The organism is Amycolatopsis sp. CA-126428 (genome assembly GCF_002904335.1).
GTDB lineage: Bacteria > Actinomycetota > Actinomycetes > Mycobacteriales > Pseudonocardiaceae > Amycolatopsis.
Window position 1 is genome coordinate 1 of record NZ_PPHF01000165.1, and the last position, 229780, is coordinate 229780.

Sequence of the window (229780 nt, forward strand, 5' to 3'; positions counted from 1 at the left end):
CCGAAGCATGAAATCATCCAGCCCGCTCCACGCCCCCACGACACACCAACACCTAACAAAGCACTACTAGGGGGCCGGGCGGCGGAGGAGGTACGTGTCCATGATCCAGCCGTGGCGTTCGCGGGCTTCCGCACGGGCCGAGCGGATCCGGTCCGCGAGCGCGGGGGTGAGCGGGCCCGAGATCAGGATCTCGTCGGGCGTGCCCACGTACGCGCCCCAGAAGATCTCGAACCCCACGGAAGTGAAGCGGTCGAACGTCGTGTGGGCGTCGAGGAGGACGAAGACATCGTCGACGCCCTCCGGCCAGCCCGACGCGAGACGGCGGCCCGTGGTCAGCTGGACCGCGCGGCCGATCTGGTTCATCGTCGTCCGGTGGCGGGCCACCAGGGCCGAGATGCTGCTGATGCCCGGCACCACTTCGTACTCGAACTCGACGTTCCCTCGCGCCAGCACCGCCTCGATCAGCGCGATCGTGCTGTCGTACAGCGACGGGTCGCCCCACACCAGGAACGCGCCCACCTCGTCCGGGGCCAGCGACGACAGGATCATCGACTCGTACACCGCCGCCCGGGCCGCGTGCCAGTCGGCCACCGCCGCCCGGTAGTCGGCCGGGGTGCGGTCGCGGGGCGGGTCCTCGGCCAGGACCACCCGGTACTCCCGGGTGACGAACCGGTCGAGGATCTCCTGCCTCAGCCGCACCAGGTCGGCCTTGTCCGAACCCTTGTCGAGGACGAAGAAGACGTCGACGCGGTTGAGGCGGTCGATCGCCTGCACCGTGAGGTGCTCCGGGTCGCCGGCGCCGATCCCGATCGCGTAGAGCTTCCGCATGCCGCGAGTCTGACGGCCCCGATGGAGAACCCCTACCCCCGATGGGTATAAAGGAGGGGAACGGAAGGAGCGGGAGATGGCCGAAGCGAGCTACACCGTCGAGGGCATGACCTGCGGGCACTGCGCCACCTCGGTCCGCGAGGAGGTCTCCGAACTCGCGGGCGTCCGCCAGGTGGACGTCGACGTCGAGAGCGGGCGCGTGACCGTGACCAGCGACACCCCGCTGACCACCGATGCGGTCGCCGCCGCCGTCACCGAGGCCGGCTACCGCCTGGTCGCATGAGCGCGGCCGAGGTGACCACCGCGGCCCGCGTCGAGCTCGCCATCGGCGGGATGACGTGCGCGTCCTGCGCCGCCCGCGTCGAGCGCAAGCTCAACAAGGTCGACGGCGTCACCGCGACGGTCAACTACGCCACCGAAAAAGCGCAGGTCAGCTACCCGGCCCGGGTGTCGGTCGACGACCTCAAGTCCGTCGTCGAGGCCGCCGGTTACTCGGCACGCCTTCCCGAGCCGGAGGTGCCGGAGACACCGGAGGAGGCGCCGCGCACGCGGTTGCTCGTCTCCGCGGGCCTCACCGTCCCGCTGATCGCGCTCGCGATGGTCCCGGCCTGGCAGTTCGCGGCTTGGCCCTGGGTCTCACTGGCTCTCGCCGCCCCGGTCGTGACCTGGGGCGCGTGGCCGTTCCACCGCGCCGCCGCGGTCAACCTGCGCCACGCCACCGCCACCATGGACACGCTGATCTCGCTCGGCGTCGTCGCCTCCGTGGCCTGGTCGCTGTACGCGCTCGTCTTCGGCGCCGGCCACCACCTGTACTTCGAGGTGGCCGCCGCGATCACCACGTTCATCCTGGCCGGCCGCTACTTCGAGACGCGGTCGAAGCGCCGCGCCGGCGCCGCCCTCCGCGCGCTGATGGACCTCGGCGCGAGGGACGTCACCGTCCTGCGCGACGGCCAAGAGCACCTCGTCCCGATCAAGGACCTGCAGGTCGGCGCCGTCTTCGTGGCCCGGCCCGGCGAGAAGATCGCCACCGACGGCGTCATCGCCGAAGGCGGCTCCGCCGTCGACACCGGCATGCTCACCGGGGAGGCCGTGCCGGTCGAGGTCGGGCCGGGCGACGCGGTCACCGGCGCGACCGTCAACGTCGGCGGGCGGCTGCTCGTGCGGGCCACCCGCGTCGGCGCGGACACCCGGCTGGCGCAGATGGCGCGGCTCGTCGAGGCCGCGCAGAACGGCAAGGCCGACGTCCAGCGCCTGGCCGACCGCGTCTCCGCCGTCTTCGTCCCGGCGGTCGTCTTCGCCGCGCTGGCCACGCTCGTCGGCTGGCTGGCGACGGGCGGGGCGCCGGATGCCGCGTTCACCGCGGCCGTCGCCGTGCTGATCATCGCCTGCCCGTGCGCGCTCGGCCTCGCGACGCCGACGGCGTTGCTGGTCGGCACCGGCCGCGGCGCGCAGCTGGGCATCCTCATCAAGGGTCCCGAGGTGCTCGAGTCCACCCGGCGCGTCGACACCGTGGTGCTCGACAAGACCGGCACGGTCACCACCGGCCGGATGGCGCTCGTCGAGGGCGACGGCGAGGTGCTGCGGCTCGCGGGCGCCGTGGAGGCCGCTTCCGAGCACCCGATCGCCCGCGCGATCGCGGACGCGGCCCGGGAGCGGTTCGGCGCGCTGCCCGCCGTCACGGAGTTCCGCAGCACCGCGGGCCTCGGCGTGACCGGCGTGGTGGAGGGGCACGAGGTCGCCGTCGGACGCGCGGTGTTCGTCGGCGGCGAACCCGCCGAAACCGAAGGCGCGACCACGGTCCACGTCACCTGGGGTGGCGAAGTCCGCGGCCGCCTCGTGGTCGCCGACACGATCAAGCCGACGTCCGCCCAGGCGGTCGCCGAGCTGCGGGAACTCGGCCTGACGCCGGTGCTGCTGACCGGGGACAACGCCGGCGCGGCGCGGGCGGTCGCGGCTCAGGCGGGGATCGGCGAGTTCGTCGCCGAGGTGCTGCCCGAGGAGAAGGTCGCCGTCGTCAAGCGGCTGCAGGCCCAGGGGCGCGTGGTGGCGATGGTCGGCGACGGCGTCAACGACGCGGCCGCGCTCGCCCAGGCCGACCTCGGCCTGGCGATGGGCACCGGGACCGACGCGGCGATCGAGGCGAGCGACCTGACGCTGGTGCGGGGCGACCTGCGCGTGGCGGCCGACGCGATCCGGCTGGCCCGGCGCACTTTGGCGACGATCAAGGGGAACCTGTTCTGGGCGTTCGCCTACAACGTGGCGGCGGTGCCGCTCGCGGCGCTCGGCCTGCTCGACCCGATGATCGCGGGCGCGGCGATGGCGTGCTCGTCGGCGTTCGTGGTGAGCAACAGCCTGCGGCTGCGCCGCTTCCGCTGACACCCCGGGAGGGTATAGTCGGGGGAAAGGTGCGGACAACGGGGACAGGTGGCGATGACGGGTTACGGCGGCGAGCGGGAAGCCTATCTGAAGCGCCTGCGCCGGATCGAGGGACAGATCCGCGGGTTGCAGCGCATGGTCGAGCAGGACAAGTACTGCATCGACATCCTGACCCAGGTCTCGGCGGCGACCAAGGCCCTGCAGTCGTTCTCGCTGGAGCTGCTGGACGAGCACCTCGCGACGTGCGTCGTCCAGGCCGCGGCGGCGGGCGGCGAGGAAGCCGACCTGAAGGTGCGGGAAGCGTCGGACGCGATCGCGCGGCTGGTGCGCTCGTAACTTCCGGGGACTGCGAACGGGTCAGCGGACCAGCACGGCCAGGGCGAGGCCGCCGGCGTTCGTCGTGAAGTGCACGATCACCGACGCGAGCACGCCCCGGCCGAGGTGGCGCCACCAGTGCAGGAAGATCCCGGCGACGCCTGCCGCGGCCATCGCCAGTACCTCCAGCACCACCACCGGCGTCGAGCCGAACACGGCGTGCACGGCGGCGTTGCGGCCGATGGCCAGCGCCGGCAGCGCGTGCCACAGCCCGAACAGCGCGGCCGAGCACAGGATCGGCGGCCAGCGCCACCGCTCGTCCGTCGCGCCGAACAGGCCGGGCAGCACGCCGCGGAAGGCGACCTCTTCGATGAGGACCGTCCCGAACAGGATCCGGCCGCAGGTCAGCCACAGCAGTTGCCCGAGGTCGGGGTCGCCGACGCGGCCGTCGTGGTAGACCGTGCGCAGCGACGGCACGGCCAGCGCGATCCCGAACACGACCGCCACCGAGGCCGCTCCGGCCAGGCCGGCCAGTGCGGGACGCCGGAAGTTGCCCAGCCCCAGGTCGGTCCACGAGCACCCGGCGGCCCGGCCCAGCGCGACCAGCACGAACGCGGCCACCAGCCCGCACACGGGGTACGCCCAGCCGGGCAGCACGCGATTGGCCAGGGTGGTCGACGCGGCGAGGATGACGACCGCGGCGACCAGCGCGAACACCCGCCGCGGCGGGAAGGGCACGGCTTCGCTCAAGGGCCGGCTCCGGTGCGCCCGGCCCGGCCACCGCGCGCCACGACCGGCACCTCGGCCGGGGACCTGGATCCGTCGTTCATTTCGCTCCAGGGCCGGCTCCGGTGCGCTGGGCCCGGCGAGCGGACGTCACGACCGGCACCTCGTGCGGGGACCTGGATCCGTCGTTCATGAGGCCGTGACCTGCTGCGATGCCGTGGCGCGGCCGACGTCAACCGACCGCGTCGGTCAGGTCTTCCGCGGGTGACCGCCGCTGGATCGGCACTCTTTTCGACATCGGCAAGGTGGCTTCGGGGTCGAACGCGGCCGGCCGGTCGTCGAGGGCGATCGCCGCGTCCGTCAGGAGGCTGCGGCAGCCGGTCAGGCTCGCCTTCAGCTTGTCGCGGACCTCGGCCAGCGCCGTCACCTCACCTTGCGCCGCCGCTACCAGCGTTTCTCCCTGCCGGGTGGCGTCGGCGACCAGCTGCCCGGCCTTCTCCCGAGCCGAGGCCAGCTCGCTTTCGGCCGTCGTGACCAGGGCTTCGCCGCGCTGCTTCGCTTCGGTCACCAGCTGGTCGGCCTTCGCCCGGGCGGCCGCTTCCCGCTCGGCCAGCTCGCGCATCGCGCTGGCCCGGCGGACCGTCATGGCGCGGGTGTGATCCTCTTCCAGCTGGGCCCGGCGGTGCGCCGCCGCCTCGTCGAGCTCACGGCGGCGCTGCTCGGCCGCCCGCATGAACTCCTCGTGCTCGGCGCGCTGCCGCTCGCGCTCGGCTTCCGCCTCGGCGACCAGCCGGCGTTCTTTCTCGGTGAGCCGGACGGCCTCCGCCTCGGCTTCGCGCCGGATCCGCTCCGCCGTTTCCCTTGCGTGCGCGGTGATTTCCGCCGCTTCCTCGCGGGTCAGCTCGATCATCCGGCGCGAGCGCTCCTGCAGGGCGTCCGCGGGGATCGGGGTCATGCTGATCCGGTCGATCTTCACGTGCAGCTCACGGTTCTCCTCGGCGAGGACCGCCTCGCGCTGCCGCGCGGCGTCGCCTTCGGCGGTGAGTCTGCGGATCTCGGCCTCGGCCCAAGCGACGTATTCCGTGACCTGCGCGCGGTGAAAACCGCGCCACGCCAGGTCGAATCCAGGCAACGCGAGCGCCACGTCCTCGCCACCGCCGGGGGCCATGCCTCACCTCCGAATTGGATGGTTTCTCCTCGGTCGCGCGTTTTCCTTGCGATACCGGGGCTTTCCGTGTGCTCCCCAGTGTGCCGCAAACCCGCCTCCGCGCGCTGCCCGGGCGGGCGATCATTCGTCGAGCGGTTCCCCGAGGCCGGTGGACGTACTCCGGACGCCGGGCAGCTCGGCCAGTTCGACGGCGAGATCGTAGAGGTCACCGCGGCCGTCCAGGCGCAGCGTCACGACCGCGATCCGTTGCCCCTCCTCGGAAAGGGACTCGTGGTCGACCTCGACGTGGTGCACCGCCCACCCGCGCCCGGTGCACACGGCCAGCGCCGCGCGCAGCACGCCGTGGCCGTCGAGGTAGCTCAGCCGGACCACCGGTGGTTCCCGGCGGTGCCGCGCGACGAACCGCTGCAGCGGCGGGAAGCCGCGCGTCACGACGAAATGCCCGACCGTCGCGCCGGCGGCGAGCACCGGCAGCCCGGCACCGCACGCGGTGCCGACCGCGGCGGTCACCCAGATCGTCGCCGCCGTGGTCAGCCCGCGGACCGCGTCACGGCGGACGAAGATGAGCCCGCCGCCGATGAAGCCGATGCCGGAGACGATCTGCGCGGCGATCCGCGACGGGTCGAGCGAGACGTGGTCGAAGCCGAGCAGGTCGGCGAAGCCGTACTTCGAGACCAGCATGAACACGGCCGAGCCGACGCCGACCAGGCTGTGCGTCCGCAGGCCGGCGGCCTTCATGCCGGCCTCGCGTTCGAGTCCGATGGCGACGCTCAGCACGAGCGCGAGCAGGACCGGCGGCAGCAGGCTCCACTGCGCCGGCGTGGACCACAGGGTGGGCAAGACCACGACCTCCCGGGATCTTCCGGTGGCGGCAGGCGGGGAGAACCGCCGGGGCCGTCACCTGGGCATACTGGGGTGGACGCACCGATCGTGCCAGGTGAGGGGGACCCGTGACAGTTCCGGACTTCGTGGCCTACCGGGCCGTGCGGCAGGGCGTCCGCGCCCTGCTCGCCCGACGGCCCGAGGAGCACCTCGCCCCGGTCCCGGCGTGTCCGGAGTGGACGGTCACCGACCTCCTCGGCCACCTCGTCGCCATCGCCGGCCGGGTGCTGGAGCGCCACGGCGGCACCCCGCCGGAGCTGCCCGGCGCGGCGGGGGTGCCGGAGCTGCTCGACCACTGGGACGCCCTCGGCGAGCAGCTCGACCCGCGGCTCGAAGAGGCGGGCGGCCGCGAGGGCGACGTCATGGTGATGGACGCCTACACCCACGAGCTGGACTTGTGCGCGGCGCTCGGCGTCGCCCCGCCGGAGGAGCACGCGGCCTGGGCGCGGAGCATCGAGGTGCTGGTCAGCGGGCTGTCGGGCTCGATCGAGAGACGCGGGTTGCCGCCATTGCACCTGCGCACGACGGACGGCGCGGAGTGGACGGCGGGCCCGGGCCGGCCGTCGGCGTCGGTGACGGCGCCGCGGCACGAGCTGTACCGCGCCCTAGCCGGCCGCCGATCGCCGGGCCAGCTCACGACGTTGGAGTGGAGTGGGGAGCCGGAGCGCTGGCTGCCCGCGTTCACGTGGGGACCGTTCAGCCCGCCGGAGCTCCCTGGCGTGTGACGGCGCTCGAACCCCTCAGCCGCCGCCGGGCGGGGTCACCGTGAGGAACGCCGCCAGGGCCAAGACCACCGCGCCGAGCACGACCTCCGCCGCCACCGTCTGGCGTAGGCGGCGCAACTGCGCCGTCGCCGTCTTCGTGGTTCCCTCGTCCCGCTTCGTCATTCCCTCGCGCACGGCGCGGCGGGAGCGGCTCGCCACCGCCAGCAGCACCGCGAGACCGGCGATCTTCAGCAGCACCAGCAGGCCGAAGGTGGTCGTCCAGAGCGTCGTCAGCGACGGCATGATGCGCAGCGCCAGCACGACTCCGCTGAGGGCGATCGCCGTCACCGCTCCGGCCGCCAGGCGGGAAAAGCGGGCCGCCGCCGGGGCAGGGTCCTCTTCCGGGGCCGGGCGGTGCAGGCACAGGGCCAGCTGAACCAGGCCGCCCACCCAGATGGCGACCGCGCCGAAGTGCACCAGGTCCGCCGATACCGACACGAACATGATCGGGTCGGCGACCGGGTGGCCGGTGGCCGAAAACGTCAGCAGCACCAGGAAGCCGGTCACCATGGCCAGGTTTTCGTACCGGGCGCGCAGCCGTTCCGGCAGGTCCGGCCGCAGCAGTCTCGGCAACAGCAGCGCCAGCACCGCCACCGCGGCCAGCCGGAGCAGCAGCAGCTTCCCGTACGCGACACGCAGCGTGTCCGCCAGCAGTCCCGTGTCGAACACCGCTTCGAGGTTCCGGCCCGTCGCGTACGGCCCTTGCAGCACGAACGCCGCCACGGCGGTCGCCGCGACCAGGCCGGCGCCCCAGTTCAGCAGGCGGCGGGCGCGGGGGTCGGTGCGGGCGGCCGGGCGGCACAGCACCACGAACGCCAGCCCGCCCAGAAGCACGACGCCGAGGTAGGCCAGCCAGCGCGCCGCCGTCGACACCACGTCCACCGCCGTGTCGGTGCCCGTCGACGCCGATACCGCGCCGGCCGACGTCACCAGCGGCCCGGTGCCCACCACGAACGCGAAGGTGCCGCGCACCGGATGCGAGTCGGCCGAGACGAACGCGTATTCGACCAGGTAGCTGCCGTCCGGCACCCCCGGCTTGAGCCGCACCGCGAGTTGCTCGGCGGCTTCGCCGGGCTGGAACACCGGCCCGGCGTCGACCTGCTTGCCGGCGAGGTCGACGACCTTGATCGACCCCGGCTGGATCCCGATGTTCTCCGACAGGGTGACCGACACCAGGGGCGGCGCCGCGCTCAGGCGGGCGCCGTCCCCCGGGGCCGACGAGACGATCTCGACGTGGGCCGAAGCCGGCACGGCGCCGAGCACCAGCCAGCCCAGGAGGAAGGCCAGCAGGGCCAGCGCGCGCTTCACGACGTGGCGAGGGCGGCCTTCGGCAGCCCGCAGACGCAGCCGGTCAGCTCGTGTTCGGCGGCCGAGGCCCGCCGGTGCAGGATCACCGCGACGATCATCGGGATGGTGACGATCGTGTTGTAGAACAGGTGCAGCTCCACCCGGGGCACGAGCAGCTGGATGATGCTGGTGGGCACCTTCTGCCCGGCCAGCCGCCAGCCCGACTGCGCCTGGATGAACAGCAGCAGGTGCTCGATGTGGTGCCAGAACTGGATGGCCAGCGCCAGGTTCCACCACTGCCGCGACCGGCCGGCGAACCCGTGCCGCAGGACCCACAGGAACACCAGCATCACCAGCGCGTAGCCGTAGTGCAGCCATTCCTGCGAGATGAGCCACGGGAACGGCATCCCGAGCACCCCGCGCGCCCGGGCCACCGGCCAGCCGAGCGCGTAGATCTGCACGGCCTGCACGATGTGCTCCGCCCAGTGGGCGATCACCACCGCCATGAACACCGCGAGTGCCCGGTGGTGGTGGCGGCTGTTGAGCCCGGCCAGGAATCCGCCGGGCCGGGTGTTTTCGAAAGTCGTCATGCCGAACCCCAGGGTTGTCGTGATCAGCGTGGCGCCTCGACGATAACTGCGTCGCGCACCGCGGCATTACTCCGAATTGCCCCTTCCGGCGATCAGAAGAAGGAAATCCCCTCGGCCGGCTCCGGCTTCGGCGGGATCCGGAACAGCCGGGTGAACAGCTCCAGGTGCTCGAACTCGCCTTCGATCCGCAGCCGCCCGGACGCCATCGCCTCGGCCGCCGTCACCTTGCCGTTGATCAGGTCGATCAGTTCCGGTCCCTGCGGCTGGATCACCAGGTCGGCGGCCGGGTGGTCGCCGGCGCCGACCTTCAGCGCGCCGTCGTCGACCATCGCGTGGATGACCAGCGAGTCGCTGTGGCGCAGCACGTACGTCAAGCTGACGCCCTGCGCGGCTTCCTCCTGGAACGTCGTGTACATCGCGAGGATCGCGGCATCGGTGGTGAAGACCGCGCCCGCCTCCGGGTACCCGAGCGAGCGCGCGCCCCACAGCGCGAGGTCCAGCAGGATGTGGTCGAGCTCGCTGCCGTACTCGGTCAGCTCGTAGACCAGGCCCGCGTCGAGCTGCGGCAGCACCCGGCGGCGGACGACGCCCGCCTTCTCGAGCTCGTTGAGGCGGGAAGACAGGATGCTCGCCGGGATGCGGGGCAGCCCCCGCAGCAGGTCCCGGTACCCTTTGGGGCCGAGGACCAGGTCCCGGATGACGAGCAGCGACCATCGTTCCCCGACGATCTCGAGGGCGCGCGCGAGGCCGCAGAACTGTCCGTAGGTGCGAGTGGTCGTCATACCCGATCCTCACTTGTTTAGGTCGAACGTGGCGCTGGGCACTCTGCCCTTGCGAACCAGAGTGACGAACCACCGGTGACGCCGACCAGTGTGCTAAACCCCGCTCGAGGGTGTCTTCTCCACGAATGCGCGTGAATTTCGCATGTCCGGATCGGTGCGCGAAGCACTGGCCGCAGGTCGGCGCCACGGAGAAGAATCCGGGTTCTCCGATCGCGCGCACCGAACGAGGAGTGCTGATGAGCGGATCAGCCGTGCAGCCCGCCCGCAACCGGGCCCGTCCCGGGGAACCGCCGCCGGCGGAGACCCGCGTACTCGCCTTCAAACGGCACCTGCGCGCCGAGGTGTCCGCCGGCAACGGCGCCTACCTGTTCTCCGAGCGGGGTGTCATCGCCATGCGGGGGGCGCGGATCGAATCGCTCGCCCCGCTGCTGGACGGCACCCGCGAGCTCGGCGAAGTGCTCCGCGCCCGGCCGGCCGGGATGACCCCCGAGGAAGTGGCGGCGATCGTCGCCCAGCTGGTGGACGAAGGTCTGGTCTCCGTCCGCCCGGTGCCCGGGCCGGGCGTCGACGAGCGGGAGCTCGCCTACTGGGACGCGTGCGGCATCGACGCCGCCGGGATCACCTCGCCCGCCGCCCGGCCCGGCGTCCGGCTCGTCGCGGTCGGCGAAGACACCGACGCGGGGCCGGTCGAGCGGGCACTGGCCGACGCCGGCCTGGCGGCCGCGCCCGCCACGGCGGGGGACGCGGACCTGGGCATCGTGCTGTGCACCGACTACCTCGACCCGCGGCTGGCGGACGTCGACGCCGACCACCGCCGGACCGGGCGGCCGTGGCTGCTGGCCCGGCCGTTCGGCGCGCAGGTGTGGATCGGGCCGGTGCTGCGCCCCGGCGAGTCGGGGTGCTGGCACTGCCTGACCAACCGGCTGTGGGGCCACCGCCACGCCGAGGCGTGCGCGCAGCAGGTGCTCGGCCACGAAGGTCCCGCGCGCCGGCCGACGGCCGCGCTGCCGTCCCTGTCGGCCGCGGCCGCGCACCTGATCGTGCTCGAGGCCAGCAAGTGGCTGGCGGGCTACCGCTACCACGGCCAGCAGTGCGTGTGGGTGCTCGACACCCTGGACATGCAGGGCACGCTGCACGAGCTGCGGCGCCGGCCGCAGTGCCCCGCCTGCGGGGACCCCACGCTGGTCGCGACGCGCGGGGCGCAGCCGATCCGGCTGGAACCGGCGCGCAAGACGACGGCGACCGGCGGCGGTCACCGCACCTCGACGCCGGGGCAGATCCTCGAGCGGTACGGGCACCTGATCAGCCCGATCACCGGCGTCGTCAAGGAGATCCGGCGCGATCCGGCGGCCCCGCCGTACGTCAACGCCTACCGCTCCGGCCAGAGCGTCGCCCGCGGCATCACCGGGGTGGCCGGGATGCGGGCCGGGCTGCACGGGGAGAACGGGGGCAAGGGGACCACCCCGCTCGAGGCCGAGGTCAGCGCCCTGTGCGAGGCGGTGGAGCGCTTTTCCGGCAACTACCAGAGTGACGAGCTGCGGATCCGGGCCCCGTTCGCGGACCTCGAGGACGCGCTGCACCCCAACGACTGCATGCTGTTCGCCGACCGCCAGTACCACGAGCGCGCCGCCTGGAACGCCGGGCACGGCTCGTTCCAGCACGTCCCGCACCGGTTCGACCCGGACGCGGCGATCGACTGGACCCCCGTCTGGTCGCTCTCCGGGGGCCGCCGGCTCCTGCCCACGGCGTACCTCTACTACGGGGTGCCCGCCGAATCCGGGGGCCGCGGCCTGGCCACGGACTCCAACGGGGCCGCGGCGGGCAGCAGCCTCGAAGACGCCGTCCTGCAGGGCACGCTCGAGCTCGTCGAGCGGGACGCCGTCGCGCTCTGGTGGTACAACCGCACGCCGGTGCACGGCGTCGACCTCGATTCGTTCGAGGACGGCTGGCTGGCCGAGATGGTCGGTCACTACGCCGGCCTCGGCCGGGAGATGTGGGTCCTGGACGTGACGTCGGACCTCGGCGTGCCGGTGTTCGCCGCGGTCTCGCGCGGCACCGGAGGGCCGCACGAGCACATCATGTTCGGGTTCGGCGCCCACCTCGACCCGCGGATCGCCGTGCGGCGCGCGGTGGCGGAGCTGAACCAGATGCTGCCGGACCTGCTGCGGCAGGGACACGGCATCGGTGACCCGGACGCGGCGCGGTGGCTGGAGTACGCCACCGTCGCCAACCAGCCGTACCTGATGCCGGTCGCGGGCGAGCGGACGCGGACCCCGGCCGACTTCTCCTACGTCCACCGGCCCGACGTGCGCGACGACGTCTTCGCGCTGGCCGGGGCGCTGAGCGACGCGGGCAGCGAACTGCTCGTCCTCGACCAGACCCGTCCCGACGTCGGCCTGCCGGTGGTCAAGGTGCTGGCCCCCGGCCTCCGGCCGTTCTGGGCCCGGTACGCGCCCGGCAGGCTGTTCGACGTCCCGGTGCGGCTCGGCCGGGTGGCGGAGCCGGTGCCCTACGAGCGGCTCAACCCGTTCCCGATGTTCCTCTGACAGCTGCCGGGTCGGGGCGGGCTGTTCCGTCGTTTCACCTAGGAGTGCGCCTTGGTTGCCGAGAACCCGCCCAAACAGGCCGAAACGGTGTGGCTGTGGTCGTTCACGGAGGACACGCTCCTCGAAACGGACGACGAGGGCACGCTCGTCGCCATCACCTGGTGGGGTGAGTACGAGTTCCGCGGCACGGCCACCGGCGTGCAGGAGTCCCTCGCGCGCCTGGCGCTCGGGCCGGTGTCCATGGCGAACCTGGTGGCCGCGGACGGGGCGGGTGCGGAGGGCTGGCGGCTGTCGCTGCGGCGGGTGCTGACCCGGCTGTCCGGTTCGGTCGTGCACTCCCTCGCGCTCAACGACGGCCGCGGGCCGGTGCTGTCGGCGATCCCGGTCGCCCAGTCCCCGGCCTTCCGCGCCGGGCCGCTGCCCCCCGGGCGACGGGTGCGGCTGTCCCGGTTCGCCGCCCTGCGGGCCGACGGTGGGGTCCTGCTGGCCGAATCACCCGTGGCGCCGTACAAGGTCGCCCTGCTCCGGCCGCCCGCGGTCCTGCTCGCCTCCTCGCTTGCCGCGCCGACGACCGTCGACGGGCTGGCCGCCGTCACCGGCGTGACCGCGGCGGTGGTCGCCGACGTGGTGGAGTTCCTGGTCGCCGCCGGGCTCGTGCTGCTCGCCGACTCCCAGGGCCACTTCACCGAGTACGGCGGCGCCCGCACGGCGGACTGGTCGCACGACGACCTGATGTTCCACGCCCGCAGCCGGACCTGGCAGATGCCGTCGTCGCCGGAGGAGGGCGACCACCCGCCCGGCGCGGAGCCCCCGATGCTCAAACCGGCCGTCCGCGGCCCCGCCGTCCCGCTCCACCGGCCCGAGCCGGCCGCGCTGGCCGCCGGGGACTCGACGCTGACCGCGCTGCTGGAGACCGACCACGTCTGTCCCGCGGTCAGCGACCGGGGCCTGTCCGCCCGGCAGATCGGCGAGTTCCTGTTCCGCGCCGCACGGGTGCGCTCGATCGGCCCGACCGGCCTCCCCGGCGGCCGGGCGCACCAAGCGACGCAGCGGCCGTACTTCAGCGTGGCCTGCCTGTACGAGCTCGAAATCTACGTCGGCGTCAACAGCTGTGCGGGCCTCGCCCGCGGCATCTACCACTACAACCCGCTGTGGCACACCCTCACGCTGGTCAACGACGACACCGCCGTCCTGGACGGCCTCCTGGACATGGCGATGGTCGCCGCGGGCAGCCACCGCCGCCCGGCGGCCCTGCTGACCATGACCGCGCGGATGTCCCGGATCGCCTGGGCGCTCGGTGGCGCGGCCTACGCGACGACGCTGCTGCACCTCGGCGCGTTGCAGCAGGTGTTCTACCTGGTCGCCAAGGCCATGGGCCTGTCGGCGCACGCGGTGCCCGCGGACTCGGGCGACCGCGTCGACCGGGCGCTCAAGCTGGCGTGGCCGGCGGAGGTCAGCATCGGCGAATGCGTCCTCGACTTCCCTCCCGGCGGACGCGTGAACTCGGTCTGACCCCGCGATCCGGCTGTTACCCTGCACTTCAGGGCACGGCGCTTTTCTGGGGAGGCGGTGCGTGATCGCTGACGCGGTGGTGCGGGGAGCAAGACAGCGGTCGCGGTATCCGGTGCCGTCGAAGAAAGCGGCGCGGTCCCTTCCGGGCGCCGGCGCGGAAGGCTTGCCGGAAGGCGGCTTCCCGGCCCGCCTGGTCCACGTCGTGCACAGCGCCCTCTGCCTCGGGATCGGCGTGCTCGGGCTGCTCGGGCCGCTGCGAGAGGCCTCATCGTGGTCGCTGGCCCTCGCGGCGTGCGGCTACGCCGTGGTGCTGGTCGTGGTGCACATGGCCGGGTTCTGCTACGGCAGCGCCCGGTTCCGCGGACCCGCCCTGGCGGCGCAGGGCCTGCTCGGCCTGCTGCCGGTGCTGCAGCTGGGCGCCGCCTGGAGCCCGCTCGCCTCCTTCTTCGCGGGCAGTGTGCTGCTCGCGGCGAGGCCGGCGGTGTCCGTGCCGGTGCTCGTGCTGGTCACGGCCGGGGCCGCCCTCCTGACCGCGGGAGCGGGGACACCGGTGGTGTCGGTCGCCGACGGCGTCCACGGCGCGGTGCTCACCGCGGTGGCGGCCGGCGTCGTGTTCGGCCTCGCGTGGTTCAGCCGGCTGGCCGCCCGGTACGAGGTCGGCGGGCGCGAGCTGACCTCGCGGGCGATCGCCGAGGAGCGCCTGCGGTTCTCCCAGGACACCCACGACCTGCTGGGGCTGAGCCTGTCCGCGATCACCCTGAAGATCGAGCTGGCCCGCCGGCTCGTCGACACCGAGCCGGACCGGGCCAAGGCCGAGCTCGCCGAGCTCGTGACGATTTCGCGCAAAGCTCTCGCCGACGTGCGCTCGGTCGCGGCCGGGAGCCGGCAGTTTTCGTTGACGGAGGAGCGGCAGGCCGCGGCGGCGGTGCTGGAGACCGCCGGCGTGAGCGTGCGCTTCGGCCACAAGCTGCCGCACCTGCCCGAGCCGGTGGCCACCACGTTCGCGTCGATGCTGCGGGAAAGCGCCACCAACGTCGTGCGGCACAGCCAGGCGACGTGGTGCGAGCTCGCCGTCGGCGTGACCAAGGGCGAGGCCTGGCTGCGCGTCACCAACGACGGCGTCGTGCGGGAGACGGAGCAGAAGGACGACGGGGAGGAGCACGGCGCCGGCTTGCTGAACCTGCGGGACCGGGTCGGTGCCCTCGGCGGCACCCTCACCGCCGGGGCCGGGCCCGACGGGACGCACGTGCTGAGCGCGGCCGTGCCGCTTCAGCCGTTCCTGCCGCCCCGGCGCGGCGCGCGGCTGGTCCCGGAGCGGCTCAGAGCCATTCGGCTTCCGTGGCGATGCGGATCGCGTGCACGCGGTTCCGGGCGTTGAGCTTCGTGACCGACGCCGCCAGGTAGTTGCGCACCGTGCCCGGGGACAGGAACAGGTCCGCGGCGATGTCGGCGACGTTGCGCCCGCGCGCGGCGAGCGCGAGGATCTCCAGCTCACGCGGGGTGAGCGGGCAATCGTCGGCCTCCCAGGCCGACAGCGCCAGCTCGCTGTCGATGACCCGCCGGCCGGCCGCGACCGAGCGCACCGCGTTGGCGAGCTTGTCCGACGGCGCGTCCTTGAGCAGGAACCCGTTGACCTTGGCGTCGAGCGCGCGGCGGACCGTGCCCGGCCGGCCGAGGCTGGTCAGGATCAGGGTGTGGCACTCGGGAACGTGCTCGTGCAGCTCGGCCGCCGCGGTCAGCCCGTCCTTGCCCGGCAGGTCGATGTCGATGACGGCGACGTCGGGCCGGGTGGACCGGGCGGCGGGCAGGATTTCGTCACCGGAATCGACTTCCGCCACCACCTCGATGTCGGTCTCCAGGCTCAGGAGGGCAACGAGCGCGCCGCGGACCATGTCCATGTCTTCGGCCAGCAGAACCTTAATCACACTGTGTTCCTCGCATCCCCCAGCCGAGCCCATTCCCCGCAGGAATTGTACGCCACCTTCCGGCTCTTCCGGAGTAATCACCCGATGGCGACGGCTTCGCCCCCGGGAGGGCATTTCTGCCGTCCCGGGGGCGAAGCCACTCGGTAATCCTTTTCGCCGCGGATCTTCCCGCGGTCGCTCCGCCGGCGGCGGCCCGGCTCAGACCGCGATCGCCCGGTGCGCCGGGGCGGGCGTCAGTTCGGGCAGCGCCAGCAGGACCGGCGGGTCGAAGCGGTGCCGCGGCCGCAGCCCCACGTCGGCCAGGTGCGCGGTCACTTCGGGCTGCACCGTGACCGGTCCGGACAACCCGGTCAGCGCACGGGGACCGCACTCGTCGAACACGCCGTAGGCGCAGGCGATGACGTACCAGGAGCCCTCCGGAACGCCGGTCAGCGCGTAGGAGCCGAGGCCGCCCGGGAGCACGGCGTACCGGGCCGGCGCGCCTTCGGCGATCCGGGCCGGGAACAGCCCGACGAACACCGGACCGCGCTGCCGGACGGGCGGGAAGGAGACTCGCCCGCGCACGGTGCCCGTGCACTCCGGCGTTTCGCCGCGCTCGGGAAGCCGGTCGGGCCGCCCGCGGCGCCGCCGGAACCCCGTCGGGGAAAGGCCGACGCTGCCGCTGAAGCGGGCGCTGAACGTGCCGACGCTGTTGTAGCCGACCTGGTAGCTGATCTCGGTGACGGAGCTCGCCGTCGTGGCGAGCAGCCGCTTGGCCTCGGCCAGCCGCAGTGCCGAAAGGAAGCGGCCCGGGGACAACCCGGTCGCCCGCAGGAAGATTCTCGTGAAGTGGAACTTGCTGAACATCGCGGCGCGCGCGAGATCGTCGACGGTGAGGTGCTCGCCCAGGTTGCCCTGCATGGTCTCGATGGCGCGTGCCACGGCCTGTCGCACGATGTGGTCCATGGTGGCCGCCCTCCGCTGGCCGGGTGCCTGCCGGGCGGGTTCCCTGCGAACGCGACCGACGATGGCAGATTTGGTATGCGAGAACTGTAGGCGCGGAGCCGTCTACTTCTTAAGTGCTCATCGACACCCGTTGGGAATGGCTTTTGCAAGTGCCGGGTATGCGTTTTGCATATGTTCGCCGTCGGAGTGTTGATCCGCCGGTGAGCGGGTATTCGGGCGGCGGGAGCGGTCCGAGTGGTGTGGGGGATTGCTCGCGGAATCGGTCACACACGGCTACCGGCCGATGCGTACCGCAGTGATCAATCGCTCGTACTGGTCCGTTCGGGGGTAGGCAAGACACTGTTCGGCTTAGCGGGAAACCACGAGGGTCCGGTGTTGTGGGCACTGGCTGTCGGGCCCCCGCTGAGCGGAATAATTGCTAGTGAGAAAAGAAGTTCGCCAACGACTGGGGAGCACATAATGAGTTCTCGGATTACCACTGACATCCCTGCCCTTTTCGACGGACTGGGTATCGACATCCGCGATGTCGACGCCGGCCTCGTCATCGAGCGTTTCGAACTGTGGGGTCGTGAGCCCGCGGGGCACGAGGCGCCGATGCGGGGAACCATCTGCCGAATGGACCTGATGGAAGCCGCCTGATCGGCGGCGGGCGATCATCCGGTACGGCGAATTCACCGTGCCCGGGAACTCGCCCGATCGGGAGACGGAATTTCGCTCGGCGGTGCCGGTATTGCGGTCCGCCGCGTGGAATGCCGTGGTGTGTCCGGAAATGCCGGACGTGCCGGAGCGGAAAATCGCGGGCTCAGGCCGGGAGGACCGCGTGCAGCCGGAATCGGCCGTCGGGCTCCACGCCGGCCGTCAATTCGCCGCCGAGGTCGGCCACCCGGTACGACAGGTTGCCGATGCCGCTGCCCGGCGGCCGGCGGTGCGGTGCGGCACCGTCGCCGGCCGCGGGCGGGGCCGCATCGGGGCCGGCCACGCCGTCGTTGACGATCTCCAGGCTGACCCCGCCGTCCACGCGGCGCAGTGCGATGTCGCAGCTCTCGACCTGGCTGTGCCGGAGGACGTTCGTCACCCCTTCGCGCAGCACCACGGCCAGCACGGTGCGCACGGCCGAGGACAGGTCCTCGGAGAGCAGCGTCTCCATGCGGAGCCGGACGTCGGCCGCGGCGAGCACGGACCGCACCGTGCGGGACTCGTTCTCCAGCGACAGTTCGCGGTGGCCGCTGGCGACCGACCGCACGTCCGACAGCGCCTGGCGGGTGAGGCCGAGGATCTCGGTCAGCTCGGTCGCCGCGCGGCCGCGGTCGATCGCGAGCATGCGGGAGGTCAGTTCGCTCTTCAGCGCGATCGCCGAAAGGCTCATCCCGAGCAGGTCGTGCAGGTCGCGCGCGAACCGCAGCCGTTCCTCGGCGAGGGCCGTCTCGGCCAGCCGGCGGCGGGTGTGGTCCAGTTCGGCCACCAGCCGGACCAGCCACAGCAGACCGAACACGGTCAGCCCGGTCATCACCGTGGCCGCCGTGAAGAACACCAGGGACGCGGCCCCGGTGCCGGCCCGGTATTCGATCCACGCGTACGCCGCGGTGTTCAAGGCGAAGAAGGTCCAGCCGGCCACCGGCGGGAGGACCAGCAGGGCCGTGCCGATCAGCAGGCCGGGGATGCTCACCCAGTCCTGCTTCAGCGGCAGCAGCGGCAGGTAGGTCAGGCAGGCCTGGACCAGCAGCATCCCGTAGGTCTGGGCCGAGCGCAGCGAGGTCGCCGGCCGGTTGAAGTAGGAGAACTGCAGGGTCAGCAGGGCCACGATGGAGCCGATCACCAGGGCGAGCCGCCAGGGTTCCGTGGTCAGCCGGAGGGCGTGCAGGGTCGCGCCGACGCCCATCAGCGACATCGTCGCCGGCAGCAGCCAGCGGAACAGTGTCGACTGTGGCCGGTCGGTTTCGCCGGGGCCGGTCACCGGCCCGTCCGGCCGGCCCGGGACCGGGAGCTCGACGCGCAGCACGAACCGGCCGTCGGGACCGGCTTCGGTGGTCGCCGTGCCCCCGAGCTCGGCCACCTCGTCGGGGAGCTTCGAGAGCCGGCTGTCCGGCCCGATCGCCGCCCCGTCGGCCGCAACGCCGTCGTTGACGATCTGCAGCGTGACCTTGTCGCCGTGCTGGACGATGTCGATCTCGCAGTGTTCGACGTCGCTGTAGCCGAGGACGTTGGTGACGCCCTCCCGCAGCACCCTGGCCAGGGTGGTCCGCGCCTGGACCGGCAGGTCGCCCCAGTCGAGGCGCACCTGGACGTCGATCTCCGAGGCGGCCAGCAGCGACTCGGCGGTCCGGGACTCCTTCTCCAGCGACAGCTCGCGGTACTCGCGGGAGACCGCCCGGACGTCGGAGAGCGTGCGCTGCGCGGTGGCGGTCATCTCGTCCAGTTCGGTCTTGGCCAGGTCCGGCGACTTCCGCAGCAGGTGGTGCACCAGCTCGCCCTTGAGCGCGATCGCGGACAAGCTGAGCCCGAGCAGGTCGTGCAGGTCGCGGGCGAACACCAGCCGCTGCTCGGCGACCGCCCGCCGGGCGAGCTCGGTGCGGGCCCGGTGCAGCTCGTCGACCATCCGCGCCAGCCGGGCGAGCTGGTAGAAGACCAGGCAGTAGAAGATCGAGGCGAGCGTGCTGTAGAGCGCGCTCAGCGGGTTGTTCTCGTAGATGGAGTAGGTCCAGGCGATGCTGAGGCACACCGCGGCGAACGCGGGCCAGGCGTAGCGGGCCGGCAGGACCAGCAGGACCGCGCCGCCGACGAAGTCCGGCATGTCGGCCCACAGCAGGCCGAAGGTGGGGATCGGCGCGTAGGCCAGCAGCACCATCACGCCGAGGAGGACCCGGCTGGTCGTCGAATCCAGCCGGGCCGACGGGCGGCTGAACCAGAGCAGCTGGATCGCCAGCAGCCCGGCGATACCGGCGATCCCGTAGGCGGCGTGGAGCGGGTCGACGGAAGCGGGCAGGAGATTGGCGAGCCCCACGACGCCGAACCCGGCGACCACCACGACGATGATGCTGGCGGCCAGGAAGGTCGCCGGCCGCCGCCGGTCCGCCTTGGTGGTGCCACGGGGCTCCACCGTGGCGGAGAGCGCCGCCGCGGGGTGGTGTCCGGCTCCCGGTGACATCTGCTCTGCGATCCTCCGGCGGTGGGCGAAGCACGGGTTCGGCCGGCCGGACCCGTGCTTCCCCACGCCGGCCGGTCGGGGTCATTCCATGGAAACACGCGGGAAGCGCGTTCGCGCGATGGCCGTGCACCGGGCCGGGCCGGGTGGCGCAGCGCCGGTTCAGCCCAGGCGCGGTCCGCCGGCCACGCCCGCGAGGCAGAGAAAATCCAGGTACGGCACGGCGACCGAGCCGAGGTGCTGCACGAAACCGCCGTCCATCCGGAAGAAACTCAGCCCGGGCGCGTCTTCCCGGTCGTCGCAGCCGGTCCCGGCGAGGTACCGCGTCGCGGGGAAGTCCGAGCCGAACGCCGTGCTCAGGGCGGAGTACGCCGCCAGGTCCCAGCCGAAGTGGGCGCCGTACTGCGCGAGCTTCGCGTACGGGGCGTGGGAAACCAGCACCAGCCGCGTGCCGGCGGCGTGCATGGCCCCGGCGAGCTCGCCGGGTGCCACGGCGGCGCCCGGACGGGCACGGTCGGGCACCCGGTGGTGGACGGCGAGCCGCCGGTACCCGGCGAACAGCCCGGCCAGGTCCACCTCGCCCCCGGGGCCGGTGAAGCGGTAGTCCTCCGCCGGCACGACGCGGGGCCGGGCCAGCGGCGGGCGGGTGCGGTCGGGCAGCGCCAGTCCGTTCACAGTCGCCTCCTCGGAAAGCACAAGGGTCTGTCCGGATTATGCGGTCGCGGCCGGAGCGCCGTCACCGTCCGGGACGGTTCTGAGCACAGTGGAAGACGCGGCCGGGGTCACCGGGCGTCGCAGCGGGACGGAGGCTTAGGCTCGCGGTCATGGCCAGGTACTTCGACGTCCACCCGGACAACCCCCAGCGGCGCACCGTCGGCCAGATCGCGGAGCTGGTGCGCCAGGACGGCCTGATCGCCTATCCGACGGACTCCTGCTACGCGCTGGGCTGCCGGCTCGACAACCCGCAGGGGCTCGACCGGATCCGGGCGATCCGCCGGCTCGACCGGCGGCACCACTTCACCCTCGTCTGCGAGAACTTCGCGCAGCTCGGGCAGTTCGTGCACGTCGACAACGCGGTGTTCCGCGCGATCAAGGCCGCGACCCCGGGCAGCTACACGTTCATCCTGCCGGCGACCAAGGAGGTGCCGCGGCGGCTGATGCACGAGAAGAAGAAGACCGTGGGCGTGCGCATCCCGGAGCACGTCGTCGCCCAGGCGCTGCTCGCGGAGCTCGGCGAGCCCCTCGTGTCGAGCACGCTGCTCCTGCCGGACGTGCCCGAGCCGCTCACCCAGGGGTGGGAGATCAAAGAGGAGCTCGACCACGTCCTCGACGCGGTCGTCGACTCCGGCGACTGCGGCGTCGAGCCCACCACGGTGGTGGACTTCTCGTCGGGGGAAGCCGAGATCGTCCGCCGCGGCGCCGGGGACCCCGCCCGCTTCGAGTGACACTCCCGGGTGGACCTCGCGGCCGGGTCCTCTGGGGTGATCAACGCGATGTTGCGGAAACCGCCCGCCGCCGCTCCGTGACCTGGCCACTCGCTCCGCCGGACACGCCGCCTGCTACCAGGCGGACCTCACCACCGCCGCCATCGGGCTCCGGCTCCGAGGACTCACCGGACAGCTCCTAATCCGCTTCGGATGTCCAAAAGGGATTGTGCCGCGTCCGCGCCAGCTCCGCCCAGCGGGTGGCCTCGCCCGCGGTGGTGACGGCCAGCCGGGCGGGCGGGCGTCGGCCGGTGAACAGCAGGCAGAAGTCTTCCGCCGGGCCGGTCACCCGGTCCGCCGCGCCGGCCGGGCCGAACTCCCACCGCGTGCCGGACGGCGCCGTGAGCTCGAAGCGGAACGGTGCCGCCGGCGGCGGGCCGTGCCCGGTGTAGGCGTCGTCGCGGGTGCGCACGCCGTAGTAGGCGACGTGGCCGACGCTGTCGTTGCGGGGCAGGCGGACGCCGAGGACGTCGGCGATGTCCTGACCGCGGGCGAACACCGCGGTGAGCAGGGCGGCCGCGAGCACGGACGGCCGCACCGGCCCGCCCGGCCAGTCGATTTCCCCGTCCGCGGCGGCCAGCAGCTCGGTCGCCTTCCGGTGCTCCGAACGCCAGCCCAGGACGGCGTCCCCGAGCGTCCCCGAGGCGGTGATGGACGGGGCCGAGGCGCTGTCCTCGCCTTCGACGCTCAGCACCACCCGCCTGGCCACGACGGTGAGCTCGGCGAGGTGGCCGGTGATCACCCGGCCGGCGGGCAGCAGCACCTTCTCCTCGTGCTCGCGGACGAGCTCCGCGAGGGTGTCCGCCTCGGTACCGAGGTCGGCGTGCACATCCTGCATGGTGCCTCCCTCCGGACGATGATCGAATGCCCGGATCTCGATGCTCCCGCCGGGACGCGCCCGCCGACCACTCACAGGTTGCGGTGCCGGATCGGCTATGTTGCCACCAGGGCCGGCCGAACGCGGGGAGCCGTATTTTGAAGTACCTCTTGGCGATGTACATGAACCCGGAAGTCTGGGACGGCTTGTCCGAGCAGGACAAGGACGACGTCATGACCGGCCACGGCGAGTTCATCCGCCGCATCCGCGAGTCCGGCGAGATGATCAGCACCCAGGCGCTCGACGCGCCGGCCAAGAGCGCCGTGGTGCGGGTGAAGAACGGGATGCCGGCGATCACCGACGGCCCGTTCGTCGAGTCGAAGGAGTTCCTCGCGGGCTACTACCTCGTCGAGTGCGCCAGCCAGGAGCGGGCGTACGAGGTGGCCGCGATGATCCCGGACGCGAAGATCGACGGGCTCGGCATCGAAGTCCGCCCGGTGGTGTTCTTCGCCGACTCGGAGACCGAATCCGAGGTCGTCGGCGGGTGAGCCGGCCGGCGGACGTCGGCGAGCTGCTCCGGCCGCTGGTGCCGCGGGTGCTGGGCGTCCTCGTGCGCCGCTACGGCCAGTTCGACGCGTGCGAGGACGCGGTGCAGGAGGCGCTGCTCGCCGCGTCCGAGCAGTGGCCGGGCGAAGGCGTGCCGGACAACCCGCACGGCTGGCTCGTGGCCGTCGCCGCGCGCCGGCTCACCGACCACTGGCGCAGCGAAAGCGCGCGCCGCCGCCGGGAAGAGACCGTCGCGGCGCGGGAACCCGCGGACGCCGCCGCGGTCGCCGGTCCCGGGGACCAGCGCGCGCCCGACCGCGACGACACGCTGACGCTGCTGTTCCTGTGCTGCCACCCCGCGGTTTCGCCGCCGTCGCAGGTGGCGCTCACCCTCCGCGCGGTGGGCGGCCTGACGACCGCCCAGGTCGCCAAGGCGTTCCTCGTGCCGGAAGCCACGATGACCCGGCGCATCACGCGCGCCAAGGAAAGCATCGCGGCCGCCGGGTCGACGTTCGGCGAACCGGCACCGGCGGAGTACGCCGAGCGGCTGTCGGTCGTGCTCCAGGTGCTCTACCTGATCTTCAACGAGGGGTACACCGCGACGTCCGGGACGGACCTGCGGGTGCCGGCGCTCGCGCGGGAGGCGATCCGGCTGACCCGGGCGGTGCACGCGCTGCGCCCGGACGACGGCGAGGTGGCCGGGCTGCTCGCGCTCATGCTGCTCACCGACGCCCGCCGGGACGCCCGGGACGGGCCGGACGGGACGCTGGTGCCGCTGGCCGAGCAGGACCGCGGCCGCTGGGACCGCGCGATGGTCGCCGAAGGCGCCGCGCTCATCGGCCGGGTGCTGGGGCGCGGTCCGGTCGGGGCGTACCAGGTCCAGGCGGCGATCGCGGCGCTGCACGACGCGGCGCCGAGCGCGGAGAGCACCGACTGGGTGCAGATCACGCAGCTCTACGAAGTGCTGCAGGAACTCGCGCCCAGTGCCGTGGTCACGTTGAACCAGGCGATCGCGGTGGCCATGGTCGAAGGCCCGGCCCGCGGGCTGGAGCTGCTGGACTCCATCGCCGACGACGGCCGGATGAAGCAGAGCCACCGCTTCGACGCCGTGCGCGCGCACCTGCTGGAGCAGGCCGGCGAGCCCGAAGCCGCCCGCGAGCACTACCGCCGCGCGGCGCGGCGCACGGCGAGCCTGCCCGAGCGGCGGTACCTCGAGGAGCGCGCCGACCACCTCGGCTGAGTCCCCGCCCCGGGGTCAGCGCGGGATCCGGCGGGGGACTCAGTGCAGGGCGATGCCCGCTGCGGGTTCGGGCGCGGTTTTGAGCTGGAAGAGCCGGGCGAACAGTTCGAGGTTGTCGAGGTCGCCCTCGAGCGAAAGGCGGCCGGAGCGCACCGCTTCCGCCGGGCTCGCCTGGCCGCTGATGACGTCCAGCAGCGCCGATCCCTGGTCGCACCGGATGACCAGGTCGGCGTCGGCGTGGCGGCCTTCGGACACCTCGAGCGCGCCGTCGTCGACGACGACCCGGAGGACCATCTTGCCGGGGTACTGGATTTCGTAGGCGACCCGGACGCCGGCCGCGGCCTCGCCCTGGAAGGTCGTGTAGAGCGAGAGGATCGCCGCGTCCAGCGTGAAGACGTCGCCGGAGGCGGGCCGGCCGAGCGACCTCGCGCCCCACAGGCCGAGGTCCAGCAGGATGCGGTCGAGCTCGCTCCCGTACTCGGTGAGCTCGTAGACCAGCCCGGCGTCGAGGTCGGCGCGGACGCGGCGGCGGACCACCCCGGACGCCTCCAGCTCGTTGAGCCGGGCGGAGAGCATGCTCGGCGGGATCCTGGGCAAGCCCGCCTTCAACTGGGTGTAGCGCTTCGCGCCGAGGACGAGGTCGCGCACGATGAGCAGGGCCCAGCGTTCGCCGACGAGCTCCAGTGCGCGAGCCAGTCCGCAGAACTGGCCGTAAGTTCGGGTGGGTGCGGTCACGGGTCCTCACTTCGGGCAGGTGGTCGGTCGGTCCGGGCGGCGAGGCGTCAGCTGTGGTCGCCTTCGGAGATGAGGTCGTGGTGCAGGATCTGCAGATCCGCGCACGGCTCGACGCCGAGCTCCTCGCTCAGCCGCTTCCGCAGCGTGCGGTAGACGAGCATCGCGTCGGACCGGCGGCCGCTGCGGCCCAGCACCCGCATGAGCTGGCCGTGCAGGGCTTCGTCGAGGGGGTTCCCCGCCGTCACCGCGCGCAGTTCCCCGATCACCTCGCGGTGGTGCCCGCTGGCGATCTCGGCCTCGAAGAGCATGTGCATCGTCGTGCGCCGCTGCTCCAGCAGCTCCACGGTGTACGGGAGGAGCATCGGACCCGAGGGGACGTTGGCCAGCGGCGGCCCGTTCCACACGTCGAGCGCGGAGCGGAACCGCTCGACGGCCGCGGCGTACTGTTCCTCGCGCAGCAGCTCCTGGCCTTCCTGGTGCAGCTGCCCGAACCGGAAGACGTCGACCTGGGCCGGGTCGATCCGGAACACGTACCCGGGTGCCTTGGTTTCCAGCAACGAGCCGAGGCCGTGCTCGTCGAGGCAGCGGCGCAGGTGGTAGACGTAGGTGTGCATGGTGGTCCGCATGGTGCGCGGCGGCTTGTCGGCCCACAGCTCCTGGGCGATCGCGTCGGCGTGCACCATCTTGCCGGGCCGCAGCACCAGCAAGGCCAGCAGCTGCAGGAGTTTCGGCGTGGTCGGCGCGTAGTCGACGCCGTCGCGCACCAGGGCCAGCGGGCCGAGCACGGTGAACCCGGTGTCGATCCCGAGCCGTTGCGCGGGGATGTCCGGAACCATGACCGGGCTGTCCGCTAGATTTTTCGTCGAGTACATGTCGGGCGCCTCCAGTAAGACCCGTCGCGTTTCCCAAGCTCCCCAGTGAAGCCGTACCGGCCGCGGGCCTTTCTGTTTTCGACAGTGTCAGACGCGGCGGTGCCCAGCCAGTGACCCGTCCACCAGAGTCGAGATGTGTTTCTCCGGGCGGTCCCGTGCACCCCGCACTTCCTGAGGGGGGTGCCGCGCACGCCGGCCGGCCGGGAACGCCGAGGTAAACCGCAGGTCCTGATCTTCCCCATAGCCGTGAGAACGCCGATTGTGGTCGCTATCACGCGCCGCGCGCACAGGTGCGTCGTACCGCGGTATTCGGCGGTCACGCGGCGGGTATGCGTTTCACACATTGCCGTCCGGGACCTCCGCACAGGGGCCCGGACCGGCCCCGCCGGCCCTCCATCGGAGATCGACCGGACTGCGAGGCACGGCGTCTTACCTGGCTAAGTAGGAAATTGACGTCGTTGCGAATTCGAGGTAGTTCTGATGATCTTGCGATCGGTTGCGTCCATGAGTGCCGAGATCGCGTCGTCGGCAGGTGCGGAGCGAAATGGCCGGGAGGCGGACCCGGCCCGGGGCAAGGCCGTGCCGCCCGCCGTGCTCCGCGCGATCGAACTGATCCTCGAGCGGTACTTCGAGCCCATCACGCTGTCGGCCCTGGCGTCCGAGGTGTACGTGAGCCCGTTCCACTTCTCCCGGATCTTCGCCAAGGCGACGGGGGTGACGCCGGGCCGGTTCCTCACCGCGGTGCGGTTGTTCGAAGCGAAGCGGCTGCTCCTGACGACGTCGCTCACGGTGTCGGACATCGTCTGCAGCGTCGGGTACAGCAGCGTCGGCACGTTCACCAGCCGCTTCCTGCGCTCGGTCGGGATGACCCCGACCGCGTACCGGGACCCGGAAGTCGGCGAGCTGCTGGTGGCGCACTCCGCCCACTTCCAGCGGCTGCCTTCGCTGCGGTCCCTGCGCGAGGCCGGCAGCATGCGGCCGTCCCTGCCCTCCGGCGGCGGGCGGCTCACCGTGCGGCTGCGGATGCCGCCGGAGGCCGCGCGGGCCAACGTGCTCGTCGGTGTCTTCGCCGACGCGGTCCCGCAGAGCAGCCCGGTGGCCTTCGGTGGTGTCGCGGACGCGCTGTCCACCGACCTGACCATCGACGGCGTGCCCGAAGGCACCTGGACGGTGAACGCGGTGGCCGACCACGGCGCGGTCCGCGACGTCCACGCCGGCCCGGCCTTCACCATCGCCTCGGCGCCGGTGACCGTGACGGGGTCCGAGCCCGCCGAAGTCACGATGCGGCTGCACCCGCCGTCCCTGACCGACCCGCCGGTCGCCGTCACCTTGGCTTCGCACCAGTCGCCGGCGGGAGAGCGAGCCTTGCCGGCCCAGCGGTCGCACCTGCACGCGGTCGCCTGATCGTCCCGAAAACCGACAACCAGAAGGATTCCGATGTCGACTTTCCTGGGTGTCCTGCGCAAACGCGTGCTGGCGCCGCCACTGGCCTCCGTCGGTTTCGCCGAACGCGGCTTCCCGGTCACGCACACCGAAGCGACGGCCCGGCTGGAGGCGGTTCCGCAAGCGGTGGTGTGCGGGTTCGAATGGGCCGTCGAAGGCGCCTCGCTGTGGGAGATCGAGCGCCGGCTCGCCCTCGTCGAGCCGGAGCAGCGCGGCTTCGCCTACGAGGGCGCGACGATGGGCTACAGCATCCTCGACGCCATGCCGGGCGGCGGCCGCGACCGCACCCGGGCGCTGCTGGAAGGACCGGGGCGCCCGCACATCTTCCTGACCTACATCGGGATCGGCTTCGCGATGGCGCGGCTGCCGCGTCCACTGTGGAAGAACATCCTGCCCGAGCTGACCGGGGTGGCCCACCACCCCGTGATGAGCTGGCTCGCCGTCGACGGCTACGGCTTCGACCGCGCCTACTTCGACACGGACAAGTGGATCGGCGAGCAGGCGGAGCCGGTGCCCTACCCGTGGGCCGGCCGTCCCGAATACTTCGCCCGGGCCTTCGACCAGGGGGTGGGCCGCGCGCTGTGGTTCATCCACGGCGGGAACCCGGACGCCGTCGCCGCCGCGGTCGGGCGCTTCGCCGAACACCGCCGGGCCGACCTGTGGAGCGGGGTCGGGCTCGCCTCGACGTTCGCCGGCGGGGCCGACCAGCACGGGCTGGGCCGGCTGCGCCAGGCGGCCGGGGAGTACTTCGACGAGCTGGCCCTCGGCGTCGTGTTCGCGGTGAAAGCGCGGACGTACGCCGGCCACATCCCCACCCACACCCACCTCGCGGCCGGCGTGCTCACCGACTTGACCGTGCAGGCCGCGCAAAACCTCGCCGACAGCACCGAACAGGCCGACGGCGACGACGGGCCGCAGCCGCCCTACGAACTGTGGCGGGAGCGCATCCGCGCCGAGTTCCGCCCGGAAGCCCGTCTGCGGGCGAGCTGAAAAGCGCTCGCACGCAACCGTGGAGTAGACCGCCGAACAGCGAATCTGTGACGGTAGAAGTGAAGAGCAGGACCAAACCTTTATTCGACCCGAAGGGGGAGAGTGCGTTGGGCAATGGTTGGCGCGCGTTCAGACGTCGCATCCTGACACCGGACATCTCGGAGACGTCGCTGGCGAAGCGTGGTTTCCACCGGAAGAGCCCGGCCGCTCAAGAACTGCTCGAGACGGTCGGCGAAAAGTTCCTCCTCGGTTACGCGCACGCGGTCGAGGCTCGCTCGCCGGAGCAGGCCGAGGAATGGCTGGAGCGCATTCCCCCGCAGTTCCGCGGCTTCGCCTACGAAGGCGCCGGGATGGGCTACGGCGTGCTCGACGGGCTGCCCTTCGGCAAGAGCACCAACATCGCCGAGTTCCTGGGCGGCCCGGCCGCGAAGCACGACTACATCGTCTACGTCGGGGTCGGCTGGGCGATGGCCCGCATCCCGCGGTTCACCTGGCCGAAGGCGACGGACTTCGACCCGCTGCTGCGCTGGCTGGTCCTCGACGGCTACGGCTTCCACCAGGCGTACTTCAAGACCGACTCCTACGTCCGGAACCAGTACCAGGAAAAGGATTTCCCCTGGCCGGACCGGCGGTACGACGGCTACGCGCTGCGGGCCATCGACCAGGGCATCGGCCGGGCGCTGTGGTTCGTCTGCGGCACCGACGTTTCGCTGGTGACCAAGACGATCGAGGAGTTCCCGGAGTCGCGCCACGGCGACCTCTACGCCGGGGTGGGGCTGGCCTCGACCTACGCGTGCGGTGTCTCGGCCGACGAACTGGCGGAACTGGTCGACCGGGCCGGGATCCACCACGGGCAACTGGCGCAGGGAAGCGCTTTTGCCGCCGAAGCCCGCGTGCGCGCGGGCCTGCTGATCCCGGAGACCGAGGTCGCCACCCGCGCGATCTGCGGCCTCCCGGCCGAGCGGGCCGCCGCGATCACGCAGGAGGTCCGCCCGGCCGTCGTCGTCGACGGTGACGACGTCCCGGCGTTCGAGACCTGGCGGCAGCGGATCGCCGAAGAAGTGCTGACCCACGGAGGGAAGAAGAAATGACCACGACCTTCGGCTGGTTGCGCAAGCAGCTGGCGGGCATCGTGGCGCTGGTGCTGATCCTCGGCCTGTTCCTGGTCGCGCGGCTACCCAGCGTCTCCGCTGCCGAGCAAGACGCGATGGCGAGCAAGTTCCACTTCACCCCGATGTCGCTCGCGCTGCCGGCGGCGAAGAAATCGCAGTCGATCCGCACCGTCAACAAGGAGTACGAGAAGATCTCGGCCTGGATCTCCTCGGTCGGCGCCGCGATCGCGCTCAACGACATCAGCGGCAGCGGCAAGCCCAACGACATCTGCCTGGTCGACCCGCGCAGCGACCAGGTCGTCATCACGCCGACGCCGGACTCGGGCCCGCGCTACGCGCCCTTCGCGCTCGACCCCGCGCCGGTGCTGCCGACGTGGGACTACATGGCGCCGATGGGCTGCGTCCCCGGTGACTTCAACGAAGACGGCCGGACCGACCTGCTGGCCTACTACTGGGGCCGGACCCCGGTCCTGTTCATGCAGAAGGCCACCGCGACCAAGTTCGACGCGTCCGCGTTCACCCCGACCGAGCTGGTGCCCGGCGACCACCGCGGCCCGGACGGCAAGTACAGCGGTCCGCTGTGGAACACCGACTCCGCCACCATCGGCGACTTCGACGGCGACGGGCACACCGACATCTTCATCGGGAACTACTTCCCGGACAGCAAGGTCCTCGACCCGAACGCCGACGGCGGCATCACGATGAACCAGTCGATGTCGCACGCGAAGAACTCGGGCGGCAAGTACATCTACCGCTGGACCGGCGCCACCTCGGGTGCACAGCCGAGCGCGCAGTTCGCCGACGCCTCCCAGGGCATCCCGGAGCCCGCGCGCTCGGGCTGGACCCTGGCGTCCAGCGCGACCGACATCGACGGCGACAGCCGGCCGGAGCTCTACATCGCCAACGACTTCGGGCACGACCACATGCTGTACAACAAGTCCACGCCGGGCAACGTGAGCTTCGGCGAGGTGACCGGGGTGCGGAGCATCACGGATCCGAAGTCGAAGGTGCTGGGCAACGACTCCTTCAAGGGGATGGGCGTCGACTTCGGCGACCTGAACCACGACGGCCTCTACGACCTGTTCGTCAGCAACATCACCACGTCGTGGGGTATCGAAGAGTCGAACTTCCAGTTCATGAACACCGCGAAGAACGCCGAGGACCTGCGCAAGCAGCTGCACGACGGCGTCGCGCCGTTCCACGACGACAGCGCCCAGCAGGGGACGGCGTGGTCCGGCTGGGGCTGGGACGTCAAGATCGAGGACTTCAACAACAGCGGCGAGAACCAGATCGCGCAGGCGACCGGGTTCGTCAAGGGCCAGGTCAACCGCTGGCCGAACCTGCAGGAGCTGGCCACGGCCAACGACGGCCTGCTGTCCAACCCGTTCTGGTGGCCGAACGCGCGCGCCGGGGACGACATCGGTGGTGACCAGACCCTGCACTTCTTCGTGAAGAGCTCGGACGGCCGCTACGCCGACCTCGCGCCGCAGCTCGGGCTCGCGGTGCCGGTGCCCACCCGCGGCATCGCCGTCGGCGACACCGATGGTGACGGCCTGCCCGAGTTCGCGGTGGCACGGCAGTGGGAGGAGCCGATCTTCTACCACAACGACAGCCCGAAATCCGGCAAGTTCCTCCAGCTGAAGCTGACCACCGACGCCCCGGTGGCGCCCGGCCCGCTGCCCGCGGCCGGCCCGCCCGCGATCGGCGCCCAGGCGACGGTCACGACCTCCGACGGCAAGAAGTACCTCGGCCGGGTCGACGGCAGCAGCGGCGAGGGCGGCCGGCGCAGCTTCGACGTCCAGATCGGGCTCGGGCAGAACGTCACCGGCCCGCTCGACGTGCACCTGCAGTGGCGGGACCGGACCGGGCAGGTCCGTACGCAGGACCTGAAGCTCCAGCCCGGCTGCCACATGTACAAGCTCGGCACCACGGCGATGGAAGAGATGTGACATCATGACCAGCCCGACTCTGACCAAAGTGGACACCGCGCCACCGAAGCGGACGAACAAGGTCGTCACCGCACTGCGCCGCTTCGCCATCTCGATCACGATCTTCAACATCCTGGGCTACACCGTGCTCGGCTTCGAGCAGCCGTGGCTGTACCCGTTCCTCGCGCTGGCGACCGCGTACACCACCGAGATCGTGCTCGAAATCATCAACGCCCGGGTGACCCACCGCGACGTGCGGTTCCGGGGCAACGGGTTCAAGGGCCTGGTGGAGTTCCTGTTCCCGGCCCACATCACCGGGCTCGCGCTCAACATGCTCACCTACGTCAACGACCGCTGGCAGGTCATGGTGTTCGGCGTGGTCGTCGCGGTCGGCGCCAAGTGGGTCCTGCAGGCCCCGGTGTACGGCCGGATGCGGCACTACATGAACCCGTCGAACTTCGGCATCACGATCATCCTGCTGGTGTTCCCGTGGGCCAGCATCGCCCCGCCGTACCACTTCAGCGAGAAGGTGGACACCTGGGTCGGCTGGCTGATCGTCGGCATCATCCTGTTCTCGGGGACGATGCTCAACGCGATGCTCACCGGCCGGATGTTCCTGGTCGCGGGCTGGCTGATCTTCTTCGTGGTCCAGGCCGTCCTGCGTGGTGTCATCTGGGGCACCGCCATCCCCGGCGCGCTGGGGATGGCCACCGGGATCGCGTTCGTGCTCTACACGAACTACATGGTCACCGACCCGGGCACGTCGCCGTCCAAACCGGTTTCGCAGTTCGCGTTCGGAGCCGGGGTGGCGCTCACGTACGGGTTCTTCACCGCCGTGCACGTGGCGTACGGGCTGTTCCTGGCGACCGCGACCGTGTGCCTGATCCGCGGCGCCTTCCTGTGGGCGCTGCACTTCTCGAACAAGGCGCGGATCAAGTTCGAGGCCGACCAGGCCGAACAGAAGGCCCAGCTCGAGCTCACCGCGCCCGAGCCGGCCGTCGACGAAGAGAAGCCGGGAGCTGTTGCGGCATGACCGGCTCATCGCACGAAGCCCGGGCGGCGCGCACCGCGCCGCCCGGGCCCCCGCGCCGGGCGACCTTCCGGTTGCTGAAGCAGTTGTTCACCGACCGGCTCGCGCTCATGGGCGACAACGCCGAGGACTACGGCGACGTCGTCCGCATCGCCATCGGACCGAAGGCGATGTACCTCGTCAACCACCCGGACCTGGCGAAGCACGTCCTCGCCGACAACGCCGCGAACTACCACAAGGGCATCGGCCTGCAGGAGGCCCGCCGTGCCCTCGGCGATGGCCTGCTCACCAGCGACGGCGAGACCTGGCGCCGGCAGCGCCGGACCATCCAGCCGGTGTTCCAGCCCAAGCGGATCGCCAGTCAGGCCACGGCCATCGCGTCCGAAGTGGACAGCCTGGTGAAGCGGCTGGCCGCGCACGACGGGCCGGTCGAGATCCTGCACGAGATGACCGGGCTGACGCTCGGCGTGCTGGGCAAGACCCTGCTCGACGCCGAGCTCGGCGGCTTCGACACCCTGAGCCACTCGTTCGAGGCCGTGCAGGACCAGGCCATGTTCGAGGCGGTCACGCTGAGCATGGTCCCGCAGTGGGTGCCGCTGAAGAAGCAGCTGGACTTCCGGACCGCGCGCGACGACCTGCGCCGGATCGCCGACGAGCTGGTCGACCAACGGCTCGCGAACCCGGTCGAGAACGGCGAAGACGTGCTGTCGCGGCTGATCGCCACCGGCTCCGGGGACGGCGCCTCGCGGGAGCGCATGCGCGACGAGCTGATCACGTTGCTGCTGGCCGGGCACGAGACGACGGCGAGCACGCTCGGCTGGGCGTTCCACCTGATCGACGAGCACCCGGAGGTCGGCGAGCGGCTGCACGCCGAGGCCGTCGAGGTGCTCGGCGACCGGCTGCCCGGGCACGAGGACCTGCGGAAGCTGACGTACACGATGTCGGTCGTCGAAGAGGTCATGCGGCTGTACCCGCCGGTGTGGCTGCTGCCGCGGGTCGCGCAGGCCGACGACGAGATCGGCGGGTACCACGTGCCCGCCGGGTCCGACGTCGTCGTCGTGCCCTACACGCTGCACCGGCACCCGGAGTTCTGGAGCGACCCCGAGCGCTTCGACCCGGGCCGGTTCACCGCGGCCGAGCGGCCGCCGCGCTACGCCTACCTCCCGTTCGGGGCCGGGCCGAGGTTCTGCATCGGCAACAGCCTCGGGGTGATGGAGGCGGTGTTCGTGCTGGCGACCGTGGCCCGCGACCTGCGCTTGCGCAAGCTGCCCGGCTACCACGTCGAGCCCGAAGCGATGCTCTCGCTGCGGGTGCGCGGCGGGCTGCCGATGACCGTGCACGAGCGGGCGGCGGAGCTGCGCCGGGCCGCATGACGTCCACTGGAACTGCGATGAGGAGGTAGGCCCGTGCCACCCGAGGCCACCGAAGAAGAACGTGTCATGAACCTGACCCTCGAGGCCTTCGCGGACACGATCGTGCCGGGGGAGAAGCGGTTCCCGGGCGACCGCGCGATCGCCGGGGCCGCCCCCGGCCCGGGTTCGGTGGCGGCGGGCGCGCTCGAGCTGCTGAACTTCGACGCGACCGGCGTCACGGCCGGCCTGCCCTACCTCGCGCAGTCGGTCAACGACCACGCGAAGTCCTACGCGGGCGAGGCCGAAGTCGAACTGGACGACGACGTCCCGCCGTTCGTCGCGCTGCCGTACGAGCACCGCCGCGAGCTGGTGCGGCGGCTGACCGCGCCGGGGCACCCGGAGAAGGACGGCTGGGTCAGCCTCGCGCTGTTCTGCAACATGGCCTACGACAGCGCCGCACACCGGCACACCGCCGAGGCCATCCGCGACGGGCACCCGGGCCTGCTGGCCCTCGGGTACACCGAGCCCGACGCCGACGGCTTCTGGCGGTTCCCGCGGTACGGCTACGGCCGGAAGCTGGCCGAAATCCACCCGGACACGACGGAATCGGGGAGTCCCGCATGAGCACGGTCGAGAAGACCGACGTCGTCATCGTCGGCAGCGGATTCGGCGGGTCCATCCCCGCGTACCACCTCGCCGCGGGCGGGGCCAAGGTGACCGTGCTGGAACGCGGGCCGTGGCTGGCCGCGGACGACTACGAGCACGACTACCTGCTCGGTTCGTCCTACACCCGGGTGTTCGACTTCACCGTCGGCGACGGGATGAGCGTGCTCGGCGGCAACTGCGTCGGCGGCGGCAGCGTGGTGTACTTCGCCGCGATGCCGCGGGCGCCGAAGTTCGTCTTCGAGCGGCACGGCAGCATCGGGCACCGCATGTGGCCGCAGGCCATCTCGCGCGACTCGCTCGAGCCGTGGTACGACCGCGTCGACGAGTCGATGCCGGTGTCCACACAGGACTGGAACGACGTCTCCTACGCGGGTGGCCTGTGGGCCGCCGCCTGCAACCACTCCGGGCGCACGGCGAACCCGGCCCCGGTCGCGGTGGACAACGCCAAGTGCGTGAACTGCAACTTCATGATGGCCGGCTGCAAGTTCGACGCGAAGCGGTCGATGCTGACGAACTACCTGCCGGCGGCGTTGGCGCACGGCGCGCAGATCCGGCCGCTGCACGAGGTCCAGCGCCTGGAGCGGACCGAGGACGGCGGCTACCGCGTCCACTTCGACATCGTCGACGACGAGGACTACCGCGTCCACACCGGCAGCGGCGTGCTCGAGGCGAAGGTCGTCATCATCGCCGCCGGCGCCGGGGCCACCCCGGTGATCCTGCAGCGCTCGGAAGCCACGCTCGGCGAGATGCCGCACGGCGTCGGCCGGTACTTCTCCGGCAACGGCGAGCGGCTCAACACCGCGATCATCGACGAGGACCGCGTCCGCGAGGTGCTCGGGCTCTCCCGCGAGGACGGCCCGGTGTACTCGGCCAACCACATCGGCAAGGGCCCGACCGTCGCGAACTGGGACAAGCTCGACGGGTCGTTGCCGGAGTACGAGCGGTACTCGCTGGAGCAGCTGTACTTCCCGCCCGGCCTGGGCACCATTCTCGCCCAGGTGCCCGGTGGCGAGGAGCCGCGCTGGTTCGGGGCGGAGAAGAAGGAAATCCTCAAGCAGTGGGCCAACTGGCTCACGATCTTCCTGATGACCGAAGACGACAACGAAGGCGTCTTCGGCACCCCGCCGCCGACCGGGAACGCCTACCGGATCTCGCAGCAGATGCTCGGCCGCGGTTCGCTGCGCTACGACCCGACGGAGAACACCCGGCACGGCTGGGCGCTGGCGGACGCCGACTGCAAGGCGATCATCGAGAAGGACGGCCTGGCGAAGGTCGCGCCGTGGACCAACGACGTCGTCGGCGCGTACACCGTGCACCCCCTGGCCTCGTGCCGGATCGGGGACGACCCGGCGACGTCCGCGCTGCACCCGAACCACGAGCTGCGCAACCACCCGGGCATCTTCGTCACCGACAGCGCGTCGGTGCCGGGCGCGCTGACCGTGAACCCGGCGATGACCGTCGCGGCGCTCGCCGAGCGCTCGATCCCGGGCATCGTCCGGGCGCTGCAGGACCGCGGCGTCGACGTCAAGTACGGCGCCCCGGCGCCCGACGGCTCGATCACCGGACGGCGTGCGGTGTCCAAACTGGACCTGGTTGCCGGGAACTGAGGTACGAAACCGTCGACACGCGTGATCGGGAGGTCGACACGCGTGATGGAGAAGCCGACACGCCGCGGCGGAGCACGCCGGCCGTGTCGACCCTCCAATCACGTGAGTCGACTCCCTGATCACGGGTGCCGGCGCTCTGATCACGCGGATCCGGGAGGACGAATGGCGCCGGGAGTGGTGCGGGTCGCGTTGCGGCGGACGCTGCGGGAGGTCAAGTACGTCGAGGCCGTGCGGCCGCGGCGGGCGCGCGGGCTCGTGAAGGACGTTTACCGGCAGGTCGAGCGGGACTTCGGGATGCTCGCCCCGCCGATCGCGCTGCACTCGGCTTCGCCGGACGCGCTCGCCGCGGCGTGGCTGATGCTGCGGGAGTCGCTGGTCGCGGGCGGGGCGGCCCGCCGGGCCGACAAGGAGGTCGTCGCGGCCGCGGTGTCGGCGGCGAACTCGTGCCCGTACTGCGTCGAGGTGCACGCGATGGCGATCGGCTCCCTGGGCGATCCGGACGCGGCGGCCGCCATCGAAGCGGACGCCGTCACGGCGATCCGGGACCGGGACACGCGCGAGCTCGCGGCGTGGGCGCGGGGTGAGGGTCCGCTGCCCGCGGACGTCTCCGCGCCCGCCGCGGCCGAGCTGGCCGCCGTGGCCGTGACGTTCCACTACCTCAACCGCATGGTGAACGTGTTCCTCGGCCCGTCGCCGCTGCCGGACTCCGTGCCGCCGTCGGCGCGGGCGAAAGCCAAGGCGGTACTGGGTTTCCTGCTCAAGCCGGGGGAGGCGCCGCCGCCCGGCGAGTCACTCGGCCTGCTGCCCGCCGCTTCCGCCGACGGCCCGGACCGGGCGTCGCCGGGCGGTGTGCTGAGCGACGCCTTCGCGCGCGCCTCGGCGGCGATCGGGGCAGCGGGCGAACGCTCGGTGCCGGCCGGCGTGCGGGACCTCGTCCGCCGGGAAATCAAGGTCTGGGACGGAAAACCGCCCGGGCTCAGCCGGGCCTGGACCGAACCGGTGCTCGCCGAACTCCCCGCCGCCGACCGGCCGGCGGGCCGGCTCGCCCTGCTCGCGGCCCAAGCGCCGTACCAGGTCGACGCCGCCGACGTCACGGCGTTCGGTCCGGAGGGGACGGACGATCGCGCGCTGGTGGAGCTGGTGTCGTGGGCGAGTCTCACCGCGGCCGTGGCGGCCGGTGACCGGCTGCCGGTCCGCCCGCCAAGAGAAGACCCCGCCGTCCGGCGCGGGTGATGATCGGAAGGTCAGATCGCCCGCACGCAGCCGATCTGCGGGCCCACGAGAAGACGACGTATCGGGGAGAGGACAGACAGGTGAAGGACACCACTGGCGTGATCGCGGATCTGACCGCGGAGGCCGCCGAAGTCGACGCACTCGTCGCCGGCCTGAGCGAAGAGGAGTGGGACACGCCCACCCCGGCGCCGGGCTGGCACGTCCGGCACCAGATCGGGCACCTCGCGTTCATCTTCCGGATCGCCGGCCTTTCGGCAGCGCAGCCGGACGCCTTCGTCGAGATGGCCAAGGCTTCCGCCGCGGTCGGGTTCGAGAAAGCGGTCGAAGGCGCGCTGCAGGAGTACATCCACGACCCGGCGGAGGTCCTCCTGGGCCGCTGGCGCGCCGAGCGCGACACGGCGATCAAGGCCCTCGCGGCCGTGCCCGGCGACCAGCTGGTGCCGTGGCTGGTCAACCCGCTGCCGCCGTACGTGCTGGCGTGCGCCGGGATGATGGAGGTGTTCGGGCACGGCCAGGACATCGCCGACGCACTGGGTGTCCGTCCGAAGCGGACGGACCGGATCAAGCACCTGGCCGGGTTCGCCGTGCGGGTCCGGGACTTCGGCTACGAGGCGCGGAACCTGACGCCGCCGGACGAGGAGTTCCGGTTCGAGCTCACCGCCCCTTCGGGCGCGGAGTGGACGTTCGGGCCGGCGGACGCGACCCAGCGGATCATCGGCAGTGCCGAGGACTTCTGCCTGCTCGTCACCCGGCGGCGGCACCGCTTCGACCTCGACCTGCACGCGACGGGCACGCTGGCCGACCAGTGGCTCGACATCGCCCAGGCCTACCGCGGGGCGGCGGGCGAGGGACGACGTCCGGGCCAGTTCGACGCCTGAGTCCCTTGTGGACAATGCGGGTCCTTGTCCGGTCGTGCTGTTGATCCGGCCACCGGCAGGAACAGAAGAAGACGGTCCGCATCGCCCGGGGATGCTGGACTGAACGGCCCGGTAGCCCGGGCTACCGGGCAGCGGCGGCGCCGCCAGACGGAGACAGGCCGGCGGCGGGACCTCGGGTCCCGCGCCGGCGGACATCGGGGACCCGAAAGTTCCCGTGATTACGGGGCTCGAGAGCCAGTGGGAGTGCGGTGGCATGAGCGTAGAGCGGATTTCGATCGTCGGTATCGGCCTCCGATATCCCGACGCGAGTTCTCCGGAGGACCTCTGGGAAAACGTCCTGGCCGGGCGCCGGGCGTTCCGCAGGCTGCCGGATGAACGGATGAACCGGGCGGACTACTACTCGTCCGACCCCAAAGCGCCTGACCGCTTCTACGCGCAGAAAGCTGCCGTGCTGCGGGACTACGAGTTCGACCGGGTGGCGCACAAGGTCGCCGGCAGCACCTTCCGGTCGACCGACACGACGCACTGGCTGGCCCTCGACGTCGCGGCGCAGGCCCTGGCCGACGCCGGGTTCGCCGAGGGCGAAGGCGCCCCGCGGCAGAGCACCGGTGTCGTCATCGGCAACAGCCTGACCGGGGAGTTCTCCCGGGCGAACATCATGCGGCTGCGCTGGCCGTACGTCCGCCGCACGATCGCCGCGGCGCTGACCGAGCGCGGCTGGGAGGACGACGACACCGCGGACTTCCTGCGGCAGCTCGAGGTCCAGTACAAGGAGCCGTTCCCCGAGATCAACGAGGACAGCCTCGCCGGCGGCCTGGCGAACACCATCGCCGGTCGCGTGTGCAACCACTTCGACTTCGCCGGCGGCGGGTACACCGTCGACGGCGCCTGCTCGTCTTCGCTGCTTTCGGTGGTGACCGCGGCCAACGCGCTCGTCCAGGGCGACCTCGACCTCGCCGTCGCCGGCGGTGTCGACCTCTCGATCGACCCGTTCGAGGTGATCGGGTTCGCGAAGACCGGCGCGCTGGCCAAGACCGAAATGAAGGTCTACGACGCCGGCTCCAACGGCTTCTGGCCCGGCGAGGGCTCGGGCATGCTGGTCCTGATGCGCGAGAGCGACGCGGTCGAGCAGGGCAAGCGGATCTACGCGTCGATCGGCGGCTGGGGCGTCTCCTCCGACGGCAAGGGCGGCATCACGCGGCCCGAGGCGGCCGGGCACCGGCTGGCGCTCAAGCGCGCCTACGACCGCGCCGGCTACGGCGTCGAGACCGTCTCCTACTTCGAGGGGCACGGCACCGGCACCGCGCTGGGCGACGCCACCGAGATCGAGGCGCTGTCCACCGCCCGCCGGGACGCCGACCCGCTGGCCGCGCAGGCCGCGCTGTCGACGATCAAGGGCAACATCGGGCACACCAAGGCCGCGGCCGGCGTGGCCGGCCTCATCAAGGCGACGCTGGCGGTGTACCACCAGGTCATCCCGCCGGCCACCGGGCACTTCGTGCCGCACGAGTCGCTCACCGGCTCCTCGGCCCGGATGTACGTCCCGGGCGCCGCGGCACTGTGGCCGGAAGACCAGCCGGTCCGCGCCGGGGTGTCCGCGATGGGCTTCGGCGGGATCAACTCGCACATCACGGTCACCGAGGCGCCGACCGCGTCCCGCCGCCGCGAACTCGACGAGCGGGCCCGCGCACTGGTCGCCGGCCGGCAGGACGCCGAGCTGCTGCTGTTCGACGCCGACGACGTCGCGACCCTGCGCGGGAGCATCGTCGCGACGCTGGAAATCGTGCCGAAGCTGTCGTTCGCCGAGCTGACCGACCTCGCCGGCTCGCTGGCCGGGGAGCTGTCGGGCAAGCCGGTGCGCGCCGCGGTCGTCGCGGGCAACCCGGAGCAGGCCGAGCGGAAGCTGACCAAGCTCCTCGAAGAGCTCGAGTCGGGCGACGCGGTCTTCGACGGCAACGACGGCATCTTCGCGAGCAGCCGGACCTCCGCGCCGAAGATCGGCTACCTGTTCCCGGGCCAGGGGTCCGGACAGGGCGGGGACAGCGCGCTGCGCCGCCGGTTCACCGCGGCCGACGAGATCCACCACATCGCCGCGCTGCCGGTCACCGGCGACCAGATCGCCACCGAGGTGGCCCAGCCGCGGATCGTCACCGGCTCGCTGGCCGGGCTGCGCGTGCTGCGCTCGTTCGGCATCGAGGCCTCGACCGCCACCGGGCACAGCCTCGGCGAGCTGACCGCGCTGCACTGGGCCGGCGCGCTCGACGAGCGGTCGCTGATCGAGCTGGCGAAGATCCGCGGCAAGGTGATGGCCACGACGGCGGGCGAGGGCACCGGCGCGATGGCCGGGATCGTCGCTTCGCCCGGCCGCGTCGAAGCACTGGGCCTCGGCGACGACGTCGTCATCGCCGGGTACAACGCGCCCGGGCAGACCGTCATCTCCGGGCCCGCCGAGGCGATCGACCGCATCGTCGAGCAGGCCAAGGCCCAGGGCGTCGGCGCGACCCGGCTCAAGGTCTCGCACGCCTTCCACTCGCCGGCCGTCGAACCGGCCGCGAACGCGATGACCGAGCGGCTGGGCGAGTTCGACTTCTCCCGGCTGGAACGACCGGTCGTGTCCACCGTCAGCGGTGACGTCCTGCACGCCGCGGAGAACCTGCCCGAGCTGCTGCGCGAACAGATCGTGCTGCCGGTCCGCTTCCGCGAGGCCGCCGCGAAGGTCGCCGAGCGCAGCGACCTGGTGGTCGAGGTCGGCCCCGGCCGGGTGCTGAGCGGCCTGTTCGAGGAGACCGTGCCGGAAACGCCGGTGCTGGCGATCGACACGGACAACGCGTCGCTGGCCGGCCTGCTCGGAGTCCTCGGCGCGGCCTACGCGCTCGGCGCGCGGGTTTCCCTGGACGCCCTGTTCACGGACCGCGTCATCCGGCCGCTGCCGGTCGACGGCGAATTCCGCTTCCTGGCCAGCCCGTGCGAAGCCGCCCCCTCGATCGACAGCGAACTCGCTGCCGAGCTGGCGGCGGAAAACGCGCAGGACGCCGAGGACGGCGCCGCGACCGAAGGCGACGGCACCTCGACGCTGGACCTGCTGCGCAAGCTCGCCGCCGAGCACGTCGAGCTGCCGCTGGAGACGGTCACCGCCGACACGCACCCGCTCGACGACCTGCACCTGTCGTCGATCACGGTCGGGCAGCTGGTCAACGACGTCACCCGGGCGCTGGGCCGGCCCGCGCTGGAGGGGATGCCGAACTTCGCGACGGTCTGCCTCGGCGAGCTCGCCGAGATGATCGACGAGCTGGCGGAGACGGAGAAGCCGGGCGATTCCTCCGGTTCGGAAGAGGCCCCGGGCGTCGGGCCGTGGGTCCGGCCGTTCGCGGTCGAGCACGTGCCGGCGCCGCGGCCGGTCGCGGACCGCACCCCCGGGGACGCCCACGACGAATGGCAGGCCTTCTCGACGCCGGGGCACCCGCTGTCCGAGCCGCTGAAGGCCGCGCTCGCCGCGGCCGGCACCGGCGACGGCGTGCTGCTCTGCCTGCCGGCGGACTGCGACGCCGAGCACGTGGGCCTGTTCCTCGAGGCCGCCCGTGCCGTCATGGCCGCCCCCAACGGCACGCGGTTCGTGGTCGTGCACCACGGCTACGGCGCCGCCGGCCTGGCCAGGACCCTGCGGCTCGAGGACCCCTCGGCCAAGACGACGATCGTGGACCTCGCCGACCCGGCTCCCTCCGGCAAGGACGCGGTTTCCGAAGCCGTCCGCACCGTGGTGGCCGAGGTGGCCGCGACCACGGACTTCACCGAAGCCCACTACAGCGCCGACGGAAAGCGCACGGTGCCGCGGCTGTCCGCGCTGCCGGCGCCGGAAGCCGGGCCGATCCGCGACTCGCTGGACGCCTCCGACGTCCTGCTCGTCACCGGCGGCGGCAAGGGCATCACCGCGGAGAGCGCGCTGGCGCTGGCCGAGGACTCCGGCGCCAGGCTGGCCCTGCTCGGGCGCAGCGACCCGGAGTCCGACACCGAGCTGGCGGAGAACCTCGACCGGATGGAGGCGGCGGGCATCCGCTACCGCTACGAGCGTGCCGACGTCACCGACGCGGCGCAGGTCGCGGAGGCGGTCGCCCGGATCGACGCCGACCTCGGCCCGGTCACCGCGGTGCTGCACGGCGCCGGCCGCAACGAACCGGCTGCCCTCTTCAGCCTGACCGAGGACACCTTCCGCAAGACCCTCGCGCCGAAGATCGACGGCCTCAAGGCCGTGCTCGCCGCGGTGGACCCGGACAAGATCAAGCTCCTGGTCACCTTCGGCAGCATCATCGGCCGGGCGGGCCTGCGCGGTGAAGCGCACTACGCCACGGCCAACGACTGGATGACCGAGCTGACCGTGCGCTTCGGCCAGGAGCACCCGCAGGCGCGGGCGATCGCGCTGGAGTGGTCGGTCTGGTCGGGCACCGGCATGGGCGAGAAGCTCGGCGTCGTGTCCGCCCTGATGCGGGACGGCATCACGCCGATCCCGACCGAGGAGGGCATCACCATCCTCCGCCAGGTGCTGGCCGACCCGGCCACCCCGTCGGTGCTGGTGGTCTGCGGCCGCACGTCGGGACTGGTCACGCTGCCGATCCAGCGGCGCGAGCTGCCGCTGACCCGGTTCGTCGACCGCGCGGTCGTGCACTACCCGGGGGTCGAGCTGATCACCGAGGCCGACCTCTCCGACGGCAGCGACCCGTACCTGACCGACCACCTCCTCGACGGGAAGCTGCTGTTCCCGGCGGTGCTCGGCATGGAGGCCATGACGCAGGCCGCGGCGGCGACGCTGGACCGCACCGGCACCCCGGTGCTCTCCGACGTCGAGTTCCTCCGGCCGATCATCGTCTCCCCGGGCGGGTCGACCACGATCCGGCTGGCCACGCTGGCCCGGGACGCGGACACCGTGGACGTCGTCATCCGCAGTGACGAGACCGGCTTCAGCGCCGACCACTTCCGGGCGCGGCTGAGCTTCGCGCGGCCGGAGGAGCTCGGTGAGCGGGCCGCTCGTGACGTCGCGTTGCCGCCGGTCCCGGTGGAGCCGATCAGCGAGCTGTACGGCTCGGTCCTGTTCCAGGGCAAGCGGTTCCAGCGCGTCCTCGGCTACCGGCGGGCGAGCGCCCGGCACGCCGTCGCCGAGATCGCGACGACCGCGAACGTCAGCTGGTTCGCGCCGTTCCTGCCCCAGGAGCAGTTGCTGGCCGACCCCGGCACCCGGGACGCGATGATGCACGCGATCCAGTGCTGCGTCCCGGACGCGACGCTGCTGCCGCAGGGCATCGAGAAGCTGTACCTGGCCGAACCCGGCCGCCAGCACGACGAATTCGTCCTGCTGGACGCGAAGGAACGCTCCCAGGACGGCGACAGCTACGTCTACGACCTCGACGTGCGCAACCCGGACGGGACGCTGGTCGAGCGGTGGGAAGGGCTGCAGCTGCGCGCGGTCCGCAAGCGTGACGGCGCCGGGCCGTGGGTCCCGTCGATGCTCGGGTCCCACGTGGAGCGTGCCTGCGAGCGGCTGCTCGGCGGGACGCGGTCGGTGGTCCTCGAGCCCGACCCCGCCGGCCGGCCGGCGGAGGGCGTCGCCGAACGCCGGGCGCAGACCGCGCTGGCGGTGGGTCGCGCGGTCGACCACCCGGTCGAGATCCGCTACCGCCCCGACGGCAAGCCCGAGTGCGACGAGGGGAACGTCACCGCGTCGCACACCTCGCAGCTGACCCTCGCGGTCGCCGGCGCCGACCAGGTCGCCTGCGACATCGAGACGGCGGTCGAACGCACCGAAGAGGACTGGGCCGGGTTGCTGGGCGAGGAGCTCATCGCCCTCGGCCGGCTGCTGGCCGCGGACACCGGCGAGCCGATCAGCGTGGCCAACACGCGGGTCTGGAGTGCGGTGGAGTGCGTGCGCAAGACCGGCTCGATGACCCAGGCACTCACCGTGCGCCAGGTCGACGCCGACGGCTGGGCGCTGCTCGCCTGCGGCAACGCCCTGATCGCCACCTGGTCGACCACCGTCAACGACCGGACCGACCCGATCGTGTTCGCCGTGCTCCACGCGGAGGGGAACTGAAGATGACCGGCTACTACGAGATCCGCCACACGGTCGGCTTCGAAGAGACCAACCTGGTGGGCAACGTCTACTACGTCAACTACGTGCGCTGGCAGGGCCGGTGCCGCGAGATGTTCCTGAAGGACAAGGCACCCGCGGTGCTCGAAGAGGTCCGGCACGACCTCAAGCTGTTCACCCTCAAGGTGGAATGCGAGTTCTTCGCCGAGATCACGGCGTTCGACGAGCTGTCCATCCGGATGCGGCTGGAGGAGCAGACCTCGACGCAGATCCAGTTCGCCTTCGACTACGTCCACCTCACCGAAGACGGTGAGGAGCGGCTGGTGGCGAGGGGACGGCAGCGCATCGCCTGCATGCGCGGGCCCAACACGAACACCGTGCCGTCGCGGGTCCCCGAGCAGCTGCAGAAGGCGCTGGAGCCCTATTCGACGGCGGCGGTCAACGGCAAGGGAGCCTGACGTGGGCCACGAAACGGAGGCCGCCGAACGGGCCCACGTGCTGAAGCGGGTGCCGACGTCCTCGTCACGCCGCGGGATCTCGGCCCAGTCCGGGCTGCGCCAGGCCTTGGGGCAGTTCGCGACCGGGGTGACCGTGCTGACGGCGGGCGGCGAGGACGCGCACGGGATGACCGCGAACGCGTTCACGTCGGTGTCGCTCGAACCGCCGATGGTGCTGTGCTGCGTGTCGAAGGCGGCCCGGATGCACTCGTCGATCGTCACGGCGGGCTCGTTCGGGGTGAACATCCTGGCCGCCGAGCAGGAAGACGTCTCGAAGTACTTCGCCGACTGGCGGCGTCCCGGCGGGATGGCGCAGTTCGAAGCGGTCGGGTACACGACGGGCCGGAAAACGGGGTCGCCCCTGCTCACCGGCGCACTGGCGTGGCTGGAGTGCGAGCTGGCCGAGGTGCTGGAAGGCGGCGACCACTCGATCTTCCTCGGGCAGGTCGTCGCCACCAGCCGCGGCACCGGCGAGCAGGCGCTCGTCTTCTACGGCGGCGGTTACCACCGGATCGACGGCCACGCCCGCGCGGCCTGAGGGGAGGGAAAGGTCATGCTGATCGCGGTCACCGGCGGCACCGGCTTCCTCGGTGCCCACACGGTCGCGGCGCTGCTGCGGCGGGGGCACCGGGTCCGGCTGCTCGCCCGGGACGCGAGCGGCGTGGCCCGCGCACTGGCCGGGCTCGGCACCGATTCGTCCACTGTGGACGTCCAGGTCGGCGACGTCGCGGACCCCGCGGTGGCCGGGCGGCTGGTGGCCGGGGCGGACGCGCTGCTGCACGCGGCGGGCGTCTACACCTTCGACAGCAGGCGGAAGGCCGAGCTGTGGCGGGTGAACGCCGAAGGCACCGAGGTCGTCCTCGGCGCCGCCCGGCGGGCGGGGACCGGCCGGATCGTGCACGTCTCGACGGTCGGGGCGCTCTACCCGACGGACCGGCCGGCGATCGGGCCGGCGAGCCCGGTCGGCGAGCCGCGGGAGCCCTACCTCGCGTCGAAGGCCGCGGCCGAGCGGATCGCGCGGCAGCACCGGGCCGGCGGCGCGCCCGTAACCATCACCTACCCGCCGGCGCTGCTCGGGCCCCACGACCCGCACCTCGGCGACCAGAACGCGCGGCTGCGGGACCTGCTGCGCGGGCTGATGCCGATCTGGCCGTCCGGTGGCCTGCCCATCGGCGACGTCCGGGACTCCGCCGAGCTGCACGCGAGGCTGCTCGGGGAGCCCGCGACGGCCGCGCCCGCGGCGTTCGGGCCGGGCCGCTTCCTGACCACGCGCGAGTACCTCGCCGCGGCGCGGTCGGCGACCGGGCGGCGCCTGCCGGCGGTCTTCCTGCCACCGGCGGCGATGGCGCCGGTCGGGCGGCTGGCCGACCTGGTGCAGCACGCCTGGCCGTGGCACATCCCGGCCGAGTACGGCGCGATCTACGTCTGCGCCACCGCCGCCCCCGTCGACGGGGACGCACCCACCGGAGGCGTCCGGGCGCGGCCCGCCGGCGACACCGTGCGCGACACGGTGGCCTGGCTGCACGCCACCGGACGGCTCACCGCGCGGCAGGCGGGTGCCGCCGCGCGGCCGGAAACCGCGGCGCGGATCCCCGCGCAACCGCGAACGCAGTGACGGAAGGAGTTCCCGCGATGACCGCAAACAGCGAAGCCACCGGTGCCTTCGGAGTCGTCCGGCCGATGCCCGGCCCCGTGCCGAGCGAGCCGCCGGCCGAGGTGCCGATCCGCCCGGTGCCCCGGCTCGGCCGCGGCATCGTGTGGTCCGACATCGTCGCCGAGATCGCCCGGGACGCCGACGAACCCGGGATGAGGGATGCCGCGTGAGCGGAGCCCGGGATTCCGGCGCGCGGCGGGCGGACCTGCCGCCGGCCGACGGGCCGGTCCGGCCCGTCCGCCGCCGCGCGGACGGGCCGCCGGCCGGGTCCGGCGACGCCAAGGTGATCGAATTCGCCAGGGCGGCCGAGCAGGCACCACCCGGTCCGCCGACCATGCGCGTGCTCCGGCAGCGGCGTGACGAGCTGCGCGCGCGCATCGTCGCCGGCCGGCCCGACGGGGTCCACCGGCAGCACTCCCTCGGCAAGCTCACCGCCCGTGAGCGGCTCGCGCTGCTGCTCGACGACGACTCCTTCGTCGAACTCGAGCCCTACCGCCGCCCGGCCGGTGCCACGGCGGCCCGTCCGCACACCGACGGCGTCGTCGCCGGGTCCGGCACCATCGACGGGCGCCGGGTGTTCGTCTACGCGCAGGACTTCACGCTCTTCGGGGGCTCGCTCGGCGAAGCGCACGCGGCGAAGATCCACAAGGTGCTCGACCTCGCGGTGGCCGCCGGCGCGCCGGTGATCGGGCTCAACGACAGCGGGGGCGCGCGGATCCAGGAAGGCGTGCTGGCGCTGAACGGCTACGGCGGGATCTTCCGCCGCCAGGTCGACGCGTCCGGCGTGATCCCCCAGATCAGCGTGATCGTCGGGCCGTGCGCCGGTGGCGCGGCGTACTCGCCGGCCCTGGCGGACTTCACGTTCATGGTCCGCGACACCGCGCGGATGTACCTCACCGGGCCGGACGTCGTGGCCGCGGTGAGCGGGGAGCAGGTGAGCCACGAGGACCTCGGCGGTGCCGACGTGCACGGCATGCACTCCGGTGTCGCCACCGTCGTCCACGACGACGAGGAGACGTGCCTCGAGGACGTCCGGTACCTCGTCTCCCTGCTGCCGTCGAACTACCTCGAGCCGGCCCCGGCGGCCGCGCCGACCGGCGCCAAGGACGACCACCGGCCGAAGCTGGCCGAGCTCGTCCCGGTGGAGCCCAACCAGCCGTACGACATGCGGGACGTGTTCGCCGAACTGGCCGACGAGGGCGAGTTCTTCGAGCTGCACGAGGGCTGGGCCAAGAACGTGCTGTGCGCCCTCACGCGGATCGACGGCCGGGTCGTCGGCCTGGTCGGCAACCAGCCGATGGTGTTCGCCGGGGTGCTCGACGGGCCGGCGTCGCAGAAGGCCGCCCGGTTCGTGCGGTTCTGCGACGCGTTCGGCATCCCGCTGGTGAGCCTGGTCGACGTGCCCGGGTTCCTGCCCGGCGTGGAGCAGGAGCGCGGCGGGATCATCCGCCAGGGCGCGCAGCTGCTGCACGCCTACTGCGAAGCGACGGTGCCCCGGATCCAGGTCGTCCTGCGCAAGGCCTACGGCGGGGCGTACATCGTGATGGACTCGCGCTCGATCGGCTGCGACCTGTCCCTGGCCTGGCCGACCAACCAGATCGCGGTGATGGGTGCCGAGGGCGCGGTGAACGTGCTGCACCGGCGGGAGCTGGCGGACGCGGACGACCCGGACGCGGTGCGCGCCGAGCTGGTCGCCGAGTACACCGAGGAGTTCCTGCACCCGCAGTACGCCGCCGAACGCGGGCTGGTCGACGACATCGTCGATCCCGCGGAGACCCGGGCCGCCCTGGCCCGCGGCCTGGAGATGCTGCAGGACAAGCGCAAGCCGGGACCGGCTCGCAAACACGGCAACCAGCCGATCTGAGGGAGGGGCGATGGCGGAACTGCGAGTGCTGCGCGGCGAGCCGTCCGCCGAGGAGCTGGCGGCGCTGGTCGTGGTCCTGTGGGGCGTGCTGGGCCGCGCCGGCCCGGACGGCGAAGACCCGCCCCCGCGGGGCTGGGCCGACCGGGCGGCCGCGGTCCCCGGGCGCCCCGGCGCGTGGCGGCGGTCCGGCCTGCCGGGGTGAGCCGACGGCGGCCGCCCGTGACCTGCCCCATCACCGCCGGACCGCGGTCCGGCCGGTCCTCGAGCCCCCGCGGGCATGGCGGGGAGTCGCAACCACTGGGAAACGGAGGAAACGCCATGGCAGCAGCAGGATCATCCAGCGCACGGCGCCAGGCGGAAGCGGGACCGGCCGGCGCGAACCGCCGGGCGGAAGCGTACGGACGGGTGGCGGAGGGTCGTGGCCGGCCGCGGGCCCGGCGGGCCCCCGCGGTGCGCGAGTACCTGCGCGAGCACATCGTGCTCGGGTACAACTGACGGCTCCGGGCGGGCACCGCGCGTGCCCGCCCGCGCCGGACCGCACGTACGGAGATGCCCGGCCCGCCGGGCCGGCGGGACACTTGAGGTTCTCGGAGCCGGCGTGTCGGCAGACCGTCGGCGGGGCCAGGCCCGCCGGGATGCCGGACACCCGGCGGAGGTTCGGTTGGGAGGCCGGAGGATGGCGATGCGCCTCCAGCTCACCGCGGGCGTGAACGTGCTCGACGAATGGGCCGAGACGGCGACACAGACGGAGCTGAACCTTGTCTACGAAGCGTTGTTCGCCATCGCGGACGGTTCCGCTTTTCTCGTGTACGACGTTTTCGGCGACCCTCGGAATCCCGGGAATTTCGTTATTCTGGTGAAGCCGCAACTGGTGCTCAAGGTCATGGTCCAGCGCGCGGAATCGGCATTCTCGATTTGTTACGTCGGTGCGCACGAGGACGACGCCCAGGCGTCCACCCGGACGAAGCGCCGCAACCGGGAGTGACCGCCGGACCAGCCACTGTGGGCCGAACGGGCCAACGGGGCCGCCCTGTGATCACCCAGGAGGAATACCGGTGCCGACCATGCATTTCTCACCTTGACAGCGTCTCTCGTGGTGTGTAAGCCTTTGGGCGTTCGTGAATCGAAACGTTATTCATGGGGGATAGCGAGGAGGCTCCAGCGTGTCTTCGCCTGAATTGCCAGGACTCGACGTTTCCAGCCGGGTACGTGCCCGGGACATCCAGATGACCGGCGTCGCCGACGTCACCCGCCGGGTGCTCATGATCACCGGTGCGATCGACACGACCGACCACGACGTCTCGGTCAGCGTTTCCCTGCCCGCGGCGGGCCGCTGGCAGGTCATCAAGTCCGAGACCAACCTCACCGACCAGACGTGGGTGGCGATGCAGGCCGTCCTCGACGAGGATTCCGTGTTCCTCGACGACGAGCCGCTGATGTCGCCCCAGTTCGCGAAGAGCTTCATGACGCCGGATCAGCGGCGCCTCACCTTCTACGACGGCGAGGTCCGGCCCGGCGAGGCCGTGCTCAAGACGTATTCGATGGAAGCCGGCGGCGACAAGCCGACGTACTTCTACTCGCGCTACAGCCCGATCGCGACCGACAGCACCGAGCAGTCCAGCCAGACCCTCGAAGAGCTGGTCACCAACGGGATGACCCAGCGGCCGGTCATCGAGCTGATCGTGCCCGTCACGGTGCTCGGCTGAACCGCGCCCTGGTGCCGGTGGCCGGAGGACGGGGGAGTACGTGATCACGTTCGTGCCCGGACCCCACCTGCTGGACTCACCGCGGGGCCGCCCCTGGCCACGGCTGCCCGCGCCGCCGGTGACGACCTCGGCCGCAACGCCCCGCGCCACGGCCGACGTCGTGGTCGTCGGGGCCGGGCCCGCCGGGCTCGCGGTCGCGTCGGCGTTGTGGCACCACGGTGTCGACGACGTCGTGGTCGTGGACCGCGACGGCCGGCCGTGCGGCCGGTTCTTCGAGCGGATCGACCGGCTCGGGCAACGGGTGCTGCGCTCGCCCTACGAGCACCACCCCGGTGTGGAGGGCTTCCGCGACTGCGAGCTGCTCGACTTCGCCCGGCTGCACTGGGGGCGCCTGACCGCCGTCGAACGGCGTGAGATCCGGATGGCGCAGGCCGGCCACCGGTCGGTGGTCCCGGTCGACGTGTTCGAGGCGTACTGCGCGCACCTGGTGGCGAGCCACCACGTCGCGGAGAAGACCTGGCGCGGCACGGTCCGCGAAGTCCTGCCGACCGCCGACGCGGTGACCGTCCGCGCCGACCGGTTCACCGTCACCGCGGCCCACGCCGTGCTCTGCCTCGGCGAGGAACGTCAGGACGCCCCGGCCTCGTGGTGGGGCGGCGGGCGACCGCCGGCCGGCGTGTCGTACTGGGACGAGCCGGTGCCGGCGGGCGAGCGGCGGATCGTCGTCGGGGCCGGGCTCACCGCGGCGCACCTGATCAGCGGTGCGCTGGACGCCGGCCGCGAGGTGCACTGGGTGATCCGCGGGGACGGCGAGCACTACCAGTGCGCCGACGTCAATTCGTCGTTCTTCCGCCCCGAGGGCCGGAAAAGGTTCGACAGCGTCGGCTGGGCCGACCGGCTCGGCCTGATGGGCCGGTTCCGCCGCGCGTCGATCATGTTCGAGTTCCGCCCCCTTTTCGAGCGCGCCGAGGCCGCCGGGCAGCTCGTCGTGCACCGCGGGCAGGCCGTCGAACGGATCACCACCGGCACCGGCGGCACGGTGGCCGTGCGGCTTGACGGCGGCCGGGCCGTCACCGGCGACCACGTGGTGCTCGCGCTGGGCACCACGCCGTCGATCGGCACCGGGCTCCTGCCGGACGAGGTGGTCGGCGCGCGCGACGGCTGGCCGGCGCTGGACGAACGGACCATGGCCTTCGAGCGGGCCCCGCGCGTTTCGGTGATCGGCGCGGCCGCGGGGATGGTCCTCGGCCCGGCGGCCCGGAACATCGACGGGCACCGGGTCGCGACGGCCCGGGTCGCCGCCGCCGTGGCGGCCGCGGTCCGTGCCGAGCGGCCCGCGGCCGTGCACCGGGAGGCCGTCGGTGTCTGAGTACGTGGACAGCCGGTTCGCCCTGCCCGAAGTCGACGCGCCGGCGGGCACCGAGGTCGGGGTCATCCTGCTCGGCCTCGAGGCCGACCGGCTGCTCGCCGGCCTCGGCCTGGCCCGGCTGGCCGACGATCCCGCGCTGGTCACCCAAGCGGTCGACCAGGCCCGCCACGGCGTCGCCGGCTTCACCCTGTCCGGGCTGGTCGCCGGGGGCGCCGAGCACTGGCGCTCGCTGCGCCGGACGCTCGAATTCCCGGCCCGCCCGAACCCCGGGTCGCACCGGCAGGAGTGGGCGCGAGCCGCCGGGCGGGTCGCCGCCGCGCTCCCGGACGCTGGTCCGGCCACGATCGCCTACCTGACCGCCTGCGCGCTGCGCCGCGGTGACGTCGACGAGCTCGCCGACGCACCGATCGAGACGGAGGATCCCTTCGATGTCCTACCTGAAGTCCCTGCCGGCTGAGACGACGCTGCTCCAGGTCTTCCGCGCCTACCCCGGCCCGGCGAAGCACCTGCTGGCCTTCCACGAGGAGGTGCTGCGCGGCGAGTCGCCGTTCACACCGGGCGAACGGGAGCTGATCGCGGCCTACGTGTCCGGGCTGAACAGCTGCGACTACTGCCACGGGATCCACACCGTCACCGCCGAGGCGTTCGGTGTCCCGGAAGGCCTGCTCTCCGCGGCCGTCGCGGATCTGGCTTCGTCCCCCGTGGACGCCCGGCTCAAGCCGGTGCTGGCCTACGTCGGCAAGCTGACCCGGACCCCGGCCCGGATGACCGAGGCCGACGCCGAAGCGGTGTTCGCGGCCGGGTGGGACGAGCGTGCGCTGCACGACGCCGTGCTGGTCTGCGCGTTGTTCAACTTCATGAACCGGATGGTCGAGGGCGTCGGCATCCGAGCGGACGCGGCGTACACGGCCGAATCGGGGAAACGGCTCAGGGAAGTCGGCTACGCGGGTCTCGCGGGGCTGCTCGCCGAAGCTTGATCCGCTGCGGCGCAACGAAAAACCGAAAGTGATTGCCGCGAGCGCAAAACAAACTCCGCCTGCCACGCAGCGCACCTGAAACGTGACGCGCTGTCGAAATCCGGAAAGAGTACCCCGATCGCGCGGCGGAAAACCCGCGTCGGTGTTTAACTTATACCAGGGGGTTTCGGGGGACTGGGGAGCGCAGGTGATCAAGGTCATCGTCGCCGAGGACATGAATATCGTCCGTGGAGCACTTGTCGCGTTGCTGCGTCTCGAAGCCGACATAGAGATCGTCGCGGAGGTCGCCAGCGGCGACGAAATACTGCCGTCCGCCAAGGCGACCGGCGCCGAGGTCGCGATCATCGACATCGACCTGCCGGGCAAGGACGGGCTGACCGCCGCCGGCGAGCTGCACGAGCAACTGCCCGGCTGCCGCACGTTGATCCTCACCAGCCTCGGCAGACCGGGCACCCTGCGCCGGGCCCTGGCCGCCAAGGTCAGCGGGTTCCTGCTCAAGGACGCGCCGCCGGAAAGGCTCGCCAACGCCGTGCGCGGGGTGGCCTCGGGCCGCCGCATGATCGACGGCGACCTCGCGCTCGCGGCGTGGGACGCCGCCGACTGCCCGCTCACCGGACGCGAGATCGACGTGCTGCGGCTGACCGCCGAGGGGTACGAGACGGTCGAAGTCGCGGCGCGGCTGTACCTCTCGGCCGGCACGGTGCGCAACTACCTGACCACGGTGGTCGCGAAGCTCAACGCGCGCAACCGCGTCGACGCGATCAGGATCGCGAAGGAATCCGGCTGGCTCTGAGCACCGTCCACACGGGACACTCCGGCCGAACCGCCGGTGGGTGAAGCGGGCTGGAGGCTGACCGCCGACCGGAACAGTCCCCCGAACCGGTGAATCACCAGCACACTTTGGAAGATGCGCTGACGCCCACGGAGAGTACATCATCGGTTGCGGTCGGTGTGACCAGCGTCGCACCGGGGTATTCCGCAGATCGAGGTCTGCCCGTGCGAGGAGGGGATCTTTCATGACTTCTGTGCCAGCCCAGGCCACGAGGCGGGAATGGCTGGGGCTCGCTGTGCTCGCGTTGCCGACGTTGCTGCTCGCGATCGATCTCTCGGTCACGTACCTGGCGATCCCGCAGCTGACGGCGGAGCTCGACGCGGGCCCCGCACAGCTGCTGTGGATCGCCGACATCTACGGGTTCCTGCTGGCCGGGTTCCTCATCACGATGGGCACCCTCGGTGACCGGATCGGGCGGCGGAAACTGCTGCTGACCGGCGCGGCGTTGTTCAGCGTCGCGTCGGTGCTGGCCGCTTTCTCGCAAAGTCCGGAGATGCTGATCATCGCCCGGGCGCTGCTGGGCGTCGCCGGCGCTTCGCTCAGTCCGTCCACCCTCGCGTTGATCACGAACATGTTCAAGGACCCCAAGCAGCGAGCCGTCGCGTTCGCGGTGTGGGTGAGCTGCTTCATGGGTGGCACGGCGCTCGGTCCGCTGGTCGGTGGCGTGCTGCTGCACTTCTTCTGGTGGGGCTCGGTCTTCCTGGTCGGCGTACCGGTGATGATCGTGCTGCTGATCACCGGGCCGATCTTCCTGCCCGAGTTCCGCGACCCGGACGCCGGCAAGATGGACCTGGTCAGCGTGCTGTTGTCGCTGTTCGCGATCCTGCCGGTCATCTACGGCATCAAGGACCTCGCCGCGAACGGCGTCACCGTCGTCCCGTTCGTCACGATCGTGGCCGGGCTCGCGGTCGGTGTGCTGTTCGTGCGCCGCCAGGCCACCATCGAAAACCCGCTGCTGGACCTGCGGATGTTCGCCAACCGCTCGTTCAGCCTGCCGGCCCTGTCCCTGATGCTGAACTCGGTGGCCATGAGCGGGGTCGCGCTGCTCGTCGTCCAGCACTTCGAGCTGGTCGAGGACGTCGGCCCGCTGACCGCCGGGCTGCTGATGGCGCCGCCGTCGCTGGCGGTCATCGCGAGCTCCATGCTCGCGCCGAAGCTCGCCCGCCGCTACCGGCCCGCCTACGTGATCGCCGGCGGCATGGCGGTCACCGCGGTCGGCTGCCTCATGCTGGTGTGGGCCGACTCGTCCGGGTCGATCCTGCTGGTCGAGAGCGGTTACCTGCTCGGCGTGCTGGGTATCGGCCCGATGGTCGCGCTCGCCACGGACCTGATCGTGGGCCAGGCGGAGCCGGAGAAGGCCGGCGCGGCGGGCGCGATCAAGGAAACCGCCGACAACCTCGGCTTCGCGCTCGGTGCCGCGTTGCTGGGCAGTGTCACGACCGCCGTCTACCGGCACACGCTCGAGATCCCGGCCGACGCCAGTTCGGCCGGCAACCAGGCGTCGAAGACGCTCGCCGAGGCGGTCGCGTCGGCGGACAAGCTGCCACCGGACGCGGCCCGGTCGCTGCTGTCGGCCGCCAGGTCCGCGTACGACAGCGGGCTCAACGTGTCCGCCGCGATCGGGGCCGTGATCGCCGTCACGGTGCTGGTCCTGGTGGTGGCCACGCTGCGGCACATCCCGCCGGCGGCCCGGAAGGAAGAGCTCGCGGCCGAGGAGCGGGAAAAGGCCGGACGGGCCTGACACCGCGCACAGATCGATGGCGCTGACCGGGGATCCGGTCAGCGCCATCGGGCGGGAGGCCACGGATGCTCAGGCGGCCTCGGGGAGCGTGGCGGCCAGCGCGTCCACGGCCGATTCCAGCGCGGACGGGAGGTCGGTGCGGGCGCGCCAGCCGGTCGCGGCGGCGAACCGGGCCGGGTCGGTGACGAGGTCGGCGAGATCGGCCGTGACGGCGTGCGGTGGCGGGGGAACCGAGAGCACCGGGACCGGGGGCCGCCCGGTCTTGGCCGCGGCGATCGACGCGATGGAGCGGAACACGTCGCCGAGGCGGACGCCGCGGCCGGTGCCCAGCGGCCAGTGCCGGCCCGCGAGCTCGTCCGGGTGGTCGAGGGCGGCGAGGAAGGCGGCCGCGACGTCGTCCACGTGGAGCAGGTCCCGTTCGACGGTCCCGTCGTGCCACATGGTCAGCGGCTCACCGGCCAGTGCCCGGCGCATCATGGCCGCCAGCACGCCCGGGTCGGCGAAGGGGGTGCCCGGCCGGTGCCCGAAAACGGTCGGGAGGCGCAGCGAAACACCCTTCACCACCCCGGCGGCGGAAGCCGCCTCGAGGAGCTCTTCCGCGGTCCGCTTCTGCCGGTCGTAGGTGGTGACCGGCCGATCCGTCTCGGTTCCGTCGACCGGTCCGGCCGCCGCGGCGCCGATCTGCGAGGTCGAACCCGCGAAGACGACGACCGGGCAGGTGCCCGCGCGGCCGGGGCCGGCGAAGAACCGGATCAGCTCACGCATGACGCCGACGTTCACCAGTTCGCTGGCCGGATCGCCGTCGGCGTCGCGCCAGCCGCCGTTGTGCAGCACGAGGTGGCAGACCGCGTCCGAACCGGACAGCACGTCGCGCAGCTGCCGGGGATCGCCGAGATCGGCCTGCCGGATCTCGACGTCGGCGAGCCCGCCCGCCGGGACCGTACTGCGCCGGCGGGCGACCGCGCGCAGCCGGATCCGGCGCCGCGAGAGGGCGGCGGTGACCGCCGAGCCGACGAATCCCGACGCGCCGAGCACGGTGACCCTCGGCGGAGCGAGGGGATCGCGAGAAGGCATGGGAGGGTCCTTTCCGGACGGGGCGGGCGGCGTGCCGCCCGCCCCCGCCCCTGTCAGGCGGCGCCGGTGCGCTGGTACAGCGCCTGCCGGTAGTAGCTCCACGGGACCACGGGAGCCACCTCGACGAGCTCCCAGGAACCGTCCGGCCGGTAGGCGTCGGTGAACGCGCCCACCTGTCCTTCGATCGCGTCGCTGTCGTGGACGTCGATGACGTCCCGCAGCAGGCCGGTCTGCAGGGCGAGCTGGACCACGTCGTCGCCCTGGGCGTGGTCGTCGAGGCTCTTGTCGAGGTACTTGGCGACCGGGTTGTTCACGTACAGCCGCCGGCACCGGTCCGCGATCAGCGCGAGGTAGTTCCGCACTGTCGTTTCGTCCATTTCGGCGAAGGAATCGATGTTCACGCACAGGTCGAAGACGGGCTCGGTGTACAGCTCGTCCGCGTTGTCGGCCAGCACGAACCGGATCTTGGCGAACCGCTCGTCGTCCAGCACCTGCCGCAGGTAGTCCTCGGCGAGCGCCAGGGAGTTGGGCAGATCGACGATCGTGTAGGAGGCGACGTCGTGGTTCGACAGCACGGCGTGACAGGTCCGCCCGTAGCCCGCGCCGATCTCGAGCACGGCGCACCCGTCGAGGTCGACGTGCTTGCCGAGGAACGCCAGTTCGAACGTCGCCTGCAGGTAGTCCATGCACACCGGCTCGCCGTGGCAGCGGACGCTGATCGGATCGCCCACTTCCCGGTTGCGGATGGCGCGCAGCCGGGTCAGGTTCGCCTCGTCGAGCCCGGAGGCGAGGTGGTAGATCAGCGCCTTGAGGTACCGGACGCCGTTCGCCCGCGGATCCCACAGCGCCAGCTTGTAGTTCACCGCGCCGGACTTGAACCCGTGGAGATCACCGGGAACGTGCTCGACGACGTTGGCCTGGTTGTTGTATGTCCATAGTGGACTACGTCCGTACTTGGCAGTCATGGCTACTCCATCGATCAGCCGGGGAGTTCGATCGACAACGTGTGGTGGAAGATGTTCCGCGGGTCGTAGCGCTTCTTGATCTGTTGCAGCCGGGGGTAGTTCCCCTTGTAGTACAACGTCTGCCAGCCGACCCCCGAGGTGTTCAGCGCCGGGTCGGCGAGGTCGTTGTCGGCGTAGTTGATGTAGCAGCCCGCGTTGGTCTCGCCGGGGACCGGTACCCCACCGGTCGAGGCGTAGACCTCCCGGTAGAACTTGCGCACCCAGGCCAGGTGCCGGGCGTCGTCGGCCGCCGACTCCCACATCCCGGTGCTGAAGACCGCCCGCAGGACGGCGTCGCGGGTGCTGGTCGCGGTGGCGTCCGGCGCCGGCGCGTTGACCTGGCCGCCGTACCCGTTGAGGGAGAAGAACGCGGCGGGGTTGGTGTAGTCGGTCGAGCCGATGTGCCGGTAGATCGTGGCCAGCTGCGCGTCGTCGAAGCCCTTGCGCAGGTCACCGCCCTTGTGCTTGTACCGGCCGTTCACCTCGTCGGGCGGCCAGCCCTGCTGGGTCATCCACGGCACGACGGACACCGCGTCGGAGACCGGCTTGACGCCGGTCCCGGCGAGGACGGCGTCCACGTGGCTGTTCAGCAGGGTGTCGGCGCCGGGCACGTCGTCGTCGATCACCGCGACCATCCAGGCCTCGCTGGCGGACCGGTGGCTGACGTTGAGCACGCTCCAGAGCTTCGTGGCGGGGGTGCCCGGCGCGCTGTTCCGCTCGTACCACGTGCTGAAGTTACGGATGATCTTGGTGAGTGCCGCTTCCGTCAGCGTGTCCCACGACCAGGTGACGTTGCGGCGTCGCCCGGCACGCAGCCCCTTGGGCATCAGCAGGCCGGGATCGGTCGAGGTGACCCCCGGCGAACGCAGCCAGTACCTGGTCACGACACCGAAATTGCCGCCGCCCCCGCCGCTGTGCGCCCACCAGAGGTCGCGGTTCGGGTCGTCCGGTTCACGGGTGGCCACGACCGCGCGCGCCTTGCCCGACTGGTCGACCACCACCACTTCCACGGCGTAGAGGTGATCGGAGACCATGCCGTAGCGGCGGCTGAGGTGCCCGTAGCCGCCGCCCGCGAAATGTCCCCCGGCGCCGACCTGGAAGCACGAACCGCCGGGAATCGTGATGCCCCAGCGCTTGAAGAGGGTGCGGTACACCTGGCCGAGCGTCGCGCCGGTCCCGACCTCGATCGCGTTGCGCTTCGTGTCGTGGCGGATCTCCGACAGCTGTGACAGGTCGAGGAGCACCTCGATGTCGGGCGAGGACGTGAAGTTCTCGAAGCAGTGCCCGCCGCTGCGCGGGACGATGCGTTTGCCCGCGGCGACGGCTTCGTTGACCACGGCGACGACCTGTTCGGTCGAGCCCGCCAGCCGGACGGCACCGGGTTTGGGGGTGTAACGCGTGTTGTAGACGTCCTGAAGGCTCGGGTAGCGCGGATCCGCGGGGGTCACCGTGACCGGCCCGAAGTCCGGGCCGCAGCCGGTGCCGTCCGCCGCCGGTTCCGCGGCGGCCGTTCCGGTGCCGCCGATGCCGAGCGCGACACCACCCAGTACGGCGCTCGTGAGGAAGCCCCGCCGTCCTAACTCGGTCATGCTTTCGTTTCCTCCCATGTATTTCCGGACGGCCGGCGGTGCCGATCGCCCGGGTCCCCAGCCGCGCCGGGAATGCTCCGGCGCGGGTCGTCGTGCTCAGTCACGGGTGCGGTGGGCCAGGGTGAGCCGCTCCAGCACGGGTACCAGCTCGTGCGGGGTCGGCAGGCTCAGCGTCTCCCGGCGCAGCCGATCGGCACCGGCCTGGAACGACGGATCGTCCAGCACCCTGGCCAGTTGTTCGTGGAGCAGCGGGGCGGTCAGCTGGTCGGCGTCGGCGACGTAGACTCCGGCGCCGCGGTCTTCGACCGCGTTCGCCATGGCCACCGAGCCCCACCACTTCTCGCTCCAGTACACGTTCGGCACGATCAGCTGCGGCACCCCGTTCGCCACGGCCCCCGCGAAGGTGCCGGCGCCGCCGCTGTGCACGACGGCGGAACAGGTGGGCAGCAGGAGGTTCAGCGGGGCGAAGTCGACGACGCGGACGTTCCGCGGGATGGTGGCGTGGCCGAGCTGCTTGGCGTTCAGCGTGGCCACCACTTCGACGTCGAGGTCCGCCACGGCGGCGAACAGGTCATCGGCGGTGGCGGCGACCCCGTGGTCGTCCTCGCGGTGCGCCAGGCCGAGGGTGACGCAGACGCGCCGGCGGGCCGGCGGCTCGAGGAGCCAGTCCGGCGTGCGGGCCGGCCCGTTGAACGGGAGGTGCCGCACCGGGAGGTAGTGCACACCGGGGGGCCGCCAGACGCACGACGGCATCGGGATCACGGTCCACTCACCGAGCGCGATCTGTTCGTCGAACGATTCGCCGTGCCGCCGGAGGATCGGGTCCAGCCAGTCGCGAAGCGGATCGGGCTTCCCGGCGGGCCACCGGCCACCGCCGGCCGCGGTGACGGCGCCGCGCAGCTGGGCGAGCCCGTCCGCGCCGAAGAGCATCCGCGCGTGCGCCGCGCCACAGATCCTGGCCGCCACGCCGCCGGCGAACATGAACGTGTCGGAGATGATCAGGTCCGGCCGCCAGTGCCGGGTGAAGGCGATCAGGTCCTCGAACGTCGAATCGGAATGGAACAGCGATTGCCAGCCGAGGACGTTCGACTCGAACTCCGCGAGCGGATCTTCGATCCCGTAGTCGCTCTGCACGGCGTTCTGGCGGGGCTCCGGGGTACCCGGTGTCCTCTCGGCCGGCTCGGCCGCGGCCATCCGCTCGCGGAGGGCGAGCACGTCGCCGACGGGTACTCCGGCCAGGCCCGCTTCGGCGACGTCGCCGGCGATGTCCGGCGCGCTCGCGACCCGGACTTCGTGTCCGGCGACGGACAAGGCCCACGCGAGGGGAACCTGCACGTAGAGGTGGGACCGGAATGGCGCGGTGACGAACAGGATGCGCATGAAGTCCCTTCCTTGCCTCGCCGCGTGGACAACGGCGCTCGAACCTTGCGTTCAGTCTGTCGACGGGCCCCCCGCCGCACGTCTCGGAGATTGCGCTCTCGGCGGCCGGGAAGCCGATCGGTTCTTCCCGGTTGCGTATTCACCGGTCCGCTGTTTTCGAAGGTTCTCGGTGGCTCGGGGCTGCGATACGCTGCCGGTGCGCCGACGGACGTGCGATCTGTTTTGCTTTCCGTCAAAGAAAGAGCGCTCGAGACGCGCTCGTTCGTGCCGGGAGCGGCGCGCCGTTCCCTTGATTCCTGTGAAGGGGAATACTTCAATATGCAGCCCACTGTGTATCAATACGACGCGAAGAAATTCGATTTCGGAGAGCCGCTGCGCCGGATCTACGGGACCGAGGACCTCGGGACGCTGAAGCCGGACGTGCCGCTGGACGTGCTCACCTGGGAGACGGACCAGGCCACCGCGTTCCACGCCAAGTTCTACGACGCCTTCGAGTCGCAGGTGCAGGATCTCTACCGCCGGTTCGTCGCGTCCTTCGCGCCCGAAGTGCTGGGCACCACGGACTTCTGCTTCCAGCGGGTGCCGACCTTCCGCGTCCACTTCCCGGGGAACGTCGCGGTCGGCTCCTTCCACACCGACGGGGACTACAACCACGGTCAAGGCGAGGTCAACTTCTGGGTCCCGTTCACGCAGACCTGGGACTCGAACTCGGTCTGGATCGAACGGGACCTCGGCGCGGGCGATCACCGGCCCGCCGAGCTCAGCCCCGGCGAGGTGCTCGTCTTCGACGCGGTGAACTGGAGCCACGGCAACAAGATCAACGAAACCGGGCGGACGAGGGTGAGCTTCGACTTCCGGTGCATTCCCCTCGCCGACTACCAGCCGACGGAAAAGCGCACCGTGGACGCGGGCCGGGGACTGTGGATCGGGGAGTACTTCGACGTGTTCGACCCGGCCGGCCCGGACAGCGCGCCCGGGACGACGAGCCGGGACCTCCGGTCCTGATCGGGACGATCCGGAAGTTGACGAAGGCCACCGGGAACGACCTCGACCGTCGTTCCCGGTGGCCTTCGCGCTGGGTGGCTAGTGGTAGGTGACGACGGCGCGGAAGCGCACGTCGCCCTTGCCCGCCTTGTCGACGGCGTCGGCGACCTGGTCCATCGGGAAGGTCTCGATCAGCGGGCGCACCTTGCCCGCCGCCACCAGCTCGAGCGGCTTGCCGAGCTGGCCGATGCCGTTGTGGGTCGATCCGATGACCCGCTGGCGGCGGGCCCAGAACGGTGTCGCGGGATCGATGGTGAACGAGCCGGCCGGGTCGATGGTGGCGAGCACGATGCGGCCGTTGACCCGGAGGCCCTGCAGCATGTCCGACGCCGCTTCGTAGGAGGTCCCGGTCACCAGGACGACGTCCGCTCCGCCCGCTTCGAGCAGCTCGGCGCCGGACGAGACGACGAGGTCGGCACCGAGTTCACGCGCGATCGCGTGCTTGTCGGGGGAGTGGGTGACCGCGACGGTCTCGTAGCCACAGGCACGGGAGAACTGCACGGCGAGGTGCCCGAGCCCGCCGATGCCCAGTACCGCGACCCGTTCGCCGGCCGCGGGCTCGCCCGCCAGCAAGGCGCTCCACGCGGTGTAGCCGGCGCACAGCATCGGAGCGGCGACGTCGTAGCCGACCTCGTCGGGCAGCAGCACCGTGGACGAGGCGGGCACGACCAGGTACTCCGCGTGTCCGCCCTGCGCCGTGATCCCGGTCATCTTCGGTGCCGCGCAGCTCATCCCGGTCTGGCCGGTGACCGGCAGGCCGAGCGCGCAGTACTCGCAGCGGCCGCAGCCGGCCTGCACCCAGGTCGAACCGACCCGGTCGCCGACGCGGCGTGCGGTGACTCCCGCCCCGGTCTCGACCACTTCGCCCGCGGCCTCGTGACCGACCACGACCGGATCCAGGTCGGGGAAGGGAAACATGCCCCGGGTGAGGTAGACGTCGTTGTGGCACACGCCGCAGGCGTGCACCCGGATCAGCACTTCACCGGGGCCGGGCCGCGGGATCGGCACGTCCCGGATCTCCCAGCGGGCGTTCACCTCGGGGACGACGGCGGCCTTCATGGTGCCTTCGGTGCTGGCGTTCATGCTTGGTTACTCCCTTTCCGGCGCTAGGCCTGTGCCTGCCCGGTGAGCCGGACGGGCAGGGTTTCCCGGCCATTCATGATGAATGTCCCCTGGGGCTCGAGTTCTTCCGGTCGCACGGCGAGGTCGAGGTTCGGAAAGCGTTCGAACAGTGCCGACAGCGCGATCTCCGTTTCCAGCCACGCCAGCGGCGAACCGATGCAGCGGTAGATGCCGTGCCCGAACGACAGGTTCGTCTTGTCCTGCCGGGTGACGTCGAACCGGTCGGCGGTCTCGCCGTGCACCTCGGGGTCCCGTCCGATGCCCGCGAAGTGGATCAAAACCGGGCTGCCCTGGGGAATGGTGGTGCCGGCGACCTCGACGTCCTCCACGGTGAACCGGAACGGCAGGTGCGCGACGGGGGCGTCGACCCGGAGGGTCTCCTCGATGGCCGCCTGCCACGGCACCTGTCCGCTCAGGACCAGGTGGGCCTGCTCGGGATGGGTGAGCAGCGCGGCCGTGGCGTTGGTGACGAGGTTCATCACCGGCGTGGTTCCGGTCGCCAGGAGCAGGTGCAGGGTGCCGACGAGCTCCGAGTCGGTGAGCCGCGAGCCGTCTTCGTGGGCGGCGATGAGGTCGGACGTCAGGTCGTCGCCGGGGGAATTCCGCTTGCTCGCGACGAACTCGCGCATCTCCTCTTCCCACTGCACGACGTTGGCCGCGGCTTCCTCCGGGCTGATCGTGGTGTCGGCGTTGACCTCCCCGCCGCGCAGCATCTGGGCCCGTGACTCCGCCGGGACGCCGAAGAGGTCGCAGATCACCTGTGCGGGCAACGGGTGGGCGTAGTGGGCCCGGAGGTCGGTCACCTCGCCGGTGGGGAGCTGGTCGAGCAGCGTGGTGGCGATCTTCTCGATGCTGGTGCGCATCGCCTCCACCCGGCGCGGGGTGAACGCCTTGGCGGTCAGCTTGCGCAGCCGGGTGTGGTCGGCGCCGTGCTTGGTGGTGAGGTTGTCCATCAGCACCCAGCCGATGAGCGGGAAGTCCTCGCCGATCTCACCGCGGACGTAGGCTGTCCAGTGTTTGCGGGGATCCTTCGAGAAACGGTGGTCGGCCAGCACCTGGCGCGCGGCCTCGTGGCCGATGACCGAGTAGGCCGGCACGCCGCCGGGTAGCTCGATCTGCGCTACCTGCCCGCGACTCCTGATCTGCCTGGCTTCGGCGTGGATGTCCTTGCCGGTGCGGTCGATGGCCAAGGGTTCACGGCTTTCCACAGGGTACCTCCGGTGGTTCGTTGCGTCCGATCGGGAATGACGCCGTGTTCGCGCCGGCCGCGTGTGCCCGGTGCGGCGAAGTTCTGCGCCAGACTTTAGGCGGGCCGCGGTGCCGGCTGTTGTCCCAGATTGCCGGGTTTGCTTGTCACCCACCATTTCCGCTGCCGGGAGGGACCGGAGAGGGCAACCGGCGAGATGCGGCACCGCGCCGTGCGGACGACGATGACCGTGCGGATGGGCTACTGCCGTTCGCGCACACGCACGCCATGGTCCGTCGGCGTGTCCGGCTCCCGCGGGTATCCCCACCGGCGGCCAGGCGTCCGACGGCCGAGTGGGAGGAGTCGACCACAGATGGACAAGACGACGTTGACGGCGCGGGAGGCCGAACGGGACGCCCCCGTTCCGCCGCCGGTGCCCGCGAGTCCGCCGCGGGTCGGCCGGGCCTGGTGGCGGAAGCCCTGGGTGTTCCCGCTCGCCGTGCTCACAGTGCTCGTGGCGGCGTTCCTGATCGATGAGCTGCCGCCCTATCTGGGACTGGACCCGTCCAAGGCGAGGATCACGCTCGACGAGGGCTTCCGGCTGCACTACCCGCTGCTGGTCGGGCACATCGCCTGCGGCACGATCGCCCTGGTGACCTTGTGCCTTCAGGTGTGGCCGTGGTTGCGCCTCAAGCACCCCGCGGTGCACCGGATCAGCGGGCGGCTGTACGTCTTCGCCGGCGTCCTGCCGTCGGCCGTGATGGCCCTGGTGATCACCCCGGTGGCCGCGGGTGGGTACGTCGGCATCGTCACGCACGCCGTGCTGTGGGTCAGCGCGACCCTCATCGGCTGGCGGAAGATGCGGCAGCGCCGGGTCCTCGAACACCGGCGGTTCATGTTGTACAGCTTCGCGTTGACGCTGGGAATCCTGTGGGGCCGGGCAACGGTGCTGCTGTGGCCGCTGCTCCCGGAAGGCACGAACATCAGCATGCTCTTCGAGGTGGCCCGCTGGTTCGGCTGGGTCGTCAACCTCATCCTGGTGCAGTGGTGGCTCGAGCGCACCCGCCGGCGTCCGGTCCGGACGCCGGCAGCGTCCGTCCCGGCCGCCCGTTCCGGGAATCCGTCGTGACGAGCTGAGCGGAAGACGAGGGCGGGCGCCCGGCGGTGAATCCGCCGGGCGCCCGCCTCGTTCCGCATCCTTTGTGGACGACCACCGGCACCGGGCCGCGTCGACGCCGGTCAGCACGACCGGCAGGACCCGGACCTTGTGCCACCAACTCGGACCGGGTGCCAGTGCGCGACCAACGCCAGAAGCGGTATGGACCGTCTTCCGACGGCCCATACCGCTTCCTTTGTGGACGGCCCGCTAGCTCCGGCCGCCACCTCGGAACACGTCCCGGCTGAACGCGGCGATGTCGCCGACCAGCAGCTCGGGCTGTTCCAGCGCCGCGAAGTGGCCACCCCGGTCGAATTCGGTCCAGCGGCGGAGGGTGGGGAGGAGCTGCTCGGCGAAGCGGCGGATCGGCCGGACGGCGTCGCGGGGGAAGACCGCGACCCCGACGGGCATCTCCAGCGGCCACGGGCCACCCCAGGTCTGGGCGAACTGCTGGTCGTCGTGCGCGGACTCGAAGTACAGCTGCGCGCTCGGGCCCGCGGTGGCGGTGAGCCAGTAGATGGTGACGTTGGTGAGCAGGGCGTCGCGGTCGACCGCGTCCTCGGGAACCTCCCCGGAGTCGGTCCACTCCTTGAACTTCTCGACGATCCAGGCGAGCTGGCCGACGGGGGAGTCGGTCAGCCCGTAGGCGAGGGTCTGCGGCCGCGTCCCCTGGATCTTCTGCCAGCCGGCCGCGTGCTGGGCGAAGTCGACGGTGAACTCCAGGCGCGCGCGGTCGGCGTCGTCGAGGGCGCTCAGCGCCTCCGGGTCGGGGGGCGGGAAGGTGACGAACATGTTGAGGTGCACCGCGGCGACGTGCTCGGGGTCGGCGAGACCGAGCTGCAGCGAGATCGGCATGCCCCAGTCACCGCCCTGGGCGAGGTAGCGGTCGTACCCGAGCCGGCGCATGAGCTCGGCCCACGCCCGGGCCACCCGCGACACGTCCCAGCCGGTGTCGCCGGTGGGGCCGGAGAAGCCGTAGCCGGGAATGGACGGGACCACCACGTGGAACGCGTCCGCGGGATCGCCCCCGTACGCCGCCGGGTTGGTGAGCGGCTCGAGCACGGCCGAGAACTCCGCGAACGTCCCCGGCCAGCCGTGGGTGAGGATCAGCGGCGTGGCATCCGGCTCCGGCGAACGCACGTGCCAGAAGTGCACGTCGGTGCCGTCGATTTCGGTGAGGTACTGCGGAAACTTGTTGAGCTGCTCCTCGGCGGCCCGCCATTTGTAGGATTCACGCCAGTAGCGGGCCAGCTCGCGCAGATAGCCGACGGGCACGCCACGGCTCCAGCCGACGCCGGGCAGTTCGACCGGCCAGCGCGTCGCGTCGATGCGGCGGTTGAGGTCGTCGATGTCGGCCTGGGGGATGTCGATGCGGAAGGGACGGATTTGCGTCATCGGAGTTCTTTCCGGCGGGCCGCGGTCAGGCGGCCTTGCCCAGGTCGTGGTCCGGATCGGCGGTGGGGACGCTCGGGGTCCCGGCCGCGGGGTGTGCTTTGCCGGCACGCAGCACCCGCAGGATGTTGCGCGGCCGCATGAGGGCCGGCGGCTGGTCGATCAGGCCGGCCACCCGGATGAAGGCGTTGGTGAGCTCGGCGTCGTCGACCGCCGCGCGCTGCAGCCGCGCCACGTAGGCGTTGGCGAAGCGGATCTTGGCGGTGCGCTTGCCTTCCACGCCGGCGTAGCCGAGGTCGGCACCGGCCGAGAAGTCCCACGGCGAGTCGACTTCCCGGGAGATGTCCCGGAAGTAGGCCCGCGGGTCCGGGATCCCGCCTGTCTCGAGGTGCCGTTCCAGCACCAGGGATTCGAGCGCGGTGACGGTCATCCCCTGTGCGTAGAGCGGGTTGAAGCTGCAGACGGCGTCCCCGAGCACCAGCAGGCCCGCCGGGAAGCGGCTCAGCCGCTCGTAGTGCCGCCGCACGCTGGCGGGGTACTGGTGCTTCACCGGCTCGTCGATCGCCGGGGCGTCCTTGATGGTCTCGTAGATCTCCGGGACGGGCAGGCTGCGGGCGAACTCGGTGAAGCCCTCCGGGTCGGTCGGCGGGTGGTCGCCGAGCATGCCGGTCAGCGAAAGCTCGACCCGGTTGTCGTCGCCGGGGAGCCGGTAGAAGAACGCCCCGCGCGGGAAGTCCGGCGTCGGCGCCGGGATGAACGCCAGGTCCGGGGCGAACGGGTCGTGGTCCAGCCGGTAGTGCCGGGTGGTGTAGGCCAGCCCGATCTTGATCTTCTCCTCTTCCGGCCGCGCGTAGCCGAGTTCCTCGAGCCACGCCGGGGTGCGCGAGCCGCGCCCCGTGGTGTCGACGACCAGGTCGGCCGCCAGCACCTGCTCCTCGTCGGAGCCGGGGGCGCGGACCCGCGCACCGGTGACGCGGGCTCCGTCCGGCGACGCGCTCAGGCCGAGGATGTCGTGCCGCTCCAGGAACGTCACGTTCGGAATGGCCTGAACCCGGTTCCGGATGTGGTATTCCAGCACCGGCCTCGTCGCCGGGACCGAAATGAGGCCGGAGCGGGACGGGCGGAGCCGCTGCCCGTTGACGTACCAGCGGATGTCGCCGTTGAAGTCACCGGGGCGGACGCCCGCGCCCACCAGTTCGTCGGTCAGACCGGGGAACTGGGCTTCGAGGATCTGGTGCCCCCGGGCGACCAGCCCGTGCGCGTGCCGCCCGTGCGGGACGCCGCGACGTGGACCTTCGACGCCGATCAGCTGGTCGCGATCGACGACGAGCACTTCGCGGAAGGCGCCGGCCAGGACACGGGCGGCCAGCAGGCCGCCCATGCTTCCGCCCAGCACCACGGCGCGGTTGCCTACTTGATTTTCCACCGTGGCCATCTCCCCTGGTCTGGTTCCGTTCAGCCCGCTTGCACGGGGGTGTTCTGGTACGCGGTGAGGAGCCACTCCTCGTCCTGCTTGATCAGCAGCCAGCTCGCCCTGATCGCGCGCTCCGGCGCGACTTCTTCCTCGCCCGGCTGGAGGACGCCGCCCTGGGTGATCACCAGCGCGACGCCGTCGGCGAGGAACTTGGCGGCGAGGGGCTGCCCGTAGACCCGGGTACCGGCGTACGGTCCCGCGAAGGCCTGCTTCATGAACAGCCGGACTTCCTCGCGGCTCTTGAGGTACACGTCGTTGGGCAGGATCAGGCTGCCGTCGACGGCGAAGACGTCCGCGAACGCGTCGGCGTCGTTGTCCGCCCATGCCGCGACGATGCGGTTCGGGACCTGCTGCACGGCCGCCACGTCCTCGGGGCTCGGCGCGGGCACTGGGGTGCTCGTCATGGCTTTCGTCCGTTCTGTCGAAGGAGGATGGTGACCTAGATGTAGTGCGTGTTGGGCTCGAGGCCGCACAGGATCCGGCCGTACAGCTCGAGGTTCGTGTTCGGGTGCATGATCGCGTGCAGGTTCAGCGTCTGGACGTCACGCTCGATGCGCTGGATCGGCACGCTCTGGTAGATCGACGAGCCGCCGCTCGCGGTGTTGAGGATGTCGACGGCCTCCTTGGCCCGCTGGGCCACCGCGCCCATGTCGAGACGTACCCGGGCCCGCTCCTCGATCGTCCACTCGTGGTCGGTCGGGCCCAGCGTGTCGATCAGGTCCGCCATGCGGTTGGCGTGGAACTCGGCCTCGTCGATCTTGGTGGTCGCCTCGGCCACCTGCAGGTGGGTCAGCGGCGCCTCGGCCTGGTTCTCGTAGGAGGTGTAGGTGATCTTGCGGCCGGGGAGGCGCTCGAAGAACGCGTCCTTGGCGGCCTTCGCCAGTCCCAGCGCGGTGGCGCTGACCGTGGCGCACGCGGTCGGCATGAAGGGCGCCTTGAAGATCGGCGAATCCGCGTTGAGCACCGAGCGGTGCTGGCCGGCCAGCACCGGGCCCATCGACAGCACGCGCTCCTGGGGAACGAAGACGTCCTGCGCGATCGACGTGACGCTGCCGGAGCCGCGCAGGCCCGCCGTGTGCCAGTCGTCCACGATCATCAGGTCCGAGGACGGGATCGCGATCATGATCGGCTCGAACTCGCCGTTCGGGTGGGCGAGCACGGCGGCGTTCGTGTTCCAGTGGCTCTGCTGCGCACCGGTGTTGAACGACCACTTCCCGTTGACGACCAGCCCGCCGTCGACGGACTTCGCCATCGCGGTGGGGCTCAGGATCCCGCACACCCGGACGTCCGGCGTGCTGTGGACCTCGTCCTGGACCTCGTCGGGGAACAGGCCGAGCATCCAGGAGCTGATCGCCCACACCGCGACGGTCCACGACGTCGAGCCGTCACCCTTGGCCAGCTCCGCGAGCACGTCCATCACGGTGCCCATGTCCGACTCGTAGCCGCCGTAGCGCTTGGGGATGCGCATCTTCAGCAGGCCGGACTTCGTCAGCGCCTCGACGGTGTCCTCGGGGAGGCGGCGTTCCTCCTCGGTGCGCAGGGCGTTCTTCTGGAGCAGCGGTACCAGTTCCTTCGCGCGGCGGAGCAGTTCCGCCCGCGAAGGTGTTTCGGTGTGTGCCATCGGTTCCTCCTGGATGGTGTGCGGACGGGGGTCGCGGGAGGCACCGGAGCGCCTTCCGCGAGGCGCGGACGACCGGGCCCCTCCTTCGACCGTCGCATTCGTCGTCACGACGCCCGTCTCCTGGATTGCGGAGTGCCCATCGTCGGCGGGTGAGGAGAACGAGCGCCGAAGGCCGCTTCGATCTCGCGGCACCGCTCGTAGTGCGGCAGCAAGTTCGCCGAACGCGCTTCGGCCAGTGTCGGTGCGACGCGGTCTCGCTCCGACAGGAGCGGGGCCGATTCGGCGGGGACGGGAAGGCCGAGCTCGCGATCGAACAGGTGCAGTGCGAGCTCGTTCTCCTGGACGTACTCCCCGGTCATCAGGTAGGTCATGATCGTGTCGTCGGTCTGGGCGACGAAACCGTGCGCCACCCCGACCGGGAAGTACACCGCGCGGGGCTCGGCGGGGTCCAGCACCACCGTGTCCCAGCGGCCGAAGGTGGGGGAGCCGACGCGGATGTCGAGGACGATGTCCAGCGCCTTGCCGTGCGCGCAGTAGACGTACTTGGCGTTGCCCGGCGGGGTCGCCGTGTAGTGCATTCCCCGGGCCACCCCGGCCCGTGACATGCTGAAGCTGCTCTGTGCCAGGGGAAACGGTGCCCAGCCGCACGTCTCGGTGAACGCGCTGCCGAGGAACGGGGAGATGAAGAACCCCCGATCGTCGGGAAAGCGCGGGATCGAGAACTCGAAGGATCCTTCGACCGCCAGCTCGCGGACACGCATGGGTCGGTACCTCCCGGTACGAAGGGTGGCCGGCTCACACCACGCGAACCGAAGGGACGTAGAGGATCCAGCGGCCGCCGCCGCGGCGGAACTCCTGCTCCTTGGCCATGATCTCGTCCGCGTGGTTCCACGCGAAGAGCAGCGCGTAGTCGGGGTAGGGCGCCGAGAACGCCTCCGAGGGAAGCACCGGGATGTGCTTGCCGGGGCTCAGCCTCTCCTGCTTGGCGGGTGTGCTGTCGCAGACGTGGGACACCAGGGCGGTGTCGATGTCGCAGAAGTTGGTCACCGTCGCGCTCTTCGCGGTCGCCCCGTAGGCGACGACCCGCTTGCCCTGGGCACGCAGGTCACTCAGCAGGCTGACCAGGTCGTCCCGGATCCGCCCCACCGCGGCCGCGAATTCCCGCAGCGTCTCCGGCTCCGCCAGCCGGCGTTCGCTCTCCTCTTCGAGCATCGCGGCCACGGCCGCGCTCGGCTCGCGCTTGCCCGCGCGGGCGAGCGTGTAGCGCACTTCGCCACCGTGCACGCCGAGCCGGGCCACGTCGACCAGTTCGAAGCCGAACTCGGCGGCCGTGTTCTGCACCGAGTGCGCGCTGAACAGGTAGAAGTGCTCGTCGTAGATCTGGTCGAACGACGTCTTCTGCACGATGTCGCCGAGGTAGGGGTCCTCGAACACGAACACGCCGTTGTCGTCGAGCAGCACGTCGAGCCCGCGGAAGATCGAGTCCAGGTAGGGAATGTGGCACAGCGTGTTGGCGGCGAAGACCACCGCGGCCGGCCCGTGCGTGGCCCGCACCTCCGCGGCCGTCGACTCCTCGAAGAAGTCGGTCCGGACCGACACGCCGTTCTCACGCGCGACCCGGGCGACCGAACCGGACGGCTCGAAGCCGAGGTGGCGGACGCCGGCGTCGCTGATGGTCTGGAGCATGATCCCGTCGTTGCAGCCGATCTCGACGGCGAACGGGTCGGGGCCGGTGAGCTCGGTCTCCAGGAAGAACTGCGCGGTCTCGGTGAAGTGCTTGCGCATCACCGCCGAACCGGAGGAGAAGTACGGGTACTGGTCGTTGAACATCGCCTCCCGCGGCACTTCCTCCATCAACTGCACCATGGTGCAGGACGCGCACTGGCCGACCGCCAGCCGGAAGAAGAACTCCGGGCCGGTGTCGGCCCGATCCCGGAAGGCGTCGGAAAGGGGCTGGCGGCCGAGGTCCAGGAACTCCGTGACGGCGCCACGGCACACCCGGCACGCGGTGGCGGCGTCGCTGGCGCGTTCGGTCATCGTTCGACTCCTTGTTCTGGAAGGGCACGGATGCTGGGGCGGGGAGAAGGTCAGACGCTGGTGAGCACCTCGCGGAGCGCCGCGATCACCCGGTCCTGTTCGTCCCGTGCCAGGGACGGGTACATGGGCAGGGAGAAGATCTCGCCCGCCAGCCGCTCGGTCACCGGGAGCGAGCCGCGTGGCACGCCGAGGTGCGCGAACCCGGTCATCGTGTGCACGGGCCACGGGTAGCTGATGTTGAGCGAGATGTCGTACTTCTTGAGGCGTTCGATGACCTCGTCCCGGCGAGGGTGCCGGACCACGTAGACGTAGTAGACGTGCTCGTTGCCTTCGGCGGTCGCGGGCAGCGTCAGCCCGCCCTCGCCGGTCAGGTCGCCGAGCCCCTCGGCGTACCGCCGGGCCACCGCGCGCCGGCCCTCGACGTAGGTGTCGAGCCGGGGCAGCTTGCGGCGCAGGATCTCGGCCTGCACCTCGTCGAGCCTGCTGTTGTGACCGGGTGTCTGCACGACGTAGTAGGTCTCCGCCATCCCGTAGTAGCGCAGCCGCCGCAGGTTCCCGTCGACGTCTTCGTCCCGGGTCAGCACGGCGCCCCCGTCCCCGTACGCGCCGAGCACCTTGGTGGGGTAGAAGGAGAAGGCCGCGGCGTCGCTCATCGTGCCCGCCCGCCGGCCGTGGTGCCGTGCGCCGTGCGCCTGTGCGCAGTCCTCGACGAGCGCCAGGCCGTGCCCCTCGGCGAGCTTCCGCAGCGGCGCCATGTCGGCGCACTGACCGTAGAGGTGGACCGGGAGCAGCGCTTTGGTCCGGTCGGTGATCGCGGCGGCCACCTGGCCGGTGTCCATCAGGAAGTCTTCCTCACGCACGTCGACGAACTTCGGGGTCGCCCCGGCGCCGTCGATCGCGAGCACGGTCGGTGCCGCGGTGTTGGAGACCGTGATGACCTCGTCACCGGGGCCGACGCCGACGGCCTGCAGCGCGAGCTTGACCGCGTTCGTGCCGTTGTCGACACCGACGCAATGGTTCACCCCGTGGTAGTCGGCGAATTCCTTTTCGAAGTTCCAGACACTTTTTCCGAGGACCAGCTGGCCGGATTCGAAGACCGTCTCGACCGCATCGAGGATATCCTGACGTTCCTCTCGGTACTCCCGAAGGTAGTCCCACACACGAATTGTCATAGAAGTCGTCCAATGCGGTGAGTGCGTTCGCTGAGCATGAGGTCCCCGGTGGTCCTGCAGGGCTGGCGGCCTCAGCTTCGCATCGCGGGGATCGCCGTGCCTCTCCACGATTGCGCTGAGGATCCGAGGTTGTCCCAGGGTGCTGATTTTTGCGCGCCCGTGCCGTGAAGTGTGGACAACGGTGGCGAAACATCGGTAACTACCTGAAGTAACTGTGAACTGGGAGGGGGGACCAGGCGTGACATCTGTGCTGACCGTTCCAGGTCTGCGGGCTCGCATCGTTTTCGCCGCTTTCACCGGTTACGGCATGTTGTGGGGGCCGTACTTGTCTTCGATGCCCGACGTGCGCGCCGCGTCCGGTGTGGACGAAGGCACCCTCGGGGTAGCACTGCTGTGCGCGGCCGCCGCGGCGCTGCCCGCGATGCTGGGCACCGGCCGGCTGCTCGACCGCTTCGGCCGCCCGGTGGCGGTGACGGTGGTGCTCCTGTTCGCCGCGGTGTCCGTGCTGCCGGGTCAGGCGGGCTCACCGTTCACGCTGATCGTCGCGCTGACCCTGTTCGGGCTCGGGTCCGGCGCGTGCAACGTCGTCGTCGTGGCGCTCGCGTCGACGGTCGAGGCCGAGGCGGGGAAGCGGGTGATGTCCGGCGGCCACGCGTTGTTCAGCGCGGGGCTCCTGGCCGGCAGCGCGGTCACCGGCCTCGCCAGGGCGGCGGGGATACCGGCGAGTGCCGTCGCGCTGTTCGCGGCCGCCGCGGTGGCCGGGTGGGTGCTGTCGGTCAGGCGCGGGCTGCCCGCCTGGTTCGCCAGGGCGGATCGCCCGCCGGCGGGTGCCAGGCGTGCCCGGCTCACCCGTCCGGTGTTGCTGCTCTGCCTCCTGGCCGGTCTGGCGATGCTGGTGGAGAGCGGTGTCCAGCAGTGGAGCGCGGTGTTCCTCGCCGACGTCCTGCGCGCGCCGGCGAGCTGGGGAGCGGCCGGGCCCGGGGTCTTCGCCGGGGCGATGGCGGTGGGGCGGTTCGCCGGGCAGTGGCTTTCCGGCCGGGTCCCCGCGCGTGTCCTGCTGTGCGGCTCCGGGGTCGTGTCCGGGACGGGAGTCCTGCTGGTCGCGTTCGCCGGGACACCGCTGTCCGGAATGCTCGGGATCGCCGTCGTCGGCGGCTCGCTGTCGGTGGCGACGCCGACGGCGTTCGCGCTCGCCGGGAGCTGGGCACCGCCCGCCGATCGGGGCGCGGTGCTCGGGACCACCACGTCACTGGCCGGCCTCGGCCTCCTGCTCGGGCCCGCGCTGGTCGGCCGGCTGGCCGCCAGCACCGATCTGCGGGTCGCGCTGGCGGGCCTGTGCCTGGCGGCCTTCGCCGTCTTCCTGCTCGCCTTGCGCCTGCCCCGGTACGACCGGCGGCCGGCCGCCGCCACGGAGGGATCATGGAAATGAGTGGGGTGGCCCGCGGCAGCGGTGGTGCGGACTTCGTGCACGGACGTCAGCGGCGGCAGCTGATCGGCCCCGCCGGGGTGGACGGCGCGGGGCCGGTGGAGCGGGTACCGGGTCCCGGCGGGGTGGAATGGCTGGTGACCGGCTATCACGAGGCTCGCGAGGTCCTGCGGGACGACCGGTTCGGGCGGGCCGCGCACTCGGCGTCGCTCCCGCTGCGCGGCCCGGCCGTGCGGATGTCGGTCACCGAACTGGACCGGCCGGCGCACACCCGGATCCGCGGCCTCATCGGTGGCGCGTTCTCCGCCCGCCGGGTGGAGCAGCTGCGCCCGAGAGTCGAGGAACTCGCCGACGAACTGCTTCGCGACGTCGTCGGGCGAAGACCGGGCGCGGACCTGCTCACCGCTTTCTGCGGTCCGCTGACGTTCGCCGCGCACTGCGAGCTGCTCGGCGTGCCGCCCCACCGCCGGGAGCGGATCCGGCGCTGCGCGGTCGAGCGGCTGGGCACCCCCTCGGCCTGCCCGGCGGAGACCCACCGGGCCGAACTGCGGCTGCACGACGAGGTGAGCGCGCTGCTCACCGGGTCCGAACCGCCGGCCACCGGCCTGCTCGCCGAGCTTCTCGCCGAACACCGCCGGGGGATCCTCGGCGAGGAGGAGCTGACCGGCCTCGGCGCTTCGCTGTTCTTCGACGGCTTCACGCTGGCCGCCACCCAGATCGCGAACGTGGTGCTGTACCTGCTGACCGGACCGGGCCGGTTCGCCCGGCTGCGCGACGACCAGGGCGCCCTGGACGGCGTCGTCGAGGAATCGCTGCGTTACTCGCCGTCCGCTCCGATGAGCATGACGCGGGTGGCGCTCGAGGACGTCGTCATCGGAGGGCGGCGCATTCACGCGGGCGACCGGGTCACCGCCGCACTCGCGCTGGCCAACCGGGACGACGCCCGGTTCGAGCGCCCCTGCCGCTTCGATGCGGACCGGCACGGCAACCGGCACCTCGCGTTCGGCTTCGGTACCCACCACTGCGTCGGCGCGCACCTGGCGCGGGTGGAGATCCGCGCCGCGCTCGGGGCGCTGCTGCGGCAGGCTCCGAACCTGCGGCTGGAGGTGGACGAACGGGACATCGCCTGGTTCGCCTCGGCGACGATCCGCGGCCCCGTCGGGCTCCCTGTGCGGTGGGAGCCCTGAGCGGGCGGGGGCTTCAGGCCGCGGAGGGCCGGGCGGCGCGGATGGTCATGTAGTCGTTGTCCTGCGGCAGCCGCAGCGCCTGGCCGCTGAGGTAGTCCACGCCGTCGCTGTAGGTGTAGGGCTGCATGAACCAGCCCGCACGCACGTCGCGGTAGATGCGGGCCAGCGGGTGCGAGTCCGAGTAGGCGGCCCCGCCGACCGCCGTGACGCAGTCGTTGACCAGCTCCAGCGTCAGCCGGTTGATCATCAGCTTGGCGCTCTGGAACGGTGTCATCATCCGGCGCCCGCGTTCGGCGGGGTCGTCGACGATCTCCGAGGCGACCTGTTCGGTGTTGGCCAGCGCGGCGACCGCACACGAACGCGCGGCGTACAGGCGGGCGTCGATCTCGGCGAGCATCGTGCGGGTGGCCGCCGAGGGCGTGCCCCGCCGGCGGGTGAACGTGGCGACCGCGAGGTCGCGGGCCGCCTGCGCGAGGCCGACGTAGAGGCCCAGCAACGTGATCGAGCTGACCGTCTGCCCCGCGAGCGCGGCGTCTCCCGCCGTCCCGGCCGGGTTCCTGAGCAGGATGTCGTCCGCCGCGACCGGGCAGTCGTCGAGCACGATGTCGGACGTGCCGGAGGCACGCATCCCCATGCCTTCCCAGGTGTCGAGGACGGTGAGGCCGGGGGCGTCGCGCGACACCAGCGGGGCGGCCAGCATCGGCCGCCCGTCCTGTTCGTATTGGGCGTAGACGAAGAAGTGCGTGGCGACCGGTGCCATGCTCACCAGGGTCTTGCGGCCGGTGAGGTGCCAGCCGCCGTCTTCGCCGGGGGTCATCCGGGTGACCGTCGTGTGGTGGTCCTTCACCGCGCCGCACACGGCGATCGCGCCGGAGCCCATGCCCCGCAGCACCCGTTCGGCGAGGGCCTTCGCCGCCGGGGTGCCGTGCCGCCATTCGTAGGTCAGGGTGAGCCCCCGGCTGTACTGGACGTGCAGCGCGAGTGCGGTGGACGCGTCGGCCGCGCCGATCCGGAGCAGGGCGAGCGCCACGTCGTGGAGCCGCTCGACGCCGAGGCCGCCCAGCTCCGCCGGCACGGTGGCGCCCAGCACCCCGGACTCCGCGAACCGGGCGAACACGTCGGCCGGGAAGGACTGGTCCCGGTCGTGGCCCGCCGCCCCGGCCTCGATCGCCGGCAGCTGCTCGGTGAGCAGGTCGTGCAGCGCTTGGCCCTGGGGGCTGATCGGGGTGTGCAGATCTCCTGCCGGTACCGGCATCTGTGTTCACCTCTCGGTGCGGCGGTGACGGGCGAAGCTCACGGGTCCTGGCGTCCGAGCGGGGTCAGATCCAGGTAGTTGAGCGTGAACAGCAGGATGTCGAGGCCGCGGGCGTAGGTCGAGTATGTGTGGAAGACCTGGTCGCCTTCGCGCAGGAAGACGCTCAGGCCCGGCAGTTCGGTGCCCCAGATGTCCCAGGGCCCGACGGCCGCTTCGTGTTCTTCCTTGGTGCGGAAGTTGATCAGCAGCGGCGTGACGGACTCGTCGAGGGTCGCGTGGTAGTCGTAGTTGAAGTCGTCCCCGTAGGACGAGTAGTAGGGCACCGTCCAGCCCATCCGCTCGCGGTAGGCGGCGATTTTCGGGTACGGCGCCCGGGAGACCAGCGCCAGCGTGGTGTCCTTCTCGTGCAGATGGGGCAGGTGGCCCAGATCGCGGACCTGGAAGCGGCAGTTGCCGCAGCCCTCGTCCCACGACGGGTCGAACATCACGTGGTGCACGATGAGCTGCCGGCGGCCCTCGAACATGTCCAGGAGCCGGATTTTGCCGTCGGGCCCCTCGAAGACATAGTCCTTGTCGACCTCGACCATGGGGAGTTCACGGCGTTCCGCGTTGAGCGCGTCCCTGGCGCGCGTGAACTCCTTCTCCTTGCGGAGGAACTCCCGCCGGGCGCCGAGCCATTCCTCCCGGGACACGACTTGGGGAAGTGACATGGATGAGGTCCTTCGTCTCGTTTCGTACGGGTGCGCGGCGTCGGACGAGGTCAGTCCGCGGCCCGCACGGTCTCCGCCGGGGTGTCCGCGGCCGGCTCGTCTTCGCCGGCCCCGTCGGCCTCGCTCCCGCGCCGCAGCGTGAAGACGGCCAGTACCGCGAGCGCGAGCACCAGGACCGCGCTGGCTCCGGCAGCGATGTTGAGACCGGCGGTGAATCCGTCGCGGGCGCGGGCGAGCAGATCGGCGCCCTGCGCGCCGGGCAGCCGCCCGGCCACGGTGATGGCGTCGGTGATGCTGTTGCGCGCGACTTCGGTCCCGGGGCCGGTGAGGTGCGCGGTGTAGACGGCGGTGCCGATGCTGCCGATCGCCGCGACACCGAACGCGATCCCGAAGTCGCCGCTGGTCTGGGCGAGTGCCGCGGCCGAGCCCGCCTTGCGGGGGCTGACGGAACCGACGATCAGGTTGTTGGCGAGCGCGCTCATCAGCCCGATGCCGAGGAACACCACGACCGCGCCGGCCACCAGCAGGGGCAGCCCGCCGGTGCTGGGCACGAACACCAGCAGGGTGTAGCCGACGGCGGCGACGGCCATCCCGCCGGTGATCACCCACCCGGGGTGGAGCCGGTGGGCGAGGTGCGGGGCCAGTTGCGCGCCGACGACCATGGCGAGCGACGAGGGAACGAGCCAGAGCCCGGCCGTCATCGGCGACAGCGCGAGCACGGTCTGCAGGTACTGGCTGACCAGCAGCATCACGCCGCCCTGCGTCGCGACCCCGAACATCAGGATGACCAGCGCCGAGCTGAACGCCCGGTTGCCGAACAGCCGCAGGTCCAGCAATGGGCTGGTCAGGCCGCGCTGGCGGCGGACGAACAAAGTCCCGAACCCGAGCCCGGCCACCACGGCGATCACCGGCACGAGACCGATGCCGTCCTTGGCGAATTCCTTGACACCGTAGATGAAGGGCAGGATCGCCAGCAGGGAAAGCACCACGCTGACCAGATCGAGCCGGCCGGCGGATTCGTCCCGGTACTCGGGGAGCAGCAGGGGCCCGGCGATCAGCAGCAGCACCATCACCGGCACGCCGAGCAGGAAGACCGATCCCCACCAGAACCACTGCAGCAGCAGGCCGCCGACGACGGGCCCGAGGGCCGCACCGCCCATGAAGCAGCTGACGTAGACGGCGACGGCCGTCCCGCGTTGCTTGGGGTCGCGGAACATGTTGCTGATCAGCGCCAGTGTCGACGGCGCCAACGTCGCGCCCGCGATACCCATGAGCGCCCTGGCGGCGATGAGCATCCAGGTGCTGCCGGAAAAAGCGGCGAGGACCGACGAAGCGGCGAACGCGGTCGCGCCGATCAGCAGGAGCTTCCGCCTGCCGATCCGGTCGCCGAGGGTTCCCATCGTGACGAGGAACCCGGCGACCATGAAGCCGTAGATGTCGGTGATCCACAGCTGCTGGACGCTGTTCGAGCCCAGATCCTCGCTCAGCCGGGGAAGGGCCAGGTACAGCACGCTGAGGTCGAGTGCGAGCAGCAGCGCCGGCAGCGCCAGGACCGCGAGCCCCAGCCATTCCCGGCGTCCGGCCCGTTCTGGGGCCTCCTGGTGCATGACGGATCCCTTTCCTCAGGCCAGGCCGAGCGTCGGCTCCGGCTCGATGGCATACCGGCTCCTCGCGGACGGCACTGTGCGCGAGGTTTCCCTCTGACCGTTACATACCGCTACATTCTGCTCCGGTGTGGATACTTTTGCCAGTGCGCTGCGCACCCCCGGCTTTATGCGTTTCGCATGTCTTCACCCGGGGTTTTCACAGCTCGACCGCGCGGGTCGTGAGCAGGGCGAGCAGGGACCTGGCCTGCACGTTCACGTAGTGGCCGTGCCGCACCAGCGAACTGAGCTGCCCCGGTGTCATCCAGCGGTAGCCACCCGGCGGGTCCGCCGGTGCTTCGTGTTCGTCCGCGTCGAGGAACAGATAGCGCGTTTTCGCGTGAAAGAACCGCCCGCCTTCTTCGGAATGAATTCCCTCGTAGCGGATCCGCGACGGCGGGGCGTCGACGACGAGGTCGTGGAACGGGGGCCGGTCAGGCCCGCGCAGGTGGGTGTAGTGCTCCGGCGTGTACTGCACCGTCGGCCCCAGTTCGACGACGTCGAGGAAGCCGCCTTCGACCCGGGCGTGGACGAGCAGATGCGGTACTCCGTGGAACGACCGGATCAGGAACGCCGCGACGCCGACGCCGACCGGTTCGATCATCGGCTGTGTCCAGCTGCTCACCTCGCGGCTGCTCGTGTGCGCCGACACCGCCATGACCCGGAAGAACCGGCCGTCCGGGCGTTCGATGACCGAGTCACCGCGTACCCAGCCCTCGACCTCGGTCAGCGGCTTCCGGCTGACCTGGACGTCGTAGCGGGACTTCTCCGCGGTGAACCACGAGAGCACCTCGGTGTCCGGATGCCGGACACCGGCTTCGAGCCGGGTTTCCGGGGCACACGCGAGCACGGTCCGCGAGTCCATGTTGACCAGGTTGTCGTGGTGCAGCAGCTCGGCGATCTGGCCGAGGGTCAGCCAGCGGAAGTCCTCGTGCGCGGGCACGTCGCCGGACACCTCGACGATCATGTTCCGGTTGGACTTCTGGTAGAACCACGATCCGTGCTCGGACTGCGTGGTGTCCACGATCGGCCGGCCGAGGGAGGCGTCGGTGAAGTACTCCAGATAGCGCACTCCGGAGCCGTGGTGCACGCGGCTGAAGTTGCTCCGGGTGGCTTGCACCGTCGGGGAAAGCTGGAACAGGGGGGAGTTCCCCGGCTCCATCTTCGCCTGCATGAGGAAGTGCAGCACCCCGTCGAACTCCTTGGCGAGGATGCCGAGGATGCCGATCTCCGGCTGGACGATGATGGGCTGCTGCCAGCTGCGCCCGTCTTCGGCCACGGAGATGTCGAGGCCCTCCACGGTGAAGAAGCGGCCGGTGTGGTGCGCGAGATTGCCGGTGTCCGGCTGGAACGCCCAGCCGTCCAGTTCGTCGAACGGAATCCGGTCGACCCGGTACTCGTGTGCCTCACCCCGCCGGGACAGCCAGCGCACGCTGTCCACTGTGGAGATATCCGCGCCGGCCACCTGCAGTGCGGCGGAATCGGCCAGCCGGCGGGGGAGATCGCCGTCCTCGCGCGGGGAGAGGGGCCGGTCGGCGACGGCCGGGCCCGCCGTGGCCGGCCGGTCGAAGACGCCGTCGAGGAAGGGCGGTCCGGCGGGGAGCTGGACGTCGGCGTGGTCACCGATCACCAGCCGATGCCCCGAAGCGGCGCCGGATGCCCGGGTCCCGACGTGGGCGTACCGCCCGATCAGGGAATTGCGCAGCGCGGGGACGCCGGTGATGCTCGCGTCGTCGAACACGACCGAACCGGCGATCAGCGACCCGCGCACGGCGCAGTTCCGGCCGAGCGCGGTGTGCGGACCGAGGTGACTGTCCTCGATCACGGTCCCCTCGCCGACCACGATCGGGCCTTCGAGGCGGGAACGGACCACCTTGGCGCCTTCGCCGAGCAGGACCGGCCCGCTCAGCTCGCTGACCGCGTCGACGCTGCCGAGCAGTTCGCCGTGCTCCATGGTGTCGAGGAGCCGCCGGTTGCAGTCGAGCACGTCCTCGGCTTGGCCCGTATCGCGCCAGTACCCGTCGTACCGGGTGGCGCGCACGATCTCGCCCGTGTCGACGAGGAAGCTGATCGCGTCGGTGATCTCCAGCTCGCCCCGCCTGCTCGGCCGGATCGCCGCGACGGCGGCGTGGATGGCGGGGGTGAAGAAGTAGACGCCGACGAGCGCGAGGTCACTGCGCGGCACCCGGGGTTTCTCCTCCAGCCGCACGACCCGCCCGTCCTCGCCGAGCTCGGCAACGCCGAAGTGCCTCGGGTCGGGCACATTGCGCACGACGAGCTGCGCCGCGGGACGGGTGGCGCGGAACTCTTCCGCTACCGCTCCGACTCCCTCGAGCAGGAAATTGTCCCCGAGGTACAGCACGAAATCGTCCTCGCCCAGGAAATCGCGGGCCACGCGGACACAGTGCGCGAGACCGAGCGGTTTGTCCTGACGCAGATAGGTCACCTGCGCACCGAACCGCGAACCGTCCCCGATCGCGGCGGCGATCTGCGCTTCCCCGTCGCCGACGATGATGCCGATCTCCGTGACACCGAGCTCGACGATGTTCTCGAGCACGTGCTCCAGCACGGGCCGTCCCGCGATCGGAACGAGCTGTTTCGGAATCGAATAGGTGAACGGCCGCAGACGAGTCCCGTTCCCGCCCGACAGCACCAGAGCCTTCATCGTGGTGCCTCCTCTGCGTGTGCTGCCCTCATCGTGTCCACGCCCGCACCGGGGGGCGTCTCTTCGCTTGCCTGCGCTGGAACGATCCGGCCGCGCACGGAACCGTCCTCGCAGAACAAGAGAAGACGCGATCAGCCGCCGGGCGTACGGTCACCGGGCAGCGGCCGGTGTCGTCGAGGTTCGGCTTGCCCGGCCGGCTGCCGTCCGACCCCGTGCGGGCTCGCCCACCGATTCCCGCGTTCAGCACCGCTCTTCGAGCATGACGGCGATGTCGGCCGGGCTGGGCTGGGCGGCGATTTCCGCGGCGACCTCCGCCGCGGAAGTCCGGTGCGCGGCCGACTCGACGACCGTGCGGCACGCTCGGTAGATCGCTTCCGTGGTGGTTTCCTCGGGCAGCACCACGATCCCGGTGCCACCCTTGGCCAAGGTCTCGGCGTTGTCGAACTGGTCGTCGAACTGCGGGACCATCACCTGCGGGCACGCGGCGGCGAGCGCGGTCAGCGAAGTGCCCTGACCGGCGTGGTGGATGGCCGCCGCGCACGTGTTCATCACCTCGGCCAACGGCAGCCGGCCGACGTGGCGGACATGACCGGGCAACGCCGGCCACGTCGCGGCCACCCGGTCGTCGACCGCCACGACGAGCTCGGCCTCCAGCGCACCGAGCCGGTGCAGCAGCGGAACCACGAGCCCCTCGATGTCCCGCGAACCGAGGTGCGGCAGCAGCGTGCCGAACGTCACGCACACCCGGCGCGGGTGCCGGTTGCCGGTCAGCCAGCCGGGAATGGAGGCATCGCCGTTGTAGGACACGTGACGGATGCTTTGGTGGTTTTCGGCGTACGCCGCACGCAGGCTCGGTGGCCACGGGTTGAGCACGATGTCGGCGTCCCCGAACGAGGAGCCACCCCATTCGGCTTCCCACGCGGCCCGGTATTCCGGCAGTTCGGCGGCACCCCAGTGGAGTTCGGCCCGCGGCACCCCGGCGTCGGCGGCCACGAGCGGGCCGGCCCGCTCCGCGCGTTCGCTGACCACCAGGTCGGGCCGCCAGTCCCGCACGAGTTCTTCGGCACCGGAAAGGCTCCGCCGCGCGATCCGCGCGAAGGCGCGACCGTGCGCGAACGCCTGTTGCCCGGCCGGAACCCCCTCCCCCGCGGCGACGTCCGCGACGCCGCCGGAGCCGCTCCACGAGCACGCCGGCAGTCCGGCGCGCAGGACCGTGGGCCGGAAGTCCTCGGTGGTGGCCACCAGGACCTCGTGCCCGCGCGCTCGGCAAGCCCAGGCGAGCGGCACCAGGGTGAAGAAGTGGCCCGGCAAACCGACGGTGGTGAAAAGAATGCGCACAGCCAACTCCCGGATCGCGGATTCGGGGAACAAGAATATCGCCGCCGGATCCCCGTCCTTCTCCTGAATTGACCTGCCTTCGCGCCGAATCCACAGTGGATCCTCCTTCCGGGCGAACTCCCGCGTCCCGTGCGGCGTCAGGCCGCCGCTTCCGAATTGGACGATGCCGGCCGATCGGCCGGTGGCCACCGGGTGTCCGGTCCCGCCGCCGGCGACCGCCCGAGTGCCGGCGGCCGGGGTTCCGTGGTGCCTGGTGTCTCCGGCCCGGGAGAGGCCGTGCCCGACCGGGCCGTCAGGTGCTGCAGCTTGGTCAGGTGCCGTTGGACGAGCCCCGCCTGTCGCGCTTCGGCGAGGACCGCGCGGGTGACGCTGTTGCCGCGACTGCGTCGGTGCCGCCCGCTGGTTTCGTTGTGGTCCACAGGGGTGTCTCCCTCGATCGGGTCGGCGTGTCGGTTCGCCGTGGTGTGGGGTGTCATTGCTCGGTGTGATCGCGCGGTTGCAGCGAAGCGTCTCCGGCGATGTTCGGCGTCCGGGTAACAAGGTTGTCTCGGGAAGAGCTCGGCCCGGGATCGTTGGGCCACCTGGCCGTTCGCACGGTGCGTCGTCCGGACCTGTGCACCCGGCGGGGGATCGCGGGGCGGCCACCGTCCACAGTGGGAGCACGACGGCGGAGAAGAGGGTCCCGGTGTGGGCCGGATCACGTGGCCGGGGCACGTCGTGCGCGACCGCGCACGACGTCTTCCCTGGTGGCGCCCCCGGCAGGACTCGAACCTGCGACCTAGAGATTAGAAGGCTCTTGCTCTATCCAGCTGAGCTACGAGGGCCCGCGCCGACGGCTGGTGCCGACCGTGCCGGTCGCCCGGCACGGGCAGCTTAGTCGTCGCCATTCTCTCGATCGTTCGACACCGGCGAATCGTTTCAGGTCTCGTTCGACGTAATTCCGGAGTTCCGTGGCGAGACCGTCACGGCGGGCGACGAGGCGGCCCGGGGTCCGTGGCCCGTGGGCGCGCCTTGCCGCGGAGGCGCGCCCACGGGTGGGGCCGCTGTCGGGGGAGCGGCCCCGGACGGGCCCGTCCGCCGCCGCGAGCCGGCTCCCCCTTGGAGCGGACGGCGGTGCGGGCCCAGCTCATGGCGTCACTCCCAGATCTGGATCCCGCGGACCAGGAACGGCGCGTCCGGCACGAACGTGCCGCCACCCGGGTAGGTGACGAAATCCCCCTCGGTCGAGCATTCCTCGCTCTGGTACACCGTGACGTCCCGGCTCAGCAGATTCGCGAACGACGATCCTTCGAATCCGGCGGGTAGCGGAATGCATTCTTCGGGATTGGCGGTGCGCAGGTCGAATCGCTGCGCGTCGCCGCCGTAGCGGTCCGCGGACCAGATGCAGAATTCCCCCTTCCGGCAGGGCGGATCCGGCGGCGCGGAGGCGGCCTGGGCGACTCCCGTGCTGGTCAGCAGTCCGACGGTGGCCAGGATCAGCAGGTGCGGCAACCGGAAGCGAAGACGACGTGCAGGCATGATGGTTTTCCCCTTTGCTGGATTCTCGGCCTCATGGGCCGCGGTGAACGTGTGATTCCAGATTGGCGGGTGGAGGGGAAGTTGTCAGCCCGCGATTTCAATTCTGTGGACAAGTCGCCGGCGTGGACGGGGTTGTCCACAGGTCCGCGAACGGGCCTTGCGGCCGGGGCGTACCGGTGTTACGCGCGCCCGTGCCAAGCTGCCAAGCTGGGGTGGCGGAAGGGGGGAGCCATGCGGGATCGGATCGCGGTGTTCACCGTGTTCGCCCTCAACGGCCTCGCGGTGGGCTCCTGGGCGACACGGACCCCGGCGCTGACCGCGCAGGTGCACGCCTCACCGGGCGTTTTCGGGCTCGCCCTGCTCGCGGCCAGCACGGGTCTGCTCGGCGCCGCCTCGGTGTCCGGGCGGATCGTCGAGCGCGCCGGCGCCCGGGCGTCGATCGCGGTGAGCACCGGCCTGGCCGCCGTTTCGCTGGTGCTGATCGGGTTCGCGCCCGACGTCCCGCTCCTGGCCGGGGCGCTGTTCGTGATGGGCGTGAGCATCGGGATGCTGGACGTCGCGATGAACGTCGCCGCGGTGGCCGTCGAACGCCGGTCCGGCCGCCCGCTCATGCCGGTGTTCCACGCCGGGTTCAGCTTCGGCGCGCTCGCCGGCTCGCTGGCCGCGGGCCTCGCCGCCGGGCACGGCTGGTCCCCGGCGCGGCACCTCACCGTCGCCGCCGTCGTGACGGTCGTGGTGCTGGTGGCGGTGATCCGCGCGGTCCCGGGCATCCGGCCGCGGCACGGCACCGCACCCGTCGTGCCCGCCGGCCGCCAGGCCCCGGTCCGCCGTCCGGTGCTGTGGCTGCTCGCCGCGGTCGCGTTGTGCTCGGCCATCGCCGAGGGCGCGGCGGGAGACTGGTCCGCGCTGCTGATGACGGCCGAACGCGGGGTCGGCCCGGGTGCGGCGGCCCTGGCGTTCGCCGGGTTCCAGCTGGTCATGACGCTCGTGCGGCTGGCCGGGCCGTGGGTGCAACGGCGGCTCGGGCCGACCCGCTGCCTCGTCGGGGGCGCAGCGCTGGCGACGGCCGGCTTGCTCGCCACGGCGACGATCCCGGTCGCCGCCGCCGGTTACGTGGGCTTCGCGCTGGCCGGGGCCGGTCTCGCCGCCTCGTTCCCGCTCGCGCTGAGCCTGGCCGGGGACGCCGGGAAACGCGCCGACGGGACCGGAGGGGAACGCGAAATCGGCTTCGTCACGGCCATCGCGTACACCGGGTTCCTCGGCGGGCCGCCACTGATCGGCGGGATCGCGCAGGCGGCGGGCTACGGCGTGGCGTTTCTGTTCGTCGCGCTGCTCGCCGCGCTGATCCTGCCGGCCGCGATCGCCGCCCGGCGGTCGCGGCGGCGCGAGGAGGCGGGGCAGGTGGCCGGCTGATTCCGGCCGGACCGCTGCTGACCTGGTCCGCGGCGCCGGCTGCCCGGCGGTCGGCCTGCCCTGTGGAAGCCACGCAGGGGCGGGCCGAACCGCAGCTGACCCGGTCCGCAGTGTCGGCCACCCAGCGGTCGCCCTGCGGAGGCCGAGCAGGTCGCCGTCCCATTCCGGCCGGACCGCCCTCCGCCGTGACCCGTTGACAGCGCCGAACCGCTCGGGGCAAGCTGATCCGGGTCGGTAAACTGAAATGAATACGGCGACGTTTCAATTTCAGGTCGGCTGATCAAGGCGGGGGCGCCTTGACCGGGGAGGACGTCGTGAGGGTTGTGCTGCTCGGCGGAGCGGGGGCGCTCGCCGGCGGAAGCGGGCGGTGGGGCGGGCTGTCGCTCGTCCAGAGCGCCGTGCCGCGGCTCGTTCTGGTGCCCGCCGCGTTCCGGCTGGCGCTGTTCCTGCAGGCGGTCTGGTCCACCGGCGCGCTCGGCGCGCCGGCGCTCTGGCTCACCGTCGGGTTCTTCGTGGTGCCCAACCTCCTGGAGGTGGCCTGGGTCTTCCGCCGCGCCACCGGCATCCGGCCGGTGCTCGCCGCCGACACCGCGTACACGCTCGTCACGAGCCTGGCGGCGGCGGCGTTCGCGCCCGGCCTGCTCACCCTGACCTGGCCCAACATCATGGGCACGGTCATGGTCTGGACCCTGCTGCGCGGCGCGCCGTCCGGGGCGGTCGCCGTCCTCGGCGCCGTGCTCCTGCGGTACGGCATGGCCGCGGTGTCGGGCACCTCCGCCCCCGCGACGTGGATCCTGCTCGCCCTGGTCGCGGCCGCCGCGACGGCCCTGGCCATCGTGCTGCTCGTTGCCGGGTCGATGCGGTTCGCGCTCGGGCTGGGCGAGCAGCGCGGCCGCGCCGCCGAGCGGGAACGGCACCGCCGCGACGTCCACGACACCGTCCTGCAGGTGATGGAGTCCCTCGCGCTGCCCGCGCCCGGAGACGCGCTCGACCCGCGGGGCAGCCTCGACCAGGTCCGCCGCACCGCCCGCGCGCAGGCCCTGCGGCTGCGGCTGAGCCTCGACGGTGACGCGCCCGCCGAGCCGGGCGGGCTCGAACACCGCCTCGGCGCGCTGGCGGTCGAGATGACGGCCGACGGTCTCCGCGTCGACCTCGTGGTCCTCGCGAAGCCCACTGACGTCCCCGAAGCCGTCGTCAACGCCCTTCACGACGCAACCCGCGAAGCACTGCGAAACACCTTGAAGCACGCGAGAACGGCGAAGGCCGTAGTGTGCCTCGAAGAGCACGAAGACGTCGTCACGGTGTCCGTGCGCGATCACGGCACCGGCTTCGACCTCGCCGCGAGCCACGTGGGGTTCGGCATCGAGAACTCGATCCACGCGCGGATGGCCGAGATCGAGGGCGGCGCGCGCATCGACTCGGCGCCCGGCCACGGCACCCGCGTCGTGCTGACCGCGCCGCTAAAGCTGGGTTTCCCCGTCGGGTGAGTCCCGCCACTGGGCGAACGGGCGGTCCAGCGCCCACTTGCCGTCCTGCTCTTCGAGGACGCGGTATTCGCAGGTCGCCGGGTTGGACAGGGACTCGAACAGCTCGATGCTCCAGCCGAAGAGCCGCCGGCACAGCAGCCGCAGCGTGAGCCCGTGGGAGACGATCAGGACCGTCTCCGGGTGACTTTCCTCGCGCATCCGCAGGTCCGAGAGGAACGCCGCGACGCGGTCGTCGACGTCCGCGCCCGACTCGCCGAACGGCAGCCGGTAGAAGAAGTGCCCGAACTCGTGGCGCCGGGCTTTCTGGATCTCCTGCCCGGCCGGGTCCTGCAGGTTGCCCCAGTCCTGCTCGCGCAGCCGCGGCTCCTGCACCAGCCGCTCGCACGACGCCCGGATGTCCAGCAGCCGCAACGTCTCCCGGGTGCGCAGGTACGGGCTGACGTACACCGCGGGCCGCGAGCCGTCCAGCAGCCGCGCGATCTCCGGCGCCACCGCGCGGGCCTCCTGCTCTCCCTTGGCGGTCAACGGGAGGGCGTGGTCGGGGATCCGCGTGTAGGCGAGCTCGTCGACGTTGCCGAGCGACTCGGCGTGCCGCAGCAGGATCATCTTCACGGCTCCCATCCTGCCCGTCACACGGGCCTGACCGGGGCTGGGCCTACGCTCAGGGGCGTGTCCGCGACGAAATCCGACGTCCCCACCCAGCGCCGGGCCAGCGTGCTGCCCCTGCTCGTGGTCGGTGTCCTGCTGGCGGCCGTGGTCGCGATCGGCCTGATCGCGCTCACCGGCGGGGCCGGTTACGCCATCGCCGGCCTGCCCGATCCGGGGCTGGTCACCAAGTACGGCATCACCGTCATGCGCGTGGTGTCCGAATCCGCGTCGGTGATCTGCGTCGGGTCGCTGCTGCTGGCGGCCTTCCTGGTGCCGCCGCAGAAGTCCGGGACGCTCGGGCCCGAGGGCTACGGCGCCCTGCGCGCGGCCGGGATCGCCGCCTGGGTGTGGTTCGCCGCGGCCCTGCTCTCGGTCGCCTTCACCGCCGCCGACACCGCCGGAAAGCCCTTCGGTGACGTCCTGGACCCGCAGACGCTGCTCGACCTCGTCGGCGCCATCGAACAGCCGAAGGCGTGGCTGTGGACGGCGCTGATCGCGATCCTCATCGCGCTCGGCTGCCGGCTCGCGCTGTCCTGGGGCTGGACGGCGGTGCTGTTCTTCGCCGCCGTCGGCGGGCTGGTCCCGGTCGCCGTCACCGGGCACTCGGCCAGCGGCGGCTCGCACGACGTCGCCACCAACAGCCTGCTGTTCCACCTGGTCGCCGCGGCGCTGTGGGTCGGCGGCCTGGTCGCCCTGCTGGCGCTGGGGTACCGGCGCGGGGGCCACCTGAGCCTGGCCGCGCAGCGGTTCTCCAAGCTGGCCCTGGTCTGCTGGATCGTGATGGCGCTCTCCGGCGCGGTCAACGCGCTGGTCCGGATCGGCCTGAACGACCTGTTCACCACCGACTACGGCCTGCTCGTGGTGGCCAAGACGGTCGCGCTGCTGCTGCTCGGTGTCTTCGGCCACCAGCAGCGCGAGAAGGGCGTCGCGAACCTCGTCGACGGCAAGGGGGGCGCCCAGCTGCTGCGCCTGGCCTCGGTCGAGATCCTGATCATGTTCGTCACCATCGGCATCGCGTCCGGGCTGGCCAGGACGCCGCCGCCGGCGGACGCGATCACCCAGCCGTCCACCACCGAGCTGCTGATCGGCTACAACCTCGACGGCGCGCCGACGGTCTGGCGGCTGCTCTTCGACACCCGCTTCGACCTGGTTTACGGAACGCTCGCGCTGGTGTTGGGCGGCCTGTACCTCGCCGGGGTCCGGCGGCTGCTGCGCCGCGGCGACACCTGGCCGGTGGGCCGCACGGTCGCCTGGATCGCCGGCTGCGTGGTGCTGCTGATCGCGACGTCGTCGGGCGTCGGCCGGTACGCGCCCGCGATGTTCAGCGTGCACATGGGCAACCACATGCTGCTGTCGATGGTGGCGCCGGTGCTGTTCGTGCTCGGCGGGCCGGTCACGCTCGCGCTGCGTGCCCTGCCGGCCGCGGGCAAGGACACCCCGCCCGGGCCGCGCGAGTGGCTCGTCGCCTTCGTGCATTCGCCGGTGTCGCGGTTCCTGACCCACCCCGTGGTCGCGCTGCTGCTGTTCGTCGGCTCGTTCTACGCGCTCTACTTCTCCGGCCTGTTCGACACCGCCCTGAACTACCACTGGGCGCACCTGGCGATGAACGGGCACTTCCTGCTCGCCGGGTACGTCTTCTACTGGCCGGTGATCGGCGTCGACCCGGCGCCGCGGCGGATCCCGTACCTCGGCCGGCTCGGGATGATGTTCGCCGCGATGCCGTTCCACGCGTTCTTCGGCGTGATCCTGATGAGCAAGCAGACGGTCATCGGGCAGACCTTCTACAGCCAGCTGCACCTGCCGTGGGTCACCGACCTGCTCGCCGACCAGCGGCTCGGCGGCGGCATCGCCTGGGCGGCCGGCGAGGTCCCGGTGCTGCTGGTGCTGATCGCGCTGCTGGTGCAGTGGTCGCGTCAGGACGAGCGCGAGGCGAAGCGGCGTGACCGGCGCGAAGCGGTGACCGGCGACGAAGAGCTGAACGCCTACAACGCGATGTTGAAGAACCTCGCCGAGGGCAAGCGGGCCGACTGAGTCTCGACGTCCGGTTGAGCTTGAGCCGCTGTCCGGCTGCCAGGAAAACGGCCGTTTCGGTAGTCTCGCCGTGATCTCGGGCTGACTTTCGGTAGTGCGGTGGTGACCGGCGTCGAGCCGCGATCAAGCGCGTTCTACGATCGTGGGTATGGCCGAGTTCATCTACACCATGAAGAAGGTGCGCAAGACCGTCGGGGACAAGGTCATCCTCGACGACGTCAGCACCGCGTTCTACCCCGGCGCCAAGATCGGCGTGGTGGGGCCGAACGGTGCCGGTAAGTCCACCGTTCTCAAGATCATGGCGGGGATCGAGCAGGCCAGCAACGGCGAAGCGTTCCTCCAGCCCGGCGCCTCCGTCGGCATCCTCATGCAGGAGCCGGTGCTCAACGAGGAGAAGACCGTCCGGCAGAACGTCGAGGAGGGCCTCGGCGAAGTCAAGGTCAAGCTCGACCGGTACAACGAGGTCCTCAAGCTCATGGAGACCGAGTACACCGAAGAGCTGATGGAGGAGATGGGCCAGCTCCAGGAGGAGCTGGACCACGCCGACGCCTGGGAGCTCGACTCGACCGTCGAGCAGGCGATGGACGCGCTCCGCTGCCCGCCGCCGGACGAAGGCGTCTCCCACCTCTCCGGTGGTGAGCGCCGCCGGGTCGCGCTGTGCAAACTGCTGCTGTCGGCGCCCGACCTGCTGCTGCTCGACGAGCCCACCAACCACCTGGACGCCGAAAGTGTCCTGTGGCTGGAGCAGTTCCTCTCCCGCTACGCCGGCGCCGTCCTCGCCGTCACCCACGACCGGTACTTCCTGGACAACGTGGCCCAGTGGATCATGGAGATCGACCGCGGCCGCGTCGTCGGCTACGAGGGCAACTACTCGACGTACCTGGAGAAGAAGCGCGAGCGCCTCGAGGTCCAGGGCAAGAAGGACCAGAAGCTCGCGAAGCGCCTGAAGACCGAGCTCGAGTGGGTGCGGTCCAACGCGAAGGCGCGGCAGACGAAGTCCCGCTCGCGCCTCGATCGCTACGAGGAGATGGCGGCGGAGGCCGACAAGCACCGCAAGCTCGACTTCGAAGAGATCCAGATCCCGCCGGGCCCGCGGCTGGGCAACGTCGTGGTCGAGGTCGAGAAGCTGCGCAAGGGCTTCGACGAGCGCGTCCTCATCGACGGCCTGTCGTTCGACCTGCCGCGCAACGGCATCGTCGGCGTGATCGGCCCGAACGGCGTCGGCAAGACCACGCTGTTCAAGACCATCGTCGGGCTCGAGGAGCCGGACGGCGGCGAGGTCAAGATCGGCGAGACGGTCAAACTGTCCTATGTGGACCAGAACCGTGGCGGGATCGACCCGAAGAAGACCGTCTGGCAGGTCGTCTCCGACGAGCTGGACTACATCCACGTCGGCCAGACCGAAATGCCGTCGCGCGCGTACGTCAGCGCGTTCGGCTTCAAGGGCCCGGACCAGCAGAAGCCGGCGGGCGTGCTCTCCGGTGGCGAGCGCAACCGGCTCAACCTGGCGCTGACGCTCAAGCAGGGCGGGAACCTGATCCTGCTCGACGAGCCGACGAACGACCTGGACGTCGAGACGCTGGGCTCGCTGGAGAACGCGCTGGAGCAGTTCCCCGGCTGCGCCGTCGTGATCTCCCACGACCGGTGGTTCCTCGACCGGGTCGCGACGCACATCCTGGCCTGGGAAGGCACCGACGAGAACCCCGCGCAGTGGTTCTGGTTCGAAGGCAACTTCGAGGGGTACGAGAAGAACAAGGTCGAGCGGCTCGGCGCCGAAGCGGCCCGGCCGCACCGCGTCACCCATCGCAAGCTGAAGCGCGACTGAGGGGGCGGGTTTCCCCGTGGAAGCCAGCAAACAGCACCGGACGGGCCCGTTCTCGCGCACTGAGAGCGGGCGCTCCGCCAATGCCGGGGGAACCCTCTCCGCAGTCGGCCGGCTGATCGAGCGGGCGGACGCCCTGCACCTGCGCGCGCCCGAGCTCGCGCTGGTCCTCGGCGAGCGCGCGGCCGCGCTGGCCGAGGCCGCGAGCGCCGACGAGCAGTGGATCCGGGCCGAGAGCCTGGTCGTGTCCGCGCGCGTCCGGGTCGGCGACCGGCCGGGGACCGTCGGGCGCGCGGTCGCGGCGTTGCGCGCGGCCGAGCACGCGGGCTACGGCGACATCGCCGCGCGCCTGCGCATCGACCTCGCCGTCTGCGCCCGCAGCCTCGGCGTGCCGCTGACCGGCCTCGCCGCCTTGCGGCCGGTGCTCACCAACCCGGTGGTCTCGCCGGTGCACCGCGCGGCCGCGTTGTGCCACCTGGTGGGCTGCCTGGGCCAGCTCGGGCGCAAGTCGGAGCTGGACCGCGTGCTCGTGGAGGCGGACAAGCTCGTCGTCGGCGACGACTCGCTGGGTGCGGACACCCAGCTGCTGGTGCGGGCGCTGCTGCGCGTCGGCACGGCCGCCCACCGCCGGCGCCACGGCGACTTGACGGCGGCGGCCGACGCCGCCCGGACCGGGCTCGGTTTTTTGGAGAAGCTCGACAACCCGGCCGACGACGGCGGTCTCGTCCGCATCCGGCTGGTGCTGCTGCTGGTCAGCACGCTGCTCGACCGCGGCGACGCCGAAATGGCGTACGAGATCGCGGAGCCGGTGCTGGCCGAGCCGGTGCGCGCGGCGGGCGTCGCACCGATGGGCTGGCTGCGGCTGGCCGTCGCGACGCGCGTCCATTTGCCCGCGGGGTCCGGCGAAGCGGCGATCGAGCTGGTCCGCGAAGCCGTGGCGAGCACGGACCGGCACGGGCTGTCGGCGATCACCGCCCGGTTGTGGCTGGAGCTGGCGCAGCTGCAGGAGCGGTTCGGGCAGGCGGAGGAGGCCATCGCGTGCCTGTACCGCTCGCGGGCGGCGGAGCAGTTGCACGCCCGCGCCCGGCGGCAGGCGTGCAGCGTGCTGGCAGGCGAGTTCGGCACGGGGCAGCCGGCCTCGGTGGATTTGGACGAGGTGCTGAAGGCGGTGCCGTCACGGCCGGTCCCGGTTGTTGCGGCCGAGCCGGTTCCCCCCGCTCAGCCTGAGCCGCGGACGCCGGCGTGGTCGTTCGGACGGCCGCGGGTGACCGCCGATGCGGCGGAGACGACGTTGATGCCGGCGGTGCGCGACGAGCCGGGGTCCCGGGTGCGGCCGGAGCCGATCGAGGTGCGGGCGCCGGAGCGCCGGCCTGGTGAGCCGGGGACGGCACGGGAGCCGGTCGCCTCGCGGCCGGGCCGAGGAGAGCAGCGGCCGGAGCCTGGTGACCCGCGGCCGGTGTTTCGGCCGGGCCCCGTCGAGACGAGGTCGGCGCCCGAGCTGGCCGAACCGCGTGCGGCTGGGCTGGGTTCGGGGCCGGAGTTTGGTGAGTCGGCGGGGCGTGGAGCTGGGCTGGGGTCGGAGCACCGATCGGAGCCTGGCCAGTCGGCGGGGCGTGGAGCTGGGCGGGAATCGGGGTACCGACCAGCGCTCGGTGAGTCGGCGGGGCGTGGCGTTGGGCGGGAATCGGGGTACGGACCGGCGCTCGGTGAGTCGGCGGGGCGTGGCGATGGACTAGGGGCGGAGCACCGATCGGAGCCCGGCCAGTCGGCGGGGCGTGGAGCTGGGCAGCGGTCGGGGCACGGGCCGGAGTTTGGTGAGTCGGTGGAGCGTGGTGCTGGGCTGGGGTCGGAGCACCGGCCTGAGCCTGGTGAGTCAGCGGGGCGTAGGCGGCGGCCCGAGCCCGTTGAGCCGCGGTTGGCGGAGCGTGGCCGGGAGCCGGACTTCGGGTCGGAACCTTCGGTGCCGCGGCCGGAGCCGGAGGTTCGGTCAGCGCCTGGGGCGGAGTACCGGTCCGAGTCTGCTGAGTCTCGGGGTCCGGAGTACCGGTCCGAGCCGGCAGGCCGCGAGCCGGAGTCGCGGTCGGAGCCCGGTGAGGTGCGGCGTGAGCCGGACTTCGCGTCGGAGCCGGCCGAGGCGCGGCCCGAGCCGACCGACGTGCGGCCCACTCGGGAGGCCGTCGAGGCGGCGCCGCCCGCCGAACTCGGCAAGACCAAGTTCTCCTGGGCCGCGCTGGCCGAAGCTCGGCTGCGGGAGACCGCGGCCGAACGGGAGTCGGCGCCCACGCGCGTCACGCCGGCGTTGCCGCTCGCACCCGAGCCCGCCGCCGAGCGGGAGTCGTGGGGGTCCGAGGGGCGGCGGCAGGAGCCGCCACCGTCGACGCGTCACGACGCCGAGCACGGCTCGGAGGCCGCGCGTTCGGTGCTGGACCGCCTGGGCATCTCGGCCTCCGGGAGCGCGGGGGGCCGTCGCCGGGCGGACGACGCCGACCGGCCGCGCGCCGAGGAACCGGCGCGTCCGGAGCCGGAGCTCGCCCCGCCGCCGCGGCCGGAGGACGAACCACCGTCCGTGCCGGACTACCGCGACGAAGCCGAGCCGTGGTTGCCGCGGCTGCGGATGCCACCGTCGCTGGAACCGATGGAGGACTTCGGCCACTGGACCCCGGCGACGGCCCCGTTCCCGGAGAGCTACGCCCGCGCGATCGCGGAGGACGAGCCCCCACCGGACGCCGGCCTCGCCGACCTGCTCGCCCGCGCCCTCGCCGAGCACCAGGCGGGCACGGCCAGCGCGGCGGCGCTGGTCAAGCAGCTCGACTCCCAGAACGCGGGCCGCCGCAACGGCCACGGTCGCAACGGCCACGGCGCCGAGGTGCCGGACTCCCGCGGCCACAGCTCGCGCGACTGACCTGCCGAGGACTCGTAAAGCCGGCCCGGCCGACCGGGAGCCGCGGCCTGCGCCGTTGGGCGCCGCCCCCGATTGCCACGCTACCGGCGGGCACCGACACTTTGCCGCGCCTCTGCAGGCCGCAGCCTGAGTCTCGCCGCAGGCCGAGTCGCGCTGCAGCCTCAGTCACGCAGGCCGGGTTCCGCCGCAGCTGAGTCGCGCGGGGGCGCCCCCCGTTTTCCACGCTACCGGCAGCCACCGACAGTTTTGCCGCGGTCGACGACCACGGCACCGCACAGCGGCCAGTTCACCCCCGCCGCGGTCCGGTCGCTGAGCCACCCCGATCCGTCGCCGACCTGTCCCGCCGCGACCGCAGTGGGATCCGTCGCACTCCGGTGTCGCCGACCGGCCGACAGCGTTCGCCGAACGGCAGCACGCCCGATCAACTGAACCGATCACGTTGGCCCCGCCGCGGGTGGCGTCCGCCGAGCACGGCTGGTCAGCGCCGCGCCGGGGCCGGGAAGACAACCCGTCAGTAGCTTGACCGATCACGCGAATCCCAAGCCCCGGAAGGGTTTTCGGGGCTCGGGGAACCTCCGGGTCTTCATGTGATCCCGGATCGCGCGCATTAGTGTGGGGTGGCCGGCTCAACGCCGAACCGGCACGGTGCCACCTCACGCAAACTGGAGAGTTGCCTCAAATGAGCTCGACCGGAGTCTCGTCACTACCCGGAACCGGAGCCGAAACCGAACCCGAATTCGGCCAGCGCTCCCCGGCCAGCCCGGAGCAGATCAGGGACGACCTGATCGACGCCGCGGCCGGGCTGGCGCCGGAGATCGGTGAGCTCATCCGGCTCTACTACCGGCACATCCCGCCCGAAGAGATCGTCGGTGACGAGCCGGTCAACCTGGTCGGCGCCGTCCGGTCGCACCTGCAGCTGGCCAAGCACCGGATGCCCGGCCGCCCGGCCGTGCGGCTGCTGAACCCGACCGTCGCCGAAGACGGGTGGGCTCGCGAAGCCACCGTGGTGCAGGTCGTCACCGACGACATGCCCTACCTGGTCGACTCGATCGCCGCCGAGTTCGCCCGGGACGGCGTCCAGGTGCAGCGGATCGTTCACCCGATCGTGGTGGTCACCCGCGACCTCACCGGCGAGCTGCAGGAGGTCCACCCCGAAGCGGACCCGGCCGAGCCGCCCGCGAACTCGGCCGCCGAGTCGTGGATGTACATCGAGATCGACTTCGTCACCGATCGCAACCGGGCCCGCGAGCTCGACAACCGGCTCTCCAGCGTGCTGGGTGACGTCCGTGAGGTCGTCGAGGACGCCGAGAAGATGGCCCAGACCGCGTGCCAGCTGGCGAGCGAACTGGAGACGGCCCCACCGAAGCTGCCCCAGGGCGAGGTCGCCGAGGGCGCCCGCCTGCTGCGCTGGCTGGCCGACGGCCACTTCACCTTCCTCGGCTACCGGCGCTACGAACTGATCGACAACCCGCACCCGGACACCGAAGAGCACACTGCACCCGCCCTGCGTGCGGTGCTGGCCTCCGGCCTGGGCGTGCTGCGCCAGGACAGCCTCGCCGCCCGGGGCCTCACCGCCGGCCCGGACACCGCCGCCACCGCGCTCGCGCCCACGCTGCTGGTGCTGACCCAGGCCAGCGCCCCCTCGACCGTGCACCGGCCGGTCTACCCGTACTACGTCGGCGTGAAGACCTTCGACGCCGAGGGCACCGTCACCGGCGAACACCGCTTCCTCGGCATGTTCACCACCACCGCGCTGCACGAGAACGTCCTCGACATCCCCGTGGTGTGCAAGCGGGTCCGCGAGGTCATCCACCGCGCGGGCTTCCCGATCGAGTCGTTCTCCGGCCAGCGGATGCTGGAGATCCTGCAGAACTGGCCGCGCGCCGACCTGTTCTCCGCCGACACCGACTCGCTCTACTCGACGACGACCGGCGCGATCACGCTGTCGGACCGCCGCCGGCTGCGGCTGTTCCTGCGCCGCGACCCGTACGGCCGCTTCTACTCCTGCCTCGTCTACCTCCCGCGCGACCGCTACACGACGCGCTCGCGGCTGGCGATGCAGGAAGTCCTGCTCGAAGAGCTCGAAGGCACCCAGCTCGAGTACAGCGCGCGGATCGGCGAGACGGTCCTGGCCCAGGTCCACTTCGTCGTGCACACCGACCCGGCCCGCCGCCTCGAACCGGACACGCTCAACATCCAGGACCGGCTGAACGACGCCGTCCGCACCTGGGACGACCGGATGGTCGAGGCGGTCCTCGACGAACGCCGTGAGCGCGCCGACGGCGGCGTCGCGGTCGGGATCGTCGGCGAGGAATCGGCCACCGAGCAGGGCCAGCGCTTCGCGATGGTCTTCCCCGAGGGCTACAAGGAGGACTTCACCGCCGAAGAGGCGCTGGCCGACCTCCGCTCGCTCGACTCGCTCACCGACGAAGGCGACCTCGCGCTGTCGTTCTACCAGCCCGCCGGCGCCGGGCCGGGTGAGCGGCGCTTCAAGCTCTACCTGCGCGGCGAGGGCGTCACGCTCTCGAAGGTGCTCCCGGTGCTGCAGGCCATGGGCGTCGAGGTGGTCGACGAGCGGCCGTACGAGCTGCACCGCGAGGACGGCGGCGCGTGCTGGATCTACGACTTCGGCCTGCGCGTCGACCAGAAGATGCTCGACGAGTCCGACGAGCACGCCGTCGAAGAGCTGCGCGGCCGCTTCCAGGACGCCTTCGAGGCCGCCTGGCGGGGCGATGCCGAGGTCGACGGCCTCAACGGCCTCGTCCTGCGTGCCGGGCTCACCTGGCGCCAGGTCGCCGTGCTGCGCGCTTACTCGCGGTACCTGCGCCAGGCCGGCAGCGCGTTCTCCCAGGACTACATCCAGAACACGCTGCTGAACCACACGCCGGTCGCGACCAAGCTGCTGCGGCTGTTCGAGGCCCGGTTCGCGCCCGAACTGTCGGACGCCGATCGCGAGGCCGCCACGGACGCGCTGGCGAGCGAGCTGAACGCGATGATCGACGAGGTCACCAGCCTCGACGAGGACCGGATCCTGCGCCGGCTGATGGCCGTCATCCGGGCCACGCTGCGGACGAACTACCACGTCACCGCCGCCGACGGAAAACCCCGCGAATACCTGTCGATCAAGCTCGACCCGGCCGGCGTGCCCGACCTGCCCGAGCCGCGGCCGAAGTTCGAGATCTTCGTGTACTCCCCGCGGGTCGAGGGCGTGCACCTGCGCTTCGGCGAGGTCGCGCGCGGTGGCCTGCGCTGGTCGGACCGGCGTGAGGACTTCCGCACCGAGATCCTCGGCCTGGTCAAGGCGCAGGCGGTGAAGAACGCGGTGATCGTGCCGGTCGGCGCGAAGGGTGGCTTCGTCGTCAAGAGCCCGCCGGCCCCGACCGGGGACGCGAGCATCGACCGCGACGCCCAGCTCACCGAGGGCATCGCCTGCTACCGGATGTTCATCTCCGGCCTGCTCGACCTGACCGACAACCGCATCGAGGGCAAGACCGTGCCCGCCCCGGGGGTCGTCCGGCACGACGCCGACGACTCCTACCTGGTCGTCGCCGCCGACAAGGGCACCGCGAAGTTCTCCGACATCGCGAACGAGATGTCCGCGCAGTACGGCTTCTGGCTGGGCGACGCGTTCGCCTCCGGCGGCTCGGTCGGCTACGACCACAAAGCCATGGGCATCACGGCGAAGGGCGCTTGGGAGAGCGTCAAGCGGCACTTCCGCGAGCTGGGCAAGGACACCCAGGCCGAGGACTTCACCGTGGTCGGCATCGGCGACATGATGGGTGACGTCTTCGGCAACGGCATGCTGCTCTCCGAGCACATCCGCCTGGTCGCCGCCTTCAACCACATGCATGTCTTCCTCGACCCCGATCCCGATGCCGCAACGTCGTTTGCCGAGCGGCGCCGGCTGTTCGACCTGCCGCGCAGCTCGTGGGACGACTACGACCGCTCGCTGATCAGCGAAGGCGGCGGGATCTACCCGCGCACGGCGAAGTCGATCCCGATCAGCCCGCAGGTCCGCACGGCGCTGGGCCTCGGCGAGGGCGTCACCGCGCTGGCGCCGATGGACCTCATCCAGGCGATCCTGCTGGCCCCGGTCGAGCTGCTGTGGAACGGCGGCATCGGCACCTACGTCAAGGCGGAGAGCGAATCCCACCAGGCCGCCGGTGACAAGGCCAACGACGCCATCCGCGTCGACGGCCACCAGCTGCGCGTCAAGGTCTTCGGCGAAGGCGGCAACCTCGGCCTCACGCAGCTGGGCCGGATCGAGTTCGCCCGCCGCGGCGGGCCGGACGGCGAAGGTGGCAAGATCAACACCGACGCGCTCGACAACTCGGCCGGCGTCGACTGCTCCGACCACGAGGTCAACATCAAGATCCTGCTCGACCACCTCGTCCAGACCGGCAAGCTCGAGCGCGAGCAGCGCAACGAGCTGCTGGAGGAGATGACCGACGAGGTCGGCGCCCTGGTCCTCGAGGACAACTACCGGCAGAACGCCGTCCTCGGCGTGAGCCGGGCGCACGCCGCGCCGATGCTGTCGGTGCACGCGCGCCAGGTGCAGGCGCTGGTGTCCGCGGGCGCCTTCGACCGCAAGCTCGAAGCGCTGCCGAGCAACTCGGAGTTCCGCGAGCTGGAGAAGGCGGGCAAGGGCCTCACCTCGCCGGAGCTGGCGACCCTGCTCGCGCACGTCAAGCTGGAGCTGAAGGACGAGCTGCTGGCCAGCGACCTGCCCGACTCGAAGGTGTTCGCGGCCCGGCTGCCCGAGTACTTCCCGAAGCCGCTGCGCGAGCGGTTCGGCTCCGCGATCGGCGAACACCCGCTGCGCCGGCAGATCATCACCACGCTGATCGCCAACGAAGTGGTCGACGGCGGCGGCATCTCGTTCGTCTACCGGCTGATGGAGGAGATGAACGCGACGGCGACGGACGCGGTGCGCGCGTACGCCGTGGTGACGCAGGTGTTCGACCTGCCCGCGCTGTGGCAGGAGATCGACGCGCTCGACAACGTCGTGCACACCGACGTCGCCGACGCGATGGTGCTGGAGACGCGGCGGCTGCTCGACCGGGCCGCGCGCTGGTTCCTCACCAACCGGCCGCAGCCGCTGGCCCCGCTCTCGGAGATCAAGCGCTTCGGCCGGGTGCTGGGCAAGCTCGTGCCGAAGCTCGGCGACCTGCTGCGCGGCCGCGAGGCCGAGTCGGTGGAGAAGCACGTGAACGAGCTGATCGCCGCGAACGTCCCGGAGGGGCTGGCGCGCCGGGTCTCGCTGCTGCTGCACACCTACGGCCTGCTCGACGTCACCGAGGTGGCCGAGCTCGCCGAGCAGCAGATCGGTGTGGACGCCACGCACAGCCCGGCCGAGACGGCGGAGCTGTACTACGCGCTCTCGGCGCACCTGGACATCGACCAGATGCTCACCGAGATCAGCAAGCTCGAACGCGGCAACCGCTGGCACGCGCTCGCCCGGCTTTCCTTGCGTGATGACGTCTACAGCTCGCTGCGCGCGATCACGCTGGACGCCTTGCGGCACAGCGATCCCGGCTCGTCCGGGGACGCCAAGATCGCGCAGTGGGAGAAGACGAACGCGTCCCGGCTGCAGCGGGCGCGCGTCGCGCTCGACGAGATCACCAAGTCCGGCCGGCACGACTTGGCGACGCTTTCGGTGGCGGCCCGCCAGATCCGGAGCACGGTACGGTGACCTACGTTTCGCACGTCCGTCCGCGCTGGACGGACATGGACGTCTACGGCCACATCAACCACGCGAAGCTGGTGACGCTGCTCGAAGAGGCGCGCATCCCGCTGCTGTTCGAAGGGGCCACCGAGGCCGGGCTCGAACAGCTGCCCAAGGGCATCGTCGTGGTGCGCCTCGAAGTGGCCTACAAGGCGCCGATCGTGGTGTCCGGGCAGCAGCTGCGGATCGAGATCGACCTGACCGAGCTGCGCGCGGCGAGCTTCACCCTGGCCTACCGCGTGCGCACCGGGTCGGCCGCGGACGACCCGGTGGCGGTCACGGCCGAGACGCTGCTGGCGCCGTACGACACGGTCGAGCTGCGGCCGCGTAGGCTCACCCCGGCCGAGTCGGAGTTTCTGAAGCAGGGGTTCGCGGATGCCTGAGTTGTTCGTGCCGGACGCGGCCGACCGGGAGACCCTCGGGGCGTTCGTCGCCCGGGCGGTCCGGCTGGACGGCCAGACGGCGGTCCGGCTGCGGCAGCGCGGCGACGGCGTGGTCGAGGCCTGGACGGCGACGCCGTTCGAGTGCCTGGCCACCCGCGCGGTGGCCGGCGACGTCACCCCCGGTGACGTCACGGTGTCCGGCAACGAGCTGCTCGCCGCGCTGACCGTCGCGGGCGGACCCCGGATGGACCCGGGCCCGGCCCGCGACCTGCTGTGGCACGGCGAGCTGCCCTCGTCGGGCCGCTGGCCGCTGATCGACGAGCTCCCGGCGCGGGTGGTGTCGGAGCTGGCGGACCGCGGCGTGACCCTGGCCAGGGACAACGCCGGCCCGCACGGCACGCCGCCGGCGTCGCTGATGGACCAGGCGGTCCTGACCGTGAGCGGCGGTTCGGTCGAGGTCAAGGTGCAGATGCGCTGCCTGTTCGCGATGTCCGGCATGGGTTTCGTGGATTCGGACGTCGAGGGTGACGTCGTCCGCGTGACGGCGACGGACTCGTGGCTGCGCCTGGACGCCCGGTACGGCGCGATCGTCCGGCGCCGGCACGCGCTGCTGCCCCTGCTGTTCTGACTTGTTCTGACGGAGTTCTTACGGCCGCCACCGTTCCTCGCCGGGCGGTGGCACGCTGGAGGCGTGAGCGCGGACGAAGATCCGACGGCGGACTTCCTCGACGCGGTGCGCGCCGACGAGGAAACCCCGTGGCGGCGCGACCGTCCGGCGGGTGAGCGGGCGCCGGAGCGCGCCGAAAGACCTGAGAGGTGGGGCCGCACGCGTGCGGCGGGCCGGGCGGCTGCCCAGGCGGCGCCCTACCTCCAGGCCGCGGCGCTGGTGGCGTGGCTGGCGAGCGGCGCCTTCGACGACGGTTCCGGCCCGGGCGACCAGGGCTAGACGAGCCAGACGGCCGAGTCCGCGGGCAGTTTCCCGTCCACCAGCGGGCTGCTCGACAGCAGCACCTCACCCGGCGGCAACGCGATGGGCGAGGCCGAAGTGTTCAGCGCGCACACCAGCCCACCCCCGCGCCGCCGGAAGGCGAAACACCCGGCCGGCGCGCCGTACCACTCCAGCTCGTCGCCGCTGAACGCCGGATGCGTCTTCCGCAGCTCGATCGCGGCCCGGTACAGCGAGAGCGTCGAGTCCGCGTCCTCGATCTGCTTCTCGACGGTCAGCCCGGCCCACTCCGACGGCATGGGCAGCCAGGTACGCGGGTTGCGCGAGAACCCGAACGGCGGCAGGTCGCCCTCCCACGGCAGGGGCACCCGCGAGACGTCCCGCCCGAACTCGGCCCCGCTGGTCTTCGCGCGCGGGTCGGCCATTTCCGAAAGGGACAGCTCGACGTTCGCCAGCCCCAGCTCTTCGCCGTTGTACAGGTACACCGTGCCCGGCAGCGCCAGCTCCACCAGCGCCATCGCCCGCGCTCGCCGCACGCCCACCGCACCGCCGCCGTAGCGGCTGACCTGCCGCCAGACGTCGTGGTTGCCCAGCGTCCAGGTCGCCGGGGCGCTCGTGCGGGCCGGGACCGTCAGGGAGCGCTCGATGGCCGTGCGCATGGCGTCGGCGTCGAAGTGGGTCAGCACCAGCCGGAAATTGAAGGCCAGGTGCAGCTCGTCGGGCCGCAGGTAGCGCGACAGGCGTTCCTCGTCGGTCACCCAGATCTCGCCGACCGCCATCGCGTCCGGGAACTCGTCGAGCACCTTGCGGATCATCTGGTGGATCTCGTGGACGCCGTCGTGGTCCCAGCGCGGGTCGTAGTAGTGGCTCGGCCCCTGGCCGCCGGCGCGCGGGTCCATGTCCGGCAGGCCGGGCGGTTTGGCCATGCCGTGGGCAACGTCGATGCGGAAGCCGTCGACGCCGCGTTCGAGCCAGAACCGCAGGGTGCGTTCGAGGTCGGCGGCGACCTCCGGGTTGGCCCAGTTCAGGTCCGGCTGCTGCGGCGCGAACAGGTGCAGGTACCACTGCCCGTCCGGCACCCTGGTCCAGGCCGGACCGCCGAACGCGCTGACCCAGTTGTTCGGCGGGTCCTCGCCCTTCGGGCCGACGCCGTCGCGGAAGATGTAGCGGTCACGCTCCGGGCTGCCCGGCGCGGCGGCCATCGCCGACTTGAACCAGGCGTGCTGGTTGCTGGTGTGGTTCGGCACGACGTCGACGGTGACCTTGATGTTGCGCTTGTGCGCCTCGGTCAGCAGGACGTCGAAGTCGCCGAGGGTGCCGAACATCGGGTCGACGTCCCGCGGGTCGGCGATGTCGTAGCCGTGGTCGGCCATGGGGGAGCGGTAGAACGGCGTCAGCCACAGCGCGTCGACGCCCAGCAGCTCCAGGTAACCGAGCCTGGAGTGGATGCCTTCCAGGTCTCCGACGCCGTCACCGTCCGAATCGGCGAACGAGCGTACGTAGACCTGGTAGAAGACGGCGTCGCGCCACCAGGCTTCTGCTCTCATACGAAGCTGTTCATCATGCTGTGCGCGGCCATCTCCAGGTAGGCCCAGAGCTGGCCGCGGTACGGCTCTTCCAGGTTCTCCTCGTCGACGGCGATCCGGATGCAGCGCAGCCAGGCGTCCCGCTCCAGCGGCCCGATCTTGAACGGCGCGTGCCGCATCCGCAGCCGCGGATGCCCGCGCTGGTCGGAGTAGGTGTGCGGGCCGCCCCAGTACTGCATGAGGAACAGCCGGAACCGCTCCTCGGCGGGCCCCAGGTCTTCTTCGGGGTAGAGGGGGCGGAGGATCTCGTCGCGCGCGACCTCCTCGTAGAACCGCCCGACGATCCGGCGGAACGTCGGTTCGCCGCCGACCGCTTCGTAGAGGTTCGCCGGTTCGCTCACTGCAGACACGCCTTCCATTTTGCCCTTGGGGTGCGGGTTCCCGACGGCCGGTCCGCTCAATACCGGTTCGTCGCGAACCCGCTCCCCAGCGTAACGGCGCTCGCGGCCGTTACTTCCCGCCCGCCGGGGCCGCGGGCGGGAACAGCCGGCCGAGGGGCGGGTCGAAGCCGGCCTCCTCCAGGGCCGCCAGCAGCTGGGCGCGCAAGGCCCGCTGCACCGCCCACTGCTTGCCGGGCCGCACCTTCACCGTCAGGCGCAGCTGGAGGCCTTCCGGTGTGACGCTTTCCACACCCAGCATCTCCGGCGGCTCGAGGATGTTGTCCTTCAGCGCGTCGCTCTCGGTGGCGGTGGAGGCCGCGGCCGCGAGCACGGCCGCCGCGCGCTCGACGTCGGCGGTGTAGCCGAGGGGGACGTCGACGAGCGCCACCGCGAAGCCCTGGCTCGAGTTGCCGACGCGCAGCACCTCGCCGTTGCGGACGTACCAGACCGTGCCCTTGACGTCACGCAGCGTCGTGATCCGGAGGCCGACGGACTCGACCGTGCCGGACGCCTCGCCGACGTCCACGACGTCGCCGACGCCGTACTGGTCCTCGACCATCATGAAGATCCCGGACAGGAAGTCCTTGACCAGGTTCTGCGCGCCGAATCCGATCGCGACGCCGATGATGCCCGCCGAGGCGATGATCGGGCCCAGGTTGATGCCGAGCTCGCCCAGCACGAGGATGAAGGCCAGGCCGTAGACCAGGAACGTCGCCATCGACTTCAGCACCGAGCCGATGGTCATCGCGCGCTGGCGGCGCCGTTCGATGACGGCCGAGCCGAGCACCTCCGGGGCGCGCTCGCGCAGCGGGCGCAGCAGCGACGGGAGCTTGCCGCCCGTCTTCGGCAGGGTCGTGACGCGGTTGATCAGCCTTCTCAGGATCAGGCGCACCAGGAACGCGATCACGATGATCATCAGGATCTTGACCGGCTTGGTGATCAGCCAGTTCGCCGAGCCCGCCAGCCACAGGTTGTTCGTGACGTCGTACACCGTGTAGCAGAACGTGCTGGGGTCCTTCACGCAAGGCGGGTCGGCGGAGGGAAGCAGGGAGAGCACGGCGGTTCGTTCATCCTTCCGATCGGGTCGGCCGCCCCAACGCCGAGTGGATGTTGGGTCGCGGGGATGTGACACGTCTTGTAACACACGTGCGCTGGGGGCCTGTTCTGTGGTCGACTATGCCTACGCCCCTGGAGGTGGTCGAGTGCCAGACCGACAACCCAGCCCCCGCGGCGTCTCCGGCCAAGCCACGGCCGACGAGACGCCAGAGGTGGTTCTGCGTGCCTATCCGGGGGGTTCCGCATCCGGCGGAGCCGTCCCGGCCGGGCCGGGGACCCGCCCAGGGGGAGTGACCCGCCCGCCCGGACAGCGTAGTAGAGGCCGGGATCCGGCCGCCCCGACCTGGGGCCGGCGCCGGGTGCTCCTGCTCAACGCCACTTTCGAGCCGCTGACCGCGTTGCCGCTGCGGCGCGCGGTCGTGCTCGTCATGTGCGGCAAGGCCGAAGTGGTCCACGGTGACCCCGGCGGGATCGAGTTGCATTCGGCGAAGGTTTCGCTGCCGGTGCCCTCGGTGATCCGCCTGAGCACGTACGTGCGCGTACCGTATCGCGCGCAGGTGCCGCTGACCCGTGCGGGACTCATGCACCGCGACCGGTACCGCTGCGCCTACTGCGGGGGGCGGGCCGAGACGATCGACCACGTCATCCCGCGCAGCCGGGGCGGCCCCCACAGCTGGACCAACTGCGTCGCCTGCTGCGCCAAGTGCAACCACCGCAAAGCGGACCGGCTGCTCTCGGAGATCGGCTGGCGGCTGCGCATCGTCCCGCGGGCGCCCCACGGCCCGCACTGGCGGCTGCTCGCGCACTCCAAGGAGGCCGACCCGCTCTGGCGGCCGTATCTCGGCTCCGCCGCTTAGCTCCGCCAGGCGAGCGGAGCCCGGACGAAACGGGCCCGGACAAGCCGGCGCCCCGGCTGCCTTGCGGCGGCCGGGGCGAGCCGGGTGCTTGCGCGGAGTGCTTCAGGTAGCGCGTGGCCCTGGAGGTCTGTCAGGCAGCGAGGGCGAAGTCGCTCTGGCAGGTGACGCGGGTGCCCATGGTGACGCGCGTGCCGCGAGTGACCCGGGTCCCTCGCGTGACGCGGGTGCCGCAGGTGACTCGCGTGCCGGCCGTCACACGCGTGCCCATCGTGACACGAGTGCCGCGCGTGACCCGGGTCCCTCGGGTGACGCGCGTGCCGGCTGTCACCCGGGTGCCCATGGTGACGCGGGTTCCGGCCGTCACCCGTGTACCGCGAGTGACGCGTGTACCCCGGGTAACCCTTGTGCCCGCCGTCACACGCGTTCCGGGCGTGAATTCGATGTCGCTGAGTGACGGGGTGGTCTCGGTGATCGCCTGTGCGGACGTGCGGACGCTGTTCATGGCGGGGCCTCCTGGGACCGGTGCGTTACCTGCTGGGGCTGGAGAGCGGGGCGCAAGGCCCGTACAGGTGAAAAAGCTACGAGGATTTCAAGGTCCGGACAAGACGACAGCGGCGGGTGCGGCCGCCTGTACGTTGAGTTGCAACCTTTCGGCCCGACGGTCTTCGCCCCAACGTTCCAGTGGCCGCGAGCCAAGCGGCGGACGGCACTCGGCTTACGACGAACGGTCGAGTGCGCCGCGCGCGGTGGGCGCGGTGGGCGCGGAGGTCATCCGATACGCTCAGCGCCGTGAACATCGTCGAGACGATCGTGGTCTTCGCCGTGATCCCGCTGGCCATCTACGGCCTCGCCGGGCTGCTGACGCTCCGGCGCAGGTCCGGCGGTGCCTCGCGGCACCGGAGCGGCCAGGCCTGGGAGTACCCGGCCATGTGGTGGAGCGCCAACCCCGACGGGGCGGGACACCGGCACGCCGGCACCGAGAACAGCGCGCCCGAGGGCGCCCCGACCGCGGCGGGAGGCGCTCGTGGCAACTGGTGAGCTGACGAAGCGCGTCGACGAGTCCGAGCTGGGCTACGGAGAGGCCCTGATGGCCACCGGGCGGGTGTCCGCGGCCAAGATGTACGAGCCGGAGGCACCGTCCGGGCCGTTCAACACCCGCCAGCTGGCCCGCCTCGACGAGGCGCTGACTTTCGCTTCGCGCGAGACCGGGCTGGACTTCAGCCTGTACTTGGGTGAGCTGGGCGAGGACAGCCGCTCGGCGGCGGAGAAGCTGCACGCGACGACGGCGGACCCGTCGAACTCGGTGCTGATCGCGGTCTCCCCGGGGGAGCGGAAGATCGAGATCGTCACGGGGAGGGCTGCGTACCTGCGGCTTCCGGACCGGGGGGCCAAGCTGGCCGTGGCGAGCATGGTGGCGTCGTTCAAGGAGGGTGACCTGGTTCGCGGACTGGTCAACGGGCTCGTGAACGCGCTGCGGATGCTTTCGGACCAGGCTGGTCCTGCGCCTCGGTGAGCTTGTCTGGTTCTACGGAAGCGCCCCGTGCCTCGGATTGAGGTGCGGGGCTTTTTCGTGTTCGGAGCTGGGCTCGGGGCGGTTGTCTGCGCCGGGTCGCCTTGGTTGTCCACATTGTTGCCGGGGTGGGGATAACCAGGCTGCTCTCGGCGCTTGGTCGGGTTTTTTGTCCGGGGCGGCCGATACGCTGGAAGCGGGGGCAGCCCCCAGGGAGGGCGGGCTGTGCCGGGTGGCTCTGCCGGGGTTTTCCCGCCGGCCCGAACGCCGGATTGTTCAGCGGCCGTCAGGCCGTGTCAAGGCGGGAAAGCGTGCCTTGACACGGCCTGACGGCCGCTGAGGCGGCTGCGTATCGGGTCGGCAGGGGGGTGTGGCCGGAGGGCGGTTTGTGCCGGGGACGGCGGTGCCGGGGCGAATTCTGCCGGGCCGACCGTGGCTGACGCAGCGGCGCCGAACGGCGGGCCGTGCCGAGGCACGACCCGCCGTTGGATCCGAACTCAGGCCTGGGCGTCGAAGTCCCGTGCCGCCAGGGCGCGCACGATGCCCGCGCGGCCCTCCGAGACCAGCCGCCGCAGGGCTTGTGGGTGCTCGCCCGCCAGCCACTCGTCCGAGGCCGTCACCGTCTCCGGGGCGACCGCCCAGGACGGGTACAGGCCGATGGCGATCGGCTGCGCTCGCTCGCTCGAGCGCCGCTGCCAGACCTCGTCGATCACCTCGAAGTAACGCGGCACGTAAGACCCCAGCAGGGCCTTCTGGCCCGGGTGGGAGAAGCCCGAGATCAACGAGTCGCTCACCGCGTTCGGCAGCTCGTCGTCGTACACCGCCCGCTGCCACGCGTCGGCCTTGGCCTCCGTTGTCGGGCGCAATGCGCGGGCGCGCTCCGCCTGGCGGCGGCCCGTTGCCGTGTTGTCGCGGGCCAGTTCCGCGTCGATCTCCTCCGCGGCCGCCTTTCCGTGGGCCACCAGCGCGTGCAACAGGCGCCAGCGCAGGTCCGTGTCCACCGTGAGGCCCGGCAGCGGGGCCGACTCGTCCAGCCAGCCCGCCAGCACATCCAGCGTGGCGGAGTCCAGCACCGAACCGGCCAGCGAGTTGACGAACGCCAGCTGGTGGTCCGAACCGGGCTCGGCGGCCCGGACCAGCTCCAGCAGCCGCGCGGTGAAGGCCGGCCAGCCCGTCGAGGCCGCCCACTCCTGCTCCGCGTACGAGTTCAGCGCCGTCTGGGCCTGCAGCAGGAGCCGCTGGACCACGCCGACCTCGGTCTCCGTGTGGATTCCGCGCTGCACCAACGTGACGAAGTCGCGGGCCTTCAGCTCGGCTTCGCGGGTCATCTCCCACGCCGCCGACCAGCACAGCGTGCGCGGCAGCGGCTCGGTGATGTCGGCGACGCGGTCGATCAGCGTGGTCAGCGACGCCGGGTCGAGGCGCATCGTGCAGTACGTCAGGTCGTCGTCGTTGACCAGCACCAGCTTGCCCGCGGGCAGGCCGACCAGGTCCGGCACCTCGGTGCGCTCGCCGTCGACGTCCAGCTCCACCCGCTGCGTCCGGACGATCTTGCCCGAGCCGTCCTCGTCGTAGATCCCGACCGCGACGCGGTGCGTGCGCAGCTCACCGGCGCCCGGCTTCGCGCCCGACTGCACGACGGCGAACGACGTGAACTTGCCGTCGGCGCCGACTTCGTAGCGGGGGCTCAGCGAGTTCAGCCCGGTGGTCTCCAGCCACTGCGCGCTCCACCACGACAGGTCGCGCCCGGACGCCTCTTCCAGCGCGCCCAGCAGGTCGGCCAGCGTGGCGTTGCCCCAGGCGTGCTTGCCGAAGTAGACCTTCAGGCCGTCGAGGAAGTGGTCCAGGCCGACGTAGGCGACGAGCTGCTTGAGCACGCTCGCGCCCTTGGCGTAGGTGATGCCGTCGAAGTTCACCTCGACCGCGTGCAGGTCGACGATGTCGGCCGCGATCGGGTGCGTCGAGGGCAGCTGGTCCTGGCGGTAGGCCCACGACTTCTCGATGTTCGCGAAGCTGGTCCACGCGTTCTTGTACTCGGTCGCCTCGGCCTGGGCCAGGACGCTCGCGAAGGTCGCGAACGACTCGTTCAGCCACAGGTCGTCCCACCAGCGCATGGTGACCAGGTCGCCGAACCACATGTGCGCCATCTCGTGCAGCAGCGTCTCGGCGCGCCGCTCGTAGGCGTAGCGGGTGACGCGGCTGCGGAAGACGTAGTCCTCCAGGAACGTCACCGCGCCGGCGTTCTCCATCGCGCCCGCGTTGAACTCCGGCACGAACAGCTGGTCGTACTTGGAGAACTGGTACGGCGTGCCGAACTTCTCGTGGTAGAAGCCGAAACCCTGCTTGGTCTCGGTGAACAGCCGGTCGGCGTCCATGTGCTCGGCCAGCGACGCGCGGCAGTAGATGCCGAGCGGGATGGTCTTGTGGTCGTCGGTGTACTCGTCACGCCATTCGGCGTACGGGCCGGCGACCAGCGCCACGAGGTAGGTGGAGATCCGCTCGGACTCCTTGAACACCGTGCGGACGGCGCCTTCCGGCGTCTCCTCGGCGGACTCCACGATGGCGTTGGAGACGACCTTCCAGTCCTTCGGCGCGATCACCGTGAGCCGGTAGACCGACTTCAGGTCCGGCTGGTCGAAGCAGGCGAACATGCGCTTGGCGTCCGCCGTCTCGAACTGCGTGTACAGGTAGACGCCGTCGTCGACCGGGTCGACGAACCGGTGCAGGCCTTCGCCGGTGTTCATGTACCGGCAGTCGGCGGTCACCGTGAGCTCGTTGGACGCGGCCAGCCCGGCCAGCGCGATGCCCTTGTCCTCGACATACGCGCTGACATCGACGTCCGCGCCGTTCAGGGTGGCCGAGTGCACGCGGTCGGCGACGATGTCGACCCACGTCGATTCGCCGGCCCGGTCGCTCGAGAACCGGACGGTCGTCTTCGACGCGAAGGTCTTCTCCCCGGGTCCGCCGTGGCCGTCGGTCAGATCGAGCTCGATGTCGTAACCGGTGACGTCGAGCAGATCCGCGCGCAGCTTGGCTTGGTCGCGGGTCAGGTTGGGGGCGGGCACAGGCACCTCTGGTCGTTGGTATCGGTTTTCAACTCCCCGCATCCAATCATGGGGACGGGGTGGCGGGCGATAAGGGAACAACCCCGCGTTTCCCGGTGTTGGCCCGTCGTGTGGGGGTCCGCCCACACCGAGACGTGACTCAGGAGTACCCAGATGACCGCTGCCGAGCAGCCCACGAAGGTCGATTTCTACTTCGACCCGATCTGCCCGTTCGCGTGGATCACCTCCCGCTGGATCCTGGAGGTGGAGAAGCACCGCAACCTGGACCTCCGCTTCCGGATCATGAGCCTGTCGGTGCTCAACGAAGGCCGGGACGAGCTGCCCGAGCAGTACAAGGAGCTGCTGGCCAAGGGCTGGGGCCCGGTGCGCGTGGCCGTGGCGTTGTCGCAGCTCAAGGGCGAGGAGCTGCTGCGCGAGTACTACACCGAGTTCGGCACCCGCTTCCACAACCAGGGCAACAAGGACCAGGAAGCGGTCATCAAGGAGGCGCTGGCCGCCATCGGCGCGCCCGCCGAACTGGCCGACGCGGCGCACTCGGCCGAGTACGACGAGGCGCTGAAGAAGAGCCACCACGAGGGCATGGACCCGGTCGGCATGGACGTCGGCACCCCGACGATCCACATCGACGGCGTGGCGTTCTTCGGCCCGGTGCTGACCTCGATCCCGCGCGGCGAAGACGCGCTGAAGGTGTTCGACGGCGCGGTGGCGCTGTCGAGCTACCCGGACTTCTACGAGCTCAAGCGCACCCGGTCGGGCGAACTGAACTTCGACTAGGGAGTCGCCAGCGCGGCCAGGGTGACGTCGCCGGGGTAGCGGGACGCGGCCACGGCGGCCACCTCGGTCGTCTCGCCGCGGCCCACGCCCGCCTTGAGCGTGATCAGCTCGTGCAGGCCGTCGCGGTGGTAGCGCACGAACTCCGCGTCCACCGGGTCGCCGTGGCCGGGGACGACGACGCGGGGTTCGAGCGCGAGGATGGCGTCGAACGCGTCCGGCCAGGCGGTCAGGTCGGTTTCGGAGCTGAACGAGTACTCGCTGAACCCCGCCTCGGCGTGCTCGACGACGTCGCCGGCGAAGACGACCGCCGCGTCCGGGACGTGGACCACCACGTCGTGGTCGGTGTGCGCCCGGCCGGGGTGCAGCAGGACCGCCGTGCGGGCGCCGAGGTCCAGCTCGACGCGGCCGGTGACCGTGTGGTCCGGCGCGGTGATGGTGGTGCGGGAAATCGCGTCGGCGATCTCCGGCTTGCCTTCTTCGCGGTAGTGGGCCACCCATTTCGCGCGAGTGGCCTCGAGGTCCGCGCTCAGCTCGGCGGCGCAGCGCTCGTGCGCCCAGATCTCGCAGGGCAGGAACGCCTCGGTGCCCCAGGCGTGGTCGAAGTGCGCGTGCGTGTAAACCACGGCCCACGGCAGCGGCGTGAGTTCCCGGATCGCGGCGGCGAGCTCGGCGCCCTGCTCGAGGTCGCCGCGGGTGTCGACGACCAGGCAGCGCTCGGCGCCGACGACCAGCCCGACGGTCAGGTCCAGCTCCTCGTAGCGGCGGGCGTGGACGCCGTCGGCGACCTCGATCCAGCGGCCGGTCATGCCAGTACTCCTCCGGTCAGGACGGGAGCGGCGTCGCTCACGTCGGATTCGATCACTTTGCGTCCCGGCACGCCCGGCGGCCATCCGGCCTCGACGCACGGCCACGGCGGTCCGAACGTTTCGCTGTGGCCGAAATCGTTCCCGACCCAGCCGCGATCAGGCCGATGGGGTCGCCCGGCTCGCGCGTCCGGCGTGGTGGCAGACTCCTGGCCGTGCGTGTCTACTTGGGATCCGACCATGCCGGCTTCGAGCTGAAGAACCACCTGGTGGCTCACCTGGAGAAACAAGGCCACGAGGTCACCGACATCGGTCCGCACGTCTACGACGCGGACGACGACTACCCGGCGTTCTGCATCGAGACGGCGCTGCGCGTGGTGGCCGACGAGGGCAGCCGCGGCATCGTGGTCGGCGGCTCGGGCAACGGCGAGCAGATCGCCGCCAACAAGGTCCCCGGCGCCCGCGCCGGCCTGGCCTGGAGTGTCGAGACAGCGAAGCTGTGCCGGGAGCACAACCACGCCCAGCTGATCGGCGTCGGCGCCCGGATGCACACCGCCGAGGAGGCCGTCGAGATCGTCGAGGCGTTCCTGGCGACGGAGGTCTCGCCGGAGGAGCGGCACGCCCGCCGCGTGCAGCAGCTGCTCGACTACGAGCGCACCGGGACCCCGCCGGCGTTGCCGGAGGCCTGATGCCCGAGGGGCACACGCTCCACCGGCTCGCGCGGCTGCACAAGCGCCGGTTCGCCGGCGCGCCGGTCGCGGTGAGCAGCCCGCAGGGCCGGTTCGCCGCCGAAGCGTCCCGTTTGGACGGTCAGGTGTTCGCCGGCGCCGAGGCGTACGGCAAGCACCTCTTCCACGACTACGGCCCGCACGGGATCGTGCACATCCACCTGGGGCTCTACGGCACCTTCGGCGAGTCGCCGCTGCCCGCGCCCGAGCCGGTGGGCCAGGTCCGGCTGCGGCTGGCCGGCCGGACACATTGGACGGACCTGCGCGGCCCCACCCGCTGTGAGCTGCTGGACGTCGCCCAGGCGGACGCGATCAAGGCCCGGCTCGGTCCCGACCCGCTGCGCCGTGACGCGAAACCGGAGCTGGCCTGGGCGCGCGTTTCGCGGTCCAAGACGTCGATCGCGGCGCTGCTGATGGACCAGGCCGTCCTCGCCGGCGTCGGCAACGTCTACCGCGCGGAGGTGCTGTTCCGCCACGGCGTCGCGCCGCTGACGCCGGGACGTTCCCTCGATCGGGCCCTCTGGGAAGACATCTGGGCCGACCTGGTGACCCTGATGCGCGACGGCGTCCGCGTCGGCCGCATCGACACCGTCCGCCCGGAGCACCTGCCGGAGGCGATGGGCCGCGCGGCCCGGGTGGACCGCCACGGCGGCGAGGTCTACGTCTACCGCCGCGCCGGCGAGCCGTGCCTGGTGTGCGGCACGCCGGTGGCGCACTCGGAACTGGTGGGCCGCAACCTCTACTGGTGCCCCCGCTGCCAACCGGCCTGAATCGCGTCGGACTCCTCCCGCGGCAGGTCGTGAGTGGTAAGGAGGGTTAGAACCCGCCTTACCACTCACGAGGGCGGTCAGAAGTCGAAACCTCCGCCGTCGAAGCCGCCGCCGTCGAAGCCGCCGCCGCCCCAGTCGCCGCCGCCGTCTCCGCCGAAGTCGCCGCCGCCGTCGCCGCCCATGTCACCACCGCCGTCTCCGCCCATGTCGCCGGACTCGAGCGCGTCCTGCTGGCCCGCGTCGTAGCCGGACTCCCACGCCGAGGCGCTCGCGATGCCGCCCATGCCGGAGAACATCGCGCTGAACAGGAACATCGACCCGAGACCCCAGGCGCCGGCGACGAGCGCGGGCTTCCACCACGGCTCGCTGTACCAGCCCTGCGGCACCGGACGGCCCGCGACGCGGCCGCCGGGGTAGTAGTACGGCGTGTCCTGGCCGGCGTCCGGGGAGGCGGCGTAGTGCTGGCCCTCGACGTCGACGTCGCGGCGCTCGGTGACCTTGCCGGCGCGCTCGCGCTCGGCCTCCTCCGGAAGCTGCGGGCCGGGGTCCATGCCCATCGCGACGCGCGCGGCGCGCACGTAGTAAAGGCCCTCGATGGCGGTCTCCTTGACCAGCCGGGCCTGTTCGATCGTGCGGGCCTGCTCCATCTGCGAGCCGGCCGCGTTGTAGCGCTCGGCGGCGTCGGCCATCGCCTGCTGCGAGGCGGTGTCCGTGCCGTTGATGTTGAGGACCTGGCCGCCGAGCCGCTCGAGCAGGCGCCGGGCGTCGGCCTTGGCGTCGTCGAGCTCCCGCTGCCGGGCCGCGGCGCGCTGCCGCGAGAAATAGAGGCCGCCACCGACGATCAAGACGACGACTACGATCAAGAAGATCGCGGTGCCCATGGACCACTCCCAGAAGTTCGGGGCTCGGTGACCGGTGGTCACCTTTGAAACGGACAACGCGGACGCTACGCGGTGGGTTCCCGGCGCGTGACCGGGCCCACCTCGGGAACTGGCCGAAGAAACTAGAACACGTTATAGTTCGGGCATGAAGTTCACCCTGTCGATCGCGATGAACCCCCTCGATCAGCTGGGCGAGCTCGCCCGGGCCGCCGAAGAGGCCGGCTTCGCCTCCATTGCCCTGCCCGACTCGCTCTTCTACGCCGAAACGGTGGACACGGACTACCCGTACACCCCCGACGGCAGCCGGTTCTGGACCGCGGAGACCCCCTGGGTGGACCCGCTCGTGGCGACCGCGTCGATGGGCGCGGTGACCAGCCGGATCCACTTCTACACGTCGGTGCTCAAGCTCGGCTCCCGCAACCCGGTGCTGCTGGCCCGCCAGGTCGGCTCGGCGGCGGTGCTCACCGGCGGCCGGTTCGGCCTCGGGCTCGGCGTCGGCTGGCTGCCCCAGGAGTTCGAGTACTGCGGCGTGCCGTTCGAACGGCGCGGCAAGCGCGTCGACGAGGCCATCGACGTGCTGCGGCTGATCCTCGACGGCGGCATGGTCGAGTACCACGGCGATTTCTACGACTTCGACAAGATCCAGATGAGCCCGGCGCCGCCGAGCCGGGTGCCGTTCTACATCGGCGGCCACACCGAGGTCGCGCTGAAGCGCGCCGCGCGGGTCGCCGACGGCTGGTCGTCGGCGATGATGAAGCTCGACGAGCTGCGCGACACCATCGCCCGGCTCAAGGAGCTGCTGGCCGAGCAGGGTCGCGCCGATGTTCCGTTCGAGTACCAGGCGGTCTGCATCGACGCCTTCGGCCTGGACGGCTACCGCGCGCAGGCCGAAGCGGGCGTCACCGACGTCATCACCATGCCGTGGGTCTTCGACGGCGTCGGGTTCGACGCGCCGGTCGAGCCGAAGCTCGAGGCGATCCGCAAGTTCGGGACCGAGATCATCGCGAAGTTCGAGGAGTGAGTGCCGTGGGCGTGCAGGTCAGCTGGGACACGGCGGCGGAGCAGCCGCCGGCGCGGCGCGCGGCGTTCGCGTCGATGACGGCCGTGACGGCGGGCGACAAGGAGGGCTGGCTGGCCCTGTTCGCCCCGGACGCGGTGGTCGAGGACCCGGTCGGCCCGTCGTTCATCGACGAGGCGGGCAAGGGCCACCACGGCCACGAGGGCATCGGCGCGTTCTGGGACAAGACGATCGCCAATGTCGAGCGCTTCGAATTCACCATCCGCGACTCCCACGCGGGCGGCGACGAGGTGGCCAACGTCGGCACGATCACGACGTTCCTGCCGGGCGGCTACCGCGTCGACACCGACGGGGTGTTCGTCTACCGCGTCGGCGAGGACGGGTTGCTCAGGTCGGTGCGGGCGTTCTGGGAGCCCGAGCGCGCGATGGCGACCGCGCGCCAGGTGACGGATTAGCGTCCCGGCCAGCGGAAACCCAATTTCATATCTGATACATGATCTCTTGACTCCCGGTTAGGCAGGACTCTTTACTAACTGGTGTAGACCTCTGATGTCTCCACCACCGGGAGTTCGCATGTCCTCACCTCGTCGAATCGCGAGCGCGGCCGCCGCGCTCGCGATCGCGGCCAGCGGCCTCGTCCTGGGTGCGCCCACGGCGGCGGCCCTCGAAAACGGCCTGCTGCGCACACCGCCGATGGGCTTCAACAACTGGAACTCCACGCAGTGCAAAGCCGACTTCAACGAGGCGATGATCAAGGGCATCGCGGACATCTTCGTCAGCAAGGGCCTGAAGGACGCCGGCTACACCTACGTCAACATCGACGACTGCTGGGCGCTGCCGTCCCGCAACTCGGCGGGGAACCTGGTGCCCGACCCGGCGCGGTTCCCCGGCGGCATCAAGGCGCTCGCCGACTACGTGCACGGCAAGGGCCTGAAGTTCGGCATCTACACCAGTGCCGGCACGAAGACCTGCAACAAGGCGGGCTTCCCCGGCGCGCTGAACCACGAGCAGCAGGACGCGAACCTGTTCGCGTCCTGGGGGGTCGACTACCTGAAGTACGACAACTGCAACAACCAGGGTGTCGACGCGCAGCAGCGGTACAAGGCGATGCGGGACGCGCTCGCGAAGTCCGGCCGCGCGATCGCGTACTCCATCTGCGAGTGGGGCCAGAACCAGCCGTGGACGTGGGCCGCGCCGGTCGGGAACCTGTGGCGCACCACCGGTGACATCTCCGACAAGTGGTCGAGCATGATCGGCAAGGCGCAGACCAACCGCGGCCTCGCGCAGTACGCCGGTCCCGGCCACTGGAACGACCCGGACATGCTGGAGGTCGGGAACGGCGGGATGACCGCGGCGGAGTACCGCACGCACTTCAGCCTGTGGGCGATGATGGCGGCGCCGCTGCTGATCGGCAGCGACCTGCGCAAGGTCTCGGACGACAACTTCGCGATCCTCAAGAACACCGACGTCATCGCGCTCGACCAGGATGCGCTGGGCAAGCAGGCGACGGTGCTGAGCGCGAACGCGGGCCTCGTCGTGTACAGCAAGGTGCTGGCGAACGGCGACCGCGCGGTGGCGCTGTCCAACGAAACGGCCGCGACGGCGACGATCGGCACGACGGCGGCCGCCACCGGGATCGGCGGCGCGTCCTCGTACACGCTGAAGGACCTGTGGAGCAAGGCGACCCGGACGACGACCGGCACGATCAGCGCGTCGGTGCCCTCGCACGCGACGGTGCTGTACCGCGTATCCCGCGCCGGCGGCTCGACGCGCTACGAAGCCGAGTCGGCCACGGTTTCGGCGGGCGGCACGATCGACGCGAACCACGCGGGCTTCTCCGGCACCGGCTTCGCGAACGGCGCCAACGCGGTCGGCAGCTACGTCGAGTGGCAGGTGACGGGACCGGCGTCGGCGCTGACGTTCGGCTACGCGAACGGCACGACGGCGGCGCGCCCGGTGGACATCGCGGTGGACGGCACGGTGGTGGCCGCGGGCGTCCCGTTCCCGGCGACCGGCGCCTGGACGACGTGGAGCACGGTGGACAAGTCGTTGTCGTTGCCGTCGGGCTCGCACACGGTCCGCTTGACCGCGACGACGGCCGATGGCCCGGCGAACCTCGACTACCTGGACGTTTCGCCCTAGCGCGAGGCCGAGGCGTGCCTGGCCGAGCTGCGCTCGTCGTAGCTCTGCCGGGCCGCTTCGACCTTCCCGAGGTTGCCCGACCACTCGGAGAGCGACGCGAACAGCGGGCCGAGGCTGCGGCCGAGTTCGCTGATCTCGTACTCGACCCGCGGCGGGACTTCGGCGTGGTAGGTCCTGGTGATCAGGCCGTCGCGCTCCAGCTGCCGCAGCCGCTGGGTGAGCACCTTCGGGGTGATCGTGGTGATCCGGCGCTGCAGTTCGACGAACCGCTGGCGCCCGAATTCGTTGAGCGCCCACAGGATCGGCGTCGTCCACCGGCTGAAGACGATGTCGACCACCGGCGCGATCGGGCAGGCCAGCTCGGGTGTGGTCTCGGTCACTTTCGCGCCTCCAGCCAATACTTTCCTCTAGGTACCTACTATACCGCAGAATGTAGCGTCGTTCCCATGATCATGGTTGTAGGAGCGACGGGAAATGTCGGAGCACCGCTGGTGCGGATGCTGTCCGAGGCGGGCGAAGAGGTGACGGCGGTGTCCCGCCGGATCACGGCGGCACCCCCGGGAGTCGTGGTGCGGCAAGGAGAATTGGCTTCGCTGGACTTCGCGGGCGTGTCGGCGGTGTTCTTGATGGTGTCGGGCGCGTTCGTGCCCTTGGACGACGTCCTCGGCCGCGCCGAGGCGGCGGGTGTCCGCCGGGTGGTGGCGCTGTCGTCCCAGGGGGTGGCCACGGGCCGGCATCCGACGGTGCTGGATGACTCGGTGCGCCGCTCGGGTCTGGAGTGGGCACTGCTCCAGCCGGGCGCGTTCGCGTCGAACACGTTGCAGTGGGCGGAAAGCATCCGCTCGGCCCGCGAGGTGGTGGCCCCGTTCGCGGACGTGGCCCTGCCGGTGGTGGACCCGGAGGACATCGCGGCGGTAGCGGCCGCGGCGTTGCGAGAGGACGGCCACGCGGGCCAGTCGTACGTTCTGACGGGCCCGGCCCCGATCACTCCCCGCGAGCAGGTGGCGGCGATCGCCTCGGCGGTGGGCGAGCCGGTGCGGTTCGTGCCGCAGACCCGCGAGGAGGCGCGCTCGGCGATGCTGGGCTTCATGCCGCCGGAGGTCGTGGACGTGACGCTGGACGTCCTGGGCGCTCCGACGCCGGCGGAGCAGGAGGTGAGCCCGGACATCGCGCGCGTGCTGGGTCGCCCACCGCGCCCGTTCGCGGACTGGGCGTCGCGCTTCGCGGGGGCGTTCAAGTGACAACGCTGGCCTACCGCTCGTCCGGAACGGGCGCACCACTGGTGTTCCTGCACGGCAACCCGGCATCGTCGCACTTGTGGCGCAAGGTGATGCCTTACTTACCGGGCCGCAGACTGGCCCCGGACCTGATCGGCATGGGCGAGTCCCCCCGCCCGGACATCGCCTACACATTCGACGACCACGCCCGCTACCTGGACGAGTGGTTCGACGCCCTGGAGCTGGACAAGGTGGTCCTGATCGGCCACGACTGGGGCGGCGCCCTGGCGGCGGACTGGGCATCCCGCCACCCCTCCCGAGTCCGAGGCTTGGCATTCACCGAAGCGGTACTGAAGCCGATGACGTGGGAAGAGTTCCCACCGGCGGGCGCCGACCTGTTCCGCGCATTGAAGACCCCAGGCGTCGGCGAGTCGATGATCAACGACTTCCTACCCCCGGAGTACGCATTCCAGGACCACCGCCCAGTCCTGCAATGGACCCGTTCAATGCCCCTGGGCGGCGAGCCGGCAGCGGTGGTATCCCGCATCGAGGCATTCGACAGCTGGCTCGGCTCGTCCCCCGAGATCCCCAAGCTCCTGGTGACATTCGAGCCCGACTACGACACGATGCTGACGCCCGCAATGATCGACTGGTGCGCTGCGAACATCGCTTCCCTGCAGGTGGTCCGACGCCCGGAAAAGGCAGGCCACCACACCCCAGAGGACCAGCCCAAGGCACTGACAGAGGCGCTCTCAACCTGGCTAAGCGAGGCGCCAGCCGAGCAATAGCCACCCACCCACCCGAGCCGAGGCAGAGCCCGGCCCGGCAGAGCTCCCAAGTGACGCCCGAGGCACCGTGGGGGGTCCGGGGGGCTCGGCCCCCCGGGCAACACAACGAAGATAGAGGGGGAGGGGCGAGCGCGTAAGCGCGAGCCCACCCCCGAATCGCGTCGGGATGACAGGATTTGAACCTGCGACCCTCCGCTCCCAAAGCGGATGCGCTACCAAGCTGCGCCACATCCCGGGTCCACCCCCAGGGGGGTGTGTGATCAGCCTAGCGGGTCACGCTAAGCTGGCGACGCACCCGGGTACCTTCGGGGGCACGCGGGTGTAGCTCAATGGTAGAGCCCTAGTCTTCCAAACTAGCTACGCGGGTTCGATTCCCGTCACCCGCTCCACGAAATTGCCGGCTCAGCCGGTCGAAGAGGCGGCGTCGCGGGTTGATGCGGCGTCCGCCTCCAGCGAGGCCGCGATCACGTCGAGCAGCTTGTCCGTGTCCACCGGCTTGGTGATGTAGTCGTCGGCTCCGCTGGCCAAGGTGCGGGCCCGGTCCTCCGCGGTGGCCTTGGCCGTCACCGCGATCACCGGCAGGTCCGCGTTGGCCGCCTCTGCCCTGATGGCCGCGATCGTGGCGTTGCCGTCCAGCTCCGGCATCATCACGTCCATCAGGACCAGGGCCGTGTCCTCGTTGCGCTCCAGTGCCCGGATGCCGTCGACGCCCGTCTCCGCGTAGATGACCTCCAGGCCTGCCTGCTCCAGGACCGCGGCCAGGGCGAACACGTTCCGCAGGTCGTCGTCGACGATGAGGACCTTCTCGCCGTGGAAGCGCTTGGGTGTCACGTCCGGGGCGGCCACCAGCACCGTGCTGGGCACCGGCGGCAGCCGGGGGGAGGAGAGGGCCGTCAGGGCCGGGTCCACCAGGCTGGCCGCGGCCGCCGGGAGGTACAGGGTGAACGTCGAGCCCACGCCCGGTTCGCTCACCACGCGCAGCTCGCCGCCCAGGAGCTCGGTCAGCTGCTGGCTGATGTTCAGCCCGAGGCCCGTGCCGCCGTACTTGCGGCTCGTCGTGCCGTCGGCCTGGCGGAACGCCTCGAAGATGACCGCCAGCTTCTCCTCCGGGATGCCGATCCCGGTGTCCTCGACCGCGAACGCGATGATGCCCGGCGCGTTCCGCAGCGCCTCCTGCTCGACCTCCGCCGGGTCCGCCGCGCGGATGTGGAGGCGGACGCCGCCCTCGTCGGTGAACTTCGCCGCGTTCGACAGCAGGTTCCGGAGGATCTGCTGAAGGCGGTGCTCGTCGGTGTGGACGCTCCCGGGCACCGGCGGGTCGATGTGGACGGCGAACTCCAGGCCCTTGTCCGCGGTCAGCGGCCGGCACAGCGACTCGACGTAGTCCACCAGCTCCGGCAGCGTGATGTCGGACATCTGCATGTCCAGCCGGCCCGCCTCGACCTTGGCCAGGTCGAGGATGTCGTTGATCAGCTGCTGGAGGTCCGACCCGGCCGCGTAGATCGTCTTCGCGAACTGGATCTGCTTCTCCGTCAGGTTGCCCTCGGGGTTCTCCGACAGCAGCTTCGCCAGGATCAACGCGCTGTTCAGCGGCGTCCGCAGCTCGTGCGACATGTTCGCCATGAACTCGGTCTTGTACTGCGACGCCACCGTCAGCTGCCCGGCGCGTTCCTCCAGCTCCTGACGCGCCTGTTCGATCTCGCTGTTCTTGACCTCGATGTCGCGGTTCTGCTGGGCCAGCAGCGCGGCCTTCTCGGCCAGCTCGGTGTTGGACCGCCGCAGCTCGCCCTGCTGGGCCTGCAGCTGCTCGGACCGCGCCCGCAGCTCCTGCGCCAGCCGCTGCGACTCCGTCAGCAGCGCTTCGGTCCGCGAGTTCGACAGGATCGTGTTCACGTTGACGCCGATCGTGTGCCGCAGCTGCTCCAGCAGGTCCTGGTGGACGGTGCTGAACTCGTTCACCGAGGCCAGCTCCAGCACCCCGAGCACCTCGCCCTGGAACAGCACCGGCAGCACGATCAGGTTCACCGGCGCGGCCGAGCCGAGCCCGGACGAGATCAGCGCGTACTCCGGCGGCGCGTTGTGCACCAGCACCGTGCGCTGGTCGACGGCGGCCTGGCCGATCAGCGACTCGCCCATCGCGAACCGCAGCCCCGCGCGGGACTGCGCGAGCCCGTACGCGGCGATGCACTCGAGCACCGTGCCGTCGCGGTCGTCGTCGCGGGCCAGGAAGAACGCGCCCTGCTGCGCCCGGACCAGCGGGGCCAGCTCGGACAGGATCAGCGCCGCGACCGACGCGAGGTCGCGGTGGCCCTGCATCCGGCCCGACAGCTGCGCGAGGTTCGTCTTCAGCCAGTCCTGCTCGCGGTTGGTCCTCGTCGTCTCCTTGAGGTTCGCGATCATCTGGTTGATGTTGTCCTTGAGGTCCGCGACCTCGCCGGACGCGTCGACGGTGATGTGCCGGGTCAGGTCGCCGGCCGTCACCGCGGTCGCCACCTGCGCGATCGCGCGGACCTGCGTGGTCAGGTTCCCGGCCAGCTGGTTCACGCTCTCGGTGAGCCGCTGCCAGGTGCCGGACACGCCGTCGACCTCGGCCTGGCCGCCCAGCTTGCCCTCGGTGCCGACCTCGCGCGCGACGCGCGTGACCTCGGAGGCGAACGCCGAGAGCTGGTCGACCATCGTGTTCATGGTCGTCTTGAGTTCCAGGATCTCGCCGCGGGCGTCGACGTCGATCTTCTTGGTCAGGTCGCCCTTCGCGACCGCGGTGGTCACCTGCGAGATGTTGCGCACCTGGCTGGTCAGGTTGTGCGCCATGAAGTTGACGTTCTCGGTCAGGTCCTTCCAGGTCCCGGCGACGCCGGGCACGCGCGCCTGGCCGCCGAGGATGCCTTCGGTACCGACTTCGCGGGCGACGCGGGTGACTTCGTCGGCGAACGCGCGCAGCGTCTCGACCATCCCGTTCAGCGTCTCGGCCAGCGCCGCGACCTCGCCCTGGGCCTCGATGCGGATCTTCTTCGACAGGTCGCCGTTGGCCACCGCGCTCGCGACGGTGGCGATGTTGCGCACCTGGTCGGTCAGGTTGTCGGCCATGACGTTGACGTTGTCGGTGAGGTCCTTCCACGTGCCCGCGACGCCGCGGACGCGCGCCTGGCCGCCGAGGATGCCTTCGGTGCCGACTTCGCGCGCCACCCGGGTGACTTCGTCGGCGAACGCGGACAGCTGATCCACCATCGTGTTCAGCGTCGTCTTGAGCTCGAGGATCTCGCCGCGGGCGTCGACGGTGATCTTCTGCGTCAGGTCGCCCTTCGCGACCGCCGCCGTCACCGTGGCGATGTTCCGGACCTGGTCGGTCAGGTTGTTCGCCATCGAGTTGACGTTGTCGGTGAGGTCCTTCCAGGTCCCGGCGACGCCGGGCACGGCGGCCTGGCCACCGAGCTTGCCTTCGGTGCCGACCTCGCGCGCCACCCGGGTGACCTCGTCGGCGAACGCGGACAGCTGATCCACCATCGTGTTCAGCGTCGTCTTGAGTTCCAGGATCTCGCCGCGGGCGTCCACCGCGATCTTCTGCGTCAGGTCGCCGCGCGCGACGGCCGTCGCGACCTGCGCGATGTTGCGCACCTGGGTGGTCAGGTTGTTCGCCATGAAGTTCACCGAGCCGGTGAGGTCGCGCCAGGTGCCGGCCACCCCCGGGACCTGCGCCTGGCCGCCCAGCTGGCCCTCGGTGCCGACTTCGCGCGCCACCCGGGTGACTTCGTCGGCGAACGCGGACAGCTGGTCCACCATCGTGTTCATGGTCGTCTTGAGCTCGAGGATCTCGCCGCGCGCGTCGACGGTGATCTTCTGCGTCAGGTCGCCCTTCGCCACGGCCGTGGTGACGTGCGAGATGTTCCGGACCTGGTCGGTGAGCTTGTCGGCCATCTGGTTGACCGAGTCGGTGAGGCTGCGCCACGTCCCGGCCGCGCCCGGCACCTCGGCCTGCCCGCCCAGCTTGCCCTCGCTGCCGACCTCGCGCGCCACGCGGGTGACTTCGCCGGCGAACGCCGAGAGCTGGTCGACCATCGTGTTCAGCGTGTTCTTCAGCTGCAGGATCTCGCCGCGGGCGTCGACGTCGATCTTCTTCGTCAGGTCGCCGGTGGCCACCGCGGTGGCGACCTGCGAGATGCCGCGGACCTGGTCGGTGAGGTTGTCGGCCATCAGGTTGACCGAGTCGGTGAGGTCGCGCCACGTCCCGGCGACCCCCGGCACCTGCGCCTGGCCGCCGAGCTTGCCGTCCGAACCGACCTCGCGGGAGACGCGGGTGACCTCGTCGGCGAACGCCGAGAGCTGGTCGACCATGGTGTTGATGGTGTTCTTGAGCTCGAGGATCTCGCCGCGGGCGTCGACGTTGATCTTCTGGGTCAGGTCACCGCGCGCGACGGCGGTGGTGACCTGGGCGATGTTGCGGACCTGTTCGGTGAGGTTGTCGGCCATGAAGTTGACCGAGTCGGTCAGGTCGCGCCAGGTGCCCGACACGCCCGGGACGACCGCCTGGCCACCGAGACGTCCCTCACCCGCGATTTCCCGGGAGAGCCTCGTCACTTCGGCGGCGAACCGCGACAGCTGCGCGATGAGGCCGTTGACCGTCTTCGCCAGCGTGGCGTACGCGCCCTGCAGCGGGCGCCCGTCGAGGGTCAGCGTCATCGGCTGGGACAGGTCGCCGTCGGCGACTCCGCCGAGCACGCGCTCCAGCTCGATCGCCGGCCGCGTGAGGTCCCCGACCAGGCCGTTCACGGCGTCGACGGCGGTGGTCCAGCCGCCGGGCCCGACCTGTCCTTCGAGCCGCTCGCTGAGCCGGCCTTCCTGCCCGACGGCCGCGCGGACCCGCAGCAGCTCGCTGACCAGCCGCTGATTGCGCTCGGCGATGTCGTTGAACGCGACGGCGAGCTGCGCCGAGATGCCGTCGCCGTGCGGGACGAGCCGCCGGCGGAAGTTGCCGTCCCCGAGATCCCGCACCGCGACCAGCACCCGTTCCAGTGCGGCCGCTTCGCTCTGGGATTCCGTTGTCATGTGTGCCGACCCTCTCCACCACGCATGCGCCAGCCGTGGTCGTCGACCCAGCGTGCCATGCTTCGCCCTACACTTCGAGCCAGCCCGCCCGCTCACGCGGTAGCCGTGCGACAGCAGTCCGGAGGCAGGAGGTCCGTGCATGGTGTCACGTCCGGCCCCGGCCTCGACGGCCCTGCCGCCGATGATCGGTGACGACGGGCCGCCGGGCTTCGACGCCTTCGGGCGGGCCGTCCTCGAAGACGTCCGCGACGCGGTGTTCCTGCAGGACGCCGCGGGTGCGGTGCGCTGGGCGAACCCGGCGGCGCGGGCCCTGACCGGCGGCGCCGCGCCGCAGCTCGACGCGGTGACCGAAACCAGCGGGCACGTCCACGTGGCCGGCCACCGCCACCCGGCCCGGATCCGGGCCGTGCCCGGTGGGTGGCACGCCTGGACCGTGTCCGCCGAGCAGAGCCCGCAGCGGCGGGTGGGCGACTTCCTGGCCGAGGCCGCTCCCCGGCTGGCCGCCGCGCGCGGGCGGCACGGCACCGCCCGGGTGATCGCCGAGCTGGCCGCGTCCGCGCTGGCCGAAACCGTCTTCGTGCTGCTGCCGACCACCCGCGGCCGGTGGGAGTGGTGGAGCTGCGAGCGTCCGGCCGCCCAGGGCCACGGCCGGATCCGGCGGGTGCCGGCCCAGGTCGCGCCGGTGCTGGCGGCGACGTTCGGGGCCACCGGGAAGCCCCAGCAGGCCGCGGTGCCGGCGCCCGAGGTGGCCACGCTGCCGTCGGTCGTCGCCGACCGGTTCGCCGGGCACACCGACGTCTCGGTCGTTTCGCTGGGGCCGAGCGCGAGCGCCGGGGTCACCGGTGCCCTGCTGCTGGGCCGCCGCGGCGACGCCGGGTTCGGCGCCGAACAGTCCCGCGCGGTGGCCGAGTTCGCCGTGGCGGCCGGGACGGCGCTGGCCAACGCCCAGCGCTACGCCCGGCAGGAGGAGGCGACCCGCGGCCTGGAGACGACCCTGCGCCCGGTCGACCCGCCCGCTCTCGACGGTGCCCGCTTCGAGACCTGGTACGAGCCGGCGGGCGGGGTCCTCACGGTCGGCGGCGACTTCTTCGACGTGCTGCCCCACGGCGACGGCAGCGCGTTCCTGGTGCTCGGCGACGTCTGCGGCAAGGGCCCCGAGGCCGCGGCCCTGACCGGCCGGGTCCGGCACGCCCTGACCGCGCTGGCCATGGTCGAGCGCGACGGCCGCACGCTGCTGCGGCTGCTCAACGAGCTGCTCATCGCCGGCGGCAGCAGCCGGTTCGCCACCCTCGTGCTGGGCACGGCCCGGCCGTCCGACGGCGGGGTGGGCCTGACACTGGCCTCCGGCGGCCACCCGGCGCCGCTGATCGTCCGCCGGTCCGGCGTCGTCGAGGAGGTCACGGTTCCGGGCACGCTGGTCGGCATCTCGCCGCAGGCCCGGTTCGCCGAGGCCGAGGTCCGGCTCGAGCGCGGCGACGTCTGTCTCCTCTACACCGACGGCATCACCGAGGCCCGCAACCGCCACGACCAGACGGACCTCTTCGGCGACGACCGGCTCCGCGCGGTGCTCACCGCCGCCGCGGGGGAGTCGGCCCGCGAGGTCGTGCGGCAGCTGCGGCAGGCTGTTCGGGACTGGCTCGGCAGCTCCGCACATGACGATATCGCCGTGCTCGCCATCGAATGTGCGGAATAATTCCACCGTCCTTTGTAGACTTGGTTTGACGGGTCGGGGAGGGGGTAACTACCCCGGTGCAGGCAGTTTTCCGACCCGAGGGAGCCTCATGGCGAACGCATTGCAAGGACGCCGGGTCGCGATCCTGGCCGCGGACGGCGTCGAACAGGTCGAGCTGGAAAAGCCGCGCCAGGCCGTCCTCGACGAGGGCGCGACGGTGGAGCTGGTGTCCCTGGACACCGGCGAAATCCAGGCGATGAACGGTGACATCGACAAGGGTGATCGGTTCACGGTGGACCGGAAGGTCGCCGACGTCGGGATCGGCGACTTCGACGCGCTGCTGCTGCCCGGCGGCACGATGAACCCCGACCACCTGCGCACGGACCCCGCCGCGGTCAAGTTCGTCGGCGACTTCGTGCGCGCCGGCAAGCCGGTCGGGGTGATCTGCCACGGTCCGTGGACGCTCGTCGAAGCGGATGTCGTACGTGGTCGCACGCTGACGTCGTACCCGAGCGTCCGGACCGACATCCGTAACGCCGGCGGCACGGTCGTCGACGAAGAAGTCGTAGTGGACAACGGACTGGTTTCCAGCCGGAACCCGGACGACCTGCCGGCCTTCTGCCGGACGGTCGTGCGGGAGTTCGCGAGCTGATCTCCCGTCCTTTGTGGACGTTCACCCGATCGTGTGTGTTAAGTCCCGCTTAAATCTGTTGGCGTTCGGCACCGCGGCGGAGGACGCTGAGGGTGTGACGAGAATCGCCCGTGGAGAGGAGGTGAACGCGATGACTGTGCACGCAAGGCGCTACGGCCGCTGGTGCCGTGAGCACTTCGACGCGATCGCCGCCGAGGGCGTTCCCGCACCCCGCGGCGGCGAGCCCGCCGACCAGGCCCTGCCGCAACCCGCGCCAGAGCCCGTCCAACCGGGTGCCGAACAGCCGCAACGCTGACGGACACGGACAGACCACGAAGAAGGCCTCCCCGGAAGTTCCGGGGAGGCCTTCTTCGCGCGGGTGCCGGTCAGCGGTAGCTGCGCCGGTACCAGACCCGCCGCGGGCCCGGGATGCCGATGCGCGTGATGACGTCGGTCAGGATGGCGCCGATGATGAGCCAGAGAACGGCGGCGAGGCCGTCGTTGAGGAACGTCCGCAGCCCCACCGAGTCCGGCGTGAAGAGGTTCCGCAGGCCGAGCGACACACCCGCCGACCACTCCGAGATCAGGTGGGCGAAGCCGTTCGCCGAGTTCGCCGAGCCGAGCACCAGCACGATGTGCACGGCCAGGACCAGCGCGAACACCGCGCAGACGAGGTGGATGAGGGCGTTGATCGTGCGCACGACCCGGATGCGCGGGTGGGTGCGCTCCACGATCTCTTCGGCCGGTGCGGGCTCGTACGGCGTTTCGTACGGCTCCGGGGGCGGGGGATACGGCATCGTCGGCGCCGTCCTTTCGACTGTCCGATGTGGACGTATCTGGGCGAGCAGAAACAACACCTCGGAATACCCGTCACCCGGGGGAGCGAACCGCTTACTCCTCAAACTTCCCTAACCTACGCGTGATAGGGTAGTTTGAGGAGCGCAAGGAGGGTCATGGCGCAGGACGTCTTCTCTGTCGAACAGGTCGCCGCGAAGCTCGGCCTGCACGTCCGGACGGTCCGGAACTACGTGCGGGACGGGCGGCTGAAGGCGGTCCGGATCGGCAAGCAGTACCGCATCACGGCCGAGGACCTGGCGGCCTTCACCGGGCTGCCGGTGGCCGAGCGGGCCGCGGCGCCGACCGCGGAGCTGTCGGGCGTCGCCGAGATCGCCGGTGTCGACCGGGCGGCGGCCGAGCGGATCGCGACCATGGTCGTGGCCTCGGTGAACGGGCCGCGCGACGGCGGCGAGCGGCCCCTGCGCGTCGAAACCATCTACGACGGGGAGCGCGCCACCATGAAGATCATCGTGCTCGGCGACCTGGCCGCGGGCGCCGACCTGCTGCGCTGGGTCGCCTCGGTCACGGAGAACCTGACGTGACCGCGATCTACCGGTCGGCGGCCGGCGCGGCCGCGGTCCGCGAACGTTACGACACGCTCCTCGACCGCTGGCCCGTGCCGGCCGAACGGCGCACGCTGGCCACCCGCCTGGGTGACACCTTCGCCGTGGTGTCCGGGCCGGTGGACGCGCCGCCGGTCGTCGCGCTGCAGGGTTCCGGCGGCACCGCCGCGCACTGGCTGCCGGACATCGCCACCCTCGCCGGGCGGCTGCGGGTGTACGCGGTCGACGCGCCCGGCGAACCGGGCCGGACCGTCGAGGCGCGGCCCCCGCTCGGGTCGACGGCTTACGCCGAATGGCTCGACGACGTCCTCGACGAGCTCGAACTGCCGCACGCGGCCTTCCTCGGCACCTCCTTGGGCGGCTGGTGGGCGCTGGACTACGCGCTCCGCCGGCCCGCGCGGGCGGCTGCGCTGGCGCTGGTCAACCCGGCCGGGATCGGCCGGCGCCGGATCGCGCCGCTGCTCAAGTTCGCCGCCTACGGCCTCCTGGGCGAGCGGGGCCGGCGCCGGTCGCTGGCCATGGTCGCCCAGGGCAGCCCGGCCGATCCGGGCCGGCGCGCGGTCGGCGAGTTCACCCTCGCGACGTTCGAGCACTTCAAGCCGCGCCTGGAGGCGATCCCGGTGTTCCCGGTCGAGCGCCTGCGGGCACTGGCGATGCCGGTGCAGGCGCACTTCGGGGCCCGGGACGTCCTCCTCGACCAGCGGGACGCGGCGGCGAAACTGCGGGCCGCGCTCCCGGCCGCCGACGTCCGGTTGGCCGAGGACGCCGGGCACTTCCTGCCCGGCTGGGCCGGTTCCGCCGCGGAATTCCTGGACGGAAACCGATCATGAGCCGGCCCGGGGTGTGGTTCGTGCCCGCCGAGGGGCCGGAACTGGCCACCGAGGCCGACGCCGTCGACCTGATCGGCGCCACCTACGGCCAGGGCGTCGACGTCCTCGTCGTGCCGGTCGAGCGGTTCCCCGCCCGGTTCTTCGACATGCACGAAAAGCTCATCGGGCACTTCTTCTCGAAGATCGTCCAGTACGGCCACCGGCTGGTCCTGCTCGGCGACGTCCGCGAGCACGTCGAAGCGAGCACCGCGTTCCGCGACGTCGTCCGGGAAGCCAACCGCGGCAAGGACGTCTGGTTCGTGGCCGACCTCGCCGAGCTCGACGCCCGGCTGGCCGCACGGCGCTGAGCCGGGCGGCGCAACTGTTCCGCGGGTGGCAACCCCCGCCCGGCGCGGGACGTCAGGTGATCATGACAACTCCCCGGCGCGGTGCGCTGCTGGTGTCCGTCCTCGCCCTCCTGGCCGCGTTCGCCTCGCCGGCGACCGCCGGAACCGTGGTCCCGCCGGGGTTCCGGCCCGCGTCGACGAGCTGGACCGGTCCCGGCACCGGATACGTCCTCGGGTACCGGCCGTGCGGGCAGTCGTGGTGCCCGGCGCTGCTGGGCACCACCGACGCCGGACGGCACTGGCGGCGGCTGGGCGCGCCGCCGGTCCCGCTGCCGGACAACCACAACCACGTCGCGCTCCGGGCCTTCGGCGACCGCGTCGCGTACGTCAGTGACGGCGTCCACGTGCGCACCACCCGCGACGGCGGTGAGACCTGGCAGCCGGTCACCCTGGCCGGGGCGCGGGAGCCGTACTACCTCTCGAAGATCGCCGAAACCGGCGGCCGCGTCTTCGCCCTGCTGACCACCTACGGCGAGGGGCAGGGCTCGACCCGGCTGTACTCGGCCGCCGCCGGTTCGCCGGTGCTGGCCCCGGTGCCCGGGTTCGCGGTCACCGGCGGTCTCACCTACGGCGACCTGGCCGTCGGCGGCGGCCTGCAGGTCGCGCTCGGCGCGAACTACGGCACCGAGCGGTACTGGATCTCCCGGGACGGTGTGCGGTTCACCCCGGCCGAGCCGCCGTGCCCGGACGGGGAGGTCGCCTCGCTCGCCGGTGTCCGCGAACGGCAGGTCGTGGCGTTGTGCAGCGGCAGCCCCGGCTCGCCGCAGCCCGGCTCGACCGAGCGGCAGCTGCGGCACGCGCCGCAGCTCGGCGTGGGGTTCAGCGGGGACGACGCGGCGCCGTTCGCCGGCATCAACCAGGGCTTCGCCGCGGCCTCGCCGGCGTCCGCGACGGTCGCCGCGGTGGGCGGCGGCGTCGGGTTCCTGCACACCACGGCCGACGGTGGCCGCACCTGGTCGACGACCGAGCTGCCCGACCGCGGCTTCGCGCTGACCGATCTCGACTTCCCCGGCGGCGGCACCGGCGTCGTCGTCGACGGCCAGCCGGACGCCTCCGGCGGCTCCGCCGTGTACCAGACCACGGACGGGGGAAAATCCTGGCGCGAGCTCCGTTTCGGGTAGTTGTCCCTGGCAGGCAAGGCCCTTGTGCCCGGTTCACTTGGTGCACCCCATGTCGTAACCTGAGCACTGTCCGTTGCCGGACACGGTGAACGAACCCGGGCAGGGGAGTCGTCACCACGCGCAGAGTGGAGAGCAGCCGATGACGCCTGGCGACCTGCGGTCCGGAACCGAGGGCGGTGCGGCCGCCCTCGATTTCAGCAAGGCCAGCCTGGCCAGGTTGTCCGACGCGCTGCTCGGCGGGCACGACCACTACGAGGTGGATCGCGAAGCGATGCGGCGGCTGCTGGCCATCGCGCCGGGCGCCCGGGAGATGGCGAAGGAGCACCGCGACTGGCTGGTGCGCGCGGTCCGGTTCCTGGCCGGCAAGCGCGGCATCGACCAGTTCCTCGACCTGGGCTCCGGGATGCCGACCGCGGAAAACACCCACGAGGTGGCGCAGCGGTACAACCCGGACGCGCAGGTGGTGTACGTCGACAACGATCCGGTGGTGCAGGTGCACGGCCGGGCGCTGCTCGAGGAGAACTACCTGACCCACGTGACCGGCGCCGACCTGACGAGGCCGGCCGAAACCCTCGCCGACGAGGTCGTCCAGGAGTACCTCGACTTCCGGCGGCCGGTGGCGCTGATCCTCACCTCGATCGTGCACCACATCGACGACTACGAGCGCGCGAAGGCGATCGTCGCGGAGTACGTCGACGCGCTCGCGCCCGGGTCGTTCCTGCTGCTCACGCACAACTTCGACCCGGAAGAGGACTCCCCGCGCCAGGAGCTGGCGCGGCTGCTGGAGACCAGTTTCCAGGGCACCGGCCTGGGCAGCGTGCACCGCACGCGCGAACAGATCGCCGGGTTCTTCGACGGCACCGAGCTGCTCCGGCCCGGGCTGGTCTACCTGCACGAATGGTGGCCGGACGGCCCGCGGCTGCACCCGCTGGGCGAACTGAACTTCCTGACGCTGGGCGGAGTCGCCCGCAAGCAGTGACCTCTGCCGCGGCTCGTCGTGAGTGGTAAGTCGGGTTCTAACCCGACTTACCACTCACGACGGGTCAGGCGGCGTTGAAGGTGTCCGGGTCCGGGCCGGTGCGCTCGCCGCGGTCCAGCGGCGTCAGCGACTCCATCTCCTCCTCCGTGAGGGTGAACCCGAACAGGTCGAAGTTCTCCTCGATCCGGGACGGCGTGACCGACTTCGGGATGACGATGTTGTCCAGCTGCAGGTGCCAGCGCAGCACGATCTGCGCGGGCGTGCGGCTGTGCTTCACCGCCAGTTCGGCCACCACCGGGTCGCCGAGCAGGCTGCCGCCCTTGGCGAGCGGGCTCCACGCCTCGGTCGCGATGCCGTGCTTGGCGTCGAACTCGCGGAGCTCGCGCTGCTGCAGGTACGGGTGCAGCTCGACCTGGTTGACCGCGGGGGCGATGTCGGCGGCGTCGAGCAGGCGCTCGAGGTGCGCGGGCTGGAAGTTGGAGACGCCGATCGCGCGGACCCGGCCGTCGGCGTAGAGCTTCTCGAACGCCTTCCAGGTGTCGAGGTACTTGCCGCGCGCCGGGGTCGGCCAGTGGATCAGGTAGAGGTCCAGCTGCTCGAGGCCGAGCTTGGTCATGCTCTCGTCGAACGCCTTGAGCGTCGAGTCGTAGCCCTGGGCCGAGTTCCACAGCTTTGTGGTGACGAACAGCTCGTCGCGGGCGATGCCGGACTCGGCGAGCGCCTGGCCGACCCCCTTTTCGTTGCCGTAGACGGCCGCGGTGTCGATGCTGCGGTAGCCCGTTTCGAGGGCGGTCTTCACGGCGGCGGCGGTCTCGTCGTCCGGGACCTGGAACACGCCGTAGCCGACTTGCGGCATCCGCACGCCGTTGTTGAGTTCGATGACGGGCACGCTGGTCACGAGGGGTCCTTTCGGTGGGTGGTTCATCGGGCGAGTACCCGTTCTCCGGCTTCGAAACTAGCCGGGTCCCGGCGGTCGAGCAGTCCGGAGACGAGCGCCACGGCGAGGCCCGCCGCGGCGAGCACGGCGCCGATCCAGTTGGGGGCGGTGTAGCCGAGGCCGGCCTCGATGGCCTGGCCGCCGAGCCACGCGCCACCGGCGTTGCCGAGGTTGCACGCGGCGATGTTCGCCGCCGACGCCAGCGCCGGGGCGCCTTCGGCCTTGGCCATCACGCGGGCCTGCAGCGGCGGCACGGTGGCGAACCCGGCCGCGCCGAACAGCGCGATGGTGATCGCCGCGGGCACCTTCGCGTGCGCGGTGAACACGAACGCCACCAGCACCAGCGCCAGGGCGGCGAGGATGACGTAGAGGCTGGGCATCAGCTTGCGGTCCGCCGCCTTGCCACCGAGCAGGTTGCCGGCGAACAGGCCGGCGCCGAAGAGCACGAGCAGCCAGGTGACGGCGCCGCCGGAGAAGCCCGCGACCTCGGTCATCATCGGGGCGATGTAGGTGAAGGACGCGAACACGCCGGCGAAGCCGAGCGCGGTCATGACCAGCGCGAGCCACACCTGCGGGCGGCGGAACACGGCGAGTTCGCCGCGCAGGCCGGCGCCCGGGTCGGGTTCCTGGTGCGGGACGAGCGCGAGGATGCCGGCCGCGCCGGCGACGCCGAGCGCGCTGACCACCCAGAACGTCGAGCGCCAGCCGAAGGCCTGGCCGAGCGCGGTGCCGGCGGGCACGCCGAGCACGTTGGCCACGGTCAGCCCGGTGAACATCAGCGCGATCGCGCTCGCCTGCTTGGCCGGCGCGACCAGCGACGCGGCGACGACCGAGCCGACGCCGAAGAAGGCGCCGTGGCTCAGTGCGGCGACGACCCGGCCGGTCATCAGCAGGCCGTAACTCGGCGCGAGGGCCGAGAGGACGTTGCCCGCGATGAACAGGCCCATCAGGGCGACCAGCACGATCTTGCGCGGAACTCGCGAGGCCAGCGCGGTGAGCACGGGAGCACCGACGACGACGCCGAGCGCGTAGCCGGAGATGAGCAGGCCTGCGGACGGGATCGAGACACCGAAATCGGCCGCGACCTCGGGCAGCAGGCCCATGATCACGAACTCGGTGGTGCCGATCCCGAACGCGCTGATCGCCAGGGCGAGCAGGGCGGCGGGCATGGAACTTCCTTCTTCCCGGAGTAGACTGAGGGCGTTGGCAATTACAAGCGTCCGAGATAGTTGCAGACGCCGCATATCAACCCTGCGGCTTACCGGGCGGCCCGCGCAAGCCGGGGAGAGGTGAACCGTGTCACTGGACGACGACGCCGTCGAAGCGCGCGCGCAGGGCTGGCGGACGCTGGCCGCGCTCCACGCGCGGATCGAAGACGGGCTGCAGCGCGCCCTCGAGCGCGACCACGAGCTCTCGGTGAGCGAGTACACGGTCCTGGACGTCCTGGCTCGCCAGGACGGCTTCCACCTGCGGATGAACCAGCTGGCGAACGCGGTGGTCCTCAGCCAGTCCGCGACGACGCGGCTGGTGGCCCGGCTGGAAGGCCGGGGGCTGCTGGCTCGTTACCTGTGTGCGGACGACCGCCGCGGGATCTACACGGAGGTGACGCCGGCGGGGCAGGCGCTGCTCGCGGCGGCGCGTCCGACGCATGACGCTGCGCTGGCGGCGGCGTTGGGGGAGGCGGAGAGCCGGCCGGAGCTGGCTCCCCTTGTCGGGGCGCTCGGTGCGCTCGGCTTCCGCGGAGCGGCTTCCGCCTGACGGCTCGCCGCGGAGAGGTCCCCGGCCTGGGGGTCCCCCGGCTTTTACGTTACCGGGGACCACCGACAATTCCGGGTCCTGCGGACCGCGGGGCGAGGGCCGCCGGCTGATCCCGGATGGCCTAACCGCTGCGAGAGAACCGATCCGGCGCCCCGCGATCAGCTCGGGCAGCGGCCCCCTGTCCGCCATGTTGTCTGCACCGATGGCCCGGTTTGGGAGTTTCTGCCGGTATCGTGAAATCGGGGGGCCGGCACCGTCGGCCGTGAAGTTCTTACCAGGCAACAGAACCCAGTACCGCCGCGCCGGCCGCGCCATGGCCGGGGCGTGAACTCTCGCTGTGTGGACCCGCGTCGGGCGGCGCGGGGTGGACCGGGGAACTGGAGGAACCATGGGGAAAATCGGCGTCTGGCTGATCGGCGCCCGCGGCTCGGTGGCCACCACGGCCGTGGCCGGGGCCGCCGCGATGCGGGCGGGGCTGGCCGCGCGCACCGGCTGCGTGACCGACCTGCCGGACTTCGCCGGGGCCGCGCTGCCCGGCTTGGGGGAGCTGGTCTTCGGCGGTCACGACGTCGTGGACACCCCGCTGGTCAAGCGGGCCGAACACCTGGTGGCCGCCGGGGTGCTGCCGCCGGCGCTGCCCGGCGCGGTCGCGGCCGAGCTGGCCGCGGCCGAGACGCGGCTGCGCCCCGCGCCGTCCGGGGGCGGCCGTGCGGCGATCGGCCAGGTGACCGCGGACCTGGCCGAGTTCCGGAACGGACTGGACCACGTCGTCGTCCTCAACGTCGCCTCCACCGAGCCGCCGGTCGACCCGCACCCGGCGCACGCTTCCCTGGCCGCCCTCGAAGCCGCGCTGGACATGGACGAGGACGTGCTGCCCGCGAGCGCCTCCTACGCCTACGCCGCCTTCCGCGCCGGTTGTGGCTTTGTCGACTTCACCCCGTCCACCGGGGCGCGCCTGCCCGCGCTCGACGAACTGGCCCGCGCCACCGGGCAGCCGTACGCGGGCCGGGACGGCAAGACCGGCGAGACGCTGCTGCGGTCGGTGCTCGCGCCGATGTTCGCCCAGCGCGGGCTGAACGTCCTGGCCTGGTCGGGCACCAACCTGCTCGGCGGCGGTGACGGCGCCACGCTGGCCGACCCGGCGGCCGCGTCGAGCAAGAACGCGTCCAAGCAGCGGGTGCTGGACCGGAACCTGGGCGGCCCGGTCGACGGCGAGGTGCACATCGACTACGTGCCGGCGCTCGGCGACTGGAAGACCGCCTGGGACCACGTGCTCTTCGAAGGGTTCCTCGGCGCGCGCATGACGCTGCAGCTCACCTGGCAGGGCTGCGACTCGGCGCTCGCCGCGCCGCTGGTGCTCGACCTCGCCCGGCTGACCGGCAAGGCGTGCCGCGACGGCGTGGCCGGCCCGGTCGAAGAGTTCGGCTTCTTCTTCAAGGATCCCGTCGGCGCCGGCCCGCACGACCTGGCGTCGCAGTACGCGGCCCTGCGCGCCTGGGCGCACCGGTGAGGGCGCTCGCCGAACTCGTCCGCGCGCCCGCCGCGCTGACCGTGCCGGGGGACGCCGTCGCCGGGGCCGCCGCCGCGGGCTGGCCGTTCGGCCGCAGCACGTTGGCCCTGACCGGCGCTTCGGTCTGCCTCTACTGGGCGGGCATGGCCCTCAACGACTACGCCGACCGCGACCTCGACGCGGTCGAACGGCCCGAACGGCCGATCCCGTCGGGCCGGGTCGCGCCGGAGACGGCGCTCGGCGTCGCCACCGTGCTGACCGCGGGCGGGCTGGGCATCGCCGCGGCCGCCGGGGGACGCCGGGCCCTGCGCGTCGCCGTGCCGCTGGCCGCGACCGTGTGGGCCTACGACTTCGTGCTCAAGAAGACCGTGCTCGGCCCGGCCGCGATGGCCGCGGCCCGCGCCCTCGACGTCCTGCTCGGTGCGGGCGGGACGAAGACCGCCCTGCCCGCGGCGCTGACCGTCGGGGCGCACACCTACGCCGTGACAACGCTGTCGAGGTCCGAAGTGGACGGTGCGAGACCCGCGCTGCCCGCGGCCGCGATGGCCGCGACGGCCGGTGTCGGGGTCGCCGCCGGCCGGGGCGGGCTGCTGTCGGCGGCGCTGCTCGGGACGTACGCCGTGACCACCGGCGGCGCGCAGTACGACGCCGTCCGCGATCCGGTCGCCGCGAAGATCCGGCGGGCGGTCGGGGCCGGGATCCACGGCATGATCCCGCTGCAGGCCGGGCTGATCGCGCGCACCGGTGCGTGGCGCCCGGCGCTGGCCGTGGCCGCCGCGTTCCCGCTCGCGCGGGCGCTGAGCCGGCAGGTGTCGCCCACATGAGGTTCGGGTACGGCACCAACGGCTTCGCCAACCACCGGCTCGGGGACGCCCTGCGCGTGCTCGCCGACCTCGGCTACGACGGCGTCGCGCTCACCCTCGACCACCAGCACCTCGACCCGTTCGGGCCGGACCTCGCCCGCCGCGTCGCCGAGGTCGCCGCGGACCTGGACCGCCTCGGCCTCGCCGTGGTGATCGAGACGGGGGCCCGGTTCCTGCTGGACCCGTGGCGCAAGCACGCGCCGACGTTCCTGGACCCCGACCGGGCCGGCCGGATCGAGTTCCTGACCCGGGCGGTGGCGATCGCGGCGGACCTGAACGCCGAAGCGGTGTCCTTCTGGAGCGGCAACAAACCCGCGGACCTGCCCACCGGGGAAGCCTGGGCGCACCTGGTCGACGGCTGCACCGACGTGCTCAAGGCCGCCGACGAGCACGACGTCCGGCTCGGGTTCGAACCCGAGCCCGGGATGCTCGTCGAGGATCTCGACGGGTACTTCGAGCTGGCGCGCCGGCTCGGTGACCCGGAGCGGTTCGGGCTGACGCTGGACATCGGGCACTGCCGGTGCAACGAGTCCGCGTCCGTGCCCGACTGCGTCCGGCGTGCTCTGCCCCGGCTGGTGAACGTCCAGATCGACGACATGCGCCGCGGCACGCACGAGCACCTGGAGTTCGGGAAGGGCGAGATCGACTTCCCGCCCGTGCTGGCCGCGCTGGCGCCGTACACCGGGCTCGTGGCCGTCGAACTGCCGCGGGACAGCCACGCGGCCCCGCGGATCGCCCGCGAGTCCCTGGAATTCCTGCGCGAGGCGGTGGCGGGGTGAACGCCTGGCTGGAAACGGCGCTGCACGACGTCGCCGCCGACGCGACGGCGTTGCGCACGGTGTTCCCGGGCGTCGGTCGCCGGGTCGGCCGCGGGCCGTCGGACGTCCCCGGCCGGACCGTCGATGACCTGGCCCGCGTGGAACTGCTCAAGGCGGCTCCCGGTGCCGCGGCGGAGATGCCCGACCTCTACCGCCACGGCGACGCGGCCGAAAAGCGGGCCGTCCTCTTCGGACTATCCGTTGTGGACATCGGAGACGCCGGAGTCGAGCTGGTCGCGGACGCCCTGCGCACCAACGACCCCCGCCTGGTGACCGCCGCGATGGGGGAGTACGCCGCCACCCACCTCGGTGACGCCGCCTACCGCCACGGCGTCCTCAAGTGCGTCTTCATGGGCATTCCCCTGGCCGGCGTCGCCGGGCTCGACCGCCGGACCGACGAGGAGCTGCTGCGCATGATGCGGTCCTTCGCCGCCGAACGCGCCGCGGCGGGCCGCGAAGTCCCCGCCGATCTCCGCACCCTGCTGAACGAACAGGACGGCTGATGCGCATCTTCGATCCCCACATCCACATGAGCTCCCGGACCACCGACGACTACGCGGCCATGCACGCCGCCGGCGTCCGGGCGCTGGTCGAGCCGGCGTTCTGGCTGGGCCAGCCGCGCACGAGCGTCGGCAGCTTCACCGACTACTTCGACGCCCTCGTCGGCTGGGAACCGTTCCGCGCGAGCCAGTTCGGCATCGCCCACCACTGCACGATCGCGCTCAACCCCAAGGAGGCCAACGACCCGCGCTGTGTGCCGATCCTGGATTCGTTGCCGCGGTACCTGGAGAAGGACGGCGTGGTCGCGGTCGGCGAGATCGGCTACGACTCGATGACCGCCGAGGAGGACACGGCGTTCGCCGCCCAGCTCGCGCTGGCGATCACCCACGAGCTGCCCGCGCTGGTGCACACCCCGCACCGCGACAAGGCGGCCGGGACCGAGCGGAGCATCGCCGTGGTCCGCGAGTCGGGGATCGCGCCGGAACGCGTGGTGCTCGACCACCTCAACGAGCTGACCGTCGCGATGGCCAAGGAGTCGGGCTGCTGGCTGGGCTTCTCCATCTACCCGGACACGAAGATGGACGAGGACCGGATGGTCGCGATCCTGCGGGAGTACGGCACCGAGCGCGTGCTGGTGAACTCCGCGGCCGACTGGGGCAAGAGCGACCCGCTCAAGACCCGCCGGACCGGCGACGCGATGCTGGCCGCCGGCTTCTCCTCCGGCGACGTCGACCGGGTGCTGTGGCGCAACCCGGTGGAGTTCTACGGGCAGAGCGGGCGGCTTTCCCTCGACGGCGGACCGGCGGAAGCCGAGTTCGCGGGCAACTCGATCCTGCGGGGGGCGCGCAAGTGAGGTTCCGGCACCGCGACGGCACGCTCGTCCACCTCGCCTACTGCACCAACGTCCACCAGGCCGAAGACCTCGGCGGCGTGCTCGCCCAGCTGGCCCGCTTCGGCGAGCCGGTCCGCGAGCGCCTGGGCGTGGACCGGCTCGGCATCGGCCTGTGGCTGGCCCGGCCGGTCGCCGCCGAACTGGCCGGCGACCCGGCCGCGGTGGGCCGCCTCAAGCGCGAGCTGGCCGCGCGCGGCCTGGAGGTCGTCACCTTCAACGGGTTTCCGTACCAGGGCTTCCACGACCCGGTCGTCAAGCACAAGGTCTACCGGCCGGACTGGGCGGCGCCCGAGCGCACGCGGTACACCCTCGACCTCGCGCGGCTGCTCGCCGAGCTGCTGCCGGACGACGCCGTGCGCGGCAGCGTGTCGACGCTGCCGCTCGGCTGGCGCACGGACTGGCGGGGCGACGACGGGCAGCTCGAGGTCCTCGCCAAGGGGCTGGCGGAGCAGGAGCGTCCGGTGCGGGTGGCGTTCGAGCCGGAGCCGGGCTGCGTCATCGAGACCACCGCGCAGGCCGCGGCTCTGTTGTCCGAAGTGGACAACGAATGGCTGGGCGTCTGCCTGGACACCTGCCACCTCGCGGTCGGGTTCGAGGACCCGGCCGCCGCCCTGGGCCGCCTCGATGCCGCCGGGCTGGCCGTCGTCAAGCTCCAGGCGTCGGCCGCGCTGGAAGCCGCGGAACCGAACGATCCCGAGACGCGGGCGGCCTTGGAGTCCTTTGTGGAGCCCAGGTTCCTGCACCAGAGCAACGAAGGAGCTCCGCCCGGTGCCGACGACCTCGACCTGGCGCTGGCCGGCGGTCTCCCGGGACGGGCGCCGTGGCGGGTGCACTTCCACGTCCCGCTGCACGCCGACCCGGCGCCGCCGCTGACGTCGACCCGGCCGGTGCTGGCCGCCACCCTGGCCGAGCTGTTCGGCGGCGCGGCCGCGCGCACCGACCACGTCGAGGTCGAGACCTACACCTGGCAGGTGCTCCCGGACGCACCCGCCGACGACGCCGGGCTGGTCGCGGGCATCGCGGCCGAGCTGGACTGGACCCGGCGGGCCCTGACCGCCCTCGGCCTGGAAGAGGTACCCGCATGAGTTTGCTCGTGCTCGACGTCGTCGGGTTGACCCCGCGGCTGCTCCCGCACATGCCGAACCTGCGCAGGATGGCCGAGCCCGGCTTCACCGCGCAGCTGGGCACGGTGTTCCCGGCGGTCACCTGCTCGGTGCAGTCGACGTTCCTGACCGGGCTCACCCCGGCGCGGCACGGGATCGTCGGCAACGGCTGGTACTTCCGCGAACTCGGCGAGGTGTTCCTCTGGCGCCAGCACAACCGGCTGGTGCGGGGGGACAAGTTCTGGGACGCGGCCCGCCGCGCGCAGCCCGGCCACCGGGTGGCGAACGTCTGCTGGTGGTACGCGATGGGGGCGGACACCGACCTCACGGTGACCCCGCGGCCGATCTACCACGCCGACGGCAAGAAGTCCCCGGACTGCTACACGTACCCGCCCGAGCTGCACGACCGCCTGGAAGGTGCCCTCGGCGAGTTCCCGCTGTTCACCTACTGGGGCCCGACGGCCGCGATCACGTCGTCGAAGTGGATCATCGCCGCCGCGCGGAAGATCATGGCCGAGGACCGGCCGGACACGACGCTGGTCTACCTTCCGCACCTGGACTACGACCTGCAGCGCTTCGGCCCGGACGCACCCCAGGCCGCGGCGGCCGCGCGGGAGATCGACACGGCTTTGCGGCCGCTGCTGGGCTTCGCGGCTGCGGGCGGGCACACGGTCGTCGCGTTGTCGGAGTACGGCATCACGAACGCGAACCGGCCGGTCGACGTCAACCGGGCGTTGCGCCGCGAAGGCCTGCTGAACGTGTACGTCCAGGCGGGCATGGAGTACCTGGACCCGTGGACGTCCCGGGCGTTCGCGGTGGCCGACCACCAGGTCGCGCACGTCTACGTGGCCGATCCGGCCGACGTCCCGCGGGTGCGGGACACCGTCGCCGGACTGTCCGGAGTGGACGTCGTCCTCGATCGCGCCGGCCAGGCCGGGCTCGGTGTCGACCACGAACGGGCGGGCGAGCTGGTCGCGATCGCCGAGCCGGACGCGTGGTTCACCTACTACTACTGGCTGAGCGACGACCGCGCGCCGGACTTCGCGAAGACGGTCGAGATCCACCGCAAGCCCGGTTACGACCCGGCCGAGCTGTTCTTCGACCCGGAGGACCCGAAGGTCAAGCTCAAGGCGGCGGCCGCGCTGGCCCGCAAGAAGCTCGGCCTGCGGTATTCGATGCAGGTCGTGCCGCTCGACCCGGCGCCGGTCCGCGGCAGCCACGGCCGGCTGCCCGACTCGCCCGAAGACGGGCCGGTGCTGCTGTGCTCCGACCCGGCGTTCGCGCGCGAGAAGATCCACGCCACCGAGGTCAAGGACCTCCTGCTGGCGGCCGCCATCCCGAGCGAATGAGGAGGTTCCCCGTGCGGGTGCTGGTGTTCTCGAAGACGGCCGGGTACCGGCACGACTCGATTCCGGCGGGAATCCGGGCGATCCGGGAGCTGGGTGCGGCGCACGGTTTCGACGTCACGGCGACCGAAGACGCGTCGGCGGTGACGGCCGCTTACGACGCGGTGGTGTTCCTGTCGACCAGCGGCGAGGTGCTGGACGCGGCGGGGCAAGCGGCGTTCGAGTCCTATGTGGAGGATGGCGGCGGTTACGTCGGCATTCACGCGGCGGCCGACACGGGGTACGACTGGCCGTGGTACGGACAGCTGGTGGGCGCCCGGTTCAAGACCCACCCGGAGATCCAGCAGGCCCGGTTCGTGACCGAGGACCGCACCCACCCGGCGACGGCCCACCTGCCGCGGGTGTGGACCCGGACCGACGAGCTGTACGACTTCCGCACCAACCCGCGTGGGCGGGTGCGGGTGCTGCAGACGCTGGACGAGTCCAGCTACGCCGGGGGCGGGATGGGGGCGGACCACCCCATCACGTGGTGCCACCCGCAGGGCCGCGGCCGGGCGTTCTACACCGGACTCGGCCACGCGGCCGAGTCGTACGCCGACCCGGCTTTCCGCGCGCTCCTGCTGGGCGCGATCCGCTACGCCGCGGGAGTGCTCCCCGCGGCGTAGCGGCATCGGCAATGAGTCAGCGCACGCCGAGCAGGTGCTCCAGGGCGAGCTGGTTCAGCCGGGTGAAGTGGTAGCCGCGGGCGGCCGCCGCCTCCAGGTCGAACTCGTCGTTCAGGACGTCGTCGAACGTCTCGCCCGGGGCCAGCGTCGGCGTCGAAAGGTCCGGGACCCGCGACGCCGCCAGCGCCTCCGCGACCTCGGGGTCGGCCCGGAACGCCGCCGCCTTCTCCTTGAGGATCAGGTACGTCCGCATGTTCGCCGCCGCCGACACCCACACGTCCTCGGTGTCCTCGGTGCGCAGCGGCTTGTAGTCGAAGTGCCGCGGGCCGTCGTAGCCGGCGTTCTCCAGGAGGTCGACCAGGAAGAACGCGCTCTTCAGGTCGCCGTGGCCGAAGATCAGGTCCTGGTCGTACTTCGGGCCGTGCTGGCCGTTGAGGTCGATGTGGAACAGCTTGCCCTGCCACAGCGCCTGCGAGATGCCGTGCACGAAGTTCAGCCCGGCCATCTGCTCGTGCCCGACCTCCGGGTTCAGCCCGAACAGCTCCGGCCGCGCGAGCTGCGAGATGAAGCCCAGCGCGTGCCCGATCGTCGGCAGCAGGATGTCGCCACGCGGCTCGTTCGGCTTCGGCTCCAGCGCGAACCGCAGCGAGTAGCCCTTCTCGACGACGTAGTCGGCGAGCAGGTCCAGGCCCTCCTTGTAGCGGTCCAGCGCCGCGCGGACGTCCTTCGCGGCGTCGGACTCGGCGCCTTCGCGGCCGCCCCAGACGACGTAGGTCTGCGCGCCCAGCTCGGCCGCCAGGTCGAGGTTGCGGCGCACCTTCCGCAGCGCGTACCGGCGGACGTCGCGGTCGTTGCTGGTCAGGCCGCCGTCCTTGAACACCGGGTGGGTGAACAGGTTCGTCGTCGCCATCGGGACCTTGAGACCGGTCTCGGCGAGCGCCTTGCGGAAGCGCTCGATCGCCTTGTCGCGGTCCGGCTCGGTGGCCAGCAGGTCGTCGTCGTGGAAGGTCACGCCGTAGGCGCCCAGCTCCGCCAGCCGGTGCACGCTCTCCACCGGGTCCAGCGGCGGCCGCGTGGCGACCCCGAACGGGTCGGCGGCGGGCCAGCCCACGGTCCAGAGGCCGAAGGTGAACTTGTCGGCCGGCTGGGGAGCGAAGTCGCTCATGACTGTCCCTTCATTTAGTTCACGTTGTAGACTAAATATGCGCCGCGGGGGTCCCCGGCGTCAAGGGGCCGGGTTACAGTGCTTCGCGGGAGGACACGATGACGCAGGCCGTGCGGCACGAGGAGATGCGCGCCCGCAACCTCGAGGTCGTGCTGGGCGCCGTCAGCCGCGGCGGCCCGCTCACCCGGGCCGCGCTCGCCGAGGTCACCGGCCTGACCAAGTCGACCGTGAGCAAGCTCGTCGGCGACCTGGTGGAGGCGGGCCTGCTCGCCGAGACCGGCCCCGCCCGGGCGGGCGAACGCGGCCGGCCGGGGGTGGACGTCGTGCTCAGCGGGGCGCGGATGGCGTCGCTGGGGCTGGAGATCAACGTCGACTACCTCGCGGTGCGCGTGCTCGACCTCACCGGCGAAGTCCGGTTCGCCGCCCGCCGCGAACGCGACAACCGCGGCTCGCGGCCGAAGAAGGTCCTGGGCGAGCTGCAGGACCTGGCCACCGACGCGCTCGCCGAGGCCCACCGGCTGGGGCTGGAGGCGGCGGGCGCGGTGCTGGCGGTGTCCGGCCCGGTCGGCGACGGCGTGCTGTTCAGCGCCCCCAACCTCGGCTGGCAGGACGTCCGCCCGGCCGAGCTGCTGCGGCTGCCGGTCCCGGTCGAGCTGGACAACGAAGCGAACCTCGCCGCGCTCGGCGAGCTCTGGTACGGCGACGGCGAGCGCGACTTCCTCTACGTGTCCGGCGAAATCGGCATCGGCGCCGGCCTGGTCGTGAACGGCGTGCTGTACTCCGGCGCGACGGGCCTGGCCGGCGAGCTGGGGCACGTGGTCGTGGCCCCGGAGGGGGCGCCGTGCCGCTGCGGGGGCAGCGGCTGCCTGGAGACCTACGCCGGCCAGGAAGCGTTGCTGACGGCGGGGAACGCCGCCTCGGTGCCGGCCTTGCTGAGCGCCCTCGAGCGGGGCGACGAGACGGCGCTGGCGGCGTGCGCGGCGGCCGGCCGTGCCCTCGGCATCGCCCTGACGTCGGCGGTAAACTTGCTGGACCTGGACCGCATCGTGCTGGGCGGGGTGTTCACGCAGCTGTACCCGTGGTTGTCCGGACCGGTGTCGGAGGTGCTGACCACCCGCCTCGGCGGCCTGCGCGGCGCGCCCCCGGTGTTGAGCGCCTCCCGCCTGGGCGGCGACGCGGCGACCCTCGGCGCGGCGGGCCGGGTCATCCACCGCGTCCTCGCCGACCCGGCGTCCTTCGTCACCCGCGCGTCGTGAGTGGTAAGGCGGGTTAGAACCCGCCTTACCACTCACGACAAGCCGCGGCAGACCTGCTAGCTCACGGCGTTGATCTGCACCAGCGAGGAGCCGACCGTGACACCGGTGTCGGTCTGCACGGTCAGCTGACCGCGCAGGGTCCGGCCCGCGGCCGGGGCGGCGGTGGCCGTCACCGTCGCCGGCACGGTCCACGAGCTGCCCGACGCGCGCAGGGCGTTGGCGTCGTTCACCGCGATCGAACCGAACGCCGGGTTGGTGAACACGTCGAGGTAGTCGTAGGCGGTGGTGCCGCCCGGGACCGCGTACCCGTCGACGAGCGCGACCCACACCCCGGGCGCCGGGTTGGGCACGGTCACCGACTCCTCGGAGTCACCGTCCGCGCTGACGCCCGCCTGCACGCAGCTGCCGGTCGTGCAGTTGTACAGCACCAGGTCGAGGTCCGTGCCCACGACGGCGGGGTTGCCGATCGTGGCGGTCAGCGACGTCGAACCCGGCGTCACCGCGATCTGGTACTGCTGCTGCGTGCCTTCGGTGATCGTCGGCCGCTGCGTCTTCGCGCTGCCCAGCGTGGCGCCGGTCAGCTTGCCGGTGAACGCGCCGAGCGTGTTCTGCACGGTGTAGGTCCGCGCGATCGGCGTGCCCAGCGTGGCCGAAGCGATCGTGTCCGGGTTCGGCGAGATCGCCGTGCCCAGCACCGAAGCCGACAGCTTGTACGGCGCTTCGTCCACATCGGACGTCCGCCGCGCTTCGACGGTGATCTCCCACACGCCCGGCAGCGGGTTGGCGATGGTCCGGCTGGTCGGCGTGCCGCCGGCGCAGCCCGCACCCGCGTCGGGCAGGTAGCACGCGGTCGTCGCGGTGCTGGCCTCGGCCGGGACACCGGTCGGGTCGTACCGCAGGAACCGCACCTGGCCCTTGCCCGGAGCGCCGGCGCCGGCGTCCAGGTCCACCTTCAGCGCGCTGGCGCCCTGCGGCACTCGCACGAAGTAGCTGGTCGCCTGGTTGCGGGCGGCCTTGCCCGAGACGTCGACCTGGAAACCCTTGCCGGCGACGAACTCCTGCGGCGCGAAGACCGTGTTGAGGGTCTGCACGTCGATGCCGATGGTCAGCGGGTTGTCCAGGTAGAGCAGGGCCGAGTGGACCCCGGCGCTCTTCGGGTTGACGTGCACGTCGAACTTCACCGGCGTGTTCAGCGGCAGCACCACGGTGCCACCGGAGTTGAACGTGCCGTCGTTGCCGACCCACCGCACGAAGTACGGCACCGGGTGCGCCGAGCCCGTGGTGCGGGTGATCGTGTAGGTGCGGGTGTACGCCTTGCCCGTGGTCACGCCCTCGCGGTCGTGGATGCCCACGCCCGTGTTCGGCGTGGCCAGCAGCCCGGACTGGACGGTGTGCACCTCGACCGACGTCGAAACCGCGTCCGGCTTCGGGTTGAGCGAAAGCGCGACGAACGCGGCGGGGACGTTGAACAGGCCCGCGCCCTGGGCGTACGCGCCGATGCCCGGCACGAACCGCGCGGTCGACTTGATCGCCGCGCGCAGCTGCGCCACCGGCGGCCGCTGGCCGCTGTGCGTCGCCTTGTACGCGCTCACCAGCAGTGCCGCCGCGCCGGTCGCCTGCGGCGCCGCCATCGACGTGCCCTGCAGCATCGCGTAACCGGCCGGCAGGGGGTACGTGCCGGCCACCGGGCTCGGAGCTTCCCACCGCGGGGTGGTGGAGATCGCCGCGCCCGGCGCGATGATGTCCGGCTTGAAACCGCCGTCTTCACGCGGGCCGCGCGAGGAGAACGGGTGCATCGACTCGGGGTTCTTGGTGACCGAGCCGTAGTTCGACAGCCAGGTCTCCTTGGTGATGTACGAGCCGACCGAGATCGCGTCCGTGGCCACCGACGGGTCGCCGACGGTGTTCGCCCCCGCGCCGCTGTTGCCCGCCGAGATGAAGATCTGGACGTTGTACTCGGCGATCGTGCGGTTGTAGAGCTCCGCGCGGGCGTTGTTGCCGTCGTTGAGCGCCGGCAGGCCGCCGATCGAGATGTTGATGACGTCGGCGCCGTGGCTGGCCGCGTACACGACGCCGTCGATCAGGCCGGACGAGGTGCAGCCGGCACTGGTGAGGCAGACCTTGACGGCCAGGACCTTCGCGCCCGGGGCCGCGCCGTCCATCTTGCCGCCGAACAGGTCGTTGCCGGTGGCGATGCCCGCGACGTGCGAGCCGTGCTCCGCGCCGGCGATGCCGATGCCGACGTAGCCCGGCTTGTCGGTTTGGACCACGAAGGCCATCCGCTCGGCGATGTCGGTCGCCGGGTTGTCGCTGCCGAAGAAGCCGACGTCGTACTTCTTGTTGTAGTCGGTCATCGGCTTCTCGTCGGTGAAGTCGCCGTTGCCGTTGAGGTCGACCCGGACCTCCTTGGTCACCGGGTCGAGCAGCACGCCCCAGGAGTCGGCGCGGTCGCCGTCGCGGTTGATGTCACCGCCGGTCTCGCTGTCCGCGGCGCCCAGGTCGCCCGCGGTCTCGCCGAAGACGCCGAACGTGTACGGGCCGCCGGTCGCCGGGGCCGTCCAGGTCTTGCCGTTGGCGGTGAAGGCGCCGGTGTAGGTCTGGGTCGACTGCTTGACCCAGGTGCCGTCGCCGGAGTTGGTGGCGTTGGCGTTGTACCAGTCGACGATCTTGCGTTCGCCGTGGCTGGTGGTGGCCAGCGCGGGGGAGTCGAGGTCGACGCCGGAGTCGAGCACCGCGACCGTGGTGTCCTTGCCGTCCCAGCCCGGCAGGACCTGGCCGAACTGCGCCGCGTAGGTGTCGCCGGTCGGCAGGTACGGGTTGACGCGCGGGGTGTTCTTGCCCGGGGCCGGCTGCGGCAGCGGAGTCATCGCGCCGTCGGGCTTCGGGTCGTCGCGGACGATGAGCCCGTCGACGTCGACGGCGTTGACCGACTTGAGCTTCGCGGCTTTTTCGGCCTTGGCGGTCGGGATGCTGACCTTGATGTAGTCGAGCTTCGTGTCGGTGGACTGGACGACCCCGCCGAGGGCCTTGAGCTCGTTCACGGCGGTGCCGGTCTGGCCCTTTTCCGCGGCGATCAGCAGCGTGACATCGGGCTTCCCGGACTTCTCGGCTTCGGCGACGAGCGCGCGATCGTGCTCGTCGAGGGTCTTGCCGTCGGCCGCGCCGTTGGTCGGCGGGGCCTGCTGGGCGGAGGCCACCGGGACCGCGACGCCGAGGACGGAGGCACCGAGTGCGGTGGCGAGGATGGTGATCCCGGCCCGCCGTCTCCAGCGCGATCTGTGCTGTTCCACTGAAACGACCCTTCGTGAAGATGTGCGTCCGAGCAGTACACAGGGTGGGATCTGCGTCAGCAATCAGACAGTTAGCCCATAGACCGCAATTGGTTGCGAGCCAAATGGCCTAATCGGCTGCCCGGTTGGGCGGTCACCGGAAGGGCCGAAGGGTGGCCAGATTTCCCCATTGCTACACGTGCGTATAGCAGGCTATGTTTGCGTGTAGTCGACTACACGTACGTATAGGACGTCTGATGAGCACCGAAGACCTCACCGCACGGGCCCGGATCCGCGACGCCGCCATCAAGCTCTTCACCGAGCGCGGCATGGAGAAGACGTCGATCCTCGACATCGCCGAGGAAGCCGGCGTCTCCGGCGGCCTGATCCGCCACCACTTCGGCTCCAAGGACGGCCTGCGCGAGGCCTGCGACACGTACGTCTTCGACGAACTGGTGAAGTTCAAGGAGGAGGTGCTGGCGAAGGGCGCCGCGAACCCGGGATTCCTGCCCGCGTTCGACGCCCGGCAGCTGCTCTACCGCCGGTATCTGGGGCGGGCCATGGTCGACGGCTCCGAGGCCGCCGAGGTGCAGTTCACCGGGATCGTCGACGAAACCGAGCGCTACTTCCGCGAGCAGGGCATGGAGATGCCGGATCCGCGGGGCGTCGCCGCCGCCCTCGTCGCGATGACCGGCGGGCTGATGATCCTGCAGGACCACGTCGCCCGGGCGCTCGGCGAGGAGCCGGGCACGAACGAGGCGATGCTGCGGATGTCGGCGGCCGCCGGGCACCTGTTCCTGAACCCCCTCGCCACCACCGAAGTCCTCGAAAAGGCCCGCGAAGCGCTGGCCGCCTACCAACGGAAGGAATGACGATGGCCGACGCGATCACCGCCGACGGCCTCACCAAGGCGTTCGGCCGGACACGGGCCCTCGACGGGCTCGACCTGACCGTCCACACCGGCGAGGTGCACGGGTTCCTCGGACCCAACGGCGCCGGCAAGACCACCACGATCCGCGTCCTGCTGGGGCTGATGCGCGCCGACGGGGGCCGGGCCACCCTGCTCGGCGGCGACTCCTGGACCGACGCCACCGAGCTGCACCGGCGGCTCGCGTACGTCCCGGGCGACGTCACCCTGTGGCCGAACCTCACCGGCGGCGAGGTCATCGACCTGCTCGGCCGGCTGCGCGGCGGCCTCGACACCGCCCGCCGCGCGGAGCTGATCGAGCGCTTCGACCTCGATCCGCGCAAGAAGGGCCGGACGTACTCGAAGGGCAACCGGCAGAAGGTCGCGCTCGTCGCCGCGCTGGCGTCCGATGTGGAGCTGCTGGTCCTCGACGAGCCGACGTCCGGGCTCGACCCGCTGATGGAGGAGGTGTTCCGGGAGGTCGTCGGGGAGGAGCGCGAGCGCGGCGACCGGACGGTGCTGCTGTCCTCGCACATCCTTTCCGAGGTCGAGGCGCTGTGCGACCGCGTCACGATCATCCGGGCCGGCCGCACGGTCGAGTCGGGCACCCTGGACGAGCTGCGGCACCTGGGCCGGATCACCATCGACGCCTCGCTCGCGCACGTGCCCGAGGATCTGGGGTCGCTGCCGGGCGTGCACGACCTGAGTTCGTACGGCTCGCACGTCCACCTGTCCGTGGACCAGACGTCGCTGGACGACGTGATGCGGCACCTCGCCGGGGCCGGGTTGCGGAGCCTGGTGAGCCGCCCGCCGACGCTCGAGGAGCTGTTCCTGCGGCACTACCGGCAGGACGAGCCGGTCGGAGCGGCGCGATGACGGGGACGTGGGCGTTGCTGCGGCTGGTGCTGCGCCGCGACCGGCTGCTCATGCCGCTCTGGATCGTCGGTCTCACGCTCGCGCCCGTCGGCTACCTGTCGTCGATCAAGGCGGCGTACCCGGATGCCGCGGCACGGCAGCACTTCTACGACATCAACGCCTCGAGCGCGACGTTCGTCGTGCGCAACGGCCCGCTGTACGGCTCGTCGGTGGGGAACCTCCTGGCCTGGCAGTGCGGGTTCGTCCCGGTCGTCGTCGGGCTGATCGCGCTGCTCACGGTGGTCCGCCACACCCGGGCCGAGGAGGAGGCCGGCCGCCGCGAGCTCACCGGCGCGACCGTCGTCGGCCGGCACGCGGAGCTGGTCGCGGCGGTGCTCGCCGCCTGCGGGGCGTGCCTGGTGTTCGGTCTGCTGGCCGCGTTCGGCATCGCCGCGCAGGGCGAGCCGCTCGCCGGTGCCTTGGCGCTCGGTGCGGGATTCGCCTTGGCGGGCTGGGTGTTCGCCGGGGCCGGCGCGATCGCCGCCCAGCTCACCTGGGGTGCCGGTGGCGCGCGGGGCATCGGCATCGGGGCGCTGGTGCTGGCGTTCCTGCTGCGCGCGGCCGGGGACAGCAGCGGCTCGGCGGGCTGGCTCGCGTGGTTGTCGCCGATCGGCTGGGCACACCGGCTGCGGCCGTTCGCGGGCGAGCGGTGGTGGGTGCTCGCCTTGGCTGTTGTCTTCACCGTCTTGCTCGTGGTGGCGGCGGTCGCCCTGTCGGCGCGCCGGGACCTCGGCTCGGCGCTGCTGCCGGCGCGGCTGGGCCGGGCGACGGCGAAGGCGTCGCTGCGCTCGCCGCTGGCGCTGGCCTGGCGGCTGCAGCGGGGGACGCTGCTGGTCTGGACCGTGTGCCTCGGGCTGGTCGGACTGCTGATGGGCGGGGTCGCGCGGAACGTCGCCGAAATGATGCGGGACAACCGGGCGGTCGCGGACGTGTTCTCCCGCCTGGGTGGTGGCGGTGCGGTGACGGACGCGTACCTGGCGGGAACGATGACGTTGTTCGGCCTGGCGGCCGCGGGTCACGCGGTCCAGGCGACGCTGAAGCTGCGCTCGGAGGAGGCGGCGGGCCGTGCGGAACCGGTGCTGGCGACAGCGGTCGGCCGCGCCGGCTGGGCCTTGGCCCACTTGACGTTCGCGTTCTTCGGGCCGGCGTTCGTGCTGGCGGTGACGGGCTGGGCAACGGGCGCGGCGTACGGCTCGGGCTTCGGGCTCGTCCCGGCGGCGCTGGCCCAGCTCCCGGCGGTGTGGGTCCTGACGGGGCTGGCGGCGTTGCTGATCGGCGTCTTCCCGCGCTTCGCGGCGGGGGCTTGGGGCCTGCTGGCGGCGTTCCTGCTGCTGTCGCTGGTGGGAGCGGCGTTGCGGTGGAACGAGGTGGTGCTGGGGATTTCGCCGTTCCAGCACCTGCCGCGCCTGCCGGGCGGAACGTTCTCGGTGACGCCGGCGCTCTGGCTGGTTCTGCTCGCTGTCCTCGCCGGAGCGGCCGGGTTGTTCGCATTGCGGCGGCGGGACATGCCGGTGGGCTGACCCCGCAACAGGACCACGGACGGGGGTCCAGGGGGCTCGCCCCCTGGCGGGGGTCTGGGGGTTCGACCCCCAGGAGACACCGCGAGGCGAGGCCGGTGCGCGCTTTCCGCGCACCGGCCTCGCCCCGAGAATCGCGCGGCAACCGAGGGAGTCGAACCCTGCGCGGCTTGTGAAGGCGGCGCCCATGGACCGGCCCTGACCCTTCGGCGGGCGACGGCTGCCATCTGTGTCAACGGTAACTGGTACCCGGATATTTCCCTTCTCAAGCCGTGCTTCACCCGGACGGGCGGGGCTGGCATGGTGGTCCGCATGGATGATCTCCTGCTGCGCCGCGTCCGGCCGGGCCTCGGCGGGGACCTCGCCGACGTCCGGGTGAACGACGGCCGGGTCACGTCGATCACCGAACCGGGCTCCACGGGGTTCGCCGCGCGGGTGGTCGACGGGCACGGCGGGACGCTGCTGCCCGGGCTGGTCGACGCGCACGTCCACGTGGTGCAGTGGGCGACGTCCCGGCGCCGCATCCCGCTGGACGCGGCCCGCTCGGCGGGGGAGGCGATCGAGTTGCTGCTCGCGCACCTGCTGGCGACGCCGGCGCCGCAGACGGAACTCGTCGTGGGCGCGGGTTTCCGTGATGCGCTGTGGCCGGACAAGCCGCACAAGGACCTGCTCCAGCGGGCGCTGCCCGGGCGGGCGGTCGCGTTGTTCAGCGCGGATCTGCACACGGTGTGGCTGAGCCCGGCGGCGCTGAAGCTGATCGGCCGCGAGCACTCGACGGGCGTCCTGCTGGAGGGTGACTGCATGACCGCGACGGCCCAGCTCCCGACGGCGGCGATCGACGTCCAGGACCGGTGGGTGGCGGAAGCGGTTTCCGCGGCGGCCGCGCGCGGCGTGACCGAGATCGCCGACTACGAATACGCGGACACGGTGGCGGACTGGACGCGCCGGGGCGCCCCGGCCGCCCGGATCTCTTGCGTGATCGCGAGGTACCTCCTGGACCGGACGATCGAGCGCGGCCACCGCACCGGCGACGTCCTGCCGGACTCCGGCGGGCGGCTGACGGTGGGGCCGTTCAAGCTCTTCGTGGACGGATCCCTCAACACCCGCACGGCCTACTGCCACGATCCGTACCCGGGCGCCGAGTCGCCGGGGTCGCTGGAACTGCCGCCCGGCGAACTGGTTCCGTTGCTGCGGCGGGCGTTCGACCACGGGCTGGTCCCGGCGGTCCACGCGATCGGCGACCGGGCGAACACGATCGCACTGGACGCGTTCGAGGAGGTCGGCTGTCCCGGCCGCATCGAGCACGCCCAGCTGCTGTCCCCGGAGGACATCCCGCGGTTCGCCGCGCTGGGCGTGATCGCGGCGGTCCAGCCGGCGCACCAGCCGGACGACCGCGACGTCGCGGACCGCCACTGGCACGGCCGCACGGCCCGGGCGTTCCCGTACCGGTCGCTGCTGGAGTCGGGAGCCCGCCTGGAGTTCGGCTCGGACGCCCCGGTGGCACCGCTGGACCCGTGGGACGGCATCGCCTCGGCGGTGTCCCGCACAGACGACGACCGCCCGCCGTGGCACCCGGAGCAGGCGATCCCGTTCACCGAGGCACTGGCCGCGTCCTCGGGCGGCCGTCGCGGAGTGGCAGTGGGGGACGTCGCGGACCTGATGGTGACGGCGGCGGACCCGTCGGTGTTGTCGCCGGCCGATCTGCGAAACCTTCCGGTGACGGCCACGATCGTCGACGGGCACGTCACGCACCAGATCTGAGCGGATCACCGGCGCGTGGCCCGGCGTGATTTTCCCGAACCGGCGCCGGGCGTCGCGGGGAAATCTCGGCCGATATTTCGGTCGCGTCAAGAAATCGATCCGATTCGGAATGTCGATGGACGCACCCCATTTTCGGATTCACGCTTTGTGTCTCGTGCCGGGTGATCACGGCAGTACTCGAACAAGGTAGGTGACACGGTGATGAAGAACATCGAACAGGGGATGCACCTCGTGCCGGCTCAAACCACGCCCCCGGTCGGGATTTCGACGACGACCGAGATCGTCGTGGGGGGCGCATTCGTCTTGGTCATCGTGGTTGCTGCCGTCGCTCCGGCGTTTTACGACCTTCGTCAGGCGAACAAATGGCGAGCGGCGATGACCGCCTGGCTCAAGAGTGAGAATTTTCGCCGTGACGACTTGATTCCCGTGCTCCGGCTGATCGCCCGCACCCGAGGCACGACGAATGTCACCAGGTCGACCATCGCTTATCTCGTTGTGGCGCTGGTTGCCGCCGCCCTCGGTGCCGTAGTGTTCTTGAACGGGGACGATGCGGTGGACCTCCGAAAGACGGTAATCACCGCCGTGTTGACGGTCTTCAGTTCCGTCATCGGTTTCTACTTCGGCTCCCGCTCGACGCAGGCTGCCATCGAAGCTCAGCAAGACCCGCCCCCCGATGGCGGGCCGACACCTGCTGACGGCGCGCGTTCGGCGCCCGAAACCGGGCCGCGGGCCTGAGCCGGACTAAGCTGCCGACCCGAGATTCACTCTCGGGTAGGCGGCCTTCGGGGCTTGATTTGTCCACCGGACAACGGAAAAGATCCCACCGTGGATCTGACAACGTTGTCGCCGATTACCCGGACCCGCGTCCTGGCCGCCCTGCTCGCGGGAGCCACGACGATGGCGCTCGCCACCCCCGCCGAAGCCGGGAACAGCAGGTTCGCCGAAGACCCCACCACGCTCGTCGACACCTCGATCGGCAACAACGGCGACGGCACCACCTTCCCCGGCGCCACCACGCCGTTCGGGATGGTCCAGCTCAGCCCGGACACGCAGCTGAAGAAGTACGCGTCCTACGACTACGCGCAGGACACCACCCTCGGCTTCAGCCACACCCACCTCTCCGGTGTCGGCTGCCAGACCATGGGCAACTTCCGGTTCATGCCCACCACCGGCGCCGTCACCACGAGCGACCCCGCGAAGTACGGCGCGAAGTTCAGCCACGCCGACGAGACCCGGCAGCCCGGCTACTACGGGGTCAAGCTCGCCAACGGCATCGGCGCCGAACTCACCGCCACCCAGCGCACCGGCCAGCACCGCTACACCTTCCCCGGCGGCGCGACCAGCGAAAACGTCCTCATCGAGGTCGGCGAGAGCAACGGCTACACCTACGCCGGTGACGTCCACGTGGTCGGCGACGACACCGTCGAGGGCTGGCTGCAAGGTGGCAACTTCTGCTGGGAGACGCAGAAGGAGCGCTACAAGGTCTTCTTCAGCGCCAAGTTCGACCGCAAGTTCACCAGCTTCGGCACCTGGACCGACAACAAGCTGACGCCGAACCAGCGCGACGCGAAGCTCGGCAGCCAGCGCACCGGCGCCTGGCTCACCTTCGGCACCGACAGCACCCAGGTCGGCGCCTCGGTCGGCCTGTCCTACACCTCGATCGACGGCGCCCGGCTCAACCGCGGCGCCGAGCAGCCCAAGTCGTTCGGCAAAGGCCGGAAAGCCGCCCACGACACGTGGGAAGACGAGCTGAACCGGATGCGCGTCGCCGGCGGGACGACCGCCGACCAGCGCACCTACTACAGCGCGCTGTACCGGTCGCTGCTGCACCCGTCCGTCGGGTCCGATGTGGACGGCTCGTACCGCGGCTTCGACGACGCCGTCCACCGCAGCCGGGACACCTACTACCAGATGTTCTCCCTGTGGGACACCTACCGCTCGCAGAACCAGCTGGTGGCGCTGCTGCACCCGGACAAGGCCGCGGACATGACCAAGTCCGTCCTCAAGATCTCCCAGGACGGCGGCTGGGTCCCGCGCTGGGCGCTCGCCGGCGGCGAGACGAACGTGATGAGCGGCGACCCCGTCACGCCGTGGGTGGTCGACAACTACCGTCGCGGCCTCCTCGACGACCGGACCGCGCGGCAGCTGTTCGACGCGTTGTGGCGCAACGCCAACGAAGTTCCCGCGGACCAGTCGATCTTCCGCGGCCGCGACGGCAACCCCACCTACGTCGAGAACGGCTGGATCGGCTACCAGGACCTCCCGGGCTACACCTACGGCGACACCCGGCAGGCCGGCTCGGCGACGCTCGAGTACGCCCTCGCCGACTGCGCGCTGTCCACAATGGCTGCCGGGCTGGGCTACGGCGACAAGGCCGCGACCCTGCGGGCGCGCTGCGGCAACTTCGGGCACCTATGGGACACGAGCGTCGAATCGCACGGCTTCACCGGCTTCCCGCGCACGAAGGCCGCGGACGGCACCGGCGTCGGCGACCCCGACCCGGCGAAGTCGACCGGCTTCCACGAGGGCACGCCGTGGCAGTACCAGTGGCTGGCCCAGCAGGACACCGCGAAGCTGTTCGGCCTGATGGGCGGCCCGGCGCAGGCGGGGCAGCGGCTCGACACCTTCTTCGACATGCCGCTGCTGCGCACCGATCCGGCGAAGGCCGCCAGGGACTCCTGGGTCCACGGCGCGTACGACTACCACAACAACTTCGCCTTCAACCCGAACAACGAGCCCGACCTGCACGCGCCCTGGATGTACAGCTGGACGGGCGCGCCGTGGAAGACCTCGGCTGTGCTGCGCGCGGCGCGGACGCTGTTCACGGACACGCCGTACGGCATGCCGGGCAACGACGACCTCGGCACCATCTCGTCGTGGCTCGTCTTCGGCATGGCCGGCGTCTTCGAGGCGCAGCCGGGCTCCGGGACGTACCTGCTCAGCACGCCGATGTTCGAGAAGGTCGAGATCCGCCCGGCCGGCGGCCGCAGGATCGAGATCGAGGCACCCGGCGCGAGCGCGGCCAAGCTGCAGTACACAAAGGACGTCCGGATCGGACACCGCGATTACGGCCGCAGCTGGATCTCGCACGAGGACCTGCTCCGCGCGGGCAAGATCCGCTTCTCCCTGAGCGACACCCCCACCGCCTGGGGCACGAACTCGGTCCCGCCCGCGATGTAACCTCATGAGTCCCTCGGTGTGTTGGTGTCAACGGAACGAGACAGTTTCAATGGACATCATGTTGAGGTGGCAGCAGGCGGAGGGAAAGCGCCACGCGCTCGACGGGCCGTTCCCTCCGCGTCCGGAGGAACAGTTCGTGGCTTTGTGCGGGGAAGAAGTGACCGTCGCGGTGAAGGACGTTCCGCAGCTCGGGGGGAACTGGTTCGACCCGACGTGCGCCGGATGCGAGTCGGCGTGGCTGGCGCGGTGCTGATCGACGCCGATCGGGACCATCGGCTGCTGGAGCGCATCCGCGACCTGCACGCCTCGCTCGTCCCGGATTTGGCGTGGCTGGCCAGGACCGTCGGGGAGGAGGCACCGCGCCCCGACATCCTCCGCGACCTGGGGGAGCGCCTCGCCGACCTCGGCGAGGACCTGATCACCCGCGCCGACGAGCTCGACGCCGAGGTCCGGGCCGGCCTCCCGGACCACGGCTGGCTCCCCGAAGCGGGCGCACGGCGGCGCGCACTGGCCGTCGCCCACCAGGTCGGCCCGCACCCCCTCCGGTGCGGGCCGATCTTCCTGGCCGTCTGCGGCGCGGCTTGTTTCCCCTTCTACGGGACAGACCCGACCGGGCGGACAACACGCCACGAACGGTGCGAAAAGTGCCTCCACGTGCGCTGACCGGCTGTTTCTGCTGAGCTGGTGACATGACCGACCAGAAACCGACGGCGACCGAGCGATTCTTCCGCATCGCCATCGCGATCAAGGGCCTCGACGGCGCGCTGCAGGTAGTCGGGGCACTGATCCTGGCGTTCATCCCCGCCTCGACGGTCAGCGGCTTCACCCACGCGGTGATCACCCGTGACCTGCTGGGCGACCCCTCGGGCACACTGGCACGCCACCTCGAATCGGCGACGGAGAACTTCCTCCACGGCGACACGAAGACATTCGCCGTCGCGTATTTGCTCGCCCACGGCCTGATCAAGCTCGGCTTGGTGTGGGCCCTGGCCCGCAAGATCGTCCGAGCCTAACCCCATCGCAGCCGCCATCCTGGCCGCATTCGTCGTCTACGAGATCTTCCGAGCGGTCCACACCCACTCGATAGCCCTACCGTTCTTCGCAGCCCTCGACATCGTGATCATCGTGCTGATCCTGCGGGAGTACCGCCAGCTCAAACGCGGCTAAAGGCACGACGAGGCAGCAAGGCGACGGCAGAACCACAACCCGCACATACGGCCACCCCCCCTGCCGACCCGGGAAATCACCGGGCTTCACGCGGCAACGGGAAACCGAACAGTAGTGCTGTCGACCTCCAGGGGTTCGACATAGAGCGCGGTAGCATTGTCCGACCCACCACGCGCCAGAGCGGCCTCAACAAGTTCCGCAGCGCCCCGACCCGGCTGCGCCAGCACCGCACGAATCCCACTCCCGCTGAGCGGCTTGTGCACCCCGTCACTGGTCAGCAGCAAACCCGAACCGGCCGTCTCCACCGTCCCGATCTCCTGCGCCTCGGCAGTACGAACGCTGGTAGTGACGACATGCTCCATCCGCGGCGTCACCGGCTGGTGCCGGGCCCGGAAGAACTCGGCGAGCGTGTGGTCGGTGGTGAGCCGGCTCAGCGTGGTGCCGTCCCAGGCGTACGCCCTGGCGTCACCCACCCAGGCGATGTGGTACCCGCCGCCTCCTGCCGGCATGGCGACGACGAGCACGGCGTCCCCGAGCGTCTGCTCGCGCACCGCGCGCTGCGCGGCGAGCACCGCCTCGACCGGTCCTTTGTGGACCGGCGTGCGCGCGGCGGCCGCGGCGGCGGTGCGGGCGGCGCGCGCGGCGGCGGGATCGTCCCCGACGCCGTCGGCGAGGGCGAACGCGATGCCGGGCCCGCCGGCCGCGGCGTACGCCCCGACGGCGTCGGCGTTGAGTGAGCGCGGCCCCTGCGCACTCGCGGTGTGCCAGCGTGGGTAACCCGGACGGGTGGTGATCATCGCGGCCTCCTCATCCCCTCTGGTCTCCATGATCCGCGCCGAACCTAAGGGGCGGCTGAGACTTTCCGGGTACCTTGGAGAGGGGGTGGGGGATGGAGTTCCGGATTCTCGGGCCGCTGTCGGTCTCGCGCGCCGACGGCCGCCCGGCCGTGCTCGGCGGACGCAAGCCGCGGACGCTGCTGGCGGCGTTGCTGCTGGCGCGCGGGCGCGTGGTGCCCGACGAACGGCTGATTTCGCTGCTGTGGGACGGCGAACGGCCGTCGACGGTCGACGCGCAGGTGTGCACGTACGTCTCCCGCCTGCGCAAGGCCCTCGGGCGCCCGGCGCGGCTCGTCCGCACCGGCGGTGGCTACCTGCTGACGCCGGGCGGGACCGTCGACGCCGAGGAGTTCGAGCGGCTGGCGTCGTCGGGCCACGACGAGCTGCGCGCGGATCGCCCGGCCCGCGCGGCGGGGCTGTTCCGCGCCGCACTGGAGCTGTGGCGCGGTCCGGTGCTCGCCGGCGTCGCCGAACCGCTCCGAGCGGGTGAGGCGGCGCGGTTCGAGGAGCTGCGCCTGACGGCACTGGAGGGCCGTCTCGAAGCCGAAATCGCGGCGGGCGAGCACCGGCGCGCGGTGCCCGACGCGACGGCGTTCGTCCTCGAGCACCCGATGCGGGAGCGCGCCCGGGCCCTGCTCATGGCCGCGCTCTGCGCGAGCGGACGGCCGGCGGACGCGGTGGCGGTGTACCACCGCGGCCGCCACCTCCTGGACGAGCGGCTCGGGATCGCGCCGGGCCCGACGCTGCGGGCGGCGTACCAGCGGGTGCTGGACGTTCAGCCCGGGTAGGGCGACGACTGGAAGTCCCGATCGAGTTCGGCGGACGAGCGCGGCAGCCAGTACCGGGCGAGCGCGCGGACCTGCTCGCGCGGCAGGGCGGGGTTGACGTGGCGGTGGTCGGGTTTCGCGATGGACTGCAGCGCCCAGCCGAAGCCGATCATCGGGTGGAGCCGAGCCCACCGGTGCCGGTCGATGCCGAGGACCATCTGCGCGCGCAGGACGGAGTGCCAGAAGTGGTAGCCGCCCGGCGGGTTCCCGTTCATGGTGTGCACCTCCGACTCTTCCGGAGCGCGCCGCGGGTCGAAGAGAATGCCCTGCCCGAAGGCGGCGAAGGCCTTGACCAGGCCGGCTTCGTCACCGCGGTAGAAGCGGTCGAAGTTGTCGAGCTGCAGCGTCGAGAGAGTTTTCAGCGGCCCTTCGACCGGCTTGGCGAACTCGGCGTAGTTGTTCGGGTACGCCGGTTCCTGGCTCAGCTCGCGCCACTTCTCGTACAGGCCTTCCGGAGCGTTCTGCCGGATGAAGAGGGAGAGCACCGTGAAGGCGTCCTGGACTTCCTGGGACCTGTGGTAGAGCGAGATTTCGTCGAGCTGGTACCAGAGTTCATTGGCCCGGCGGTCCCCGAGCATCCCGGGCACGGGCGGCAGCCCGCTGTCCGCGGCGGCCGCGGTCCCGACGGTGCTCCCGGCCAGCGCCACCCCGGCCACGGTGGCGGCCCCGATTTTGAGCAGGCTCCGGCGATCCATGGTGTACCCCCTGGTCTGGCGGCCCCCTGCCGCCGTTCGCTGCCAAGGTACGGAAGATTGCTATACTTTCTCTGTAAGATCGTTTTGTGGACGACTACCGCGCGCTGGAGAACTTGATCTTTTCGTACGCGTCGCTGGTCGACGCGGGGGACTTCGCCGGGGTGGGCGAGCTGTTCGCGGAGGGAGCATTCGCGGGCACCGGCGGCGTGCTGCAAGGCGCGGCGGCGGTGGAGCGGATGCTGCGCGAGACGGTGATCGTGTACGAAGACGGCACACCCCGCACCAAACACGTGACGACGAACGTGGCCCTCGAGGTATCGGACGCGACGGCGTCGGGACGTGCTTACTTCACGGTGCTGCAGGCGGTTCCCGGGTTGCCGTTGCAGACGATCGCGGCGGGCCGGTACGAGGACAGCTTCACGTTGACCGACGGCGGTTGGCGGTTCACGGAACGCCGGGCGGTGGTGGACCTCGTCGGTGACATCAGCCACCACCTGCGGCCGCGTGCGGTCTAACCCGCTCGTCGGCGCAGGATTTTTCCGACCTTCGGGCCGTCCTCGATGATGAGCGGCGCGGCGATACCGCAACTGACCCCGATGAGAATTTCCGACCAGTGCGGAAGCTGGACCGGCAGGAGTGCCAGCGTGAGGACGATGATCGTGAACCACAGCTTCCACGGTCGCAGCAAAAGTTGCACTGCGCGGGCGAGCAGGCCGATGCCGGCGGAACGCGACCAAGCGTCGTCGAACAGCCTGACGAAAATGCGGACGAAGTTCGGAGTGAGTCCTTGCGGCGAAGCTACTTCGAGCATGACGCCTTCGAGGCTTTGCTGTCCATAGGGATCGTAGATGTCGAAGCGGACAGTCCGTCCGTCGACGGAGAAGCATGTCGCCAGTTCCATGTCCTCCGCTGTCCGGCAAAGGCGGACCGAAGCGTGGGAGTAGTCTCGGAAGCTGCGTTGCCACAAGCGGATTCGTTCGGCGGAGATCGACCGGACGTTGGCGGATCGCATCCTCGCTGCGAGAGCCGGCTCGGCGAGCAGGATCCTGACCCGTACTCCGGCCTGTGCCCGGTTGCGCAGCACTTCGACGGTGTCCTCGTACGGCGCGGTGACGAGCATGGGCAGGCAAATCTCGTTCTGCGCCGATTCCAGCAGCCGGAGGTAAGAATGGAAGACGGTGTTCTCCGGCATGGAACCGACGACCTGGACGTAGGCCGCGAGATCTACCCGGAGCCTCGCGAGCTGTTTCTCGACTTCAGGCTGCTTCAGTCGATTCGCGATCGATCTGCGTAATTTCGGTTCCTGGACGATCAGCTTCTTGCCGTAGACCTCGCGCTGGATGAGCCAGTCCAGTGCACGGAGGTCTTGGATTGCCCTTCGCGCGTCGACCACGGATTCCAGCCCGGGATACTGCCGGACGATCTCCACGAGATCGTTCTCCGACCGAGAATAGGCTCGAGTGGCCATGACTATGGCGAGAATGGACGCCGGGCCGGAAAGACCCTCTTGCTGCAGTTGCTGGGCAAGGTGGATTTCGGAGCGGTCGAGACCGGCCACGCTGCTCCCTCCCCGCGGCGAACATTCGATGCTAAGCCGCAGGCCGGGAGGTGTCTGTCCGCCATGCGGGTACCGGCGGACACGGCGAGGCCTGGAGGCCGGTGTTCTCAGCCTCCAGGACCCGTCGCGGAACTTCAGCTCTGCAGGTCGTACACCGTCTGGCCATCAACAGTGGTGGCCGTGAAGTTCGCCGTAACCCACTCCGTGATCTCCGACGACCCGCCACCCGGCCCGCCGCCGCGACCACCCTCGATGTAGTACTTGACTTCGCCCGCGGCAACGTAAGCCTTGAACTCCGCCAGCGTCGGCGCCGGGTCCGAACCGCTCCAGCCCCCGATCCCGATCACCGCCTTGCCACTCGCCAGCTCCAGCGAGGCCGCGCTCTGCGACCCCGTGGTCGCCGCGGCCCACTTCGTCGTGGTCCGAGCCAACAAGGAGCCCACCGCGCTCGATGAGTCGTCGAAGCCACCGAAGCCGCCCATCGCGCTCGAAGTCGGACCCGACGTGGGGATCGATCCCGAGTGCGCCACCGACGCCGTCTCGACGCCGTAAGCCGCCGACGACACGCCGATCGTCAGGACCACCGCCGCCGCCACGATCGCGACCACCCGGCGCGACGCCGGCACGCCCATCACCAGCACCGTGCCCACCAGCACCCCGAGCACCGCGACGATCCAGCGCAGCGCCGGGAACCACTCCGGCGTCCGGTCCAGCAGGATGAACGACCACACCGCCGTCGCCACGACCATCCCGGCCAGCGTGGCCCGCGGCGCCAGGTGCGCGCGGCCCTGCCACAGCGCGCGGCCCGAAATCGCGACCAGTGCCGCGATCGCCGGGGCCAGCGCGACCGCGTAGTACGGGTGCACGGTGCCGCTCATGAAGCTGAACACCACCGCCGTCACGACCAGCCAGCCGCCCCACAGCACCAGCGCCGCCCGGGTCGCGTCCGTCCGCGGCGCGCGGCGCGTGAACCACAAGCCGGCCACCAGCCCGATCAGCGCGGCCGGCAGCAGCCACGAAACCTCCGTGCCGAAGCTGGCGCCGAACATCCGGAACAGGCCCGTCGACCCGCCGAACCCGGTGTTGCCGCCCATGCCGCCGCCACCCATGCCGCCGCCGTTGCCCTCGCCGCCGAAGATGCGGCCCAACCCGTTGTAGCCCAACGCGAGTTCGAGCAGACTGTCTCCTTCGGACCCGCCGATGTACGGCCGCGACGACGCCGGCCACAGGTCCACCAGCGCGATGAACCAGCCCGCCGAAACGACCAGCGCCACGACCGCGCCACCGAGGTGCAGCAGCCGCTTGCCCAGCGACGCCGGCGCCGCGAGCAGGTACACCAGGCCGAACGCCGGCAGCACCAGGAACGCCTGCATCATCTTCGCCAGGAAGCCGAACCCGATCGCGGCCCCGGCCAGCGCGAGCCATCGCGGGCTCGCCGTTTCCGTGGCCCGCACGACGAAGTAGGCGCCCGCGACCATCAGCAGCACCAGCAGCGCGTCCGGGTTGTTGAAGCGGAACATCAGCGCCGCGACGGGCGTGACCGCCAGCATCGCTCCCGCCAGCAGCCCCGCGACCGGGCCCGACGTCCGCTTCACCGTCAGGTAAAGGATCCCGACGGAGGCGACACCCATGAGCGCTTGCGGGGCCAGTACGGTGAAACTGGAGAAACCGAAGATCCGGGCGAACGCCGTGCCGACCCACAGGGCCGCGGGCGGCTTGTCGACGGTCAGCACATTCCCCGAGTCCAGCGAGCCGAACAGCCACGCCTTCCAGCTCTGCGTCCCGGACTGGACGGCGGCGGCGTAGAAGGAGTTGCCGTAGCCGGACGCGGTCAGGTTCCAGAAGTACAGCACCGCGGTGGCGGCCAGCAGCCCGAACGCGGCCGGGCGGACCCAGCGCGGTGGTGCGTGCGCGGCGGGCTCCTTGCGGTGCGAGGTGACCGGGGCGGGCAGGACGGTGGTCATCAGTACTCCTTCTGGGAGGCGGCCTGGCGGCGCGGGTTGAACACCCAGCCGCGCAGCAGCAGGAACCGGAGCACCGTGGCGGCGAGGTTCGCCAGCACCAGCACGGTGAGCTCCAGGACGAGGCCGGGGGTGGTGGATCCGTTGAGCAGGGCCAGTGCCCCGCTGGTGAGCGCGAGCCCGAGACCGAAAACGATCAGCCCTTCGAACTGGTGGCGTCCGGCGCCGGCGCGGCCGCGGATGCCGAACGTCAGCCGCCGGTTCAGCGCGGTGTTCGCGACCGCCGTCACCAGCAGCGCGGCGAAGTTCGCCGGCTGCGCCCCGACGACCGTGCGCAGCAGCAGGAACAGCACGAGGTAGGCGAGCGTGCTGCTGACGCCGATCGCGGCGAACCGCACCAGCTGCGTCACCAGCCGCGGCGGCACGCCCGGAGCGTCGACGCCGATCGGCTGCCGGCCGAGCTGCTCGCGCAGCCGGCTGACCGGGATGTCCCCGGTGAACGTGGCCCGGGTGACCCGGGCGATGCCCTTGAGGTCTTCGGTGGCGGTTTTGAGGATGTTGACCGACGAATCGGGGTCGTCGACCCAGTCGACCGGCACCTCGTGGATCCGCAGCCCGGCGCGCTGGGCCAGGACCAGCAGCTCGGTGTCGAAGAACCAGCCGGTGTCGACCACGTGCGGCAGCAGTTCGCTGGCGACGTCGGCGCGGATGGCCTTGAAGCCGCACTGCGCGTCGCTGAACTTCGCGGCGAGCGTCGAGCGGAGAATCAGGTTGTAGCACCGGGAAATGAACTCGCGCTTCGGCCCCCGCACCACCCGCGCCCCCCGGGCGAGCCTGCTGCCGATGGCGAGATCGGAGTGCCCGGACAGCAACGGCGCGACGAGCGGCCCGAGCGCGGCGAGATCGGTGGAGAGATCGACGTCCATGTAGGCGAGCACGGCGGCGTCGGAGGCTCGCCACACGGCGTTGAGCGCGCGGCCGCGGCCCTTCTCGTCGAGGTGGTGGACGGCGACCTCGGGGAACTCCCGGGCCAGCCGTTCGGCCACCTGCAGCGTCGCATCGGTGCTCGCGTTGTCGGCGACGGTGATCCGGTACGGGTAGGAGACGTGCTCGGCCAGGTGTGCGTGCAGCCGTCGGATGCACGGTTCGAGGTCGGCCTCTTCGTTGTAGACCGGGATGACGACGTCGAGAACGGGCTGCGGGCCGGCCAGATCGACCGGGACGCTCCCGGGCCGCGATGCGGGGGCGGTGGCTGTCATGCCCCTACGATCGCGGCCGCCGCTTTGGTGATCGTGTGTTCTCTCTGTGCGGTTCCTGTGCGGTACCGGACAGGTGTGCTAGCCCGATGGGTGCGGACCTTTGTCGCACCCCCGCGCACGGGCTCCGGTCAGATAAACTGACTCCGTGCCCCCAACCTGTCACCTTCCTACATTCCTACAAACGTAGGTAACCGTGCCCGACCGTTACCTACCTCCACCGTCGGCCGCGGAGCGGCCGACGGGCAACGGTGCGGTGACGATCACTGTCGGCGAAGTGGGTGCGGAATTGCGTCGGTTGCGGAAGGCCGCCGGGCAGACCCAGGCGGACGTCGCGCAGATCATCGGGGTGAGCCGGGCGAACCTGACCCAGTGGGAAACCGGGCGCTACCTCCCTTCGGGAATGCATGCTCAACTGCTTGATGATCATTTCCGGGCAGCCAACGCGCTGGTCGAGCTGGCCGAGGCAGCCCGGTCGCCCGTCCCGGCGGGTGGCGCCGCCTTGTCCACGGACGCATCGCTGCTCGATGTCTTCCGGCGGGCCGGTCACAGCCTTGCCAGATATCTGATCCGCGACGAGAACGGTCGTGCGGTCGGCTGGCGGCACAATCTTCAGCAGCACGACGAGCAGACTGCCCACGCCACCGCCTGTGGGATCAGTGCCATGATCGTGCTGGGCGAGCCCCGCATTGACCTGCACACGGTGGTGGAGAGGCTGTACGCGAAGCGCTCCGGCTTCGGCTGGCAAGGTCGTTCCAAGGGACGCCGCCCGGAGGTCACCTCGGCGGTCGTGGACGCGTTGTTCCACGTGAGCACTGTGCTCACCGCCGCGGAAGGACTGGAGCTCCTCGAACACTCGCTCGATGACTACAGCCGAACCCGTCCGTTTCTTCTGGCCACCGCGTTGCGCACGTCGACGCGCCTCAGAGCCGACGCCGCGCTGACCCGCCGGCTTGCGGACGACCTTCTCGCGGCTCGGCTCGACTTCGACGGAACACCGCTCTGGGGTGAAAAAAACGAACCAGGGCTGGTTGCCCCGGTACCGTCCACCGCGCACACCGCGCGAGCCGTAGTGGCGCTGCGGGAGTTTTTGCGCACCGGTGAGGATCGCGCCGACGTCCAGGAAGCCGTGAAGGTGGCCACTCAGTGGCTCATCGACCGCACCCATCCGGACGACGGAATCATGGAGGACCTGCTGCTTCCCCAGCCTGGCTCCCGGGAGTCCGTCCGCGTGAACATCAAGCACTTCACATCTGCCTGGGTTGTCCAGGCTCTGGCCGAGGCGCCACAAGTGCCGGCGGCCCGGCTGAGCCGAGCGCTCAGGTCTTTGTGGGAACGTTACGAACCCGGTCTCGGTCTTTGGGCTTGGGGCAGTGGTGACCTTCCCATCTGGATGACCCTCGATGCCGTCACTGCCTTGCGCGCAGCTGCGCTGGCTTTCCCGGCACGTTCTCTCCTTCCTCCACTGGCCGCAGAATAGAGAAACACCACGCGATGAGCACGACTCCCTTCGTCGTCCCTGACGGCGAACCTGGTGATGCCTATCCCCGTCACCTCGCGGAAGCTCTGCACGACGGCGAGTACCGAGCGGGCCGACCCGCGCTGGTGGCCGCGGTCGAGCACGTCCGAGCCAACGAACACCTCTTCACGGCTTGGCTGCGCGAGATGTCGGCGGACCGGATCGCGGTCGCCGAGCTGCTCGAGCGTTCATACTGGCACCCGAACGGATTCGCGAAGATCGTCCTCGGCTCGATCGCCGAGTTCGGGTTCCGGATCCGTCTGCACATCTGGCCACGGAGTGACACTCCGTCCCGCGGAGAGTCGAACCCGCACAGCCATCGCTGGGAATTTGCTTCTTACGTGCTGGCCGGGACCGGGATGCACATGGCCGAGTTCGCGGAGACCGTCGAAGGTGGCCGGTCCTACCGGCGGTATCGCTACGGCGCCGATCCCGCGAACCCGGCTGCGCTGGTCGCCGACGGCGAGGTCCGGCTCAGACGCCGCATCGTGACCCACGTTTCGGGCGGCGACCTGTACACGTGCGGTACGTCGATCGTGCACGCGGTGCGTCCGATCGATGGGGAGCTGACCGCGACGGTCGTGGTCGAAGGGCCGCGCCGGACGCCTCATACAGTGGTCTACTGCGAGCCGGGAGAAGGCAGCGACCAACCCAACCTCGACCTTGCCGAAGCCGACTTCGATGAGCTCTTGAACGGTCTTCTGGCGACCCTCGGCGGCGAGGCCGCACCATGACGTTCATGGTGCTGAAAGCCCGGCTCAAGAGGCGCTACATCCCCGTGCTGCGGCCCCGCCGCGGTGTTCTGACCGACCGGGCCATCCGGCGTGCCTACCTGACCGGCGAGCTGTGGGTCGAGCCGTTCGACGCCGCGCTCGTGCGGCCGGCCGCGTTGAGCCTGCGACTCGGGCGTGAGGCGCTCACCTTGGTGACGACCGGGCCGGTCGACGTCGCGGACCGGTCGACCCATCCCGAGCTGGTCCCGAAGGAGCCGGACGGCCGGGGACGGCTGGTTGTCGAGCCCGGCGAAGTCGTGCTCGCGCCGACCCTCGAGAAAATCGGCCTTTCCGACAACCTGGTCGGTCTCGTCGACGGAATCAGCGACTACGCGCGACTCGGAATCAGTGTGGTGCTGTGCGGGCAGGTCAGCCCGGGTTTCGGTCGGCATGCAGGTGCCGTCCTCACCTTGGAAATCGTCAACCACCTGCGGCACCCGGTGCTGTTGTATCCCGGTGCGCGCATCTGCAACTTGATGCTGTTCGCTTCGGCCGGGAGCGAGCTGACCTACGGCGAAATGCCGCACAACTATTCCAACGACCACATGGTGGTCGCTTCTCGATTGGCGGATCATGTCTGGCACCACTGAGCTTTGCCTCGGCGATTTGGGAGAGCGAGGCATTCAGCAGAACATGTTGCGCCCCCGATACGGCGGCACGGACGGCTTCGGCGATGACAGTGCGCTGTTGCACAAGGCGAACACCCTGCGTGACTACGTGGCCACAACGGACTCTTGCCCGACGCCGCTGGTCAATCTCCTGGACGAGCCGGACCTGTACCACTCGGGCTGGCTCCTGGCCACGATCAACCTGTCCGACCTGGCCGCGGCGGGTGCCGAGCCGCTGGGCCTCGTGGTCAACTACACGCTGCCCAAAACGACCACAGTGCGCGAGTTCGAGCGACTGCTCGACGGCGTCGATGCCTGCTGTGCCGCGCACGGCACAGCAGTCGTGGGCGGGGACATCCGTGACGGGGAAGTGGCCCAGCTGACGGCGACGGCCATCGGACGATGCGCGCCGGGCAGCAGGCTCCGGCGATCCCGGGCACGCGCCGGAGACCGCCTGCTGCTGGTCGGCTCACCCGGCTATCTCTGGGCAGCAGCTCTGGTGAAGGCCGGTCAGGCGTGTCTGCCGGCACCGGTGTGGGACGAGGTTTGGCAGCGGGCTTGCCGGCCGATGGCCCAGCTGAAGGCCGGGCAGCTGCTGGCCGGGTCCGGGCTCGCGCGGGCGGCTATGGACGTATCCGACGGCCTTTTCGCCACGGTGCGCACGCTGGGCGAGGCGAACGACCTCGGCGCGGTGATCACCGGCGAGTTCGAGCTGGACGAACCGGTGGCCGAGGTGGCCGCCCAATCCGGTCTGCGGCCCTTCGACCTCGCCCAGACCTGGGGCGACTGGGGACTCGTCGTCGCCGTCAGAGCGGCGGACACCGGACTGGCGATGAAGATCATCCGGGACGAAGGAATCCCGGCGCAGGACATCGGGGTCCTGACCGACGAGAAGCGGCTGATTTTGGGGGCCGAGAACGCTCCGTGGCAAGGAGTCGCCCAGGAGCGGTTCTCGGCCAGTTCGTGGCATGGTGGCGGTGACCTGTCCACGTTGATCGCGGAGGTGCTGGGGACACCTCGACGCTGAACAGTCAGCTGTGCACCCGCAGGGGAACGACGTTGCTGGGCAGGGAACCACGACCCGGTTCGTGCTTCGGGGCCGTCGAGCTGATCGTCAGTGTCACCAGGCTGGCGTACCGCGGGTGGCGGTCGACGTACACCTCCGGCACCGCGCAGGCGGCGGCCAGGACCGCGCGGTGGCGGTGCAAGTGCTCGAACGCTTCACGGCCGAACAGCGACACGACGATGTCGCCGCCGCGGGGACGGCTCCACAGGATCGCCGGGAGGCGGCCACCGGGCAGGCGCAGGTGCGGGAAAACCGCCCGCAGCCGGTGCTGGAGGCGGATCGCGTGGATCCGGGCCTGCACCTGGCGGCGGCGCAGCACCGCCAGGCCGAGCGCGGCGGCGACGACCGCCGACGCCCACAGCGGGCCGGCCCACAGGGCGAAGGTCACCACGCCGTAGGGGAGCAGCGTCACGGCCAGGATCTCCCATCGCCAGTGGTAGATCCGCAGCGGGAAGGTCGGGGGCGTGCTGGTCATTTTTGTGTTCCTTTCGGTCGGCCGGCGGCGGATGAGGCCGCCGAAGTGGCGCAAGAGACGTCCGGCACCGGAGGCCAGCACGAGGGCGGCGACGATGACCGGCCCGGACGTCATGTCGGAATCCGCGTCTTCGGGGCGGGCTCGGGTTTGAGGTCGCGGTCGCGGCCGAGCTGCCAGGTCCAGCGCCAGCCGGCCCAGATCGCGACGGCGGAGCCCACCAGGACGAGGACGAAGGCCTGCCCCACCAGCCCGTCGAGCGGGGCGAGCCGCAGCAGCACCAGCAGCGCCCAGAGCTGGGACGCGGTGAAGGGGATGACGAGACCGGCCGCGTAGACGCCCCGGCGCCAGCGGCTCCGGCCCGGTGCGGTGGTGTAGGGGTCCATGAAAGCCCTCCTCTGCCGTGGATCCAGGAAACCTCCGGCTCGCCGGGCGTTCTGTGTCAGCTGACACAGAACGCGGGATTCAGCTCGCCAGTCGTCGAAGTTCAGCCATGCGGTGGATCGTCACCTGTCTTCTGCCGGTGCTGATCACCCCTCGGCGACGAAGGTCGCGCGTCGCGCGCGCCCAGGACTCCCGCGAGATCGCCGCGGTCATCGCCAGTTCGGCCTGGGTCGCCGGGACCGCGATCCGGATGTCGTCCCCGCGCGCCACACCGTGCTGGACGGCCAGTTGCATGAGCTGAGCTGCCACGCGCCGCGCCGCGGCCCCGCCGCCGACGTCCAGCCACTGCCGGCCGACCGAGCGCAGCCGGGCGGAGAGCACGAGCAGCAGCGCCCAGGAAATCCGCGACCGTGTCCGGCACAGCGAGACGAACCGGTCGCCGGGGATTTCGAGCACGTCGAGGTCGTCGAGCGCCTCGACGGTCGCGGAACGCGGCAGGTCGTCGATCGCGGCGAGCTCCCCGATGACGTCACCGGCACTCCGCACGCCGACGACGACGTCACGTCCGTCCGGCGTGCCGTGGACGATCCGCACGTGCCCGGCCAGCAGCACCAGAACGACGCTGGAGAGGTCGCCTTCCCGGCACACGGTCTGCCCGCGCCGGAAGGAGCGGCGGGTGGCGGACTCCGCCACCGCGCGGCGATCGGTCGGGGCCAGTTCGGCCCAGAAGCCCGTCGATTCCATGGTCCCCACCTCTTTTCGTGCTACGCGGGCATGTCCTCCTGGCGATGACCGGCTTCGGGGACGTGAAGCCACCCGCGGAGCCGCTGGGTGCCGACTTTGATCGGCACCGTCTGGAAGTACGCGGTGTGATCGATCCCCGGGTAGCCGTGCCGGACGACCGAGCGGTGTATCTCCGGTGAAATCACGAGCACGAGCGGTGCGGCCGTGATACTCAGCTGCCGCCGGAGTTCCCGCGCGTCGACGAAGCGGCAGACGATGTCGACGTCCTCGCCGTACGGGCCATGGCTGTCGTAGTGCACCTCGCCGGCGTGTACGGCGACCCGGAGCCGGAAGGCGAGCTCCGGATGGCTCTCGGCGTGCTTGTCCAGCAGCTCTGCCAGAGCCGGGACGACGGTGGTGAGCAGCACCGGCTTCGGAGCCTGGTCGACGGGCCGGATCAGGCACAGTGCACCGTCACCCCGGTCGACGAAGCCGTCGCGGAACTTCTTGGTGATCCCGCCGGTCAGGAAGGCCTCGTCCAGCAGCTCGAACAGGACGGTGCGGAGCCGGGCCCTGGCGGGGTTGGTCCGCGTCGTCGAGCCTTCGATGTCGACCGCCACCATGGCCCGGTGGAGGGGAAGGGGCTGTGCTGGAATACTCATGGCCTGCTCCTGCCTTCAGATCGAAACTGAAGTTCAGTCAAGGAGACTGTAAGGCGTGAAGTACCCCGGATCAACTGAGATGAATCGGTGTTATCTGTTCGGTGCCAGCAAGTTCTGCTGACCGTAACGTTTCAGTCCCAGGTTCGGCAGGGCGCCGACCAGGGCGGCGGTAACAGGGAGTAGTATTGGCGCCCTCGTCGGGATTACTGAAATTTCCTGAAGGGTGGCCCGAGTCGTGTCCCCAGTCCACCAGCCGCGGCCTGCGCTCGCCCGCCGTCTGCGCGCCCTGCGCGAGACGCTGTGGCCCGATGCCGGCATCACCCAGGGCCAGCTCGCCCAGGCGTTCGGCGGGACCAAGCCGCTCAGCATCTCGCTGATCTCGTCGTGGGAGAACACCGAGAAGCCGGTCGCGCCGCCGACCAAGCGGCTTGAGGCGTACGCGACGCTGTTCGCGACTCGCCGGTCGCTGGACGGCGGCACGCTTCGCGTCCTCCCTGTCGGTCAACTGACGGACGAGGAGCAGGCGCGGCGCAAGGGCCTCCTGGAAGAGCTGCTGTGGTTGCGTGAAGGCCGGGAGAACGTCGTGTTGCCCGCCGCGGCGACGGACATCTGGACGTTCGAAGCGGATCAGAACATCACGATCGTCTGCGCCCGGCTCCCGGAGAAGTACCGGCAGCACCTGTCCTACGCGGACCCGGAGAGTGCCGACTTCGTCTCCCTGTACACCTACGCCGACCCGGACGCGCTGATCGAGCTGTTCGGGCACATCCGCTCGCGCAACCCGGACAACAACGTCAAGTTCTGCACCAGCGAGGAGCTGGTGGCGGACGACTTCACCAGCCACCTCGTCCTGCTCGGCGGCGTCGACTTCAACTCGGTGACCCGGACCGTGATCGAACGGGTGAAGCTTCCGGTGAAGCAGGTCGCCCGAAAGGCGGACGCCGAGCACGGCGGGTTTCTGGTGGAGGAAAACGGCGACCCGAAGCTGTTCGAACCCAAGCTCGACAGCCAGGAGCACCTGTTGGAGGACGTCGCTCACTTCTACCGCGGCGAAAGTCCGTTCAACCGAAAGCGCACTGTGACCGTGTGCAATGGTATGTACGGTCGTGGCACTCTCGGAGCGGTCCGCGCGCTGACGGACGCGCGGTTCCGCGACCGGAACATCGCGTACGTGCAAGGCCGATTCGGCGATGTGGAATCCTTCAGCATCATCAGCCGCGTACCTGTCGTCGGGGGACAGGGGCTGACCCCCGACTGGACCCTCGAGGAGAACCGGTTGCACGAGTGGCCCGAGGCTGCCGAGTGAACCCGCGGCAGCACGAGTCGCACCAGGACCTCCTGGCGCACTTCGACACCGAGGACGTCTCCGGCGCGACGATGGACGCGATCATCGTGCCCACCGCGCGCCCGCCGGCCTACCTCCGGCAGGCCATCGCCGCGGCCAAGGACCGCGACGTCCTGCTGCTCTTCCTGTGCAGCAAGCACTCGACCATCTCCGGGGCGGTCTTGGAGGCGAAGAACGCCGGAGTCCGCGCCCTCGCCATCGACACCGACCTGCTGAACCCCGGGCTGGTGCCGGAGTTCGCCACCGACAAGGTCGTGCGCTTCACCCGGTTCCGGCGGCAGACCGATACCAGCTTCAAGCGGAACCTGGCGCTGCTGGTCGCGGTGCTCGCCGGCTGGAAACGGATCCTCTTCCTCGACGACGACATCAAGCTGCCCTACCCCGCGGACCTCGGCGTCGCGGCCGGTCTGCTCGACGAATACTCGGTCGTCGGTCTGGCCAACGCGGGCATGCCGGACAACTCCGTCGTGTGCCACGCGATCCGGGACGCCGGCCGGAAGCAGGACACCTTCATCGGTGGTGGCGCTCTCGCAGTGGGAGAGGCGGCCTTCAGTTCGTTCTTCCCCAACATCTACAACGAAGACTGGTTCTTCCTCTTGGACGGCATGAAACTGCGGCCGTCCGCGATCACGGGCACGGCGGTCCAGAAGCCCTACGACCCCTACCGGGACGTCCGGCGCGCCCGCGGTGAGGAACTGGGCGACACCTTGGCCGAAGGCGTCTTCGGTTTGCTCGACAACCACCTCGGCTTGGCGCATGCCGACGAGGCCTACTGGGAAGCCTTCCTCGCCGATCGCCGTCGGATCATCCGGGACACCATCAAGCTGGTGCAGGGGTCGCCGATCGAGAAGGGTCAACAGGCTCGGATGGTCGATTCTCTGCGGGCGGCGGTTGGCCGCAGCGAGCTGATCACGCCGGAGCTGTGTGTGCGGTACCTCCGAGCCTGGCAGCAGGACTGCGTGCGCTGGCGGCAACGGGTGACCGACCTCCGGCGTGACCATCACGGCGGTTCGGGTGTCGAGCACGCCATCGCCGCGCTGGGCATTCCGCTGTTGGCTCAGGCCGGGGGCGACGGCCGGGTCAGCACGGCGGTGAAGCGGCGATCCGCGTCCACCTCGGTCCGCGGCACGGGGGTGATGGGCACCAGGTCCTTGACCAGCACGTGACACACCTCCTTCTCGCTCACGACCGTGCCGTCCGGTGAGGTCACCGCGGCCAAGCAGGTGACCTTGTCGTGGCCCCAGTCGCGATAACCGAGGTCGTCGTACAGGCGGGCGGCGTCGTGGTTGTCCGTCCGTACCGCCAGCGCGACCCTGTAGTGCCCCTTCGCGAGAAGATGACGCTCGGCCTCGCGAACCAGAGCCGTGCCGACGCCGTTCCTTCGCAGGTCCTTATGGACTTCCAGGTTCATGATCAGGGGGACGTGGGGCAGATGGTCGCGGATGGGCTGTTCTTCCGCCTCCTCCATCCACAGGTAGACGACTCCGGCGGGCCGGGAACCCAGCCAGCCCAGAAACAGCACACCGTCCTTATTCAGCTGTCGTTTGTGGCGATCGTCGAAGAAAGCGCGGTCGCGCAGCACCTTGGCGAACGATTCCAGGTCTGCCGATGTGGCCGGCCGTACGGAGCGCTCGGTCATCAGCAGGAACTCCTGTTCGCCTGGGCACCACCAGTGTGCCGGAGTTAGCCGGTTCTTGACCAGGTTGCCCGGGCCCGGACCGGCGTCACACCCTGCTTTCGTCGTGTCTCAGACGGTCGCAGTCAGGTCGTAGATCGTTACGCCGTCCACAGTAGACGCCTGATACCGCGAAGCAACCCAATCGGCGATCTGCTGGGCCGCGTCCGAACCGCTGTTGCCCTGCATCGACATACCCTCACCCAGGAAGTAGTGGATCTGCCCACTCGCCACGTACTCCTGAAACTGCGCCAGCGTCGGGTACGGATCCGTTCCGTTGAACCCGCCCACCGCCATCACCGGCGCACCACTGGCCAGCTGGTAGCCCGCTGCGGCGTTCGACAGCACCGTAGCCGCCGTCCAGGTGTAGCGAGAGGCGTCCTGCCGGAGCAACGTCGTGAGCGAAGCGCCCGGCATTGTCGTCGAAAGCAGCGAACCCGGGCCGCCACCACGACCGCCGCCGAAGCCGCCTGGGCCGCCGAAACCACGGCCGCCGCCGAGGCCGGATGATGGTCCGGCCGAGGGGATTGCTCCGCTGTGCGTCACCGCCGCCGTGGCCAGGGTGTACGCCCCGGTGCCGGACAGCGCCACCACCAGCGAAAATACCGCCACGAAAGAAGCCGCCCCGCGGGTCAGGTGGGGTGCGAAGAACAGCGCCACCGCCGACAGCAGGCCGGCCACCAGCACCGTCGGGGCCAGCCACGGCTGCCACGACGACCCCGAAAGCAGCAGGTACGTCGTCAGGGCCGTCAACGCCACCCCGCCGCTCAGCAGCCCGGACGCCGCGGGGCGCGAGCGCAGGCGCCACAGCTGGACCGCCGCCGTTCCGACCAGCGCCGCCACCGCCGGGGCCAGCGCCACCGTGTAATACGGGTGGATGATGCCGCCCATGTAGCTGAACACCAGCGCCGTCACCAGCAGCCAGCCGCCCCACAACAGCAGCGCTGCCCGGGAGGGGTCCGTGCGCGGGGCGCGGCGGGTGAACCACAGCCCCGCTCCCAGCGCCAGCAGCGCCGCCGGCAGCAGCCAGGCGATGCCGCCCGCCATCTCGCTGCCGAACAGCCTCGTGAGGCCCGTCGAACCCCAGCCGCGGCCGGCGCCGCCGCCGACGCTGCCCACCTCGTTGCCCGTGATGCGGCCGAAACCGTTGTACCCGAAGATCAATTCCCACAGCGAATTCGTCTGCGAGCCGCCGATGTACGGCCGCGACGCCGCCGGCCACAACGCGACCACCGCCAGGTACCAGCCCGCCGCCACCAGCACCGAGACCAGCGCTCCGAGCAGGTGCAGCAGCCGCTTGCCCAGGGACACGGGGGCGGCGACCAGGTAAGCGACACCGAACGCGGGCAGCACCAGGAACGCCTGCAGCATCTTCGCCAGGAACCCGAAACCGACCGCGACGCCGGCCAGCGCGAGCCAGCGCGGGCTCGCCTTCTCGCACGCGCGCACCACGCAGTACGCGCCCGCCACCAGGAGCAGCACCAGCAGCGCGTCGGGGTTGTTGAACCGGAACATCAGTGCCGCGACGGGGGTCAGGGCCAGCACCAGGCCCGCGACGAGCCCGGCCGCCGGGCCGGACGAGCGGCGGACGGCCGCGTACAGCAGCCACACCGAGCCCACGCCCATCAGGGCCTGCGGCACCAGGATGCTCCACGCGTTCACGCCGAACAGCCGCGCCGACAGGCTTATCACCCAGAGCGCGGCCGGGGTCTTGTCGACGGTGATCGCGTTCGCCGCGTCGCTGGAGCCGAAGAACAGCGCCTTCCAGCTCTGCGAGCCCGCCTGCGCCGCCGCGGAGTAGAACGCGTTGGCCCAGCCGGAGGCGCTCAGGCCCCACAGGTAGAGCACCGCGGTGCCGAGCAGGAGGGCGGCCAACGCGGGCCGGTGCCACGAACGGCGACCGGGAGCTGGAGGGGTCACGACGGTTTCGCGTGACGCGAGAGCGGTCATGAGCTCAGCTTGCGGTGTCCAGCTGGGGCCGGGTTGTGCCGGACCTGTGCACGCGCTGTGCGGGCACAGCCACGGGGAGCCGCACCGCGAACTCCGTCCGGCCGGGCCGGCTGTGCGCCTCGATGGAGCCGTGGTGGGCGACGACGACGGCGGCGGCGATCGCCATCCCCAGCCCGGTGCTGCCGGCGTGGCGGGAGCGCGACGAGTCACCGCGGGCGAACCGCTCGAAGACGTCCGGCAGCAGGTCCGGTGCGATGCCGGGGCCGTCGTCGGTCACCGTGAGCACGGCGCTGCCGTCAGCCGAGCGGGCCAGCGCCGTCACCACCGTGGTGCCCGGCGGGGTGTGCGTGCGGGCGTTGGCCAGCAGGTTCGCCAGCACCTGGTGCAGGCGCTGGACGTCGCCGAACACGAGCACCGGGTCCGGCGGCAGCTCGAGCAGCCACCGGTGCCCGGGCCCGGCGACCCGGGCGTCCCCGACCGCGTCGGCGACCAGCCTGGTGAGGTCGACGTCGCGCGCGTCCAGGGGACGGCCCGCGTCGAGCCGGGCGAGCAGCAGCAGGTCCTCGACCAGCGCCGTCATCCGGACGGATTCGGACTGGATCCGGTCCATCGAGTGCGCGACGTCCGGCGGCACCAGCGCGCTGCCGCGGGCGGCCAGCTCGGCGTACCCGCGGATCGCGGCCAGCGGCGTGCGCAGCTCGTGGCTGGCGTCCGCGACGAACTGCCGGGCCCGGATTTCGCTGTCGTGCCGCGCTTCGAGGGCCTGGGCGACGTGGCCGAGCATCAGGTTCAGCGCGGAGCCGACCTGGCCGACCTCGGTCCGCGGGTCGGTGTCGGCCTCCGGGACGCGGATGGACAGCGCCACCTGGCCGCGGTCGAGCGGCAGCTCGCTGACGCGGCCGGCGGTGGCCGCGACGCGGTCGAGCGGGCGCAGCGTGCGGCGGACCGCGAAGGCACCGAGGAGGGCCGCGCCGAGCACGCCCGCGGCGGCCACGCCGAACAGGATCAGCCCGACGGTGAGCAGGGTGTCGTTGACCGGCTTCATCGGCAGGCCGGTCACCACGACGTCGGACGTCCCGGGAACCCGCAGCGCCATCAGGCGGTACTCGCCGAGGTCGTCGAAGGACAGCGTGTGCGGCTCGCCGTCGGTGGGCACCGAGAGCATGCGGGCCTGCTGGTCCGCGCTCAGTTCGAGCCGGCCGCCGTGCTCGGAGATGCTGTCGTCGTGGACGAGCCGCCGGCCCGAGAAGGTGGCGCTCACCGTGCCGACGTTCTGCCCGAGCGGGTGCTGGCCCAGGCTCTCCGGCGGCGGACCGCCGTCCGGCGGCCGGACGTTGCTCGCGAAGACCAGGGAGCGGTTCGCCGCGGCCGAGAGCTGCTGGTCGATCTGGCGGGTGAGGAACACGTCGAGCGCGAACTCGCTGACCACCCCGATGATCAGGCACACCACGGTGAGCAGCACGACCACCGAGCCGGTCAGCTTCGCGCGCAGCGAAAGGCGCCCCCGGCGGGGGCGGGACGGGATGGTTCGCGCGGCCATGGAGCCAGCGTCCGTCCGTGCCGTGTGTGCGGGTTGTGTGCTGCCTGTGAGGCGGCTGTGGGGTGACCGGCCCGTCGCCGATGTCCGGTTCCTCCGGTCACAGGAACGGCTGACGGCAGGCACAGTGCGCACACAGCGAGGGGCTCCACCGTGGATCGCACCGAAGGACCACGTGAAGGAGCACCACCATGACCACACCGCAGGCACCGTCCACTCCGGACCAGACGTGGGGCGCGACGCCGGCACCGGACCAGGCCCCCAAGCCGGGCTGGTCGCCGGGCAAGAAGGTCGCGGCGGGCGCCGTCGCGGCGGTGATCGTGGCCGGCGGGGGAGCGGCGGTCTGGGCCGCTTCGTCGTCGGCGGCCACCGACACCCAGGCCGGACCGGGCGGCATGACGGGCGGACCCGGCGGAATGCCGGGCGGCGGACTGGGCGCGGCCCTGCACGGGGAGTACGTGTCGTCGGACGGAAACGGCGGCTACGTCACGAAGATCATGCAGACGGGCGAGGTGACGGAGCTGAGCGCGACATCGCTGACCGCCAAGAGCGACGACGGCTTTTCGAAGACGTACACGATCACGTCGGCCCAGGCGACCGGCCTGGCGACGGGCGACACGGTCACGGTGGTGGCCACGGAGTCCGGCAGCACGGCGACGGCGACCTCGGTGACGGACGGCGAGGCGGGCGGCCAAGGCCAGGGCCAGGCGCCGGGCGGCGGCCAGGGGACACCGCCCTCGGGCGCCCCGACCCGCACCGGCTGACCCCGGCGGCGGCTCCGGAGGTCAGCGGCGGTCGTAGTCGACCGCGACCTCCGGGGTGGTCGCGCGCGAGCGGCACGTCAGGATCCGGCTCGCCGCGACGTCGTCCTCGGTCAGCGCGTACCGGACGTCCATGTCCACCTGGCCGTGCAGCAGCGTCGCCCGGCAGGTGCCGCACGCGCCGCCGGTGCACGAGTACGGCACCTCGAACCCGGCCCGCAACGCCGCGTCCAGGACCGTCTCCCCGGCTTCGGCCGTGACGCACGTCGTCGTACCGCCCAGCGTCAGCGCCACCTTCGCCGGCGTGCCCGCCGGGTCGCGCAGGGGCGCCGCGCCGCGGAAGAGTTCGAAGTGGACGTTCTCCTCCGGGACGTCCGCGTCGGCCAGGGTGCGGCGGGCCAGTTCCGTCAGGCCGCGCGGCCCGCACAGGAACCACTCGTCGACCTTCGCCGGGTGCAGCCGGTTCTGCAGCAGCGCGCGCAGCCGCGTCCCGTCGAGCCGCCCGCGCTGGTAGCGCTCGTGGGAGATGGCGAGCGCCTCGCCGACCGCGTCGAAGTGCCGCGGCCGGTGCACGTGCAGGTCCGGGTCGCGTTCGTCGGTGCGGTAGTGGACGACGTGCAGCCGGCCGCCGAACCCTTCGGCGAGCGCGCTCAGTTCCGCCGCGAACAACGTCGTCGCGCCGGAAGTGTTGACGTACAGCAGCGTCGCCCGGCTGTGCGGTTCCGCGGTGAGCGTGCTGACCAGGATGGACAGCACCGGCGTGATGCCGCTGCCCGCGGCCAGCGCGACGTAGTGCGCGGTCCGGGCCGGATCGGGGGCGAGCGTGAACGCGCCGGAGGGCGGCAGGACGTCGAGGAAGTCGCCCGCGGCCAGCCTCGTGGTCGCGAAGCCGGAGAACGCCCCGCCGGCCCGCCGCTTCACCGCGATCCGCAGCTCGCCCGAGTCCGCCCGCGCGCAGATCGAGTACGTCCGCCGCACGGCCTGGCCGTCGACGACCGCGCGGACCGCCACGTGCTGGCCCGGCGCGAGCCGGAACTCCGGCGCCAGGTGCGGCGGGACGTCGAAGGTGATCGCGACGGCGTCCGCGGTCAGCGGCCGGACCTCCCGGACCCGCAGCCGGTGGAACCGGCTGGGGCCGCGCGGGGGCGGCTCGGGGCACGGCTCGTGGTCGCCGAAGTCGTCGGCCAGCCGCCGCCACGCGCGGTACTCCGCCGGCGTCAGCTCCCGGCCCCACGCCGTGATGATCGGGACGTCGCGGGCCAGGTACGCGTCCCGGTTGTCCCGCCACGCCCGCAGGTAGCGGTAGAACGGCACGGCGGGGTGGAGGTGGTGGACCAGGTGGTAGTTCTGGAACAGCATCATCGGCGTCACCAGCCACTCCAGCCCCACCCGCACCCGCGTGGTGCCGAACTTGTCGCGCGGCTTCGCCTCGGGCAGGCCGTGGTGCGGCAGCCAGTCGAACCACCACGCCAGCAGGGCGAGCCCGAGTCGCTGCGGCAGCAGGTACCCCAGCAGCAGTTCCCGGCCGTGCCCGCAGGCGATCAGCGTCGCGGCCGCGACGAACGCCAGCGACAGCAGCACGACCGTCTCCGCCCGCTCCGGCGCCGGGCGGGTGCGCACGCGGGCGATGTAGAAGCGCGCGTACCAGAGGTCGATGGTGAGCCAGCGGAACGGCAGCGACCACCAGGCTCCCTGCGACGTCCACGCGTCGGGATCCGTGTGCGAGTCCGCGTTCGTGTTGCGGTGGTGTTCACTGTGGATGAACCGGAGCAGCGGGAACGACGCGTACGCCGCGACGAACGGCATCGCCAGCCGGCCGAGCACTTCGTTGACCCATGTCAGCTTTCCTGCGGCGTGGTGGGCGGACTCGTGCACCACGGTGAACATCGTGAAGGTGACGATCGCGTGCAGCGGCACGGTGTACACCGGCGGCGCGATCCCGGCCAGCAGCAACCAGGTCGCGGTGGCCCACAGCGCGGCACCGCCCGCGAACAACAGGAGCGTCGGCACCGAAAGGCGGGGCAGCGGGATGCGGGGCGAGGGCACCGAGCGCGGCGCCGGCGCGGCGTCCACCGGCCCGGACGGGGAGGATCCGGACGTCCGGGAGCCGCGCGGCGGGGTATCGACGACGGGCATCGAGCGGTCTCCTCGGTCGAGAAGCTCCTGGCGAGGCGGGAGTCACCGTAGACAACCCGCCGGGGTTTGTAAACGTTGCGCCACGCTTCGAAAAAAGGTCCCGGCCAGCCGAACGCAAGCGGTGGGTAAGCTGAGCGTGTGAAGGCTGTCACCCATCCCGCCCCGGCACGGACCCGGGATCGGCTGCTGGACGCGGCGGCCGCCCTGATCGCCGGCGAGGGCTGGGCCGCGGTGACGATGGGCAAGCTGGCCGCGGACGTCGGCGTCAGCAGGCAGACCGTCTACAACGAACTCGGCTCGAAGGCCGAACTGGCCGAAGCGTTGCTGCTGCGCGAAACCGAGCGCTTCGCCGAGCGGGTGGGCGAGGTCGCCGCCGCCCACCCGGGTGATCCCGTCGAGGGCGTCACCGCCGCGTTCCGCCACACCCTCGAAGCCGCCCGGGTCAACCCGCTGCTGCTGATCGCGCTCGGCTGCTCGAAGGGCGGCCGGGACGACTTCCTCCCGCTGCTGACCACCCGCCCCGAGGGCGTGCTCGAGCGCTCGGTCGGCACCGTGGCGGTCCTGTTCGCCCGGTCCTACCCGGAGGCCGGGCTGACCCTTTCGGAGTGGACGGTCGCGGTCGAGGCCATCGTCCGGCTGCTGCTCTCCCACCTCGTGCAGCCGAGCGGGTCGGCGGCGCACGCGACCGGCCAGATGCGCTGGGTGATCGGCCGGATGCTGGGCGCCTGACGCCGCAGGTGGCCCCCGGCCCGGTGGCGGAGGCCACTGGCCTAGACTCGGACGTCCCGGCCTGACAGGTGAGGCGGGGCCATTTCCGCAGGATTGTCCACCACAATCGTTACCGCTCGAGGAGAAGACCTTGAAGAGCACCGTCGAGCAGCTGAGCCCGACGCGAGTCAAGATCAATGTCGAGGTGCCGTTCGACGAGTTGAAGCCCAACTTCGACCGCGCCTACCGCAAGATCGCCCAGCAGGTGCGCATCCCGGGCTTCCGGCCCGGCAAGGCGCCCGCTCGCGTCCTGGAAAGCCGGATCGGGCGCGGCCCGGTGCTCGACGAGGTCGTCAACGAGGCCATCCCGGCCAAGTACATCGAGGCCGTCCGCGCCAACGAGGTCCGCACGCTCGGCAACCCCGAGTTCGACGTGACCAAGCTCGAGGACCGCGACGTGCTCGAGTTCACCGCCGAGGTCGACGTGCGCCCGGAGATCGAGCTGCCCGACATGGACGGCTTCGCGATCACCGTCGACGACGTCGAGCTGACCGACGCGGAGGTCGACGAGCAGCTCGACGAGCTGCGCGCCCGCTTCGGCACGCTGACCGGCGTCGAGCGCCCGGCCGAGACCGGCGACTTCGTCTCGATCGACCTGGCCGCCACCGTCGACGGCGAGGCCGTCGAGGAGGCGAGCACCAGCGGGCTGTCCTACGAGATCGGCTCCGGCCAGCTCGTCGACGGCATCGACGAGGCGATCGTCGGCGCGAGCGCCGGCGAGACGAAGACGTTCACCACCCAGCTCGTCGCCGGGGAGCACGCCGGCAAGGACGCCGAGGTGACCGTCACCATCCAGTCGGTCAAGACCCGCGAGCTGCCCGAGGCCGACGACGAGTTCGCCCAGATGGCCAGCGAGTTCGACACGATCGACGAGCTCAAGAACGACCTGCGCGAGCGGCTCGGCCGCGTCAAGAAGATGCAGCAGGGCGTCCAGGCCCGCGACAAGGTGCTCGACGAGCTCCTGGAGCGCACCGAGGTGCCGATCCCGGAGAAGGTGCTCGACGCCGAGATCGAGAACCGCAAGCACGACGCGATCCACCCGTTCGACCACGACGAGGCCCAGTTCGCGCAGGCCCTCGAGGCCGAGGGCCGCACGCTCGAGGAGTTCGACGCGGAGACCCGCACCGAGTCGGAGAAGGCCGTCCGCACGCAGCTGCTGCTGGACACCATCGCCGACAAGGAAGAGGTGTCGGTCAACGACGGCGAGCTCACCGAGCGGATCATCTACCAGGCCCAGCGCTTCGGGATCAGCCCGGACGAGTACGTCCAGCGCGCCCAGCAGTCGGGCCAGCTGACCGCGATCTACGCCGACGTCCGCCGCGGCAAGGCCCTCGCCTCGGTCGTCCGTAAGGCGACCGTGACCGACGGCTCCGGCGCCGAGGTCGACCTCTCGGAGCTGTTCGGCAGCGACGAGCCGGCCGCCGACGTGGCCACCGAGGAGACGCCGGTCACCGACGAAACGGCCAAGACTCCGGCGGAGTGAAGCTGTGAGCGAACTTGGGCGGTGTCAGGCATTCTGCACCGCCCAAGTTCGTTAGGGTCGGATACAAGATCTCAAGCATCTGAAACGACAGCGGCGGCCGTCAGCACCGGGTCGCCGCCGGCGAAAAGGCAGGCAGACGTGACGCAGCACACGCCCGAGGCGCGGACCGGTACCGCAGGGCTCACCCTCACCGCGCAGGAGGCGAAGGACTACGGCTTCGTGGGCCACGTCCGCACCGCCGACATCGCCCGTCCGGGCTCCCGCTGAGCCCGCAGCACCAAGGAGACTTTCGATGAGCAACTTCAGGCTCCCGGGTGACCACTTCCGGGCTCCGAACATCCCCCAGTCGCGGTACATCCTGCCGTCCTACGTCGAGCGCACCAGCTACGGCGTCAAGGAGTCGAACCCGTACAACAAGCTGTACGAAGAGCGGGTCATCTTCCTCGGCGTGCAGGTGGACGACGCGTCGGCCAACGACGTGATGGCCCAGCTGCTGCACCTCGAGCACGAGGACCCGGACCGCGACATCCTGGTCTACATCAACTCGCCGGGTGGCTCGTTCACCTCGCTGATGGCGATCTACGACACCATGCAGTTCGTCCGCCCGGACATCCAGACGTACTGCCTCGGCCAGGCCGCTTCGGCCGCCGCGGTGCTGCTGGCGGCCGGCACGCCGGGCAAGCGCTACGCGCTGCCGAACTCGCGCGTGCTGATCCACCAGCCGGCCACCGAGGGCACCTACGGCCAGGTCTCGGACCTGGAGATCCAGGCCAACGAGATCCAGCGGGTGCGGCGCCAGATGGAGGTCATCCTGGCCACGCACACGAACAAGGACCCGGACCAGATCCGGACCGACATCGAGCGCGACAAGATCCTGACGGCCGAGGAGGCCAAGGCGTACGGCATCATCGACGAGGTGCTGCCGTACCGGAAGGCCTCGGCTCTGTAGCCGGATCCGCCAGGCCGGTGTGTGTCGAGAAGACGACATACACCGGCATCCTGGTTTAGGGTCGTCCTCTGACGTGCTCCCTGACTTCGTGGGTGTTCCCGCCCGCGGCATCGGACGGGTACCGTCAGTGGCAATGCGTGAGGCTCCGCTCGGTCACCCCTGACCGGGGGTCGCACCGTCGCAACACACGTCAGGCGCGGAAACCCGCGCCGGAGGGGACGAGGTCAACGGCCATGGCACGGATCGGTGACGGCGGAGACCTGCTGAAGTGTTCTTTCTGCGGGAAGAGCCAGAAGCAGGTGAAGAAGCTCATTGCCGGCCCCGGGGTCTACATCTGCGATGAGTGCATCGACCTCTGCAATGAGATCATCGAGGAGGAGCTGGCCGAGGCCGGCGACGTCAAGCTCGACGAGCTGCCCAAGCCCGCCGACATCCACGAGTTCCTCGAGCAGTACATCATCGGTCAGGAAGACGCCAAGCGGACGCTGGCGGTGGCGGTCTACAACCACTACAAGCGGATCCAGGCGGACGACAAGGCCGGGCCGAAGGACTCCAAGGAGGAGTCGGTCGAGCTCGCCAAGTCGAACATCCTGATGCTCGGTCCCACCGGGTGCGGCAAGACCTACCTGGCGCAGACGCTCGCGAAGCTGCTCAACGTGCCGTTCGCCATCGCGGACGCCACGGCGCTGACCGAAGCGGGCTACGTCGGCGAGGACGTCGAGAACATCCTGCTCAAGCTCATCCAGGCGGCGGACTACGACGTCAAGCGGGCCGAGACCGGGATCATCTACATCGACGAGGTCGACAAGATCGCCCGCAAGAGCGAGAATCCGTCGATCACCCGGGACGTCTCCGGCGAGGGTGTCCAGCAGGCGCTGCTGAAGATCCTCGAGGGCACCACCGCTTCGGTCCCGCCGCAGGGCGGCCGCAAGCACCCGCACCAGGAGTTCATCCAGATCGACACGACGAACGTGCTGTTCATCGTGGCCGGCGCGTTCGCCGGGCTGGAGAAGATCATCAACGAGCGGGTCGGCAAGCGTGGCCTCGGCTTCGGCGCGGAGATCCGCACCAAGTCCGAGATCGAGGAGAGCGACGTCTTCTCGGACACCATGCCCGAGGACCTGATCAAGTTCGGGCTGATCCCGGAGTTCATCGGCCGGCTCCCGGTCGTGGCGACGGTGAACCACCTGGACAAGGACTCGCTGGTCAACATCCTCACCCAGCCCCGCAACGCCCTGGTGAAGCAGTACAAGAAGCTCTTCGAGATGGACAACGTCGAGCTCGAGTTCACCAAGACCGCGCTCGAGGCCATCGCCGACCAGGCGGTCCTGCGCGGGACCGGTGCTCGCGGGCTGCGGGCGATCATGGAAGAAGTGCTCCAGCCGGTGATGTACGACATCCCGAGCCGCGACGACGTGGCGAAGGTCGTCATCACCGAGCAGACCGTCCGGGAGAACGTGAACCCGACGATCGTCGCCCGGCAGCCGACGCGGCGCGCGCGCAGTGAGCGCGGCGAGAAGTCGGCCTGACAGGCCGGGCGTCTCCGGGCCGCCCGGCTCGGAGACCCGACAGGAAAGCTGAATGACTGCTGACTCCTTCCCGGGTTCCGGGACCGGTCCCGCCGGCGGCGTGCAAGCGCCGGCGCCGCCGGCCCCGGAACCCGCCAGGACCACCCCGGCCGGGCCGGTCCTGGGGTTTCGTGAGCTGAGCGAGCGCGTGATCGCGTCCGTCGCCGAGCGGTGCCCGTGGCTGCACCGGGTGCTGATGGGCATGCTGGCCGTGTTCACCGGTACGTGCGTCGTCGCCGTCGTGTCCCGGCTCTCGCCGTTGCCGCTGATCCCGGTGCCGTTGTTCGTCGTCGCGGCGTACGGGCTGCGGCAGGCCCGCGGGATGACCGAGCGGCGTCAGCTGTTCAACTGGGTCCTGCTGTTCGCGCTGGCGACCATCGTCGGCTTCTGGCTGATCGCCGTCGTCGGCCGTTGGGTGGAGTGAGTTCCCGACGTCCGTAGGGTTTGAAGCGCTCGCCCGTGGGGTACGCAGTTCCTGTGGTAGATGCCCTCGGACCGTTTCGGCATCCGGCACTCTTCTATCGCGGCGACACCGAGTACCTGGACGGTGTCATCCCGTTCCTCCTCGAAGGCCTCGACCGGGGTGAGCCCGCGGCCGTCGCCGTCCCCGGCCGCAATCTGCTGCTGATCGAGAAGGCCCTGGAAGACCGGGCCGGCGACGTCCGCCTGATCGACATGGAGCGGGCGGGCCGCAACCCCGGTGCCATCCTGCCGTCGGTGCTGCACGCGTTCGCCGGCGAGCACGCCGGCCCGGTGCGCATCGTGGGCGAGCCGATCTGGGCCGACCGCACGGACTCGGAGTACCCGGCGTGCGTGGTCCACGAAGCCCTCATCAACAACGCCTTCGCGGGGCGTGACCTGGCGGTGCTCTGCCCGTACGACGTCGGGGAGCTGCCGCCGGCGGTCCTGGCCGACGCCGAGCGGACCCACCCGGAGCTGTGGGGCCTGGCCGGGCCGTTCACCAGCCCGCGCTTCGACCCCGACGGCGTCCGCGCGGACTTCACGCGGCCACTCGAGCCACCACGGGGTGCGGTCGAGCGCCGGTTCGACCTCGGGCAGCTGGCGTCGCTGCGCGGCTTCGCGGAGATCTGGGCGGCCCGGCACGGCCTGCGCCGCCCGCGCCGTGACGACTTCGCGCTGGCGATCGCCGAGCTGACGACGAACAGCGTGCTCTACGGCGGCGGCACCGGTGTGCTGCGGCTGTGGGCGGAGGCGTCGCAGGTGGTCGGCGAGGTCAGCGACGACGGCACGATCGCCGAGCCCCTGGCCGGCCGCATCCCACCTTCGGCGACCACCCTGGGCGGCCGCGGCCTGCTGCTGGTCAACCGCCTGGCCGACCTGGTCCGCACGTACTGGGTCCCGGGCCGCACGACCACCCGCATCCACTTCACCCGCTGACCCGGTCGTGAGTGGTAAGGAGGGTTCTAACCCTCCTTACCACTCACGACCAGTCACGGCAGACCTGGTTCAGTCGGCGCGGGGGACGTGCTTGCCGAGGAAGCTGATCAGGCTGGGCACCACCGTGCGGTTGAACGGGTCGCCGTGCTTGCCGTGGGCGGTGTGCGCGACCGCCGGGTGGGCCGCGTCGATGTAGCGGCGGACGCCGGTGATGAACGAGTCCTCCGTGCCGCACCAGATGCCGTTGGCCACGCTCTTGGTCTCGTCGATGTGCCGCAGCGGGTCGAGGGCCGTCCAGTCCTGGATGCCGGTGAAGATGTGCCGCTTGGCCATCTCCGGCCACGACGTGATCAGCGCCGGGGCCAGCGTCGCGACGGCGGCGGGCGGCTGGCGCCGCTCGATCCGGCGGCGGGTGTACACCAGCGCGCCGAACCCGCCCATCGACATGCCCGTGCAGGCGAACGGCTGCCCGGCCGGGCCGGCGAAGCCGCGGGCCCGCAGCCACTGCGGGACCTCCTCCAGCAGCATGGCCAGCGGGTCGTCGCCGGGGTGCACCTGGTGCCAGTAGTTGTCGCCGCCGTCGACGGCCACGAAGCCGAACGCCGGGACCGCCTTGCGGGCGACGTCGCTGGCGAGCTGCTTGAGCGTGCCGGTGGGTACCGCGCTGCGGGCGTTGCCGTGCAGGCCGTGCAGCGCGAGCGACATCGGCAGCCCCTTGGGCGGGGTCTTCGACGGCAGGATGAACACCAGGTCGACCATCCGGCCGCGCGCGGCCGAGTAGACGCGCTCGACGCGCGTGCTGCCCAGCTGGGTCGTCGGGTTCGACGACGTCACGCCGACCGTCCGCTGCAGGGCCTGGCTGAACGGCAGCTTGCCGGTCGCGGTGCCGGCGGCCAGCCCGGTCACGGCCAGCCCGGACGCGCCCGCGATCAGCACCGACCGGCGGCTGAGCCACCGCCGGGCCCCCTGGACCGCCTCGACGACCGCCCCGGCCGGTTCCGCGTCCCCGTTTTGCTCGTTCACCCTGTCTCCATCCCCCTGCCCCCTCATCAAGGACGCCGCGCACCCGCTCCGCGTTCCCCGGCGTCCCCGTTCACCGGGTTATTCGTTCTCACCCTGCCCGGCGTTTCCGGTCCTCGCCCGCCAAGCCGCCCGCGCGGCCTCGGCCGAGCGCCCGGCCTCCTCCACAGTGTCCCCGAGACCCACCGCCATGGTGATCCCGAGGGGGATCAAAATGTGGTCTATGCCCTGTTCACCGGGGCCGAAGTGCCCCGACACCTCCAGTGTGACGAATCCGTGCAGCGCACTCCAGAGCTGGGCGGCGGCCTGGTACTCGTCCGCCGGCCGGAACCGGCCGGCGGCGATGGCCCGCTCGGTCGCCCGGACGATGTGGGCGAACGCCTCCAGCCCCTCCTGAGCTGCTTCGCGGCCGGCCGCGGTGGTGAGGTCGGACAGCGTCGCCCGCTTGCCGCCGGGTGAGGTCTGGCCGAACGTCACCGCGAACAGCTGCGGCTGCTCGGCGACCGCCTGCCGGTAGGTGCGGGCCAGGCTGAAGATGTCCGCCACCGGGTCGCCGGTCTCCCCGACCCCGGCCAGCCACCCCGAAAGGCGCAGGTAGCCGGCCTGCGCGACCGCGTCGACCAGGGCGGCCATGCCGCCGAAGTGCGTGTAGACCGCCATCGTCGAGACCCCGACCTCCGCCGCCAGCTTGCGGGCCTGGAGAGCGTCGGGGCCGTTCTCGTCGAGCAACCGGATGGCGGCCTCGACGAGCCGAGTTTTGATTTCGGTCGCGCGCGGTTTGGGGCTCATGCTTGCCAGTATCTCATAACCCTGTTATACCTGGTTCTATAACCGAGTTATGGAAGGCGTGAGGATCCCATGGGCAACAAGTTCCTCGAAGGCAACTTCGCTCCGGTCAGCCAGGAGCACACGATCACCGGGCTCGACGTCACCGGGCGCATCCCGGAGTTCCTCGACGGCCGGTACCTGCGCAACGGCCCGAACCCGCTCTCCGAGGTGGATCCGGCCGCCTACCACTGGTTCATGGGCGACGGCATGGTCCACGGCGTGCGCCTGCGCGACGGGAAGGCCGAGTGGTACCGCAACCGGTGGGTCCGCAACCCCGCCGTCACGGCGGCGCTGAACGGCGAAGACACGAGCCGGTTCTGCGGGCTGGGCGCGCTCGGCGCGAACACCAACGTCATCGGCCACGCGGGCAAGACCCTCGCCCTGGTCGAGGCGGGTGCGCCGATCTACGAGCTGACCGACGAGCTCGACACCGCCGGCCGCTGCGACTTCGACGGCACGCTCCCCGGCGGCTACACCGCCCACCCCAAGCGCGACCCGTGTACCGGCGAGCTCCACGCCGTCTCGTACTTCTTCGGCATGGGGAACAAGGTCCAGTACTCGGTGATCGACGCGGCCGGCCGCGCCCGCCGCACGGTCGACGTCGAGGTCGCCGGGTCGCCGATGATGCACGACTTCTCGCTCACCGAGAAGCACGTCGTCTTCTACGACCTGCCGGTGACGTTCAACGCCGAGATGGCGGTCGCCGCCAGCGTGCCGGCCGCGCTGCGCACCCCGGCGAAGCTGGTGGTGTCGGCCATGGTCGGCAAGGTCCGCGTGCCGGACCCGGTCACCGCGATGATGGCCGGCAAGCTCGGCGCGAACGGCGGCCTGCCCTACCGCTGGAACCCGAAGTACCCGGCGCGGATCGGCGTGATGCCGCGCGAAGGCGGCAGCCGGGACGTCCGGTGGTTCGACGTCGAGCCGTGCTACGTCTTCCACCCGCTCAACGCCTACGACGACGGCGACAGCGTCGTGCTCGACGTCGTCCGCCACCCGAAGATGTTCGACCGCGGGCTGAACGGCCCCGACGAGGGCGGCCCGACGCTGGACCGCTGGACCGTGGACCTGGCCACCGGCAAGGTGCTGGAGGAGCGCCTCGACGACCGCGGCCAGGAGTTCCCGCGCGTGGACGAGCGCCTGGTCGGCCGCCGCCACCGCTACGGCTACGCGATGGCGGCCGACGGCGGCGCGGAGCCCGGTGGCTCGCTGTACAAGCACGACTTCCGCACCGGCGCGCGGGACGAGCGCGCGTTCGGTGCCGGCCGCCAGCCGGGCGAGTTCGTGTTCGTGCCCCGCCACGACGACGCGGCGGAGGACGACGGCGTCTTGATGGGCTTCGTGTTCGACCCGGCGACGCGGCGCAGCGACCTGACGATCCTGGACGCCGGCACCCTGGAGACGGTGGCCGCGATCCACCTGCCGGACCGCGTGCCCAACGGCTTCCACGGCAACTGGGTCGCCTCGGTCTAGGTCAGGATGCGGTGGTCGCCGGTGTAGAGGTTCATCGATTCGCCGCGGAGGAAGCCGATCAGGGTGATGCCGTTCTCCTCGGCCAGCTCCACCGCCAGTGACGACGGTGCGGAGACCGCGGCCAGCAGCCCGATGCCCGCCATCGCGGCCTTCTGGACCAGCTCGAACGACGCGCGCCCGGACACGAGCAGGCCGAGGCCGGGCGCCGGGATCCGGCCGTCGAGGACCGCCCAGCCCAGCACCTTGTCCACCGCGTTGTGCCGGCCGACGTCCTCGCGGACCACGGCGAGTTCGCCGTCCGGGGTGAACAGGGCCGCCGCGTGCAGGCCGCCGGTGCTGGCGAACACCTTCTGGCGGGCGCGCAGCGCGTCCGGCAGGCCGGACAACGTCTCGCTCTTCACCGCGAACGCCGCCTCGGCGGGGGAGAAGCGGGTGCGGAGCTTGACCGCGTCGAGCGCGGCCTTGCCGCAGACGCCGCACGACGAGGTGGTGTAGAAGTTGCGCTCGACGCCGGTGTCGGGCGGCGGGACGCCGTCGGCCAGCGCGATGTCCAGCACGTTGTAGGTGTTGCGGCCCTGGTCGTCGACGCCGTCGCAGTAGCGGGCGACCGCGATGTCCTCGCGGCCGCCGATCACCCCTTCGGACAGCAGGAAGCCGTGGGCCAGCTCGACGTCGTGGCCGGGGGTGCGCATGGTGACCGCCAGCGCCCGCCCGCCGACCCGCAGCTCCAGGGGCTCTTCGGCCGCCAGCGCGTCGACGCGGCGCCGGTCCCCGGTCGCGGAGATCCGCCGCACCGGCCTGCGCACGGTCACCCTGCCCATCAGCACACCCTTCGCTGCCCGAAAGTTCGACACTCGTATGGTGCAACACCGGGTATTTAGTAATACATTCCCACCATCATCCCCAGAATACGGAGGGAACCGATGGCTCTCGGCTTCCTGGACCGATCCCGGATCGTGGCACCCCCCAGCTGGACGCGCTGGCTGGTGCCGCCGGCGGCCCTGTCGGTACACCTGTCGATCGGGCAGGCCTACGCGTGGAGCGTGTTCAAGACCCCGCTCGAGAAGACGCTGCACCTCAACGGCACGCAGAGCTCGCTGCCGTTCCAGCTCGGCATCGTCATGCTGGGGCTCTCCGCCGCGTTCGGCGGCACGCTCGTCGAGAAGAACGGCCCGCGCTGGGCGATGTTCGTATCGATGTGCTGCTTCGCCAGCGGATTCCTCATTTCCGCGCTCGGCGTGGCGACCGGGCAGTTCTGGCTGGTCGTCCTCGGCTACGGCGGTGTCGGCGGCATCGGGCTCGGCATCGGCTACATCTCCCCGGTCTCGACGCTGATCAAGTGGTTCCCGGACCGGCCGGGCATGGCCACCGGCATCGCGATCATGGGCTTCGGCGGCGGTGCGCTGATCGCCTCGCCGTGGTCGTCGTCGATGCTGGGCACCGCACCGACGACGAGCACCATCGCGACGGCGTTCCTGATCCACGGCCTCGTCTACGCGGTGTTCATGTCGATGGGCTGGCTGCTCGTGCGGGTGCCGGCCGACGACTGGAAGCCGGCGGGCTGGGAGCCGAAGACCGACCACGGCAAGGCGATGATCAGCACGGCGAACGTCTCGGCCGCCAACGCGATCAAGACGCCGCAGTTCTGGTGCCTGTGGGTCGTCCTGTGCTTCAACGTCACGGCGGGCATCGGCATCCTGGAGAAGGCGTCGCCGATGATCCAGGACTTCTTCAAGGGCACGTCGACGCCGGTGGGCGTGGCCGCGGCGGCCGGGTTCGTCGCGCTGCTGTCGCTGTGCAACATGCTCGGCCGGTTCGTCTGGTCGTCCACTTCGGACCTGGTCGGCCGCAAGAACATCTACCGCACCTACCTCGGCGTCGGCGCGGTGCTGTACCTGGTGATCGCGCTGACGCAGAACTCGTCCAAGCTCGTGTTCATCCTGTGCGCCATGGTGATCCTGTCGTTCTACGGCGGCGGGTTCGCGACGGTCCCGGCGTACCTGAAGGACCTCTTCGGCACCTACCAGGTGGGCGCGATCCACGGCCGCCTGCTCACCGCGTGGTCGGTGGCGGGCGTGCTCGGCCCGCTGATCGTCAACCGCATCGCCGACAGCGAGAAGGCGGCGGGCAAGTCCGGCCCGGACCTGTACACGACGTCGTTCTACATCATGATCGGCCTGCTCGTGGTCGGCTTCGTGGCCAACGAGCTGGTGCGCCCGGTCAAGGAGAAGTACCACGAGCCGGTCCGCGAGGCCGTGAGGAGTGACGCGTGATGACCGAACCGACGACGAAGCCCAACCGGGTGCCGCTGATCGTGCTGGCCTGGGCGTGGGTGGTGATCCCCTTCGGCTACGGCGTGTACCAGCTGTTCCTGAAGCTGGTCCAGCTGTTCGGATGAGCAGGGGAGTGCTGGTCACCGGCGCGTCCCGCGGCATCGGGCGCGCCGTGGCCAGGGCGTTCGCGGCGCGCGGCGACCGGCTCGCCGTCCACTATGGACAGCGACTCGCGGACGCCGAGGAGACCTTGAAAGCGCTCCCCGGTGACGGGCACGTGCTGATCGGCGGCGACCTCGCCGACCCGGAGGCCGCGCGGCGCATCGCCGACACGGCCGAAGCCGGGCTCGGCGGGGTCGACGTGCTGGTCAACAACGCCGCCGTCGCGACGTCGGCCGAGACCGCGCACGCGATCGCCGGGGTGTCCTATGCGGACTGGCAGCGGATCTGGCGGCGCACCGTCGACGTCAACCTCGTCGGCGCCGCGAACCTCAGCTACTGCGTCGCCCGGCACCTCATCGGGCGCGGCGCGCCCGGCCGGATCGTCAACATCGGGTCGCGCGGCGCCTTCAAAGGCGAGCCGGACCACCCCGCGTACGGCGCCAGCAAGGCCGCGCTGCACGCGTTCGGCCAGTCGCTCGCCGTCTCCCTCGCACCCCACGGCATCTCCGTGACGTCGGTGGCGCCCGGCTTCACCGCCACCGAGCGCGTCGCCGATCGGATCGACGACGCCCTGCGCGCGCAGAGCCCGTTCGGGCGGGTCGGCACGCCCGAGGAGGTCGCCGCGGCCGTCGTCTACCTGGCCTCGGCCGATGCACCTGGGCCTCCGGCGCGATCCTCGACCTCAACGGAGCCTCGCACCTGCGGATGTGACCCGGGTCTCACCCGTGCAGCGGTTCCCGGTGCCCAGGCGTCCAGGGGGCGTGCATCCACTGGGGAAGATCGTCGTCGCCGGGCTGGCCCTCGTCGTGCTGGGTGGTACCGCGTACGGCTACACGAACCTCCGCGCCCTCGACGAGGTGACGCGCGACAGCGTGATCGACGCGGACGGCGAGACGAAGCCGGGGGAACAACCCGCCGACGGCTCGCTCGACATCCTCCTGGTCGGCCGGGACGCGCGCGAGGACAACCAGGGCACGCCGCTGGCGCCGGAGGTGCTGCGCGAGCTGCGGGCCGGCGCCAACGGCGACGACCTCACCGACACCCTGATCGTGCTGCGGATCCCGAACGGCACCAAAGAGGTGAAAGCGTTTTCCATCCCCCGGGACAGCTACGTCTCGATGGCGGGCGGCAAGGGCAAGATCAACGCCGCGTTCGGGCGGGCGAAGGCGGCCGAAGCGGGGCGGCTGCGCCGGGCGGGCGAGACCGACAAGGCGAAGATCAACCAAGGCGCGCTCACCGCCGGGCGGCGGGCGACGCGCCAGGCGGTCGAGGACCTCACCGGGGTGAAGATCGACCACTTCGCCGAGGTCAACCTGCTCAGCTTCTACGAGATCAGCAAGGCCATCGGCGGGGTCGAGGTCTGCCTGAAGGAAGCCACCAAGGACAAGAACTCGGGCGCGGACTTCCAGGCCGGCCCGCAGCGCGTCGCGGGCGCGGACGCGCTCGCCTTCGTCCGGCAGCGCGACGGCCTCCCGGGCACCGACCTCGCCCGCGTCCGGCGCCAGCAGGTGTTCCTCGCCGGGCTGGCCAGGCAGGTGCTCTCGGCGGGCACGCTGGCCGATCCGGGGAAGCTGTCGGACCTGATCGACGCGGTGAAGCGCTCGGTGGTGCTGGACGACTCGTGGAACCTCCTCGACTTCGTCGGGCAGATGCGCGGGGTCAGCGGCGGCGGGATCCAGTTCGCGACGATCCCGGTCGGCAACGTCGACTACCGCTACGACCCGGCGAACCCCCGGGCGACGGCGGTGCAGGTCGACCCGGCGGCGGTGAAGGCCTTCGCGGCGAACCTGATCGGCGGCGCGGCCCCGGCGACGTCCGGCACGCCGGCCGCGCCTTCCACGCCGGCCGCCTCGGTCACCGTCGACGTCTCCAACGCGGGCCCGAAGGCGGGGCTCGCGGCCCGCGTGGCGGGGGTCCTGCACGACAAGGGGTTCACCTCGCGCGCGGCCGGCAACTCGGAAACCCGGCGGACGTCGCTGGTCCGCTTCGGTCCCGCCTTGGCCGAGCGCGGCGCCGAGGTGGCGAAGCTGCTGGGCGGGCTGACGACGCAGCAGTCCGCGTCGGTGCCGGCCGGCCACATCGAGGTGGTGCTCGGGTCGGTCTACTCCGGTCCCGGCGTGTCCGCCGGCGGCGGCGCTCCCGCGGGCTCCGCGGACGAGCCGATCACGTCGAACGGCGTCGTTTGCGTCTACTGACCGGCGGGTGAATTGATCGACGGCGGAGTTCCGGATTTTCCGTCGAATCCCGGAAATGCGCGGGAAATTCCCGCGAGGATCGTCCCGACTGGACCACGGTGGACCACCCGGGTCAGTGGTCTTGACGCTGCCGCCCTGGTGAGGCAGGGTGCGTTGACCGTCGGCGCGGGCAAGGCCGCGCGGCGGAGGAAAGTTCACCCGATCGGTGGGCGATCTTGGAAAATCGATTTCAGGGAATACGGAAAGTCCGGGATTTATGCGCAGCAGTGTCGCCCGGGGTGGGTGGATCTTGCCCGTCCTCGCTTCAGCCGTTCTTTGTGCCGGATGCCAGTCGGCGTCCGCTTCGGTGCACTACCCGGGCGCGATAGACGCCTGCCGGCTGCCCGGGCCGAACGCGGAGCAGCAGCTCGCGCCCGGAACCGTCGAGATCCCGGTCGACTCGGTGAAGCTCGCCGAAGCCAAGGTCATCCCCGCCGACCACGCCAGCGAGGGCAACGAGGTCACCACCTGCCGCCGGCTGTTCGCGCGCGACCTCGGCGGCGGCAAGCCCAACCTGCAGGACTACCGGCTCGTGACGATCGCCGTGGTGCGGTTCACGCAGGCCGACCCGGACGAAGCCGCCACCAAGGCCAGCCAGCTGATGACCGACGCGCTCGGCGACCACTCGGGCGTCCGGCTCGCCACCGGCGTCGGCGACGAGTCCGGCTTCTCCGAGCAGTGGGCCGCCGTGCGGACCGGGAACGTCGTGCTGGGCCTGGCCATCGCCGACGGCGGGACCGAGGCCGCGCTGATCCCGCCCGCGACCCTGGACAACGTGCAGGCCGTGGTCACGGACATGACCGGCACGCTGCAGCGGAACTATCAGGGCTGAGGTTCGGCCCGGACCGGTTCGAGCCGCACGACGATCGCCTTCGACACCGGCGTGTTCGACTTGTCGGCCACCGAGTCCAGCGGCACCAGCGCGTTCGCCTCCGGGAAGTACGCAGCCGCGCAGCCGCGGGCGGTCGGGTACGCGACGACCCGGAACGCCGCCGCGCGGCGGTCCGGGTCGTCGCGCCACTCGGAGACCAGGTCGACCATGACCCCGTCGGCCAGGCCGAGCGCCGCGAGGTCGTCCGGGTTCACCAGCACGACGCGGCGGGCGTTCTCGATCCCGCGGTAGCGGTCCGAGAGCCCGTAGATCGTGGTGTTGTACTGGTCGTGGCTGCGCATCGTCTGCAGCAGCAGCCGGCCCGCGGGGACCTGCGGGTATTCGAGCTCCGAAACCGTGAAGTTGCCCTTGCCGTTCGCGGTCCCGGTGAACTCGCGGGAGTCGCGCGGGGCGTGCGGCAGCACGAAGCCGTCCGGCTCGCGGACGCGGGCGTTGTAGTCGTGGCAGCCCGGCACGACCCGGGAGATCCGGTCGCGGATCAGGTCGTAGTCGGTCTCGAAGCTGCGCCACGGCACGGCGTGACCCGGCCCGAAGAGCTGCTCCGCCAGCCGGCAGACGATGGCGATCTCCGAGAGCAGGTGCTCGCTCGCCGGCTTCAGGCGGCCGCGTGAGGTGTGCACCTGCGACATCGAGTCCTCGACGGTGACGAACTGCTCGCCGCCGGCCTGGACGTCGCGTTCGGTGCGGCCGAGCGTCGGCAGGACCAGCGCGGTGCGGCCGTGCACGACGTGCGAGCGGTTGAGCTTCGTCGACACGTGCACGGTCAGCGAGCAGGAGCGCAGCGCCTTCCCGGTCAGCTCCGAGTCCGGCGTCGCCGACGCGAAGTTGCCGCCGACGGCGAAGAACACCTTGCCGCGGCCGTCACGCATCGCGCGGATCGCGTCGACGGTGTCGAAGCCGTGCTTGCGCGGGACCTCGATGCCGAATTCGCCCGCCAGGGCGTCCAGGAAGGACTGCGGCATCTTCTCCCAGATGCCCATCGTCCGGTCGCCCTGGACGTTCGAGTGCCCGCGCACCGGGCACAGGCCCGCGCCCGGCTTGCCGATCATCCCGCGCACCAGGGCGAGGTTCGCGATCTCCGAGATCGTCGGCACGGCGTGCTTGTGCTGGGTGAGGCCCATCGCCCAGCAGTAGATGGTGCGCTCGGAGGAGGCGATCATCCGGGCGACGCGCTCGATCTGCGCGCGGGGGAGGCCGGTCGCGCGCTCGATCTCCGGCCAGTCGATCTCCTGGAGGTGCTTCGCGTAGGCGTCGAAGCCCTCGGTGACGCGATCGACGAACTCGCGGTCGACGATCGCGCCGGGCGCCTCGGCGTCCCAGGCCAGCAGCAGGTGCCCGACGGCCTGGAACAGCGCCAGGTCGCCGCCGAGGCGGACCTGGGCGAACTCGTCGGCCAGCGGGGTGCCCTTGCCGACGACGCCGCGGACGTTCTGCGGGTTCTTGAACCGCATCAGCCCGGCCTCGGGCAGCGGGTTGACGGCGATGATCTTCGCGCCGCGGCCCTTGGCCTCCTCGAGCGCCGAGAGCATCCGCGGGTGGTTGGTGCCCGGGTTCTGCCCGACGACGACGATGAGGTCGGCCTGGTGGATGTCGGCCAGGCTGACCGAGCCCTTGCCGACGCCGGTGGTGGCCGACAGCGCCGCGCCCGAGGACTCGTGGCACATGTTGGAGCAGTCCGGCAGGTTGTTGGTGCCGAAGGAGCGCACCAGCAGCTGGTAGAGGAACGCGGCCTCGTTGCTGGTGCGGCCGGAGGTGTAGAAGATCGCTTCGTCCGGCTCGGTCAGCGCCTTGAGCTCGCCCGCGACCAGCTCGAACGCGTCGTCCCAGGAGATCGGTTCGTAGTGCGTCGCGCCTTCGCGCAGCACGAAGGGCTCGGTGATCCGGCCCTGCTGGCCCAGCCAGTAGTCGGTCTTGGTCTCGAGATCGGCGATCGGGTGGGCGGCGAAGAACTCCCGGCCCACCCGCCGTTTCGTGGCCTCCTCGGCGACGGCTTTGGCGCCGTTTTCGCAGAACTCGGCCAGCTTGCGCTTCTCGCCGTCGACCTCGCGCGGTTCCGGCCACGCGCAGCCGGGGCAGTCGAAGCCTTCGCGCTGGTTCAGCAGCCGCAGCGCCTTGATCGTCCGGCCGGTGCCCATCTGCTCGACGCTGCGCGCGAGCGACACGGCGACACCCGGTATCCCGGCCGCCCAGCCCTTCGGCTTGCCCACCTCGAGGCGGGTTTCGTCCACGTCCTGCGCCGGCGCTTCACGGGTCATGTGTTCATCGTGCGCCTCGATGATCGCCGGGCGCCACGAGGGTCAGGCCTTTTCGGCCCGCAGCCTGCGGTCGGCGACCGTGACCACCAGCAGCAGCCCGCTGATGACGACCAGCGCGACGGCCAGCCGGTGCAGGCCGGCGGAGTCGGCGTGCGGGCCGTAGCAGAGCGCGATGAGCGTCGAGGCCACGATCGCGCCGAGGTACTGGGCCGTGCGGAACAGGCCGCTCGCGGTGCCCATCTGCTCGGCGGGTGCCTCGCGGTAGAGCGTCGTCTGGTTCGCGACGCTGGTCAGGCCCTGGGCGAGGCCGAACAACGCGGCCAGGGCGAGCAGCGCGCCGACCCACGTGCCGTCGTGGACGAGCAGCAGCAGCGCCGAGCCGCCGGCCAGCGCGACGGCCACGGTGACCAGCCGCGCCTTGATCCCGGACCCGCGTCCGGAGAAGGCCGCGGCGCAGACGGCGGTGCCCGACATCGGCAGCAGCATCATCCCGGCGGCTTCCTCGGACAGCCGCCGGGTGGTCTCCAGCCACTGGACGTACCCGAACATGATCGCGTAGATGGCCATGAAGCTCAGCGCCTGCCGCAGGTAGGTCCGCAGGATCGCGCCGTTGGCCGCGAGCATCCGCAAGTCGAGGAACGGGGCGTCGCGCCGGAGCTCTACCAGCGTGAACGCGGTCCCGAAGGCGGCGACGACGGCGAGCAGCCAGACCTCGGCGCCGGGGTCCATCAGGAAGAACAGGAGCGCGAGCAGGGTGGCGGAGAACAGGGCGATGCCGAGCACGTCGATCCGGGTGGCGGTGCGCTCGCCGCGGTCGTCCTTCGGTACCCCCAGCAGGGCCAGGACCAGCGACAGCCCGGCGAGCGGGATGTTCACCGCGAAGATGGCCGGCCAGCCGAAGAGGCCGATCAGCAGCCCGCCCAGCGTGGGGCCGATCACCATCACCGTCTGGGCGGACATCGACAGCAGCGACAGCACCCGCGCGGGCACGCCTTGGCCGTGCGCTTCGGCGTGGTGGCGCAGGACGGCCATCGCGGCCGGGAACCCGGCACACGTGCCGAGGCCGAGGACGACGCGCACACCGGTCAGCCAGCCGACGGAGACGGGGATCATGCCCGCGATCCCGGCGACGATCACCAGGCTCGCGCCGCCGAGCAGGACGCGGCGGGCGCCGTGGCGGTCGACCAGCAGGCCGACCACCGGCTGCCCGACCGCGGTGGCCAGGTAGAGGGCCGAGATCAGCCAGGCGGTCTGCCCGGGGCCGGCGCCGAAGCTCTGCCCGATCGGCACGAGCGCGACGGCGATGAGCGTGGAGTTGATCGGGTTGAGCACCGCGCCGGCCACCAGCGGGGTGACCAGGCGGGCGCCGAACTTGGCGGGAGCGGTGACGGTGCTCGTGAGGAACTCCTTCGGTCTTTCAGTGTTGCGCAATGCGCTGCAGCAGCGGCAGAGCGCGGGTGACGGCGTCGAGTTCGGCGGGCGACAGCTCGTCGAGCAGGGCCTGGGCCAGCCACTCGTCGCGGTGCTGCTGGATCCCGCGCACGGTGTCGCGCCCGGCGTCGGACAGGCTGATCACCACGCGCCGCCGGTCGGCCGGATCGGGCGTGCGGGCGAGGTAGCCGAGCTCGTCGAGGACCCCGAGGGTGGCGGCCATCGACTGCTGCCGCACGTGCTCGGCGGCGGCCAGCTCACCTTGCGTGGCCGGGCCTTCGCGCAGGAGCCGGTTCAGCACGGCGGACTGCGAGGGTGTCAGGATCCCGGCGTTGTCGACCTGGCGCAGCCGCCGGTGCAGCTGCCCGACGACCCCGCGGATCCAGCCGGCGCTCTCGGCGACGTGCGGAGGTACTTCGCCCATACACACAGTCTAACTGTTCAGTCCAGACTGTGCATCTGGGAGGGGCGGGAGTCAGCCGAAGTACGCGAGTTCGTTGACGCCGAAACCCTGCAGCTGGTGCACGATGATCGCCGCGGCGACCAGGCCGACCACGATGAGCAGGGCCAGCACGCCCGGCCAGCGGCTGTGCCCGGGCTGCTGGAAACCGCCCGACCGGCGCTCGCGCTTACGGCGCTTCTTCAGGTCCTTCTTCGCGCCCAGCCAGGCGTCCCGCTGGGCGTGCTTCTGCCAGTCCGGGTTCATCAGGTCCGGGTGCGTCTCGAGGCGCCGGTCGTCCGGATCCTGCGGCTGCTGAGGCTCTGCCATCCCGAGTGCCTTCCCCCTGGGTGACCCGCCGTGACGGGTTCGTAGACTTGTCCATTGTGACCGAGAACGCTCCGCAGCAGACCACCGACCTTCCGGGTGCCTGGGACCCGGCCGCCGAGGAAGCCCCGATGTACGACCGCTGGGTAGCGGCCGGGTACTTCACGGCCGACGCTTCGTCGGGGAAGCCGCCGTTCTCGATCGTACTGCCGCCCCCGAACGTCACCGGCAGCCTGCACATGGGCCACGCCCTCAACCACACGCTGATGGACGCGATGAGCCGCCGTCGTCGCATGCAGGGCTACGAAGTGCTGTGGCTGCCGGGCATGGACCACGCGGGCATCGCGACGCAGAACGTCGTCGAGCGCCAGCTGGCCGGCGAGGGCCTTTCGCGCCACGACCTGGGCCGCGAGAAGTTCGTCGAGCGCGTCTGGGAGTGGAAGGCCGAGTACGGCGGCAAGATCCTCGGCCAGATGAAGCGCCTCGGCGACGGCGTCGACTGGTCGCGTGAGCGGTTCACCATGGACGAGAACCTGTCGAAGGCCGTCCAGACGGTGTTCAAGAACTTCTTCGACGAGGGCCTGATCTACCGGGCCGAGCGGATCATCAACTGGTGCCCGCGCTGCCAGACGGCGCTGTCGGACATCGAGGTCGACCACAACGACGACGACGGCGAGCTCGTGTCGATCCGCTACGGCGACGGCGACAACGCCATCGTGGTGGCCACCACCCGCGCCGAGACGATGCTGGGCGACACCGCGGTCGCCGTCCACCCGGACGACGAGCGGTACGCGCACCTGGTCGGCACCGAGGTCGAGCTGCCGCTGACCGGCCGCCGCATCCCGATCGTGGCCGACAAGCACGTCGACCCGGAGTTCGGCACCGGTGCGGTGAAGGTCACCCCGGCGCACGACCCGAACGACTTCGAGATCGGCCGCCGGCACGACCTGCCGATGCTGACGATCATGAACGAGCGCGCCGAGATCACCGCGCCGGGGCCGTTCGAGGGGCTCGACCGGTTCGAGGCGCGGCCGGCGGTCGTCGCGGCGCTGCGCGAGGCCGGCCGGATCGTCGCCGAGAAGCGCCCGTACGTGCACGCCGTCGGGCACTGCTCGCGCTGCGACACGGTCGTCGAGCCGCGGCTGTCGCTGCAGTGGTGGGTCAAGGTCGAGGAGCTGGCCAAGCTGGCCGGCGACGCGGTCCGCGACGGCCGCACCAAAATCCACCCGCCGGAGCTGGGCAAGCGCTACTTCGACTGGGTCGACAACATGCACGACTGGACGATTTCGCGCCAGCTGTGGTGGGGCCACCGCATCCCGCTGTACTACGGCCCGGACGGTGAGGTCGTGTGCGTCGGCCCGGACGAGCAGCCCCCGTCCGGGGAAGGCTGGACGCAGGACCCGGACGTGCTGGACACGTGGTTTTCGTCGGGTCTGTGGCCGATGTCGACGCTCGGGTGGCCTTCGTCTTCGGAGGACCTGGCCAAGTTCTACCCGACCAGCGTCCTGTCGACCGGCTACGACATCCTGTTCTTCTGGGTCGTCCGGATGATGATGTTCGGCGTGCACCAGATGGACGGCAAGCAGCCGTTCGACCACGTGTACCTGCACGGCCTGATCCGCGACGCCCAGGGCAAGAAGATGTCGAAGTCGCGCGGCAACGTGATCGACCCGCTGGAGTGGATGGACGCGTACGGCGCGGACGCCACCCGGTTCACCCTGGCCCGCGGCGCCAACCCGGGCGCGGACATGGCCCTGGCCGACGAGTGGGCGGCGGGTTCCCGCAACTTCTGCACGAAGCTGTGGAACGCGACGAAGTTCGCGATGATGAACGGGGCTTCGGTCGCTTCCGAGTTGCCTCCCGCCGCTTCGCTGACCGAAGCGGACCGCTGGATCCTGGGCCGGCTCGGCGCGCTGGTGTCCGAAGTGGACGGCCTGTTCGAGGACTTCCAGTTCGCGAAGGTGGCGGGCGCGCTCTACCAGTTCACCTGGAACGAGCTGTGCGACTGGTACCTGGAGCTGGCGAAGGTCCAGCTGTACCAGGGCGATGACGCGCGGGTGGCCGCGACCCGCTCGGTGCTGGGCCACGCGCTGGACACGGTGCTGAGGTTGCTGCACCCGTTCATCCCGTTCATCACGGAGAAGCTCTGGACGGCGCTGACCGGCGGCGAGTCGCTGGTCGTCGCGTCCTGGCCGGTTCCGTTCGAGGGCTACGCGGATGCTTCGGCCGACGCGCGCATCGCGGACGTCCAGAAGCTGGTGACGGAGATCCGCAGGTTCCGCGCGGACCAGGGCCTCAAGCCGGGCCAGAAGGTGGCGTCCCGCTTGGCGGGTTACGCGGGCGGCCACGAGCCGGCGATCCGTTCGCTGGTCCGCCTGACCGAGCCGGCGGACGACTTCGCGGCGAGCGCGTCACTGGAGGTGGCCCTGCCGGACGGCGTGGTGACGGTGGAGCTGGACCTGTCGGGCACGGTCGACGTGGCGGCGGAGCGCAAGCGTCTCCAGAAGGACCTCGCGGCGGCGGAGAAGGAACTGTCGCAGACCGAGGCCAAGCTGGGCAACGAGGCATTCATCGCGAAGGCCCCGGAGCAGGTGGTGGCGAAGATCAAGACCCGCAAGGAGACAGCGGCGGCGGACATCGACCGCATCACGGCTCGCTTGGCGGCGCTCCCGGCTTCCTGAGGTTGTGGACGAAAGCCCGGCACTCCCTCGTGGAGTGCCGGGCTTTGTCGTACCCCTCCGGTAGCGTGGAAATCGGGGGCTGCTCAGTCGGCTTCGGTGGCCCGCGCCGCTTCGATCAACGCCACCAGTTCCGGCGTCAGCCGCCGTTCCGAAGACGTCGCCAGGTACGTCGGCATCCGCGGCGAAGGATCCCGAAGCGGCCGGAACACCACGCCCGGCACCGGCAGCAGGTTCGCGTGCGCCCGGTAGAACACCGTCCAGTGTGGACGGCCGAACCCCAGCGTCCCCAGGGTGTCCTGCGCCGTCGTGAATTCCTTCCCGAGCACCGGCTCGAACCCCGCCTCCCGGCAACACGAAACGACCAGGTCGTACAACGGCTGATTCCGCGAAGGCGGACTCAATCGCGCCGGAAGTGACGCCAGTGAAACGAACGAAACCTCGGAAGACGCAGCCAGTGGATGCGAAGCCGGAAGCGCCACCCAGACCTCGTCCGTCCACAAAGGAGTGAAGTCGAGCCCCGGGGAAGGCCACGACCCCCGCACGATGGTCGCGTCCAGGGACCCGTCCCGAACCCGCTGAAGCCGCTGAAGAGTCGGCGCGTGGAGCAACTCCAACGAAGCCGACGGAGAAAGCCGCGCGAACGCTCCCAGCAAAACCTCCAGCCGGTCGCCCAGACCCTCACTCGTCCCCAACCGCACCAAGGCCCCGGAAGGCCGGAACTCCGCAACCGAGTCCACCGCCCGGTCCGCCGCCGCCAGCACCGCCCGCGCCTGCGGCAGGAACCGCTGTCCGGCCTCCGTGAGCGCCACCGAGCGCGTCGTCCGCACGAAAAGCGGCACCTCCAGCTCCCGCTCCAGCCGCCGGACCTGCTGGCTCACCGCCGGCTGGACGATGTGCAGCCGCTCGGCCGCGCGGCCGAAGTGGAGCTCCTCCGCCACCGTGACGAAATACCTCAGCTGACGCAGCTCCACGACCGGCCCCCATTCATCAGGCTTCGTGATCAGTGTAGGAGCGGACTGCTCATCGAAGCCGCCGGTCGCGAGCGGTTCCATGACCGGCATGCCCTCCTTGGACGTCAACGGAACCCGTCTCCACTACGAAGACGCCGGCACCGGCCCCGCGCTGCTGCTCCTGCACGGCTGGGGGACCAGCGGGCGCGTCTGGCACTCGTGCCTGCCCGATCTGGTGGGCGACCACCGCGTCGTCACCCTCGACTGGCGCGGGTGCGGCCGCTCGGACCACCCCGCCGACGGCAACACCATCGCCGGTGTCACGGCCGACCTCGTGCGGACGATCGAGGCGCTGCGGATCAAGCCCACCGTCGTCGGGTCCAGCATCGGCGGCCTCTTCGCCACCGAGCTCGCCCTCGCCCGGCCGGACCTGGTCGAACGCGTCGTCGCGGTCGACAGCCCGGGGTACTGGCCGAGCACCGGCATGCTCGACCAGGTCCTTGACCTGCGCAAACAGCTGGTCGACGACCGGGCCGGCACGCTGGCCGGCTGGGTGCCGGACTGGTTCGCGCCCGGCGCCGCGCGCGAGCTCGTCGAGTGGACCGTCCGCCAGCTGCTCGACTCCGGCGCCTACATCGACGAGCTGTTCACCGAATGCACCACCTACGACCCGCGGCCGCGGCTCAAGGACCTCGCCGTCCCGATCACCTACCTGCACGGCGAGCTGGACGCCCAGATCCCGCTCGAAGTGCCGCGCAGCTGCGCCGCGGCGACCCCCGGCGCGCGCGTGCACGTGCTCGCCGGCTGCGGGCACGTGCCGCACCAGGAAAACCCGCGCGCGTTCACCGCCGCGCTCCGGACCATCGCCGCCTGAAGGGGACAACCATGCCGAAAGTGAACCTCGGAGACGCCGTCGTCCACTACGACCGGACCGGCGACGGCCCCGCGCTGCTCCTGCTGCACGGCACCGCCGCATCCCGCGAACAGTGGGCGCCGCTGACCGCGCAGGCGGCCGGCTTCACCGTCCTGGCCCCCGACTTCCCCGGGTCCGGCCTGACCACCGACGACGGCGGCCCGATCACCGTCGAAGCCCTCGCCGCCCAAGCCGTGGCCGTCCTGGACCACGCGGGAATCGGCACCGCCCACGTCGTCGGGCACTCGCTCGGCGCCGTCGTGGCGGCCCACCTGGCCGGCACCCGCCCGGACCGGGTGCGCTCGGCGGTGCTGCACGCCGCCTGGCCGGCCACCGACGTCCGGCAGGACGCCGAGTTCCGCTACTGGCTGGACCTGCTCGAAACGGGGACCTTCGCGCGCATGCTCCCGCTGATGGCCTTCGGCCCGCGCTACTGGGAACAGGCCACCGCCGAGAGCAACGAACAGCTCGTCAAAACCCTGGAAACGGCGATCCAGCCCGGCGCCGGCCGGCAGATCGAGACCGATCGCGCGGTCGACCTGCGACCGGTCCTCGGCCGGATCACCGCGCCGGTGCTGGTGCTCGGCAGCACGCACGACCGGATCGTCACGGCGTACCAGCAGCGAGAGCTGGTGGCCGCGATCCCGGACGCACGCGCCGCCGAACTCGACGCGGGACACGGCGCCCCGGCCGAGCTGCCGGCCGAGTTCGCCCGGATCGTCCTGGACTTCGTCAGCGCAACGCCTTGAGCACCACCGCGGCCACCCCGGCCATCCCGGCCCGCAGCGGGTGGTAGGCGGCCGCGGCGAAGAAGTTCTGGTCCTTGCCGTTGATCCACGCCGAGCCGCCGCGCGCGCAGGCGTCGTGGCCGCTCGACGGGCCGAAGGTGTCGACGTACTCGGCGGCGCTGTTCAGGGCCGCGTCCGAAAGGGCGGCGTTGAGGTCGCTCTCGACGCGGTTCAGCCAGGCGTAGTCGCCGTCCGCGAACGGGAGGGTGTCCGGGCAGGAGCCGCTCTCCGGCGCGATCCGCGGGTAGCCCACGACGACCACCCGCGCCCCGGGCGAGCGCTGGTGGATCGTGGCCAGGACGGCCTGGATCCGCGGCTGGACGGCGGTGATGGCCATCTGCACGGTTTCGACGCCGTTGACCGTGAAGTGCTGCTCGCAGGGGTTGCCGGCCGGGGCGCTCGCGCGCAGCCCCGGGCACGTCGCGATCAGCCGGCCGATCAGGTCGAAGTCGTTGCCGCCGATACCGAGGGTGACCAGGTCGGTGTCGAGGCGCAGGGCATCCAGCTGCGGGGGGTTCGTGGCGTTGAACGCCACCTGCTGCGGCGCGGTCATCGAGCCCGTGTCGGCGCCGGAGCAGCTCACGTCGGTGAACACGGCGGGGTGCAGCGCGGCCGCCACGACCGACGGGTAGTTCGCCGTCGACCGGCCGCAGCCGAGCGGGTCGGAGCGCTGGAGCGGGATGAACGGCCCGGAGGTGTAGGAGTCGCCGAGGGCGACGTAGTGGTGGATGCCCTCGGCCGAGGCGGCGGCCGCGGTAGCGGTGAGCAGGATGGCTGCCGAGGAGGCGGCGACGAGCAGCCGGGTGGTGCGCATGGAGACCCCGTTCTGTTCCGGAAACGCTCCTCCCACCTCTAGCGAGCGCCGGCCGGTTCGGGGCGCGGTTTCACCCCCCAGTCGGGTCACCCTCACCGTGCTCACGGTAAGTGATCAAGGTGCGCCAGAAGAGCAACGGCCGGACCGTGCTCCCGGGCAGCAGCCGGGCCGCCTCGCGGCGCAGCTCGGCCAGCGTCGGGTAGTCGTCGGCCACCGGGGCCGTCGGTCCTTCCTCGGCGCCGCCGTTCAGCCGGTCCCCGGCGTGGACGACCAGCCGCGCGAGCGCGTTGAGCGGAACCGCCGCGGCGGCGCGCGCCCAGTCCGCGGGCGTGCTCGGTTTCGCCAGGCCGAGCACCACGAGCACGCCGCCCGGCACCAGCGCGCGGCGCAGCTTGGTCACCGTCTCGAACGGCATGTGGTGCAGCGACGCCAGGCACGAGATGTAGTCGTAGTGGGCCTCGGGCAGGGCGTCGGTGGTGACGTCGGCCCGCCGGTAGACGATCTCGCCGGGCCCCGGCGACCCCAGCCCGGCCGCCGCTTCGACCATCGCCGCCGAGACGTCGACCGCCTCCACCGCCATGCCCGTCGCGGCCAGCCGCCGGGCGAACCGGCCGGTGCCGCACCCGACGTCCAGCGCGATCCCCGGACCGGGCGGCAGGAGGTCCAGCAGCAGCGGGTGGTAGTGGTGGTTGTGGTTGAACGGCATGCGTCGAGAGTGCCATCAAGCACCGACGTAGACTCGGATGGCAAGTGCGAAAACCCCACGCCGGAGGAGATTCAGTGCCGCAGGATGAGACAGGTCGCAAGCCGGACCTGTCGGATCTGGACAGCTTCGCGGGCGTCGACGAACTGGGGACGTCGGGGTACGAGGAGTCCGACGACGACGACCCGGAACTGGACGTCCGCGACACCGCGTACGACGCCGGCGGCGGCTCGCGCGGCGGGATCGGCGGGGTCGGCCAGCTCGGGGACAACCTCGCCACCGGCCCGGTGCCCGACCTCAGCGTGCCCGAGGACGCCGAGCTGCACGAGCTGGACGACCAGGGTGAACCCGAGGTGTACGGCCACCCGGACGGCCCCGAGGCGCGGCGCGAGCTGATGGCCGTCGAGGCCGAGCTGAACCAGCGCTGGCCGGAGACGAAGATCGAGCCGTCGCTCACCCGGATCTCGGCGCTGACGCAGCTGCTGGGCGAGCCGAACCGCGGCTACCCGGTGCTGCACGTGGCCGGCACGAACGGCAAGGGCTCCACGGCCCGGATGATCGACGCCCTGCTGACCCGGATGGGCCTGCGCGTCGGCCGCTACACCAGCCCGCACCTGCAGCTGGTCACCGAGCGGATCGCGCTCGACGGCCGGCCGATCTCCGCCGCGCGCTACGCCGAGCTGTGGAACGACATCGCGCCGTACGTGTCCATGGTGGACGGTGCCGCCGCGGACGGCGTCGCGATGAGCAAGTTCGAGATCCTCACCGGAATGGCGTTCGCCGCGTTCGCGGACGCCCCGGTGGAGGCCGCGGTGCTCGAAGCGGGCCTGGGCGGCGCCTGGGACGCGACGAACGTCGCGGACGCCGACGTCGCCGTCATCACCCCGATCGGTCTCGACCACGTCGAGTACCTCGGCCCGGACATCCTCGGCGCGGCGCGCGAAAAGGCGGGCATCATCAAGCCCGGCTCGGTCGCGGTGATCGGCGAGCAGGACCCCGAGGTGCTGAAGGTGCTGCTGGAGCGCGCGGTCGAGGTCGACGCCGCGGTCGCCCGCGCGGGCAGCGAGTTCGGCGTGCTGGAGAAGGAGATCGCCGTCGGCGGGCAGCTGCTGAAGCTGCAGGGCCTCGGCGGCGTGTACGACGAGATCTTCCTCCCGCTGCACGGCGCCCACCAGGCCGCGAACGCCGCTCTGGCGCTGGCCGCGGTCGAGGCGTTCTTCGGCGCGGGCAAAGACAGGCAGCTGGTCGTCGAGGCGGTGCGCGAAGCGTTCGCCGAGGTCGAGACCCCGGGACGGCTCGAGCGCGTCCGGTCGGCCCCGACGGTCCTGCTCGACGCGGCCCACAACCCGCACGGCGCCCGGGCGCTGGCGACGACGGTGTCCGAGGAGTTCGCCTTCCGCCGCTTGGTCGCGGTGGTCGGCGTGATGGCCGAAAAGGACGCCCACGGCATCCTCGACGCGCTGGAGCCGGTGGTGTCGGACATCGTCGTGACGCGCAACTCCTCGCCCCGCTCGATGCCGCTGGAGGAGCTGAACGAGCTGGCGATCTCGGTGTTCGGCGAAGACCGCGTCGTCGCCGAGACGGACCTGGAGACGGCGGTCGAGACGGCGATCGCGCTGGTGGAGACCAACGACGACCCCGAGGAGCCCCTGGCGGGCGGCGGCGTGCTGGTCACCGGCTCGGTGGTCACGGCGGGCGAGGCGCGCACGCTGTTCGGGAAGGAGCCGGCGTGACGTCGGAAACTCCCAAGCCGAAGGACCCGATGAAGGGCTTCCGCGGCGTGATGTCCGGAACGCTGATCATGGAGGCGATCACGGTCGCCCTGGCGCTGCCGGTGGTGAACAAACTCGGCGGCGGGATCTCGACGGGCACCGGCTGGACGGTCATCGCCGTGGCCGTGGCCCTGATCGTGACGTGCGGGTTCGTCAAGCGCCCGTGGGCGGTGCCGCTGATCCTGGCGCTGCAGGTGGTGCTGATCGCGCTGGCGTTCTGGCTGCCGGCGATCGCGGTGCTGGGCGTGCTCTTCCTGGCGGTGTGGCTGTGGCTGCTGTGGCTGCGCCGGGACGTGGCCCGCCGGATGGCGGCCGGGACGTTGGCGAGTCAGCAGCCCCAGCCGTGACTCACTCGTGCGGCGCCGCCTGGCAGGCCCGCACCTCGGTGGTGAGCGCGTCGAGGGCGTCGAGGGCGTCGGTGGGTACGTCGAGGCGGTAGATCCGGTGCGGGCCCGCCCGGCTGACGGCCAGCAGGCGGGCGTCGAGCAGGATGCGCAGGTGCCGGGACACCGTGGACTGCGGCAGCCCGAGCGCCGCCTGTACCTCGCCGACCGTGGCTGATCCGCCGCGGTCGATGAAGACTCCGACTATCCGGACCCGGGTCGCTTCGCCGAGCGCCCGCAGCACGGGCAGGGCCGTGGTGAGTGCGCCCTGGATCATGCGCTCACCCCCGCCAGCAGCTCTTCGAGCTCACCGGTCGGGAGGCCGTGGCGCCGGCCGAGGTCCACCCAGTCCCGCAGCATCCTTGCCGTCTGCGGGCCGTGCCCGCCGAAGTGGTCGCGGAGGTAGTGCGGCACGTCGAACGGCGCCAGCCGGGGCAGCACCGCCAGTGCCGCACCCACGGCCTGCGGGCGGACCGGGCGCGGGCTCGGGCCGCCGAAGCCGGCCGCGACCGCGTGCCGCGCCTGGGTCGCGGCGGCGGCGAGCTGCCGGGACGAGCGGCGGGCGGCCGCGAGGTCGAAGCCCGTGGCGTGCAACCCGGCCACGACGGGCATCATCGTCGCCGCGGACACCAGCGGAGCCGCGAGCGAGGCCGTCCGCGACCACCGCGGGCGGGCGAACACCGACCGCAGTGACGCCGACGCGGGACCGGCGATCGTGAACCGGGCCCGCGCCGGCGGCCACCACCACGTCGGATTCGCACCGGCGGCGAAGAACTCGGGAACGACCAGGGCCCACGGCCGGTCGCCCGCCAGTTCGCGAAGCAGTTCCACTTCCGACGGCACCTGCGTGACCGCCGCGACGATCGCCGCCGGCCCGAGCAGCTCGGCGACGCCGGGCGAGGCGGGCGAGGCCGTGCTGATCACCACATCCCAGCCCGGTGCCGGCTCGCCGGCCGGCACCAGGTCGACTCTCCGCCGCGCGACCGGACGGGCGCTACGCAGCCGGCGGGTCCCGACGAGCCGGGATTCCGCCGTCCGCTCGCGCACCGCGAACCCGACCCGGTGCCCCTCGGCCGCCGACGTCGCCAGTACCCGGGCCACCGGGCCCTGTCCCACCACCAGAACACGCACGCCCGCACCATATCCGCATATCCGGATGTAGTGCTAGAGGTAGTCGCCGTGCTGGATGTCGTCGAGCAGGTCGGGCCCGGTGGGCGACCAGCCGAGCAGCTCCCGCGTGAAGGCGCTGGAGACGGGCGCGTCGAAGCCGTAGACCGTGGCCATGAACGGGCTCGCGTAGTGGCCGGCTGCCTCGTCCGGAGTCAGGGAAACCACGGGCAGGTCCAGGCCGCGCCCGATCGTCTCGGCGATGCTCCGGAACGGGACGTTTTCCGCGGCTCCGTGCAGCACGCTGCCGGCCGGAGCCGCTTCCAGGGCCAGCCGGAACAGGGCCGCCGAGTCGAGCCGGTGCACCGCGGGCCACCGGTTGGCGCCGTCGCCGACGTAAGCGGACTTCCCGGTCTTGCGGGCGGTGCCGACGAGCATCCCGAGGAAGCCGTAGTCCCCGGGGCCGTGGACGCTGGGCGCGAGCCGGACGACGCTCGCCCGCACGCCCTGCCCGGCGAAGTCCAGGCAGGCTCGCTCGCCGGCGATCCGGAACGCGGCGAGCCCGGCCGTGTCGGGCTCGTCCCGCTCGGTGCTTTCCCGGCCGGCGGGCATGACCAGCGTGCCGGACGTGCTCACGAACGGCTTGCCGGAGTGCGCGAGGACCCGGCCCAGCGTCTCGATCGCCGTCCGGTCGCGGCGCATCATGTCGCCGGGATCGCCGAAGTCGCCGCCGAAAGCCATGTGCAGGACACCGTCGGCGGCTTCGGCGCCCGCACGCAGGCTGTCGAGATCGTCGAGCGAGCCGGGGTGCGGGGTGGCGCCCAGCGACTCCAGCCGGGCGGCGGCGGCGTCCGAACGTGCGAGGCCGGTGACGGTGTGGCCGGCCGCGATCAGCTCGGCGACGACGGCGGGGCCGGTCAGGCCGGAACCGCCGGTGACGAAGACGTGCATGGGGACTCTCCTGGTAGCGACAGTGACTGACGCTACCGACTGTACCTCGTAGTGTCAGTCACTGGCGCTACCGGTAGGCTGAGGGTGTGCCACGCAGCGGAGAAGAAGCGCGCCGCCGCCTCCAGCAGGCGGCCTTGGAGCTGTACGGAGAGCGGGGTTTCGACGGGACCACCACGGCCGGGATCGCCGCCAGGGCCGGCGTCACCGAGCGCACGTTCTTCCGCCACTTCCCGGACAAGCGCGAAGTGCTGTTCGACGGCGAAGCCGCCCTGCGCGCGGAGCTGACCCGCTCGGTGGCCGACGCGCCCGAGGGCCTGCCGCCGTTCGAAGTCCTGCTCCGCGCCTTCCGGAAGGCGGGCCGGATCCTGGCGGAGAACCGGCCGTTCGCCGAACCGCGGCTGGCGGTCATCGCCGCCACCCCGGCGCTGCGGGAGCGCGATCTGGCCAAGGCGGCGGCGATGGCCGATGCCCTGGCGGCGGCGCTGCGCGAGCGGGGGGTCGGCGACCGGCTCGCCGCGCTGGCCGCCCACGTCGGCTGGGTCACCTTCCACCACGCGGCCGGGGCCTGGATCCGGGAATCCGCGCGCAGCTTGGACGAGCACCTCGACGAGGCCTTCGCCGATCTGCGCGCGCTGTCGGCGGAGACGAGCGGCTGAGCGCCCGCCTCCGCCGAGGCCGTCAGCGCAGCACCACGACCCGCAGCGCGGGGGAGCGCAGGATGTCGGCTTCGCAGAACCGGCCCTTCACCCACTCGCCCCGGCTGTAGAGCTTCGTCTGGTCGCTGAAGTACGGCGACGCCGGATTGGCCGACTGCGAGTACGTCAGCAACGTCGAGGAGTCCGGGCACCCGCGCCCGCCGAACCCGACGACCTGGATGAAGCTGGACCCGTGCGCGACCTCGGTGTTGCCGCGCGCCGGCTCCCACACCGGCGTCATCACGTTGAGCACGCCGAGCTGGCCCTGGGCGCCGTGGATCGGGATGCGCTCGCCGTTGCGGGTGACGGACTGGCCGTCCCGCAACCGCGCGTCCGGCGCGAGCCCCGCCGCGCGCAGTTCCACGAGCGCATCCCCGAACGCCCGCTGGATGCCCGGGTCCCCGACGTTCAGGGTGTTCGGCGTGGTCAGCGGTGCCTGCGGATCGAACGGCACGGTGAACCGGGGAAGCCCGCCGAGCCGCGCGGCGAACCGCTGGAACAGCAGCGAACCCCGGCTGTCGAGCGAATACGTGTGGTCCCAGTTCGCCAGCGCGGTGCACGCCGGGCCGACCGGCACCGGGCCGGACGACGACGGCGCCTGCCCTTCCGGGAAGGACGCGCACAGCTTGGCCAGGTCCGCCGCCCCCAGATCGGCCAGCAGGCTGTGGTCGGTGAAGAGCACCTTTTTCATCGACTCCGTGCTGAACCCGCCCTTTTCGGCCGTGAGCAACGCTTCCCGGGTCCGTGGGTTGCGCTCGGTCGCCTGGTCTCCGACGATGTGCGGGTACCCCGTGATCGGCGCCTTCGCGTTCGCCAGCCAGGCGCTGTCGTTCGTGTTCAGTTCGTAGTCACGGCGCTGCTGCTGCGGCAGCCGTGCCGGCGCGAAGATTCCCGGTTCCAGCGCTCCGGGGTCGGAACCCCACTGGCAGGAGGTCTTCCCACCGTCCAAAATGGCCAGTTGATCGCCCGGGAACGTCTGGCGCCCCAAGGGCGTGCTGCACGCCTCGGCCAGTGCGTCGGTGACGTGCGGGACGACCTGGATGTCGGCGTAGAGCGCGTTGCCCGCCCGGTCGGTGGCGATCGTGTTGACCCACGGTACGCCCTGCGTGCTGCTGAGCGCCCGGACGACGTCGGCCGTGCTGCGCGCCTGGTCGAGTTCGAACCACGTGTTCAACCCGCGCAGGTTGGTCGCATTGGCGTCCCGCAAGGCGTACGCCGACTTCGCGGTCCACGGCACCGGGAACCCGCCGACGTCGTTCAGCACCGGCCCGTACCGCGTCGCCCAGAAGGTCTGGCGGACCGGCTTCAGCGAACCATCGGCCTGGCGCACCTGGACCGTGACCTCGCGGGAGGTCATCTTCTCGGGCTTGCCGTCGACCACGTACGTCGTCGGGTCACCGGCCGCCAGCGGCACCTCGAACAGGCCGAACGTGACCGGTGTGGACACCGTGTGCGTCCAGGCCGCGTCGGCGGTGTGCCCGATCATCACGAACGGCATGCCGAGCAGGCTCGCCCCGGCCACGTCCACCCGGCCCGGGATGGTCAGCTGGCTCTGCCAGAACCGCCGCCCGTCGTGCCACGGGTAGTGCGGGTTGCCGAGCAGCACGCTGCCCCGGCCCGCCGCGGTCCCGTCGCTGCCGATGGCGATGCCGTTGCTGCCGAGCCCGCCCTTCCCGAGCCCGTCACGCAGGCTCGCCGACAGCTGCGCGGCCGTGCCCGGGTTCGCGGTCGCCGTGCCGGACGGCGGCGTCGCGAACAGCCCTTCGGTGACGAAGCCCAGGCCGCCGGTGACGGCGATCGAGTAGAAGTGCCGGTAGAAGTCCTGCTCGCTGATCGGCCGGACCCAGTCGGCGCCGCGGCAGGCCGGATCGGTGATCCCGGACCGGCCGGTGCGGGCCAGGAAGGCGTTGAACCCCTTGACGTAGCCCGAAACGATCTGCCGGACCTCGGGCCGCGGCCCCTGCGGCGCGGGTTGCGCGACCAGCCGGTCGACCACGCCGGAGTCGTTGAGCTGCTGGAAGAACAGGTCGCTGTGCAGGTTGGTCTTCGCCTCCGACAGCGACCGGTAGCCCTCGCCGTCCGGGCCGAAGTACCGCGACCGCTGCGCGCTCACCGTGACGTAGATCTTCGCGAGCTCGCAGACGTTGTCGGTCGCCGCCGCGTAGCCGTACCCGTAGCCGAGGCCGGCGAAGTCCTTCGCGACGATGTGCGGGATGCCGTGTTCGGTGTAGCGCAGGACGGCCTTCGCGCTGTCTTCCCCTGCCGTCGCGACGCCGGTACTGAGTGTGGTGACCGAGAGCGCTGCAGCCAAAATGGCCAGCGCCTTCCGGATGTGCGTCATTTCGTACCCCCTTGTCGTGATCACCAAGCTACCGACGGCGATCGCCGCCGGGTATGGGGGAAAACCCCAGTGTTCGTTCATCCGCACGCAAGCCGGTGTTGGCCGCGGCGGGATAGAAACCGCGCATGACCGAACCGACCCACCACTCCCGCCGCACGCTCCTCAAAGCCGGGCTGACCGGCGCCTCCGCGGTCGCCGCCGGCCTCGTCGTGCCGTCCACGGCCTTCGCCGCGGCCCCGCTCGTCCGCGCCGGCCGGCCGCTGCTCACCCACGGCGTCCAGTCCGGCGACGTCACGCCGGGCTCGGCCATCGTCTGGTCGCGCGCGGACCGGCCGGCCCGCCTGGTCGTCGAAATCGCGCGGGACCCGTCGTTCCGGCACGCCCGGCGCGTGCCCGGCCCGCTGGTGGGTCCGGACAGCGGCGGCACCGGCCGCGTGCGCGTCGCGGCGCTGGCACCCGGCACCGAGTACCACTACCGCGTCACCGCCGAAGCCCTGGACGGGCGCGCCACGAGCGAGCCGCTGACCGGCCGGTTCGCCACCGCACCGGTGGGCCGCCGCGACGCGCGGATCCTGTGGTCGGGCGACGTCGTCGGCCAGAACTGGGGGATCAACCCGGGCCTGGGCGGGATGACGATCTTCTCCGCGATGGCCGCCCGCTGCCCGGACCTGTTCCTGCACAGCGGCGACACGGTGTATTCGGACGGCCCGCTCACCGAGACCGTCACCCTCCCCGGCGGCCGGACCTGGCGCAACGTCGTCACGCCCGAGAAGGCGAAGGTCGCCGAGACCCTCGACGAATTCCGCGGCCAGCACGCGTACAACCGGCTCGACGACAACTTCAGGCGCTTCGCCGCGCAGGTGCCCGCCTACGTGCAGTGGGATGACCACGAGGTCTTGAACAACTGGTACCCGGGCAAGATCCTCGACAACCCGGCCTACACCGAGAAGCGCGTCGACGTCCTCGCGCCGCGGGCGTACCAGGCGTTCCACGAGTGGCACCCGATCGACTCGCGCCGGGCCGTCGACGGCCGCGTCTACCGCAGCTTCAGCTACGGCTCCCGCGTCGAAATCTTCGTGCTGGACATGCGGACCTACCGCAACGCCAACACGGCGGACCAGACCAAGCCGGGGTACATCCTCGGTGACGCGCAGGCCCGCTGGCTGGCCGACGCGCTCGGCCGCAGCACGGCCACCTGGAAGATCGTCCAGGCCGACATGCCGCTGGGCCTGGTCGTCCCGGACGGCACCGACATCGAGGCCGTGGCGAACAACCTGCCGGGCGCGCCGGGCGGGCGGGAGACGGAACTGGCCTGGGTGCTGCGGGAAATCCAGCGCCGCCGCGTCCGCAACGTCGTCTGGCTGACCGCCGACGTCCACTACACCGCGGCGCACCACTATTCACCCGACCGGGCCGCCTTCCAGGACTTCGACCCGTTCTGGGAGTTCGTGTCCGGGCCGCTGAACGCGGGCGCGTTCGGGCCGAACAAGCTCGACCCGACGTTCGGCCCCGAAGCGGTGTTCGTGCACGCCCCGCCCGCGGCGAACACGGCCCCGATCGACGGCTTCCAGCACTTCGGCGAGCTGAACGTCGACGGCGCGAGCGGCGACCTCACGGTCGATCTCCGCGACGCCACCGGGGCATCGCTGTGGTCGAAGACACTGCACCCGGCAGGGCGCTGAGCAGGGTCGGCTACGCTCACGCGCACCGATACGCACCCGTACCAATGGCATCCGGGGCTTCGCCCCGAGCCGGGGCTCCGCCACCCGGACCCCCAAAAAAGCATTAAGGAGAAATACCGTCGTGACTGAACGCACGCTGGTCCTGGTCAAGCCCGATGGCGTCGCGCGCGGCCTCGTCGGCGAAGTGATCTCGCGGATCGAGCGCAAGGGCCTCAAGCTCGCCGCGGTCGAGCTGCGGACCGTCCCGCAGGCGCTGGCCGAGGAGCACTACGCCGAGCACAAGGAGCGTTTGTTCTTCGGCGACCTGCTCGAGTTCATCACCTCGGGCCCGCTGGTCGCGCTCGCCGTCGAGGGCCCGCGCGCCATCGCCGCGTTCCGCCAGCTGGCCGGCGGCACCGACCCGGTCGAGAAGGCCACCCCGGGCACCATCCGCGGCGACTTCGCGCTGGAGACCCAGTACAACCTGGTCCACGGCTCGGACTCGCCGGAGTCGGCCGAGCGTGAGCTGAAGCTCTGGTTCCCCGACCTGTGATCGGCACCGGGGCCGCGCACCGCGCGGCCCCGGTTTCCCGGGAGACCCCATGACGACGATGCCGTTCCCCGCCCGCGCGTACCTGCCCGTGCTGCGCGAGCTGACCAGCGCCTTCGCCGAGCGGCTGCGCACCGGCGACCCGGCGGCGAAGGTGCCGGACTGCGTGGGCTGGACGCTGGCCGACCTCGGCACCCACCTCGGGAACGTGCACCGATGGGCCGCCACCGTCGTCACCACCGGGCAATCCCACCCCCAGGACTTCGAGCGGGCGCCGGGCGCCGAGCTGGTGTCCTGGTACGCCGAGAGCGCCGGAATCCTGCTGGACGCGCTGGCCGCGGCCGGCCCTGAAGACCGGTGCTGGCACTTCGGCGGCACCGAGAAGACCACGGCGTTCTGGTTCCGCCGCCAGGTCCACGAAACCGCCGTCCACCTCGCCGACGCGGGGAGCGACCACGCGCTCGACCCCGCCGTGGCCGCGGACGGCGTCGACGAGGTCCTCGGCGCGATGCTGCCGCGCGTGACGCGCTGGCACGCCGTTCCCCAGCTGCCCGGGCCCGTCACCCTGCGCGCCACCGACACCGGCGATGTCTGGACCGTGCACCCCGGCGAGCCACCCGCCCTGGGCCCCGCCGCTTCCGGCGGCGCGAGCGTGGAAGGGCCGGCGCGCGATCTGCTGCTGCGCTTGTGGAAGCGCTCCGGGCCGGACCCGCGTGCCACCGGCGAGGCCGCGGAAGCGCTCCTCGCCGCGCCGCTGACCCCGTAAGGGTGTTCTAGACCATTCAGGCGGCGTTCACCGGGAAGTCTTCCCCCGGCCGTGCCGCTGCGCTGTGCTGGTCCGGCTCACTCTCACTCGATACTGGGGTACCTGGTGAAGAAGTCACGCGCAGCGTTGCCGCTCGTCGCCTTGTTCGCGACGGCGTTCGTCGTTCCGGCCCACGCCGACCCCCTCGCCGCACCGCTCGGCACGCCGCCGGTCGAGGCCGCGCCCGCCGCGTCGTCGGACCACCAGGGCCCGGCCGCCTTCGCCGCCGCGAATCCCGACGACGGGCTCGTCACCGGCAGCGCGACCACCGAGGTCGCGCCCGGCCTGAACCTCACCCAGTTCGACCGGTTCGACCCGGCCGGCTGGATCCGCGGCGACACCCTGGCCGTCGACCTGGGCAGCAAGGTGCTCAAGCCGACGTACCTGAGCCCCGGGACGGTTTCCGCGCGGACGCCGCTGTCGCAGCAGGTCGCGCGGGCGGGCGCGGTGGCCGGCGTCAACGGCGACTTCTTCGACATCAACGCCACCGGCGCCCCGATCGGCGTCGGCATCGACCGCGGGCGGCTGCAGACCGCGCCCGCCGCCGGGCACAACCTGACCGCGTCGATCACCGACGCGGGCAAGGCGCAGCTCGCGTCGATCTTCCTCGAAGCCACCGTGACGCTGCCCGGGGGCACGGTGCCGGCGACCAACTTCAACAGCCCGGTCCTCGGTGCGGACGCGATCGGCGTCTACACGCCGTTGTGGGGCGCTTCGGGCCGTCGGACGTCGGTCGCGGGCGCCGCGCGGGTGCGGGAGATCGAGGTGCGAGACGGCGTCGTCACGCAGGTGCGCACCGCGCCCGCCGACGGCCCGATCGCGGCGGGGACGACCGTGCTGCTGGCCCGCGAAGCCGGGGCGGACGCGCTCGCCGCGCTGCGGCCGGGTGACGCGGTCGGCGTCACCTACGCGCCGCGCTCGGACGCCGGGAAGATCGCGGTCGCGGTGGGCGGCAACGAAGTCCTGCTCCGCGACGGCGTCGTGCAGCCGGTCGACGACGTCGCCATGCACCCGCGGACGGCGGTCGGCTTCTCCGCCGACGGCCGGAAGCTGTGGCTGGCCACCGTGGACGGGCGGCAGGCCGACAGCCGCGGGATGACCGAGCTCGAACTGGCGCGGCACATGAAGAGCCTCGGCGCCGACGACGCGATCAACCTCGACGGCGGCGGGTCGTCGACGCTGCTCGCGCGCAACGAGGGCGAAGCCGCGCCGAGCGTCCGGAACGCGCCGTCCGACGGCGGGGAACGCCTGGTGCCCAACGGGATCGGCTTCACGACCGTGCCCGGCAGCGGCAAGCTCGCCGGCTTCGCGCCGGCGCCGGCCGTCGCGACGACCGACGCGAACCGCGTGCTGTCCGGCCTCACCCGGCACCTGGTCGCCGACGGCCACGACGAAACCGGCGCCGCGGTGGCCGCCGACCCGCGCTGGAGCACGTCGGACCTCCGGCGGGCCACCGTGACGCGCGGGGTCGTCACCGGGCACGGCGCGGGTGCCGTCGACGTCGTCGCGCGCTCCGGCCGGGCGGCCGGGAAGGTGGCGCTTTCGGTGCTGGGCAAGCCGGTCCGGCTCGGCACGAGCACCGAGCAGGTCGCGCTGTCGGCCGCGGGCGCGCGAAGCACGTTCAAGGTCTACGGCTACGACGCCGACGGCTACGGCACCTGGCTCGAGCCCGACGACGTCAAGCTCGGCTACGACCACTCGGTCGTGCGGGTCGAGCCGTCCGGTGACGGCTACGCGGTGACCGCGCTGACCTCCTCCGGCGCTTCGGCGGCCGGCCTGACCACGCACCTGGCCGCGTCGGTCGGCACCGTGGCGCAGGTGGCGTCGCCGTTGGACGGTCCGGCCGGCTGGGCAGCCACCGTGTTCCCGGCGGTCGTCGGCGCGGCGCTCTCCGCGGCACCCGGCCACGACGGCGGCGCCGGACTGGCGCTGGACTACCGGCTGACCGGCACGACCGCGACGCGCGCGGCCTACGTGACGCCGTCTTCGCCGCTTCCGGTTCCCGACGGCACGCAGAAGATCGGCCTGTGGGTGAACGGCGACGGCAAGGGCGCCTGGCTGCAGGCGGAACTGCGCGACGCGGCGAACGTGGCGTCCATTGTGGACCTTTCGCTGAGCGTGGACTGGACGGGCTGGCGGTACGTCACGGCCGCGATCCCGGCCGGGCTGGCCGCGGGACAGCGCCTCGCGCGCTTCTACGCCGTCGAGAACGTGCCCGACCAGCAGTACGAGGGCCGGCTCGGGTTCGACGACCTGACGTTCGAGGTGGCGCCGACGACCGCCGTGCCCGCCGACCCGGCCCCGCACGACCCGGCGCTGGTCACCGACGGCGTCCTGACCGGCGGGCTGCGGGTCGCGGTGGTCAGCGACGCCCAGTTCACCGCGGACGACCCGGCGGGGCCGCTGGTCGCCCAGGCCCGGCGGGCGCTGCGCGAAGCCGTCGCGGCGAAACCGGATCTGGTGCTGATCAACGGCGACTTCGTCGACCGCGGCACGGCGCCCGACTTCGCGCTGGCCCGGCAGGTGATCACCGACGAGCTCGGCGAGCTGGTGCCCTGGTACTACGTGCCGGGCAACCACGAGGCCGAAGCCGGCAACGGCCTCGCGAACTTCCAGGCCGCGTTCGGGGTCACGCACCGGGTCGTCGACGTCCACGGCATCCGGCTGGTGCTGCTGGACTCCTCCCGCGGCTCGCTGCGGGCGGGCGGGTTCGACCAGGTCCGGCTGCTGCGCAACGCGCTCGACTCGGCGGCGGCCGATCGGTCCGTGCGCGGGGTCGTCGTCGCCATGCACCACCCGGTCAAGGACCCGAGCCCGACCGGGAACTCCCAGCTCGGCGACCGGAAGGAAGCGACGCTGCTGACCCAGTGGCTGACCGGGTTCGAGCAGGCGTCGGGCAAACCGGCCGCCGCCGTGGCGTCGCACGCCGGCGTGTTCTCCCTGTCGCGCGTCGACGGGGTGCCGTACCTGGTCAACGGCAACTCGGGCAAGGCGCCCGCGGCCGCACCCGGCGACGGCGGGTTCGTCGGCTGGACGCTGCTGCGCGTGGACCCGGCCGACCGGGCGCAGCCGGTGCGGTTCGAGACGCGGCCGAACGTGGACTCGCTTTCGCTGCCGGGGCCGTCTTCGCTGGCCCGCGGCGAACGCGCGGTCGTCCGTGCTTCCCTCCGGCAGGGCACGCGGGACGTGCCGGTGTCGTACCCGGTGAGCGCCGGCTGGGCGGTGTCGTGGGGCGTCGTCGCGTTCGATCCCGCGTCCGGGGTGCTGACGGCGTTGCGGCCGGGGGTCGCGCGGCTGTCGGTGACGGTCAACGGGGTGACGGCGACGCTGGTCGTGACCGTCCGCGGCTAATCCGCTCGGTTTTTGTCGGTGGCGGGTCCTATGGTGCGGGGTGTGGACGAATCGGAGGACCGGGAACCGGCACTGGTGCAGGCCAAGGCACTGGTGAAGCGCTTCGGCGAGTTCGAAGCCGTGCGCGGGATCGACGTCGAGGTGCGGCGCGGGGAGGCGTTCGGCTTCCTCGGCCCGAACGGCGCCGGCAAGTCGTCGACCATGCGGATGATCGCGTGCGTGTCGCCCCGCACCGACGGCGATCTCCGCGTGCTGGGGCTGGATCCGGAGGTGGCCGGGCCGCGGATCCGCGCGCGCCTCGGCGTGGTGCCGCAGCAGGACAACCTGGACGTCGAACTGACGGTCCGGGAGAACCTGCTGATCTACGGCCGCTACTTCGGCCTTTCGCGGGCGGCGGCGCGGAGCAAGGCCGACGAGCTGCTGGAGTTCGCCCAGCTCGGTGACCGCGCCGGCGACAAGGTCGACCCGCTGTCGGGCGGCATGAAGCGGCGGCTGACGATCGCGCGCTCGCTGGTCAACGACCCGGAGCTGCTGCTGCTCGACGAGCCGACGACGGGCCTCGACCCGCAGGCGAGGCACCTGCTGTGGGATCGGCTGTTCCGGCTCAAGGCCCAGGGCACGACGCTGATCGTCACGACGCACTACATGGACGAAGCCGAGCAGCTGTGCGACAGGCTGGTGGTGATGGACCACGGCCGCGTCGCGGCGGAGGGCTCGCCGGCCGAGCTGATCCGGCGGTACTCCACGCGCGAGGTCGTCGAGCTCCGGTTCGCGCCGGGGGAGCAGGTCGCGGCGGCCCAGCAGGTCGACGGGCTGGCGGAGCGGGTGGAGATCCTGCCGGACCGGGTCCTGCTCTACAGCGACGACGGCGAGGACGCGCTGGAGCACGCGCATTCCCGCGGGGTGCGGCCGCTGTCGAGCCTGGTGCGCCGCAGTTCGCTGGAGGACGTCTTCCTCCGGCTCACGGGCCGGACCCTGGTGGACTGACTCGGGATGGGGACGAATCATGCTCGCGGAAGGCGCTCGCCGATGACCCTCGCCCACGTGCTCCGCGGGGGCGCGGCCCCCGCACCCCGCCCGGCGCGGTTTCGGCCGTGCGCGGGGAGGCGGGCATGACCACCGTCGCATCGACCGGCCGCGTGGTCGGCAAGTGGCAGGGCGCCTGGCTGCTGGTCGAGGGCCGCTGGACCTGGTACCGCCGCCACTGGCTGTCCACTTTGTACTCGACCGGGCTGCAACCGGTGCTGTTCCTCGCCGCGATGGGGCTCGGCTTCGGCTCGCAGGTGCGGCCCGGCACGGTCACCGGCGGCCTGTCCTACCTGCAGTACATCGCCCCCGCGCTGCTGGCCGCCGGGGCCGCGCAGCAGGCGTTCGGCGAGTCGAGCTACCCCGTGCTCTCCGGGTTCAAGTGGCAGAAGGAGTACCTGGCGGTCACGGCCACGCCGGTGTCGCCGGGCCAGGTGTTCGGCGGGCACCTGATCTGGTCGGCCCTGCGCCTGACGCTGGCGGGCGCGATCTACGCGTTCGTCGCGCTGTTCTTCGGCGCCTGGACCGGGCCGGGCGTGCTGCTGGTGATCCTGGCCGGCACCGCCACCGGGCTCGCCTGCACCACGCCGATGGCGGCGCTGGCCGCGCGGACCTTCGACGAGGGCCAGCGGTTCGGGCTGATCTTCCGGTTCGTCGTGATGCCGATGACGTTGTTCTCCGGCACGTTCTTCCCGATCGCCCAGCTGCCGGCCGCGATCCGCTGGCTCGCCTGGCTCTCCCCGCTGTGGCACGGCACGCAGCTGGCCCGCGGCCTGAGCATCGGCGGCGTCGGCGGCTGGGCGATGCTCGGTCACCTCGCCGTGCTGGCGGCGTTGTTCGCGGCCGGGTGGGTGCTCGCGCACCGGGCCTTCTACCGGAGGCTGGTGGTCTGAAATGACGACGGTCGAAGCCCGCGCCGGGCTGCTGCTGCGCATCCTCCCGCCCGGGCTGTACGCCGGCCGGGCCCGCATGCTCGTCGAGCGCTCGGTCATGGTGTCCCGCGCGAGCTGGCTGCTGTTCGTGTCCGGCGCGGTCGAGCCGTTCCTCTACCTGCTGGCGTTCCAGCTGGGCTTCGGCAAGCTGGTCGCCGAGGTGACGGGCCCGGACGGGCACCCGATGAGCTACGTCGCGTTCGTGGCGCCGGCCCTGCTGGCGACGTCGGCGATGAACGGCGCCGTGTTCGAATCGACGTACAACCTGTTCTTCAAGCTGCGCTACGCGAAGCTGTACGACGCGATGCTGGCGACCCCGATCGGCCCGCTGGACGTGGCACTGGGCGAGATCGGCTGGGCGATGACCCGCGGCGGCATCTACGCGGTGGCGTTCCTCGCGATCGCGGCGGCGATGGGCCTGCTGACGTCGTGGTGGGCGCTGCTGATGGTCCCGGCGGCGCTGCTGGTGGGCCTGACGTTCTCGGCGATCGGGATGGCCCTGGTGACGTTCCTGCGGTCGACGGCCCAGTTCGACTACATCCAGCTGGTCCTGACCCCGATGTTCCTCTTCGCGACGACGTTCTACCCGCTGTCGGTGTACTCGGAGCCGCTGCAGTGGGTGGTCCGCTGCCTCCCGCTCTACCACGCGATCGAGCTGATGCGCGGCCTGGCGACCGGCCTGCTGTCGGGCGGCATGCTGATCAACCTGGCGTACCTGCTGGTCCTGGGCGCTTTGGGCCTCTGGGCGTCGACGCGCCGGATCGCGAAGCTCCTGCTGACGTGACGCGCAGGGGTCAGCGGGCCTGGTCGGGCCGGCCGTCCGGCTCCGCGGCCGGCGCCGGAACGTGCACCATCCCGTGCCCGTAGAACCCGTTGTAGCCCTCGTACCCGGCGCAGTAGGCGTCCTGGAGCCCGTCCCCGGTCAGGTCGTAGTCGGCCGGGCACGGCATCGGCAGCGCCGCCGCCTCCAGTGTCCGGCGCAGCTGCCGCGGCCGGGCCTCCGGCGCGGCGGACGCCAGCAGCGCGAGCACCCCGGTGACGTGCGGGGCCGCCATCGACGTCCCGCACAGCGGCGCGTACCCGCCCGGCACCGCCGACACCACGCAGCCTCCCTGCTCCCCACCCGGTGCCGTGACGTCGATCACGCCCAGGCCGTACGAGCTGTACCCCGCCTTGACCCGGTCCGCGCCGACGGCCGACACCGCGACCACGTCCCGCAGCCCGGCTGGCAGGGCTTCGCACCCGGTGCTCGCCCCGCGCGCCCCCGAACGCGCCGACGGCGTCAGGTCGACCGCCTCGTTGGTCGCCGCCGCCACGTTCAACGTCCCCGCCGACGTGCTGTATTCGACCGCCCGGGCCAGCACCTCGTGCACCACGCCGCGGTCGTGGCCGCGGATGCACGACAGCGACCACGGGTTGACGAAGAAGCTGCTGTTGGTCACCCGCATGTGCCGTGAGGCGGCCCACATCAGGCCGCACACCGCGGCTTCCGGGTCGGCGTACCCGCGGTCGTCGATCACCTTCACCGACGCCACCCGCACCCCGGGTGCCACACCCGTCACGCCGTGCCCGTCGTCGGCCGCGGCGATGATGCCCGCCACGTGCGTGCCGTGCACCGACGTCGTCGGCGCCCACGCCGACGGCGCCTGGTCGGGCGCCCCGGTCAGGCAGCCCGCGGAGTCGTCGCGGTCGACGGCGTCGCTCAGCTCCGGGTGGTCCGGGTCGATCCCCGAGTCGAGCACGCCGACGACGACGTCCCGGGAGCCGCCGCGCGACCGGTCCGCGCCGATCATCCGCATGTCCCACTGCTGCTCGCTCAGGTCCGCGGCCGGCACCTTGGCGGGATCGGTCGCGGGCAGCGCGGCCCGCGCGGGCTGCGGCTTGACCTCGGTGACGCGCTGGGCGGCCAGCCGCTCGGCCTGCGCGCTGAACGCCCGGTCGAGCCCGATCCGCTCGCCGAAACCCGGGTCGCCCGAGGTGGCGACCGCGACGGCGATCTGCGGGTAGAAGACGGTGGTGGCCCCGCAGGCGCCGTCGACTTCCGAGCGGGCCGCGGCCTCGGTGGTGCCGCGGTCGAAGGTGACGACGTAGCGCAGGGCCCGGCCGTGGGCGCAGCTGTCCTCCCCGGCCGCCGCCGGACCGGCGGTGACGCATCCCGAAAGCACCACGACGGTGCACACGGCCGCTCGCAGCGGCCGCGCCAGCAGGGACACCGGACCTCCCACCGGATGCAGGAACCGCGGGTGCCGGCGCGCGAGATCCCGGTCACCCCGAGCCGCACCGTAGCCACCCGGTGCCCGGTGGACAAGCGCTGCGGCGAAGTTCCCCCGGCCGTGGGCGGGTGGGGGGCGGTGCGGCGCGCCCGGATGCCTGCGGGAGGTACCGAGTACACCGGAGCGGCCACCCGGTGTGGGATACTCGGGGTGGCCGCTGGGCCGTGGGGCGCATGTGAGAGGTGCTGCCTGCGGCGTTGTGGCCCGGTGATGTGCGTGAACTCCTGCGACGCGCGTCGCCGCCCGCGAACCGGGCGGCTGGACGACGTGGCGGGCGGCCCGGGGGCCGCGGATGCCTCGCGTACGCCGCCGAGCAGACCTTTGACCGGGTTGCGTCCCACCGGAAGCGGTGGTGCGGCGCCCGGTTGTCGGGCCAGGATTCCCGCCGTTGGTGACCACCACGGCGGAACGAACAGAAAGGGGCCCCTGCGCGGCCGCGTCCCTGCCGGTGCGAACCGGCAGACGCGCCCGGGGGCGGAGGAGACATATGTCGAACGCGGAAACACCCGCCGAGCACACCGGCGGGAATCCCGCCACACCCACGGGCGGCCCGCTGGCCGACCTGCCGCCCCGGATCCGGGTGCACGCGCTGGCCAAGCTGCTGCAGTCGCACAGCCGGGACGTCCTCGCGAAGCTCGCCGAGCTGGGCGAAAGCGTGCGCAGCGCGCAGTCGAGCGTGACCAGGGACGTGGCGCTCAAGGTGGCCGAGGCCTTCGCGCCCGGTGAGACCGAAGACACCCCGGCCGAGCCGGAGCCCCAGGAAGCCCGCCCGCCCGCCGAGGCGCGCCCGCAGGCGGCTGAGCGCCCGCAGGTGGCCGAGCGCCCGCAGGCGGCCGAGGTGCCGGCCGCCGAGGCCGAGAAGCCGCGGCCGCGGCAGAAGACCCGCGCCCACCTGCCGGTCTTCGCCGCGCCGTCGCCGGTCTTCCTGCCGCCGGAGCCGGCGGAACGCGCGGCCAAGCCGGCCCGCAAGCCGGCCGACCCGTTCGCCGAGCCGCCCTCGCGCCCGGAGCCCGAGGTCGCCGAGGAAGAGACCGAAGACACGAGACCGGGCGCCGACGTCGGTGCCGACGAAGACGACGACGCCGGCAGCCGCCGCCGTCGCCGCCGGGGTCGTCGCGGCCGTGGCCGTGGCAAGGGCGCCGAGGGCGGCGACGAGACCGCCGAGGCCGAGGACGACCAGGCCGAGGAGCCGCAGCCGCAGCCGCGCCGCAAGGGCCGCAACGGCGACGAAAAGCCCGAAGCGGACACCGAAGAGGCCGAGGACGCAGAGTCGTCTTCGGAGTCCGAGAGCGACGCGGACGACGGCGAAGGCGGCACCCGCCGTCGCCGTCGCCGCCGTCGCCGCAAGGGCTCGGACGGCGAAGACGCCGAGGCCACCGGCACCGACGACCCGCCGAACACGGTCACCCACGTCCGCCAGGCCAAGGCCGAGGCGGCCGAGCGCGAGCGCCCGGCGCGTGACGAGGTGCGCAGCGTCCGCGGGTCCACCCGGCTGGAAGCCAAGCGCCAGCGCCGCCGTGACGGCCGTGAGGCGGGCCGCCGCCGCGCCCCGATCCTGTCCGAGGCCGAGTTCCTCGCCCGCCGCGAGGCGGTCGAGCGCACGATGGTCGTCGCCGAGCACGGCGACTCCACCCAGATCGCGGTGCTGGAGGACGGCGTCCTCGTCGAGCACTTCGTGACGCAGTCGGGCTCCGGCTCGATCGTCGGCAACGTCTACCTGGGCCGCGTCCAGAACGTGCTGCCGAGCATGGAGGCCGCGTTCATCGACATCGGCCGCGGCCGCAACGCCGTGCTGTACGCCGGCGAGGTCGACTGGGACGCCGCCGGCCTGGAGGGCAAGGCCCGCAAGATCGAGCAGGCGCTCTCCACCGGCGACTCGGTGCTGGTCCAGGTCACGAAGGACCCGGTCGGGCACAAGGGCGCCCGGCTGACCACGCAGATCTCGCTGCCCGGCCGCTTCCTCGTCTACGTGCCCGCGGGCGGCGCCACCGGCATCTCCCGCAAGCTGCCGGAAAACGAGCGCCGCCGGCTCAAGGACATCCTCAAGCGGATCGTCCCGGAGGACGCGGGCGTCATCATCCGCACCGCCTCCGAGGGCATCGGCGAGGTGGAGCTGGGCCGCGACGTCGACCGCCTGAAGGCGCAGTGGGACGTCATCAAGGAGAAGGCCGCCGCCGGTTCCGGCAAGAAGGGCGGCGCGCCGACCATGCTCTACGAAGAGCCCGACCTGCTGGTCAAGGTCGTGCGTGACCTCTTCACCGAGGACTTCACCAAGCTGGAGATCCAGGGCAACCGGTCCTGGGAGACGATCAACGGCTACGTCAGCCACGTCGCCCCGGAGCTCACCGAGCGCCTCCGCCGCTACACCGGCACCGGTGACGCGTTCGCCGACCACCGGATCGACGAGCAGATCACCAAGGCGCTCGACCGGAAGGTCTGGCTGCCCAGCGGCGGTTACCTGGTCATCGACCGCACCGAGGCGATGACGGTGATCGACGTCAACACCGGCAAGTTCACCGGTTCGGGCGGCAACCTCGAGGAGACGGTGACCCGCAACAACCTGGAGTCGGCGGAGGAGATCGTCCGCCAGCTCCGGCTGCGGGACATCGGCGGCATCATCGTCATCGACTTCATCGACATGGTGCTCGAGTCCAACCGCGAGCTGGTGCTGCGCCGCCTCACCGAGTGCCTCGGCCGCGACCGCACGCGCCACCAGGTCGCCGAGGTCACCTCGCTCGGCCTGGTGCAGATGACCCGCAAGAAGATCGGTACCGGCCTGCTGGAGGCGTTCTCGGCGCCGTGCGAGCACTGCAAGGGCCGGGGCGTGCTCGTCTCGACCGAGGTGCAGCGCACGGCCGGCAACGCGCCGCAGTCCCAGGGCGGGAACGGCAACGGCGGCAACGGCGGTGGCAACAGCGGCGGCGGGGAGAAGAGCTCCCGCCGGTCGCGGGGCCGCGGCAAGGCCGAGGAAGCCGCCAAGGAGGCGGCCGAGGCCGCCAAGGCCGAGGTGCACGCCGTTCCGCCGCCGGAGCGGCGCGAGTCGATCGCGTCGGCGGTGGCCGCGGTGGCCAACGCCGCGAAGGCCGCCAAGGACCACGACCACGGCGCGCTGAACGGCAACAGGCCCGTCCCGGAGCCGGCCAGGGAGGTCGCGGGCGTCCCGGCGACCACGGAGGCGGACGAGACGCCGGTGGCGGCCGAGCCGGTCACCGAGCCCGCCGAGCCCGCCCAGGAGGTCGCCGGCACCCCGGTGACCACCCCGGCGGACGAGGTGCCGGTGCCGCAGGGCGAGGAGCCCGAGGTCGAACGGTCTTCGGCTCCGGAACCCGCGGAAGAGCCGGTCAGCGAGCCGGTCACCGAGCCCGCCGACCCCGAGGTCAGCGTGCCCGAACCGGCCGTGCGCTCCACCCGGCGCCGTCCGCGCCGGGCGGCGTCGCGGCCGGCGGGGCCGCCGGTGCACGCCTCCGACCAGAGCAAGTGAACAACTAGGGGGACCCCGGTGGTAACGCACCGGGGCACCCCACGTAACCTGTAGTACGGCCTGCCACCAGAGCAGGTTGTCCGCGCGAGTCCAGGACCGCCGTTCCATCAGGTGGGCCGGTCGCGTGGAGCCCCCACCCATTGTCGAGTAATGCAGGAGACTTCCGTGTCGGCGTACGCGATCGTCAAGACCGGCGGCAAGCAGTACAAGGTGGCCGTCGGCGACGTCGTCGAGGTCGAGAAGCTCGAGGGCGAGCCGGGCACCGAGCACATCCTCCCCGCCGTTTTGTACGTCGACGGTGGCGATGTCACCACGGACGCTGACGCGCTGGCGAAGGTCTCGGTCACCGGCAAGGTCGTCGAGCAGACCAAGGGTCCGAAGATCCGGATCCACAAGTTCAAGAACAAGACCGGCTACCACAAGCGCCAGGGTCACCGGCAGAAGCTGACCCGCGTCGAGGTCACCGCCATCTCCCTGTAAGGGCTTCTCCGGATCTTCGTTTTAGAAAGAGGATTGAGCTATGGCTCACAAGAAGGGTGCGTCCAGCTCCCGCAACGGTCGTGACTCGAACGCCCAGCGCCTCGGCGTCAAGCGCTACGGCGGCCAGGAAGTCAACGCGGGCGAGATCCTGATCCGCCAGCGCGGCACCAAGTTCCACCCCGGCGTCAACGTCGGCCGTGGCGGCGACGACACGCTGTTCGCCCTGGCCGCCGGTGCGGTCCAGTTCGGCGAGAAGCGTGGCCGCAAGACGGTCAACATCGTCGTGCCAGTCGAGGCGTAACGGGCGATCTTAGGGGCGACGTGTGTCCGCGGAATACGCGGACCACGTCGCCCGTTCCATGTGTTGACCCGGGGGCCCGAGCCCCCGGAACCCCCACGGTGCGGCCGCTGGCAGTTCCAGCGTGGCTTGCACCGTTTTTGCATGAAAGAGGCTGTTATGGCGTCCCGGTTCGTGGACCGTGCGGTGATCCACCTGACCGCAGGTGACGGTGGGAACGGCTGCGCCTCGGTGCACCGCGAGAAGTTCAAGCCCCTCGGCGGCCCGGACGGCGGCAACGGCGGCAACGGCGGTGACGTCCTGCTGGTCGTCGACCCGAACGTGCACACCCTGCTCGACTTCCACTTCCGCCCGCACGCCAAGGCCGGCAGCGGCAAGATGGGCCAGGGCAGCAACCGCGCGGGCGCGGCGGGGGAGACGCTGGTGATGAAGGTGCCGTCCGGCACCGTCGTGTTCACCGAAGACGGCGAGATGGTCGCCGACCTGATCGGCCCCGGCACCACGTTCGTCGCCGCCCAGGGCGGCCGCGGCGGGCTCGGCAACGCCGCGCTTTCGTCGAAGGCCCGCAAGGCGCCCGGGTTCGCGCTGCTGGGTGAGCCCGGCGAGACCCGCAACCTCGTGCTGGAACTGCGGTCGGTCGCCGACGTCGGCCTGCTGGGGTTCCCGTCCGCCGGCAAGTCGTCGCTGATCTCGGTGCTGTCCGCGGCCAAGCCGAAGATCGCCGACTACCCGTTCACCACGCTGGTGCCGAACCTCGGCGTCATCACCGGTGGCGACACGGTGTTCACGATGGCCGACGTGCCCGGCCTCATCCCCGGCGCGTCCGAGGGCAAGGGCCTGGGCCTGGACTTCCTCCGCCACATCGAGCGCTGTGCGGTGCTGGTGCACGTCGTCGACTGCGCGACGCTGGAGCCGGGCCGCGACCCGGTGTCCGATGTGGACGCTCTGGAGGCGGAGCTCGCGAAGTACACGCCGAGTCTCGGCGGCAAGCTCGAAGAGCGTCCGCGGGTGGTCGTGCTCAACAAGATCGACGTCCCGGAGGCCGCCGAGCTCGCCGAGTTCGTCCGGCCGGACTTCGAAGCCCGCGGCCTCAAGGTGTTCGCCGTCTCGACGGCGTCCCGCAAGGGCCTGCGGGAGCTGACCTTCGCGCTCGCGGCGATCGTCGAGCAGAACCGCGAGGCGGAGCCGGTCCTGGAGCCGGAGAAGATCGTGCTGCGGCCGCTGGCCGTCGACGACTCCGGGTTCACCGTCGAGGTCGACCCCGAGGAAGAGGGCGCGTTCATCGTGCGCGGCGCTCGCCCCGAGCGGTGGATCCGCCAGACCGACTTCGGCAACGACGAGGCCGTCGGCTACCTCGCCGACCGGCTCAACCGGCTCGGCGTCGAGGATCAGCTGGCGAAGCTCGGCGCGCGGCCCGGCAGCCCCGTCACGGTCGGCGACGTCCAGTTCGAATGGGAGCCGTCGACGCCGAGCGTCGCGATGCACATGTCCGGGCGCGGCACCGACGTCCGGCTGGAGCGCAACGACCGGATCGGCGCCACCGAGCGCAAGGAAGCCCGCCGCATCCGGCGGGCGGGCTCGGACGAGTTCGAGGACGACCTGGACGTCGAGGAGTGAGCGGCACCCGCGAAGCCATCGCTGCCGCGCGACGGCTGGTGGTCAAGGTCGGCTCGTCGGCGCTGACCAGCGCGGGCAGCGGGCTCGACGCGGCCCGGCTGGACGCGCTGGTCGACGCGATCGCCGAGCGCGTCGCCCGGGAAACGCAAATCGTGCTGGTGTCGTCGGGTGCGATCGGGGCCGGCCTGGCCCCGCTCTCGCTGGGCAAGCGGCCGCGTGACCTCGCCACGCAGCAGGCGGCGGCGAGCGTCGGGCAGCTGGCGCTGGCGCACGCGTACGCGGAGTCGTTCGGGCGGTACTCGCTGACGGTCGGGCAGGTGCTGCTCACCTCCGACGACGTCGTCCGCCGTTCGCACTACCGCAACGCGCAGCGGACGTTTTCGCGGCTGCTGGCGCTCGGCGCGGTCCCGGTCGTCAACGAGAACGACACGGTGGCGACCGAGGAAATCCGCTTCGGCGACAACGATCGCCTGGCGGCCCTGGTCGCCCACCTGATCGGCGCCGACGCGCTGATCCTGCTGTCCGATGTGGACGGCCTGTACGACGGCGACCCCCGCGGCGGCGCGACCCGCAAGCTGACGGAGGTTCTCTCCGAGTCCGATGTGGACGGAATCTCGGTCGGCATGTCCAGCTCCGGCCTGGGCACGGGCGGCATGGTCTCCAAGCTCGCGGCGGCCCGCACGGCGGCGGGAGCGGGCATCCCGGTGCTGCTGGCGGCGGCTTCGGAAGCCTCGGCGGCGTTGACTTCCGCTTCCCCGGGAACCGCCTTCGCCCCGGCGGACACGCGCCTGTCGGCCCGCAGGTTCTGGCTGGGCTACGCGGCGGACACCACGGGCAAGCTCCGCCTCGACGACGGCGCGGTGACGGCGGTGGTCCGCCGCCGCCGATCCCTCCTGGCCGCGGGCATCACGGGCGTGGACGGCGAATTCCAGGCGGGCGACGTGGTCGACCTGGTGGACGCCAAGGACCGCCCGGTCGCCCGCGGAGTGGTCGCCTTCGACGCGACGGAACTC

201 protein-coding genes, 3 tRNA genes and 2 pseudogenes (1 of these 206 cut by a window edge) are annotated in these 229780 nt (G+C 71.5%); 128 read left to right on the plus strand and 78 right to left on the minus strand.

The features are described from left to right. Positions 1-66 precede the first annotated feature (66 nt). The gene (cobF, locus tag C2L58_RS42405; protein WP_103343263.1) at positions 67-828 is read right to left on the minus strand and encodes a precorrin-6A synthase (deacetylating); all 762 of its coding nucleotides are present in this window, start codon (positions 826-828) and stop codon (positions 67-69) included. 76 nt (positions 829-904) lie between these two features. Between cobF and C2L58_RS42410 the strand changes: the two genes are divergently transcribed. The 3 genes from C2L58_RS42410 to C2L58_RS42420 are packed head-to-tail and all read left to right on the plus strand — an operon-like array spanning position 905 to position 3540. Beyond that, positions 905-1111 carry a heavy-metal-associated domain-containing protein gene (locus C2L58_RS42410; RefSeq protein WP_103343264.1) on the plus strand — a complete coding sequence of 69 codons (207 nt, stop codon included), beginning with the start codon at positions 905-907 and terminating at the stop codon, positions 1109-1111. Next, positions 1108-3204, plus strand: coding sequence for a heavy metal translocating P-type ATPase (locus tag C2L58_RS42415; RefSeq protein ID WP_103343265.1), 2097 nt, complete (start codon positions 1108-1110; stop codon positions 3202-3204). Before C2L58_RS42410 ends, C2L58_RS42415 begins: the two co-directional genes overlap by 4 nt. Positions 3205-3258: 54 nt before the next feature. After that, positions 3259-3540 (plus strand): metal-sensitive transcriptional regulator, encoded by a 282-nt coding sequence (locus C2L58_RS42420; RefSeq protein WP_013228661.1) that lies wholly within the window; start codon positions 3259-3261, stop codon positions 3538-3540. A gap of 21 nt (positions 3541-3561) precedes the next feature. On the opposite strand, the gene C2L58_RS42425 is transcribed toward C2L58_RS42420, so the two are convergent. The 3 genes from C2L58_RS42425 to C2L58_RS42435 form a co-directional block, all read right to left on the minus strand. Then, the gene (locus tag C2L58_RS42425; protein ID WP_103343266.1) at positions 3562-4269 is read right to left on the minus strand and encodes a CPBP family intramembrane glutamic endopeptidase; all 708 of its coding nucleotides are present in this window, start codon (positions 4267-4269) and stop codon (positions 3562-3564) included. Positions 4270-4477: 208 nt separating this feature from the next. After that, on the minus strand, positions 4478-5413 hold the full coding sequence (locus C2L58_RS42430; protein WP_103343267.1) for a M protein: 936 nt from the start codon (positions 5411-5413) through the stop codon (positions 4478-4480). 120 nt (positions 5414-5533) lie between these two features. After that, complete coding sequence (locus tag C2L58_RS42435) at positions 5534-6253, minus strand: MgtC/SapB family protein (protein ID WP_103343481.1); 720 nt, start codon at positions 6251-6253, stop codon at positions 5534-5536. 110 nt (positions 6254-6363) lie between these two features. Between C2L58_RS42435 and C2L58_RS42440 the strand changes: the two genes are divergently transcribed. Continuing rightward, positions 6364-7020, plus strand: coding sequence for a maleylpyruvate isomerase family mycothiol-dependent enzyme (locus tag C2L58_RS42440; RefSeq protein ID WP_103343268.1), 657 nt, complete (start codon positions 6364-6366; stop codon positions 7018-7020). Between the two features lie 15 nt (positions 7021-7035). On the opposite strand, the gene C2L58_RS42445 is transcribed toward C2L58_RS42440, so the two are convergent. From C2L58_RS42445 to C2L58_RS42455, 3 genes are all read right to left on the minus strand, one after another. Next, the gene (locus tag C2L58_RS42445; RefSeq protein WP_103343269.1) at positions 7036-8367 is read right to left on the minus strand and encodes a copper resistance CopC/CopD family protein; all 1332 of its coding nucleotides are present in this window, start codon (positions 8365-8367) and stop codon (positions 7036-7038) included. Next, entirely contained in the window at positions 8364-8936 is a 573-nt protein-coding gene (locus C2L58_RS42450) for a hypothetical protein (RefSeq protein WP_103343270.1), read from the minus strand. The genes C2L58_RS42445 and C2L58_RS42450 overlap by 4 nt, the downstream gene beginning before the upstream one ends. A 92-nt stretch (positions 8937-9028) precedes the next feature. Further along, positions 9029-9718: a winged helix-turn-helix transcriptional regulator gene (locus C2L58_RS42455; protein WP_103343271.1), complete on the minus strand. Its 690-nt coding sequence runs from the start codon at positions 9716-9718 to the stop codon at positions 9029-9031. Between the two features lie 236 nt (positions 9719-9954). On the opposite strand from C2L58_RS42455, the gene C2L58_RS42460 reads away from it, so the two are divergent. From C2L58_RS42460 to C2L58_RS42470, 3 genes are all read left to right on the plus strand, one after another. Then, the gene (locus C2L58_RS42460; RefSeq protein WP_103343272.1) at positions 9955-12264 is read left to right on the plus strand and encodes a TOMM precursor leader peptide-binding protein; all 2310 of its coding nucleotides are present in this window, start codon (positions 9955-9957) and stop codon (positions 12262-12264) included. Between the two features lie 51 nt (positions 12265-12315). Then, entirely contained in the window at positions 12316-13776 is a 1461-nt protein-coding gene (locus C2L58_RS42465) for a SagB/ThcOx family dehydrogenase (protein WP_103343273.1), read from the plus strand. Between the two features lie 61 nt (positions 13777-13837). Next, a complete protein-coding gene (locus tag C2L58_RS42470) occupies positions 13838-15154 on the plus strand; it encodes a sensor histidine kinase (RefSeq protein WP_146073791.1) in 1317 nt (438 codons plus the stop codon). Here the strand turns inward: C2L58_RS42470 and C2L58_RS42475 are convergent. Further along, positions 15096-15701, minus strand: coding sequence for a response regulator transcription factor (locus tag C2L58_RS42475; RefSeq protein ID WP_103343275.1), 606 nt, complete (start codon positions 15699-15701; stop codon positions 15096-15098). The genes C2L58_RS42470 and C2L58_RS42475 overlap by 59 nt on opposite strands. A gap of 198 nt (positions 15702-15899) precedes the next feature. Continuing rightward, positions 15900-16646: a helix-turn-helix domain-containing protein gene (locus C2L58_RS42480; protein WP_103343276.1), complete on the minus strand. Its 747-nt coding sequence runs from the start codon at positions 16644-16646 to the stop codon at positions 15900-15902. A gap of 459 nt (positions 16647-17105) precedes the next feature. Here C2L58_RS42480 and C2L58_RS42485 point away from each other — a divergent pair, with 459 nt between their 5' ends. After that, positions 17106-17285, plus strand: a complete 180-nt coding sequence (locus tag C2L58_RS42485) for a hypothetical protein (RefSeq protein ID WP_103343277.1) — start codon at positions 17106-17108, stop codon at positions 17283-17285. A 163-nt stretch (positions 17286-17448) separates the two neighbouring features. Here C2L58_RS42485 and C2L58_RS42490 read toward each other — a convergent pair whose 3' ends face one another. Both C2L58_RS42490 and C2L58_RS42495 read right to left on the minus strand, forming a co-directional pair. Beyond that, on the minus strand, positions 17449-19791 hold the full coding sequence (locus C2L58_RS42490) for a sensor histidine kinase (RefSeq protein ID WP_103343278.1): 2343 nt from the start codon (positions 19789-19791) through the stop codon (positions 17449-17451). Positions 19792-19950: 159 nt separating this feature from the next. Then, positions 19951-20463 carry a DUF899 family protein gene (locus tag C2L58_RS42495; RefSeq protein ID WP_233226239.1) on the minus strand — a complete coding sequence of 171 codons (513 nt, stop codon included), beginning with the start codon at positions 20461-20463 and terminating at the stop codon, positions 19951-19953. Between the two features lie 149 nt (positions 20464-20612). On the opposite strand from C2L58_RS42495, the gene C2L58_RS42500 reads away from it, so the two are divergent. Then, a complete protein-coding gene (locus C2L58_RS42500) occupies positions 20613-21233 on the plus strand; it encodes an L-threonylcarbamoyladenylate synthase (protein WP_103343279.1) in 621 nt (206 codons plus the stop codon). 178 nt (positions 21234-21411) lie between these two features. Here C2L58_RS42500 and C2L58_RS42505 read toward each other — a convergent pair whose 3' ends face one another. Then, complete coding sequence (locus tag C2L58_RS42505; RefSeq protein WP_103343280.1) at positions 21412-22110, minus strand: maleylpyruvate isomerase family mycothiol-dependent enzyme; 699 nt, start codon at positions 22108-22110, stop codon at positions 21412-21414. 137 nt (positions 22111-22247) lie between these two features. Between C2L58_RS42505 and C2L58_RS42510 the strand changes: the two genes are divergently transcribed. Both C2L58_RS42510 and C2L58_RS42515 read left to right on the plus strand, forming a co-directional pair. Further along, complete coding sequence (locus C2L58_RS42510; protein WP_103343281.1) at positions 22248-22637, plus strand: YciI family protein; 390 nt, start codon at positions 22248-22250, stop codon at positions 22635-22637. Next, on the plus strand, positions 22634-23875 hold the full coding sequence (locus C2L58_RS42515; protein WP_199191695.1) for an RNA polymerase sigma factor: 1242 nt from the start codon (positions 22634-22636) through the stop codon (positions 23873-23875). Before C2L58_RS42510 ends, C2L58_RS42515 begins: the two co-directional genes overlap by 4 nt. Before the next feature lie 39 nt (positions 23876-23914). Here C2L58_RS42515 and C2L58_RS42520 read toward each other — a convergent pair whose 3' ends face one another. Further along, on the minus strand, positions 23915-24610 hold the full coding sequence (locus C2L58_RS42520; RefSeq protein ID WP_233226240.1) for a winged helix-turn-helix transcriptional regulator: 696 nt from the start codon (positions 24608-24610) through the stop codon (positions 23915-23917). A 47-nt stretch (positions 24611-24657) separates the two neighbouring features. Then, positions 24658-25446 carry an AfsR/SARP family transcriptional regulator gene (locus C2L58_RS42525; protein WP_103343282.1) on the minus strand — a complete coding sequence of 263 codons (789 nt, stop codon included), beginning with the start codon at positions 25444-25446 and terminating at the stop codon, positions 24658-24660. Between the two features lie 540 nt (positions 25447-25986). On the opposite strand from C2L58_RS42525, the gene C2L58_RS42530 reads away from it, so the two are divergent. The 25 genes from C2L58_RS42530 to C2L58_RS42645 all read left to right on the plus strand — a co-directional run bounded on the left by C2L58_RS42530 (position 25987) and on the right by C2L58_RS42645 (position 54437). Continuing rightward, positions 25987-26886 (plus strand): helix-turn-helix transcriptional regulator, encoded by a 900-nt coding sequence (locus C2L58_RS42530; protein WP_233226241.1) that lies wholly within the window; start codon positions 25987-25989, stop codon positions 26884-26886. A gap of 33 nt (positions 26887-26919) precedes the next feature. Next, on the plus strand, positions 26920-27915 hold the full coding sequence (locus C2L58_RS42535; RefSeq protein ID WP_103343284.1) for a DUF1702 family protein: 996 nt from the start codon (positions 26920-26922) through the stop codon (positions 27913-27915). 107 nt (positions 27916-28022) lie between these two features. After that, a complete protein-coding gene (locus tag C2L58_RS42540) occupies positions 28023-29006 on the plus strand; it encodes a DUF1702 family protein (RefSeq protein WP_103343285.1) in 984 nt (327 codons plus the stop codon). Next, complete coding sequence (locus C2L58_RS42545) at positions 29003-30976, plus strand: FG-GAP repeat domain-containing protein (protein ID WP_103343286.1); 1974 nt, start codon at positions 29003-29005, stop codon at positions 30974-30976. The genes C2L58_RS42540 and C2L58_RS42545 overlap by 4 nt, the downstream gene beginning before the upstream one ends. A 4-nt stretch (positions 30977-30980) precedes the next feature. After that, positions 30981-31988, plus strand: coding sequence for an enediyne biosynthesis protein (locus C2L58_RS42550; protein ID WP_103343287.1), 1008 nt, complete (start codon positions 30981-30983; stop codon positions 31986-31988). Next, positions 31985-33358, plus strand: a complete 1374-nt coding sequence (locus C2L58_RS42555) for a cytochrome P450 (RefSeq protein WP_103343288.1) — start codon at positions 31985-31987, stop codon at positions 33356-33358. Before C2L58_RS42550 ends, C2L58_RS42555 begins: the two co-directional genes overlap by 4 nt. Before the next feature lie 66 nt (positions 33359-33424). Beyond that, complete coding sequence (locus tag C2L58_RS42560) at positions 33425-33961, plus strand: DUF5987 family protein (protein WP_199191696.1); 537 nt, start codon at positions 33425-33427, stop codon at positions 33959-33961. Then, positions 33958-35610, plus strand: coding sequence for a GMC family oxidoreductase N-terminal domain-containing protein (locus C2L58_RS42565; RefSeq protein WP_103343290.1), 1653 nt, complete (start codon positions 33958-33960; stop codon positions 35608-35610). The genes C2L58_RS42560 and C2L58_RS42565 overlap by 4 nt, the downstream gene beginning before the upstream one ends. Positions 35611-35772: 162 nt before the next feature. Next, positions 35773-36843 carry a carboxymuconolactone decarboxylase family protein gene (locus C2L58_RS42570; protein WP_199191697.1) on the plus strand — a complete coding sequence of 357 codons (1071 nt, stop codon included), beginning with the start codon at positions 35773-35775 and terminating at the stop codon, positions 36841-36843. Between the two features lie 80 nt (positions 36844-36923). Further along, positions 36924-37721, plus strand: a complete 798-nt coding sequence (locus C2L58_RS42575; RefSeq protein WP_103343292.1) for a TIGR03084 family metal-binding protein — start codon at positions 36924-36926, stop codon at positions 37719-37721. Between the two features lie 253 nt (positions 37722-37974). After that, a complete protein-coding gene (locus C2L58_RS42580) occupies positions 37975-43800 on the plus strand; it encodes a type I polyketide synthase (RefSeq protein WP_103343293.1) in 5826 nt (1941 codons plus the stop codon). A 2-nt stretch (positions 43801-43802) separates the two neighbouring features. Next, positions 43803-44255, plus strand: coding sequence for an acyl-CoA thioesterase (locus tag C2L58_RS42585; RefSeq protein WP_103343294.1), 453 nt, complete (start codon positions 43803-43805; stop codon positions 44253-44255). Position 44256: 1 nt separating this feature from the next. Beyond that, positions 44257-44832 (plus strand): flavin reductase family protein, encoded by a 576-nt coding sequence (locus C2L58_RS42590; RefSeq protein ID WP_103343295.1) that lies wholly within the window; start codon positions 44257-44259, stop codon positions 44830-44832. Between the two features lie 15 nt (positions 44833-44847). Next, positions 44848-45909 carry an SDR family NAD(P)-dependent oxidoreductase gene (locus C2L58_RS42595; RefSeq protein ID WP_103343296.1) on the plus strand — a complete coding sequence of 354 codons (1062 nt, stop codon included), beginning with the start codon at positions 44848-44850 and terminating at the stop codon, positions 45907-45909. A 17-nt stretch (positions 45910-45926) separates the two neighbouring features. Continuing rightward, positions 45927-46118, plus strand: coding sequence for a DUF6222 family protein (locus C2L58_RS42600; RefSeq protein WP_103343297.1), 192 nt, complete (start codon positions 45927-45929; stop codon positions 46116-46118). Further along, positions 46115-47812 carry an acyl-CoA carboxylase subunit beta gene (locus C2L58_RS42605; protein ID WP_103343298.1) on the plus strand — a complete coding sequence of 566 codons (1698 nt, stop codon included), beginning with the start codon at positions 46115-46117 and terminating at the stop codon, positions 47810-47812. Before C2L58_RS42600 ends, C2L58_RS42605 begins: the two co-directional genes overlap by 4 nt. 10 nt (positions 47813-47822) lie before the next feature. Continuing rightward, on the plus strand, positions 47823-48014 hold the full coding sequence (locus C2L58_RS42610) for an acyl-CoA carboxylase subunit epsilon (protein WP_103343299.1): 192 nt from the start codon (positions 47823-47825) through the stop codon (positions 48012-48014). Positions 48015-48130: 116 nt separating this feature from the next. Next, the gene (locus C2L58_RS49565; RefSeq protein ID WP_158264240.1) at positions 48131-48307 is read left to right on the plus strand and encodes a hypothetical protein; all 177 of its coding nucleotides are present in this window, start codon (positions 48131-48133) and stop codon (positions 48305-48307) included. A 181-nt stretch (positions 48308-48488) separates the two neighbouring features. Then, on the plus strand, positions 48489-48797 hold the full coding sequence (locus C2L58_RS42615) for a DUF6235 family protein (protein ID WP_103343300.1): 309 nt from the start codon (positions 48489-48491) through the stop codon (positions 48795-48797). A 241-nt stretch (positions 48798-49038) separates the two neighbouring features. Next, on the plus strand, positions 49039-49518 hold the full coding sequence (locus tag C2L58_RS42620) for a DUF6423 family protein (protein ID WP_103343301.1): 480 nt from the start codon (positions 49039-49041) through the stop codon (positions 49516-49518). A gap of 40 nt (positions 49519-49558) precedes the next feature. Further along, a complete protein-coding gene (locus C2L58_RS42625) occupies positions 49559-50887 on the plus strand; it encodes an NAD(P)-binding protein (RefSeq protein ID WP_103343302.1) in 1329 nt (442 codons plus the stop codon). Then, positions 50880-51344: a DUF6187 family protein gene (locus C2L58_RS42630; RefSeq protein ID WP_103343303.1), complete on the plus strand. Its 465-nt coding sequence runs from the start codon at positions 50880-50882 to the stop codon at positions 51342-51344. The genes C2L58_RS42625 and C2L58_RS42630 overlap by 8 nt, the downstream gene beginning before the upstream one ends. Beyond that, positions 51316-51864: a carboxymuconolactone decarboxylase family protein gene (locus C2L58_RS42635; protein WP_103343304.1), complete on the plus strand. Its 549-nt coding sequence runs from the start codon at positions 51316-51318 to the stop codon at positions 51862-51864. Before C2L58_RS42630 ends, C2L58_RS42635 begins: the two co-directional genes overlap by 29 nt. Positions 51865-52051: 187 nt before the next feature. Beyond that, positions 52052-52657, plus strand: a complete 606-nt coding sequence (locus C2L58_RS42640; protein ID WP_103343305.1) for a response regulator transcription factor — start codon at positions 52052-52054, stop codon at positions 52655-52657. A 223-nt stretch (positions 52658-52880) separates the two neighbouring features. Next, positions 52881-54437, plus strand: coding sequence for an MFS transporter (locus C2L58_RS42645; RefSeq protein ID WP_103343306.1), 1557 nt, complete (start codon positions 52881-52883; stop codon positions 54435-54437). Between the two features lie 69 nt (positions 54438-54506). On the opposite strand, the gene C2L58_RS42650 is transcribed toward C2L58_RS42645, so the two are convergent. From C2L58_RS42650 to C2L58_RS42665, 4 genes are all read right to left on the minus strand, one after another. Then, the gene (locus C2L58_RS42650) at positions 54507-55511 is read right to left on the minus strand and encodes an NAD-dependent epimerase/dehydratase family protein (RefSeq protein WP_103343307.1); all 1005 of its coding nucleotides are present in this window, start codon (positions 55509-55511) and stop codon (positions 54507-54509) included. A 53-nt stretch (positions 55512-55564) separates the two neighbouring features. Next, the gene (locus C2L58_RS42655) at positions 55565-56476 is read right to left on the minus strand and encodes a putative sugar O-methyltransferase (protein WP_199191698.1); all 912 of its coding nucleotides are present in this window, start codon (positions 56474-56476) and stop codon (positions 55565-55567) included. Between the two features lie 14 nt (positions 56477-56490). Next, the gene (locus tag C2L58_RS42660) at positions 56491-58104 is read right to left on the minus strand and encodes an FAD-dependent oxidoreductase (protein ID WP_103343308.1); all 1614 of its coding nucleotides are present in this window, start codon (positions 58102-58104) and stop codon (positions 56491-56493) included. Between the two features lie 96 nt (positions 58105-58200). Beyond that, complete coding sequence (locus tag C2L58_RS42665; protein ID WP_103343309.1) at positions 58201-59484, minus strand: activator-dependent family glycosyltransferase; 1284 nt, start codon at positions 59482-59484, stop codon at positions 58201-58203. Positions 59485-59814: 330 nt separating this feature from the next. Here C2L58_RS42665 and C2L58_RS42670 point away from each other — a divergent pair, with 330 nt between their 5' ends. Continuing rightward, on the plus strand, positions 59815-60489 hold the full coding sequence (locus C2L58_RS42670; RefSeq protein WP_199191699.1) for a hypothetical protein: 675 nt from the start codon (positions 59815-59817) through the stop codon (positions 60487-60489). 78 nt (positions 60490-60567) lie between these two features. Here C2L58_RS42670 and C2L58_RS42675 read toward each other — a convergent pair whose 3' ends face one another. Then, complete coding sequence (locus tag C2L58_RS42675) at positions 60568-61611, minus strand: alcohol dehydrogenase catalytic domain-containing protein (RefSeq protein WP_233226243.1); 1044 nt, start codon at positions 61609-61611, stop codon at positions 60568-60570. Positions 61612-61634: 23 nt separating this feature from the next. Continuing rightward, positions 61635-62858, minus strand: coding sequence for a cytochrome P450 family protein (locus C2L58_RS42680; protein WP_103343311.1), 1224 nt, complete (start codon positions 62856-62858; stop codon positions 61635-61637). A gap of 351 nt (positions 62859-63209) precedes the next feature. Here C2L58_RS42680 and C2L58_RS42685 point away from each other — a divergent pair, with 351 nt between their 5' ends. After that, the gene (locus C2L58_RS42685; RefSeq protein WP_103343312.1) at positions 63210-63965 is read left to right on the plus strand and encodes a DUF2306 domain-containing protein; all 756 of its coding nucleotides are present in this window, start codon (positions 63210-63212) and stop codon (positions 63963-63965) included. Between the two features lie 237 nt (positions 63966-64202). Here the strand turns inward: C2L58_RS42685 and C2L58_RS42690 are convergent, their stop codons facing one another. The 7 genes from C2L58_RS42690 to C2L58_RS42720 form a co-directional block, all read right to left on the minus strand. Next, entirely contained in the window at positions 64203-65387 is a 1185-nt protein-coding gene (locus tag C2L58_RS42690) for an epoxide hydrolase family protein (RefSeq protein ID WP_199191701.1), read from the minus strand. A 25-nt stretch (positions 65388-65412) separates the two neighbouring features. Beyond that, complete coding sequence (locus C2L58_RS42695; RefSeq protein ID WP_233226244.1) at positions 65413-66810, minus strand: FAD-dependent oxidoreductase; 1398 nt, start codon at positions 66808-66810, stop codon at positions 65413-65415. 29 nt (positions 66811-66839) lie between these two features. Then, positions 66840-67262, minus strand: coding sequence for an SgcJ/EcaC family oxidoreductase (locus tag C2L58_RS42700; protein WP_103343314.1), 423 nt, complete (start codon positions 67260-67262; stop codon positions 66840-66842). Between the two features lie 35 nt (positions 67263-67297). Continuing rightward, a complete protein-coding gene (locus C2L58_RS42705) occupies positions 67298-68479 on the minus strand; it encodes an acyl-CoA dehydrogenase family protein (RefSeq protein ID WP_103343315.1) in 1182 nt (393 codons plus the stop codon). Between the two features lie 104 nt (positions 68480-68583). Further along, entirely contained in the window at positions 68584-69240 is a 657-nt protein-coding gene (locus C2L58_RS42710) for a dTDP-4-dehydrorhamnose 3,5-epimerase family protein (protein WP_103343316.1), read from the minus strand. A 34-nt stretch (positions 69241-69274) separates the two neighbouring features. Next, positions 69275-70516, minus strand: coding sequence for a class I SAM-dependent methyltransferase (locus C2L58_RS42715; RefSeq protein WP_103343317.1), 1242 nt, complete (start codon positions 70514-70516; stop codon positions 69275-69277). A gap of 50 nt (positions 70517-70566) precedes the next feature. Beyond that, a complete protein-coding gene (locus C2L58_RS42720) occupies positions 70567-71688 on the minus strand; it encodes a DegT/DnrJ/EryC1/StrS family aminotransferase (RefSeq protein WP_103343318.1) in 1122 nt (373 codons plus the stop codon). A gap of 247 nt (positions 71689-71935) precedes the next feature. Here C2L58_RS42720 and C2L58_RS42725 point away from each other — a divergent pair, with 247 nt between their 5' ends. After that, positions 71936-73117 carry an MFS transporter gene (locus C2L58_RS42725; protein WP_255410632.1) on the plus strand — a complete coding sequence of 394 codons (1182 nt, stop codon included), beginning with the start codon at positions 71936-71938 and terminating at the stop codon, positions 73115-73117. After that, positions 73108-74301: a cytochrome P450 gene (locus C2L58_RS42730; protein WP_146073792.1), complete on the plus strand. Its 1194-nt coding sequence runs from the start codon at positions 73108-73110 to the stop codon at positions 74299-74301. The genes C2L58_RS42725 and C2L58_RS42730 overlap by 10 nt, the downstream gene beginning before the upstream one ends. Before the next feature lie 13 nt (positions 74302-74314). Here the strand turns inward: C2L58_RS42730 and C2L58_RS42735 are convergent, their stop codons facing one another. From C2L58_RS42735 to C2L58_RS42770, 7 genes are all read right to left on the minus strand, one after another. Continuing rightward, positions 74315-75556 (minus strand): acyl-CoA dehydrogenase family protein, encoded by a 1242-nt coding sequence (locus tag C2L58_RS42735; RefSeq protein ID WP_103343321.1) that lies wholly within the window; start codon positions 75554-75556, stop codon positions 74315-74317. Positions 75557-75594: 38 nt separating this feature from the next. Beyond that, positions 75595-76266 (minus strand): DUF899 domain-containing protein, encoded by a 672-nt coding sequence (locus tag C2L58_RS42740; protein WP_103343322.1) that lies wholly within the window; start codon positions 76264-76266, stop codon positions 75595-75597. A 50-nt stretch (positions 76267-76316) separates the two neighbouring features. After that, on the minus strand, positions 76317-77873 hold the full coding sequence (locus tag C2L58_RS42745; RefSeq protein WP_103343323.1) for an MFS transporter: 1557 nt from the start codon (positions 77871-77873) through the stop codon (positions 76317-76319). Positions 77874-78069: 196 nt separating this feature from the next. Beyond that, on the minus strand, positions 78070-80574 hold the full coding sequence (locus tag C2L58_RS42750) for a glucose-1-phosphate thymidylyltransferase (protein ID WP_103343324.1): 2505 nt from the start codon (positions 80572-80574) through the stop codon (positions 78070-78072). A 240-nt stretch (positions 80575-80814) separates the two neighbouring features. Further along, positions 80815-81912 (minus strand): nucleotide disphospho-sugar-binding domain-containing protein, encoded by a 1098-nt coding sequence (locus tag C2L58_RS42755; protein ID WP_146073793.1) that lies wholly within the window; start codon positions 81910-81912, stop codon positions 80815-80817. Between the two features lie 747 nt (positions 81913-82659). Then, positions 82660-82736: transfer RNA gene (locus C2L58_RS42765), tRNA-Arg, on the minus strand. A gap of 310 nt (positions 82737-83046) precedes the next feature. Then, positions 83047-83430, minus strand: a complete 384-nt coding sequence (locus tag C2L58_RS42770; RefSeq protein WP_103343327.1) for a peptidase inhibitor family I36 protein — start codon at positions 83428-83430, stop codon at positions 83047-83049. Positions 83431-83661: 231 nt separating this feature from the next. Between C2L58_RS42770 and C2L58_RS42775 the strand changes: the two genes are divergently transcribed. Next, positions 83662-84843: an MFS transporter gene (locus C2L58_RS42775; protein WP_103343328.1), complete on the plus strand. Its 1182-nt coding sequence runs from the start codon at positions 83662-83664 to the stop codon at positions 84841-84843. Positions 84844-85166: 323 nt separating this feature from the next. Continuing rightward, positions 85167-86330, plus strand: a complete 1164-nt coding sequence (locus C2L58_RS42780; protein ID WP_199191714.1) for a sensor histidine kinase — start codon at positions 85167-85169, stop codon at positions 86328-86330. On the opposite strand, the gene C2L58_RS42785 is transcribed toward C2L58_RS42780, so the two are convergent. After that, on the minus strand, positions 86304-86942 hold the full coding sequence (locus tag C2L58_RS42785) for a histidine phosphatase family protein (protein ID WP_103343329.1): 639 nt from the start codon (positions 86940-86942) through the stop codon (positions 86304-86306). The genes C2L58_RS42780 and C2L58_RS42785 overlap by 27 nt on opposite strands. A 57-nt stretch (positions 86943-86999) precedes the next feature. On the opposite strand from C2L58_RS42785, the gene C2L58_RS42790 reads away from it, so the two are divergent. The 7 genes from C2L58_RS42790 to C2L58_RS42820 all read left to right on the plus strand — a co-directional run bounded on the left by C2L58_RS42790 (position 87000) and on the right by C2L58_RS42820 (position 100787). Then, entirely contained in the window at positions 87000-89009 is a 2010-nt protein-coding gene (locus C2L58_RS42790; protein ID WP_103343330.1) for a cytochrome c oxidase assembly protein, read from the plus strand. A gap of 148 nt (positions 89010-89157) precedes the next feature. Further along, positions 89158-90834, plus strand: a complete 1677-nt coding sequence (gene ettA, locus C2L58_RS42795) for an energy-dependent translational throttle protein EttA (protein ID WP_103343331.1) — start codon at positions 89158-89160, stop codon at positions 90832-90834. Positions 90835-90850: 16 nt separating this feature from the next. Then, the gene (locus C2L58_RS42800) at positions 90851-93733 is read left to right on the plus strand and encodes a hypothetical protein (protein ID WP_103343332.1); all 2883 of its coding nucleotides are present in this window, start codon (positions 90851-90853) and stop codon (positions 93731-93733) included. A gap of 679 nt (positions 93734-94412) precedes the next feature. Then, on the plus strand, positions 94413-99425 hold the full coding sequence (locus tag C2L58_RS42805; protein WP_103343333.1) for an NAD-glutamate dehydrogenase: 5013 nt from the start codon (positions 94413-94415) through the stop codon (positions 99423-99425). Next, positions 99422-99841: an acyl-CoA thioesterase gene (locus tag C2L58_RS42810; protein WP_103343334.1), complete on the plus strand. Its 420-nt coding sequence runs from the start codon at positions 99422-99424 to the stop codon at positions 99839-99841. Before C2L58_RS42805 ends, C2L58_RS42810 begins: the two co-directional genes overlap by 4 nt. After that, a complete protein-coding gene (locus C2L58_RS42815) occupies positions 99834-100469 on the plus strand; it encodes a hypothetical protein (RefSeq protein WP_103343335.1) in 636 nt (211 codons plus the stop codon). The genes C2L58_RS42810 and C2L58_RS42815 overlap by 8 nt, the downstream gene beginning before the upstream one ends. A gap of 63 nt (positions 100470-100532) precedes the next feature. Continuing rightward, positions 100533-100787 carry a hypothetical protein gene (locus C2L58_RS42820; RefSeq protein ID WP_103343336.1) on the plus strand — a complete coding sequence of 85 codons (255 nt, stop codon included), beginning with the start codon at positions 100533-100535 and terminating at the stop codon, positions 100785-100787. Here C2L58_RS42820 and C2L58_RS42825 read toward each other — a convergent pair. The 3 genes from C2L58_RS42825 to C2L58_RS42835 all read right to left on the minus strand — a co-directional run bounded on the left by C2L58_RS42825 (position 100784) and on the right by C2L58_RS42835 (position 103774). Further along, positions 100784-102334, minus strand: coding sequence for a glycoside hydrolase family 13 protein (locus C2L58_RS42825; RefSeq protein WP_103343337.1), 1551 nt, complete (start codon positions 102332-102334; stop codon positions 100784-100786). The genes C2L58_RS42820 and C2L58_RS42825 overlap by 4 nt on opposite strands. Beyond that, positions 102331-102714 carry a globin gene (locus tag C2L58_RS42830; protein WP_103343338.1) on the minus strand — a complete coding sequence of 128 codons (384 nt, stop codon included), beginning with the start codon at positions 102712-102714 and terminating at the stop codon, positions 102331-102333. Before C2L58_RS42830 ends, C2L58_RS42825 begins: the two co-directional genes overlap by 4 nt. 109 nt (positions 102715-102823) lie before the next feature. Next, positions 102824-103774, minus strand: a complete 951-nt coding sequence (locus C2L58_RS42835) for a mechanosensitive ion channel family protein (protein ID WP_103343489.1) — start codon at positions 103772-103774, stop codon at positions 102824-102826. A 394-nt stretch (positions 103775-104168) separates the two neighbouring features. Here C2L58_RS42835 and C2L58_RS42840 point away from each other — a divergent pair, with 394 nt between their 5' ends. Continuing rightward, complete coding sequence (locus C2L58_RS42840) at positions 104169-104666, plus strand: HNH endonuclease (RefSeq protein ID WP_013228590.1); 498 nt, start codon at positions 104169-104171, stop codon at positions 104664-104666. 130 nt (positions 104667-104796) lie between these two features. Here C2L58_RS42840 and C2L58_RS51095 read toward each other — a convergent pair whose 3' ends face one another. Continuing rightward, entirely contained in the window at positions 104797-105168 is a 372-nt protein-coding gene (locus C2L58_RS51095; protein ID WP_103343339.1) for a hypothetical protein, read from the minus strand. Positions 105169-105455: 287 nt separating this feature from the next. On the opposite strand from C2L58_RS51095, the gene ctaJ reads away from it, so the two are divergent. Both ctaJ and C2L58_RS42855 read left to right on the plus strand, forming a co-directional pair. Then, complete coding sequence (gene ctaJ, locus C2L58_RS42850) at positions 105456-105704, plus strand: aa3-type cytochrome oxidase subunit CtaJ (RefSeq protein ID WP_103343340.1); 249 nt, start codon at positions 105456-105458, stop codon at positions 105702-105704. Beyond that, complete coding sequence (locus tag C2L58_RS42855; RefSeq protein WP_103343341.1) at positions 105691-106179, plus strand: DUF5130 family protein; 489 nt, start codon at positions 105691-105693, stop codon at positions 106177-106179. The genes ctaJ and C2L58_RS42855 overlap by 14 nt, the downstream gene beginning before the upstream one ends. Positions 106180-106673: 494 nt before the next feature. Here the strand turns inward: C2L58_RS42855 and pepN are convergent, their stop codons facing one another. Next, positions 106674-109241, minus strand: coding sequence for an aminopeptidase N (gene pepN / locus C2L58_RS42860; protein WP_103343342.1), 2568 nt, complete (start codon positions 109239-109241; stop codon positions 106674-106676). A 153-nt stretch (positions 109242-109394) separates the two neighbouring features. On the opposite strand from pepN, the gene C2L58_RS42865 reads away from it, so the two are divergent. Next, the gene (locus C2L58_RS42865; protein ID WP_103343343.1) at positions 109395-110015 is read left to right on the plus strand and encodes a mycothiol-dependent nitroreductase Rv2466c family protein; all 621 of its coding nucleotides are present in this window, start codon (positions 109395-109397) and stop codon (positions 110013-110015) included. Here the strand turns inward: C2L58_RS42865 and C2L58_RS42870 are convergent. Next, a complete protein-coding gene (locus C2L58_RS42870) occupies positions 110012-110821 on the minus strand; it encodes an MBL fold metallo-hydrolase (RefSeq protein ID WP_103343344.1) in 810 nt (269 codons plus the stop codon). The genes C2L58_RS42865 and C2L58_RS42870 overlap by 4 nt on opposite strands. A 212-nt stretch (positions 110822-111033) precedes the next feature. On the opposite strand from C2L58_RS42870, the gene C2L58_RS42875 reads away from it, so the two are divergent. Continuing rightward, on the plus strand, positions 111034-111507 hold the full coding sequence (locus C2L58_RS42875; RefSeq protein WP_103343490.1) for a ribose-5-phosphate isomerase: 474 nt from the start codon (positions 111034-111036) through the stop codon (positions 111505-111507). Further along, positions 111507-112316: an Fpg/Nei family DNA glycosylase gene (locus C2L58_RS42880; protein WP_103343345.1), complete on the plus strand. Its 810-nt coding sequence runs from the start codon at positions 111507-111509 to the stop codon at positions 112314-112316. The genes C2L58_RS42875 and C2L58_RS42880 overlap by 1 nt, the downstream gene beginning before the upstream one ends. A gap of 77 nt (positions 112317-112393) precedes the next feature. Here the strand turns inward: C2L58_RS42880 and C2L58_RS42885 are convergent, their stop codons facing one another. After that, entirely contained in the window at positions 112394-113197 is an 804-nt protein-coding gene (locus C2L58_RS42885; RefSeq protein WP_103343346.1) for a hypothetical protein, read from the minus strand. Positions 113198-113342: 145 nt separating this feature from the next. On the opposite strand from C2L58_RS42885, the gene C2L58_RS42890 reads away from it, so the two are divergent. The 3 genes from C2L58_RS42890 to C2L58_RS42900 all read left to right on the plus strand — a co-directional run bounded on the left by C2L58_RS42890 (position 113343) and on the right by C2L58_RS42900 (position 116357). Further along, positions 113343-114218, plus strand: coding sequence for a TIGR03619 family F420-dependent LLM class oxidoreductase (locus C2L58_RS42890; RefSeq protein WP_103343347.1), 876 nt, complete (start codon positions 113343-113345; stop codon positions 114216-114218). Positions 114219-114223: 5 nt separating this feature from the next. Further along, positions 114224-114670: a nuclear transport factor 2 family protein gene (locus C2L58_RS42895; RefSeq protein WP_103343348.1), complete on the plus strand. Its 447-nt coding sequence runs from the start codon at positions 114224-114226 to the stop codon at positions 114668-114670. Between the two features lie 118 nt (positions 114671-114788). Beyond that, positions 114789-116357, plus strand: coding sequence for a carbohydrate-binding protein (locus tag C2L58_RS42900; RefSeq protein ID WP_103343349.1), 1569 nt, complete (start codon positions 114789-114791; stop codon positions 116355-116357). On the opposite strand, the gene C2L58_RS42905 is transcribed toward C2L58_RS42900, so the two are convergent. After that, positions 116354-116737 (minus strand): winged helix-turn-helix transcriptional regulator, encoded by a 384-nt coding sequence (locus tag C2L58_RS42905; protein WP_103343350.1) that lies wholly within the window; start codon positions 116735-116737, stop codon positions 116354-116356. The two genes, C2L58_RS42900 and C2L58_RS42905, sit on opposite strands and share 4 nt — an antisense overlap. Before the next feature lie 66 nt (positions 116738-116803). On the opposite strand from C2L58_RS42905, the gene C2L58_RS42910 reads away from it, so the two are divergent. Both C2L58_RS42910 and C2L58_RS42915 read left to right on the plus strand, forming a co-directional pair. After that, entirely contained in the window at positions 116804-117598 is a 795-nt protein-coding gene (locus C2L58_RS42910; protein ID WP_103343351.1) for an NAD(P)H-binding protein, read from the plus strand. Beyond that, complete coding sequence (locus tag C2L58_RS42915; RefSeq protein ID WP_103343352.1) at positions 117595-118362, plus strand: alpha/beta fold hydrolase; 768 nt, start codon at positions 117595-117597, stop codon at positions 118360-118362. The genes C2L58_RS42910 and C2L58_RS42915 overlap by 4 nt, the downstream gene beginning before the upstream one ends. A 161-nt stretch (positions 118363-118523) precedes the next feature. On the opposite strand, the gene C2L58_RS42920 is transcribed toward C2L58_RS42915, so the two are convergent. Further along, positions 118524-118597, minus strand: a tRNA-Pro gene (locus C2L58_RS42920). A gap of 80 nt (positions 118598-118677) precedes the next feature. Between C2L58_RS42920 and C2L58_RS42925 the strand changes: the two genes are divergently transcribed. Then, positions 118678-118751, plus strand: a tRNA-Gly gene (locus C2L58_RS42925). Between the two features lie 13 nt (positions 118752-118764). Here the strand turns inward: C2L58_RS42925 and C2L58_RS42930 are convergent. After that, a complete protein-coding gene (locus C2L58_RS42930; protein WP_103343353.1) occupies positions 118765-123405 on the minus strand; it encodes a HAMP domain-containing protein in 4641 nt (1546 codons plus the stop codon). A 139-nt stretch (positions 123406-123544) separates the two neighbouring features. On the opposite strand from C2L58_RS42930, the gene C2L58_RS42935 reads away from it, so the two are divergent. The 3 genes from C2L58_RS42935 (at position 123545) to C2L58_RS49570 (ending at position 126024) form a co-directional block, all read left to right on the plus strand. Next, complete coding sequence (locus tag C2L58_RS42935; RefSeq protein ID WP_103343354.1) at positions 123545-125098, plus strand: SpoIIE family protein phosphatase; 1554 nt, start codon at positions 123545-123547, stop codon at positions 125096-125098. Positions 125099-125186: 88 nt separating this feature from the next. After that, positions 125187-125729 carry a type 1 glutamine amidotransferase domain-containing protein gene (locus C2L58_RS42940; RefSeq protein ID WP_103343355.1) on the plus strand — a complete coding sequence of 181 codons (543 nt, stop codon included), beginning with the start codon at positions 125187-125189 and terminating at the stop codon, positions 125727-125729. Between the two features lie 130 nt (positions 125730-125859). Next, on the plus strand, positions 125860-126024 hold the full coding sequence (locus tag C2L58_RS49570; protein WP_158264241.1) for a hypothetical protein: 165 nt from the start codon (positions 125860-125862) through the stop codon (positions 126022-126024). Between the two features lie 70 nt (positions 126025-126094). Here C2L58_RS49570 and C2L58_RS42945 read toward each other — a convergent pair whose 3' ends face one another. Next, the gene (locus C2L58_RS42945; RefSeq protein WP_103343356.1) at positions 126095-126505 is read right to left on the minus strand and encodes a hypothetical protein; all 411 of its coding nucleotides are present in this window, start codon (positions 126503-126505) and stop codon (positions 126095-126097) included. Positions 126506-126661: 156 nt separating this feature from the next. Here C2L58_RS42945 and C2L58_RS42950 point away from each other — a divergent pair, with 156 nt between their 5' ends. From C2L58_RS42950 to C2L58_RS42970, 5 genes are all read left to right on the plus strand, one after another. Beyond that, complete coding sequence (locus C2L58_RS42950; protein WP_103343357.1) at positions 126662-127087, plus strand: helix-turn-helix domain-containing protein; 426 nt, start codon at positions 126662-126664, stop codon at positions 127085-127087. Next, positions 127084-127938: an alpha/beta fold hydrolase gene (locus tag C2L58_RS42955; protein WP_103343358.1), complete on the plus strand. Its 855-nt coding sequence runs from the start codon at positions 127084-127086 to the stop codon at positions 127936-127938. Before C2L58_RS42950 ends, C2L58_RS42955 begins: the two co-directional genes overlap by 4 nt. Beyond that, entirely contained in the window at positions 127935-128285 is a 351-nt protein-coding gene (locus tag C2L58_RS42960; RefSeq protein ID WP_103343359.1) for a DUF4180 domain-containing protein, read from the plus strand. The genes C2L58_RS42955 and C2L58_RS42960 overlap by 4 nt, the downstream gene beginning before the upstream one ends. Positions 128286-128347: 62 nt before the next feature. Next, entirely contained in the window at positions 128348-129445 is a 1098-nt protein-coding gene (locus C2L58_RS42965) for a sialidase family protein (RefSeq protein WP_199191702.1), read from the plus strand. Between the two features lie 139 nt (positions 129446-129584). After that, a complete protein-coding gene (locus C2L58_RS42970) occupies positions 129585-130424 on the plus strand; it encodes an SAM-dependent methyltransferase (protein ID WP_103343361.1) in 840 nt (279 codons plus the stop codon). A 64-nt stretch (positions 130425-130488) separates the two neighbouring features. Here C2L58_RS42970 and C2L58_RS42975 read toward each other — a convergent pair whose 3' ends face one another. Continuing rightward, the gene (locus C2L58_RS42975; RefSeq protein WP_103343362.1) at positions 130489-131322 is read right to left on the minus strand and encodes an aldo/keto reductase; all 834 of its coding nucleotides are present in this window, start codon (positions 131320-131322) and stop codon (positions 130489-130491) included. A 23-nt stretch (positions 131323-131345) separates the two neighbouring features. Next, positions 131346-132530, minus strand: a complete 1185-nt coding sequence (locus tag C2L58_RS42980; protein ID WP_103343363.1) for an MFS transporter — start codon at positions 132528-132530, stop codon at positions 131346-131348. A gap of 127 nt (positions 132531-132657) precedes the next feature. On the opposite strand from C2L58_RS42980, the gene C2L58_RS42985 reads away from it, so the two are divergent. From C2L58_RS42985 to C2L58_RS43025, 9 genes are all read left to right on the plus strand, one after another. Next, the gene (locus C2L58_RS42985; RefSeq protein WP_103343364.1) at positions 132658-133119 is read left to right on the plus strand and encodes a MarR family winged helix-turn-helix transcriptional regulator; all 462 of its coding nucleotides are present in this window, start codon (positions 132658-132660) and stop codon (positions 133117-133119) included. A gap of 388 nt (positions 133120-133507) precedes the next feature. After that, positions 133508-134629, plus strand: a complete 1122-nt coding sequence (locus C2L58_RS42990) for an inositol-3-phosphate synthase (protein ID WP_103343365.1) — start codon at positions 133508-133510, stop codon at positions 134627-134629. Further along, positions 134626-135453 (plus strand): SCO3242 family prenyltransferase, encoded by an 828-nt coding sequence (locus C2L58_RS42995; protein WP_199191703.1) that lies wholly within the window; start codon positions 134626-134628, stop codon positions 135451-135453. Before C2L58_RS42990 ends, C2L58_RS42995 begins: the two co-directional genes overlap by 4 nt. Beyond that, positions 135450-136271, plus strand: a complete 822-nt coding sequence (locus C2L58_RS51630) for a sugar phosphate isomerase/epimerase family protein (RefSeq protein WP_103343366.1) — start codon at positions 135450-135452, stop codon at positions 136269-136271. Before C2L58_RS42995 ends, C2L58_RS51630 begins: the two co-directional genes overlap by 4 nt. Continuing rightward, positions 136268-136813 carry an EboA domain-containing protein gene (locus C2L58_RS51635; RefSeq protein WP_103343367.1) on the plus strand — a complete coding sequence of 182 codons (546 nt, stop codon included), beginning with the start codon at positions 136268-136270 and terminating at the stop codon, positions 136811-136813. The genes C2L58_RS51630 and C2L58_RS51635 overlap by 4 nt, the downstream gene beginning before the upstream one ends. Then, positions 136813-137664: a TatD family hydrolase gene (locus tag C2L58_RS43010; RefSeq protein ID WP_103343368.1), complete on the plus strand. Its 852-nt coding sequence runs from the start codon at positions 136813-136815 to the stop codon at positions 137662-137664. The genes C2L58_RS51635 and C2L58_RS43010 overlap by 1 nt, the downstream gene beginning before the upstream one ends. Next, positions 137661-138788, plus strand: coding sequence for a metabolite traffic protein EboE (gene eboE, locus C2L58_RS43015; RefSeq protein ID WP_103343369.1), 1128 nt, complete (start codon positions 137661-137663; stop codon positions 138786-138788). The genes C2L58_RS43010 and eboE overlap by 4 nt, the downstream gene beginning before the upstream one ends. Next, entirely contained in the window at positions 138785-140155 is a 1371-nt protein-coding gene (locus C2L58_RS43020) for an alkaline phosphatase family protein (RefSeq protein WP_103343370.1), read from the plus strand. The genes eboE and C2L58_RS43020 overlap by 4 nt, the downstream gene beginning before the upstream one ends. An 11-nt stretch (positions 140156-140166) precedes the next feature. After that, complete coding sequence (locus C2L58_RS43025; protein WP_103343371.1) at positions 140167-140817, plus strand: ThuA domain-containing protein; 651 nt, start codon at positions 140167-140169, stop codon at positions 140815-140817. A gap of 16 nt (positions 140818-140833) precedes the next feature. On the opposite strand, the gene xylA is transcribed toward C2L58_RS43025, so the two are convergent. Continuing rightward, the gene (gene xylA, locus C2L58_RS43030; protein WP_103343372.1) at positions 140834-141982 is read right to left on the minus strand and encodes a xylose isomerase; all 1149 of its coding nucleotides are present in this window, start codon (positions 141980-141982) and stop codon (positions 140834-140836) included. A gap of 98 nt (positions 141983-142080) precedes the next feature. Here xylA and C2L58_RS43035 point away from each other — a divergent pair, with 98 nt between their 5' ends. Then, on the plus strand, positions 142081-143238 hold the full coding sequence (locus C2L58_RS43035) for an ROK family transcriptional regulator (protein ID WP_103343373.1): 1158 nt from the start codon (positions 142081-142083) through the stop codon (positions 143236-143238). Positions 143239-143294: 56 nt separating this feature from the next. On the opposite strand, the gene C2L58_RS43040 is transcribed toward C2L58_RS43035, so the two are convergent. Then, a complete protein-coding gene (locus tag C2L58_RS43040) occupies positions 143295-146528 on the minus strand; it encodes a S8 family serine peptidase (RefSeq protein ID WP_103343374.1) in 3234 nt (1077 codons plus the stop codon). 236 nt (positions 146529-146764) lie between these two features. On the opposite strand from C2L58_RS43040, the gene C2L58_RS43045 reads away from it, so the two are divergent. From C2L58_RS43045 to C2L58_RS43085, 9 genes and pseudogenes are all read left to right on the plus strand, one after another. After that, on the plus strand, positions 146765-147379 hold the full coding sequence (locus tag C2L58_RS43045; RefSeq protein WP_103343375.1) for a TetR/AcrR family transcriptional regulator: 615 nt from the start codon (positions 146765-146767) through the stop codon (positions 147377-147379). A gap of 2 nt (positions 147380-147381) precedes the next feature. Further along, positions 147382-148290, plus strand: a complete 909-nt coding sequence (locus tag C2L58_RS43050; protein ID WP_199191704.1) for an ABC transporter ATP-binding protein — start codon at positions 147382-147384, stop codon at positions 148288-148290. Next, on the plus strand, positions 148287-149849 hold the full coding sequence (locus C2L58_RS43055; RefSeq protein ID WP_103343377.1) for an ABC transporter permease: 1563 nt from the start codon (positions 148287-148289) through the stop codon (positions 149847-149849). The genes C2L58_RS43050 and C2L58_RS43055 overlap by 4 nt, the downstream gene beginning before the upstream one ends. A gap of 309 nt (positions 149850-150158) precedes the next feature. Further along, positions 150159-151607 carry an amidohydrolase gene (locus C2L58_RS43060; protein ID WP_199191705.1) on the plus strand — a complete coding sequence of 483 codons (1449 nt, stop codon included), beginning with the start codon at positions 150159-150161 and terminating at the stop codon, positions 151605-151607. A 201-nt stretch (positions 151608-151808) separates the two neighbouring features. Then, a complete protein-coding gene (locus C2L58_RS43065; RefSeq protein WP_103343379.1) occupies positions 151809-152342 on the plus strand; it encodes a hypothetical protein in 534 nt (177 codons plus the stop codon). A 90-nt stretch (positions 152343-152432) separates the two neighbouring features. Continuing rightward, on the plus strand, positions 152433-154787 hold the full coding sequence (locus tag C2L58_RS43070) for a GH92 family glycosyl hydrolase (RefSeq protein ID WP_233226249.1): 2355 nt from the start codon (positions 152433-152435) through the stop codon (positions 154785-154787). A gap of 58 nt (positions 154788-154845) precedes the next feature. Continuing rightward, positions 154846-155040, plus strand: coding sequence for a zinc finger protein (locus C2L58_RS43075; RefSeq protein WP_103343493.1), 195 nt, complete (start codon positions 154846-154848; stop codon positions 155038-155040). After that, positions 155010-155450, plus strand: coding sequence for a hypothetical protein (locus tag C2L58_RS43080; RefSeq protein ID WP_103343380.1), 441 nt, complete (start codon positions 155010-155012; stop codon positions 155448-155450). Before C2L58_RS43075 ends, C2L58_RS43080 begins: the two co-directional genes overlap by 31 nt. A gap of 26 nt (positions 155451-155476) precedes the next feature. Beyond that, positions 155477-155954: pseudogene (locus C2L58_RS43085) on the plus strand (DUF2127 domain-containing protein). An 86-nt stretch (positions 155955-156040) separates the two neighbouring features. Here the strand turns inward: C2L58_RS43085 and C2L58_RS43090 are convergent. Continuing rightward, positions 156041-156751: a PP2C family protein-serine/threonine phosphatase gene (locus tag C2L58_RS43090; RefSeq protein ID WP_103343494.1), complete on the minus strand. Its 711-nt coding sequence runs from the start codon at positions 156749-156751 to the stop codon at positions 156041-156043. A gap of 92 nt (positions 156752-156843) precedes the next feature. Between C2L58_RS43090 and C2L58_RS43095 the strand changes: the two genes are divergently transcribed. Further along, the gene (locus C2L58_RS43095) at positions 156844-157578 is read left to right on the plus strand and encodes an AfsR/SARP family transcriptional regulator (RefSeq protein ID WP_233226250.1); all 735 of its coding nucleotides are present in this window, start codon (positions 156844-156846) and stop codon (positions 157576-157578) included. On the opposite strand, the gene C2L58_RS43100 is transcribed toward C2L58_RS43095, so the two are convergent. Further along, entirely contained in the window at positions 157566-158312 is a 747-nt protein-coding gene (locus C2L58_RS43100) for a hypothetical protein (protein ID WP_103343381.1), read from the minus strand. The two genes, C2L58_RS43095 and C2L58_RS43100, sit on opposite strands and share 13 nt — an antisense overlap. A gap of 86 nt (positions 158313-158398) precedes the next feature. On the opposite strand from C2L58_RS43100, the gene C2L58_RS43105 reads away from it, so the two are divergent. Beyond that, complete coding sequence (locus tag C2L58_RS43105) at positions 158399-158827, plus strand: nuclear transport factor 2 family protein (RefSeq protein ID WP_103343382.1); 429 nt, start codon at positions 158399-158401, stop codon at positions 158825-158827. Here the strand turns inward: C2L58_RS43105 and C2L58_RS43110 are convergent. From C2L58_RS43110 to C2L58_RS43120, 3 genes are all read right to left on the minus strand, one after another. Next, entirely contained in the window at positions 158824-159870 is a 1047-nt protein-coding gene (locus tag C2L58_RS43110; protein ID WP_103343383.1) for a phosphatidylserine/phosphatidylglycerophosphate/cardiolipin synthase family protein, read from the minus strand. The two genes, C2L58_RS43105 and C2L58_RS43110, sit on opposite strands and share 4 nt — an antisense overlap. A 134-nt stretch (positions 159871-160004) precedes the next feature. Beyond that, the gene (locus tag C2L58_RS43115) at positions 160005-161834 is read right to left on the minus strand and encodes an ArnT family glycosyltransferase (RefSeq protein WP_103343384.1); all 1830 of its coding nucleotides are present in this window, start codon (positions 161832-161834) and stop codon (positions 160005-160007) included. Beyond that, positions 161834-163090: a bifunctional glycosyltransferase family 2/GtrA family protein gene (locus C2L58_RS43120; RefSeq protein WP_103343385.1), complete on the minus strand. Its 1257-nt coding sequence runs from the start codon at positions 163088-163090 to the stop codon at positions 161834-161836. The genes C2L58_RS43115 and C2L58_RS43120 overlap by 1 nt, the downstream gene beginning before the upstream one ends. 259 nt (positions 163091-163349) lie before the next feature. On the opposite strand from C2L58_RS43120, the gene C2L58_RS43125 reads away from it, so the two are divergent. From C2L58_RS43125 to C2L58_RS43140, 4 genes are read left to right on the plus strand one after another with little or no spacing between them, the layout of a single operon-like run. Next, positions 163350-164567 (plus strand): helix-turn-helix domain-containing protein, encoded by a 1218-nt coding sequence (locus C2L58_RS43125; protein WP_103343495.1) that lies wholly within the window; start codon positions 163350-163352, stop codon positions 164565-164567. A 14-nt stretch (positions 164568-164581) separates the two neighbouring features. After that, positions 164582-165340 carry a hypothetical protein gene (locus C2L58_RS43130; protein WP_103343386.1) on the plus strand — a complete coding sequence of 253 codons (759 nt, stop codon included), beginning with the start codon at positions 164582-164584 and terminating at the stop codon, positions 165338-165340. 5 nt (positions 165341-165345) lie between these two features. After that, positions 165346-165969, plus strand: coding sequence for a dCTP deaminase (dcd, locus tag C2L58_RS43135; RefSeq protein WP_369904334.1), 624 nt, complete (start codon positions 165346-165348; stop codon positions 165967-165969). Further along, the gene (locus tag C2L58_RS43140) at positions 165953-167014 is read left to right on the plus strand and encodes a thiamine-phosphate kinase (RefSeq protein WP_103343388.1); all 1062 of its coding nucleotides are present in this window, start codon (positions 165953-165955) and stop codon (positions 167012-167014) included. The genes dcd and C2L58_RS43140 overlap by 17 nt, the downstream gene beginning before the upstream one ends. A 4-nt stretch (positions 167015-167018) precedes the next feature. Here the strand turns inward: C2L58_RS43140 and C2L58_RS43145 are convergent, their stop codons facing one another. The 4 genes from C2L58_RS43145 to C2L58_RS43160 form a co-directional block, all read right to left on the minus strand. Then, positions 167019-167528 (minus strand): hypothetical protein, encoded by a 510-nt coding sequence (locus tag C2L58_RS43145; protein WP_103343496.1) that lies wholly within the window; start codon positions 167526-167528, stop codon positions 167019-167021. Positions 167529-167638: 110 nt separating this feature from the next. Then, positions 167639-167911, minus strand: coding sequence for a hypothetical protein (locus tag C2L58_RS43150; RefSeq protein WP_103343389.1), 273 nt, complete (start codon positions 167909-167911; stop codon positions 167639-167641). 79 nt (positions 167912-167990) lie between these two features. After that, positions 167991-168653, minus strand: a complete 663-nt coding sequence (locus tag C2L58_RS43155) for a Crp/Fnr family transcriptional regulator (RefSeq protein WP_233226251.1) — start codon at positions 168651-168653, stop codon at positions 167991-167993. A 20-nt stretch (positions 168654-168673) separates the two neighbouring features. Next, positions 168674-169294, minus strand: a complete 621-nt coding sequence (locus C2L58_RS43160) for a hypothetical protein (RefSeq protein ID WP_103343391.1) — start codon at positions 169292-169294, stop codon at positions 168674-168676. Positions 169295-169529: 235 nt separating this feature from the next. Between C2L58_RS43160 and C2L58_RS43165 the strand changes: the two genes are divergently transcribed. Both C2L58_RS43165 and C2L58_RS43170 read left to right on the plus strand, forming a co-directional pair. Further along, entirely contained in the window at positions 169530-170600 is a 1071-nt protein-coding gene (locus C2L58_RS43165; RefSeq protein WP_103343392.1) for a helix-turn-helix domain-containing protein, read from the plus strand. Then, a complete protein-coding gene (locus C2L58_RS43170) occupies positions 170597-171805 on the plus strand; it encodes a hypothetical protein (RefSeq protein ID WP_233226252.1) in 1209 nt (402 codons plus the stop codon). The genes C2L58_RS43165 and C2L58_RS43170 overlap by 4 nt, the downstream gene beginning before the upstream one ends. On the opposite strand, the gene C2L58_RS43175 is transcribed toward C2L58_RS43170, so the two are convergent. The 3 genes from C2L58_RS43175 to C2L58_RS43185 form a co-directional block, all read right to left on the minus strand. After that, positions 171697-172278 carry a GNAT family N-acetyltransferase gene (locus tag C2L58_RS43175; protein WP_103343394.1) on the minus strand — a complete coding sequence of 194 codons (582 nt, stop codon included), beginning with the start codon at positions 172276-172278 and terminating at the stop codon, positions 171697-171699. The genes C2L58_RS43170 and C2L58_RS43175 overlap by 109 nt on opposite strands. Before the next feature lie 108 nt (positions 172279-172386). After that, the gene (locus tag C2L58_RS43180) at positions 172387-174264 is read right to left on the minus strand and encodes an ArnT family glycosyltransferase (RefSeq protein ID WP_199191707.1); all 1878 of its coding nucleotides are present in this window, start codon (positions 174262-174264) and stop codon (positions 172387-172389) included. Between the two features lie 4 nt (positions 174265-174268). Then, the gene (locus C2L58_RS43185; RefSeq protein ID WP_103343395.1) at positions 174269-175804 is read right to left on the minus strand and encodes a sensor histidine kinase; all 1536 of its coding nucleotides are present in this window, start codon (positions 175802-175804) and stop codon (positions 174269-174271) included. 188 nt (positions 175805-175992) lie between these two features. Between C2L58_RS43185 and C2L58_RS43190 the strand changes: the two genes are divergently transcribed. After that, positions 175993-176565, plus strand: coding sequence for a hypothetical protein (locus C2L58_RS43190; protein ID WP_103343396.1), 573 nt, complete (start codon positions 175993-175995; stop codon positions 176563-176565). A gap of 21 nt (positions 176566-176586) precedes the next feature. Here C2L58_RS43190 and C2L58_RS43195 read toward each other — a convergent pair whose 3' ends face one another. Then, entirely contained in the window at positions 176587-178698 is a 2112-nt protein-coding gene (locus tag C2L58_RS43195; protein ID WP_199191708.1) for a fatty acid desaturase, read from the minus strand. A 138-nt stretch (positions 178699-178836) separates the two neighbouring features. Here C2L58_RS43195 and C2L58_RS43200 point away from each other — a divergent pair, with 138 nt between their 5' ends. The 7 genes from C2L58_RS43200 (at position 178837) to C2L58_RS43230 (ending at position 184864) form a co-directional block, all read left to right on the plus strand. Next, a complete protein-coding gene (locus tag C2L58_RS43200) occupies positions 178837-179427 on the plus strand; it encodes a TetR family transcriptional regulator (protein WP_103343397.1) in 591 nt (196 codons plus the stop codon). A 130-nt stretch (positions 179428-179557) separates the two neighbouring features. Further along, on the plus strand, positions 179558-180949 hold the full coding sequence (gene tig / locus C2L58_RS43205; protein ID WP_103343398.1) for a trigger factor: 1392 nt from the start codon (positions 179558-179560) through the stop codon (positions 180947-180949). A gap of 138 nt (positions 180950-181087) precedes the next feature. Then, entirely contained in the window at positions 181088-181216 is a 129-nt protein-coding gene (locus C2L58_RS51355) for a hypothetical protein (protein WP_255410630.1), read from the plus strand. A gap of 25 nt (positions 181217-181241) precedes the next feature. Further along, positions 181242-181898 carry an ATP-dependent Clp protease proteolytic subunit gene (locus C2L58_RS43215; RefSeq protein WP_103343399.1) on the plus strand — a complete coding sequence of 219 codons (657 nt, stop codon included), beginning with the start codon at positions 181242-181244 and terminating at the stop codon, positions 181896-181898. Between the two features lie 233 nt (positions 181899-182131). Then, entirely contained in the window at positions 182132-183427 is a 1296-nt protein-coding gene (gene clpX / locus C2L58_RS43220; protein WP_004562779.1) for an ATP-dependent Clp protease ATP-binding subunit ClpX, read from the plus strand. Between the two features lie 52 nt (positions 183428-183479). After that, positions 183480-183890 carry a hypothetical protein gene (locus C2L58_RS43225; RefSeq protein WP_103343400.1) on the plus strand — a complete coding sequence of 137 codons (411 nt, stop codon included), beginning with the start codon at positions 183480-183482 and terminating at the stop codon, positions 183888-183890. 53 nt (positions 183891-183943) lie between these two features. Next, the gene (locus C2L58_RS43230; protein ID WP_103343401.1) at positions 183944-184864 is read left to right on the plus strand and encodes a sensor histidine kinase; all 921 of its coding nucleotides are present in this window, start codon (positions 183944-183946) and stop codon (positions 184862-184864) included. A gap of 69 nt (positions 184865-184933) precedes the next feature. Here the strand turns inward: C2L58_RS43230 and C2L58_RS43235 are convergent, their stop codons facing one another. Next, positions 184934-185887, minus strand: a complete 954-nt coding sequence (locus tag C2L58_RS43235) for an alpha/beta hydrolase (RefSeq protein ID WP_103343402.1) — start codon at positions 185885-185887, stop codon at positions 184934-184936. A gap of 78 nt (positions 185888-185965) precedes the next feature. After that, entirely contained in the window at positions 185966-186673 is a 708-nt protein-coding gene (locus C2L58_RS43240) for a TetR/AcrR family transcriptional regulator (RefSeq protein WP_103343403.1), read from the minus strand. Positions 186674-186742: 69 nt separating this feature from the next. On the opposite strand from C2L58_RS43240, the gene C2L58_RS43245 reads away from it, so the two are divergent. Next, on the plus strand, positions 186743-188182 hold the full coding sequence (locus C2L58_RS43245; RefSeq protein ID WP_103343404.1) for a carotenoid oxygenase family protein: 1440 nt from the start codon (positions 186743-186745) through the stop codon (positions 188180-188182). On the opposite strand, the gene fdhD is transcribed toward C2L58_RS43245, so the two are convergent. Continuing rightward, positions 188179-189003: a formate dehydrogenase accessory sulfurtransferase FdhD gene (gene fdhD, locus C2L58_RS43250; protein ID WP_103343499.1), complete on the minus strand. Its 825-nt coding sequence runs from the start codon at positions 189001-189003 to the stop codon at positions 188179-188181. The two genes, C2L58_RS43245 and fdhD, sit on opposite strands and share 4 nt — an antisense overlap. 102 nt (positions 189004-189105) lie before the next feature. Here fdhD and C2L58_RS43255 point away from each other — a divergent pair, with 102 nt between their 5' ends. The 5 genes and pseudogenes from C2L58_RS43255 (at position 189106) to C2L58_RS43270 (ending at position 193683) form a co-directional block, all read left to right on the plus strand. Continuing rightward, positions 189106-190455, plus strand: a complete 1350-nt coding sequence (locus tag C2L58_RS43255; protein WP_103343405.1) for an L-lactate MFS transporter — start codon at positions 189106-189108, stop codon at positions 190453-190455. After that, positions 190455-190580, plus strand: coding sequence for an MFS transporter small subunit (locus C2L58_RS51360; RefSeq protein ID WP_255410631.1), 126 nt, complete (start codon positions 190455-190457; stop codon positions 190578-190580). Before C2L58_RS43255 ends, C2L58_RS51360 begins: the two co-directional genes overlap by 1 nt. Then, positions 190577-191328: pseudogene (locus tag C2L58_RS43260) on the plus strand (SDR family NAD(P)-dependent oxidoreductase). Before C2L58_RS51360 ends, C2L58_RS43260 begins: the two are co-directional and overlap by 4 nt. Before the next feature lie 50 nt (positions 191329-191378). Continuing rightward, positions 191379-192812, plus strand: a complete 1434-nt coding sequence (locus C2L58_RS43265; RefSeq protein WP_103343406.1) for an LCP family protein — start codon at positions 191379-191381, stop codon at positions 192810-192812. A gap of 346 nt (positions 192813-193158) precedes the next feature. After that, positions 193159-193683 carry a hypothetical protein gene (locus C2L58_RS43270; protein WP_103343407.1) on the plus strand — a complete coding sequence of 175 codons (525 nt, stop codon included), beginning with the start codon at positions 193159-193161 and terminating at the stop codon, positions 193681-193683. Here C2L58_RS43270 and C2L58_RS43275 read toward each other — a convergent pair. The 4 genes from C2L58_RS43275 to C2L58_RS43290 form a co-directional block, all read right to left on the minus strand. Further along, complete coding sequence (locus C2L58_RS43275) at positions 193674-195998, minus strand: FdhF/YdeP family oxidoreductase (RefSeq protein ID WP_103343408.1); 2325 nt, start codon at positions 195996-195998, stop codon at positions 193674-193676. The two genes, C2L58_RS43270 and C2L58_RS43275, sit on opposite strands and share 10 nt — an antisense overlap. Positions 195999-196040: 42 nt before the next feature. Continuing rightward, complete coding sequence (locus C2L58_RS43280) at positions 196041-197342, minus strand: MFS transporter (RefSeq protein ID WP_103343500.1); 1302 nt, start codon at positions 197340-197342, stop codon at positions 196041-196043. A 73-nt stretch (positions 197343-197415) separates the two neighbouring features. After that, entirely contained in the window at positions 197416-197853 is a 438-nt protein-coding gene (locus tag C2L58_RS43285; RefSeq protein ID WP_103343409.1) for a MarR family winged helix-turn-helix transcriptional regulator, read from the minus strand. Positions 197854-197904: 51 nt separating this feature from the next. Next, complete coding sequence (locus C2L58_RS43290; protein ID WP_103343410.1) at positions 197905-198198, minus strand: hypothetical protein; 294 nt, start codon at positions 198196-198198, stop codon at positions 197905-197907. Positions 198199-198254: 56 nt separating this feature from the next. On the opposite strand from C2L58_RS43290, the gene C2L58_RS43295 reads away from it, so the two are divergent. Further along, positions 198255-200876: a valine--tRNA ligase gene (locus tag C2L58_RS43295; protein WP_103343411.1), complete on the plus strand. Its 2622-nt coding sequence runs from the start codon at positions 198255-198257 to the stop codon at positions 200874-200876. A gap of 83 nt (positions 200877-200959) precedes the next feature. On the opposite strand, the gene C2L58_RS43300 is transcribed toward C2L58_RS43295, so the two are convergent. Next, positions 200960-201937 carry a LysR family transcriptional regulator gene (locus C2L58_RS43300; RefSeq protein WP_233226253.1) on the minus strand — a complete coding sequence of 326 codons (978 nt, stop codon included), beginning with the start codon at positions 201935-201937 and terminating at the stop codon, positions 200960-200962. Here C2L58_RS43300 and C2L58_RS43305 point away from each other — a divergent pair. Continuing rightward, the gene (locus tag C2L58_RS43305; RefSeq protein WP_103343502.1) at positions 201936-202700 is read left to right on the plus strand and encodes an alpha/beta fold hydrolase; all 765 of its coding nucleotides are present in this window, start codon (positions 201936-201938) and stop codon (positions 202698-202700) included. The two genes, C2L58_RS43300 and C2L58_RS43305, sit on opposite strands and share 2 nt — an antisense overlap. An 11-nt stretch (positions 202701-202711) precedes the next feature. Beyond that, positions 202712-203488: an alpha/beta fold hydrolase gene (locus C2L58_RS43310; protein WP_103343412.1), complete on the plus strand. Its 777-nt coding sequence runs from the start codon at positions 202712-202714 to the stop codon at positions 203486-203488. Here the strand turns inward: C2L58_RS43310 and C2L58_RS43315 are convergent. After that, complete coding sequence (locus C2L58_RS43315) at positions 203472-204341, minus strand: SGNH/GDSL hydrolase family protein (protein WP_103343413.1); 870 nt, start codon at positions 204339-204341, stop codon at positions 203472-203474. The two genes, C2L58_RS43310 and C2L58_RS43315, sit on opposite strands and share 17 nt — an antisense overlap. Before the next feature lie 70 nt (positions 204342-204411). Then, positions 204412-205047, minus strand: a complete 636-nt coding sequence (locus C2L58_RS43320) for a class I SAM-dependent methyltransferase (RefSeq protein WP_103343414.1) — start codon at positions 205045-205047, stop codon at positions 204412-204414. 74 nt (positions 205048-205121) lie between these two features. Here C2L58_RS43320 and folC point away from each other — a divergent pair, with 74 nt between their 5' ends. After that, positions 205122-206777 carry a bifunctional tetrahydrofolate synthase/dihydrofolate synthase gene (folC, locus tag C2L58_RS43325; RefSeq protein WP_103343415.1) on the plus strand — a complete coding sequence of 552 codons (1656 nt, stop codon included), beginning with the start codon at positions 205122-205124 and terminating at the stop codon, positions 206775-206777. Next, the gene (locus tag C2L58_RS43330) at positions 206774-207163 is read left to right on the plus strand and encodes a DUF4233 domain-containing protein (RefSeq protein ID WP_103343416.1); all 390 of its coding nucleotides are present in this window, start codon (positions 206774-206776) and stop codon (positions 207161-207163) included. Before folC ends, C2L58_RS43330 begins: the two co-directional genes overlap by 4 nt. 1 nt (position 207164) lies before the next feature. Here C2L58_RS43330 and C2L58_RS43335 read toward each other — a convergent pair whose 3' ends face one another. From C2L58_RS43335 to C2L58_RS43345, 3 genes are read right to left on the minus strand one after another with little or no spacing between them, the layout of a single operon-like run. After that, on the minus strand, positions 207165-207476 hold the full coding sequence (locus tag C2L58_RS43335) for an ArsR/SmtB family transcription factor (RefSeq protein ID WP_103343417.1): 312 nt from the start codon (positions 207474-207476) through the stop codon (positions 207165-207167). Then, positions 207473-208330, minus strand: coding sequence for a hypothetical protein (locus tag C2L58_RS43340; protein WP_146073794.1), 858 nt, complete (start codon positions 208328-208330; stop codon positions 207473-207475). The genes C2L58_RS43335 and C2L58_RS43340 overlap by 4 nt, the downstream gene beginning before the upstream one ends. Before the next feature lie 33 nt (positions 208331-208363). Then, a complete protein-coding gene (locus C2L58_RS43345) occupies positions 208364-209257 on the minus strand; it encodes an SDR family oxidoreductase (RefSeq protein WP_103343419.1) in 894 nt (297 codons plus the stop codon). 86 nt (positions 209258-209343) lie between these two features. On the opposite strand from C2L58_RS43345, the gene C2L58_RS43350 reads away from it, so the two are divergent. Beyond that, positions 209344-209913, plus strand: coding sequence for a TetR family transcriptional regulator (locus C2L58_RS43350; protein WP_103343420.1), 570 nt, complete (start codon positions 209344-209346; stop codon positions 209911-209913). A gap of 22 nt (positions 209914-209935) precedes the next feature. Here the strand turns inward: C2L58_RS43350 and C2L58_RS43355 are convergent, their stop codons facing one another. Next, positions 209936-212293 carry a penicillin acylase family protein gene (locus tag C2L58_RS43355; protein WP_103343421.1) on the minus strand — a complete coding sequence of 786 codons (2358 nt, stop codon included), beginning with the start codon at positions 212291-212293 and terminating at the stop codon, positions 209936-209938. Positions 212294-212418: 125 nt separating this feature from the next. Here C2L58_RS43355 and C2L58_RS43360 point away from each other — a divergent pair, with 125 nt between their 5' ends. The 7 genes from C2L58_RS43360 (at position 212419) to C2L58_RS43390 (ending at position 221402) form a co-directional block, all read left to right on the plus strand. Continuing rightward, the gene (locus C2L58_RS43360; protein WP_103343422.1) at positions 212419-213975 is read left to right on the plus strand and encodes an alkaline phosphatase D family protein; all 1557 of its coding nucleotides are present in this window, start codon (positions 212419-212421) and stop codon (positions 213973-213975) included. A gap of 121 nt (positions 213976-214096) precedes the next feature. Beyond that, the gene (gene ndk / locus C2L58_RS43365; protein ID WP_103343423.1) at positions 214097-214507 is read left to right on the plus strand and encodes a nucleoside-diphosphate kinase; all 411 of its coding nucleotides are present in this window, start codon (positions 214097-214099) and stop codon (positions 214505-214507) included. A gap of 49 nt (positions 214508-214556) precedes the next feature. Beyond that, entirely contained in the window at positions 214557-215270 is a 714-nt protein-coding gene (locus tag C2L58_RS43370; RefSeq protein WP_103343424.1) for a maleylpyruvate isomerase family mycothiol-dependent enzyme, read from the plus strand. 105 nt (positions 215271-215375) lie between these two features. After that, positions 215376-218660: a phosphodiester glycosidase family protein gene (locus tag C2L58_RS43375; RefSeq protein ID WP_199191709.1), complete on the plus strand. Its 3285-nt coding sequence runs from the start codon at positions 215376-215378 to the stop codon at positions 218658-218660. Positions 218661-218690: 30 nt separating this feature from the next. Further along, a complete protein-coding gene (locus C2L58_RS43380; protein ID WP_103343426.1) occupies positions 218691-219647 on the plus strand; it encodes an ABC transporter ATP-binding protein in 957 nt (318 codons plus the stop codon). A gap of 125 nt (positions 219648-219772) precedes the next feature. Next, positions 219773-220579 (plus strand): ABC transporter permease, encoded by an 807-nt coding sequence (locus C2L58_RS43385; RefSeq protein ID WP_103343427.1) that lies wholly within the window; start codon positions 219773-219775, stop codon positions 220577-220579. 1 nt (position 220580) lies between these two features. After that, positions 220581-221402: an ABC transporter permease gene (locus C2L58_RS43390; RefSeq protein WP_103343428.1), complete on the plus strand. Its 822-nt coding sequence runs from the start codon at positions 220581-220583 to the stop codon at positions 221400-221402. A 10-nt stretch (positions 221403-221412) separates the two neighbouring features. Here the strand turns inward: C2L58_RS43390 and C2L58_RS43395 are convergent, their stop codons facing one another. Then, on the minus strand, positions 221413-222831 hold the full coding sequence (locus tag C2L58_RS43395) for a S8 family peptidase (RefSeq protein WP_103343429.1): 1419 nt from the start codon (positions 222829-222831) through the stop codon (positions 221413-221415). A gap of 547 nt (positions 222832-223378) precedes the next feature. Between C2L58_RS43395 and C2L58_RS43400 the strand changes: the two genes are divergently transcribed. The 5 genes from C2L58_RS43400 to proB all read left to right on the plus strand — a co-directional run. Next, entirely contained in the window at positions 223379-226372 is a 2994-nt protein-coding gene (locus C2L58_RS43400; protein WP_103343430.1) for a translation initiation factor IF-2 N-terminal domain-containing protein, read from the plus strand. Between the two features lie 165 nt (positions 226373-226537). After that, complete coding sequence (gene rplU, locus C2L58_RS43405) at positions 226538-226852, plus strand: 50S ribosomal protein L21 (protein ID WP_003067132.1); 315 nt, start codon at positions 226538-226540, stop codon at positions 226850-226852. Positions 226853-226892: 40 nt separating this feature from the next. Further along, on the plus strand, positions 226893-227153 hold the full coding sequence (gene rpmA / locus C2L58_RS43410) for a 50S ribosomal protein L27 (RefSeq protein WP_103343431.1): 261 nt from the start codon (positions 226893-226895) through the stop codon (positions 227151-227153). A gap of 156 nt (positions 227154-227309) precedes the next feature. Beyond that, complete coding sequence (gene obgE / locus C2L58_RS43415; protein ID WP_103343432.1) at positions 227310-228767, plus strand: GTPase ObgE; 1458 nt, start codon at positions 227310-227312, stop codon at positions 228765-228767. Next, positions 228764-229780: the 5' portion of a glutamate 5-kinase gene (gene proB / locus C2L58_RS43420; RefSeq protein ID WP_013228477.1), read on the plus strand. Its footprint extends 93 nt past the window's final position; 1017 of the gene's 1110 nt are visible here — the first part of the coding sequence; the start codon lies at positions 228764-228766; its stop codon lies off the right edge, out of view. Before obgE ends, proB begins: the two co-directional genes overlap by 4 nt.

Bases quoted from the DNA above. Each gene is read 5' to 3' on its own strand.
- cobF (WP_103343263.1), bottom strand. From the start codon at position 828: ATGCGGAAGCTCTACGCGATCGGGATCGGCGCCGGCGACCCGGAGCAC.
- C2L58_RS42410 (WP_103343264.1), top strand. From the start codon at position 905: ATGGCCGAAGCGAGCTACACCGTCGAGGGCATGACCTGCGGGCACTGC.
- C2L58_RS42415 (WP_103343265.1), top strand. From the start codon at position 1,108: ATGAGCGCGGCCGAGGTGACCACCGCGGCCCGCGTCGAGCTCGCCATC.
- C2L58_RS42420 (WP_013228661.1), top strand. From the start codon at position 3,259: ATGACGGGTTACGGCGGCGAGCGGGAAGCCTATCTGAAGCGCCTGCGC.
- C2L58_RS42430 (WP_103343267.1), bottom strand. From the start codon at position 5,413: ATGGCCCCCGGCGGTGGCGAGGACGTGGCGCTCGCGTTGCCTGGATTC.
- C2L58_RS42450 (WP_103343270.1), bottom strand. From the start codon at position 8,936: ATGACGACTTTCGAAAACACCCGGCCCGGCGGATTCCTGGCCGGGCTC.
- C2L58_RS42455 (WP_103343271.1), bottom strand. From the start codon at position 9,718: ATGACGACCACTCGCACCTACGGACAGTTCTGCGGCCTCGCGCGCGCC.
- C2L58_RS42460 (WP_103343272.1), top strand. From the start codon at position 9,955: ATGAGCGGATCAGCCGTGCAGCCCGCCCGCAACCGGGCCCGTCCCGGG.
- C2L58_RS42480 (WP_103343276.1), bottom strand. From the start codon at position 16,646: ATGGACCACATCGTGCGACAGGCCGTGGCACGCGCCATCGAGACCATG.
- C2L58_RS42485 (WP_103343277.1), top strand. From the start codon at position 17,106: ATGAGTTCTCGGATTACCACTGACATCCCTGCCCTTTTCGACGGACTG.
- C2L58_RS42490 (WP_103343278.1), bottom strand. From the start codon at position 19,791: ATGTCACCGGGAGCCGGACACCACCCCGCGGCGGCGCTCTCCGCCACG.
- C2L58_RS42500 (WP_103343279.1), top strand. From the start codon at position 20,613: ATGGCCAGGTACTTCGACGTCCACCCGGACAACCCCCAGCGGCGCACC.
- C2L58_RS42505 (WP_103343280.1), bottom strand. From the start codon at position 22,110: ATGCAGGATGTGCACGCCGACCTCGGTACCGAGGCGGACACCCTCGCG.
- C2L58_RS42525 (WP_103343282.1), bottom strand. From the start codon at position 25,446: ATGGTTCCGGACATCCCCGCGCAACGGCTCGGGATCGACACCGGGTTC.
- C2L58_RS42530 (WP_233226241.1), top strand. From the start codon at position 25,987: ATGAGTGCCGAGATCGCGTCGTCGGCAGGTGCGGAGCGAAATGGCCGG.
- C2L58_RS42535 (WP_103343284.1), top strand. From the start codon at position 26,920: ATGTCGACTTTCCTGGGTGTCCTGCGCAAACGCGTGCTGGCGCCGCCA.
- C2L58_RS42545 (WP_103343286.1), top strand. From the start codon at position 29,003: ATGACCACGACCTTCGGCTGGTTGCGCAAGCAGCTGGCGGGCATCGTG.
- C2L58_RS42550 (WP_103343287.1), top strand. From the start codon at position 30,981: ATGACCAGCCCGACTCTGACCAAAGTGGACACCGCGCCACCGAAGCGG.
- C2L58_RS42555 (WP_103343288.1), top strand. From the start codon at position 31,985: ATGACCGGCTCATCGCACGAAGCCCGGGCGGCGCGCACCGCGCCGCCC.
- C2L58_RS42560 (WP_199191696.1), top strand. From the start codon at position 33,425: ATGAACCTGACCCTCGAGGCCTTCGCGGACACGATCGTGCCGGGGGAG.
- C2L58_RS42565 (WP_103343290.1), top strand. From the start codon at position 33,958: ATGAGCACGGTCGAGAAGACCGACGTCGTCATCGTCGGCAGCGGATTC.
- C2L58_RS42570 (WP_199191697.1), top strand. From the start codon at position 35,773: ATGGCGCCGGGAGTGGTGCGGGTCGCGTTGCGGCGGACGCTGCGGGAG.
- C2L58_RS42580 (WP_103343293.1), top strand. From the start codon at position 37,975: ATGAGCGTAGAGCGGATTTCGATCGTCGGTATCGGCCTCCGATATCCC.
- C2L58_RS42585 (WP_103343294.1), top strand. From the start codon at position 43,803: ATGACCGGCTACTACGAGATCCGCCACACGGTCGGCTTCGAAGAGACC.
- C2L58_RS42595 (WP_103343296.1), top strand. From the start codon at position 44,848: ATGCTGATCGCGGTCACCGGCGGCACCGGCTTCCTCGGTGCCCACACG.
- C2L58_RS42600 (WP_103343297.1), top strand. From the start codon at position 45,927: ATGACCGCAAACAGCGAAGCCACCGGTGCCTTCGGAGTCGTCCGGCCG.
- C2L58_RS42610 (WP_103343299.1), top strand. From the start codon at position 47,823: ATGGCGGAACTGCGAGTGCTGCGCGGCGAGCCGTCCGCCGAGGAGCTG.
- C2L58_RS49565 (WP_158264240.1), top strand. From the start codon at position 48,131: ATGGCAGCAGCAGGATCATCCAGCGCACGGCGCCAGGCGGAAGCGGGA.
- C2L58_RS42615 (WP_103343300.1), top strand. From the start codon at position 48,489: ATGGCGATGCGCCTCCAGCTCACCGCGGGCGTGAACGTGCTCGACGAA.
- C2L58_RS42620 (WP_103343301.1), top strand. From the start codon at position 49,039: ATGACCGGCGTCGCCGACGTCACCCGCCGGGTGCTCATGATCACCGGT.
- C2L58_RS42635 (WP_103343304.1), top strand. From the start codon at position 51,316: ATGTCCTACCTGAAGTCCCTGCCGGCTGAGACGACGCTGCTCCAGGTC.
- C2L58_RS42645 (WP_103343306.1), top strand. From the start codon at position 52,881: ATGACTTCTGTGCCAGCCCAGGCCACGAGGCGGGAATGGCTGGGGCTC.
- C2L58_RS42650 (WP_103343307.1), bottom strand. From the start codon at position 55,511: ATGCCTTCTCGCGATCCCCTCGCTCCGCCGAGGGTCACCGTGCTCGGC.
- C2L58_RS42655 (WP_199191698.1), bottom strand. From the start codon at position 56,476: ATGACTGCCAAGTACGGACGTAGTCCACTATGGACATACAACAACCAG.
- C2L58_RS42660 (WP_103343308.1), bottom strand. From the start codon at position 58,104: ATGACCGAGTTAGGACGGCGGGGCTTCCTCACGAGCGCCGTACTGGGT.
- C2L58_RS42665 (WP_103343309.1), bottom strand. From the start codon at position 59,484: ATGCGCATCCTGTTCGTCACCGCGCCATTCCGGTCCCACCTCTACGTG.
- C2L58_RS42675 (WP_233226243.1), bottom strand. From the start codon at position 61,611: ATGAACGCCAGCACCGAAGGCACCATGAAGGCCGCCGTCGTCCCCGAG.
- C2L58_RS42685 (WP_103343312.1), top strand. From the start codon at position 63,210: ATGGACAAGACGACGTTGACGGCGCGGGAGGCCGAACGGGACGCCCCC.
- C2L58_RS42690 (WP_199191701.1), bottom strand. From the start codon at position 65,387: ATGACGCAAATCCGTCCCTTCCGCATCGACATCCCCCAGGCCGACATC.
- C2L58_RS42700 (WP_103343314.1), bottom strand. From the start codon at position 67,262: ATGACGAGCACCCCAGTGCCCGCGCCGAGCCCCGAGGACGTGGCGGCC.
- C2L58_RS42705 (WP_103343315.1), bottom strand. From the start codon at position 68,479: ATGGCACACACCGAAACACCTTCGCGGGCGGAACTGCTCCGCCGCGCG.
- C2L58_RS42710 (WP_103343316.1), bottom strand. From the start codon at position 69,240: ATGCGTGTCCGCGAGCTGGCGGTCGAAGGATCCTTCGAGTTCTCGATC.
- C2L58_RS42715 (WP_103343317.1), bottom strand. From the start codon at position 70,516: ATGACCGAACGCGCCAGCGACGCCGCCACCGCGTGCCGGGTGTGCCGT.
- C2L58_RS42720 (WP_103343318.1), bottom strand. From the start codon at position 71,688: ATGACAATTCGTGTGTGGGACTACCTTCGGGAGTACCGAGAGGAACGT.
- C2L58_RS42730 (WP_146073792.1), top strand. From the start codon at position 73,108: ATGGAAATGAGTGGGGTGGCCCGCGGCAGCGGTGGTGCGGACTTCGTG.
- C2L58_RS42735 (WP_103343321.1), bottom strand. From the start codon at position 75,556: ATGCCGGTACCGGCAGGAGATCTGCACACCCCGATCAGCCCCCAGGGC.
- C2L58_RS42740 (WP_103343322.1), bottom strand. From the start codon at position 76,266: ATGTCACTTCCCCAAGTCGTGTCCCGGGAGGAATGGCTCGGCGCCCGG.
- C2L58_RS42745 (WP_103343323.1), bottom strand. From the start codon at position 77,873: ATGCACCAGGAGGCCCCAGAACGGGCCGGACGCCGGGAATGGCTGGGG.
- C2L58_RS42750 (WP_103343324.1), bottom strand. From the start codon at position 80,574: ATGAAGGCTCTGGTGCTGTCGGGCGGGAACGGGACTCGTCTGCGGCCG.
- C2L58_RS42770 (WP_103343327.1), bottom strand. From the start codon at position 83,430: ATGCCTGCACGTCGTCTTCGCTTCCGGTTGCCGCACCTGCTGATCCTG.
- C2L58_RS42775 (WP_103343328.1), top strand. From the start codon at position 83,662: ATGCGGGATCGGATCGCGGTGTTCACCGTGTTCGCCCTCAACGGCCTC.
- ettA (WP_103343331.1), top strand. From the start codon at position 89,158: ATGGCCGAGTTCATCTACACCATGAAGAAGGTGCGCAAGACCGTCGGG.
- C2L58_RS42805 (WP_103343333.1), top strand. From the start codon at position 94,413: ATGAGCTCGACCGGAGTCTCGTCACTACCCGGAACCGGAGCCGAAACC.
- C2L58_RS42815 (WP_103343335.1), top strand. From the start codon at position 99,834: ATGCCTGAGTTGTTCGTGCCGGACGCGGCCGACCGGGAGACCCTCGGG.
- C2L58_RS42825 (WP_103343337.1), bottom strand. From the start codon at position 102,334: ATGAGAGCAGAAGCCTGGTGGCGCGACGCCGTCTTCTACCAGGTCTAC.
- C2L58_RS51095 (WP_103343339.1), bottom strand. From the start codon at position 105,168: ATGAACAGCGTCCGCACGTCCGCACAGGCGATCACCGAGACCACCCCG.
- C2L58_RS42865 (WP_103343343.1), top strand. From the start codon at position 109,395: ATGACCGCTGCCGAGCAGCCCACGAAGGTCGATTTCTACTTCGACCCG.
- C2L58_RS42870 (WP_103343344.1), bottom strand. From the start codon at position 110,821: ATGACCGGCCGCTGGATCGAGGTCGCCGACGGCGTCCACGCCCGCCGC.
- C2L58_RS42880 (WP_103343345.1), top strand. From the start codon at position 111,507: ATGCCCGAGGGGCACACGCTCCACCGGCTCGCGCGGCTGCACAAGCGC.
- C2L58_RS42885 (WP_103343346.1), bottom strand. From the start codon at position 113,197: ATGGGCACCGCGATCTTCTTGATCGTAGTCGTCGTCTTGATCGTCGGT.
- C2L58_RS42890 (WP_103343347.1), top strand. From the start codon at position 113,343: ATGAAGTTCACCCTGTCGATCGCGATGAACCCCCTCGATCAGCTGGGC.
- C2L58_RS42900 (WP_103343349.1), top strand. From the start codon at position 114,789: ATGTCCTCACCTCGTCGAATCGCGAGCGCGGCCGCCGCGCTCGCGATC.
- C2L58_RS42910 (WP_103343351.1), top strand. From the start codon at position 116,804: ATGATCATGGTTGTAGGAGCGACGGGAAATGTCGGAGCACCGCTGGTG.
- C2L58_RS42930 (WP_103343353.1), bottom strand. From the start codon at position 123,405: ATGACAACGGAATCCCAGAGCGAAGCGGCCGCACTGGAACGGGTGCTG.
- C2L58_RS42935 (WP_103343354.1), top strand. From the start codon at position 123,545: ATGGTGTCACGTCCGGCCCCGGCCTCGACGGCCCTGCCGCCGATGATC.
- C2L58_RS42940 (WP_103343355.1), top strand. From the start codon at position 125,187: ATGGCGAACGCATTGCAAGGACGCCGGGTCGCGATCCTGGCCGCGGAC.
- C2L58_RS49570 (WP_158264241.1), top strand. From the start codon at position 125,860: ATGACTGTGCACGCAAGGCGCTACGGCCGCTGGTGCCGTGAGCACTTC.
- C2L58_RS42945 (WP_103343356.1), bottom strand. From the start codon at position 126,505: ATGCCGTATCCCCCGCCCCCGGAGCCGTACGAAACGCCGTACGAGCCC.
- C2L58_RS42950 (WP_103343357.1), top strand. From the start codon at position 126,662: ATGGCGCAGGACGTCTTCTCTGTCGAACAGGTCGCCGCGAAGCTCGGC.
- C2L58_RS42960 (WP_103343359.1), top strand. From the start codon at position 127,935: ATGAGCCGGCCCGGGGTGTGGTTCGTGCCCGCCGAGGGGCCGGAACTG.
- C2L58_RS42965 (WP_199191702.1), top strand. From the start codon at position 128,348: ATGACAACTCCCCGGCGCGGTGCGCTGCTGGTGTCCGTCCTCGCCCTC.
- C2L58_RS42970 (WP_103343361.1), top strand. From the start codon at position 129,585: ATGACGCCTGGCGACCTGCGGTCCGGAACCGAGGGCGGTGCGGCCGCC.
- C2L58_RS42980 (WP_103343363.1), bottom strand. From the start codon at position 132,530: ATGCCCGCCGCCCTGCTCGCCCTGGCGATCAGCGCGTTCGGGATCGGC.
- C2L58_RS42990 (WP_103343365.1), top strand. From the start codon at position 133,508: ATGGGGAAAATCGGCGTCTGGCTGATCGGCGCCCGCGGCTCGGTGGCC.
- C2L58_RS51630 (WP_103343366.1), top strand. From the start codon at position 135,450: ATGAGGTTCGGGTACGGCACCAACGGCTTCGCCAACCACCGGCTCGGG.
- C2L58_RS43010 (WP_103343368.1), top strand. From the start codon at position 136,813: ATGCGCATCTTCGATCCCCACATCCACATGAGCTCCCGGACCACCGAC.
- C2L58_RS43020 (WP_103343370.1), top strand. From the start codon at position 138,785: ATGAGTTTGCTCGTGCTCGACGTCGTCGGGTTGACCCCGCGGCTGCTC.
- xylA (WP_103343372.1), bottom strand. From the start codon at position 141,982: ATGAGCGACTTCGCTCCCCAGCCGGCCGACAAGTTCACCTTCGGCCTC.
- C2L58_RS43035 (WP_103343373.1), top strand. From the start codon at position 142,081: ATGACGCAGGCCGTGCGGCACGAGGAGATGCGCGCCCGCAACCTCGAG.
- C2L58_RS43045 (WP_103343375.1), top strand. From the start codon at position 146,765: ATGAGCACCGAAGACCTCACCGCACGGGCCCGGATCCGCGACGCCGCC.
- C2L58_RS43050 (WP_199191704.1), top strand. From the start codon at position 147,382: ATGGCCGACGCGATCACCGCCGACGGCCTCACCAAGGCGTTCGGCCGG.
- C2L58_RS43055 (WP_103343377.1), top strand. From the start codon at position 148,287: ATGACGGGGACGTGGGCGTTGCTGCGGCTGGTGCTGCGCCGCGACCGG.
- C2L58_RS43060 (WP_199191705.1), top strand. From the start codon at position 150,159: ATGGATGATCTCCTGCTGCGCCGCGTCCGGCCGGGCCTCGGCGGGGAC.
- C2L58_RS43065 (WP_103343379.1), top strand. From the start codon at position 151,809: ATGAAGAACATCGAACAGGGGATGCACCTCGTGCCGGCTCAAACCACG.
- C2L58_RS43075 (WP_103343493.1), top strand. From the start codon at position 154,846: ATGTTGAGGTGGCAGCAGGCGGAGGGAAAGCGCCACGCGCTCGACGGG.
- C2L58_RS43080 (WP_103343380.1), top strand. From the start codon at position 155,010: ATGCGAGTCGGCGTGGCTGGCGCGGTGCTGATCGACGCCGATCGGGAC.
- C2L58_RS43090 (WP_103343494.1), bottom strand. From the start codon at position 156,751: ATGATCACCACCCGTCCGGGTTACCCACGCTGGCACACCGCGAGTGCG.
- C2L58_RS43095 (WP_233226250.1), top strand. From the start codon at position 156,844: ATGGAGTTCCGGATTCTCGGGCCGCTGTCGGTCTCGCGCGCCGACGGC.
- C2L58_RS43100 (WP_103343381.1), bottom strand. From the start codon at position 158,312: ATGGATCGCCGGAGCCTGCTCAAAATCGGGGCCGCCACCGTGGCCGGG.
- C2L58_RS43115 (WP_103343384.1), bottom strand. From the start codon at position 161,834: ATGACCACCGTCCTGCCCGCCCCGGTCACCTCGCACCGCAAGGAGCCC.
- C2L58_RS43120 (WP_103343385.1), bottom strand. From the start codon at position 163,090: ATGACAGCCACCGCCCCCGCATCGCGGCCCGGGAGCGTCCCGGTCGAT.
- C2L58_RS43130 (WP_103343386.1), top strand. From the start codon at position 164,582: ATGAGCACGACTCCCTTCGTCGTCCCTGACGGCGAACCTGGTGATGCC.
- dcd (WP_369904334.1), top strand. From the start codon at position 165,346: ATGGTGCTGAAAGCCCGGCTCAAGAGGCGCTACATCCCCGTGCTGCGG.
- C2L58_RS43140 (WP_103343388.1), top strand. From the start codon at position 165,953: ATGTCTGGCACCACTGAGCTTTGCCTCGGCGATTTGGGAGAGCGAGGC.
- C2L58_RS43145 (WP_103343496.1), bottom strand. From the start codon at position 167,528: ATGACCAGCACGCCCCCGACCTTCCCGCTGCGGATCTACCACTGGCGA.
- C2L58_RS43150 (WP_103343389.1), bottom strand. From the start codon at position 167,911: ATGGACCCCTACACCACCGCACCGGGCCGGAGCCGCTGGCGCCGGGGC.
- C2L58_RS43155 (WP_233226251.1), bottom strand. From the start codon at position 168,653: ATGGAATCGACGGGCTTCTGGGCCGAACTGGCCCCGACCGATCGCCGC.
- C2L58_RS43160 (WP_103343391.1), bottom strand. From the start codon at position 169,294: ATGAGTATTCCAGCACAGCCCCTTCCCCTCCACCGGGCCATGGTGGCG.
- C2L58_RS43175 (WP_103343394.1), bottom strand. From the start codon at position 172,278: ATGACCGAGCGCTCCGTACGGCCGGCCACATCGGCAGACCTGGAATCG.
- C2L58_RS43180 (WP_199191707.1), bottom strand. From the start codon at position 174,264: ATGACCGCTCTCGCGTCACGCGAAACCGTCGTGACCCCTCCAGCTCCC.
- C2L58_RS43185 (WP_103343395.1), bottom strand. From the start codon at position 175,804: ATGGCCGCGCGAACCATCCCGTCCCGCCCCCGCCGGGGGCGCCTTTCG.
- C2L58_RS43190 (WP_103343396.1), top strand. From the start codon at position 175,993: ATGACCACACCGCAGGCACCGTCCACTCCGGACCAGACGTGGGGCGCG.
- C2L58_RS43195 (WP_199191708.1), bottom strand. From the start codon at position 178,698: ATGCCCGTCGTCGATACCCCGCCGCGCGGCTCCCGGACGTCCGGATCC.
- C2L58_RS43215 (WP_103343399.1), top strand. From the start codon at position 181,242: ATGAGCAACTTCAGGCTCCCGGGTGACCACTTCCGGGCTCCGAACATC.
- clpX (WP_004562779.1), top strand. From the start codon at position 182,132: ATGGCACGGATCGGTGACGGCGGAGACCTGCTGAAGTGTTCTTTCTGC.
- C2L58_RS43225 (WP_103343400.1), top strand. From the start codon at position 183,480: ATGACTGCTGACTCCTTCCCGGGTTCCGGGACCGGTCCCGCCGGCGGC.
- C2L58_RS43240 (WP_103343403.1), bottom strand. From the start codon at position 186,673: ATGAGCCCCAAACCGCGCGCGACCGAAATCAAAACTCGGCTCGTCGAG.
- C2L58_RS43245 (WP_103343404.1), top strand. From the start codon at position 186,743: ATGGGCAACAAGTTCCTCGAAGGCAACTTCGCTCCGGTCAGCCAGGAG.
- fdhD (WP_103343499.1), bottom strand. From the start codon at position 189,003: ATGGGCAGGGTGACCGTGCGCAGGCCGGTGCGGCGGATCTCCGCGACC.
- C2L58_RS43255 (WP_103343405.1), top strand. From the start codon at position 189,106: ATGGCTCTCGGCTTCCTGGACCGATCCCGGATCGTGGCACCCCCCAGC.
- C2L58_RS51360 (WP_255410631.1), top strand. From the start codon at position 190,455: ATGACCGAACCGACGACGAAGCCCAACCGGGTGCCGCTGATCGTGCTG.
- C2L58_RS43275 (WP_103343408.1), bottom strand. From the start codon at position 195,998: ATGACCCGTGAAGCGCCGGCGCAGGACGTGGACGAAACCCGCCTCGAG.
- C2L58_RS43285 (WP_103343409.1), bottom strand. From the start codon at position 197,853: ATGGGCGAAGTACCTCCGCACGTCGCCGAGAGCGCCGGCTGGATCCGC.
- C2L58_RS43290 (WP_103343410.1), bottom strand. From the start codon at position 198,198: ATGGCAGAGCCTCAGCAGCCGCAGGATCCGGACGACCGGCGCCTCGAG.
- C2L58_RS43305 (WP_103343502.1), top strand. From the start codon at position 201,936: ATGCCCTCCTTGGACGTCAACGGAACCCGTCTCCACTACGAAGACGCC.
- C2L58_RS43300 (WP_233226253.1), bottom strand. From the start codon at position 201,937: ATGCCGGTCATGGAACCGCTCGCGACCGGCGGCTTCGATGAGCAGTCC.
- C2L58_RS43310 (WP_103343412.1), top strand. From the start codon at position 202,712: ATGCCGAAAGTGAACCTCGGAGACGCCGTCGTCCACTACGACCGGACC.
- C2L58_RS43315 (WP_103343413.1), bottom strand. From the start codon at position 204,341: ATGCGCACCACCCGGCTGCTCGTCGCCGCCTCCTCGGCAGCCATCCTG.
- C2L58_RS43320 (WP_103343414.1), bottom strand. From the start codon at position 205,047: ATGCCGTTCAACCACAACCACCACTACCACCCGCTGCTGCTGGACCTC.
- C2L58_RS43335 (WP_103343417.1), bottom strand. From the start codon at position 207,476: ATGATCCAGGGCGCACTCACCACGGCCCTGCCCGTGCTGCGGGCGCTC.
- C2L58_RS43345 (WP_103343419.1), bottom strand. From the start codon at position 209,257: ATGCACGTCTTCGTCACCGGCGGTTCCGGCCTGACCGGCCCCGCCGTC.
- C2L58_RS43355 (WP_103343421.1), bottom strand. From the start codon at position 212,293: ATGACGCACATCCGGAAGGCGCTGGCCATTTTGGCTGCAGCGCTCTCG.
- C2L58_RS43360 (WP_103343422.1), top strand. From the start codon at position 212,419: ATGACCGAACCGACCCACCACTCCCGCCGCACGCTCCTCAAAGCCGGG.
- C2L58_RS43370 (WP_103343424.1), top strand. From the start codon at position 214,557: ATGACGACGATGCCGTTCCCCGCCCGCGCGTACCTGCCCGTGCTGCGC.
- C2L58_RS43380 (WP_103343426.1), top strand. From the start codon at position 218,691: ATGGTGCGGGGTGTGGACGAATCGGAGGACCGGGAACCGGCACTGGTG.
- C2L58_RS43385 (WP_103343427.1), top strand. From the start codon at position 219,773: ATGACCACCGTCGCATCGACCGGCCGCGTGGTCGGCAAGTGGCAGGGC.
- C2L58_RS43390 (WP_103343428.1), top strand. From the start codon at position 220,581: ATGACGACGGTCGAAGCCCGCGCCGGGCTGCTGCTGCGCATCCTCCCG.
- C2L58_RS43400 (WP_103343430.1), top strand. From the start codon at position 223,379: ATGTCGAACGCGGAAACACCCGCCGAGCACACCGGCGGGAATCCCGCC.
- rpmA (WP_103343431.1), top strand. From the start codon at position 226,893: ATGGCTCACAAGAAGGGTGCGTCCAGCTCCCGCAACGGTCGTGACTCG.
- obgE (WP_103343432.1), top strand. From the start codon at position 227,310: ATGGCGTCCCGGTTCGTGGACCGTGCGGTGATCCACCTGACCGCAGGT.